This is a genomic window from Campylobacter concisus (assembly GCF_003048875.2).
GTDB lineage: Bacteria > Campylobacterota > Campylobacteria > Campylobacterales > Campylobacteraceae > Campylobacter_A > Campylobacter_A concisus_AU.
In genome coordinates this window covers 918,240-1,148,925 of the sequence record NZ_CP049264.1, presented here as the reverse complement: position 1 = coordinate 1,148,925, position 230,686 = coordinate 918,240, and the positions used below count along the sequence as shown (strand labels likewise).

The window sequence follows — 230,686 nt, the reverse complement described above, 5'->3', positions numbered from 1 at the left end:
AACTCGGTGTAAATTTCGACAAAATTTTTGCATTTACCGCTTTTATAAAGCCCAAAAAGTGCAAGCACAAGAAGCTGCGCGTAAGAGTAGGCGTAGCAGTAAAATGGCGTGTGGATGAAGTGCGGGATGTAGCTCCACCAAATTTTGTAGTAGTCATTTAGTGTGACACTTTTGCCAAACATCTTTTTGCTCTCTCTTAGCCAAATTTTATTTAGCTCATCTAGGCTGATCTCGCCCTCGTGTGCGTGCACGGCCCTTTCAAAGGTGGTGAAATTTATCTGACGGTAAAGCGTAGCAAATATATCCTCGATCTTGCCAGCAAGCAGTGAAATTTTCTCTTTTTTGCTAAGGTTTTCTTTTACGTGGTCAAAAACTAGCATCTCGCAAAAGACTGAAGCCGTCTCAGCCGTGGTTAGTGGAGTGTCTGAGTTTAGGTAGCTTACACTATATGAGAGCTTTTGATGCACGGCGTGACCAAGCTCGTGAGCCAGCGTGAAAAGATCTCTTCGCTGGTTTGTGTGATTTAGCAAAACATAAGGGTGAGTGTCGCTTGATCCTGAGTGAGAAAATGCCCCACCTCGCTTGTTTGGTGCTGGATAAACGTCGATCCAGCCGTCACTAAAGGCGCTTTTGGCTATATCGCCAAATTTAGGTGAAAATGTCCCAAACGCTTTTAAAACTATCTTTTTGCACTCATCAAATTTATACTCGCCTTCGCTGCTAAGAGGCGCGTATCTGTCGTAATCGTAAAGCTTTTTAAGGCCTAAAATCTCTCTTTTTCGCTCGTAAAATTTAGAGACTAGATCAAAATTTTTCTCAGTTACAGCAATTAGCGAATCAACGCTTTTTTTGCTGATTTGATTTTCAAGGTGTCTTGGCTCTTCAGGTAGCTTGAAATTTCGTAGCTCGCAGCTCGTTTTTAGATCGGTTTTTATCATGTTATATATGTAGCCAAGAAGGTGCTGGTGCTTGCTAAGCTCGTTTGAGAGGCTTTTTGCGGCTAGTTTTCGTACGCTTTGATCGCTCTCATGAAGCTTTGCTAAAATCTCTTCTTCGTTTAAAAGCTCGCCTTTAAATTTAAACCTCATCTTGCTCATGCTCTCATCAAAAAGCCTTGAAAAGCCCTCAGCTCCGGTGCTTGCAGTGCGAAGCAAGACTCTTTCTTCTGCAACGCTTAGTTGATGTGGTTTTGCTTTGGCTAGGTTGCTTAGATAGTAGCCATATTTTTTGGAGCTTTTTATGATCTCTTCTTGTTTTTTAGGGCTAAACTCATTAAATTTGATCTCAAAAAATATCAAATTTTCATTTGCTTTTGTCGCTATCTCATCGATCTTTGCGTAAAATGCGCCCTTGCTTGTATCTTTGGCAAAATTTAAAAAAGCATAAGTCATTACTTTTGAAATTTTAGCTATCAAGCTTTCATATTCGCCAAATGCTTTTAAAAACTCGTCTGTTTTTAAATTTTCATAAATTTCAAGGTATTTATCTTTAAATTTCTCGCACTCTTTTTGTAAATTTAGTGCGTTTTGCTCGCACTCTTTTTCGTTTGCAAAAAGTGCTTTTAGATCCCAAATTTGCATATTTATCCTTTAAATTTTTGGGACATTTTACAAAAAAATGGATAAAAGTAAAATTTCAGCCAAAATTTAGCTGAAATTTTACTGAGGATTATTCTGAAGTCTCTGAGGCTACGGCTGTAAAAAGCACGTCTGATGAGCTATTTAACGCAGTTTCAACTGAATCTTGGATGACGCCTATCGTAAAGCCAACTGTTACAAATTGCATAGCGATGTCATTGCCGATACCAAAAAGTCCGCACGCTAATGGCACTAGAAGCAGTGAGCCGCCAGCCACGCCAGATGCGCCGCATGCGCCAAGGGCTGAGATGAAGCATAGAAGTAGTGCATCGCCAAATGTAACTGTGATAGATGGGATAGAATTTACCGCAGTAAGCGCTAAGATACTAATAGTAACTGCCGCACCGCCCATGTTTATGGTGGCTCCTAGTGGGATAGAGATCGAGTAGAGCTCCTCTTTTAGTCCAAGCTTTTTGCAAAGCGCCATATTTACTGGGATGTTTGCAGCTGAACTTCTTGTAAAAAACGCTGAGATCGCGCTCTCTTTTAGGCAGATCATAACAAGTGGATAAGGATTTTTCTTAGTTAGTGCAAAAACCATCGCTGGATAGACGATAAATGCCACAACAAGCATCGCTCCAACAAGAACTAAGATCAGTTTTAGATATCCTGCAAGTGCCTCAAATCCAGTATCATGAATGCTGATAGCAACCATACCAAAGATACCAAACGGAGCTAGTCTAATTATAAATTTAACGATATGAGTTACGCCGTCGCTTATATCTTTAAATACTTTTTTGGTCTCAGGTGTAGCATATCTCATAGCGATACCACCACCTATCGCCCAAGTGATGATGCCTATATAGTTTCCGTTTGCTAGAGCGGTTATCGGATTTTCGACCATTTTATAGATAAGGTCTTTTAGCACATTTGTGATGCCTTGAGGTGCTGACATATCAGCGCTTTGCAGACCTTTTAGCGGTATCTCGATAGGAAATAAAAAGCTTGCAATAACCGCCACAACAGCTGCTAAAAATGTGCCCACAAGATAGAGTGTGATGATCTTTTGCATGCCTTTTGTATGACCAAAATCTTTTAAAATGATAGAGGTTGCAACTAGGACAAAAACAAGAATAGGTGCGATCGCTTTTAAAGCGCCTTTAAACAAATCTCCTAAAACTGAGACTGAAGCAGCGATAGAATCAGCCGAACTAGCCTTTTCTTTGGCCTCATCAAGCTGTTTTGCTTCATCTTGGCTAAGGCGAGTTTTTATGACTTCATCTACGCTTAAGCCACTCTCTTTTTGGATGGTTTGAATTTTAGCTGAGATTTGGTTGTAAGGGGTTGCTTGATAATGTGTGTAAAAGCCAACTAGGGCACCTAGGATGATACCAACTAAAATTTGAACGATCAAATTTCCATCGGCGTATCTTCTTGCAATGTTTTTAAACATATTCATTTGACACCTTAATAAATTAGTTTTTTGTTGATTCTAGCTAAATGATTTTTAAATATAAAGAAATTTAAAAAGATTAATTCGCTTTTTATATAGATTTGTTACAATTGCACGAAAATTTAACCAAGGAAAAGGACGAAAATGTATCTATTTACTTCTGAAGTTGTAAGTCCAGGTCATCCAGATAAATGCGCTGATATCATCGCTGATAGCATTGTTGATACTATCTTAACACAAGATCCAAATGGACGCGTCGCAAGCGAAGTTTTTGTAGCTGGAAAAAATATAGTAATAGGCGGAGAGATAAACTCAAAGGTAAAACTCTCTTATAAAGACTACGAAAAGATCGTAAAAGACGCTCTTGCGCATATTGGATATGACGGAAAGAGTAACTTTACAAAAGAGCAGTGCTTGCATCCAGATGATATCGAGGTTAAAGTTTGTTTAAATCAACAAAGTCCAGATATAAATCAAGGCGTTGATCAAAGTGATGGCGAGATCGGAGCAGGTGATCAAGGCATCATGTTTGGCTTTGCAAGCTGCGAAGCGAAAGAATTTATGCCAGCAGCTATAACTTACGCAAGAATGCTTTGTGAAAAAGTATATAAATTTGCCAAAGCAAACCCTGATAAACTTGGTGTTGATATAAAAACTCAAGTTACGATTGATTACGGTAGTAAAGACAACTTTGAAAACTGCAAACCTCAAAGTATCCATACCATCGTCGTTTCAGCCCCTTGCGTGGAGAGCATGAAGATAGAAGAGCTTCGCGCACTAATACAAAATTTAATAGATGAAACTGGCCTTCCAAAAGAGCTATATAATAAAGAAAAAACGATCATCTATATAAATCCAACAGGTAGATATGTAAATCACAGCTCACTGCACGATAGTGGTTTAACAGGCAGAAAACTAATCGTTGATAGCTTTGGTGGATATAGCCCAATAGGCGGTGGCGCTCAGTCAAGCAAGGACTACACAAAGGTTGATCGCAGCGGACTTTACGCAGCGCGCTGGATAGCTAAAAATATCGTTGCAGCTGGCCTTGCTAAAAAATGTATCGTTCAGATAAGCTATGCAATTGGCGTTGCAAAGCCAACTTCAGTTAGTGTTGATACTATGGGAACTCACGCAAACGGCGTAAATGACGATATGCTTTCAAATTTTGTAAGCGAGCATTTTTCTCTAACACCTCGCTGGATAACTAATAAATTTGGTCTTGATAAGCCAAGCAAAGAGACATTTTTATATGCAAAAGTAGCTGCAAAAGGTCAAGTGGGAAATGCAAAATACCCTTGGGAAAAGCTTGATGCGGTTGATACTTTCAAGGCTTTACTAAAAAAATAATCAAAAAAGTGGCTTTATCTAAAGCCACTTTAAATTTCTTTTAAAACTCATCCCAAAACGCTTTTTTAGGCTTTATTATCTCACTTTTTGAGCCATTTACGCTGTGATAGACCGCTTTATTATACTTTGTAGCAAGGTGTTTTATAAGTAGTCTTTGAAACACAGGTTCGCTACTTGGCACAAACCAGCCGTTGTTTGTGATAGCCACGACCACGTCAAATTCGCCCTTATAAAGCTCCTCTCTTGTTGCCTCATAGCAGATAGCATTTCTTATTTTAACCCCGTCTATCTCATAGTCACTAAAATTTTCCGCCTTCTTAAAGTCGCTAGCTCCGCCAAAAAATAGCTTATTTACCGCATCTTGCATAAATTTTGGCAGAGGAATTTCTTCTCCAAATGGCACTAAAAATTTCTTATCCATTCGTCTAAGGGCGCCATATTGAAACAAAAATGCAGAGTTATAAATTTGCTTATTTTCATAAGCAAGCGCGCCAGCTACGATAGTTATCTGTTTTGAAAGCTCTTTTAGCTCATCAACAAGCAGTGGCTCATTTGTCATAAATAGTGGAAACGCACTCTCTGGAAGCACGATGAGACGTTTTTGCTCGGCTATGGCGTTACTTATCATGTCTAAATTTTCATTTGTAAATTTCATGCGCAAGCTTTTATCCCAGCGCACTCTTTGAGCGACATTGGTATTTACTAGCTCCACGTCAAATGGCAGAGTCTTTGCCTCGTTACTTTTAAACTGCAAAGCTGCGATCAGGCAGATAAAAGCTAGGATAAATTTTAAAATTTTACCTTTTAAACTCAAAGAAATAGCTGCTAAAAATATAAATATAAGCCCTCTCGTGCTTGGTTCAAAAGCGCCTAAAACAAGCGTTGCTTCAAGGTTAAACCAATTAAAGCCAAATGGATGCACGTAGCTTATTAAAAATAGCAAAACGGCTCTTAGTGCCACAAAGCTTGGAAAAGAGGCTATCCAAAACAAAAGTCCATAAACAAGGGCTACAAAGAGGATGACAAATGGGATAAGCCAGACAAGCTCATAGTAGATAAAGCTAAAGCCGATCCAGTAAAACCACAAAATTCCAGTGAAAAATCCAGCTGCGAAAAATCCAGCCCTGCTTAAATTTATGACTATGTAAATTCCAGCTAGCGTGAGAAAAGGTGAGATGAAATTTAAAATTTGATTTTCAGCCATGGCTAAAAAAATGAAATTAGAAAGCAAAAAAGCACCGACAAAGGCTTTTATTATAATTTTAGTGCTAAAATGTCCATTTAAAAATCTTACAAATAAGGAAATCCATGCAAAACGCTGATTTTTTAACATCATTACTACCTCTTGTTGTGCTTTTCGCCATATTTTACTTTTTGGTTATCAGACCTCAACAAAAACAACAAAAAGCCCACGCAGCAATGCTTGCAGCTCTTGACAAAGGCGATAAGATAGTAACTAATGGCGGACTTATATGCGAAGTGATTAAAGCCGAAAATGATTTTATCAAAGTTAAACTTAACGATGATGTAATCGTTCGTATAGCACGCGAGTTTGTAGCTAAAAAGATCGAAGATAAATAATGCGTAACGCAAGAGTTACATATAGGCTGATTATATTAATATTGGCCTTGGTTTTTGGTTTTGGCTTTTCGGTGCCATCTTTCTTTCAGACCCAAAGCGGAGCTAAAATTTCGCTAGGACTTGACCTTCAAGGTGGTCTTCATATGCTTCTTGGTGTTGAAACTAACGAAGCCATCCACTCTAAGATCAAGTCAATCGCTGGAAGCATAAATTATTATGCCAAAAAAGAAGATGTGCTCATTGATAAATTTAAGATAAAAGAAGATAGTGTTGATTTTGCGCTACTTGATAGTGACGAGGCTCCAAAGGTTGATAAAGCGCTTGCTGAGATAAAAGGGCTTAATATCAAAAAAGATGGTCTAAACTATCACATCACTCTTACAGAGCAAGAGAGGCTTGATACGATCGAGTATGCGATCTCGCAAGCTGTTGAGACCATTAGAAACAGGCTTGATCAGTTTGGTCTAGCTGAGCCAACAGTCGCTAGACAAGGCAAAGATAATATCCTAGTCGAGCTTCCTGGCATAAAAACCGAAGAGGACGAGCAAAGAGCGAGAGATCTTATCGCAAAGGCTGCTCACTTGCAGCTTATGGCAGTTGATGACAAAAGACAAGATCAGGCTAATACCATGAGCGAGGCCGAGGCTGAAAGCTATGGTGACGTGATCTTTAAAGATGCTAAAAATGACCGCGTAAAATATGTCGTTAAAAATATCCCAGTGCTTGATGGCTCGATGCTAACTGACGCAAAGGTTGCATTTTCTCAGCAAAATAACCTACCGATCATAAATTTCACACTAAATTCAGAAGGTGCTAGAATTTTTGGTGATTTTACTGGTGCAAATGTCGGTAAAAGGCTTGCTATCGTGCTTGATGGTAAGGTATATTCAGCTCCAGTTATAAATGAAAGAATAGGTGGCGGCAGCGGCCAGATCAGTGGTGGCTTTACACTTGATGAGGCTCACGACGTAGCGATCGCGCTTAGAAGTGGCGCACTTTTAGCACCTGTTAAGATGCTAGAAAAAAGAAGTGTCGGTCCATCTTTAGGACAAGAGAGTATAAACCAAAGCATGGTAGCTCTTGCTGCTGGATCTATTTTAGTAGTGCTATTTATGCTAGTTTATTATGGAATTTCTGGAATTTTTGCAAATATTGCGCTAGTTGCAGACGTCGTTATTTTAGTCGCTGTTATGGCGCTTTTTGGAGCGACGCTTACTCTGCCAGGTATGGCTGGTATCGTGCTAACGATTGGTATGGCAGTTGATGCAAACGTCATCATAAATGAGCGTATCCGTGAGCTTTTACGTGAAGGCGTGGCGATAAGGACAGCTGTCCAAAAGGGATATGAGCACGCTATGAGTGCGATTATTGATTCAAACTTAACTACCATCATCACAGTTGCAGTGCTCTATGCTTATGGCACTGGTCCAGTTAAAGGCTTTGCTGTGACAATGGCGATAGGTATCATGGCTTCGATGCTAACGGCCATTTTAGGCACACATGGCATGTTTGATGCAGTCATGGACAAGATAGAAAAAAGCGGAAATACCAGACTTTGGTTTGGTTATAAAAGGAGCTAGGGATGCAAATTTTTACTAAGGCAAAAGTTTATGATTTTATGCGGTTTAGATTTGTGTCACTCGCATTTTCTATATTTTTATTTGTTGGTTCGATCTTTTTACTTGCAACAAAGGGTCTAAACTACGGCATCGATTTTTCTGGTGGTACGCTTATCCAGCTAAAATACGACACCAAGGCGCCGCTTGATAAAATTCGCGACGCTTTTGGCACAAATGAAGTGCTTAAAAACGCCTCTGTTACTGAGTTTGGAAGCGAAGATGAGGCTGTTATTAGATTTTCAGGATCAAGTTCAAATTTAACTGGTGACATCGGCACTGAGATAAAGCAAATTTTAAAAGATACTGGAAATTTTGAAGTAAGACGTGTTGATATCGTTGGTCCAAAGGTTGGTGACGAGCTTAGGCAAAAGGGCTTGATGGCTCTTGGAATTTCACTAATTGGTGTGCTTCTTTATATCACATTTAGATTTGAATGGCGTTTTGCGCTAGCTGCGATCGCAACTGAAATTCACGATATCGTTATAACTGTTGGCGCTATTTCGCTATTTGATATCGATGTAAATTTGGACACACTAGCGGCTGTATTAACGGTGCTTGGCTACTCGCTAAACGATACGATCATCATTTTTGATAGGATCAGAGAAGGCATCAAAGAGAGCAAGAGAACCGATATCGAGGGCGTTATCAACGAGTCAGTCTCAGCCACACTTTCAAGAACTATCCTAACTTCAGCCACTACGATGATGACTGTTGTTGTGCTATTTTTGTTTGGCGGAGATATGATACATGGATTTTCATTTATTCTTATCGTTGGTATAGTTATAGGAACGATCAGCTCGATCTACATCTCATCACCATTTCTTATCTGGTTTAAATTTAGCATCGAGCATTTTAGAGCTAGAGAGGCTGAGAAGCAAAGGATCAAAAAAGAGCGTGATAAAGAACGTGCTATGTTTGAAAAAGGCGTTGTGTAAGGAGGGATAATGAACTGGGGAAAAGTTATCTACATATTTTTTGCGTTGATGAGTCTTACGACTACGGCGGAGTTTTTATATGATAAAAACGAGATCGCCCTTTTTGTGGCAGCTAGTATAAATTTAGTTTCTACGCTACTTAAGATTGGCGTTAAAAATTTACTATCAGCTGAGCTTTTTGCAAGCTCGCTGGTTGCTGATTTGCACCTTATACCAGCTTTTGTTATTTTGCAAGTATCTGAAAATGCAACTCTTAGCTATTCATTAGCTATTGGCGCAGTCATTGCAAATATATTTTCACTAGCCTTGGTATTAATAGAATCAAGCAAATCACAAGAAGAATTTTAGGAGAAAAAATGGCTGAGAAGAGAAAATATGAGCCTTTAAAGATAGAAAAAAAATGGCAAGAAATTTGGGATAAAAATGAGGAATTTGAACCAAAAGACGATCTAAGCTTGCCAAAAAAATATATCCTAAGTATGTTTCCGTATCCAAGCGGACGCATACACATGGGACATGTGAGAAACTACTCTATCGGCGATGCGCTGGCTAGATCATATAGAAAAAGCGGTTTTAACGTACTTCATCCTATCGGCTTTGATAGCTTTGGTATGCCAGCTGAAAATGCAGCCATAAAACATAAAATTCACCCTAAAATTTGGACTTACGAAAATATCGACTATATGAAAAAGGAGCTTGCAAGCCTTGGTTTTTCGTTTTCTAAAAAGAGAATTTTAGCTACATCTGACCCACTTTACACAAAGTGGGAGCAAAGCTTTTTTATAAAGATGTTTGAAAAAGGACTTGTTTATAGAAAAAATGCCATCGTAAACTGGTGTGAGTACGATCAAACCGTGCTTGCAAACGAGCAGGTTGAAGACGGAAAATGTTGGAGATGCGGTAATGATGTTGTGCAAAAAGAGCTTCCAGGATATTACTTCAATATCACAAAATACGCTAGCGAGCTACTTGAAGATCTAAAACTACTTGAAGGCAAATGGCCAAATCAAGTCATCACAATGCAAGAAAACTGGATCGGCAGAAGCTACGGCTTGGAGTTTAAATTTAGCCTTGATGAGGCATCAAAAGAGACTTTGGGCGGTAAATTTGATGGTTTTGAGGTCTTTACAACAAGACCTGATACGATTTACGGCGTTAGCTACACAGCTCTTGCGCCAGAGCATCCTATCGTAAAAGCGCTTCTCGAAAGTGATAAATTTGATGAAAGCAAAAAAGCAAAGATAAAAGCAATACTTAATCAAAGCCCAAGAGAGCGTCAAGCAAGTGATAAAGATGGAGAATTTTTAGGAATTTACGTCGTTCACCCACTCACAAATGAAAAGATCCCAGTTTGGGTTGCAAATTTCATCCTAGCTGACTACGGCAGTGGCGCTATCATGGCTGTTCCTGCTCATGATCAAAGAGACTTCGAGTTTGCAAACAAATTTAATCTACCTATAAAACCAGTCGTAAAGCCGCTTGAGGGTGAAAATGACGGCTCTAAGGCGTACTCAGAATACGGAGTTGCTATAAATTCTGAGCTTATAAACGGCCTTAGCTCAGAGGATGCCAAAAGCTTTATAATAGAGAAATTTGAAAAAGATGGCCTTGGCAAAAGGATCACAAACTACAAACTAAGAGACTGGGGAATTTCTCGCCAAAGATACTGGGGTGCGCCGATACCTGTCGTGCACTGCAAATGCTGCGGCGTAGTGCCTGAAAAAGAGGAAAATTTACCTATCGCACTGCCTGAAGATGTAAAGATCACAGGCGAGGGCAACCCACTTGATAAACATCCAACTTGGAAATTTACAAAGTGTCCAAAATGTGGCCAAGACGCGATCAGAGAGACTGATACGATGGATACATTCGTAGAGAGTAGCTGGTATTTTGCTAGATTTGCAAGTGATGAGAAGAGTTGGGAGCAAAAAGCACTTGATGAAAAGAGCGTGAATTATTGGATGAATGTAGATCAGTATATCGGCGGTATCGAGCATGCGATATTACACCTTTTATACGCTAGATTTTTCCAAAAGGTCTTAAGAGACCTTGGCTATCTAAGAGACGATGAGCCGTTTGAAAATTTACTAACTCAAGGCATGGTCTTAAAAGATGGCAAAAAGATGAGTAAAAGCAAGGGCAACGTCGTAGATCCTGATGATATCATAAATAGATACGGCGCTGATACGGCAAGGCTATTTATCCTATTTGCTGCTCCTCCTCAAAAAGAGCTTGAGTGGAACGACAGCGCAGTTGAGGGCGCATTTAGGTTTTTAAATAGGCTTTGGGAGAAGGCGCAAACTATCAAAAAGATAGATAAACTGCCTGAGATAGATCATGAAAGTCTAAATAAAGATGAGAAATTTGCAAGGCTTAAAATTTATGAAGCACTTAAAAAATCAACCGAGGTTTTTGGCGATACATTTGCTTTTAACACTTTAATCGCTGCTTGCATGGAGGCACTAAACGCTATAAATGCGCAGGATAATGAGAACGTAAATGCTGAGGGCTTTTTCATCATCTTAAATTTACTAGAGCCTATCGTGCCGCATATCGCAAATGAGCTTAGCGAAGAGCTTTTTGGCAGAAAAAATTTCACAAAGATAGCTGTAAAAGAAGAGGTCTTTGTAAAAGATAGCATCGCTCTTGCAGTTACAGTTAATGGCAAAAAAAGGGCTGAGTTTGAAGTAGCAGCAAGCGAAAGTGAGAGTGAAATTTTAAAACAAGCTAAGCAAAATGTGGCTAAGTGGCTTGAGGGAAAAGAAATTTTAAAAGAGATTTATATAAAAGGCAAATTAGTAAATTTTGTCATTAAAGGATAAATTTTGAGATATTTTTTAGCGTTTTTTATTGCTATATTTATCTGCGGATGTGGCTATAAACCAGTTTCAAAGATCTCGCAGGATTTGGTTGGAGATAGAGTTTATGTTGATGTTATCATCAGCAAAGAAGAGCCAAAAAATAGTGTCTGGATAAAAGATGCAGTAAAAGAGGGCATGGTCGCAAGGCTGCATAAATCACTATCAAGCAAAGATAGCGCTGATACTTCGATAATAGTTTCGGTAAAAAGTTTAAATTACGAGGCAATCATCTATGATGAATATGGCTATATCACATCTTATAAAGCTCTTTTAACTCTAAACTATAAAACCAAATTTAAAGATGGTCGTGTCATAGATATACCTGCTACTGGCGAGTATGATTTTAGTGTGGCAAGACGTCAAAAGAGCGTAAGATACGCAGATAGTGTTATTAGCGATACTCAAAAGTATGAAGCCATAAAAGAGGCCTCAAAAGAGGCGTTTGATGAGTACATCGCAAATTTAGCTGTAAAAGGATATAAAAATGGCAGCAGTAACCGTTAGTCAAATAGTCAAGGAGGCCTTGAGCGAGATAAAAGATCGCCATTTGATGCTAACGCCAGAAAATTACACCGAAGTTTATAATGAAATTTCTAAAAAATATGGCTTTACTACCGAAGAGAGCAAAAAGATAGAAAAATATATCTCAAGGCTTGGTGATGACTATAAAGCGCAAGCTATAAGCCTTCATATAAAAACGGTTGATGAGTTTGTAGCTTTTATGACTGCTAGGCTCTCTCATGGTGCTAAAAATGGCACAGCCCAAGTGGTCGATGATAAAAAGTTAAAGTCACTAAATGCCTTTGCAAGAAGAATCCTCCAAGCCATCTCTATGCTTCACAACAAAGATGCAAAAGCTCTAGCAGAGCAGGGCATGCAGCTACTTGCTAGAAGGTATGATGAGAAAAATCTTGAAGAGATGTGCCTTAAATGGTTTGACTTTGTAAGCTCTTACGACACTGAATTTTTGGACTTTTTGAAATATTACGGCGTGAGAGACTTTGACGATCTAAAGACGATGAGTGCTGAACTTGAGAAATTTCTCTCTCAAAAAAATGAGGGCGGCGAAGAAAACGCTTTAGTTGAGCTTTTAAATTTTGCTCTTGAGCCTTCTATCACAAAGGAGCTTAGCGAGGAGCTTGGCAACATTAGAAGCGTTTTAAAGCAAAATCCACAAAGCCTAAATAGCAAAGAATTTCAAGATAAGATAAAAGGTTTTGTTGATCGCAGGATCGAAGAAGATAGAACCGAGATCATCGAAAAAGTTGGCTCATTAAACAACATCTTGCAAAGCATAGGCGAGAGGATTTCAGATATCGCAGCTAGCTCTCAAAGCAGCTCAGCTAAAGTGCAAAGCATCAAAAATGATCTTAAAAATGTAAATTTAAATGCAAATAGCATCGATCATGTAAAGAGCATGCTTATCGAGATCGCAGGTGCCTTGGAGATCGAGAGTAAGGAGCTTGGCCTTGAGATGAACAGCAAGCAAGCGACCATTTCTGAGCTTCAAAACAGGGTTATTAGCCTAGAAAAAGAGCTTGAAGCTGCTAAGCTTGAGAGCAAAGAGGACTTTTTAACAAAAGTGGCTACAAAAAGAGCTTTGATGAGTGAAATTCAGCGTATCGAAGAGGCTTATAAACGTTACGGCACGGACTATTCGATCTGCTTTGTTGATATTGACTTCTTTAAAAAGATAAACGACACCTACGGACACGAAGCTGGCGACGTGATACTTTCAGCCGTGGCTCAGGTGCTTAAGAAAAATGCTAGAAAGGTTGATTTTGTCGGTAGATATGGTGGCGAGGAATTTGTCATTTTGCTACCAAGTACGAGCCTAAAAGATGGTGTTAGATTTGGCGAGAAGCTAAGAAGCATGATCGAAAATTTCAAATTTATCTATAAAAACGAGCGCATCAAAGTTACCATTAGCTCTGGTGTGGCGACAAGAAGTGCAAATTTAAGCGATACTATGACGCTTGAGGGTGCTGACAAGATGCTCTATCTTTCAAAAGAGGGCGGCAGAAACCAAGTCATGCCAAAGATAATCGAGGAAAAATGAGCCTAGCGAAATTTCTTGATGGCAAGCCACTTTACTACAAAGAGATCGACTATGGCAGGATCATAAGAGCTTACGATACGATCAAAGGCCATCTAAAGCCTTTTAAGATAATCCACATCATCGGCACAAATGGCAAAGGTAGCACAGGCCGCTTTTTAGCGCAAATTTTAAGCCAAAATGGCGCAAAAGTAGGCCACTACACGAGCCCACATATATTTAAATTTAACGAGCGATTTTGGCTAAATGGTGAGGTCGCTAGCGATGAAATTTTAGAGAGAGCTCACGAGCGTTTGCAAGCTCTTTTGAGTGATGAATACAAGATAAAAACAAGCTATTTTGAGTATATGACGCTGCTTTCTGCGGTGCTTTTTGAGGGCTGCGACTACTTTGTCTGCGAGGCTGGCATGGGCGGCGTGCTGGATGCGACAAATGTCTTTGAAAAAGAGCTAAGCATCTTTACTCCGATCGGCTTTGACCACACGGCGATATTAGGCAATAGCTTAGAAGAAATTTCACGAACGAAATTTGAAGCTATGGGCAAAAGAGCTATTTTAAATGATGAGATGAACGAGATAAGTGTGGCTATCGCAAAAGAGATCGCAAGCGAAAAAGGCACAACTCTGAGCTTTCCAAGAGAAATTTTGACCAAAGAGAATTTAAACGAGATCGCAAACTACGCAGATAAATTTAATCTTCCAGAGTTTTTGCGCTCAAATTTAACTCTAGCCTACGCCGCAGCTAAAATTTTAGATAGTAGCATAGATATCAAAAGGCTTGGTGCTTTATCGCTTCGAGGTAGATGCGAAAAGATCGCTTCAAATTTATACGTGGATGTCGGTCACAACGAGCTTGGCGCTAAGGCTGTAGCTAAGAAATTTAGCCAAGAAGAGTTTAGCGGCAAAAAACTAACACTAGTTTATAACTCGTTTTTAGATAAAGATTTCAAGGCAGTTTTGGCAGCTCTAAAGCCAGCCATTGAGGACGTGCTACTTTATCACTACCACTGCGAGGGCAGGGAGCTTGGCGGAGAGCTTATAAATAAAGCACTAAACGAGCTTGAAATTTCGCATAGAGAGTTTGAGTCAAGCGATATGAACGATATAAAAGAGGCAAAAAACGGCAAAATTTACCTAGCAATTGGCTCGTTTCACCTGGCCGAAGCCTTTTTAAAAGAGTACTATGCAAGCAAAGGTCTATGAGTATCTTTTAACACACGCCCCACAAATTCTCATCTGCGAAGATGACAAAGAGGCGGCACTCTGCGCTGATGCGGCTAGTTTTGCTGGCTTTAGCGCATTTAAACTACCTGATTTTAGAGCTAAAAAGGGCGATGATCTAAGAAGCTTTAACGAAGAGCTCTTTGAAATTTCATCCGTTCTTAGCAAATACTATAAATTTGATGGCAAAAAGATCATCATAAGCCCATTTAGCACGCTTTTAAACCCACTTCCAACGCAAAAAAACTTGGAGAGCTCAACGATCAAGCTAAAAGATAATCTAAATTTAAACGAATTTGCCGACTTGCTCATACGATTTGGCTACGAGTGCGTCGATATCGTTGAGAGCGTTGGCGAGTTTAGCATTCGCGGCGAAGTGATCGACATTTATGGCGTAAATATGGACGATCCTGTTAGAATTTTACTCTTTGGCGATGAGGTGGAGAGCATAAGAAACTACAACACCGCCACGCAAATTAGCAATAAAAATGAGCTAAGCGAAGCCGATATCGTGCCGTTTATCGCAAATTTGAGCAAAGATGAGTTTGAAAAAGTTAGCCAAAAGATCGAGGATATGCAAAGCGATGCCCTTGTGAGCGATCTAAATTCGCTTGGATTTTGGGCGATAGATAGCTTTAGCGACTACTTGAAAGTTTTTGACTCAAAGCTTGTTAAAAAGATCGATTTTGAAATTTATGATGCGCCTGAAGAGAAATTTAAGGGCATTGAAATTTTGCCTGAGCCAAAGGTCTATAAAGACTTAGAAGTTACTTTAAATTTTGACTTTTTTGAGCTAAATAAGAGTAAAAGCATAACCGTTCTTTCAAGAAATGAGGGGCTTTTTAAGGGCTATGAGCTTGATGGCTTTGCAAATGTAAAGCTTGAAATTTCGCCCCTTGTGGTAAATTTAACCTCAAGCGACAAGATCGTAGTCTCACTAAATAAATTTGAGAAAAAAAGGCGAGTTAAGCGCTCAAGCCTCGTGGTGGATGAGCTAAAGATAAATGACTACGTTGTGCATGAAGATTATGGTATAGGCAGATTTTTAGGGCTTGAAAAGATCAAGGTTTTGGGCGCGACGAAGGAATTTGTGGTTATTGCCTACCAAAATGATGACAAGCTTCTTTTGCCAGTTGAACATCTAAATTTGATAGATCGCTATATCGCGCAAAATGGCTCTATGGCGGTGCTTGATCGCTTAGGCAAGGCAAATTTTGCCAAGATAAAAGAGAAGGTTAGAGAAAAACTCTTTGCGATCGCCTCAAAGATCGTGGCGATGGCGGCAAAAAGGGAGCTAATCGCTGGTAAAATTTTACAAAAAGAGGATATCTCTTATCTAAATTTCGTCCAAGACGCTGGCTTTTCATACACGAGCGATCAGCAAAAAGCGGTAAATGATATAAAAGATGAGCTAAAAAGCGGCAAGGTGATGGATAGGCTGCTTAGCGGAGATGTTGGCTTTGGTAAGACTGAAGTTGCGATGAATGCCATATTTACCTGCATAAAATCAGGCTTTAGCGCGCTTTTCTTCGTGCCAACGACGCTTCTTAGCTCGCAGCACTACAAGACACTAAGCCAAAGATTTAGCAAATTTGGCATAAAGGTCTTTAGGCTAGATCGCTTCTCAAGCGCTAAAGAAAAATCAAGCCTGCAAAAAGCGCTAAAAGAAAATGAGCCCATAGTTTGCGTGGGTACGCATGCGCTTCTTGGCATAAAGGCTGAAAATTTAGGGCTTATAGTGGTTGATGAAGAGCATAAATTTGGCGTTAAGCAAAAAGAGCAGCTAAAAGAAATTTCTCAGCACTCTCACATCTTAAGTATGAGCGCCACGCCGATACCAAGAAGCCTAAATATGGCGCTTAGCAAGATAAAAACATATAGCATTTTAGCCACTCCGCCAAGCTCGAGGCTGGATGTGAGAACAAGCGTGAGAGAGTGGGACGAAAAGGTCGTCAAAGAGGCGATCATGCGTGAGCTAAGACGTGGCGGGCAGACCTTTTATATCCACAACCACATCGCAGACATCGAGCAGACGGCAAATGAGCTAAGAAAAATTTTGCCAAAGCTTAGAATTTTGATACTTCACTCAAAGATAAATGCAAAAGTCGCTGAAGATGAGATGATGAAATTTGAGCGGGGTGAGTATGACTTGCTTCTTTGCACCAGCATCGTTGAAAGCGGCATCCACCTGCCAAATGCAAACACCATAATCGTAGAAAATGCTAATAAATTTGGCATGGCTGACCTGCACCAGCTGCGCGGACGTGTAGGCAGAAGCGACAAGCAGGCTTATTGCTACTTTTTGGTGGAGGATAAAGATGCCATTAGCAAGGACGCTCTAAAACGACTTGTGGCACTTGAAGGCAACTCATTTTTAGGCGCTGGCTCAGTGCTAGCATATCACGATCTTGAGATAAGAGGTGGCGGTAACATCATAGGCGAGGCGCAAAGCGGTCACATCGAGGCTATCGGCTACTCGCTATATCTAAAAATGCTAGAAGATGAGATAAACAAGCTTCTTAATCAAGACTCCGCAAAGCTTGATAAGATCGATCTAAAGCTTAGTGTGAGCGCCTTTTTAAATCAAGAATTTATAAGAGAAGATAGGCTAAGACTTGAAATTTACAGGCGCCTTAGCAAGTGTAAAGAGGTTAGCGAGGTCTATGAGATACAAAGCGAGCTTGAGGATAGATTTGGCAAGATAGATACATTTACAAAGCAGTTTTTAGACCTCATCATCATCAAAATTTTAGCTCTAAAAGCTGGCATAAAGACGATCTCAAACAGCGAGCAAAATATACTAATAACAAAAAATGATGACGAGAAGATCAGGCTAAAGTCACGTAGCAAGGACGATGACGATGTTTTGGCTGAAATTTTGGTCTATCTAAGAAAGGATAAGAGATGATAGATTGGGGTGTGAAGTACGCAGCAATTTATAAGAGCACAAAAGGTATGTTAAAGCCGGTTGAAGATATCGATTTTGTCGATATCGACTCACTTTATGGACTTGAAAAACAAAAAGAAATTTTGCTAAAAAATACTAGAAATTTTATAGCTGGCGACGAGGCAAACCACGTGCTTCTTTGGGGTGAGAGAGGATGTGGCAAGTCAAGCCTTGTAAGGGCTGTTTTTACTAAATTTTATAAAGAGGGACTTCGCATCATTGAGATTGGCTGCGAGGATCTAAAATACCTTGGCGACATCATCGATGAGATCAGAAAGAGCGAGTTTAAATTTATCATTTTCTGCGACGATCTAAGCTTTGAAAATGGCAGCAATGAGTATAAATTTCTAAAGCCTATTATGGACGGCTCTATCCAAAAGCCACCTAAAAACGTCCTTTTATACGCCACTTCAAACCGCAGACATCTAATAAGCGAGTTTAAAAGCGAAAATGAAAACTCAGAGCTAATAGACGGAGAAATTCACTACAGCGACGCAGCTCAGGAGAAAATTTCTCTCTCAGACCGCTTTGGTCTTTGGATCAGCTTTTATCAAGGTAACTACGACGAGTACCTAAAAATGGTTGATTTTTACTTTAAAGACTACACTGGCGACAAAGATGAGCTTCACACGCTTGCTAAAAATTTCGCCACGTTAAGAGCCAGCAGAAGTGGCAGGACGGCAAAGCAGTTTTATCTAACTTTTAAAGAAAATTTAAAATGAGATCAACTGATCTGTTTTTAGCTTTGCTAAATCACAAAAAGAGAAATTTTGACGAGCTAAAATGGCCAGGCGAGGGCACTTTTGAGGTTATTTTGGGCGCTATTTTGGTGCAAAATACCAACTGGAAAAACGTTGAAAAAGCTCTAACTAATCTAAAAAAAGCAGGTAAAGATAGCTTGCAAGGCATTTGCACGCTTGAAAACAGCGAGCTTGCCACACTCATAAAGCCAAGTGGCTTTTACAACACAAAGGCAAAACGGCTAAAGACGCTCTGTCTAGCTATAAAAAACGAATTTGAGAGCTTTGATAATTTTAAAGAAAACGCTAGCCGCGAGTGGCTCATAAGCGTAAAAGGCGTTGGCGCTGAGACTTGCGATGCGATACTTGCTTACGCTTGCGGCAAGCCTTACATGGTTGTTGATGCTTATGCGCTTAGGATAATGGCGTATTTTGACTACATTTTTGAGAGTTACGACGAGGCGGCTGAGTGGTTTAGCTCGCTTGATTATGATGAAATTTACAAATTTCTTGATAGCGAGAAATTTGACGAAACTGAGGTTTTAAAACTCTATCATGCGCTTATTTTGGAGTTTTGCAAAGAGAATTTCAAAGGCAAAATTTTAAGCCAAAGCGGACAAGAGGTGCTTGATAGCATTAAAAACTAAATTTTTATTTTAAATTTAGCGCAAATTAGGACTTTTTATGTTTTATTTTAAATTCTATGCTAAATTTACGAGAAATTTATTTTAGGAGGAGTGATGATCTACGATAACATCGTAAAAACGATCGGTAATACACCTATCGTAAAGGTTAAAACAGGTGCTGACGAGGCTGAAATTTACGTAAAATTAGAGTTTTTTAATCCAGGCGGCTCTGTAAAAGATAGGATCGCATTTAATATGATCACAAAAATGCTAGCTGATGGCACACTAAAACATGGCGACACTATCGTTGAGCCAACAAGCGGAAATACAGGTATCGGCGTAGCTATGTGCGGTGCTGCACTTGGCTTTAAAGTGATCCTTTGCATGCCTGAGAGCATGAGTATCGAAAGACGCAAGATCGTGGCTGCATATGGTGCTCATCTTGAGCTAACTCCTGCAGCTGGCGGTATGAAAGCAGCGATCGCAAAAGCTACTGAGCTAGCTTCTCAGCCAAACCACGTAATGCTAAGCCAGTTTGAAAACAAGTATAACCCACAAGCTCACGAGCTAACAACAGCTGCTGAGATCGTGGCTGACTTTAGCAAGCTTGATGCCTTTGTAGCAGGCGTTGGCACAGGCGGCACGATAAGCGGCGTGGCAAAGGTTCTAAAAGAAAAAGGCTATGACACTAAGATCATCGCAGTAGAGCCTGAAGCATCACCAGTTTTAAGTGGCGGCAACCCAGGACCACATAAAATTCAAGGCATCGGAGCTGGATTTTTACCAAATACAATGGATATGAGCCTAGTTAGCGAAGTAGAAAAAGTAAGCAATGATGACGCACTAAACGCAGCTAGAGCGATCGCAAAGAGCGATGGCTTGATGATAGGCATAAGTGGCGGCGCTTCTTACGTGGCTGCAAAAAGGGTGGCTAAAAGACTTGGCGCTGGCAAAAAAGTGCTTTTCATAGCTCCAGATAACGGCGAGAGATACCTAAGTACAGAGCTTTACGGAGCGTAAAATATGTGGGAGAGTCTAAAAGAGCTAGTTCAAACCGTCCGTGAAAAAGACCCATCGGTGCATAGTTGTTGCTTTTTGGCGATACTTATAAACACTCCTGGCATCCATGCGGTTTTGTTTCATAAAATTTCTCATTTTTTATATGAAAAAAAGTGGTTTTTTCTAGCTAGACTCATCTCGCAAATAGCAAGATTTCTAACAGGCATCGAGATCCACCCAGGGGCAAAGATAGGTAGGAGATTTTTCATAGATCACGGCATGGGCGTGGTTATCGGCGAGACGGCTGAGGTCGGTGATGATGTGATGATGTATCATCAAGTGACACTTGGCGGCACTGGCAAAGAGTGTGGCAAACGCCATCCAACCGTTAAAAATGGCGTGACTATCGCCGCTGGCTCAAAGATACTTGGTGCCATAACTATCGGTGAAAATGCCAAGATCGGCGCAAACTCAGTCGTGCTAAAAAACGTCCCAGCAAATGCAACCGTAGTTGGCATACCTGCAAGGGTTGTCAGGGTAAATGGGACAAAATTTGAGCCAGAATTTATCATTTAAAATTTAAATTTACCCTCACTGCACCATAAAAATGCAAATTTTTGATACGGCAAATTTACTATCCATAATGTTGCCAGCGTTTTTTAGCTTTGTGCTACCTATTATAATATTTGTCATTTTAGTAAATTTGATAACAAAATTTATCAGGCAAAAGCTGCGCCAAAAATATCACGTAAAATTTAACCAAAGAAATATAGCTGATACGTTTAGTACAAAAGAGATAGCAAAGAAATTTGGCAAAAATGCAAAAGATGTAAATGAGGTTTTGTTAAATTTAGGCTTCATAAAAAAATGTGACAACGGCTACAACGTGACAGATGCTGGCAGATACTATGGCGGCATGCAAAACTACTACATGGGTAAAGCAAGTGTTAGATGGGACGAGAGGCTGCTTTGTAATGAAAATTTCATAAACGAGATAGTAAAAGTTGGCGAAAAATCTAGCAAAAAAGAGCAAAAAGAAGACTTTAGAGAGAAATTTAAGGCTGAATACCGAACAAATGACGGTCACTATGTAAGAAGTAGGGCAGAGCTAGTTATAGCAAACTGGCTTTTTGCTGAGGGCATGGCTTATGAAAAAAGAGTGCCGATAAAAGAAGATGTCTATTGTGATTTTTACATACCAAAAGGCAAGGGTTATATAGAGTTTTGGGGATATGTAGATGATGAGGCGTATCTAGAAAGAGCAAAAGATAGAGCTTTATAAAAAATATGGTCTAAATTTAATAGAGATAGATAACGACAAGATCGGCAATTTAGATGACTATCTGCCAAAAGAGCTTTTGAAATTTGGCGTGAGTTTAAATTTGTAGAAAAGGGGCGAGCGCCCCTATGATTATTTTAAAGTTTGGATGTATTCAGCTACTGCTTTTGCATCTTCATCGCTCATTGGAGTAGCGATAGGTTTCATCATAGCACCAAGACCAAATTTATTTGCTCCTGTTTTGTAGCCTTTAAGAGCTGCTTCGATAGTTGCTGCGTCAAGTGATGTTAAAGCTGGAACTTTGTTATTGAAAACTTTTTCAGCTTTAGCGCCATGACAGGCAACGCATTTTTTATAGATAGTAGCGCCATCTGCAGCGAAAGCAGCAGTTGAAAGTAGTGCTGCAACACTTGAAACGATTAGTAGTTTTTTCATTTTTCATCCTTTTTAAAAAACGTGCCGGCATTATAATACAAAAATGTAAATTTGCAAGGGGCGGGTTAAAATATTTTGGCTATAATCACCAAATGATAAGAGAAATAGCCAACAAAGCACTTTTTTTAGACCGAGATGGTGTCATAAATGAGGACGCTGGATACGTTTGTGAGATCAAAGACTTTAAATTTATTGATGGCATTTTTGATGCGTTAAGAGAATTTGCTAAGGCTGGCTACAAGCTCTTTGTCGTGACAAATCAATCAGGCATCGGCAGGGGCTACTACACGCAGGAGCAGTTTGACGCTCTAAATAAATTTATGCTTGAAAGCTTTAAAAAAGAGCAGATTTTTATCACAAAAGTCTATTTTTGCCCGCACGCTCCAGAGCAAAAATGCATCTGCAGAAAGCCAAATCCAAAAATGATACTTGATGCTTGCAAAGAGTTTGACATAGACCTTGAAAACTCGCTCATGATAGGCGATAAGCCAAGCGACGTCGAGGCTGGCAAAAGAGCGGGCGTTGGTAGAAATTTCTTGCTTGATGGGATAAATTTTAAAGATGTAAGAGATGTTTTAAATAAGCTAAAAAAGGAAAAATCACTATGAATTTAAACGGAAAAAAGATAGTTATAACTGGCGGCGCTGGCTTTATCGGCTCAGCCTTAGCGCACTATTTTGATGAAAACTATAAAGATGCTCACGTGCTTGTTGTGGATAAATTTAGAAACGACGAGACATTTAGCAATGGCAACTTAAAAAGCTTTGGCCATTTTAAAAATTTACTTGGTTTTAAGGGTGAAATTTACGCTGGCGACATCAACGACCCTGGCACGCTTGAGAAGATAAAAAGTTTTCGTCCAGACGTCATCTACCACGAAGCAGCGATCTCAGACACCACTGTAAAAGAGCAAGACGAGCTAATAAAAACAAATGTAAATGCCTTTGTAAATTTGCTTGATATCTGCGAGAGTTTGGGCGCAAAGATGATCTACGCTAGCTCAGGCGCCACTTACGGCAACGCAAAGAGCCCGCAAACAGTTGGCGAGTGCGAAGCGCCAAATAACGTCTATGGCTTTAGCAAACTAAGCATGGATAATATCAATAAAATTTACGCTAAGCGCGGTGTGAGTGTGGTTGGACTAAGATATTTTAATGTCTTTGGCAAGGGCGAGTTTTTCAAAAATAAAACCGCCTCGATGGTGCTTCAGTTTGGACTTCAAATTTTAGCTGGCAAGACCCCAAGGCTCTTTGAAGGCAGCGACCAGATCAAACGCGACTTTGTCTATATAAAAGATATCATCGATGCAAATATAAAAGCACTTGACGCGCCAAGTGGCGTCTATAACGCAGCTACTGGCAAGGCAAGAAGCTTTCAAGATATCGCTGACATCTTACAGCGTGAGATCGGCGTAAATTTAGGCAACGAATATATCAAAAACCCATTTATCGGCTCATATCAATTTCACACAGAGGCCGACGTGGCCCCAGCTCGCGAGGCATTTGGTTTTAGTGCGACTTGGAGCTTAGAAGAGGCGATAAAAGACTATTTGCCAGAGATAAAGAGAATTTATAAGGAAGAGATAAATGGCTAAGAGAGTTAAAATTTTAGTAGTCGGCGATCTCATGCTGGACCACTACATCTGGGGTAGCTGCGAGCGCATCTCGCCTGAAGCACCGGTGCAGGTGGTGAAGATAAATAACGAAACCTACACGCTTGGTGGCGCTGGTAATGTGGTGAGAAATTTACTCTCTCTTGGCGCAAACGTGAGCGTAGCTAGCGTTTTAGGAGATGATGAGGCTGGTAAAAAGATAAAAGAGAAGCTTGCTGAGCTAAATGTAAAAGATGAGCTGATCCTTACTGAAAAAGGGCGCGAGAGCTCGATAAAAAGCCGCATCATGGCATCACACCAGCAAGTTGTCAGGATCGATAAAGAGAGCGTTGTAAAGATAAATTTAGAAGATGAGCTAGTCTTAAAAGTAAAAGAAAATCTTGCAAATTTCAAGGCTGTCTTGCTAAGCGACTACGGCAAAGGCGTGCTTAGCGAGAAGGTCTGCCAAGAGATCATAAACGAGTGCGTGAGGCTAAAAATACCAGTGCTTATCGATCCAAAAGGCAGCGACTACTCAAAGTATAAAAACGCGACCCTTCTAACGCCAAATAAAAAAGAGGCAAGCGAGGCTACAAATTTAAAGTTAAAAGACAAGGCCGAGCTTGAAAAGGCGATAAAACAGCTAAAAGACGAGCTAAATTTGACCTATTCGATCATCACAATATCAGAAGAGGGCATCGCGCTATATGATGACAAATTGCACATCTTTGCCGCTAAGGCAAAAGAGGTCTTTGACGTCACTGGCGCTGGAGATACGGTGCTTGCCACACTTGGCTACATGCTAGCAAACGGGGCTGATATAAAAGAGGCGATAAAGATAGCAAACCTCGCAGCAGCCGTCGTCGTGGCAAAGATAGGCAGTGCAACGGCTAGCTTTAGCGAGATCGAGCAGCTGCTAAATAGCTCATTTGGGGCAAATTTCGAGCACAAGCTTAAAAGCGTTGAGGAGTTAGAGGAAATTTTGAGCCAAAAGGGCAAGAAAAAGGTTGTTTTCACAAATGGCTGCTTTGATATCTTGCACGCTGGACACGTAAAATACCTAGCCCGTGCAAGGGAGCTTGGCGATCTTTTGGTTGTCGGGCTAAACTCGGACGCTTCAGTTAAGAGGCTAAAAGGCGAGGCTAGGCCTATAAACTCACAAGATGATAGAGCCTGCGTGCTAAGCGGGCTTGGATTTGTCGATTATGTCGTGATTTTTGACGAGGATACGCCATTAAATTTGATCACCAAAATAAAGCCAGACGTGCTTGTAAAAGGGGCTGATTATAAAGGCAAAGAGGTCGTTGGCAGCGAGATCGTAAAAGAGGTCAGGCTGATCGACTTTGTCGAGGGCAAAAGCACAACAGGTATAATAAAAAGGATAAAAGATGCTAAAAACGATGATAAAAAATGAGCTCGAGGCTCACCAAAAGACCTTTAACGAGCATGTAAATTTGCTAGGCAGCCTAGAGCGCGCTTGCCAGATGGTGGCTGATACGCTAAAAAATGGCAAAAAGGTGCTCATATGCGGTAACGGCGGCTCTGCGGCGGACGCTCAGCACTTTGCGGCCGAGCTAACTGGCAGATATAAAAGCGAGCGCCAGCCACTTCCAGGCATCGCGCTAACTACCGATACTTCGGCACTTACGGCCATTGGCAACGACTACGGCTTTGACTACGTTTTCTCACGCCAGTTTGAGGCTTTGGCTCAGTCTGGCGACTTGCTCGTGGCGATCTCAACGAGTGGCAATAGCAAAAACGTCCTTGAAGCTATAAAAAGTGCCAAGAAAATGGGCATATCAGTGCTTGGACTTAGTGGCAAAGGAGGCGGAGCGATGAATGAAGGGTGTGATCTAAATTTAGTCGTTAGCTCAAGCGACACTGCAAGGATCCAAGAGTCGCACATTTTTTTCATTCACACGATCTGCCAGGCCGTAGATGAGGCTTTTAGGGGCTAAAATGCAAGAAGCGATGGATAAATTTTTAAGTGATCCAAGCCAGCAAAATGAGGTAAATTTGATATCTACTTTAAAAAAGGCTACTTTTTTCGCTCCAGTGCTTTTAAACCAAGCACTTGCAAAGCCTGATGGTGGCGTAGTTTATGAGGAGGAGGGCTCAAATATCAAATTTATCCTACTTGAAGATGAGGGTGAGAAGCTTAGCTATTTTCCAGCATTTACAAGCAAAGAGGCGATGAAGCTTTGGCGAAACGACAGCGAGCAAGAAAGCATTGAGATAGGGCTAAAAGAGTATCTTGCGATGCTAAAAGAGAGTAGTTATGCTGGCGTGGTTGTGGATGCTTTTAGCTATGACTTTGTGCTAAAAAGAGAGCTAATAGAGAAAATCCTCGCCTAGTGCGTAATAAAATTTATAAAATTTTACGCATTATTTTATGCAAATGGCTTTAATGAGGTAGATTTTAAATTGCCGGTCTATTTAAATTTGTTTTATGGGCTAGCTTTTGCTGGGACAGGCACTGATTTATTAATTTAACTTTGTTGAGCACTTTTATTAAATTTGATATTAGAGATGAGTTGAGGCTAAATTTGTATGAGGGTTTAAATTTAATGAACCACAAAAATTTATTAATTTTTAAATGCTTATTGGCTGAAAATTTCAAATTTATATTTTAGCACTCTAGTGATACGTAACTTTAGCTTTTACTAGAGAGATTGATAACCACATAAGCTAAGACTAAAATTTATAACTGAGCTTAAATTTAATGAGCTGCAAAATTCATTATCTCGTTTATAAAACTTAGTTTCATATATCAAATTTTTGTTTTATCATCTTGTTTGATGGCTTGCAAGCAATATGAATATTGTTAAGCCGAATTTCTATGCGCGATTTCAAAGCCGCAAGACCGCTGTGAATTTTAAATTTAAGGCTGAAAATTGATAGTTGGCTGGCAACAAGGATTTGATATATAAAATTTAGAGTTTTTTGGTTCGTTGCTTGAAAAATTTATATCACAAATGGTGTGATTGTATTTAATAAATTTACTCGACCCGACTATAAATTTAACTTTTAGTATAGAAAATTTGCAGGTTTAGTGCCACATTTGACAAGGTTGAAGCGGACATTTGCCTGAAAACCTGAGTAAATTTGCTGCTTAAGGCTTTAAAATTGACTTTTCAGATCAAATTTGTAGTTTTAACCACTAGAAACTTTAAATTTGCTCTTTTTGGGTCAAATTTGTTGCCTTTATACTCTAAATTTAAATGCAAAAGCAGTTTATCTCAGAGAAAAATAGCCAAAACCAAATTTGCAGTTTTTCTCTAAATACCAATGTTAGCTGGTGCTCTAGTTTAAGGGTTGGAGCAAAATTTACTTTTAAATTTGACCTTTGTAGATCAAATTTGCAGATAGAAATTTTAAATTTTTGCAGGCTTGTTAAGATTGTTGTAGAAAATTTGGTGATAAAAAGTTTAAATTAGCCTTTAGCAGATTAAATTTAGAGCCTAAAACACTCTATCTACTAAAAAATTTAGAAATATTTTCTATTTGAACGCCCTTTGTAAATAAATAGCCTCTATTTATCGCTGGGAGTTTTAAAATTCTAGCTTTTTCTTTAAAGATTTTTGGCATTACGGCTTTGCAAAATGGTGTCACTAGGATGTATTCATTAGCGTAGCCAACGGCGATCTTGCCACTTAGCACCACGCTTGTTTGCTTTGCTAAATTTGCATTTAGTTCATCTTTTTGAGCCTTGCTTAAAAGCACATTTAACTCTTTTGCCGCCATATCGACGCCCCGAACCACGTTACTATCATTTTTTATAATGAAAATTTTATCATCTATCTTTGTAATATTTGGCAGTAAATTTTGCCTATCAGCCTCCAAAAACTCAAAGCTTTTTTTCACGCCGCCAAAATACTCGTCCAAAAATGGCTCGCTAAAATTTAGTCTTACAAAGCTTCTTTTAAGCTTGCCATCTAAATTTGTCTCATCGACAAAATAGCGCAAGCCTCGCTCGTCAAGGTAGTTTTGAAGCTCTTTTTTGCGTAAATTTAAAAGCGGCCTAACTAGCCAAAAGTGCTCTCTTCTCTCAAGCTCGCTCATGCCAAAGAGCTCTTTTAGCCCAGCGCCCTTGCCAAGCTGCATCAAAAACCACTCAAATTTATCGTCAAATTGATGCGCTAGGATCAAATTTTCATAGCCATATTTTTGGCAAATTTCACCAAAAAACTCATACCTCGCCTCACGCGCATTTTTTTCAAAATTTGATTTACCTAAATTTACGCTTTTTATGTAGATTTTTTTACCAAATTTACTAGCAAGCTCTTTGGCGCTTTCAACTTCAATTTTACTCTGCTCTCTGGCGTTGTGATCGACTATGGCTAGATCAAACTTGACCCCAGCCTCGTGTAGAATGTAAAAAAGTGCGGTGCTATCGATGCCGTGCGAGAAGGCAAGCAGGTTTGCGCCCAAGCTTAGCCTATCAAGCACATTTTGGCTTATCATTTTGCTTTTTTGACGATGGTGGCGACTAGTTTTTGATCAACCACGTCGCTAACCTCACAAAGGTAGAGCGAGCCGATCTCAAGCTCTTTTACGTCGCTTTCGTTTATTAAAATTTCGCCGTCTATATCTTTGTCCCAGATATCTTTTTTGGCAGCGTAAAACATCTCGCCCTCGCTGCTAATGCCCTCAAGCGATGCGTAAATTTGCTTACCAAGCTCTTTTTGAAGGCTCTCATTTATCGCTTTTTTGGTGATTTTTTCTATCTTGCTTAGCCTTTTTGAGATGATTTTTGCTGGGATTTGCTCCATTTCAAAAGAGGCAGTGTCTTCTTCTTTTGAGTAGGCAAAGGCTGAAATTCTATCAAATTTAAACTCTTCTAAAAACTGGCAAAGCTCCTCAAAATCCTCCTCGCTCTCGCCTGGATGTCCCACGATGATACCAGTTCGCAAAAACGAATTCTCGGCATTTCTCATTAAATTTAAAAGCTCTTTTATCTTTTTAGCACCACTTCCACGCTTCATTATCTTTAGCATATTTTCGCTGATGTGCTGGATGGGCATGTCAAAGTAGTTATGAAAGATAGGTGAGGCGATGATGCGCGAAATGAGCTCCCTACTGGTCGTGCTTGGGTAGAGGTAAAGTATCCTAGCACTCCTTACGCCTTCTATCTTTTCTATCTCGTCTATTAAATTTATTAGTCCGTCGCTAACGCCCTGATCGCGCATGTATGAGCTTGAGTCTTGGGACAAAAAGCTAAAGTCGTAGTAGCCTTTTTTGACTAAATTTTTGACCTCATTTACGATGTTTTCAAGCGAGCGTGATTTTAGCTTGCCCTTAAATGTCGGTATCGCGCAAAAGCTACATTTTTGATTACAGCCCTCTGAAATTTTGATGTAGGCGTGGTAGTTTGAACCAGTTATCACGCGCTCTTCGTTTGCCTGCAGATAAGTTTGCGGGCTAAATAAATTTTGCTTTTTTAAGATGATCTCATCGACCTTGTCATAATCAGCCACGCCAGTAAAGAGATCGACTTCAGGCAGTTCTTTTATGAGCTCATCTTTGTAGCGCTGCATAAGACAGCCAGTCACTACCAGCAAAGAGCCATCTTTGCGGGCTTCATGCATCTCAAGTATGGTTTGGATGCTCTCTTCTTTGGCGGATTTGATAAAGCCGCAGGTATTTACTATGATGACGTCAGCGTCGCTGATATCGTCAGTGATATCGTAGTTTTGCAAGCGTCCCAGCATGATCTCAGAATCAACTAAATTTTTATTACAACCAAGCGAGATTAGATGAAGTTTTGGCATTTTTAGATCCAGATGTTGTCTATTAGCCTAGTTTTGCCAACATAGGCGGCTACTAAGATTATTGTGTTGCCTTTTTCTACCTTTGAAATTTCGTTTAAATTTCTATCTGTAACCGCGACGTAATCAACTTTTAGTGGCTCTAGCACCTCAAGCATGCTTGCTTTGATCTCACTTGCGTCTTCTTCGCCGTTTTGGATCAAATTTTGCGCTTTATTTAGCGACCTTGAAAGCCTTAGTGCGTTACATTTATCTTCGTCGCATATATAGACATTTCTGCTTGAAAGCGCAAGTCCGTCTGGCTCTCTAACGATATCGCAAGCTACTAGCTCGATGTTTAAGAAAAATGTCTTTATCATATTTTGCACGATGATTAGTTGTTGCGTGTCTTTTTTGCCCATATAGACGCTATTCGCACGAGTTAGGCGAAATAGCTTGTTTAGCACTCTTAAGACGCCGTCAAAGTGACCAGGTCTAGTTTTGCCCTCTAAAATGGTCGAAAGCTTCTTTGGAGCGACGATGAGAGGCTCATCTTCAAAGTAAAGCTCTTTTTCGTCTGGGATAAAGATAGCGCTAACGCCGTTTTGCTCGCAAATTTGGATGTCGCTTTGCTCTTTTCTTGGGTATTTTTCTAGGTCTTCGCCTGGTAGAAATTGAGTTGGATTTACGAAAGTTGAGACGATGCTTACCTCATTTTCGCTCACACATTTTTTAATGAGACTAACGTGTCCGTCATGAAGTGCGCCCATTGTTGGGACAAAACCGATCTTGCCGCTTGCATTTTGGACAAAATTTTCAAGCTCTTTTATAGTTCTTATAATTTGCATATTTGACTCTTTTTATCTAAATTTTAACTTGGCATTGTAACAAAAAAGGATTAAAAGGGCGTAAATTTAAAAATGTAAGCAACTTTTGGCTAAAATCGGCAAAAATTTATGGAGAAAAACTTGGATAGTTACGAATACAACGAGCTTTTAAAGAAGCTACAAACAAAAGTTGAAAACATAGGCTCTATCGTAAAGCCTGACGAGATAAAGGCTAGGCTAAAAGAGATCGAGGCCATAGAGCAAGACCCTAGCTTTTGGCAAGATATCGCTAAAGCTGGGGCACTAAACAAAGAAAAGACAAAAATTTCAAATATGCTTGCTAAATTTAGTGACGCTCACCAAGCAGTTAGCGACGCAAAGGAGCTCTTTGAGTTAGCAAATTCTGAAAATGACGAGGAGACTATAAATTCTCTCTTTGAAGATGCTAAAAATTTAGATGAAAAAATAGTAAATTTAGAAATTTCTATGCTTTTAAGTGGCGAAGATGACGGCAAAAACGCGATCGTATCGATACACCCAGGAGCTGGTGGCACTGAGAGCAACGACTGGGCGAGCATGCTTTATAGGATGTATCTTAGATTTTGCGAGCGTGAGGGCTTTAAGGTCGAGACTCTGGACTTTCAAGAGGGCGAAGAGGCGGGACTAAAGGATGTGAGCTTTATCGTAAAAGGCGAAAATGCTTATGGTTACTTCAAGGCAGAAAATGGCATCCACAGGCTCGTTCGTACAAGCCCATTTGATAGCGCAGGACGCCGTCACACAAGCTTTTCTAGCGTCATGGTGAGTCCCGAAGTAGATGATGATATAGAGATCGAGATCGAAGAGAAAGATCTAAAGATAGACACTTATAGGGCTAGTGGCGCAGGCGGTCAGCACGTAAATAAAACTGAATCAGCCATCCGCATCACGCATATACCAACTGGCATCGTCGTGCAGTGTCAAAATGACCGCAGTCAGCACAAAAACAGAGCCACAGCGATGAAGATGCTAAAGTCGCGCCTTTACGAGCTTGAGCTGATGAAGCAGCAAGAGGCGAGTAACAGCGTCGAAAAGAGCGAGATCGGCTGGGGGCATCAGATAAGATCATATGTGCTTTTCCCATACCAGCAGGTAAAAGACAACCGCAGTGGCGAGGCATACTCGCAAACTGACGCGATACTTGATGGTGATATCAAAAAGATGATAGAGGGCGTTTTGATCGCTCAAAAGGCTGAGGGGTAGTAAATTTTAAAGAGATGAGAGCTAAAATTTCATCTCTTTTAGCTTCGTGCAGGCTTCTTCTTTGCCATGGTAGCAAGCCTCATCAAGATAAATTCTAGCTTTTTTATAGTCGTTTTTACCTAGGTAGATAAGTCCTAGATCGTAGCTGGCCTCGCCTGAGCCAAGACTTGTGGCTTTTTCGTAAAAATATATCGCTTTTTCTAAATTTTTATTGACCCCAAGGCCGTATTCGTAGATATATCCAGCGCTTCTAAGACCATCTATGTTGCCGTATCTGCCAGCTGTCTCAAACCAAAAAAGTGCCCTTAAGATATCTTTACTAAAGCCTTTGCCGTCACGAAAACAAACGCCAGTTTGCTGCATGGCTAGGACATTGCCATCTTTTGCGTAGTCGTAAAATCTCTTACAAGCCTTTGGGTAGTTGCCCTCGTTATATAGATAGATGGCGTCTGCTATCTGCTCGACTTCAGGATCAAGTGGTGGCTCGCTAAGACCTAAATTTTGCGAAATTTGCTCTGCTGAACAGCCCCAAAATAGCAAAATGCTAAATAGAAAAATGATAAATTTTTTCATATTTGTCCTTGAAAATTTAGGCGATTTTATCGAATTTTATCTTATAATGATCGCAAATTTAAGCAAAAAGGAACGATATGGATCATAACGCACTTTTGACACAGCTTGGTTACAACATAGATGAAACGACCACTGAGCATATGCGTAGAATTTTAAACAACACTGACGGCCTTTTGCCAAAGAGTGTGATCGAGCTAAACGATCATCTAAAGCCACACCTTTGCTTTGTAGCGATGAGCGGGAGCGAGGATAGGCTAAAGATAAAAAACGTCGCAACCGTCAAAGAGATAAAAGAGCGTGTTGATGAGATCATCAAAAGCTGGGCAAATAAATACAAAATGGATATCAAAAAGATAAACGAAACTACATACTACATAATAGGAAAAATTAAATGAAATATGACATTGTTATCATTGGATTTGGTAAGGCTGGCAAGACGCTAGCTGTAAAGGCTGCTGCACTTGGCAAAAAAGTCGCGCTAATCGAGAGATCGCCAAAGATGTATGGAGGCACTTGCATAAACGTGGGCTGCATACCGACAAAACGCCTAATCACAGCTGCAAAAGAGGCGATATATGCAGACAATAGCGTTGAAAACGAGTATTACACGCTTAGCATCGAAAACAAAAATAAGCTAATCTCAGCTTTAAATTCTAAAAACTACGCGATGCTAAATGATAAAGAAAATATCGACGTGATCGATGGTGTTGGCTCGTTTAAAGATAAAAATAGCGTCTTAGTCACAACTTCAAACGGCGAGCAAAAAGTCGTTGAAGGCGAGTTTATCATCATAAACACTGGCTCAAAAGAGGCGTATGCTCCATTTGAGATAACAAACTCAAACGTCTTTTCAAGCAAAACCTTGCTTGATCTAAAGACTATGCCAAAGCATCTTGTCATCGTTGGCAGCGGCTTCATCGGCATCGAGTTTGCGTCGATGTTTGCAAATTTTGGCTCAAAAGTGACCATCGTCGGACGCTCACCACTTCTAAAAAACGAGGATGAAGATATAGCTAAAAGCGTAAAAGATGCGCTAAACGTGCAGGGCATCGAAATTTTAGAGGGCTGCGAGATAGAGAGCCTAAAAGATAATGCGCTAAATTTCAAACAAGATAATGAAGATAGGATCATCAAGGCTGATGCGTTCTTAGTAGCGCTTGGCAGAGTGGCAAATTTAGATGATCTAAATTTAAAAGCAGCTGGCGTCGAGCTAAATGAAAAAGGCTTTATAAAGACAAATGAGCGCCTTCAAACAAATGTGTCAAACATCTACGCAGTGGGCGACGTGCGCGGCGGAGAGCTTTTTACCTACACTAGTTTGGATGATTTTAGGATAGTTTTCTCGCAAATTTTTGGCGACAAAAAACGCACCACACAAAACAGAAGCATCCATGCAAATGTGCTATTTACCGACACTCCACTAGCAAGAGTTGGCGTAAATGCAAAAGAAGCTAGCAAGCTTGGGCTAAATTTCAAAGAGCTAAAGCTTAGCATGGCAGCAGTGCCAGGAGCAAAGGTGCTAAATCACGATGTGGGCATGCTAAAAGCGATCGTTGAAGCTAGTAGTGGCGAGATTTTGGGGGCGAGCTTTCACTGCATCTACGCAAATGAGATCATAAATGAGATCGCGATCGCTATGAATTTAAAAGCAGATGCAAATTTCTTTAAAAACCAAATTTTCACTCATCCAAGCATCAGCGAAGCCCTAAATGACTTGTTTGGACAATACTAAAAGGACAAAAATGAAAAAATATCTACTACTTTTAACTGCTCTATTTTTTACAGGTTGCTTAAATGTCATCGGCATCGGAGAGACGCCAAAGCAAGATGACTCTTGGCAGCAACCAAAGGACGAAAAGGTGGTGCAAAACAAAGAGCAAATTTCAAAAAATGCCATCGATCTTTTAACACCAAAGTGCGAGAGCGGCGATGCTGAAGCTTGCAATGACTTGGGTGTAAATTTCGAGCTTATGAAAGAGTATGACAATGCCTACGCAAACTACAAAAAGGCTTGCGATGCTAAGGTGCAGCTTGCTTGCTCAAACCTTGGCACACTCTATGAAAACGGCCTTGGCGTGAAAAAAGACCCAAAAAAAGCGGTCGAAATTTACAAAGATAGCTGCAACAGTGGCGGTGTGCAAGCTTGCTACCACCTAGGAAACGCCTACCGCAAGGGCGAGATCGTAAAACAAGACTACTATCTAGCGATGGAGGCCTACACAAACGCTTGCAACGCTGGGGATCTGCCAAGCTGCGCAAATATCGGCGCGATGTATGAGCTAGGTCTTGGTATGAACAAAGACGAAAAGAGAGCTTATGGGATTTACAAAGTCGCTTGCTTTCGCGGTCTAAACAAGGCGTGCCCACAGATGAAAAGACTAGGCGCAAAGCTTGGTATGTAAGTAGGAAAATAAGTGAAAAAAGTTTTAAATTTTGGGCTTATCGTAGTTGCTAGCTTTATGCTAAGTGGCTGCTGGTCGTGGCAAAAGATGGTTAGCTTTGGCTTTTGGCAAAGTGATGAGGAGGCTAGGGCGGAGCGTCTTGAGCTTGAAAAAGAGAAGATGGTGCAAAACTGCGAGAACGGAAATAGCATCGACTGCAACAACCTAGCTGTAAATTTTAGCAACGAAAAGGACTTTGTAAAGGCAAAAGGCTACTATGAAAAGGCTTGCAACGCTGGGCTTGCGACTGCTTGCTCAAATTTAGGTCAAATTTATGAGCAAGGGCTAGTTGATGAGCAAAAAGATATCGAAAAGGCTCTAAAGCTTTATAAACTAGCTTGCGATAGTGGCGACGGCGTTGGCTGCTATAACGAGGCAATGGGACTAAAATCCTACATCGAAAGCGAAAATTTAAAAACTCATAAGATAGATAGAACCAAGGCTGAGGCTAGGGTGCTAAAGCTTTTGGCAAAGAGCTGCGAGCTTGAGTATGCGCAGTCGTGCTTCTTGCTTGCAAAGCTAAGCGGCGATGAAACAAAGGCAGACGCACTTTATAAAAGAGCCTGCCAACTTGGCAAATGCGTGGATAAAAAGTAAAAATTTGTGTAGCTTAAATTTATAAAAGCTACACAAGGTTAAATTTAATTTGCTCCGCTAAGTCTATATCCCACGCCTGAGATGTTTTTGATGAGGTCGGCGTCAGTTTTTGCCCTTATCTTTTTGATAGTCATTCTAAGCGCTTCGTTGCTCATCGATTTTTCACCCCAGACATAGTTTTCGATCACTTCGTAACTTACAACTTTTTCTATATTACTCACGAGCAAAAAGAAGAGTTTTGCCTCATTTTTTGGCATCTGCACCTCTTCACCATTTTTGAAAAGCTGCTTGCTCTTCATATCGTATTAGTAAATTTCTTTAAATTTGATCCTGCTTTCAAAAAGATCTTTTGTCGCCATTATGATTGTGGTTTGAAGCCCTTTACATAGTTTTTACAACCTTGATTTCTGTGCCAGCCCTTCGTGTAAAAGCTTGTTTAGTCTCTTATAGCAGAGATGGCTCTAGCTTTTTTATATCCAAGTATTTGCTAAGAAGCGGTGCAGTTTTAAATTTTATGTGGAGAAATTTATTAAATTTGGTTACTTCAACCCAAAAACTTTTATGTTAAAGGTTGTGTGGATCTTGTCGTTTTCGCCCTTCATGATGATAGGAAATTCGGCTTTTATGATGCTGTCATAGCTACTAAGCGCATCTAAAAAGTCATAAAATTTTTGCGGGGTTTTAAGCGAACTAGTGACATTTAGGCGGTATCTAAAGAACTTTTCAGTTGCGTTATTTTCACCTTCTTCTATCTTGCTAAGGCTCACTTCGCTAAAAAATTGCGATGCGAAATTTATAAACTTATCCTTATCAAAAGCTGTATCATAAGCCAAGATGATAGCGCCATCTTTTTGTCTTGTCGCCTCAAGTGCTTTAAATTTAGCTTCAAATTCATTTTTTACCTTCGTGTATGATGAGGTTTGCGAGTAGTTTTGTCTTGAGAGGCTTTTAAATTCTTTTATATTTGGAACGATAAAGCCAAATATCATAATGAAGCAAACTATGATAAAAGCAAATATAAAAAGTAAAAGCTTTACTGGGTCGATTTTTTCTAAGCTCGTATCTTTTTTACTCATTATATCCCTCAGAATTATCAATCTTATTTGTGCTTATAAAGCCGTACCAGCCGTTTTTGCTCTGATAAAAGCTAGTGTTTGACGTGGTGAAAATCGACCTTAGTGGCGACGCTAAAAGCTGGTTAAAGACATCCTTTGTGGGCGTTATGCCGCGGATGATGAGTGAGTTTTTATCCATAAAGACCTCTTCAAGCGTGATGCTATCAGGCACAAGGTCAAAAAGGTTGTGCAAGCTTTGCTTTAGGATAGAATTTGACGTAAAGATGTCGTTTGCTGAGTCTATCTGCACAGCAAGCTTGGCTGAAATTTCATCCGTAGTGACTATCTTTTGGCTAAGCTCTTTTTGCTCATTTGCTAGAAATTCTATATTTTTCTTGGTTGAGTAGTTTTTATAAACGATGAAGAAATTTGCCACTAAAAGCACCACAAAGACAAAGCCGATGAGGCTTAGCCAGAGCTTACTAAAGATAGATAGAAGCGGTCTTGGTTCTGGAGTGATGAAGCTAAATTTCATAGTGTTATCTCTTCTTGCATGATCTCATTCATGATGTGATTTGTATTGATCGGATAGCTTGATGTCTCCACAAATAGCTCAGACTGCAGGTATTGTAAAAAGGTTGCGCTTGTTTTTGTGTTTTCAAAAACGATGATCTGCTCGATAAAATCGCCGCCGTAGATTGGATTTTCATAAAATTCTTTCATAGCTTTTGCGATGTAGTCAAACATCTTCATATCGCGTCCAAAGATCGCCACTGACTTCTCGACATTGGTCGAAGCTGGCATGTTTAGCTCGTAGTTTAGATCTTCAAATTCTTTTGGTTTATCATCGCTTAAGAAATCATCCAAACTCTTAAAATCATCAAGCGCCGTTGCGCCATCTTCTTCTTTGACGATGAGATTGTCGATGTCTGTTATATCCTCTTCTTTTAGGCTTTCGATCTCTTCGTTGCCCTCTTCAGCGTCGTTCATATTTAAAAACGTCGAGAGCTTCATCTGCTTGTCTTTAAATATCGCAAGTGCAAAAGAGTGTGAGTGGATGTAGAGATATAGCGTGGTTTTAGGTGAAATTCCACGCTTTAAAAGCTCGTGAAAGAGCAGGGCGATAGGCGAATAAATAAGATCGACGCTGCCTTGCCCAAAGAGGTTTTTATATCTTCTTATGGCGTTTAAATTTGCATATATGCTCCAGCTATCTTGCATCACAAGGCTGGTTAAATTTTGCGTGTTGATGTTAAATTTCTTGTACTCGTCAAAGTTAGCAGTAGGCAGCGCACCTTGCGAGTCGTCGTTAAAAAAGAGCGAAACATAGACGCCAAAATAGGCCTTTTCTTGCTCCTCTATGTATTTTAAAACTTTTTCATCGACACTATCGATGCTTATGTCTGTAAATTTAGCATTTATGGTTTTTATAAGCTTGCCATTTCTAAAGACCTGACCGTAAAAAACGCACTCATTGCCCTCGATCACGGCGCTTAAGAAAAGGTTAGAAAAAAGCTTTTTGATGCTAAAAGACATAACTCTCCTAAATTTAGTGCATTATTTTTGGTATGTTAGCTAAAAAGGGATTAAATAAGTTTAAAACAGCTCGTTTTTTAGTTTTGCAAACGCCTCTTTCATCTTCAGAGCTTCACTTTTTAGCTCCTCATCAAGCAGTGCAGAATTTCTTAAGCTTTCAAAATCTTCTATCATCACATCACACATCATTTTGATGCGCTCATTATCAGCCTTACTGACGCCATTTTGGCTCATTTTTTTGATGCGATCAAGATACTCTTTGCCGTTTTTTATGTATGAGCTAAATTTCATAGCTGCCTTGCTTTGATTAAGCGTGGTGGCGGCCATCTTGTTGTATGCGTCAAGATCAAGAGCTTTTTGGCTTAAATTTATAGCCTTTTCATACTCTTTGCTCTGGTAGTAAAATTTCGCTTCAAGAGCGAGCTTGTAGGAGTTGTCGCTGTAAAAAAAGAGCCCAAACAAAGCTACTATAAAAATGGCTATAAAGATAGAAATTTTATTTTTCATAAATTTCGTCCAAAATTTCTCTTATCTCATCGCTTATTTGCGGATTTTTATGCGCATATTTTTTCCACCAAATTTTTAAATTTGACCTAAAGTCCTCTTTATTTTGCTTTGCACTCTTGCCGCCGTCATTTTGCGAGGCTTGCCAAAGCTCGTTTTGTATCTTCTCTTTTGCCTCTTTTTGCTCTAAATTTGCCACGCTAAAAGGGGCTGAGAGGCTAAAATTTATAGTTGAAAATGGCTTTGGAAGTATCATCTTATCCCAGCTTTTAAATTCCCAAAACGAGTTTGCTTCGAAATTTAGAGCATAAATTTCGCAAGATGACTTTTGCGCGATCACCGCAGCTCCGTCTGCTACGCTGTGTCTTGGTCCGCGTGGGCCATCTGGTGTGATGATGACGTCGTGGCCTTGCTTTATCTCTCTTAGGGCTTCTATGAGCGCCCTTGCACCGCCTTTTGAGCTGCTACCTCTAATGGTGTCGATGCCAAAAAATTTGATTATTCTGGTGATTAGCTCGCCATCTTTGTGGTCGCTTATTATTACCTTGCCTTGTTTTCTGTTTTGGCTGCTCCACCAGCGTCTATAAGCAAAGCTCATAAAGCTAAGCCTGCCGTGCCAAAAGACGACGACGCAGCCATTTTGTGGCAAGAAATTTGGAGTGTAGCTCTTTTTGCAGGTTAGAAAAATGAGCCACATCAAAATGTAGATGAAAAAGACGCCAACATTTAGGGCGACCTTTTCAAGAGTGTTTTTAAATTTGCAGCTCGCCATACAAAACCATTCGTTTTGGGTTTGTGATCTTTACTTTTTGCGTAGTGCCAAGAAGCTCTTCGCTACCATCAACTTGAACTAAAAAGTTGTTAAAACTTCGCCCAGCAACGCCGCCATTTGCCCTTAGCTCTTCAAAATATACATCAAAAATTTTACCTTTTTGCGCCACCACGATCTCGTCTAAAATTTCGCTGTGGCGATTTTGCAGGCGCGTTAGCCTTTCTGAAGCGGTTTTATCATCTATTTGATTTGTAAAAGTAGCTGCTTTTGTAAGCGGACGAGGTGAATACTTAAAGCTAAAAATTTGCTCAAATCTAACTTGCTCAAGCACGTCCATCGTATCTTCAAACTCACTATCGCTCTCGCCTGGAAATGCGACGATGATGTCAGTTGAGATGCTCACATCTGGGCACATCTTTCTAAGTCTTAGCGCGCGGTCTAAAAACCACTCTTTTGTGTATCCGCGCTTCATCTCGCGCAAAACTTTGGTGTTTCCGCTTTGAAGTGGCATGTGCATCGACTTGCAAATTTTTGGGTTATTTGTGAAAATTTCAAGAAATTTATCATCCATGTGAAGTGGGTGTGGGCTTGTAAATCTTATCCTCTCAACGCCATCTATCTCGCTTATCTTTACTAAAAGGTCGCTAAAATCGATATTTTCTTGTACGCCTGAAAATCTTTTGCCGTAGTTATTGACATTTTGCCCTAGTAAAAATATCTCTTTTGCGCCGCTTTTTGCCGCCTTTTCTACCTCTTTTAGGATGAGGCTTGAGGGGATAGAAATTTCATCGCCTCTAGTATGTGGGACGATGCAGTAGGTGCATTTTTTATCGCAGCCAATCGAGATATTGATATGGCTTTTATATGGCGAGCCTCTAAATTCGCCAAATGCGTATTCGCTCTCGTCGTGGTTGATGTCGGTTGAGATAAATTTAGGCGTATTTACCGCCTTTGTGATCTTGCTAACATTTCTTGCGCCAAGGACAAAATCAACATAAGGTGCGCGCTTGAAAATTTCACTACCCAAATGGCTTGCAGTGCAGCCGCAAACGCCTATTTTAGCACCTCTTTTTTTGGCTTTTTCAAAGGCTCCAACCTCGCTAAAGAGCTTATGAACTGGCTTTTCACGAACCGAGCAGGTATTTATAAGGATTAAATCAGCTTCTTCGATGTTTTGTGTTAAGGAGTAGTCTTCTTTTTGTGAGAGCTCGGCTATGATATGCTCGCTGTCACGAACATTCATAGCACAACCTAGAGTTTGGATAAAGAGTTTTTTACTCATTAAAGTATATGCACTTCATACATATAATCGCTATCATCAAGCCCGTATTTCACGGTTCTGTGATAAACGCTTAGCCCTTTTTCTTCAAAGTGCTCGACTAAGGCGATTAGTTGTTTGTGCGTGTTTTCTTTATCAAAATAGAAAATTTTCTGACCCTCTTTTTCGACAGCTGCCTCTATCTTTTCTAGTGAAATCGTTTTTGGTTTTGCGTCTAATTCGGCTCTTGCAAGTTTTAGCTCCATTTTTAATCCTTTCAAAATCTTAAATTTTAATCGGTCAATATACCCAAATCATCATAAAAAAAGGATTAAATAAAAGTTAATAACAAGCTTAAAGTTATTAAAAGTATGGCTTATGTATAATTTCAAAACTTCACGAAAAATCCCCGAAATTTATCGTCACAATGGAGAAAAAATGGAAAGAATATCAGATATTATAGAGTCAATTGCAAATGAGAAAAATTTAGAGATAGAAGATGTAAAAGAGCGCGTTATAAGAGCTTTGATAAACACTGCAAAAAGAGTTTATGGCGAAAATTATGAATATGACGTGAGCATCGATGCAAATAAAAATTTAAAGCTTTATCAAAAAATTTCAATCGTAGCAAACGATGATGAGAGACTTGCTGAAGACAACGAGCACTTTTTAAGCTTAAAAGAGGCTAAAAAGATAGATAGTGGCGTAGAGATCGGTGATGAGCTCACTTACGAACTAAGCCTTGATAACCTTGGAAGAACCGCAGCCCAAACGCTTCATAAGGAGCTTGAGTATCACATCCAGCGCCTAGTCGAAGAGAAAATTTTACAAAAATATAATGAAATGAGCGGTCACATGGTCTTTGGGCCAGTTGTCAGAGTCGATAACGACGAAAACACTTTTATCGAGATAGATGAGCTTCGTGCCATCTTACCACGTAAAAACCGCATAAAAGGCGAGAAATTTAAAGTAGGCGACGTGGTAAAAGCGGTCATTAGAAAAGTTTTTACAGATAAAAATCTAGGCATAAAGGTCGAGCTTTCAAGGACTTCGCCTAAATTTCTTGAAGCGCTGCTAACTTCAGAGGTGCCTGAGATAAAAGATGGCGGCATTATCATCCAAGGAAGTGCGAGGATCCCTGGCGAAAGGGCAAAAGTAGCGCTCATCTCAACTACTCCAAATATCGATCCAGTCGGCGCAACCGTTGGCACAAAGGGCGTTAGGATAAATGCCGTAAGCAAAGAGCTTCATGGCGAGAGCATCGATGCGATCGAATACACCACCGAGCCAGCGATCTTGGTAGCTCGCGCTATGGCACCTGCTATCATCACATCTGTAAAGATCGAAGAAAACAAGGCGATCGTGACACTTGCGAGCGAGCAAAAGAGTAAGGCGATCGGCAAAAATGGCATAAATATCCGCCTTGCAAGCATGCTAACTGGCTATGAGATCGAGCTAAATGAGCTTGGCTCAAAAACTAGCAGCAGCGATAGTGACGGCGGAATGGTCAAGGATCTAAAAGCACTCTTTGGTGATAACTAATGAAATTTCAAATAAGAAAAGCGACTGAGGGCGATATAGACGTGATCTGTGAGCTTGTAAGAGAGCTTGCGAGCTATGAAAATATGAGCGATCAAGTCACTTTTACAAATGAAATTTTCGCAGACTCTATCTTTAATAAAAATCACGCAAAAGCCCTTATCTGCGAGAGTGAGGGCAGGGTGATAGGATATGCTATCTATTTTTACACGTTTTCTACATTTTTAGGGCTTGGCGGAATGTATCTTGAGGACATCTACGTCAAAAAAGAGTTTAGAAATCAAGGTATCGGCAAGGCATTTTTTAAATTTCTAGCTCAAATTTGCAAGGATGAAAATTTAAAAAGGCTTGAGTGGTGCTGCCTAAACTGGAATGAGCCAAGCATCAAATTTTATGAAAGTATGGGTGCTAAAAATCAATCTCTTGAGTGGAGAACCTACCGCTTAGACGGCGAAAATTTAGAAAAGCTGGTAAATTTATAGCTTATTTTAAAAGTAGGGCAGTTAGTTAAAAGCTCAAATTTGCTTTGAAATTTGAGCTTGCGAATTATTAAAATTTATATGTATATCCCATATAAAGACCGACATTTGTCTCTTTTGTGTCAACAAAATCAAATTTACTAATCTTGCCGTAGTCAGTTCTATCAGCTTTTAGACCAAACTCAACCGCATTGTTTTCGTTGATAGAGTATTCGGCACCAACTTTTGCACCAAGTATCCAGCCGTTTGTGCTAGCACTTTCCATCGGATTTTCAGCATCGCCACCCCTTAGCTTAAGTTTTGAAAAACCAGTGTAGCCACCAAGAACTAGTTTAAGATCTTTTGCCACACTTGGAGTATAGTCAGCTCCAACTATAAATTTATGAGTTTTCCACTCAGCTACGCTTTTATCTTCGTCATTTGCTGTTTTCTTAACTTTAAAATCATATATGTAAGCTCCATAAACTCTAGCTACGTCAAAGTCATAACCAGCTTTTAGACCAAGACCTGGTTGTGCTTTTTTAAATTTGATCTTTGAGCCGTCATCGCCTTTTACAGTAAGCTTTGATCCAAAAGAGTAGTCTCCTTCAACTCCCACAAACGCTCCTTGCGCTAAAGCAGCGGCACTAGCTAGGCTTAAACCTAAAGCAACTTTTAAAACTACATTTTTCATTTTTACTCCTTATTTAAAAAATGTTACGTGGCTACTTTAAATTTTCTTATATTAAATAAAGTTTAAATATTCAATGAAATTAATAAAAAACATAAAATAATTCAATTGTTTTCTTATCAGAATAAAATTTATAAAATCACTCGAAAAAAGGAGTGTAAAGTGGCTAAGATGACAAAACGTGATATGGCTTATCATTTGGACGTTGATGTCGCAACGCTTTACAACTGGCGAAAACACAAGCCTAACCTTTATCGTATCGTGATGCTTGGATTTAAATTTGATGAGCTTATCGAGCAGAGCAAAAAGACTTGCAACGAGCTTTGTGAATATGAAAATTTAATCAATCAAGACATAGAAAAATTTAGTAAGTGATTTATAAAATTAAAGTGAGATAATGTAAGGTTTTAAAGGTGGCGAACCACCTTTTTTTATTTTATCGGAGTTAATTCTGTATCTTTATGGCTTAGTTTTATTTCCTCGCCTTTTATACATCTTGGGTTTAGCGTTTCTAATGTTGCTAAGAATTCTGTCGCATTTTCGTCACCTATCTCGCCATATTTTTGCTCACCATAATAATAAGGCGTCCCTTGTGCTATGCTATTTTTTATAACCTCATAACTATCAGATTCCTTTTCATTAAATTTATCTAGATTAACCTTTGTGTCTTTATCTACTATCAGATAACCTTTTCCATCTTCTTTTAGCTCGTATTTATTTGTCATGATATCGTATTTGGTCGTATAACTTACCCTTTTATAGACTTTCACTTCACCTTTAAAGTGCTTGATACTTCCCATGTCAGCTTTGCAAATTTCAGCCAAAGTAGTTGGCTCACCACATCCAGTTAGAGCAAGAGCAAGTGTTGCTGTAATGCCTGAAAGAACGACTTTTGTTTTCATATTTTTCCTTTTTGTAGAAGTTAGAAATTCGGATTTTACAAAAAAAAAAAAAATAAAACTGAAAATTTTAAATTAGTATAATTATGAAAGATTTGTTGATAAATTTGATGCAAAAAAAATTTGAGCTCAAAGCAAGCGCTTCAAGCTCAGTTAAATTTACTCGTTTAAGATAGAGAGAAGCTCTTTATTATCTTTTGTTTTTAGCATTTTTGCATATAAGAATTTAAGCGCTTCGACGTCGTCCATTGTCGCTATCGCAGAGCGAATAGCCCAAATTTTTTGAAGCTCATCAGGCTTTTGAAGTAGCTCTTCTTTTCTGGTGCCTGATTTTAGCACGTTGATAGCTGGGTAAATTCTGCGGTCTGAGATGTTACGGTCAAGCACGATCTCGCTGTTTCCAGTGCCTTTAAACTCTTCAAATATCACTTCATCCATGCGTGAGCCAGTGTCGATAAGTGCTGTTGCGATGATGGTTAGAGAGCCGCCGTGCTCGATGTTTCTAGCTGCGCCAAAGAAGCGTTTTGGCTTGTGAAGTGCGTTTGCGTCCACACCGCCTGTTAGCACCTTGCCACTTGGCGGGGTCACTGTGTTGTAGGCGCGTGCTAGACGGGTTATACTATCAAGCAAGATGATGACATCTTTGCCCATCTCAACTAGACGTTTTGCCTTTTCGATGACTAGCTCCGCTACGCGGACGTGATTAAGCGCTGGCAGGTCAAATGTCGAGCTAAATACCTCGCCTTTTACGCAGCGCTGCATATCGGTAACTTCTTCTGGTCTCTCATCTACTAGAAGCACCATGAGCTGGGCTTCTGGGTGGTTTTTAGCGATGCCGTGAGCTAGCTCTTTCATAAGCTCAGTTTTACCACTTCTTGGAGGTGCGACGATGAGACCACGCTGACCTTTGCCAATAGGCGTGAAAAGGTCGAGCACACGGCCTGTTAGCTTCATCGGATCATACTCTAAATTTAGCTTTTCAGTTGGGAAAAGTGGGGTTAGGTTATCAAAGAGTGGCCTCTCTTTTGCGTCTGCTAGAGGCATGTAGTTTACCGCTTCGATCTTTAAAAGGGCGTAGTATTTTTCTTGATCTTTTGGCTCTCTTACTTGGCCAGTGATGATGTCGCCCACACGAAGTGCAAATTTGCGGATTTGAGAGTTTGAAACATAAGCGTCGTTTGAGCTGTCGCTTAAATTTGCATCAACAGCCCTTAAAAAGCCGTAGCCCTCGTTTGTGATCTCCAAAATCCCAGTAAATAGTATAAAGCCGCCTTGTTTTGTCTGGGTTTTTAGTATCTCAAATATCAAATCCTGCCTGCGAAATTCGCGTGGATTTTCGACGCCAACGCCATTTGCGATCTGCACTAGCTCATCTAAGCTAAGCGTTCTTAGCTCTTCGATCTTGTGTCCATCTACTGGTACGTGGGTTCTTGATGCTTGATGTTTTTTTGTAGTTTTTGTGTTTTGAGCAGCACTTTGCTCGGTTTGGTTGTTGTTTTCCATTTTTCCTCTTTAAATGCGGGGATAAGATTGCAGAATTCTGGGCTTCAAAAGTTTTTTGAAAGTTTTGGCATTTTATAAAAATAAAACTTTGTTGTCAAGAAATGCCACAACCAAAGTCGCTAAAATAGGCAAATTTGCAGGCAAAATGACCTGCAAATTTAAATCAGTGTTCGCTTTTTAGTCCGGCGCCGCACATCGAGATGATGCTTTTGCCCTCTATCTTGTGTGATTTTACGTAGTTTTCGTATGCCGCGTAGATCGCTGCTGTGGTGTGCTCGACGTAAAAACCGCGGCTTGCTAGGAAATTTCTAGCTGGTTCAATATCCTCTTCTTTTATCGTGATCACTTCGCGCTCGCCAGCATATCGGCTAGCTAATATCTCAGCGCCACGAGCAGGTTTTGCGATCGCTATGCCCTCAGCCAAAGTTGGCTCTGGCTTGATCTCACGTGGCTCGCCTGTTGCCCATAAAAATGGCGCGCACTTTTCACTTTGAACGATGAAAATTTTAGGTAGTTTTTTGATCACTCCAGCCTCAAATAGCTCATTTAGCGCTATCTCGCAGCCAAGTAGCAAGGTGCCGTTGCCAACTGGCAAAAAGAGATTTTCAGGGACAAAGCCAAGCTGCTCGTAAATTTCATATATATATGTTTTAGTGCCTTGATAAAAAAGCGGGTTAAATACGTGGTTTGCGTAAAATATACCCTCATCTTTTGCCCTTTTTCTGCAAGCATCTGCCGTCTCGTCGCGCGTGCCGTCAAAGACAACCGCCTTTGCGCCGTAGTACTCAAGCATCTTTATCTTTTTCTCGCTCGTGCCTTTTGGGACGTAAATTTCACACTCTATGCCAGCTCTAGCAGCGTATGCGGCGACCGAGTTTCCAGCGTTTCCGCTGCTATCTTGCAAGATCTTTTTGATGCCATGAGTTTTACAAAACCAAATAAGCATCACTGCGCCTCTATCCTTGAAAGAGAGCGTTGGCATCGCATAGTCCATTTTAAGGTAGAGCGAGTCATCAAATTTCACGCTTTTTGTTAGCCCTTCGCCAAGGCTGATATCGCGCCAAAGCTCATTTTTGATAGGGAAAAACTCGCGGTATCTAAAGAGGCTAAACTCGCGCTGGTCGATCAAATTTAGATCAAATTTGGCCGGTTTAAACTCCAGATCATATAGCCCACCGCACTCGCACGCAAAAATAGGCGTCTCAAAATCTGCGCTCTTGTCGCACTTTGAGCAGATAAATTTAGGCATTTTTGCTCCTTTTAAATTTTTCTATCAAGTATCGCTGTAGCTTCGATCTCTAGCAGGCAGCCAAAGTGAAGTTTGTTTGTCGGCACTACGACGCGAGCTGGCTTGTGATCACCAAAAAATAGCGCGTACTCGTCATCTATCTCGTCCCAAAAGTCGATATCTGGCGTATAGATGCGGCACATCAATATGTCGTTTCTTGTCGCATTTGCCAGCTTTAGCACGTTATCAAGGTTTTTTAAAGCCTGCCTTGTTTGAGCTTTTAGCCCCTCTGGGATCTGCCTAGTCTCTGGGTCCATACTAAGCTGACCTGAGATGTAGAGGATGCCGTTGTGCTCGGTAGCCAAAGAGTAGTGAGCCTTTTTCTTTTTTGAAATTTCGGTCTCGTAAATTTTCATATTTTCTCCTTAAAAATTTAAAGGATTATAGATAAAAAATTATTATTTTTGCTTAAATTTCACAAATTTTCATAAAAAATTATATTTTTCTTATCGAAAATTTAAAAATATTTTGGCTAAACTTAAACAAAAACAAAAGGCGCCTTATGCATCCTATATTAAAGGCATTTATCCCAACGGCAAATCTCATACAAAAAAGCTCGCCATTTGCCTGCGAAGTCGTCCTACACGATCTCTCGCACCCGCAGCGCTCAGTCGTTTATGTAGCTGGCGACGTTACTGGCAGAAAGGTCGGACAAAGCTTTGACCACCTTGTAATGGAGGTCTTAAACAGTAAAAATTTCAAAGACGACTACGTGGCAAACTACTTTTTTACCAAGGATGAAAAGCTGGTGAAGTCTTCAACTGCATTTATCAGAGACGAGCACGGCGAGATCATCGGGGCGATATGCGTAAATGTCGATGCTAGCGTGGCAAAGAGCCTTTTTGAAATGGCTGGAAATTTCTTAAAAACGAGTGAAAATGAGCCAAATAGCGAGCAAAACGACGACGTGATGCAGATAGTTTTAAATTTGATCGACAAGATCATCGCCAAAAACGAGGGCAAAAAGCTCAAAAAGGAGCAAAAGCTAGAGCTCGTGGGCTTTATGAACGAAAAGGGCATTTTTAACATAAAGGGCGCTATCGAGGTCGTAGCAGCCAAGCTAAACGTCTCAAAGATCACGATATATGGCTATTTAGACCAGCTTAAAAAGAAGCGCCCGTGAAGTGTAGGTGCGCTCACTGCAAGCAAAGCTTTGATGAAAGCGCGATGATAGAAGCTAGAGGCGGGCTTAAGTTTTGTTGCGTTGGCTGCAAAGGCGTATATGAAATTTTAAATGAAAGTGGCTTTGGCGAGTTTTATGAACGACTTGGCAAAAACACGCTAAATCCTGCAAGTAGCGGCGTAAATGTCAAAAATTTAGCGGCAAATTTTAGCGAGCTAGTGACAAAAGAGGGCGAGTTTTCTAAAATTTCGCTTCTCATTGACGGCATAACCTGCTCGGCGTGCATCTGGCTGCTTGAAAAGGCGCTTTTTAGCCTGCCTGGTATCTTAGAGGTAAATATCAACTCGCTTAGTCAAAAGGCGGTCATCGTTTACGATGAGCAAGAGCTTTTGGTGGAGCAAATAATTGAGAAAATTTACGCCGTTGGCTACACTCCAAAGGCCTACGCAGCGAGCCAAAAAGAGGATGAACTAGTCAAAAAAAGGCGAAATTTCTACGCAAAAGCGCTTGTTGGCGTCTTCGCCACGATGAATATCATGTGGCTGGCGATCGCGCAGTATGGCGGCTACTTTAGCGGTATCAGAAGCGACGTGAAGGATCTGCTAAGTTTCGCGCAGTTTGTACTGGCAACGCCTGTGCTTTTCTATACTGGTAGCGAGTTTTTTAAGGGGGCAAAAATCGCCATTAAAAATGCCTCGCCAAATATGGACCTGCTCGTTATTACTGGGGCTAGCATAACATATATCTACTCGATTTTTGCGATGCTTACGAGAAGCGGCGAGAGTTATTTTGACTCGGTTGCGATGATCATAACCTTTGTTTTTATCGGTAAATTTTTAGAAATTTTAGGCAAGAAAAAGGCGCTTGAGACCTCAAATTTCTTAAGTGATATGCTGCTTGCAAAAGTGTGCGTTTTAGAAGATGGCAAGGACATTTTAAAAGAGCCAAAGGATGTAAATTTAGGCGAAAAGATCGTGCTTAGATCAGGCGAGAGAGCGCTGCTTGATGGGGTGGTGCTTAGTGGCGAGGCGAGCGTGGATAGCTCAAGCTTAACAGGTGAGAGTTTGCCACTTTTACTAAGCTCTGGGGGCGAGGTAAAAAGTGGCGTTGTCTGTCTAAACGGGCAGATCGTCTATGAGGCAAGGCAAATTTTTAAAAACTCATACCTTAATAAGCTTATAAATTTACTTCAGAACGCAGAGCTAAAAAAGCCAAATATCGAGCTAGCAGTCAATAAAATCGCCTCGAAATTCTCTCTTGGCGTGCTTGTTCTAGCGTTTTTTACATTTTGGTTTTGGTACTTTAAATTTAGCTTTTCAGAAGCGGTGGTGACAGCCGTGAGCGTCATCGTGATCGCTTGCCCTTGTGCGCTTGCTCTTGCCACGCCAGTTAGCAGCGTTTGCGCCCTTGGGGTTGCCTTTAAAAACAAGGTGCTTTTTAAGGAGGCTAAATTTTTTGAAAGCCTTGCAAAGTGCGATGTGGCGGTATTTGACAAGACTGGGACGCTCACAAAGGCTAAATTTGAAGTGAGCGAGTTTTTTATAAAAGAGAGCGTGAGTATTGATAAAATTTACTCGCTTTGCCTCATCTCAAACCACCAAATAAGCGTGGCGGTGGCCGAGTTTTTAAAGCAAAAAGGCGCAAAAAAAGTTGAGCTTGAAAATGCAAATTTAAGCGTGGCAAAGGGAGTTAGCGCTGATATTTTGGGTGAGCGTTTTGTGGCTGGAAGTAGGCGCTTTTTGGCTGAAAATGGGGTGAAATTTGATGAGAGCGAAGAAAATGTGAGCTTTTTTGTGGGCAAGCAGGGCGAGCTGGTGGCTAAATTTTACCTAAAAGATAGCGTAAAGCCCGAGGCAAAGGCTTTGATAGATGAGCTAAAGAGTGCTGGTATGAAGGTGTGTATCCTAAGTGGCGACGTGCAAAATGTGGTAAAAAACGTGGCAGATGAGCTTGATGTGAGCGAGTTTAGGGCAGGGATGCTGCCTGATGAAAAGGCTAAATTTATAGCTGGGCTTAAGCAGCAGGACAAAAACGTGCTGATGGTAGGAGACGGCATAAACGACGCAGCCGCGCTTAGCCTTGCTCACGTGGCTATTTGTATGGGAAGTGGTGCCGCGGTGAGCTTAGAGAAAAGCGACGTGGTGCTACTTGATGATAGCCTGCAAAGCCTTTCAAAAGCGGTGAAAATTTCAAAATTCACCTATAAAACGATAAAGCAAAATTTACTCTTTTGCCTGCTTTATAACGCCCTTAGCCTGCCATTTGCTGTCTGTGGCTACGTCATGCCGCTCTTTGCCGCGCTTTTCATGTCGGCAAGCTCGCTAAGCGTCATACTAAACTCGCTTTTTATAGTTAGAAAATTTAAGGATAAATAGTGGATACAACGACTCTTGCGATGCTTGTTTTTATCTCGGTTTTGATGGGGGCAGCCCTGCTTTTTGGCGTGCTTTGGGGGATAAAAAATAGGCAGTTTGAAGACTACCGCAAATTTTTAGACGGAGCAAATTTAGATGGCGAAGACGCGCTAAATGAAGCCTACCAGCTCGAACTTCGCAAAAAAGAGGCGCTAAAAAAGAGGCTAGAAGCTAGCAAAAATGAGCATGAAAGCAAGGGCGAGCATGATGAGGCCGACAAAAAACTCTAAAATTTTCCAAGAGATGGGCCTTGCAAAAATGGGCGCTAAAAACCTAGCCAGATAGCCAAGTGCGAAGAAAAAGCAAAATGAGGCAAGGCTAGCTCCCACGCCAAATATCAAATTTTCATCTTTAAATTTAGTCGAAACCGAGCCTATTAGGATCATCGTGTCAAGATAGACGTGAGGGTTTAGCCAAGTAAATGCGAGCGTTAAAAGGATGTTTTTCTTTAAATTTGATTTCACATTTTCGCCGCTAGTATCCATGCTAAGGTCCTTAAAAAAGCATGTGTGAAAGCTCTTTAGTGCGTAAAAAAGCAAAAATAAAAAGCCACCATATAGGGCGATTTGCTTGATGATGGAAAAGTTTTGCACGAGGCTACCAAGCCCAAAAACCCCTGCAAAGATCAAGAGGGCGTCGCTAATGGCGCAAATAAGGCAGATGATAAAGATATTTTCTCTTTTGATGCCCTGTTTTAGGACAAATGCGTTTTGCGCGCCAATGGCTAAAATGAGCGATAAAGAGGTGAAAAATCCAGATATAAATGCTTGCAAATTTATCCTTTTCGCTAAAGTTTGGCTTAAATTTAGCGAAATTTAACTTTATCATAACCATAAATTTATGCCTTTTTTTATAAAATCAGCAAATTAAAATTGCAAAAAGGAAAGCAGTTGCAAGCACTAGCCCTAAAATATCGACCAAAAAATTTTGATGAGCTCATCGGACAAGAAGCCGTAAGCAAGAGCCTAACCCACGCACTTGACGAAAATAGAGTGAGCCATGCTTATTTGTTTTCAGGCCTTAGGGGAAGCGGCAAGACATCAAGCGCTAGGATATTTGCAAAGGCTTTGGTTTGCGAGAAAGGGCCAACTTCTAGGCCTTGCGAGGTTTGCGCGCAGTGCGTGATGGCAAACGAGTCGCGCCACATGGATATCATCGAGATGGACGCAGCTAGCCACAGAAAGATCGACGATATAAGAGAGCTCATCGAGCAGACAAAATACGCTCCTACGGCTGCTAGATATAAAATTTTCATCATCGACGAAGTGCATATGCTAACAAAAGAGGCGTTTAATGCCCTTCTTAAAACGCTAGAAGAGCCGCCAAGCTATGTTAAATTTATACTTGCTACCACCGACCCGCTCAAGCTACCAACGACGGTGCTTTCAAGAACGCAGCATTTTAGATTTAAGCAGATAAGCAGATATGAGATCGTAAAACATCTTGAATTTATCCTTAGCAAAGAGGGCGTGAGCTACGAGAGGGAGGCACTTGAGATACTAGCTAGAAGCGGCGGCGGTTCGCTAAGAGATACGCTAACGCTGCTTGATCAAGCTATCATTTATGGCGCTGGCAATATCACAAAATCAAGCGTGGCGGAGATGCTTGGACTTCTTGATCCAAGTAGGATCGAGCAGATCATCGAACACGTCGCGAATGCCGATAAAAACGCCATTAGAGTGCTTGTGACTGAGCTTGAAACCTATGAGCCAGAGATGATCATAGATGAAATTTTGGCAAATTTAAAGCAGAGATTTTTAGACAACGACCCAAAATTTTCACTTCTTATATATGAGAGATTTTTTAGGATTTTGGCGCAGGCAAAGTCGATGCTAAGCGTATCAAGCGACAACGGCTTTGTGCTCATGCTTATGCTTTTTATGATGATAGAAGCGCTAAATTTACAAGATATCGATGAAGCTATAAAGCTTGCTAAGAGCGAGCCTAGCGTGGCTGTGATCGAGCCAAAAGCTGGCGTGAGTGAGCAAATTTTAGCCGTAAAAGAGGCGCCAAAGACGCCATACGAGCAGTTTGTGGCAAAAATTTATGATAGAAGCTTTGAGCTTGGAGAAATTTTTAAAAATCACATAAGTTTTAGCTTTTTAAATGAAAATGAGCTTGGACTAATCGTCAATGCAACTGGCGATGAGCTGGCATTTTTCAAAAAAAGCTGGGGCGTAATGCATGAAATTTTACATACAATTTTTGGTAAAAAAATCAAGATCGTAAATGCTAAGACGCAAATTTCAGCCCCAAAGCCAGAGTCTCAAGCTAAGCTACAAGAGCCACAAGATAAATATAGCTACCTTGACGAGGAGATCGCTAAGATAAAGGCTAGGCAGCAAAACGAGCAAAAAGATGAGCCAGCAAGCGAGCCTGCTGCGCCTGAAACTAGGGTAAATACGCTATCTCAGCCGCAAAATGACTTTGCAAAAGAGCTGATGTCGTTAAGTCAGAGCAAAAGCCCAGAGGAGCTTAAAAAGCAAAGAGAAGAGGGTGTGATAAAAGAGGCAAATAGGCTCTTTGGACAGCCTGAAGTGCAAAATAGCTAGGGATTTGGCTTTTTTTGTAAATTTGCTTTATTAAACGCTTTAAATTTGACTTTTTGGCGTAAATTTCTTAATAAATTTATCTGCTGCTATCCTAACTAAATGAAATCTCAAATTTATATTGTAAATTTAAAAGAGCTATGGCTTGTTAAATTTAAACTTTTAATGAGACAGATAAATTTAAAATGCTGGTAAATTTGCCCCTTGTTTGCAAAATCAAATTTAGTTTAAAATTTATCTGCTGTGGCTATTTTTATGTATAAGCTTTAAATTTCTAAATTTGCATGAGTTGGGCTTATTAAATTTAAAATTTATTCTTATTCGTAAAGCCAAATTTAGCTCAAAATTTAACTATATAGATTTTATATTTTTAAAAAATTTATCTGTTATGGTTAAAAAATCTAAGCGATAGAGCTTATTGGATTTAGCTCTAAATTTAATAATCGCAGGATTTTATATTTTAAATTTGATTAAAGAAGTCTCCAAGCCCAAAATGAGCTTGGAGATGCGTTTTAGCAAGAGAAGCAGGTTTTAAACTCATAAGCAGTTGGGCGTGCTTCGTAAGGCCAAACCTGAGTTTCAAATTTCATGTGCTGATAAGTGTCGATGAAAAGATCGCTCATTATCGGTTTTAGGTATTCGTTATCGCGGATAAGCGCCTCAAGGCTGCCACGAAGCGTGTGTGGGAGCTGCTCGATGCCGCGCTCTCTGATCTCATCGAGGTGGAGTTTAAATAAATTTTCATCCATCGGACCAACTGGCTCGTATTTGTGTTTTACGCCATCAAGGCCCGCCATTAGCATCGCTGAAAAGGCTAGATAAGGGTTTGCTGTGCTATCTGGAAATCTCATCTCAGCTCTAACTGACTTCTCGCCAGCGCCGTAGGGTATGCGGATGCTCGCTGAGCGGTTTTGGCTCGAATAGGTTAGGATAGATGGCGCTTCAAAGCCTGGGATTAGGCGTTTGTAGCTGTTTGTGCTTGGGTTTGTGAAGGCTGCAACGCTTCTTGCGTGTTTTAAAACGCCGCCGATGTAGTGTCTTGCAAAGTCACTTAAATTTGCGTAGTTGCCCTCTTTGTAGAATAAATTTTTGCCATCTTTCCAGACTGATTGATGCACGTGCATGCCGCTGCCGTTGTCGCCATAAAGCGGTTTTGGCATAAATGTAACTGTCTTGCCGTTTAGGTGAGCGACCATTCGAACGACGTATTTGTAAATTTGAACGTTGTCAGCAGCCTCGACTAGGTTGCCAAATTTCACGCCGATCTCGCCTTGACCTTGTGCGACTTCGTGGTGTCCTAAAAATACTTCAAGGCCAACTTGCTCTAAAACTTGCATCATTTCAGCTCTTAGATCGACCATGCTGTCGATTGGCTGAGTCATCAAGTAGCCGCCTTTTCTTCGTGGGCGGTGACCTGTGTTGTAGCTATCTTTGAAGTCCGCAGCGTCGTTCCACTCGCCTTCTTCGCTATCTACTTGATACATCGCGCAGTTTGGGCTGTCGATGATTTTGACGTTGTCAAATACAAAAAATTCATTCTCAGGGCCAAAATATGCCTCGTCGCCAAGTCCGCTATCTTTTACATATTGCATCGCTCTTTTTGCGATCGAGCGAGGGCATTTTTCATAAATTTGACCTTTATAAATGTCGTAGATATCGCAAAAAACAACGACTGTGATGTCAGAGGTAAATGGGTCCAAAAACGCAGATGTCGCTTCTGGCTTCATTATCATATCGCTTTTGTCGATAGGCTGCCAGCCGTTCATCGAGCTAGCGTCCATTGGGATGCCGTTTGTGAAATTCTCTTTTGTAACAGCTTTTATGTTATAGCTTATGCTGTGCCAAGCGCCGTTTAGATCAGTAAATCTAAAATCTACAAATTTAACTTCATTTTCTTTGCAAAAATCAAAAAAATGATCGATGTTTTGGACAAATTTTCCCATTTTTTATCTCCTTCTGGTTTTTAATTTTCGTATTGTATCACAAAATTTTATATTTAAGATTATTTTTATATTTTATTTGACCCCAAACTAAAATTTTACTAATTCTCTATCTCTGTTTTTAAATATCGCACACTTTGAATACCCCAAATTTCTAGCTATCTGCTCGCAAATTTCGCCGTTTTTACCGATATCTTCTTTAGCATGAGCGTCTGAGCCAAAGGTGATGGTGATGTCATTTTCAGCGATTAGCTCAAGTAAATTTACGCTTGGATATTGCTCGCCGATAGGTTTTCTAAAGCCAGCTGCGTTTATCTCAACTACTAAATTTGCCTCTTTTATCGCTTTTATAGCGTTTTTAGCTAGGATCCTGACATCTTTTTTGGGTAAAAATTTAAATAGCTTTAAAAGATCGATGTGTCCCATGATGTCAAATTTACCAAGCCTAGCTGATCTTTCTATGTGGTCAAAATACTCCTGCCAAATTTGATCCAAGTCTTTGCCTTCGTAGCCACCGATAAATTCAGGGTTGTCAAACGCCCAGCCGTTAAAAAAATGCACAGAGCCTATTAGATAATCAACCTTTCTAGCAAAAACTCGCTCATCCATAAATCCATCTAAAAAGTCCATCTCGTAACCAAGTAAAATTTCTATCTCACCGCTAAATTCATCTCTTAAACGTAAAATTTCGTCTTCGTAGCTTTGCATCTCCTCAAATTTCATCCTATAAGCTTCATCGTAGTTCATCGGCGCGTGATCGCTAAAGCCAAAGTATTTTGTGCCAGCTTTTATGGCGCATCTCACAAAGTCTAGCGGTTCGCCAACTGCGTGGTTGCAAAGAGGTGTGTGGTTGTGAAGATCGACGGTCATTTTTAGCCTTTTAAAGTCGTTTATTTTTCAAAAATGCTACCTAAAATTTGATAAATTTAAAGATAAACGCATACTTTTTAAACTTTCTTTTTATTTAAATCCTATATAATCAAGGCAAATTTTATTAGGAGCTTTTATGACCCAAGAGGAACTTGACGCGCTTATGGCGGGCGGATTAGAGGATGATTTAGGTGATACTAAAGATGCCAGCCAAGAGGTCGCGGACGTCAAAGAGGAAACAGACGAGGTAGCAGAAGTTGCAGAGGCAATGAGTGCTAAAGCAGATGAGCCACAAGCAAATAGTTCAAAACATGGCGAAAACTACAGAGTGAGTGCAGACGGCGTTTGGCCACCGCCACCACCGACAGAAGACCATAAAATGGTGCATCAGCTTGACGATGTGACAAGAGATAGCGAAGAGAAAGCTACTCAGATGTTTGACAAGCTTGAGACGATAAATAACTTTTTTATGGACGCTGAGAGCGACTCAAATAGCCTAAAAGACGCGATAAACTCAAACGTTGAGCTATTTACAACGCTAAGTGAGAAATTTCCAAATATCGCTGCATTTAGCGAGGCTTTAGAGAAAAACAACTCGCTTCTTGGCACGATCGATAATATCATCGGAAATTTACAAATGGGACAAGATGAGATCATGATGGCTATGGATATGATGCAGTATCAAGACATCCACAGGCAAAAGATCGAGCGTGTTATCAACGTTATGAGGGCGCTTAGCAAATATATGAATACATTGTTTGAAGGTCGTATTGATGACGATAAGCGCGTGGGATCAGCTGTTCATATCGCTGGTGATACAACGACTGAAAATCTTGTCAGCAACGATGACATCGAAGCTTTGATAGAAAGTCTAGGTAAAAAATAGTGCTAAAAAGGCCTGAGCTTTTATCTCCAGCTGGAAATTTAACAAAACTTAAAATCGCTCTTGAGTACGGAGCCGACGCCGTTTATGGCTCGGTGGCTAGCTTTTCACTAAGGACTAGGTCGGCAAGGGAGTTTAACCTTGAAACATTCAAAGAGGCGATAAACTACACTCATGAAAAGGGAAAGAAATTTTATGCGACCATAAATGCCTTTCCTTTTAACTCTCAGATAGAGCCACTAAAAAGGCACCTGCAAACCATCTCAGCGATGAAGCCAGATGCCTTTATCATCGCAACTCCAGGCGTCATGAGCCTAGCAAAAGAGATCGCTCCAGATATCGAGATACACCTCTCAACTCAGGCAAATGTTATGAACGTTTTGGACGCTAAAATTTATCACGACATGGGTGCAAAACGCATCGTCGTGGCACGCGAGATGAATTTAAAAGATGTCATAAAGATAAAAGAGGAAATTCCAACCCTTGATATCGAAATTTTCGTCCATGGCTCGATGTGTTTTGCCTACTCTGGCAGGTGCCTAGTAAGCTCAGTGCAAAGCGGACGTATGTCAAACCGCGGTAGCTGCGCAAACGACTGCAGATTTAAATATGAACTCTACGCCAAAAACGAAGAGAGCGGCGTGCTTTTCCGCTTAGAAGAGGACGAAAACGGCACTCACATCATGAACTCAAAGGATCTTTGCCTTATCTCACATATCAAAGAGATCGTTGATAGCGGTGTCATTGATAGCTTTAAGATAGAGGGCCGCACAAAGAGCGAGTACTACGCAGCTTGCACGGCAAGAGCCTATAAAATGGCGATAGATGATGCTATGGATGATAAATTTGACGCGCAAATTTATGAAAATGAGATAAATACGCTGAAAAATCGCGGTTTTACGGACGGCTACTTGGTTCATAGACCTTATGAGCGAACCGATACGCAAAATCACACGAGCAGCCTAGAAGAGGGCACTCATCAGGTAAATGCCATAAGCGAAGATGGCGAGTTTTTTAAATGTAAATATAAAATTTTCCCAGATAAGGGCTATGAGATCGTAGCTCCAACTGGCTCACACATAGATGATAGTGAAAATGAAATTTCAAAGGTCTATTCGCAAGATGGCAAGAAATTTATCAAATTTAAGCAGCTCATCACCAAAAAAGGCAAGGTCATGAGCGAAATTCACAGTGGCAATGAAAATGAGATAAACCTCGGCGTTAAGCTGCCAAAATTTAGTTTTTTAAGGGAGAAAATATGAAATTTGTTTCTATTATAATGGGAAGTAAAAGTGACTATGAGATCGTTAGCGAGGCAGCAAAGACTCTGGAGAAATTTGGCGTAAAATATGAATTGATAATCAGTTCAGCCCACAGAAGCCCAAAAAGAACTAGCGAATACGTCGCAAATACCGAGAAAAAGGGCGCAAAAGTCTTCATCGCAGCTGCTGGTATGGCGGCTCACCTAGCTGGAGCGATCGCTGCAAACACAACAAAACCAGTGATTGGCATACCAATGGCAGGATCGGCTCTTAGCGGCGTTGATGCACTTTACTCAACTGTGCAAATGCCAAGTGGCATGCCAGTGGCAACTCTAGCTATCGGCAAGGCTGGCGCAATAAATGCAGCCTATCTTGCGGTGCAAATTTTAGCCCTTGAAGATGAGGGGCTAGCAAGTGCGCTAAAGGCCGACAGAGAGGCAAAGATAAAGGCTTTAGAGGAAGACTCTTCAAAGGTTGAAGTGATACTATAAAAGGAGAAGCGGTGCAGACCTATCTTGGAGTTGATGAATTTTGCAAACTTGTGCATTTAGAGCGCGAAGTTATCGAGGATATGATAAATCGTGGCGTTTTGAAGACCAAAGAGGAAAATGGAGAAATTTTGATAGAAGCGAGCGAGGGAACGATGAGCGTGGTGCCTAGTGTTTCGCAAAATTTATCCTTGCAGCCGCAAAGCCAAGATGGTTTTAGCTTTGTCGAAAAGACGATCGGCACGATACTAAATTTACACGAAAAGGTGCTTGACGCAAAAGATGAGACGCTTGAGACCTTAAGAAATGAGAATAAATTTTTAAAAGAGGCGCTCATCTCGATGCAAGAGCTCTATGACGAAGATAGAAAAACGGTCGAAACACTTACAAAACAGCTTAAAATTTCACAAGATGAAGTTGAATTTTTAAAACGAAAATATAAGCTCATGTGGAACCAAGCGGTTGAAAATTTTAACGGACAAAAGTAGTTCATGAAAATTATAAATTTAGAGGAAAGCTTTGAAATTTACGGAGTAAAAACTCGCACTAAAAATGAAGATGAGATAGATGGCAAGGGTAAAATTCCAGCTTTATGGTCTAAATTTATGAGTGAATACTATGGTGGCAGGGGTGAAATTTATAGCGTTTACTGTAACTACGAAAGTGATCTTAATGGACATTACGATAACTTCATCGGCATAAGATCACACCAAAAAGGCAATGAAAATTTAAAGATACAAAGCGGGAAGTACGCTCTTTTTAGCTTTGCAAATGAGCCACAAAATGTTGCAAAATTTTGGGATGAAATTTGGAGATATTTTGAAAGTAGCGAGCTAAAAAGAACCTATAAAACAGACTTTGAAAAATACTTAAAAGATAAAATAGAAATTTATATATCAATAAAATAAAAGGCAAAAAATGACATTTTCACAAATAATACTAACGCTTCAAAACTATTGGCAAGAACAAGGCTGCGTCATACTTCAGCCATACGACATGCCAGCAGGTGCTGGCACATATCACCAAGCGACATTTTTAAGAAGCCTTGGACCAAAGCCCTGGGCGACCGCATACGTAGCTCCAAGCCGCCGTCCGACTGATGGCAGATACGGCGAAAACCCAAACCGCCTTGGCGCTTACTATCAGTTTCAGGTGCTCATAAAACCAAGCCCAGAAAATATCCAAGAGCTTTATCTAAAAAGCCTTGAAAGACTTGGTCTAAATTTGAAAAATCACGACATCCGCTTTGTAGAAGATAACTGGGAGAGCCCTACACTTGGCGCTTGGGGGCTTGGCTGGGAGGTCTGGCTAGATGGCATGGAGATTACGCAATTTACCTATTTTCAACAAGTGGGTGGCATAGCCTGCGAGCTCATATCTGGTGAGATAACATACGGTCTTGAGCGCTTAGCTATGTATCTACAAGATGTAAATAGCGTCTATGACATCGTTTGGGACGACTCTAATGGCAACATCGTAACCTACGCTGATGTGCATAAACAAGGCGAGTATGAGTGGAGCAAATATAACTTCGAAGTGGCAAACATTGATATGCTCTTTAATCAGTTTGAAAACGCATTTAACGAGTGCAAACGCTGCTTGGAGGCTAAAATTTCACTGCCTGCTTACGACTACTGTATGCTTGCAGCTCATACATTTAACGTCCTTGATGCGCGCGGAGCGATAAGCGTGACGCAAAGACAAGACTACATTTTAAAAATTCGCGAGCTTGCAAAAGAGTGTGCGCTAACATATAAAGAGAGCTTAGAGTAAAAATAAAATTTGATGAAAATAGCTGAAATTTATAAAATCTTAGATGAAATTTGCCCATTTGCGAGCCAAGAGTCTTGGGATAATAGTGGTCTGCAGGTTGGCTCATTTGATAGCGAATTTGAGCGAATTTATCTAAGCCTTGATCTTGATAGTGAGCTTTTGCAAAATGTCTTGCCAAACTCGCTCATCATCACCCACCATCCGCTCATTTTTAAAGGGTTAAAGTGCCTAGACTACAGCCTCTATCCAAGCTCACTCATAAGAGAGATGATGATGAAAAATATCTCGCTCATCTCGCTTCACACAAACGCCGACCTTGCTTTTTTAAATGAGAAATTTGTGACGCAGGTTTTGGGGCTTGAAATTTCAAGCAAAGAGGGCTTTTTGATCTACGCTGATGTGAAGATGAAATTTAGCGAGCTTTGTAAATTTGTAAAAGAAAAACTTGGACTTGAAAATTTAAGAGCAGTTTATGCAAAAGATGAAATTTCTAAAATTTGCATCTGCACTGGAAGCGGCGCAGATCTTATGCAAGATGTCAAAGCAGACGCCTTTTTAACAGGCGATCTAAAGTATCACCAAGCCCTTTACGCAAAGGAAAATGGACTAAATTTGATCGACATAAATCACTATGAAAGCGAGCGTTATTTTAGTGATTTTTTAGCAAAATATTTGCAAAATCTAAAAATTGAAGTTATAATAAGCAATTCTAAAAACCCATTTACATATTGCTAACAAAAAAGGAAACATTATGAATAAATATTTGCAACAATTAGTTGAATTATCTGATCTTGACAAACAAATAGATGGTTTCACGCCGCGCATACAAGAAGTAGAAAAAGCCTATAAAAGCATAGAAGAAGAGTGTGAAACTATAGCGGTTAATGTAGAAAGACTTGACGAAGAGGTAAATGATCTAAAATCACAAAAATCAGGCACAAACGCTCACATCGCAGAATTTAGTGCAAAGATCAAAGATGTAGCTAAAAAAAGCTCAAGCGCAAAAAGCGAAAAAGAGATAAAAGCGCTAGGTCTTGAAGAAGATATCGCAAAAGAGCAACTTGAAGCAGCAAATGAAGAGATTGCTAGACTTGAAAAACTAATAGACAATAAAAATGCTCAAAAAGATGAGCTAAATGCCAAAAAAACAGAGCTTGAAGGAAATTTAGAAAAGATAAAAAGCGAGGTTTCATCTGAGCTTGAAAAGATCGAAAAAGAGCGCAAAGAGGTTTATGCTAAAAAAGATAAACTTGTTGCTGCGATGAACCAAAAAATCCTAGCATTTTACGAAAAGATCAGAAAATGGGCTCACAACACAGCCGTTGTGCCAGTTAAAAAACAAGCTTGTTACGGCTGCTTTATGCAGATAAATGATAAGACTTTCTCTGCAGTCGTAAAAGGCGAAGACATCGTTACTTGTCCGCATTGTGGCAGAATTTTATATAAACAAGAGCAATAACACGTTTCGTGATAATAATATATTATTTTTTAGCCTCAATACTCTACTTTTTTGGGGCTATTTTTCTACTTTTATTAAGTTTCAAAAAAAAATATCATAGATCGATCCCAGCACGTTTTTTTCTCTTTAATAATCCAAAATTTCAAGACGCAGATGTGCATTTTCACGCTTGCTCATTTGGCGAGGTGCAAGCGCTTAAGCCTTTGATGCAAAAATTTGATAGCAAAGCCATAAGCGTCGTGACAAATACGGGCTTTGAAGCGGCGAGTAAAATTTGCTCTAACACAAGGTTTTTGCCATTTGAAATTTTCTTGCCATTTTGGCTAAAAAAGAGCAAAATTTTAGTCATTTTTGAGGCTGAGCTTTGGCTTATGCTAGTTTTCATGGTAAAGCTAAAGGGCAGCCGCGTGATCCTCATAAACGCTAGAATTTCAGATAGAAGCTATAAAAGCTACTTAAAATTTGGCTTTTTTTACAGATATCTTTTTAAATTTATAGATAAAATTTACGCCCAAAGTGAGCTTGATAAAGAGCGGCTAAAGTCGCTTGGAGCAGGTGAAATAGAGGTTGTTGGCAACATAAAAGCTGCGTTTTTACCAAGTGTGAGTAAAATTTATGAAAAGCCAAAAGCTAGAGTGATCGTGCTAGCAAGCACGCATACTGGCGAAGAAGAGATGATTTTAGATAATTTAAATTTAAAAGAAAACGATCTTTTGATCATCGCACCACGCCACCCTGAGAGATTTGCAGAGGTTGAAAAGATTGCAGGCGAGTATGCTAAAAAGCATGACTTTAGCTTTGCTAAATTTAGCCAAAGTCATAAATTTGAAGCTAAAGTAAATTTGCTTGATACTTTAGGCGAGCTTGTAAATGTCTATGCTATTAGCGATATAGTCGTGCTTGGAGGCAGTTTTATGCCAAATATCGGCGGGCATAATCCAATCGAGTGCGCACAATTTAACCCAGTGATAATTAGCGGCGAGTTTATATTTAACCAAAAGGCGTTATTTGGCCTAGTTGAAAACATCTATATCGCAAAGGCCAGTGAGATTGGCGGCATAATAGATGGTAACGCCAAAAAGAGCAAGATCGCCGTGCAGGCCAGCGCTGATGTGATCATAGAAGATATAAGGAGCACTTTATGAGTGAAGAAAAAGCGTATAAAATTTTAGCCAAACAAAAAAATATCTCAAACAACGAGGCAAAGGAGCTAATCGACAGCGGACTGGTTTACGCAAAGGGGCAAAAGGTGATGATCGCCCGTGCGCTAATGAGCGAAAATACTAAATTTAGCGTCGAAGAGATGCCAAAGCCAAGTGTTATCTTTGAAGATGAAAATTTAATAGCCATTAATAAGCCTGCTGCCGTTACTAGCGAAAAAATCAGTCAAATTTATAAATTTCCACTCCTTCACAGGCTCGATAAAGACACAAGCGGCGTGCTACTTCTTGTAAAAAATGATGAATTTGCAAGCCTTGCCATAAATGAGTTTAAAAAGATGAAGGTTGAGAAAATTTACGTGGCCGCAGTTAGGGGCATCATGAGCGAGGAAGTGGTCGTAAATGAGCCGATCTTAACTATAAAAAATAAAAATGGCGCCTTCTCAAAGATCTCAAAAGATGGCAAAGAGGCGATCAGTGAAATTTCACCACTCATGGTTGCAGGTAAAAAAACACTGGTAAAAGTTGTCATAAAAACAGGCAGAACGCACCAGATAAGAGTGCATTTGGCTAGTTTAAATTTACCTATCGTTGGCGATGAGAAATACGGCAAAAATAGGGCAAATAGAATGTTTTTACATGCCTATTCTATCGCTCTTTTAGACTATAAATTTAAAGCGCCGATCCCAAGAGAATTTAACTCTCTTGGATTTGAGCTATCTAATAAATTTGAAATTTAAAGAGCAATAAAGAAATTATTTAGTAATATACGCCCTTTAATAACAACTTAGAAAGGTGATTAGTGTTCGAACAAATTAGCGAGTCTTTTAGATTAGCCGTTAGTAAGATACGTTTTGTAGATGACGAAAAAGCTCTAAAAAACGCACTTGACGTGCTCAAAAAAGCTCTTTTAAAAGCTGATGTTCACCACAAAGTCACCAAAGATCTACTCGCGTCTATCGAAAGCGAACTAAAGCAAACTGGCGTTGGCCAAAAGAATTTTCTAGATGCGATCAAGTCAAATTTAACTACTATCTTAACAGCTCCTGGCAATCAAGGCTTTGTCTATGCGCCAGTTGCGCCAACCATTGTTTTGATGGCTGGCTTGCAAGGTAGTGGTAAAACAACGACAACTATCAAGCTTGCAAACTATCTAAAGCTAAGAAAGAAAAAAGTTTTAGTTGTGGCCTGCGACTTGCAAAGATTAGCAGCGGTTGAGCAGCTAAGACAGCTCTGCGTTGCAAATGAGATAGATCTTTTTTATATAGAAAATGAAAACAACCCTATAAAAGTAGCAAAAGAAGCACTAGAAAAAGCAAAAAGCGGTCTTTATGATGTGCTTTTAGTGGATACTGCTGGTCGTCTCGCGATCGATGAAAAGTTGATGCAAGAGATAAAAGATGTAAAAAATGCGATAAATCCACATGAAATTTTCTACGTAGCTGACGCTATGAGTGGTCAAGACGCCGTAAAGACAGCTACAAGTTTTAATGAAATTTTAGGAATTTCTGGAGTTATCCTTTCTAAATTCGACTCTGACTCAAAAGGTGGCGTAGCTATTAGCATCGCAAAACAGCTAAATATCCCACTTAGATTTGTTGGTACTGGAGAGAAAGTAGCTGATATCGAGAGCTTTATACCAGATCGTATCGTAAGCCGTATAATGGGTGAGGGCGACCTAGCCACTTTGGTTGAGAAAACATCGACTATTATCGATGAAAAAGAGGCGAAGCGTCTAAATCAAAAGATAAAAAAAGGTCAGTTTAACTTTAATGACTTTTTGGATCAAATGGAAAGCGTTAAAAAGCTTGGTAGTATGAAGTCTTTGATGGGTATGATACCTGGACTTTCAAATATTGCAAATCAGATAAAAGATATAGATCTTGATAATTCAAAAGAAATTTTGCATATTAAGGCTATGATAAACTCTATGACGCAAAAAGAGCGTGAAAATCCAGACCTTTTAAACAATAGTAGAAAAAGGCGTTTGGCAGCTGGTTCTGGATTATCTCAAGTGGAGGTAAATCGCTTTTTGAAGCAGTTTGAAAATGCCTCAAAGCTTGCTAAGAAATTTTCAGGAAAGGGCGGAGCAAAAGGACTTGCAAATATGCTTTCACAAGCAAATTTAAAAAGACCTGTTTGATAAAAGGGTTTAAATTTGGATATTTGTTATCTAAATTTAAGCTTTATTTAAAAACAAGAGGAGAATATAATATGGCAACAGTAGTAAGACTAACAAGAATGGGACGTAAAAAAAGACCTTTTTATCGTATAGTTGTTACAGATAGCAGAAAAAGACGCGATAGCGGTTGGATAGAGAGCATTGGTTATTACAACCCTATGGTTGAGCCAAATGTTATAAATTTCAACAAAGAGAGATTGGACTACTGGAAAAGCGTCGGTGCTAAACTTAGCGACAGAGTTGCGCAAATTACAAAATAATGGTTGAAAATTTTTTATACGAATATGCCAAGCTGATAGCTGATTTTCCTGAAAAGGTGACTATTGAGCGTCAAGAGCTTGGTGAAAATTTTGTCGAGATCATTATAAGTGCTGATAAGGTTGATACTGGAAAGCTTATCGGTAAAGACGGCAAAATGATAAATGCTATAAAGACCGTTATTATTGGCTGTAAAGCAAAAGACAATACAAGTTATAGAGTAACGGTAAAAGCTATTGAATAGTGATATTGTTGAAGTCGCTACTATCGGGAGATGTGTTGGTTTAAAGGGCTATTTAAAGCTTCACAACAAGAGCGACTTCCCAGAGCAATTTAAAAAAGGTGTAACCTTTTTTGATAAAAACAGTGTTCAGCTCACAATAAAAGACTATAACAGACAAAAAGAGCTGGTTTTGTTTGAAAATTTTGATGATTTAGATCTTGCTAAAACACTTGTAAACAAAACTATTTATACCACAAAAGAGCTCACCAGAAAAAACTGCAAACTAAAAAAAGATGAATTTTTTCAGTTTGATATCATTGGTTTAAAAGTTGTAGAAAATGGCGAAATTTTAGGTATTGTAGAAGATATCCAAGATAATTTTGCAAATTCACTTTTATATATAAAAACAGATGATGAGCTTATCGCAGGTGGCAAACCAAAGAATTTTTACATTCCATATTTGGAGCGCTTTATTGAAAACGTAAATTTGGATAGTGAAGAGATTTTGGTAAAAGGCGCTAAAGATATCTTAGAAAATTCATGAAATTTACGTTTATTACACTTTTTGAAAATTTAGTTAAACCTTACTTTTGTGATTCTATTTTAAAACGTGCGATTAGTAATAAATTTATTGAAATTGATTTCATAAATCCAAGAAATTTTACCAACGATAAACATAATAAAGTTGATGACTATATGATAGGAGGTGGAGCAGGGCTTTTGATGTTTCCGCAGCCTTTGGATGAGTCGATCAAATTTGTAAAAGAAAAAGACAAAAATGCCCATGTTATTTTTTTGACGCCAGCTGGTAAAAAATTTAGTCAAAATGACGCAAAAAGGCTCTCTAAAAAAGATCATATTTGTTTTGTCTGCAGTAGATATGAAGGTCTTGATGAGCGAGTTGTTGAGCTTTGGGCGGACGAAGTTTTTTGTATAGGTGATTTTATTTTAACTGGCGGAGAGCTGCCTGCACTTTGCATGAGCGACGCGATATCAAGAAATGTGCCTGGGGTTTTGGGAAACGACATGAGCCTTGAAGTGGAGAGTTTTGAAGGTAATTTACTTGAAGCCCCATCTTTTACAAAACCTGATAATTTTAAATCTCTCTTTGTGGTTTCAGAGTTTTTAAAGGGTAATCATGCTAAAATCCACAATTTAAAAAACAAGATGGCTCACTGCAAAACAAGGTACTTTCGCCCTGATTTATATCAAAAGCTAAAGCCACATAAATAAGGAAAAACATGAGAAATAAATACATTGAAGCGTTTGAAAATGCTCAAATTGCTGGTAAAAATATCCCTGACTTCCGTGCAGGAGATACATTGCGTGTGGCTACTCGTATTCACGAGGGAGACAAAACGAGAATTCAAAATTTTGAAGGCATTTGTATAGCTAGACGTGGTAGCGGCACTGGTGAAACATTTATCATCAGAAAAATCGGTGCTAACAGTGTTGGTGTTGAGAGAATTTTTCCAATATTTAGCGATTCTATCGAAGAGATAAAGGTTCTTAGAAAAGGTCGTGTTAGAAGAGCTAAGCTATTCTATTTACGCGAATTACGCGGTAAGGCAGCTAAGATCCGCGAACTTAGAAAATAAAACTTTTTCCCTGAAATTTTCAGGGATTTTCTCCTATAAACAATATTTAAAATCATTTTTATGTTACTTCATATTTATACTTCATTAATCACTCTTTGCTAGAATTTTATCTCAAATTTACTTTTAAGGAATAAAAATGAAAAAAATTTTGATTTCACTTGCAACTATTGCGTCTTTGGCTATGGCAGCAATCAATCTAAACACAGCTACAAAAGAGGAACTTATGAGTCTTGATGGTATCGGCAGTGCAAAAGCAGATGCTATCATTGAGTATAGAAAAGCAAATAAATTTAACTCAATCGACGATCTCAAAAATGTAAATGGCATCGGCGATAAAACTTTTGATAACCTAAAAGGTGAAATTTCTACTACTGGCAAGAGCGAAGTAAGCGAAAAAGCAAAAGCTGGTAAGAAGAAAATGGATGAGGCAAAAGACGAGATGAAAGATAAAATCTCTGATAAAAAAGATAAATTAAAAAAGAAAGCTTCTAAAACTAAAGAAGAGCTAACTTCTAGCAAAGAAGATGAAACTAGTATGGGTGAAAAAGCAAAAGATGAAAAAGACAAAGTTGTTGACAAAGTAAAAGAAAAGAAAGAAAAAGCTGCTTCAAAAGCTAAATCTAAAAAAGAAAAACTTAAAGAAAAACTAGAGAAATAAAACATTTTAAAGCCTACTTGTCTTTACAAGTGGGTTTTATAAATTCATATATTTTTTGTTTTAATTATAATTGACAAAAATTATCACAACCTTCTTCAATTTCATTGATCCGATAATTTGCTTTATTTTATCTTTTTTCAAGGTGTTTTTCTAAATTGTGTCAAAATAGCTGCCATCTAACTTTGCCAACTAAAAATTTATATGAAACTGCCCCGAAAAAACGACTATCAAAAGAGTGAATGCGGTTGTCGTCAACCATACTCGGCGAGTTTCAAACCCCAACGGAGTAAATTCTAATGAACCGCCGACCTTCGGGTTGTGAGTGTTGTAGGCTTTTTCTTATAAGTAGCCATTAAGCTACATTTGTTAAAATTTGCCCTATGAAAGTATTAAAAAGTTCGACATTTGATAAGTGGTTACATAAGTTAAATAATCCTATTGTCAAGGTTTCTATATTGAGAAGATTGGAGCAGATAGAAACAAAAGATCATTTAGGGGATTATAAATTTATTGATACAGATTTATACGAACTTAGGTTTTTCAATCGTGGTGGGTTAAGGATATTTTTTACCTTTGATGGCGATGAAATAATTATATTGTTAAATGCTGGCGATAAAGATAGCCAAAGCGATGATATTAAAAAAGCAAAAGAGATATTAAAGGATTATAGATGAAAGAAGAATTTACAAAATTTAATTTAGAAGACTATTTAACAACTGATGAATTAAGAAAAGAATATTTAAATCAAGTCTTAGCCGATGGCGATATTGAAGAATTTAAAAGAGCATTATTTTATATAGCAAAGTCAAAAGGCATTGAAAACGTTGCAAAGAAAGCAAATTTAAATAGAGAAAGCTTTTATAAGATGTTTAAAGAAAATTCAAAGCCTAGATTTGAAAGTATATTTAAGGTTGTTAATGCTCTTGATATTAAGCTTGTTTATGCTTAGTCTATTTCATTATTATTTCTAGCTTCTTTCTTGGCTGTATTGGCTGGGGTTTTGGCTTTTTGAAGTATCTATATAAAACAATATTATCGTTCCTTTGATAGATCTTTGCAAGATAGCAACTATATTATTTAAATCTCTTCTTTGAAAATCTTTGGCTTTTAAATTTGTCACTTTATGTCGTGTGTTTCAAACTCCAACGGAGTAAATTCTAATATTTTACGCTAACTACGGCTTCACGCGTTGAAGTGAGTTTCAAACTCCAACGGAGTAAATTCTAATCTATTTTGCTGTCTTGCTCTACTGAAAAAGATACTGTTTCAAACTCCAACGGAGTAAATTCTAATTCGAGCTTATAAAATGTTAGGCTTACTTCAAAGCTGTTTCAAACTCCAACGGAGTAAATTCTAATTCAACAGCCAACAAGTTCAAATTTATTCTTTGATGAGTTTCAAACTCCAACGGAGTAAATTCTAATACGTCAGACAAATAGAGAGTATTTAGTTCATACTGAATGTTTCAAACTCCAACGGAGTAAATTCTAATCAAAATCCTTGCGGTTTTGTATATCCTGTGGGTGCTCGGTTTCAAACTCCAACGGAGTAAATTCTAATTTTATCTTGCCACTATCAACATCAAATCCGATTTTAGTTTCAAACTCCAACGGAGTAAATTCTAATTTACGACAGCTTAGCTTTACAATTATTAGCACAGAGTTTCAAACTCCAACGGAGTAAATTCTAATAATGGCACTGGAGGCTATCATAGGCTTAGAGACTTCGAGTTTCAAACTCCAACGGAGTAAATTCTAATAAGAACTAGTAGATTTGAGAGTTTTGACTTTATGGTTTCAAACTCCAACGGAGTAAATTCTAATAAAAAAATGAAGCGACAACCGCAGGGCGTCAGTGATGTTTCAAACTCCAACGGAGTAAATTCTAATGCGGTGCTGTTGTCCTTATTTTCTTTTCCGTCAGCGTTTCAAACTCCAACGGAGTAAATTCTAATCATAGAGGACAAATCAAGCGGAACTGGGCTAATCCAGTTTCAAACTCCAACGGAGTAAATTCTAATGTAGTGTGCTTTTATTATTTTCTTGCTCGGTTGCGTCGTTTCAAACTCCAACGGAGTAAATTCTAATGATAGGGTTGGTTAAAAACGCCGCTAGCATTGCACGTTGTTTCAAACTCCAACGGAGTAAATTCTAATAAATCGCCATGGTTGAGTGGCTTAAGTAAGCCTTGGTTTCAAACTCCAACGGAGTAAATTCTAATAGCGTCTGCTTCGTTACGCTTGCAGATTTTACATCGTTTCAAACTCCAACGGAGTAAATTCTAATCAAGCCACCAAAAGAACCACTGACGCTAGAGCCAGTTTCAAACTCCAACGGAGTAAATTCTAATTTTTGATCAAGTTAAAGACGCTATCGCTAAGATAGAGTTTCAAACTCCAACGGAGTAAATTTTAATTTATTCATCTATCTACCCCTCTTTGACTTTTGAGAGTTTCAAACTCCAACGGAGTAAATTCTAATCAGGGGCATTTAAATCGTGCCTTTCGTGATAGTGTGGTTTCAAACTCCAACGGAGTAAATTCTAATGGCATTTACATCACCGCCCAAGCCTTGATAGTAATGTTTCAAACTCCAACGGAGTAAATTCTAATTTAGCGATTATTGCACCTTGTTTTACTTTGTCAGTTTCAAACTCCAACGGAGTAAATTCTAATCATTGCCGAGGGATTTGCGACAGCCCTCGCAATAAAGTTTCAAACTCCAACGGAGTAAATTCTAATCACATTGTTGCTCTCAACGTGAGCGAGGCAAAGCTCGAGTTTCAAACTCCAACGGAGTAAATTCTAATTCTTTCGAAGGGGTAGAAAATGAAAGAATTTAAAGAGTTTCAAACTCCAACGGAGTAAATTCTAATGTGAGCATATCAAAAATAGCCCTCTATTTGCAAAAGTTTCAAACTCCAACGGAGTAAATTCTAATTTTATTTAGTTATTGATTAGCGCGCTTTAATCTTGTTTCAAACTCCAACGGAGTAAATTCTAATTTTTTCGGGGCTATGTTAAATGGTGTTTCAAATAAAGTTTCAAACTCCAACGGAGTAAATTCTAATAAAGGTTTTTTAAGGATTTCTTATGAAATTTCTTAGTTTCAAACTCCAACGGAGTAAATTCTAATCAAGCCCCTAAACATCTCTACTCTGTTGCGGGCGGGTTTCAAACTCCAACGGAGTAAATTCTAATTCTTCGTGCGATCACATTTTCAAAAATGGTTATTATGTTTCAAACTCCAACGGAGTAAATTCTAATTTTTTTATATTGATCGGAATAGTTAGAAATTCGCTTGTTTCAAACTCCAACGGAGTAAATTCTAATCGAGAAAATGCTCACCACCTGAAACTACACCACAAGGTTTCAAACTCCAACGGAGTAAATTCTAATAGAGGCATAGGTATCGAGCTTAAGCCGTCTTATTTGTTTCAAACTCCAACGGAGTAAATTCTAATAACGCAGGATTTCGACGAGCTTTCGGCGTGGTATGTGTTTCAAACTCCAACGGAGTAAATTCTAATCAGTTCATTTAATAAATGATGAGTATGAATTGCACTGTTTCAAACTCCAACGGAGTAAATTCTAATTGGCTTTACTGATGAAGTAGAGCAAAAAGTTGTTTTGTTTCAAACTCCAACGGAGTAAATTCTAATTAATTTTATAGGTTTTCTAAATTTAGGAATTTAAGTTTCAAACTCCAACGGAGTAAATTCTAATGAGCTTCACGCAGCTTTTGCTCGTTTTCCCAAACCTGTTTCAAACTCCAACGGAGTAAATTCTAATTTTGTGTTAGATATTCTCTTGATATTTTTGCTAAGTTTCAAACTCCAACGGAGTAAATTCTAATTTATAACGAAGTTTTATACAGCTCAAAAATGCACTAGTTTCAAACTCCAACGGAGTAAATTCTAATTGGAATTTGTTTATTATGCGATATTCAAGAAGATTGTTTCAAACTCCAACGGAGTAAATTCTAATTAAAAATGCTACTTCGTATGTTATGAAGTATATTTTGTTTCAAACTCCAACGGAGTAAATTCTAATAGCGCCAAAAAGCCTATTTTATAGGCATTCTAGTGCAAGAAGTCTATATTTTTTCGCCTTAAATTTGACTAAAATTTAGCCATGTGTAAATACGCCAAGCCCTAAATTTCAAGCTTTTTAAAATCTTAAAAAACGCTTTATTAAAATGCGATTTCACTCCAACCTAAAGCCTTCATAAGGCGCGTCCTCGCAGATACACTTTTTAAGCTTGTTTGCTTCGCGGCGGATCACCTGCCTCCACGTTAGCTCCCTACCGCCCACCGTGAGCGTCTCGCAAAGGCGCGAGATCATCTTTAGCTCGATCTTTTGCACGGCGTCGTTGCTAAATTTTATCCTGCCAGCGTCCGTTTGGAAGTCCTTCGCGGTGATCTCTTTTTTATTTAGCATGTTAAAAATCAGCGTATCGCCCAAGATCGGCTTAAAAATCTCCGCAAGATCGAGATGTAGGCTTAGCGCGCGGTAGTTTGGCTCGTGCAAAAAGCCGATGCGAGGATCTAGCTCGGTCTTGTAAATTTCGCTTAGGCAGATGTTGTAGATGCGCGTATTTACGTAGCTTATAAAGCTATTTATCTTATCAGCGGGCGGGCGTTTTGAGCGGACGGTAAATTTAAAGCTTCGCTGATCTGCGATGATCTCGTTCCACTTCTCGTAGTAGAGCTTTTGAAATGCACCCTCTACCGCCATGATAGCAGGCACACTAGTGGCGGCATCTAGTGCCTTTATGTGAGGCTGCACGTCAAATTTCACGCCGTGTCTTTTGCAGTTTGCGGCGTCATTTATGATGTGAGCTCTAGTGATCTCGCGCGCGATATATGCACGTTTGATCGGATCGTCAAAAGAGCGGAGCTGGCACAGCAATACAAAGCCGCTTTTATTTACGGAATTTGGCGTATTTGGGTAGAAATTCCCGCGAAAACTCTGATACGGACTAAAGATGTGCAAAAGGATGTTATTGTCCGCCAAAAATGCGATGGTGTAGGTGTCGATCTGCACTTTTGCTAGCACGTAAATTTCATCGATCGCGTTTATCGGCAGGATCCTGCACGAAGCTCGCTCGCCCGTCTCGTCAAATTTTTCAAAATAGATATTGTTATCTTGTCTATAAAGCCTACCTGGACTAAGTATAAAGTGCGTCCTGTCACTCTTTTGCATATTTGCTCCTTAGCTAAATACCGGGCTATTTTTATCTATGCCAATGACGATGCGCTCGGAGTATTTTAGCGAGTTAAATGTATAGATGACGATGGAGTCAAGCTCGCTAGCGCACTCTTTTTGCAGCGTCTTGCTTAGCTTTTTAAAGTCGCTCTCACGGATCTCACCCTCATAGACTGAAAACTGCACGCGAGGCAGAAATTTCTCGACTGCTTTTCTGATACGATTTGCGTTATTTCGCTCTTTTTGCTCGCGTCCTGCGATGTCGTAAAAAAGTATCACATACATCTTCTCTCCTAAGCAGTGCAATAGTCGTGATATGCGCAGTTTTGGCAAAATTTGCCCTGCGTAAATTTGGGCGGCTTTTCTAAATTTGCAAGCGCGCTTATCTCGCTTAAAATTTTCTCTACTAGAGCGAAATTTTCGCTACTATCCTCCACTAAAATCACCTTTTTACCGCTTATTAGCTTGCCTTTTACCTCTTTTAAATTTAAGCCCGTTTTTAAAAGATAGACGTAAAAAAGTAGTTGCATCTTGCCTGCAAGCTCGTTTTTTAGGCTCTTTTTGTATTCGGTGATAAGATAATGTCCGCGCTGCTTGGAAATTTTGTCGAATTTCAAATTTGAAAATGCAAAGTCCTGCAAATCGCTCTCTTTGATATCTGCTAGCGCCTTGCCCATTAGCACGTTCTCATCCTCTTGATCTGCGTGGATCTGATGCGCGTAAAGCCACGCCTCGCGCTTACAGGTAACGTAGTAATTCACAAGTGTGCCAGTGATCTGATCTTTTGAAAACATTAGTCAAATACCTCGTCCTCAATATCCAAATTCGTATCTTTTTTAAGGCCGCACTCGGCACTATAAAAATAAGACGAGCCAAACGGCAGATAAAACATATCTTTAAGCCCATTTATCTGTTTTAAATTTGGCATTAGCTTATTCATATCTTTTAACGCTACGTTTATGCTAAATTCTGGCAACTTTCTGATGTGGTTTTTAAAAAGATCTCTTATGGTAAATTTCTCATTCGGACTATTTTTGATCTCAAAAATTTTAGCTTCAAAATCTTTAATGAAATTTTCTTCAGGCTCAATTATTATGGTTTGTTTGTAGTTATCGTTCATGATATCCTCGATTTTTTGATTTATATTTTCAAATTCCAGCTTTTCTATCTCGCTTTTTATATGCAAATTTTCCAGTTGATTGCTTATCTTTTGAAAATAGAAATTTGAAATTTCTAAAATTTCGCTCTCTCGCACCTCTTTTTGCTTAAGATCGCTCAAAATAGCCCCGCTTACTTTATATAGATCGCCATAAATCAAATTTGTAAATTTGCTTATTTCAGGAAAGACGTATAGCTCGCCTCTTGTTGCTCCAAAATGCCTATTTACGCGCCCTGCTGTTTGTATGATAGAGCTAATAGGCGAGACTTCGCGAAACCCAATGTCAAAGTCAAGATCCACTCCAGCTTCGATGGACTGCGTGGAGATAAGTAAAATTTTGCTTGCGAGTGGATCAACTTTGCTTTTATCTATCGCGCACTTTACGGCCTCTATAGTGGCGCACTTGTGATCATCATACATATATCCGTTTAGGCAAAAGCAGCTAAATTTATCCCTTAGCTTTGTAAAAAGCTCTTGCGCTTTTTTGATCGTATTTACAACGACTAGAGTATTTTTATCGCTTGCGGTTTCGCAAATCTTTTCCAAAAGCTCATCTTCGCCGTCTGTATCAAGCCATTTTATGACGTATCTATCCTGCTTTGAAAAATAGTCTAAATTTGAAATTTCTTTAAAATTTTCGCTTTTAATAACCGGCATTGTCGCCGACATAAATATAAAAATAGTGCCAAGCCGCTGCGAAATGATCTCGCAAAGCAGGATAAAATCTTTTCTAAAGTTATATGGGATCGCTTGCGCCTCATCGATGATAACGACGCTATTTTTTAGCTGATTAAATTTGACGTTGTCTTTGTTTTTATTGCCAAATAGCGCAAATATCAGCTGATAAAGAGTAGTTATATTTATCTCGCCGCTAAAAGACTCCATCAAAAATTTGATCTTAGAATACCTATCCTCCTTGGTTAGATTTTTTTCATCTATCGTCGTTTTGTGGTGAGCTTTGCTAACCGAAATATCGCTATTTTTATAAATTTTCGCGATAATATCGTAGGTCTGATCGATTATTGAGGTAAAAGGAAGCGCATAAATTATGCGAGGTTTATTAAATTTCAATGCAAAATTTAATGCCGTCAAAGTCTTGCCATAGCCTGTAGGCGCAGTTAAAGTAAAAAGTTTGTAGTTTTCGTCAAAGTTATTTAAAAAAAATTTTCTAAACGCGTCTCGCTTTTCATTTGGCGGCAAATTTTGGATATCACTCTCTAAAACATCTATCGGTATATCTTTGCTTTCTTGTTTTTGCATGCTAAAGATCGCCTCAAATTTATCACTATAAATCAAATTTGAATATAGGCTTTTGAAATTTATAAAGTCCTCATAGGTAAATTTGTGCCTGTATTGCGATAAAACTAAGTATTGACGAAGCTTTTCAGCTCTATCTAAAAACTCATCTTTTTTTGTAGATAATCCCGAATAGATCTTAATGTTTTTAGCAGCATTAGTCACTTCATCCCACTGCTCTAGCTCTTTTTGATTTTTGAAAAATTTATTAGCTTCTCTGGCTAACGTCATTAAATTTACCACATTGCCATGGTGCGAAACGATGGCAAGAAAGCTAAATAGGGTTGGTATCTCATCAAATTTTGAGTTCAGCAAGAAAAAATATGCCGACAAGAGCGAGTGATTTTTATCCAGCTTGTCGTTTGAAGTATCTCTGATGTAAATTTGAAAATTATTCTTCAGTTTTGCGATGTCGTGGTAGAGTTTGACCTGCTTATCCAGCTCATCGTCGTCAGGCGAGATCATATTTTTTATATGATTTTCTAAAAGTTTATTTGGATGCGACCAAAACTCGTCAAATAAAATAGACTCTTTCATCGTTTATCTGATAAATATTTTCATGATTTTTAGATTTTATAAGCTCTTTGCCGTTTATCTCCATCACAAAGTCTTTAAAATCTTTAAAAATTCGTCCATTTTCGCAGCCACAAGGCATTCTAGCTGTAGTTAATTTCGCATTTTCATTAATGCCTTCAAAAACAAAATCATCCATAAGCGTAAATGTATTTATAAAGCTTTCATCTTGTGATATTTTTTCACATATTTTTATATCTATCCAGCTAAAATCCGCTATGCAAAAATTTATCCCAAGATAGGGCGTAAAGGCGGTTTTATGCTCTTTTAAATTTGAGATTATTTTATCTTGATAACTTTGCTCTAAAATTTCTAAATTTAAAAATACGACATAAGATGGCGAGCAGATTAGCTCTCTGTAAAACTGCTTTTTCTCTTTTGCGTTTTGATAGCCTTCTTCTATGTGCATATTGCTTGAGAGGGCAAATTTTATGCCATTAAAGACAAAGCTCTTTTTTAAAATTTGCCTATCTATTTTTACGCTATATTGAATGTTTGATAGCTTAAAGTACTCTTCTTCACCTATAACGGCGCCTAAAAAGCCCATTATAGTGGTCTTTGGCGGCACTGGATAGGTTAAGCTAGAGTAAATCGTCGCTGGATGTGAAAAATGAGCGTAATCGCCAAATAATCTAAAAGCAACAATGCTCATTTTATGCCTCTATCTTTTTCCAGCTGCTGTCAAAATTTTCTTTGTTTATCGTTTCAAAATCATAATCGCTCATATACTCTATCTTTTCTATATTTGCGGCGTATCTTGCGAGTTTATTTTTTAAATTTGTAAAGTCGATAGTGTATTCGTTTATGCTTCTTATCACTCTATCTTCTTTTTCGCTTTTTAGGCTTATACTATTGTTTAGATCGCCTGCAAACGTATCGTCTTTGTATGTGATGATTAGCATAAACCTCGGAGTTTGACCGATTTTCGAGCGAGTTGTTAGGTTTTTAGTGCCATGCCACAAAGCTTTTAAAATTTTAGCCTCATCGGCTTCGTTAAAGCCTGTTTTTGCTGCGTTATAGTTATCTATGATGCCGTAAGTAGCAAAAATAGCGTATTTTATAAATTCCTCTTCTCTAAAAGTCGCTTGATCTTTTTGTTTTTTTGGATCATTTGGATCGTAGTCGCTAGCAAAAGCGCCAGTTCCTTTAACATGCTCTACTTCGACCTTGTTTAGGGATTTGCTTAGTCTAAACTGCACTGGTCCAGTAAATTGAACGCCTGCGGTTTTTATCTCTTTGTCTTGCTTCATCTCATCTTTATCTGAAATAGGCAACACGCCACCAAATGCGCGGATGTCGATAAATTTAGACAAAATTTCTCGCTGCAGTTCGCTTTTGTTTTGCTTTATATTTATACTTTGTCTGATCGCAGTTTTAGCGTCTAATAGGGCATCCTCTATCCTATACTCCTTTATAAAAATCGACGCCTCATCTTTTTTCATGATCTCATCTCTAATAGTCCTTTTTATACGCACGTCCGTCACCTCAGCTACGCCAGTTTCATCATCTCGCCTAGGAGCGTTATCCTTTAGCATGTCGCCATTTGGGTTCCAGTTCTCTCCGTCCCATAAAAAAAGTATCTCTTTTTTTTGCATTTTATTCTCCTTATTTTGTTTTTTCTTTTATAAATTTACGATAGTCGCTTCCGCCAATAGCAAAGGCAAGCGTAGTATGCGAGGTTTTTACCATCTTTTTCTCGTTAGAAAAGATCTGCGGTAAAATTTCGATCAAACACTCTTTTATGTTTTCAATGTTAGCATTTGGCTTGCCAGAAGCAGCCTTAAGCTTTCTAATCATTTCATCACATTTGGTCCAAATTCGCTCCAAATTTTCCATGCTTATCGATCCGCAGTCGTTAAGCCAGTTGCTAAAAGATACGCCGCCGTTCACGCCAAGCTGCCAGTTTATCATGGCCGCGCTTAGCATACCGAGTAAATAAGCGCTAATGAGCGCATCGTTTTGATGTAAAAACTCGCTATTTTTGATTAGCTCTTTGATCAGTTCTTTTTTATCGGTTAAATTTTCCAAATCGCACTCCTTTTGAAAGACTAATTTTTTGTTTAAGACATTGGTCTCATTAAAGAAATTTTGATATTTTGCAATATTTTCAAATTTTCTTTCTTTATAAAAATCGTTAAAGTATTTGCTCCATTCCAACTTTTTTGCGTAACTTTTATTGACACTACCATAATAAATCAGATCACTATATCTTTCTATCATAATCTCTAAATCAAATTTATTTCTTGATAGCAAAAAGCTCATCACGCCAAGCCTGCTTTCAAATAAATTTTGCAGATAGATCGTCTCATCTGTGCCGCTATTTTTTTCATAGAAGGCTTTTATGTTAAAATGGCTCATTAAATTTGAGATGCGAGAGATAAAAGATGGTAAAACATCGTCTATCGCAAGCTTTAAATCGATAGCAGCGTTGCTTTGCGTGTAAAATAAAATCGTATTTAAAACAGGTAAATTTTCCTGCTTTTTAGCTGTTGTCTCGAGATAATAATCTATGCTAAATTTTATGGCTTCCTCGGCGATTTCAATGTTTTTTATGTCGTTCTTTGAAGTCTCTTCAAGTATTTTTACAATCTCTTCTAAATTTACTGAGCTACTCAAAATAGTAGGCAAAATCGCCATTTTCATACCATAAAAATTATGCGATAGCTTATCTTTTATCGCTTTAAAGCCATTTTCTACCTTTTTTGCGCTAAAGGCGCTTAACGGCAGGAGCTTTGATTTGATAAATTGCATATTAGTGGGCATCTCATTTACCGAGCAAAACGCTAAATTTGCATCGCCGCCGATACCCTTTTCGTTTGTTAAGATATCGTATCCGTAAGATGATTTTTGCTCTTTTACGCTGATATGATTTTCAAAAATTTGCTTAAAATATGCAGAAACCGGCTTGCCATCATATGAGAGCGAGAAAAAAGTAGCGACTTTTTTGCCTTTTTCGTTTTTTAGCTCATCAAGACCTTTGATCTCATCTATAATACCAACAAAATACTCTTCGTTTATGCTTGATAGTATAGATAAAATAGCGTCTTTTTCTACAATGCTTGGCTCAAAAAAGGAGAGCAAATTTGAAATAGATTTCAAAATGCCTCTTATAAATTTAGCTTCGTCTTTATTCACGTCTTTGGATAAAAATTGAGAATTTGGGAAAAGATTGCCAGAATTTGCTCCAACGCCAAATCTACATATTATTAAGTCATCTTTGCTTATGTTTAAATTTGGCTCGATCTGCTTGGTCACTATGTCGCAAAGATAGACTTTGATCTTGTCATATTTGTGAGCTCCATTTTTGAGCTTAAGCTCTTCTTTTTCATATACCTCACCTATGTCAGCAAGAATTTTAACTATATCAGCCAAAATATTTTCCTTATTTTATTTAACTTAAAATTTTAAATATTTTTTAATTTTATGCATGCTCGACTTAAATATCTCTAAATTTAAGCTTATTTTGCAAGTTTAAAAAATAAAAATATAAATCAAGTATTTTTTATTATGCTTGTATTAGCTACAGCAAATACTGAACTCTATCCATCCTAAATTTATGTCAAAAATTTTAATGTCTACGATAGGACTAAAAAATATAAACAAAAAGCACAATATATATTTTCTTGTGCGATTAAAAAGCTTTTTAATTTTCAAATATAACCCTCCCAAATCTTTTTTTATTTGCATATCATTATAATACAGAATAAAATATATTTCAAGTTATATTGTTTTAATGGTTAAAATGATTTTTGTTTTGACAAAAAATGTACTATAATACATATTAAAGAATAAGGTTCCCGCTGGGATTTGAAATTATTGTTTTAATGGTTTGTAGCCTTATTCTTTTTCTTTTGTTATTTCTATAAAACCTACTCCATAGTTCATACATCCACTACCAACTCCCACATCAAGGATCAAATTTATAAGCTCTGTCCTTGCTTTGATATGCCATTTTGCAGGCCAAGCTTTGACTGGCATATTATTATTACCATAGTAAAAATATAAAGGCTTTTGTAAATTTTGCCAAAGCAATTTTAGCTCAAACTCACCCTCATATTTATACCCCATAAGTGTTTCAAATCTTTGTAGCGCGTTGGTTTTCATCATTTCAAGATGCCTTGAGTCTTGCGGCTCAAGATGCACTTTGTATCCCAAAAGTCCAACGACCGAACATGCAACACATCCTTGAAAAGTAGCTTCTTTTTGTGAAATTCTATGCTCTTTTACTGACACAGACGTATCAAGCAAACAAATATTGCCAAGTTTTAATCCATCTTTTAGTACAGCAAAAGCGATCGTTTTTTCAAATTCTGGCACAAACGAGCTAAGTCTTATTTCTAAACTTAAGCCATTTAATCTAAAATCAAAATTTGATCTTTTAAAATTTTTACCGCTCTCTTTATGTATGTATCCGTCATGTTCAGCTTTTGGCAAATAGCTGTAAATATAGCCTTGTATGAGCCTAGATAAAGACTTTGCTATTTTTAAATTTTGAGTTGGTAGGCGTGAATTTATAATGATCATCCTTGCTCCTTATTTGTTGCTAAAATGGATTATAACTCAAAATTTTGTAAAAAATAGACAATTATATAAAATAAATTTTTTAGAATTTATTTTTTATTTTAAAATAATGTAGCTAAATAAAATCAAAGACTTATTTTAAAATTTAAATGATCTTTTCTTGACATATAATAATGTTTTTTGTATAATCTCAATTCTTTTTTAAATAATCATGTCTTGCTAGCTCAGTCGGTAGAGCATCTCACTTTTAATGAGGGGGCCGTTGGTTCGAATCCAACGCAGGACACCATTTTTTGGGTTTATGACCCTTTCGTCTAGTGGCTCAGGACTCTACTTTCTCTGTGTAGAAACAGAGGTTCAAATCCTCTAAGGGTCGCCAGATATTTTAAATTTTAGGTCGCTTAGCTCAGTTGGTAGAGCGCCACCCTTACAAGGTGGATGTCATAAGTTCGAGTCTTATAGCGACCACCATTACTTTTAGGTGCAGCGGTAGTTCAGTTGGTTAGAATGCCGCCCTGTCACGGCGGAGGTCGCGGGTTCGAGCCCCGTCCGCTGCGCCATCTACTTTTTATCCTTTTTTATTTTATTTAATCTTTTAACTCAAAAATAGTTTTTTAGAGAAATTTTACGCAAAATAGTATGTAAAATTTGATTAACGATAGTCTTTTGTCTCTTTTTATAAATATTTTTTGATCAAATCTTCTATACAAAAAGCTAAAGTAAATTTACACAACATTAAATATTAAAAATTTATAAATTTAAATAAAAGTGTGCAAAATATAAAGAAAAAATATTATTTTTATCTTTTGATTATCAAAATATCAATATAATCGTAAAAATTTATAAAAGGATAATTATGGCACTTGAAAATGTATTAAGAGCGATTGAGGATATAAAAAATGGCAAAATGGTCGTCATGGTCGATGACGAGGACCGCGAAAATGAGGGCGATCTGGTCTTTTCAGCAGCTAGTAGCGACATGCAAAAGGTAAATTTTGCTATCACTCATGCAAAGGGCGTGCTCTGTCTTGCGATGGACGAGACAAACGCTAAAAGGCTTGATCTGCCGCTAATGGTAGCCAAAAACACATCGAGCCACGAGACAGCTTTTACAGTCACGATAGACGCAAAAGACGCAACAACTGGCGTTAGCGCATATGAGCGCGATATGACGATCAGACTTGCGGCTGATGCTAGCTCAAAACCTGAAGACTTCGTGCGTCCAGGACACATTTTCCCACTCATCGCCAAAAATGGCGGCGTGCTCGTTCGCACAGGACACACCGAGGGCTCAGTCGATCTTTGTAAGCTCGCTGGCGTTAGCCCGATGGCTTCGATATGCGAGATCATAAAAGAAGATGGCACTATGGCAAGGCGTGATTATTTAGAGGAGTTTTGTAAGAAATTTGGGCTAAATATGATCAGCGTTTCTGATCTGGTCGAGTATAGACTAAGCCATGAAAGCCTCATAAAAGTTGGCGAAAAAAGTGACGTGATGATCGCAAACTGCGCTGCAGCAAGATACGATATCGCCGATCACAAAGGTAAAATCCACTCAGCTTATCTTTTTGGTGAGCCAAAGAGCAAGGCAAATGTCAAATTTCAAAAGATCCTAGCCGATCACGAGCTTTTGAGCAGTCTAAAATATGAAGAGCTTTTAAAAACTATCAAATTTCTAAGTCAAAATGGTGGAATTTTGATCTTTTTAGATAGCGACAACTCAAACACAAGCAAGGACTACGGCATCGGAGCGCAAATTTTAAATCACTTTGGTGTAAAGGATATCGAACTTCTAAGCTCAAATAAAAATAAAGAATTTGTAAGCTTAGCTGGTTTTGGGCTAAATATAGTCGGCTACAAGGAAATTTAAAGGAGATAAAATGAGCGAAGAGGTACAACGCAGAGCCTTACAAAATCAAATTTGGAGCATCGCAAATGAAGTAAGGGGTGCTGTTGATGGCTGGGACTTTAAACAGTATGTCCTCGGAACTTTGTTTTATAGATTTATCAGCGAAAATTTTACTGACTACATAGAGGCTGGGGATGATAGCATCGACTACGCTAGCATGGGCGACGATGAGATAGATGACGAGCAAAAAAGGGTTATCATAGAAGAAAAGGGCTACTTTATCTATCCTAGTCAGCTTTTTAAAAATGTTGTAAAAAATGCCTCGAATAATGAAAATTTAAATACCGATCTAGATCAAATTTTTAAAAGTATCGAAGGCTCAGCCGCAGGGTTTGAGTCAGAGCAAGATATCAAAGGACTTTTTGCTGACTTTGATACGACAAGCAACAGGCTTGGCAATAGCGTCGCAGATAAAAATAGAAGGCTTGCTGCTGTTTTAAACGGAGTTGCTGGGCTTGATTTTGGTGACTTTAAAGATAACCACATCGATCTTTTTGGCGATGCTTATGAGTTTCTCATCTCAAACTATGCTGCAAATGCCGGCAAGTCAGGCGGCGAGTTTTTCACTCCGCAAAATGTCTCAAAGCTCATCTCTGAGCTAGCCATGCACGGACAAGAAAGTGTAAATAAAATTTACGATCCAGCTTGTGGCTCTGGTTCGCTACTTTTGCAAGCCAAAAAGAGATTTGACAAGCATGAGGTAGAGCAGGGCTTTTTTGGACAAGAGATCAATCATACGACATTTAACCTTGCTCGCATGAATATGTTTTTACACAACATAAACTACTCTAAATTTCACATCGAGCTTGGCGATACGCTTTTAGACCCAAAGCTTCAGGACGACAAGCCGTTTGACGCCATAGTCTCAAACCCTCCTTACTCTATAAACTGGATCGGCAGTGATGATCCCACACTTATAAATGATGCTCGGTTTGCTCCAGCTGGCGTGCTAGCGCCTAAAAGCAAGGCAGACTTTGCCTTTATCATGCATGCTCTTAGCTACCTTTCTGCAAAGGGGCGAGCTGCTATCGTTAGCTTTCCTGGCATTTTTTATAGAGGCGGCGCAGAAAAGAAGATACGTGAGTATCTTGTAAAAGAAAATTTCGTCGAAACCATCATCGCCCTAGCGCCAAATCTCTTCTACGGCACATCGATCGCTGTAAATATCCTTGTGCTCTCAAAGCACAAAAGTGAAAACAAAACGCAGTTTATAGACGCTAGTGAGTTTTTTGAAAAAAGAACGAACAATAACGTTTTAACAAGTGAGCACATTAAAAAGATAGTAGAAATTTTTGCTAGCAAAGAAGAGATCGCTCACGTGGCTACATCGGTGGATAATGACACTATCGCTAAAAATGACTACAACCTAGCAGTTAGCTCCTATGTCGAGCCAAAAGATACACGCGAGAAGATAGATATAAACGAGCTAAATTTACAGATAAAAGAGACCGTGGCTAAGATCTCAAATTTACGCTCACAGATAGATGATATCATCGCGCAGATAGAGCTGGATGGCGAGAGATGAGTAAAATTTTTGATCTGATAAATGAGCTTTGTCCTGATGGGGTTGAATTTAAAGAGCTTGGAGAGATTGGTTATTTATATGGTGGTTTAAGTAGTAAAACAAAAGATGATTTTGTAAAACATGGAAATGCTAAATATATAACATACATGAATGTATTTTTGAATTTAAGTATAGATACGAATGCGCTTGAATATGTAAAAATAGATGATAATGAAAAGCAAAATTTAGTTGTCTATGGTGATATTTTATTTACTGGCTCTTCTGAAACTAGAAACGAATGTGGATTTTCGTCTGTTTTTACTAAAAAGATAGAAGAACCGATATATTTAAATAGCTTTTGCTTTGGTTTTCGTTTAAATGATTTAAACTTATTTGATCCAGAATTTCTAAAATACATTTTTAGAAGCAACTTTTTGAGAACACAAATTATTAAGACTGCTAGTGGTGTAACTCGTTTTAATGTTTCAAAAACAAAATTTCTAAAAATTAAACTCCCTGTGCCTCCGATGGAAGTGCAGCGTGAAATAGTCTGTATCTTGGACTCTTTCACGCTTCTTACAGCAGAGCTTACAGCAGAGCTTACAGCTAGAAAAAAGCAGTATGAATTTTATCGCGACTTTCTTTTAAGCTTTGACGAGCTTGATAAAAATGGGGGGGGGTGTGAGCTAAAAATGCTTGGAGAAATTGCAGAAATTGCATCTGGTGGAACACCTTCGACGCACAATAAGATTTTTTGGGAAAAGGGCACTATACCTTGGTTAAAATCTGAAGTATGCAAGGATTGCATTATTGAAAAATCATCTTTGTTCATTACTGAAAGTGGGCTTGACAATTCTAGTGCAAAAATTTTTAAGAAAGGGACTGTTTTGATGGCAATGGTTGGGGCTACAATATTTAAAATGGCTTTTTTAAATATTGAAGCAGCAACAAATCAAAATATAGCAGGAATAAAAGCAAACAATAAAATATTGATGGATAAATTTTTGTTTTATTTCTTGGTCAAATCTTATCCAGAACTTATTTCAAAATTGTCAGGCTATAATATGGTGAATTTAACTCAGGTTAAAAAAATAAAAATCCCCGTCCCATCACTTCAAACACAGCAAAAAGTCGTTGATATCTTAGATAAATTTGATACGCTTGTAAATTCTATAACTGAGGGTTTGCCACGAGAGATAGAGCTAAGGCGCAAGCAGTATGAGCATTACAGAGAGCTACTTTTAAATTTCAAACCAAAAATGACAGCATAAAGGCGTAAAAATGATAGAGAGTAAAACCATACTTGAGTCAGAAAATTTCATCGTTTTAGATAAATATGAGAGATTGCCTCAGTCTTCAAGCTACCAAAGCGAAGCGGATATGGAGGATGAACTTATAGCCGACCTTGTAAAACAAGGCTACGAGTATAAAAAAGATATAAACTCTCAAACGGCACTTTTACTAAATTTAAAAGAGCAGCTAGAGAGGCTAAATAACGTTAAATTTAGCTCGTCTGAGTGGAAAAGGCTAGTCGAAGAGTATATCGACAAACCAAACGATGGCATAGTGGAAAAGACCCGCAAGATACAAGATGATCATATCTATGACTTTGTTTTTGATGATGAGCATATACAAAATATCTGCCTTATCGATAAAAAAGATATCGCTAAAAACAGCCTGCAGGTGATAAATCAGTTTGAGCAAACTGGCTCATCGCACAACAGATATGATGTCACTATACTTGTTAATGGCTTGCCGCTCGTGCAAATAGAGCTTAAAAAGCGAGGCGTGGCGATAAGAGAAGCCTTTAATCAAATTCACCGCTACTCCAAAGAGAGCTTTAACTCATCAAATTCTCTCTTTAAATACTTGCAAATTTTTATCATCTCAAATGGCACAGATACAAGATACTTTGCAAACACAACCAAGCGGGATAAAACCAGCTTTGACTTTACTATAAACTGGGCAAATTCAAAAAACGAAGCCATAAAAGATATAAAGGACTTTACGGCTACATTTTTGGCGAAAAATACACTTCTTAGCATACTGAGCAAATACTGCATCTTTGATACAAATAACACCTTGCTTATAATGCGTCCTTATCAGATAGCAGCGACTGAGCGCATACTTTGGAAGATAAATAGCTCACATAATGCCAAATGCTACGCAAAGCCAGAGGGCGGCGGCTTTATATGGCATACGACAGGCTCTGGCAAGACGCTAACTAGCTTTAAGGCGGCTAGGCTTGCTACGCAGCTTGAATTTATAGATAAAGTCTTTTTTGTAGTTGATAGAAAAGACCTTGACTATCAGACTATGAAGGAGTATCAAAAATTTTCAAAAGATAGCGTAAATGGCTCAGCTAGCTCAGCAGAACTAAAGCGAAACACTCAAAAAGATGACGGAAAGATCATCGTAACAACTATACAAAAGCTAAACAATCTGATGAAAAACGAAGATGATCTAAGTATATACCAAAAAGAGGTTGTTTTTATATTTGACGAGTGCCACAGGTCTCAATTTGGCGAAGCGCAAAAAAATTTAAAGAAGAAATTTAAGAAATTTTATCAGTTTGGCTTTACTGGAACGCCGATATTTCCTCAAAATGCCATCGGAGCAGAGACTACGCAAAGTGTCTTTGGAAGTTCGCTTCATGAATATGTGATAGTTGATGCCATAAGAGATGAGAAGGTGCTTAAATTTAAGGTTGATTATAACAATGTCGTGCCTAAATTTAAGAGCATAGAGACGGAAAAAGACGAGCTAAAGCTAAGTGCAGCTGAGAATAAAAGTGCATTTTTGCACCCTGAGCGTATCAAAGAAATTTCAGAGTATGTGCTAGAGAAATTTCATCAAAAAACTCACCGCTTAAATGCAAGTGGCAAGGGCTTTAACGCTATGTTTGCGGTAAGCTCGATAGAGGCAGCAAAGCTTTATTATGAAGCGTTTAAAAATTTACAAAGCAACAAAGAGCGAGCTTTAAAGATAGCGACGATATTTTCTTTTTCGCAAAATGAAGAGCAAGATATGGTTGGCGAGATAGCTGATGAGGGCTTTGAGCCAGAGGCGATGGACGTTAGCTCAAAAGAGTTTTTAAGCAACGCGATAAACGACTACAACGCCTACTTTAAGACAAATTTTAGCGTTGATGGCGGGTCGTTTCAAGACTACTACCGAGATCTAAGCGAGCGCACAAAGAAGCAAGAGATCGATCTACTCCTAGTTGTGGGTATGTTTTTGACAGGATTTGACGCACCTTGTCTAAACACGCTCTTTGTGGATAAAAATTTGCGCTATCACGGGCTCATACAAGCATACTCTAGGACAAATAGAATTTATGGTGCTACAAAAACTTTTGGCAACATCGTGACATTTAGAGACCTAGAAAAAGCTACAGAAGATGCCATAACTCTTTTTGGTAAAGGCAGCACTAAAAGCGTCATACTCGAAAAGAGCTATAAAGAGTATATGGATGGCTTTACAGATGCGGTATCTGGCGAGGCAAGAAGAGGCTTTGTAGGTGTAGTAAGCGAACTAGAGGCGAAATTTCCTGATCCTACTAAGATAGAGACGCAAAAAGATAAGAAAGAATTTGTAAAGCTTTTTGGAGAGTATCTAAGGGTGGAAAATGCTTTGCAAAACTACGATGAGTTCGTGGCTCTAAGAGCTTTGCAAGATGTAAATTTAGACGATGAAAAAGCAGTTTGTGAGTTTAGGGATAAATTTGGCTTAAGTGATGATCAAATCAAAGAGATGCAAAGCATAAAAGTGCCAAATGCAAGGGCCTTGCAAGACTACCGCGGAACATATAATGATATAAGAGAGTGGCTAAGAAAAGAAAAGGCCGGCGAAGATAAGGAAAAAGAGAGGATAAACTGGGATGACGTGGTCTTTGAGGTTGATCTGCTAAAGTCTCAGGAGATAAATTTAGACTATATTTTGGGTTTGATATTTGAGCATAATAAAAAGATAAAAGATAAAGCAGCACTTACCGATGAGGTGCGCCGCATCATCCGCTCGAGCTTGGAAAACCGCTCAAAAGAGGGGTTGATAGTTGATTTTATAAACCAAAGCGACTTGGATAAATTTAAAGACCGAGCCAGTGTGATAGAAGAGTTTTTTAAATTTGCAAAAGGTGTAATGAAAAAAGAGGCGGACGAGCTTATCGCTTCTTTAAATTTAGATGAGGCTGGAGCAAGAAGGTTTATAAGCTCGTCTTTAAAGAGTGGCTTTGTTAGTCAAAGCGGAACGCAAATAGGCGAGATACTGCCTAAAATCAGCCCTTTAAATAAAAACTATCCGATAATCAGGCAAAAAGTGATCGACGAGATATCGCATTTTGTTGATAAATTTAAAGAGGTTGGCTCATCGGTTTAAGAGGTGCTTTAAAGCAAATTTATATTGCATTTGGCTTATTTATGCTTTGCTTCGTGCTCTAGTAGCCAAATTTTAGTTGGCAGGCCTTCGCCACCTGAGTAGCCACCAAGGCCGCTGTGAGAGAGCACCCTGTGGCAAGGGATGATGATAGGCAGTGGGTTTTTGGCATTTGCAGATCCCGCTGCTCGGTAAGCGTTCTTGTGGCCTGCAGCAAGTGCTAGGGCTGCGTATGTGATCGTTTCGCCGTATGGCACTTTTTGCAAAACGTCATAAATTTTGGCTCTAAATTTGGTCGTTTTTACATCAAGTCTAACGCTAAATTTTTTAAGCTCGCCCTTAAAATAAGCCTCCAGTTCATCTAAACAAAGCTTTAAATTTTCATCTTTTACCGCTACTTTTTCAAATTTATCTACAAAATTTATCTCACAAATTCCATTTTCACTAGCAACGATCTCTAAAATTCCAATGGGTGATTTTAGGTAGGCTTTTGACACATTTGCTCCTTGAAATTTGAAATTTTGGGCAAATTTTACTTTAGATTGTTTTGCTTTTTGATAAAATGCAAGCAAAATCAGCGGTTTTGGACTAAAACTGGCAAAATCACAAAGGAAATTTATGAGCTTTTTTACCGACTACGAAAAACATGTGAGTGAGCGAGAAAAAGAGGGCGTGCCACCGCTTGCGCTAAATGCCAAGCAAACAAGCGAAATTTGCGAGCTAATGAGACTTGCTGGCAACTCTAGTGGCGATGAAAAGGCGCAAAACGAGCTAAAATTTCTTATAAATTTGCTCGCAAACCGTGTAAATCCAGGTGTTGATGACGCGGCAAAGATAAAGGCAGAATTTCTTGGCGAGGTGATAGACGGGCTTAAGATAGACGGGCTTGATGCGGTTCGTGCCATTAAAATTTTAGGCAAGATGCTTGGCGGATATAACGTAGAAATTTTGGTGCGAGCGCTAAAAAATAGCGATGATGTTATCGCACAAACTGCGGCAAATGAGCTAAAAAATATCATTTTGGTGCATGAGCATTTTGACGAGATCGCAAAGCTAGCAAATAGTAATAAATTTGCAAAAGAGGTGCTTGCTTCTTGGGCAAACGCCGAGTGGTTTTCGCACAAAAAGCCACTTAGTGAGTGCATAAAGGCAGTGGTTTTTAAGGTGCCTGGCGAGACAAATACAGATGATCTAAGCCCTGCAAGCGAGGCCTATACAAGGGCTGATATACCGCTTCATGCAAAGGCGATGCTGGTTAAAAAGATGCCTGAGGGTTTGGAGGTTTTAAAAGAGCTAAAAAGCCTCGGCAAGAGCGTGGCGTATGTTGGCGACGTGGTCGGCACTGGCAGTAGTAGAAAGAGCGGTATAAACTCGATCCAGTGGCACTTGGGCGATGAGATAGAGGGCGTGCCAAATAAAAAGACTGGCGGTATCGTGATCGGCACGACCATAGCTCCGATATTTTTTAACACCGCTGAAGATAGCGGCGCACTGCCGATAGTTGCAAACGTAAATGAGCTAGAAATGGGCGATGAGATAGAGATTTATCCATTTAAGGGTGAAATTTATAAGCTCGCAGGCAACGAAAAAAAGCTCGTGGCAAATTTTAAACTTAGCCCAAACACCCTAAGCGACGAGATAAGAGCAGGCGGCAGGATACCTTTGATGATAGGTAGGCAAGTGACCAAAAAGGCTAGAGAGGCCTTGGGACTTGGCGAAGAGCAAAATTTCATAAAGCCAGATCAGCCAAAAGAGCTAGGCGGTGGCTATACGCTCGCTCAAAAGATGGTCGGCAAGGCTTGTGGCAAGGCTGGCGTGAGAGCTGGGGCCTACGTGGAGCCTGAAATTTTGACCGTTGGCTCGCAAGATACCACAGGGCCCATGACTAGAGATGAGATAAAAGAGCTTGCTAGCCTTAGTTTTGGGGCGGATTTTGTCTTGCAAAGCTTTTGCCACACGGCTGCTTATCCAAAGCCAAGCGACCTTGAGATGCAAAAGAGCTTGCCTAAATTTATGACGCTTCGTGGTGGAGTTAGCCTAAAGCCAGGCGATGGCGTCATCCACTCGTGGCTAAACCGCATGGTCTTGCCTGACACGGTGGGCACTGGCGGCGATAGTCACACGAGATTTCCTATTGGCATCAGCTTTCCAGCGGGCAGCGGCCTAGTGGCGTTTGCGGCGGTGCTTGGCATGATGCCGCTAAATATGCCAGAGTCAGTTTTGATCAAATTTAAAGGCGGGTTAAAAGAGGGCGTGACGCTTCGTGATCTTGTTAATGCGATACCTTATTTTGCTATCAAAAAAGGGCTTTTAAGCGTTGAAAAGAAAAACAAAAAGAACATTTTTGCGGGCAAAATTTTAGAGATCGAGGGATTAGAGAGCCTAAAAGTGGAGCAGGCGTTTGAGCTAAGCGATGCTTCGGCTGAGCGCTCGGCGGCTGCTTGTGTGGTAAATTTAAGCGAGGCTAGCGTCGCGGAGTACGTTCGCTCAAACATTGCGCTAATAGAAGCTATGATAAAAGCAGGATATGAGAGCCATGAAACGCTTGCTAGACGAAAAGAGAAGATGCAAAAATGGCTAGAAAACCCAACTCTTTTAAGAGCCGACAAGGATGCATGCTACGCTGAAATTTTAGAGATTGATTTGTCGCAGATAGATGAGCCGATTTTGGCCTGTCCAAACGACCCAGACGACGTGGCGACGCTAAGTGAAATTTTAGCTGATAGCAAAAGAGCGCACAACATCGACGAGGTCTTTGTGGGTAGCTGTATGACAAATATCGGGCATTACAGGGCGCTTGCTAGGATATTAGAGCGTGAGAGCAAGCTTACAACTAGGCTTTGGATCGCTCCGCCAACAAAGATGGATAAAAAGACGCTTGAAGATGAGGGCGTTTATGAGATATTTAGGAGGCTGGAGGCTAGGACAGAGGTGCCAGGCTGTTCGCTTTGTATGGGCAATCAAGCAAGAGTTAATGACAATGCCGTTGTTTTTTCGACCTCGACAAGAAATTTTGACAACAGAATGGGCATGGGCGCAAAGGTCTATCTAGGAAGTGCCGAGTTAGCCGCTGTATGCGCGCTACTAGGGCGTTTGCCAAGTGTTAGTGAGTATAAAAAAATAGTAAGAGATAGCCTTAGTTTAAACAAAGATCAAATTTATAAATACCTAAATTTTAATGAAATAAGCGAGTTTAGTATATAAATTTGTTACAATATCGCGAAATTTTAAGGAGCTTTGATGAAAAAAGTAGCTTTTTTTCTCTTTTTTAGCAGTTTTCTTTTTGTAAATTTACACGCATTAGAGTGCGGTGATCTTGCTAAAAAAGAGAGCTTTAAAACTACTCCAAACGAGCTTGCTTATGCGAATGAGGGGCTATTTTATTGCGATGGCTCGCTTTTAAATTTAAAAGAGGTAAAAGAGCTTTTTGATGCAAGTGTAGCTGTGAGGAGTGAGTCTCAAAGCTGCGTTGGCGAGGGCGTTTATAGAGAAAATTTAAATAAATTTAGATGGGTCTTGCTAAAGGCTTCGTTTGCTCCTGAAATCTACCAAAAAGAGCTTGCAAAGCCAGAGGCTGCTGAGGCTCAAAAAGACGCTCAGATGGAGTACTTTAGATACTGGGCGAATGAGAGCTTGTTTAACTTTTTAAAATATAAAAAATTTAGCGAAGCTTATAAAAACGCTCAAACTCCGCTGGTTAAATTTTATGAGGCTTTAGGCATCGATAGTGCGAGTGCTGCTTACTACGCAACTAGCGTGATAAATGAGTTTTTAAGCTTTAGCGTCGGCAAAAAGGTAAATAAGGCTAAGACTCTAACTTCTGAGCAAAAGACGATGGCTCAAAAGTTAAGTCAAGACGAGCTTGCAAATTTGCTCTACTCAAAAAATTTCACTACCGCTGAGCTTACAAATTTGCTTGATATCGCACTGCTAAATGACAAAAATAGCGAGATGATAGAAGAGATCATAAGGCGCGGGGCGGATCTAAATTTAGGCGATGAGACGCCGCTCTTTTTTGCCCTTAAAAATTTAGAAAATGTAAAAATTTTGCTTAAAAATAGAGCCGATGTAAATCACAAAAATTTCTTTGGCAAAAGTGCGCTTTTTTACGCTGTGCAGTTTGAGGATGCACCTCTTTGCGAGCTTTTGCTAAAAAGCGGGGCAAATGCAAACGAGAGCTACATCGACGAGCAGTCTAAGATGAATATGATAAATTTAGGCATGATGCAAGTAGAGGATACGTGTGGTTTGGAGCACACAAACAGAAGCGTTTTCATGCATGCAGCAGCTCACGCGACGCCAGAAATTTTAAAGCTTTTGATAGATAACGGCGCTGATATGAACGCCACTGATGATGCGGGATTTAACGCGCTTGATTATGCGATTAAAGATAAAAACGAAAAAAATATTAAATTTTTAGAAGAGCTTGGCTTAAAACCAAATTTTAATTAGGAAGAGATATGAAAAAGACAGCTTTTGTGACAGGTGCGACATCTGGCTTTGGCGAGGCGATCGCTAGAAGACTCTCACAAGAGGGCTACAAGATAGTAGCTCTTGCAAGGCGCGAAGATAGGCTAAAAAAGCTTGCTAGCGAGCTTGGCGATACGCACATCATCGTAGCTGACATACGTGATAAAAAGGCTGTTTTTGACGCAGTTGATAGCCTGCCTGATAAATTTAAAGATATCGAAGTGCTTGTAAATAACGCTGGACTTGCCTTGGGACAAGAAAAGACGATAGATGCGAAGGTAGAGGACTTTGAGACGATGATAGATACAAATGTAAAGGGTCTTATCTACTCTACAAAGGCGGTTTTGCCGCTACTTTACAAGCAAGAAAAGGGCTATATCTTTAATCTTGGCTCAACAGCTGGCTCGTGGCCGTATCCTGGCAGTAACGTTTATGGCGCTACAAAGGCCTTTGTAAAGCAGTTTAGTCTAAATTTAAGAAACGATCTAGTTGGCACAAATATCAGGGTGACAAACATCGAGCCAGGTCTTTGCAAGACTGAATTTAGCGAAGTTAGGTTTAAGGGCGATAAGGCAAAGGCTGATAGCATCTACGAGCATACAAATTTCATCACAGCTGAAGATATAGCGACCATTTTGCTTAACTGCCTAAATATGCCTGGGAGTGTAAATATAAACAGGGTCGAAGTCATGGCAAACACGCAGACTTGGGCTGGACTTGCGATAGAAAAATTTTAAGGAGTTTATGTGAGACAAATTTTATTGTTACTATTTTTTAGTGCCGTACTTTTTGGCGTTGATCCAGAAGTCGCCAAAAGAAACGCACAAATTTACGGCGTTTTCACGCTTATACCGCCAGTTGTGGCCATAGCGCTTGCCTTTATCACAAAAGACGTTATATTGTCGCTATTTATCGGTGTTTTTAGCGGAACTTTTCTTATAAATATCGTTAATGAAAATGTCTTTATGGGCATCATCAAAGGCTTTACTGGCATCGTTTCAAGAGTGGTTGAGTCGATGGCTGATAGCACCGATGCTGGCATCTTGCTTCAAGTGCTTTGTATAGGCGGTGTGGTCGCACTTATCACAAAGATGGGCGGCACAAAGGCGGTTGCTCTTTGGCTTAGCAAAAAGGCAAAAACCGGCGTTTCAGCTCAAATTTCAACTTGGCTTATGGGTATCTTTGTGTTTTTCGATGACTACGCAAACGCCCTAATCGTTGGTCCTATCATGAGACCAATAAGCGATAAATTTAAAATAAGCCGCGAAAAGCTAGCCTTCATCATTGACGCTACTGCAGCACCGATTGCTGGTATCGCTATCATCTCTACATGGGTCGGACTTGAGGTTTCGCTCATCGAAAAGGGCTATGAGCTTATCGGCGAGACTGGCATAAACGCTTATTCTATATTTATCGAGACCATTCCATATAGATTTTATAACCTCTTTATCTTGTTTTTCATCGTTTGCACAGCCTTGATGCAACGCGAGTATGGTCCTATGCTAGCAGCTGAAAGACGCGCTAGAAGAGGCGAGCTTCACTCAGGTAAAACTCAAATTCAAGACCTTGAAGATAAAACTCTTGAGCCAAAAGAGGGTGTAAAACTAAGCGCTTCAAATGCGATCGTGCCGCTTCTTGTGCTAGTTATCGGCGCATTTACTAGCTTTTATTTTAGTGGTCTTGCTGCACTTGAGGGCGATACTCTTAAAAATGCACTTGCAAATCCGCTTTCGTTTTCAACATTTAAAGATACTTTTGGCGCAGCTGACTCTGCTACATCGCTATTTCAAGCAGCGCTCCTTGCTAGTATAGTAGCTATCACGATGGGCGTTTGGCGCAAAATTTTTGATGTAAAAGAGGCTATTAGCACATGGGTAAAGGGCTGGAAAACTATGATCATCACAGTCGTCATCTTGCTTCTTGCTTGGAGCCTTAGTGCGGTTATAAAAGAGCTTGGCACTTCAAGATATTTGGTTGATTTGCTAAGTGACTCAACACCTAAATTTATCTTGCCAGTGGCTGTTTTCATCCTTGGCTCATTTATAAGCTTCTCAACTGGTACCAGCTACGGCACTATGGGCATTTTGATGCCTCTTGCTATCCCGCTTGCTTATGCAGTGGGCAAAAACTACGGCTTAGATGGCGATGCGATGCACGCTTATATGATCGTAAATATCTCAAGCGTGCTAACTGGCGCTATCTTTGGTGATCACTGCTCGCCGATATCAGACACTACGATACTTTCATCAATGGGCGCAGGATGTAGCCATATCGATCACGTCTCAACGCAGATGATCTACGCACTTAGCGTTTGTGCGGTTTGTGTGCTTGTTGGCTACTTGCCGGTCGCACTTGGTCTTAGCGTTTGGATCGCACTTCCTTGCGGATTTTTAGCGATCTGGGCTTTGGTTAGATTTGTCGGTAAAAAAGTCGAAGAGAAAGCGGCATAAATTTGGACTGCAAATACCTAAAAGAGTGCGGATCATGCACTCTTTTTACCCCTTATAGTGAGCAAATTTCATTTAAAACTGATCTTATTAAGCAAAATTTCTCCCACTTTTACGAGGGTAAATTTGATGTTTTTAGCTCAAGCCCAAAGCACTACCGCACGAGGGCTGAGTTTGGCATCTGGCATGAGGGCAGCAAGCTTAGCTATACGATGCACGCAAGCGAGAAGGGCAAAAAGGTCTTCATAGATGAGTGCCCAAAGGTTTGCGAGCAAATTTCACATCTCATGACAAGGCTACTTGAGAGCTTGCAAGATGATGAAATTTTACGCACGAAGCTTTTTGGAGTGGAGTTTATCTCTTGTAAAAGCGGCATTTTGGTTACGCTGCTTTATCACAAAAAGCTTGATAGTGAGTTTGAAGCGGCGATGAAAACTCTAGCTAACAAGCTTGCTGTCACCATACTAGCAAGATCTCGCGGGCAAAAGCTGCTAAGCGGTGAGCTAAATTTGATAGATGAGCTAAATGTTGGAGGGCAAATTTATAAATTTAGCCTAAGTGAAAATGCCTTTATCCAGCCAAATAGAGCTGTAAATGAAAAGATGATAGCTTGGGCGAAAGAGTGCGTGCAAAGTGGCGATGACTTGCTGGAACTCTACTGCGGACATGGAAATTTTACCATCCCGCTTTCGTTTAAATTTAAAAACGTCCTTGCCACTGAAATTTCAAAAAGCTCGATCGCAAATGCCCTTAAAAACTGCGAGCTAAATGGGGCTAAAAATATCAAATTTTTGCGTATGGACGCTGATGAGCTGATGAGTGCATTTGCTGGCGTTAGGGAATTTAATAGGCTAAAAGAGATAAATTTAAGCGACTTTAACTTCTCACACGTCCTTGTTGATCCGCCTCGTGCAGGACTTAGTGAAAGCGTCATAAATTTCATCAAAAAATTCAAAAACATCATCTATATCTCGTGCAATCCAGAGACATTAAAAGAAAATCTAAATGAGCTTACTAAAAGCCATAAAGTGATAAAATTTGCGCTCTTTGATCAGTTTGCTAACACTCATCACATCGAGTGCGGCGTGCTACTAGAGGCAAAAGATAAATTTTAAAAGGAAAGTTGAAAAATGGTTTCATTAAACAAAATAATCCAAGCAAAGATAACGATCGGTCACTTTGTAAATAAAACTCCGTTTGCGCTAAGTGCAAAACTTAGCAAAATTTTAGGCGCAAATGTCTATTTGAAAGAAGAAAATTTACAAAGAACGGGCGCATATAAGATAAGAGGTGCGTATAACAAAATAGCTAGCCTAAGTGAGGAGGAGCGAAAACGTGGCGTCGTGGCTGCAAGCGCTGGCAATCACGCTCAAGGCGTGGCGATAAGCGCAAAAGAATTTGGCGTGCATGCTTGTATCGTCATGCCAGAATCAACCCCGCTTCTAAAGGTAGCTGGCACGAAGGATCTTGGCGCTGAAGTGATCTTAAAAGGTGATAACTTTGATGAGGCGTATGAATTTGCAGTAAATTACGCCAAAGAAAAAGATATGACCTTTGTTCATCCGTTTAACGATGAGTACGTCATGGCAGGGCAGGGCACTGTGGGTCTTGAGATGCTTGATGAGATAAGCGACCTTGATATGGTTGTAGTGCCAGTTGGCGGTGGTGGCTTAGCTAGCGGCGTGGCAAGCTGTATAAAACAAGTAAATCCAAAAACTAAAGTCGTTTGCGTCGGCGCAAAGGGCGCTCCAGCTATGTTTAATAGCTACGGCGCTAAAAAGAGCATAAACTCAAAGTCAGTTCGCACAATAGCTGATGGTATCGCTGTGCGTGATGCGAGCGAGATAACGCTTAAAAATATCGTTGAGTGCGTGGATGAGTTTGTGCAGGTCGATGATGAGGAGATCGCAACTGCGATTTTGTTCTTGCTAGAGACGCAAAAGATCGTAGTTGAGGGAGCTGGCGCAGCTGGCGTGGCAGCACTCATGCATGATAAGATCAAATTTAAAAAAGGCGCAAAGATAGGCGTGGTGCTAAGTGGCGGAAATATCGATGTTCAGGTGCTTTCTATCATCATCGAAAAGGGTCTTATCAAGTCTCACCGCAAGATGACCTTGCAAATCACACTTGTAGATAAGCCAGGAGCGCTCATGAGCCTAACTGATAGCCTAAAATCAGCAAATGCAAACATCGTCAAGATCGACTACGACCGCTTCTCTACTAAGCTTGACTACGGCGATGCAAGCATCACTATCACGCTTGAGACAAAGGGTCTTGAGCATCAAGAAAAGATCAAAGATACGCTTAATAAAAACGGCTTTTCTTTCACTCAACTCTTCTAAATTTATAAGCTCGCTACCTTTTAAAGTAGCGAGCATTTCTAACTAAAACAATATCTCAAATTTAGCATTTACGCTGTTTGATCTTACATCTTTAGCAAAAGCTCCAGTGTAAGAAAGGCCTAAATTTACATTTTTATAGACATTTGCTTTTATGCCAAGGCTAGCTGTGCTAAGGTTTTTAACCTCTTTGCCCTCTAACTCTAGATATCCAGCATTTGCGACATTTACGCCGATTGTTGGTTTTGTGTCGCCAACTAGTCTGTTGTATGCTAGATCAGCTTCAAATTTCATCTTGGTGCTACCTAGGCTAAATGGTACGCTAGGGTTTAGACCAAGGCTAAAAATGCCTAAATTTCTAGTTTTTTCATCAACATCCATTTTGAAAATTCCTACATTTTGGCTTGTGCTATCAGTTTTCATGCGTAGATAGCTTGCACCCACATAAGGATTTAGTGAGAAATTTTCTGTATTAAAGCTAGTTAGGGCTAAATTTGCATAAGCATTAAGCGCTTTTTCTTTGCTTTTTATATGATCGTTTGAGTAAAAGCTTGCAATTGTTGCACCATTTTGAGTTTTGCGCTTAGCATCTGTGTATAGTACTCCAAGGTCTAGTTTAGTGCTAGCGATCTCGCTTTTGCCGTAGATGCCGATGCTTTTGCCTTTTGTCTTATAAGCATCATCGCCGTCTTCTTTTACTTTTTCTGTGCTAGCACCAAGAACGCCGCCAAGTACAAATGCGTCATTTACACTGCCGTCAAATCCAAAAAGCTGTGTCATATAGTTTGCTTTTATGTCATTAAATTTCATAGCGTCAAACATGGTATTTGACCAAAATTTCATACCATTTGAGTCGCTTGCTCTTATGCCAAATGGGTCAGATTCGTGGTTGATGACTGCATTTTTAAGCATAATGCTTTCTAGCAAAAATGCATTGTGCTGAGCTAAATTTGCCTCATTTGCAAATGTTTTTAGAGTTTGTTTTGCCTCTTTTGGTGTAGTGTAGATGAAGTGTCTATAAAGATCGCTTGTGATAACTGCTGGCCTGCTTCTAAATGGCGAAGGAAGTAGCGCTGGCCTGCTAGCTGTGCTTTCTATTAGTTGTGCAACTTTCTTTTGGTTGTCACTAGCTGCGATGCTTGTCATTGTATTTTTTGATTTTTTAAGAGTAAGCTCTAGCTTGTTGTCATTGTAGTTTTTATCAAGATCAAAAAATGCATACTCTCTTGAAATGGTATCTTCATAGCCTTTGAAATTTCCAGTTGCAGTAAATGTTTTTGATTTTGTGCTGTCGTTATAGAGCCTTTGCATGATCTCTAAGCTTGGCTCACTTATGTTTATAAATGAGTTTTTTTCAAAGTTTAGATCCAAATTTGAAGCGCCGTTTGAGACGATGTAGCTACCGCCTGATTTTATAGTGGCTTTTACTACGTCATTTGAGCTTTTTTTGGTCACTTCTCCTAAAGATAGTTGCAAGGTAAATTTATTTCTACTAACCTTTGGCACGCTCATTTCTCTTACAATTTCTAGTGCGCCGCCATTTTCTACTATCACGTCGCTTGATTTTAGAGATTGATTAAGAGCTGTGATCTTGCCGCCTTTTATTATGGTCTTGCCAGTGTAAGAGTTGTCTCCTGCTAGGCTTAGTGTGCCTTGACCTCTTTTTATAAGAGTACCTTCGTAGCCCTCACTTGCCCTTAGCTCTCTTGCTCTTTCTCTAGCGTTACCTATCTCAAGTTCAGCTTTTTGCTCTGGTGTTAAATTTGCTATTTTTTCTAGCTCAGCCTTGCGCTCGGTCCAAATTTTAGCCTCTGCATCATCTTCTGTTTTTCTAAATTTGATAGCCACATCGCTTATGTTGTTTGAGTAGATATCATCGCTATTTAAATTTACATCAAACACTCCTAGAAGCTGACCTGGTCCAAACATCGCCTTATATAGATCCACTACGCCCCAGCCCCAGCGCTCATCAGGCACTCCAAGCGCAGCACTAAAGCCTGAAATTTTTCTAGTATCGGCTGGCTCTTTGAAGTCATCATGAACTTGCCTTGCAGTAGTTAGTAGCACCTCTCTTATCTGAGCGTTATTCATATATGGGTATCTTTGCATGATAACACCAAGTGCGCCAGTGACGTGTGGAGCTGCCATTGATGTGCCGCCTTTTGTGCCGTAGTCTGCCTTGCCAGTTGTTAGATCAACGACGGTTGAGTATATAGGTTTTGCAGGTGCTGCCACGCTCCACCATTTTGAGTGGCCAGGTGTATTGTAACGCTGCGTGTCGCCCTCTAGCTGACCAGTGATGTTTAGCCAGTACTTCTCAGCATCAGGTCTAAAGTATGGAAGCATCGCTCTTGTATATGACTCTTTCATCCCGTCTCTGTTGCCAGCAGTAAAAATTTGGATGACGCCATATCTTGTAGCGACCTCATAGGCTGCATCTAAGAAATTTTTGCCATTTACTACAAATGGATAGTAGCTTTTATATGCAGCATCAAGATCTTTGATATCTAGGTTATTGTTGCCATCATACCCAGTAGCACCTTCGTAGGCTTTGTAAAATTTACGGTTTGAACCCCAGCTGTTATTTATCGCTCTAGCTCCACTCTTTGCTAGCCCTTCGTAAGAATTTAAAAAGAAGTTGTAGTCTTGATTTGGACCATATGTCATGCCGTCAGTGCCGCCGGTATTGCCCATTATAAGTTTTGCATCAAATGCTACGCCGTGCATGCCCACGCCATCTCTTGACGCAGCTATCGTGCCAGCTACGTGAGTGCCGTGAGAGTCGTTTACTCCAGCTATCCAGTCACCATCTATGCTAAATTCTTCACCTTTTTTAAAGTCACCAAAGTCTTTTTTATTTTTTTTATCGCTGCCTTTTCCGACTAATGGTGAGTTGCCATACTCGGTGTCAGGGTATCTTTGACCATCTTTATAGTAGCTACCAGAAACCTTTAGCGCACTTACTCTGCCATCACTAAATTCTGGATGGCTAAGTAGCACACCAGAGTCCATAACTCCAAGCGTTACGCCTTTGCCAGTTGCTCCAAGAGCATATGCAACGGCTGCGTTCATGCTCACTAAACCCCAGTCGGCTTTGTACTCATTGCTCTGCCAGCTTTTTATATCGCCAAATTTACCTCTGTGTTGCTCGCTAGCACTTAGCTGATTAGCAAGCAAAAGAGTGCAGCAAGCAACACTTAAAAGGATGCACTTTTTGCTTGAAACGGATCTTTTCATATCTCGTCCTTTACATAAAATTTAAACCAATTCTAAAATTCTTAAAATAAATTATTAATTAAAATAATAATAATTTAATGAAAAATAGTAGGCTAAATTTACGAAAATATACGTTATTTACGCTAGTTTTACAATTAAAGAGATATTTTATAAAAAGTTTAATCTAAAATTAGTTATTTAAATATAATTTTTTTTATCTCTATTTTTAAAACTATTATTTATATATTTTTTTAAAGGATTATTATTTTTCATTAAATTTACAGGACTAAAATTTCGCAAATTTATTCAAGGATGAGATATGAAAAAGAGTTTATTAAGCCTTGCGTTGTTTTGCACTTTGGCTTTTTGTGCCGATGATGAGGTGGTTAGTAAGCAAAACGATCAAGTATGGATAGGATCTATGGGCGGATGCAAGCTTTATGTATTTTCACTAAAGACGACTGACGCGCCAGTAGATAAGCTAATAGCCAAAGATGAGGCGCAAAAAGAGCTTGTGGCAAATACTAAAAATTTACCAAACAAACACAACGTAATGTTTGCAAAGTGCGATGACTACACGGCGCTCATAGATAGCGGCTATGAAGATAGCTTGGAAAATTTAAAGTATGATCTGCAAACTTTTGGAAATATAAAGCCAGAGGATCTAACCTACGTCATCATCACGCACGCTCATCCTGATCACATAGGTGGGCTCATAGATGGGGGCAAAAAGACATTTAAAAACGCCAAGCTTTTTATAGATGAAAAGGAGTGGGACTACTGGATGAAGGGCAAATATGAGAGGACAAAAGAAATTTTATCGCTTTATAAGGACGATAAGAGCTTTTTTGACCATAAAAAGCCGCTATTTGATGGGGCGCTAAAGATCATGGCTATCCCAGCTTACGGTCACACTCCAGGGCACAACATGATAAGCTTTGAGTCAGATAACGACAAGATCATCTTTATAGCTGATCTTCTTCACGTCCTAGCAGTGCAAGAGGTCGAGCCAAGCATATCTATCACTTATGATATAGATCCAGCCCAAGCTGCCAAAACGAGAGAAAAGGTGCTTGATGGTTTAGAGGACGAGACTACAAAGATAGTGGGAGCTCACATGCCTTATAAGAGCCCCATCACCTTGCCTGAGTGATAAATTTCTTTTGCTTTACAAATTTAGGATAAAATGCGGGCTTTAAAGGAGAAAATATGAGCGAATACGCAAATTTGATATTAGCTATCTTGCTAGCTATTTTGGCATTTGCATTTTATAGGTCAAACAAGGCGCTAAAAAAGGCAAAAGACGATAGCGAAAATGTCTCAGTCAGCACTGAAATTTCGCAGCTTAAAAGCATCGGCGAACTATCCGTTTTTCAGGTATATAGCAAAGAGATCGTCACAAAGACAGATCATGCGTTTGGAAATTTTGGCAAAGAGTATCTAAGGTGGCTAGTAAGTGAGAAGAAACTTTCAATGATATTTGAATTTGAGATAAATTTCATCTACGATCTAACTAGCCCAAAACTTGAGATCATGCAGATCGCAAACTCTAGTTACAAGATAAAAATGCCTCCATGCAAGTATAAATTTTCAATCGCAGATATGAAATTTTACGATGAAAAAAATGGCAAATTTATACCATTTTTGCTGCCTGACTCGCTAAATGGCTTTTTTGGTAGCACTTTTACAGAAGAAGATAAAAATAGGCTAATCGAAGAGGCAAGAAACGAAGTAAAAAAGATGAGCGTTCGCCTTATCTCGCAGCTTCAAAGTAAAATCCACAAATCAGCTCGTGACACGCTTGAAGCGATAGCTAAGAGCTTTGGCGCAAACAAGGTCGAGTTTGTCTTTGACGATAGCGACGAGCAGATCAACGAGCAATTAAATTTAGAAAATATCGCATAAAAATTAAATTTAAAGGAGAAAAAATGAGTGTAAATTCACAAGAGGTCACACAAGCACCTGGCAACAACACAGTCTTTCAAACATGGGTCTTAAAAGGCGACAAAAAGGCATGCAAAGAGGGCTTTGCTAAGCTTTGTGCTTTGGTTGTGAATTTAAATAAAACTGCCAAAGTTAGATTTGGCGCAAATGAAAATGTAAATTGCGTCCTTGGCGTGGGTCATGATGCTTGGAAAAAGCTTGAAATTTCAAAAGAATTGCCAAAAGAGCTTGTAAATTTTAAAGCTATAAAAGGCGATAAACACGAGGCTGTTAGCACAAAGGGTGACATCCACATCCACATCCGCGCGCTAAATGCGGCTGACTGCTTTGACATGGCGCAAAATATCAAAGAAGTTTTGTTTAAATTTGCAGAGCTTACAGATGAGACTCAAGGCTTTAAGTACCACGACGGCAGGGCGATCATCGGCTTTGTAGATGGCACTGAAAACCCTGATGGCGAAGATAGAGACCACTTTGCAAAAGTCGGCAAAGAGGACGCTAAATTTAAAGGCGGTAGCTACGTTTTTGTTCAAAAATACTTCCACAAAATGAAAGAGTGGAACGCCACAAGCGTAAGCGAGCAAGAAAAGGTTATAGGCCGCTCAAAAGAGTATGACATCGAGATGGACGAGAGCGTAAAACCTACAAATTCACACTCAGCTGCTGCAAATGTCGGCGACGATAAAAAGGTCGTGCGTGGCAATATGCCATTTACTGAAGGCAGCAAAACAGGCACTTACTTCATCGCTTATGCTAGCACATTTTCAACTGTTGAGCTTATGCTTAAAAAGATGTTTATCGGCGAGCCAAAAGGTAACTCAGATAGGCTGCTTGACTTTAGTACGCCAGTGACTGGGGCTTTATATTTTGCTCCTACGCTTGATATGCTTGGCGATTACGAGGGATAAATTTAGCTTGGGGCGAAGCAAATTTGCCCCTTTAAATTTATAAGGATAAAGATGCCAGAGTGGTTTATCTACGCAGCTCTTTCGGCTATTTTTGCTGCACTCACTGCGATCTTTGCAAAGCTAGGCGTAAAGGATATCGATAGCGATTTTGCGACATTTATAAGAACGATCGTTGTCATTTTGATGCTTGTTTTGCTTTTAAGTGTGGCTAAAAAATGGCAGCCATTAAGCTCGCTAAGTCCCAAAAACTGGCTTTTTCTCATACTAAGTGGTATGGCGACTGGTCTTTCGTGGCTTATGTATTTTAAAGCTATGCAAGCAGGTAAAGTCTATCAGGTAGCGCTGGTTGATAAATTTAGCGTTGTGCTGGCTATCATTTTGGCTGTCATATTTCTTGGTGAGAGGCTAAATTTAAAAGAAATTTTAGCCGTTTGCCTTATCGTATCTGGCGTGTTTTTACTCATTTTTAAATAAAATTTTCTGCATTATTCTTAAAGTATATTTTTAATTTTAATTTTTAATTAATCAAAAAGCCCCTAGAATTTGACAATTTCATTTTGAAGGGAGAAATATGAAAAAAATTATTCTATCAGCCATCGTAGCTTGTGCTGCATTTGGTGCAGGCATGAACTACACAGATGTCGTAAAGGACGTATATGCTGACGCAAACTCAGCTAAGAGCATAGGCAGGCTGCTACCAACCAATGCAGTTGAAATTTTACAAACAAGCGGCGACAGAGCGCAGATCAAAGTAAAAGGCTATCAAAACCCAGCCGTTAGCAACGTAGTTTATTTTGCTGATGGCGCGAGGATCATCTCAGTAGCATTTGCAAAAACTGCACCTTTTGATATCAAAGTGATAAAAGAGGGCAAAAACGGGAAATGGAACGAGGTAGAAACGACAGTTTTTGTTCAAAAAGATGGCTTTAGCACCGATGTAAATGCGATGTTTGCAAAAGCTGACAAGATGTATAAAGAGAGCTGTGGCGTTTGCCATGCGTTGCCTCAAACTACGCATTTTAATGCAAATCAATGGCCGTCACTTCTAAAATCAATGATCGGCAGAACCGCAATAGAGAAAAAAGACGAGTGGCTAGTTATAGAATATCTACAAAAACACTCATCTGACGTAAATTTAGGCAAATAAGTAAAACCTAACAGGGCTAAATTTGACCAAATTTAGCAAGGCAAAGGGTTTAAATTTAATGGTTTTACTTAGAGAAAACCAAATTTAGTCCGCGTAGTCGGACAAGTAACTTTAGGTGGGTGAACGACCGCCTTTAGAGGATACCAACTGCTTGGTATCTGTGCGGGAGAGAGTGAGCGAAGCATATCGCTAGCGATGCGAGCGATGGGTGGCTGCTTAGAGGGAAAACCAAAATTTGGATCGCACTCTTGCGATCTTAGTCTTTAGTGCGGGATCAAACCGATGGGGGGGGGGTTGTCGTAGCTTGGGCTTGCTCAAGTGAGAAGTAAAACCAAAATTTAGGATCAAAAACTAGGTCTTAAATTTAATGTGTTTTACTCAGGGAGAAAACCAAAATTTAGTCCGCGTGGTCGGACAAGTAACTTTAGGTGGGTGCAGGGAGTGCTTGCACTTCCGCTCGCAGCCTTGGCTTTGCCTAGGCAAGAAGTAAAAAAGGTATTTATTAATGCAAAGACGAAAATTTTTAAAAGGTAGTTTGGCTTTAGCTGCTACATCATTTCTAGGCGGGTGCGCTTTTAGTGGAAATGGCAGTGTAAAACCAAGCTTAGTACAAAATGGCAGCATTAGAACCTCGGCGTATTGGGGTATGATGGATGTTAGCGTAAAAGACGGCGTTGTGACTGGCTCAAAGCCACTTAGCGTTTTAAGCAGCATACCAAACCCATTAAGAGGCTACACTGCAGATATGATCTACAAGTGCCGCATCAAGCATCCTATGGTGAGAAAGAGCTATCTTGAAAACCCAGATAGCCCAAAGCCAGAGCTTCGCGGTCAAGATGAGTGGGTACAGGTAAAGTATGAAGACGCGATCAAGCTAGTTGCAAGAGAGCTAAAAAAGACAAGAGCTCAAAGAGGCCTTGCTAGCGTTTATGCGAAGTCTCCAGCGTGGAAATCAAGCGGAAATTTCAACAGCTCAACTACGCTTTTGGCTAGATTTATGAACCTAACTGGTGGCTTTGTCGGCGGTCTTGGCGACTACTCGACAGGTGCAGGGCAGGTTATCATGCCTCACGTTATGGGCGGCATAGAGGTCTATGAGCAGCAAACTACATGGCCGGTGGTACTTGAAAACTCAAAGGTAGTGGTGATCTGGGGAAGTGACCCAGTAGCTACGCTAAGAGTTGGCTGGACGGCGACTGATGAGCTAGGATATAAATACCTAGAAGATCTAAAAAATAGCGATAAAGAGATCATCATCATCGACCCTATCAAGAGCCTAACGGGTAACTACTTTGACGGCAAGGCAAAATGGATCGCTCCAGTGCCAAATACAGACACAGCCATGATGCTTGGCATGGCGTATCATCTATATAAGAGCAAAAACTACGACAAAGAGTTTTTAGAGAGCTACACAGTTGGCTTTGATAAATTCTTGCCGTATCTGCTTGGTAAAAAAGATGGCAAGCCAAAAACACCAAAGTGGGCGAGTAAAATTTGTGGCGTTAGCGAAAAGGTGATAAAAGAGCTTGCTGTTAAAATGTACAAAAATCGCACGATGATAATGGGCGGCTGGGCTATGCAGCGCGCTCACCATGGCGAGCAGCCTTACTGGATGCTAGTCACTTTAGCTGCTATGCTAGGTCAGATCGGCCTACCAGGCGGAGGCTTTGGTTTTAGCTATCACTACAGCGGTGGCGGCGTGCCAACTAGCACAGCAACGGTCGTTGGCGGTATCAACCCAGCAGATATCGGCGTCATCAAAGATGGTAAATTTAAAGGATATGCAAAAGACGTGGCTGATGAGAGGCTAAAAGCGGAGATAGAAGAGATGCAAGCAGCCTCTTTCCCAGTAGCTCGCATCGCTGACGTGCTTTTAAACCCTGGCAAGACGATAGATCATAACGGCAAAAAGATCACCTATCCAGACATCGACTTTATCTACTGGGCAGGGGGCAATCCATTTGGTCATCAGCAAAATTTAAATAAGCTAAAACGTGCATGGCAAAAGCCAAGAACGGTTGTCGTAAATGAAATTTACTGGACGCCAACAGCGAAGATGGCTGATATTGTATTTCCAGTGACGACGCTTTATGAAAGAGATGATATCACTATGGTTGGCGACTACTCTAACCAATACATCATGCCGATGAAGCAAGTCGTAGCCAAACAAAATGAGGCAAAAGACGACTATCAAATTTTCTCTGATCTAAGCAAGGCTTATGCTGACGGCGTAGCTGAAATTTACACTGACGGGGCGAAAGAGCCGCTTGATTTCATCAAGTCATACTACGATAGCGCCGCTAAAGTCATCAATGAGAACAAAGCTCTTGGCGTAAAAATGCCTAAATTTAGTGAGTGGTGGGAGAAAAACGAGCCTACTAAATTTGACTCAACCGCAGAAAATGAGGCTTGGGTAAGACACGCTGAGTTTAGAGAAGACCCTATCCTAAACGCTCTTGGCACGCCAAGTGGTCTTATAGAAATTTACTCAGAGACGATAGCAAATATGAACTACGATGACTGCAAGGGTCATGCTATGTGGTTGGAGCCTGCTGAGTGGCTGGGTGCGAAGAAAAAATCAGCCAGCATTCACCTGCTAAACCCACACCCAAACGTGCGCTTGCACTCTCAGCTAGGTATAACGTCGCTTAGAGATACGTACGCGGTGGCTGATCGTGAGCCGATATTAATAAACACTAAAAATGCTAAGAAACTTGGCATCAAAACAGGCGACATCGTGCGTGTTTATAACAAGAGAGGTGAAATTTTAGCAGGCGCTGTGGTGAGCGATAATGTGAGCTACAACGTGGCAAGACTTTGCGAGGGCGCATGGTACGACCCAGATGAGAAGGGTGTTTGCAAAAATGGCTGCATAAATGTTTTAACAAACGACATCCCAGCTAGCAAGCTCTCAAATGCAAATATCTCGCATACGACGCTTGTTAATATCAAAAAATTTAAAGGTGAGGCACCAGAGCTTAGCGCCTTTAAAGAGCCAAAATTTTCAGTCTGATCGGACTGTAAATTTGTAAGAGTGAGCGGAATTTAATAGCGCTTGCTTCTGGCTCAACGGAGAAAACCAAAATTTAGATCGCAGACTTGCGATCTTAGTCTTTAGAGTTGGTTCTTAGGCTTGGCTTTGCCAAGCCGCTAAAGAACATTAAAATGGATCGCTGGATTGCGATCTTAGTCTTTAGTGCGGGATCAAACCGATGGGGTTTGTCGGAGCCTTGGCTTTGCCTAGGCGAGAAGTTAAAGATAATAAAAGGAGAAAAAATGAACGAGAACAGACGAGATTTTCTAAAAAAAGGTGCAACAGCACTTGCAGCTACACCTTTGCTTTCAGGCGTAACAGCTTCAAATTTGTTTGCTGATGAGGTTAAAAAGGGCGTTGTAAAAAATGGCGAAACTCTTACAGCAGCTCACTGGGGCATGCTAAAAGTGACAACCAAAAACGGCATCGCTGTAAAGTCAGAGCCTATCCAAAAGACAAGTGAAATTTACAATCCACTTCAACACTACACACCAGATATGATCTATAAAAGTCGTATCAAACACACAATGGTAAGAAAGAGCTACCTTGAAAACCCAGATAGCCCAAAACCAGAGCTTCGTGGCATCGATGAGTGGGTCGAAGTGCCTTACGAAGAGGCGATCAAGCTAGTTGCTAAGGAGCTTAAAAAAACAAGAGCACAAAAAGGCTTACAAAGCGTTTTTGCAGGTAGCTACGGCTGGAAGTCAAGCGGAAACGTGCATAACTCAATAATTTTACTTCATAGATTTATGAACCTTAGTGGCGGCTTTGTTGGCTCGCTAGGCGACTACTCAACAGGCGCTAGCCAGATCATCATGCCTCACGTTGTAGGTAGTATCGAGGTCTATGAGCAGCAAACTAGCTGGCCAGTAGTGCTAGAAAACTCAAAAGTCGTAGTCATCTGGGGCGCAAACCCACTTGCGACACTTCGCATAGCTTGGACAGCGACTGATGAACAAGGCTTTAAATACTTTGAAGAGCTAAAAAACAAAAAAGATATCAAAGTGATCGTGATCGATCCTATCAGATCTGAAACAGCGCAATACTTCGACAAAGCTCAGTGGATCGCTCCAGTGCCAAACACCGACACAGCGATGATGCTAGGCATGATGCACTACCTATATGAAAGCGGCAAATACGATAAAGAATTTATCGAAAACTACACTTATGGCTTTGATAAATTCCTCCCATATCTACTAGGAAAGACAGACAACACTCCTAAAAATTTAGAGTGGGCGAGCAAAATTTGTGGTATCGACAAAGATACCTTAAAAGAGCTAGCTGATACATTTGTAAGCAATCGCACGATGCTAATGAGTGGCTGGGGTATGCAGCGCGCTCACCACGGCGAGCAACCACACTGGGCGATGGTGACACTTGCTGCTATGATCGGTCAGATAGGCATACCAGGTGGGGGATTTGGCTTAAGCTACCACTACTCAAACGGCGGCGCACCAACATGCAAAGGCGCAGTCATCGGCGGCGTAAATAGCGCAAGTGTGGGTAAATTTAACGAAAAAGGCGAGTTTATCGGCACTGATACAGGCGAGTTTGACAAACACGGTCGCTTCGTCGCAAAAGCAGCCGCAGTAGCAGGCACAGGTCAAAGCTGGCTACAAAAAGCAACCAACTACGCTTTCCCAGTAGCTCGTATCGCTGATGCGTTGCTTCACCCTGGCAAAGTGATAGATCACGACGGCAAAAAGATCACCTACCCAGACATCGACTTTATCTACTGGGTCGGCGGCAACCCGCTTGTGCATCACCAAGATACTAATACAAATTTAAAAGCGTGGAGAAAGCCAAGAACGGTTGTCGTTCACGAAGCATACTGGACACCGACAGCAAAGATGGCTGATATCGTCTTTCCAGTCACAACAGAGTATGAGAGAAACGACATCACGATGACAGGGGACTACTCAAACATGAACATCGTGCCGATGAAACAAGTCGTTGAAAAATACCGCGAAGCAAAAGATGACTATCAAATTTTCACTGACCTTTGCAAGGCTTATGCTAAAAATTTAGTCATCGCCTACACAGATAACGGCAAAGACGAGTTTGACTGGATTAAAGAGTACTACGACGCAGCCTACGCTCAAGTAAAAGCGGTCCCTGAGCTTGCAAGCGACATGAAGCCATTTGAAGAGTTTTGGAATGAAAACAAACCAGTCACATTTGCTTCATCTCAAGATAGTGATAGTTGGGTAAGACTTGGCGAATTTAGAGAAGATCCTGTGCTAAACGCTCTTGGAACGCCTAGCGGTCTTATCGAAATTTACTCAGATACGATCGAGAAAATGGGCTATGATGACTGCAAGGCGCATCCAACTTGGTTTGAGCCGATCGAGTGGCTAGGCATGAAAGACAAACCAGCAAAATACCACATGATAAGCGCTCACCCAACTGACCGCTTGCACTCACAGCTAAGCCAAACTTCACTTCGTGACAAATATGCTATCGCTAACCGCGAGCCAGTGTGGATAAACGAAAATGACGCAAAAGAGCTTGGCGTAAAAACAGGCGATTTGGTGTGTGTATTTAACGCACGTGGCGAGGTTTTGGCAGGTGCTTATGTGACTAAAAACATCAAAGAGGGTGTTGCAAAACTAGCTGAGGGCGCTTGGTATGACGGATTTGATAGTGGCATCTGCAAAAATGGCTCTGCAAACGTGCTAACCATAGATATCCCAACAAGTAAGCTAGCAAACGGCAATATCAGCCACACAGCTCTTGTAAATATCAGAAAATATCAAGGCGATGAAGCACCAAAACTTACAGCGTTTTCTGAGCCAAAATTTTCTAAATAATCTCAAAGCAGGGGAGTGATCTCCTGCTTAAATTTATCTTTGCTTATAAAATATCTTTAACTACTTTTTCAAATTTATCTATTCATTTTTGTAAATTTTAGAGAAAATTTGAATAATTTTTATTAATTTATATTATTTATTTGTAATTAAAATTTTCTTAAATCACCTAAAATAGGGCATTTGTTTTGTAAAGTAAATTTATTGTTGCTTAAATGTAATTTATATTTTCAAGTTATATTTAATTATTAAAGTAATAAAATCCGCCTTGTTTTTGGGAGAAACAGCCAATATAACGTATCTTGTAATGCAAAGGAATGAAAAATGAATAATCTAAGTATAAAAATAAAGATCCTACTAATTGTAATTTTAAGTCTTATTTGTTTAAGTGCAACAAGTATTTATATTTTAAATGGCGTTTTTAAGACTAGAAGCCAAGCTGTATCAAGTCTTAATACAGCTGAAGATATCATAAAACAAAGCGAATTTATCCATGAACTTCAAAAAGAGCGCGGTTATAGCGCAGGCTTTATAGCTAATGGCAAAGATGCTGATAAAAATTTAAAAGAGCAAAGAGCTAAAGTTGATGGCGTTTTGTCTAAACTTTCTAACAAAGATGAACTCTCACGTGAGCTTAATAGCATAAGAGCAAAAGTAGATAACAAAGAAAGTTTTGCTCTCATAGCTCCTAAATTTCACGATATGATCGAAAATACACTTATATTTGAAAATTCCCTCGCAAGCAGCTCTGAGCCTGATATGAAAGATAACTTGGCTAGAATTTTTAGCATTTCAAAGATCAAAGAGTATTTTGGTATCACAAGGGCGGTGTTAAATGCTGCCTTTATAAAACATAACATCGATAAAAATACATACGTAAATTTGGTTTCATTTAACGCAAATATCAAAAATCTCTTAAATGACTATGTGAAATTTAACGCAGGCACATACGCAGACAGCCTGCAAAAAGAGATCTTGCAAAGTGATGAGTTTAAAAAGATAGATGATATCATCAAAAGTGCTATCGCTACTCCAGATGAGACAGCTAACAAGTTCGAAGCGGCTAGTTGGTTTCAAAGCATCACAAATTTGATCGATAACTTTAGAAACTATGAGCTTTACTTGCTAAATGATATGAAAGATAAAGCTTTACAAGATATGAGCGAAGCTGGCAATTTAGCTGTTTTTATGGTTATCTTACTTGCCTGTTTTATACTCTTGCTTGTTTTGGTTTCATTTTTTGTTGGTAAAAATATCATCTCAGGCATCGATAGCGTAAAGGGCGGGCTTGGCGAGTTTTTCTTATATCTAAACAACAAAACAAATTCAGCCAAACTTCTAAGCTTAAAAGGTAAAGATGAAATTTGCATTATGTCGTCGCTTATAAATGAAAATATAGAGGTTATCCAGACGGCAAAAGAGCATGAAAACACCTTCATCCAAAAAGCCAACACCTTTGTAAATGAGATAAAAGATGGCAACTATGAAGCAAGCTTAGAAGCTGATACTAATAACCCAGCTCTAAATCAACTAAAAAGCACATTTAAAGATCTACAACTTGCTCTTAAAAATGCAATCTCAAGTAATGGCAAAGATGTACTTGATCTACTAAATACTTATAAAAACCAAGACTTTACAAAAAGACTTGATGATGATGGTAAGATAGCAAGTGGTATAAACTCTCTTGGCATAGAGATATCTAAAATGCTAAATGACAATCTAAACCAAGCTCAAGTACTAGAAGAAAAAGCTAAGCTTCTAGCAAGCTCAGTTTCTAAAGTAGCAAGCTCAGCAAACACACAAGCAAGCTCACTTCAAGAATCTGCTGCTGCAGTTGAGCAAATGAGTAGCTCAATGAATGCCATCTCTCAAAAGACAGCTGATGTTATAAGACAAAGTGATGAAATTAAAAACATCATAACTATTATTAGAGATATAGCAGATCAAACAAATCTACTTGCTCTTAATGCTGCAATTGAAGCTGCACGTGCAGGAGAGCACGGCAGAGGATTTGCCGTCGTTGCTGATGAAGTAAGAAAACTAGCTGAAAGAACTCAAAAATCTCTAGGTGAGATAGAAGCAAATACAAATGTATTAGCTCAATCAATAAATGAGATGAGTGAATCAATCAAAGAGCAAAGCGAAGGTATAAATATGATAAATCAATCAGTTGCTCAAATAGATAATCTAACAAAAGAAAACGTTGTAATTGCAAACCAAGCAAACGAAGTAACATCAGAAGTAGATGAGATGGCTAAAGCTATAGTTGAAGAGGTTAGGAAGAAGAGGTTTTAAACTACTCTTTCTCTAGAGTTTTAAACAAACTCAAATTTGTTTAAGACAAAACACTTCATTAATATTCATAAACTCCAACCTGGTTTAGGCTGGGTTGGGGGTTTAATCTTTACAAATTTTAAAATCCCATTCACCCCTAAGAATTGACTACTAAAATTTGGCTTCGCTTAGCGCTTAGCTCAAATTTTAGAGTCGAAATTACTCGTTCATGAAATTTTAAAATTTTATAGACGCTTACAAAATACTTAGTAGAATTAGAGATATTTATTATTTTATATATAAAATTATATGTATTTTTATATGTAAAATTTTACAAAATTTCAAGTTTTGCGCTGATATCTGCAACGCCTTTTGAGTACATTGCAGAAGTGACTATCGCATCGGCATTTGCATAATCTTTTGCATTTGATAAATTTACGCCGCCAGCTGCTAGTATCATAGTATTTGGTGAAATTTCATCTCTTAAAGCTAGCACGTTTTTGATAAGCTCTGGGCTAAATTTATCACACTGCACGACGTCGCATTTTGCTTTCAAAAGCTTGCTTGCTTCGTCCAAATTTTCAGCCTCGACGCAGATCTTTCGCTCGACCATTTTGGCTTTAAATTCTGGCAAATGTGACAGAAATTCATCAAAGTTAGCGTAGGCTTTTATGTGGTTTTTAAAGAAAAGAACGCTGTCGCTAAGTCCAAGTCTGTGCATACCGCCACCGCCTTCAAGCACGGCTTTTACGCAAAATTTCTTTGCAAATGGGAAGCTCTTTCTGGTTGCTAAGACTTCGCATTTTTCATTGACACTTTTTGCAGCTTTTACTATTTTGTTTGTGTAGGTTGCGATGGCGCTAGCATATTCTAGTGCGACTTGGGCTAGTTTCCAAGCCTTATGCACATCTTCGTAACTACCATAAATTTTTATGATCACATCGCCAACCTTGCAAATTTGAGAGTTTTTGACAAAAATTTCGCTCTCGCAGCCAAGTAGCCTTGCTATGCTTGCTGCCACATCTACGCAGCTAACGCAAATTTCATCACGCGAGTAAATTTCAAGCGAAGCTTTTTTATCGATATCTTGAAGCGACGTAGTGAGGTCAAAGTAGGGTAGGTCCTCGTTTATGTAGTCTAAAATTTCAGCGTCGCTTAGTCTCATTTTATGCCTTTTTTGAAGCAGTTTTTGCTTTTACGATCATCTTTTTAAAGATGCCGTTGTCGTAAAGTCCAGCGTGGTAAAGCGCAAAGCATGTAAATGCGATGCCAGAAGCTACGTGGAATTTTTTAACAGATCTATTTTTCATAAAAAGTGCGCTTAGGCAAACAGATGCCAAAGTGACGCTCATGCCGACCTTTGCTACTTGTCTATGGGTGTTTAGGTCTAGTAGTTTGCCGCTTATCTTTATATCTTTTCCCAAATTTTCTCCTTTAGTTTTTGCCCCAGCAGCTTGTATTTTTGATGCCTAGACTCTCTGGGTCAAATTCTGGATTTTTACCAGCTTTTCTTTGAGCTTCGTAGTCTCTTATCGCTATTATCACCACTTTTGATAGCAAGAAAATGGCGATAATATTTATCGTAGCCATAGCTGCCATCGTGATATCAGCGATATTCCAAGCGAGTTTTAAGTTCATCTGAGCGCCTATAAATATCATAATCACTGCTGTGATCTTAAATGCTAGAGTTAAATTTTTGCTTTTTGTTAGAAATTTCATATTTGCCTGGGCGTAGTAGTAGTTGCCGATGAGCGATGTGATGGCAAATAGCACTACTGCAAGGGTCGTAAAGTGTAGTCCAAAGTCACCAAAATACTCTTTCATCGCTGCTTGAACAAGGGGTAGGGCGGTTAGCACTTCGCCGTTTGCGCCAGTTTGTTTTGTAAGATATGCCTGAGAAAAAAGCACGATCATACCAGAGGCGATGCATATCGTCATATCGATAAAGACTGCCATTGCTTGCACTAGCCCTTGTTTGACTGGGTGACTTGTGTGCGCCGCAGCCGCTGCATTTGGCGCTGAGCCCATGCCGGCCTCGTTTGAGAAAAGTCCTCTTTTTATGCCTATTACGATCACACTTCCAGCAAATCCGCCAAAGATCGCTTTAAAATCAAAGGCGCTTTCTATGATCATCTTGATGACGGCTGGAATTTCTTTGAAATTTAAAACGATCGCGATGATAGCTAGCAAGATGTAAGTAAGCGCCATGAAAGGCACGATATATGAGCTAACTTTGCCGATGATGTGGCTCTTGCTAAAAAACATCACAGCCGTAAATGCTGTAAGGATAAGTCCGATGCCAATAGGCAAGCCGCTTTGCGCAAAGGTGATGTTGCTGCCTGCTTTGTCGTAGTAAATTTCAAAAGCAGAGGTCATGGTGTAGCTTTGAAGTCCATTAAAGCCATAAGCATAGGTGATGATGAGGATGATGGCAAACAAAGAGCCAAGCCACTTTATGCCAAGCCCGTTTTTGATGTAATAAGCCGGCCCGCCTTTAAAGCCAAAGACATCTTTGGTCTTATAAATTTGAGCCAAAGTGCTCTCGATAAAGGCTGAAGCTGAGCCTAAAAACGCCATCAAACACATCCAAAAAAGCGCTCCAGGGCCACCTGCGACGATGGCAGCTGAAATTCCAGCGATGTTGCCGATGCCAACGCGCGAAGCAGTCGAGATCATCAGCGCTTGAAACGGCGTTAGATGGTGCTTGTTATACTTATCCTTTTTCTCTACCAGAACTCTGCAAGCTTCAAAGAACATCCTAAACTGCACAAAACGGGTAAGGTAGCTAAAGTAAATTCCTGAAGCTACAAGGATGATAACCAAAAAATATCCATACAAAAAGTCGTTGGCTACATCCATTTTGCCGTTTAAAAAGTTTAAGAAATTCTCAAACACCATCTATCCTTTCAAATTTATTTTGACTTGATCTTCACGCCCTTCATTGAGTTGAGCAGAAGCCAGATCGTCGTGCCATTGTGAAGCATAGCAGTTGCTATTGGATTTAGCATGCCAAGCGTTGCGGCACTTAGTATGGCTGTATTTACGCCAACGGTTGAGCGGAAATTTGAGCTAATTAACTTCATAGTTTTATTAGCAAGCTCTTTTGCAAGCGCTACGCTCATGATGTCATCTTTTAAAAGGCTTATATCAGCCGTTGCTTTAGCGATATCAGCACCTTTGTGCATGCTTATGCCAACATTTGCTTTTGTTAAGCTTGGTGCGTCATTTATACCATCTCCGACAAAAGCGACCTTTTTGCCTTCACTCTTTAGCTCTTCGATGATCGCTGCTTTGTCTGTTGGCAAGCACTCAGCATAGACCCTATCAAGTCCCAGCTCGCGCGCTACCTCTTCAGCCTTGCTCTTTATGTCGCCACTTAGCATAACTATCTCTTTTACGCCAAGATTTCGTAGTTTTGCCACCATATCTTTAGCGTTTGCTCTCATATCATCTTTCATTGCTATGACGCCAACAAGCTCTTTGTCGTATCCTACATAAAGCAGGGTTAGACCGCTTTGTAAAGCCTTATTTATAAGCGTTTCGTGAGCTTTAAAGCTTATCATCTCATCATCTTCTAAGAAGTGCCTACTGCCGATAACGACCTCTTTGCCATGCATCGCAGTTTTTACGCCGTGAGCTACGATAAATTCAACCTCGTCGTGGTGGATATGGCTAAATCCACGCTTGTTTGCAGCCTCAACTATCGCTTCAGCCACAGGGTGGAAGTAGTGCTCCTCAGCACTTGCGGTTAAATTTAAGATATCAGCCTCTGAAAATCCATCTTTAAAAGAGTAAATTTCAACCACGCTTAGGCGTCCATGAGTTAGAGTGCCGGTTTTGTCAAAGACAAATGTATCAACCGAACTTAGAGCCTCGATCGCCTTTGCGCCTTTTATGAGGATGCCGTTTCTGCCAGCTTTTGAGATGCTTGACTTAAACGCAACTGGCGTAGCAAGCTTAAGCGCGCAAGAGTAGTCAGCTTGAAGCACGCTTGCAACGCTGTTCATATTTTTATTTATAACATACGAAAGCCCAGCAAGAGAGAGTGTGACTGGCACTAGTTTGTCAGCTAGTTTTAGAGCTTTTATGCCGATGGCTGATTTTTCATTAAGTGAAGTTTGGATGTACTCTTTGATCCTTGCGGTTGCGGTGTCGCTACCTACGTTTTCAGCCCAAATTTTGATCCTGCCCTCATCGACAACAGTGCCACTTATGACACGGTCGCCTCTAGCTTTTGCTACAGGCTCGGCCTCTCCAGTCATTGAGACTTGATTGACGTCAGCATTGCCCTCGACGATGTAGCCATCAACGCCTATCGTCTCGCCAGCTCCGACTACTACGATGTCGCCTTTTTTTAAATTTTCGGTTTTTACCTTTTCAAGCGTCTTTTCACCGTTTAAATTTCGCTCAACCCAGACCTCTTCGATGTTTGGTTTGGCTAGCTCTTTGATGAGATCATCGCTTCTGTGGCTAGCACTCTCCTCCATGTATTCGCCGATATTTATCATCAAATTTGTGCTATTTGCAGCCAAATGATCACCCATTGCAAGGCTTGTGCCAATAGCAGTTGCCTCGAGCACTTTTGAGGTGATGCCCTCATGCCTTAGCTCTTTTGCGCCTTCTATTAAATTTGGAGCTGTTGCGTAAAGAGTTACGGCTGATTTTAGAGTTTTGTTACTCATAAACGGCGTTACACCAAGTGCAGCAGCAGCTTTGTAGATATTTGCTTTGCTAGGCAGGCTCTCATCTTTTGGCTTGGTTGGAAAATCATAGCTTTTTATAAAATCTAAAATTTTCTCATAGCTCTTATCAAACTCGACGACGATGCTTTTTGCGTATTTATTTACACGCACGCTTCTTGCATCGGTTCGCTCTGAGATCGCAGCCTCGATAGCGCTGACATCGCTTCTAGCGTTTAGGCTCTCGCAAATAAACCTCGCTCTATTTTTGCTCTTATGAGCTAGAGTGACCTTATTTTTGTGAGTCAAGTTCAGCTTTGACATCTTCAAAACGCTCTTTTAGTTCTTCTATGCCAGCGTTTATTAGCTCGCCACCTTTGATGATCGCTTTAAATACGCACTCTTGTGCTTTTGGATTAGTTAGCACATAAGCTGCTATGCCGCCTAAAAGTAGGCCTTTAACAAAGCCAGCTGCGTTAAAATTTTCAGGTACAAATGGTAAATTTTGAGCTGCATTGTTTATCGCATTATCAACTGCACTTGGCTGAGTTGCTGCTGCGTCATTTGCTGCTACTTCGTTTGCGTTTTCTTCATTGATATAAGGGTTATTCATTATTTACTCTCCAATTTTATTAGTTCTTCAGCTATCAAAAGACCGCCGATGCCAGCTGCAGTAAAAGCTGCTGCGTTTAGATATTTTTTTTGTGCTATCAAATTTGAAGCATGAATGCCAACAGCACCTACAAAACCACCAGTTACGGCGTATTTTGCTATCTTTTTAGCGACATCTTTTTTAGTTGCTCTGTTGTTTAGATAGTCGCTAAAGCCAAGCGCAGCCGCGCCCATGCCAGCGATCAAGGCTCCACTGATGAAGTGATCAAATGGAAGTCTTGTGTTTGAAAGTGTAAAAAGACTATTTTCTTGCATTCTCTATCCTTAAGCTATATCGTTTGGTGTGATAGCTTTTGGAGCTGCTGGCTTTTTAGCACGTGGTTTTCTTGTTTTTTTAACCACTTTTTCAGCCTCTTTTTCTACTTTTTTAACGCCACGTTTTGCTTTTTTCTCTTCTTTGACCATGAAGTCTTTTGCATCTTTTGCGACGTTTTTGCCTTTTTTATAAAGATCTTTTGCAGCCTCTTTGCCTTTATCTAGGCCATCTTTGGCACACTCTTTGATCTTATCTCTTTTACTCCAAGCAACTACTGCTAAACCGCCTACTGCTAAACCTGCTAAAAATGGTAATGCCATTTTAAATCCTTTCTTTGTTTGATTTTGTAAATTATTCATCTTCTTCATCCTTATTAAAATTTTTGCTAACTACTGAAATGCCTAATGCCCCAAGCGCAAGCCCGCTAAAAAACGAGAAATTTGGGTTGTTTGTGATCTTTGCCAACTCGCTTTTATCAGCCTTGCCACTTGCGATATTTTGCAAGCTTTTAGTTATCTCATTAAAGTCATTTTGATAGCTTTCTAAAATGTTTGTTATGCCATTTTGCTCAAAATTTTGCGAAATTTCATTTAAATTTAGCTCATTTTTTGCCTTAGCTCCGCTATAAATTTCTTTTAAGCAGTGCTTTAAAGAGGCGATATATTCATTATTTGAAGTAGCCCAAAGTCTAAAAAATAGATCTTTTAGCTCTTCATCATCTAAGCTTTCACAAAATTTTTCATACATTTTGTTTAGCTCATTTTCATAGTTTAGTGCCTCTATCAGCGCATCTTCTTTATTTTTTGCTGGCAAAAAGATAGCTTCATTTTCGCAAACAAGCTCATACTCGTGCGCACTTGCAAATTTCTCTATCAAGATGATCGCATTTTTTCTCACACTTGCGATTTGATCAAATACTTCGCCAAACGAAGCTAGGCTTTCATATAACCTAAGTGCGTTTTTTTCGCTCGTATAAGAGGCGTTTAAAAGCTCATTAAGCATATTTTACTTCTCTTGCTACTTCATTTACTTTAGCTGAAATTTCTTCTAAATTTTGCCCTTTTAAGAGATCCTCCCAGAGATTTTTAGGGAAAATTTCATGATCGTATTCGATCGTTACAGAGCCGATTATCTTGTTAAATTTAACATTTTTTATGCCATTTATCTGAGCTATCATGTCATCTAAACTGGCCAAATTTACGCTGCTGCTTAGCTCTTTGATCTTTGGGCTAACTCTTACTCTTAGTCTGCCATTTGTGTGAGCTATCATCGAAAAATAGCTTGCAACTTGTGCTAAAGTTTGTGTTTTTATATCCATTTTCATCCTTTTATTTTGTCTGCGTATTATCTAATCTGCAACTTAAACAAATCTGAAATTTTTTTGTCTTTCATTATCAAAAAGTAAAATGAAATGATAAATTTAAATCCCATTTTTTGCTTGGCAATCACTGCAAATTCCATAAAGTATCATCTTGTGAGACTCTGCACTAAATGACCTTTGGCTGCAAATTTGATCTTGTCTTTGCTCTATCATCTCATCTTCAAAATCAACCACTTTGCCACAAATTTCACATATCAAGTGATCGTGAGAGGATTTTAAATTTAGCTCGTAATTTTTAACACCATTTTGCTCAAAACTATTTGCCAGATGGTGCTCTTCAAGAAAATTTAAAAAAGTATATATCGAAGTCATTGAAATTTCATTTTTGTAAGTTTCATAAATTTTTTGGCAAATTTCTTGAGCATTTAGATGCGACTTGCTGGCAAAAAGCACACGCAAAATTTGCTCTTTTATCTCAGAGCCTTTTTGACCAAAAGCTTTTAAAAACTCGTTAAAATGCTTGTAAAATAGTTCAAAGTCTTCCACAAAATCCCTATCAAATTGATAATGAAAGTAGAAATTTTACAACTTTGCTACTAAAAAATGCATAAAATTTCTTACGAATTTAAAGTAAAGTATTTTATAAGCTTCTTTTGGTATAGTTTCGCATTTTTTAAATCAGAATTAAGGAACGAAATGACTTACGACGAGCTAGAATTAGACGCCGTTTTGTTAGAGGTTTTGGAAAATAGAGGCAGCTTTGACTCGATGGACGACGAAGAGCTTTACGAGCTTATCGAGCAAGTCGCGCAATACACTGACGGCGACTACGAAGAGGCGTTTGAATATATGACTCAATTTTCTCCGATCCCTAAAAAACGCTTTGTATCACTATTTATGGTTTAGCAAAAGGCTAAGCCATAATCTTGCTAATTTATAAACTAAATTTCAAAAATCTTTAAAATGCTAAAAAAGAGCTTGACTCTTTTAAAAGAGCCAAGAAGTGAGGTTTTTATAAGAAATATTTTGAGATTATCTCTTTAAATTTGATTGTATATTTGCTAGCTTTTGGGCTGTTGTTGTAGATATCTTCAAATTCATACATTCTATCGTAGTAGTCGTTTGTATCTTGTGCGTTTATCTTAAGTCTTGCCACGTCTAAGCTGACGCCAACAAAAGCTCCACTAGTCTTGCCACGCTCCTCGACAAATGCTGAAATTTCAGGCAAATCGCTAGCTATCGCCACTTCGTTGCCAACGCCACCAGTTGCTTCTGCTTTTAGACTGATCGTATCTTTTGCGTTAAATAAGCTTGCGTAGGCTTCTGAGTTTTTAAACAAGATGATCATATCGGCCGAGCTATATCCTAGCTGAAGTCCGATGCTGCCAGATGTGTAATTTACAAAAAATGGGCTTGACCACTCGCCATCGTCGTTTTTAGCGATAAATACGCCTTTGCCTTTTGAGCCAGTGATGATCGCACCTGCTTTTGTCACGTCTGGGATGATAGCGATGGCTTTGATGCCTGTAAATTTTGTATTTGGTTTTAAATTTCTAGTGCCAAAAGCGTTTAAAATGTTTATCGCGTTTTTTAATTTTTGATTTTGGATCACGTCAGCGTTTAAATTTAACGCAAAAAATGAGCCGATCAAAAAGAGCAAAGTTAGAATTTTTTTCATCAAATTTCCTTATTTAAAATTTTTGTTATTATAGCCTAAAATAAACTATTATTTAAAAATTTATTAATGAAATTTTATGAGATTTCATTATAAAATGCCCATTTTTAAGGAAAAAATATGAGCTTAATACTTTTTGTCGAATACGTCGGTATCGCATCAGCTGCGCTTAGTGGCTTTTTATTTGCAGTAAAAAGAGAGTGTGACTGGCTGGGCGTCTTTTTGTCTGCATTTTTGACAGCACTTGGAGGCGGCATCGTGCGTGATATGCTCGTTGGCAGGGCAGTTTATTCATTCACTCACTACATGCCAGTAAGCGTCGTCATCTTTATGCTTGTCGTATCTAGGATCACAAATTTGCATATAAAAAGAGATGGTTTAGAGAAGAAATTTGTCTTTATCTTTGCCGATGCGATCGATGTTATCTGCTTTTCTATCGTTGGAGCGATGGTTGCCATCGAGTATAGCTACAACATCTTTGGCGTCATGATGATCGCCTTTTTTAACGGCGTTGGCGGCGGTATCTTAAGAGATATCTTGCTAAATGAAGTTCCATGGTTTTTGCGCACAGGACTTTACGGCACGATAAGCCTTGGCGTGGGGCTTGCTTACTTTATCCTCTATCATCTAGGCCTTACCAACATATTTTTTACCATGCTGTTGCTAGCTGCTGGCATAACGGTCAGGATGTTTGCATTTTATAGAGGCTGGAAGCTACCTGATCTATGAAATTTAGCGAGTTTTTTGATATCTGGGTCAATGAAAACTACTATAAATTTGGCGTGGATATCGGCAAAAAGGGTGATTTTTATACAAATGTAAGCGTTGGATATCTCTTTGGCGCTTGCCTTGCAAACTACTTTTTAAAGCTACTTAAAAATGGCAAAATTTCTAGCTCTTGCAAGGTCGTGGAGATCGGCGCAAACTCAGGCGATATGCTGGCTGATTTTGCGCAGGGCATCTTTACGCTTGAGCCAGAAATTTTGTCAAATTTAGAGTTTATCATCATCGAACCTCATGAAATTTTACGCAAAAAACAGATTGAAACCTTTAAAAATCGCTTTGGTGACGAGGCTAGAGTAGGGCACTATGAAAATTTAGACGAGTGCTCGTTTGATGAAATTTTTGTCATCTCAAATGAGCTGCTTGACGCGTTTAGCTGCGAGGTAATAGACGGGGAGAATATGCTTTTTGTGGATAGTGATCTAAAATTTCACTGGCAAAAGGCGGATCAAAATTTACTAGCCCTTGCAAAGAAATTTGGCATAAAAAAGGGCGAGATATCAACTAGCTACGCCAAATTTGCACTCCAGCTTGCAAATTCGGCAAAAAAGGTGAGATTTTTAAGCTTTGACTACGGCGAGTTTGAACCAAAAAATGAATTTAGCCTAAGAGTTTTTAAGGATCATCAAGTTTTTTCTTTGTTTGAAATTTCAAACCTTGCGCCATATTTTAAAAGCTCTGATCTAACTTATAGCCTTTGCTTTAAGCAGGTCAAGGCCGCTTTTTTCGAGGCTGGCTTTTTGATGCTTAAATTTAAAAAACAAAATGATGCCTTAGTTTGCGACTTTGGCGTGGATGAAATTTTATCTTTGGTGCTTGAAAAAGGCAGCAAGCAAGCCTATGAAAATGCCGCAAAACAGGCAAAATTTCTACTCTCGCCTGAGTTTTTAGGCGAGAAGTTTAAATTTATAGAGTTTTTAAAGAGCTAGCCTGGCGATATCAGCGTAATCCGCTTCGCAAGCTTTCAAAAGGTCATTTGGAGCTATCTTTATCTGCTTGCCTCTTACTCCAGCGCTTACTAGCACGTACTCTTGCTCTTTTGCTCGCTCATCGATGAAGGTCGCAAAGTGCTTTTTCATAGCAAGTGGCGAGCAGCCGCCTCTGATGTAGCCGGTGATCTTTTCTAGGTCTTTTAAATTTATAAGCTCGCAGCGCTTAGCTCCGCATGCATGAGCAAGTGCTTTTAGATCAAGCTCCAGATCGCCTTGCAAGCAAGCAACGACAAAATTTTTAGGCTCGCACTGACAGACGATCGTCTTATAAATTTGCTTTATATCTTGCTTAGTGCTAGCTGCTACGTGAACGGCTGAAAGGTCGTTTAGATCGACTTCGTACTCAAGTATCTCATACTCTAATTTTAGCTTGTCTAAAAGCCTAGCGGCGTTGGTTTTATGTATCATCTTTTCTCATTTTTGTGAATTTTTTGTATAATTATAGCCAAAACTTAAAGGAGGAAAGATGGCTGAAGAAGTTGAAGAGAAAAAAGCAAAAAAAGGTGGCAATGGCGCTTTGATGATAATCATCATCGCGATATTTGTTTTATTGCTAGTTATCGGAGGGCTAGTGGCGTTTTTGATGCTTAGTTCTGACGAGCCAAAAGAGGCAAATATGGCGCAAACACCAGCTCAGACTCAAACTCAACCAGCACCCGCTCAAAACAAAGCAAAACGCGGTGGCAACGACTATTCGAACATGGGACCGATATATCCGCTCGATCAGTTTGTCGTAAATTTACTTAGTGAAAATGGCTCGAGATTTCTTAAAACTAAGATCGATCTAGAGCAAAGCGACGAGCTACTAACTGCCGAGCTTGATAAGAAAAAGGCACTTTTAAGAGATATCATCATAAGAACGCTCTCTTCTAAAACTTACGAAGAAGTAAGCACTGCAAAGGGCAAGGATAGGCTAAAAGACGAGATCGTCGGCAAGCTAAATGAAGTGCTAAATGATGGCTACATCAAAAATATATTTTTTACTGATTTTGTGGTGCAATGATAGGCATCGATATCGTTAAGATAGATAGAATTTCAAGACTTAAGGCTCGTCACGGCGAGCTTTTTTTAAAGAGATTTTTAAGTGATAGCGAGATCGCGCTAGCAAAAAATGATGCGACTTTGGCTGGATTTTGGGCGGCCAAAGAAGCAGCTAGCAAAGCCCTTGGTGTGGGCATCAGCAAAGAGTGTGGCTTTTTAGACATTGTGCTCAGTAAAGACGCAAAAAACGCACCAAAGATAAAATTTAGCCCAAGAATTTATACAAATTTTAATATCAAAGAAGCAAGCCTTAGTATAACTCACGACGGCGGATTTGCCGTAGCTGCAGTGATGATAGTGTGAAATTTATCTTTTTTAAGAATAATCTAATTTTATATGCTTGAACCGCTAAATACTAGGTTTTATGATAAAAATGGCAATATAATAAAAAGCGACAAACCGTCGGTATCTTTTGAAAGTCATATAGAATTGGAAAATTTTGACTTGAATATACTTAATAAAATTATGGAACAATAAATATGACAGATTTAAAAATCGAGAAAAATTTTTTACCATGGATTTATTATTGGATAAAAGAAGCTTCTGATATAAAACAACAAAAAATGCATTGGCTAAATGAGGACAATATTGATGGTGGAGTATCGTCTTATGTTGAATTGATGTGCTCGCTTTTTGATGATTTAAATTTTGATGACTTTGTGGAAAATACGGTATCCACTTTAGGTTTTTCAGATGAACTTATAAATTCATTGCATGATTTTAGAGATGAACTAAGAAATTATATTGCAGAAAATGATAATGATGATGAAGCGATTATTAAAGACCCAAATTGGCAGATCGTCGTTAAAAAAGCACAAAATGTCATAGTTGCTTGGAATAAATATAAGCAAGTGTCTAAAAATAACCAAAATTTGCAATAAAATCTTTAATATTTTTAGGAAATGATAAAATTGGAAATACTTGGAGTGTGAAACTCTTAGATGCTAGAGAAGAAGATGACACATATAATATTGGTACCATTATTGTTAAATAAGGGCTGAATAATGAAAGAGATTTGTGTATATAATAAAAAATTACGAGTTAGACATATAACTATGCAAATTAGGCAAATGGTAGAAATTTTAATTAAAAATTCACAGAGTGAGAATAAAGATTATAAATTTTCAGATGAAATTTTTTATTTTGATGATGGTAAAATGGGAAGCTTTGGCTTTGTTTATGAAAGCAATGAGTATATTGGCGGCGGTAAGCATATTTCGGACGTAGAGTTTTATGATATTGATGGATTACTTTGTGTGGCTACTATGTTTGCGTACGATAATAATTTTGTTGATAGTGTAGACATTTGGAAAGTTGATTTTTCGCCACTTATAAAGATACCAACAGATGAGAATGATTTTTTTATACCAAATGAAAAATCAAAAATAACTACCAAGTAAAAAATATAGATATTTAATATTATATAAAAGAAGGTGTAAATCCAAGAATATGGTATGTGGTGTTAAAAAATATTTATCAGCATGTATAAATTTGAAAATGATATGAGCTAGACAATATTATAAAAGATGAAAAACAAATAAACCGTCTCTATATATACTCTGACAAAACAATAAATTTTTAAATTTGGTTGGAGATTTTACAAAGCTAGATGGAGCAACAGTAGATGAAATTATTTCAAGAGTTCTAAAAGATTGGAAAATGTTGGTGCAAAAAATGGAAATGGTATAAGATTTATTGATGAGGCTGGTATTGAAAGAATTAGAAGATCCAAAAGCCCCAATTGGAACAAATTCAAATTCTGGTTGGATATTAAGAATACAAGATAAAAATAAAAATTACTTAGATAATTTTGGAAATATTGGTGGCTATAAGGCTAATGAAACGCACATGACAATTTATGGAAATCCTATTTTGGAGAAATAAAATGCTAGTAGAAAAGGGATATTTTTTATTAAATTTATGCAGAATGGCTTCTTTATGGCATCAAGATAAGTATTTGGTTAATCCATCTACGGATAAATATGAAACAGTAGAGGACCTGGTGCAAGATGTATATAACGCTTGCGAATATGCGTTATATCCTAGAAATAAAATATATTTTTCAAAGCGAGAGCTAGAAATCATAAGTCACTTCAAATCATTTATGGATAAGAATTTTGGAATAGATTTTTGGAATGAAATAGAAAAAATAGATAATAAAACCTTGGTTTATTCAAACAAAACTTGGATAAAAACAAGAGAATTTGCCGGTGCAATCATAAAAAGATTTGGTTTTAGTATAGAAAATTTTAATTATGAAAACTTTTAACCACTTTTACAAGAAATTTTTAAAGATGATCTAAATTTTAGAGAGAAAGAGAAGAGATATTGTTTTGCGTTCAGAAATTATGTAGTCGAGTTTGCTGGTTTTATTGATTTTAAAATTTATAAAAGCGAATTTAGAAAAATCTTTAACGACTATCAAGATCCAAGTATCAAAGCTACCGGAGTAGATACGCAAGCAGATGGCTACGTCATTTGTCCGCATTGCTATAATGCAGAGCAGGTAAGTGCAGAACTAGGCGTCATAAAGTGCGAAAAATGCCACCAAGAGTATAACAACCCACTTGCTAAAATTTGTCCAAGTGGGATATCGATGCTTGATGAGTAAATATAAATTTCATCATATATCAAGTAGCCACATTATATGGTTTGGTTTTATTTTAGGGTATTAAAATGATTTTTATTGGTCAGCATGATGATATTATTAAATACAATAAATAGGAGTAGTTTTGTGATTTATAATAATTTTTTGACTTTAATGAAAGATTTTGCCAATGATAAAATAGATGCGAGCACTTATCAAACTCAATTCTTTAAGTTATTGCATAAAGACGACGGTTTTTTTAATAATTATTATGACGTTATGCAAAGTTTATTTTATGATGTGGAAGAATATTGCCCAATTAAAGAACTAAGAAATACTGGTGAAATTGATGAGACTGCATTAAAAAATAGCACAATAAATGCACTAGATCAAATAATACTATAAGCTCAAAAAAACATCTTTTTGAGCTGACAATAGTTTTATTCTAAGTGACTGCAAAATCGATAAGCAATAGTTCTAAGCTAGGATAAAGTGGTAAATTTCGTGTGAGCTCTTTTTGATATTCGCTAAAAAATCTTTTATCTTTTGAAACAAAAGCATAAATTATCTCTTTATGGCTTTGTAGATCACTGTCATTTTGCGCAAAAAGCATACCGAAACTATCCCTACATCCACTCAAGCACTTGCGTGATATCTTTGGCGTAAAAGCACTTTAGACCTTGCGTGTCAAGCGGTTTGTTTGGGATGATGGCGTTTTTAAATTTCTGCGTTTTTGCCTCTTTTAGTCGCTGGTCGAGATTGAAAATTTCTCTTATCTCGCCGTTTAGGCTTAGCTCGCCGATGAAGACGCTATCCTTGCTGATAGGGCGGTTTTTGAAGCTGCTGATTATCGCTGCGATGACGGCTAGATCGGCCGCAGTCTCGCTTATCTTAACGCCACCTGAAACGTTTATGAAGACGTCGTAGTGCCCAAGCGGAATTTCAAGCTTTCGCTCAAGTAGGGCTAGCAGCATATCTAGGCGGTTTCTCTCAAAGCCAGTAGAGCTTCGTTTTGGATAGGCGCTTTCACAAACAAGCGCCTGAATTTCGATGCTAAGCGCCCTTGAGCCTTCCATTATGATGGTGATCGCGCTCCCACTCATCGCCCCGCCACGCGTGAAAAATTTACTCGATACCTCATTCGCGCTCACCAGTCCGTGCTGGCTCATCTCAAATATGCCAACCTCGCTCGTCGAGCCAAAGCGGTTTTTAAATCCACGCAAAATTCTCAGCTCTCTACTCGCGTCGCCCTCGAAATAAAGCACCACATCGACCATGTGTTCAAGCACTCTAGGTCCCGCGATCGAACCCTCTTTGGTTATGTGACCGATGATAAAAACGCAGATATTTTGGCTCTTTGCAAGCCTCATCAGCTCAAATGTGATCTCACGAACCTGCGTGATCGAGCCTGGCGCGGAGGTTATATTTTGGCTATAAAGCGTTTGAATGGAGTCAATGACTAACACCTTGTAGTCGCTCTTTTGCACCTCTAGCATGATATCTTCTAGGCAAATTTCAGTTAGCAGATATAAATTTTTATCCACCGCATTTAGCCTATCAGCTCTCATTTTTATCTGGCTTTGGCTCTCTTCGCCGCTTACATAGAGCGTTTTTTTGCCGTCTTTTGCCAAATTTGAGCCGATTTTTAGAAGCAAGGTTGATTTGCCAATTCCCGGGCTACCTCCTATAAGCACAAGCGAGCCCTCGACTACGCCGCCACCAAGAACAAGGTCTAGCTCGCTATCTTTGGTACTAAATCTAGTAAAATTTTGAATTTCAACTTCGTCTATGCTTATGGCTTTGCTGGGTGTGCTAGCGCTTTTTGCTATCTCCTTGCTTATCTTTATCTCTTGCTGGCTAAGCTCGACAAAGCTATCCCAAGCCCCACATTGTGGGCATTTACCCAGCCACTTTGCCTGTTGATTACCGCAGGCTTGACATTCAAAAACTGGCTTTGCTTTTGCCATAATATATCCTTTTTAAAATTTCAACTACTATCACTCCAAAGGCCGCTCCTATCATGTCTGCTACGATGTCAAGCAGGCTAAAGCTCCTGTTTGGTAAAAATGCCTGAACGAGCTCTATTTGCACTCCAAAGGCTAAAAGTAGGGCTAAATTTTTTAAAATTACAAACTCATAGCCAAGGTAGAGCAGTATATAAAGGACGAAAAAAGCTAAGAAGTGATTTGCTTTGTCCCACGAATTTTCGATGATCGCAGGACTTTTTGGAGTAAATGCAAGAAAATCAATCGCCAAAAGAGCAGCGAAAAAGCAAATTTTACTAAGAAATTTTACCCTACTCAAAAATGGCGTCCATCAGCTCGTCTAAAAACTCGTCTGGGTTAAATTTGATGATATCGTCCATGCTTTCGCCAACGCCTATATAAAATATAGGTAGCTCAAGCTCTCTTGCCACGCCAAATAGCGCTCCGCCCTTTGCAGTGCCATCAAGCTTTGTGATGATGACGCCATCAAGCGAGACGATCTCGTTAAATGCCTTTGCCTGTGCGACGCCAGCGTTGCCCTGCGTGCCATCAAGGATGAGGATCTTGCGGTGAGGCGCCTTTTCGTAGGCTTTTTTGCTGATACGAACGATCTTATCAAGCTCGTTTGCTAAATTTGTCTGGTTTTGAAGCCTGCCTGCCGTGTCTAGGATGACGCGGTCGATGCCTTTTGCAAGGGCCGAGCTGATCGTGTCGTAGGCAACAGCTGAAGGATCATGCCCTTGCTGGGTGGCGACTATTGGCACGTTTAGTCTGATTGACCATTGGCGTAGCTGCTCGATCGCCCCAGCTCTAAATGTATCACAAGCGCCCAAAATGACGCTTTTGCCATTATTTTTATATAAATTTGCTAGCTTTGCGATGGTTGTTGTCTTGCCAGCGCCATTTACGCCAAGGATGAGATCGACAAATGGCTTATCAGGCTCGATCACACGCTCTTTTTCGTAGATAAAATAGCTACTCATAACTCGCCTAAGATCAGCTCTGCTCACTTCATCTTGTGGCGGCAAGTAGTATAAAATCTCCTCCACGATCTCATAAGCCACGTCAGCCTCTAGTAAAATTTCCTCCAAGCTCTCTTTGTCGATCTTTTTTGACTTTTTAGCCGAGCTTATCGCTCCAAAGGTCTTTTCAAAGCCTCTTTTTAAAAACTCAAGCATTATTTTATGGCCCTATTTATGTCAGTTTCAAGCATCTCTTCAGGCACAAGACCGATGTAGCCTTGAGCATAGTCGCCATTTGCTTTAAAGAGCGCAGATGCAGGGAGTCCTTTGATGCCGCCCATCGCCTTTTCAAATAAGAAATTTCCCTCGCCAACTGCGATTTCGTATTTGATCTTATACTTTTGAGCAAATTCTTTAACCTCGTCCTCGCTCTTGTCTTCAAGCAAGACAGCAACGATGTTTAGCTCGTTTTTAAATTTCTCACTTAGGTTGTTTAAAGATGGGATCTCAGCCTTGCAAGGTGGGCACCAAGTGGCGAAAAATACATAAAGTGTCGCTTTTTTGCCATCTTTTACGTCAAAGCCGTTGCTTCTTTTTGTGATCTGCATAGTTGTGCCGTTAAGCAGTTTTAGGCTTATATCTTTTACTTCGTCACTTTGTGTGCTCTCACTTATCTTTGGTGTGAGCGTATCTTTGCTTAAATTTTCATCTTTGCTGGCATTTTCTTCTAAATTTTTACTTTGCACAGCTGGCTCGCTAGTGTTTTGCTCGCTCTTTTTGTTAGAGTCGTCACCGCATCCGAAAAATGCAAAAAGACAAAGTGATGTTATAATTGCGTGTTTTAGTGTCATAAATTTCCTTTTGAAAAATGTTTCAGGATTATACAAGAAAGAGCATAAAATGAGCGTTAATTTAGAAAAAAACGAATTTAGAAAAAATGCAAGAGCAAATTTGATAAAGCTCACTAAATTTAGAGCAAAATGCACGCATCACAAGGCAGCAAAAACACTTTTAAATTTGATAAATTACACAAATTCTAAAAAGGTTCTCTTTTACCTGCCGCTTAACTACGAAGTCGATGTGCTTAAAATAAGACGAAATTTATCACATAAATGTGAAATTTTTGCCCCTTTTATGGTAGGTCTTAGCTTAGAGATGGTAAGATTGCGACTGCCATTTATAACTTATAAATTTAATGTCAGACAGCCATCTGGCAAAAAAATGGATAATGTTAAACTCGATATGGCGGTAGTTCCAGCGATTGGGGTTGATGGAGCTATGGCAAGAATAGGGCACGGAAAAGGATTTTACGATAGATTTTTTGACACTTTGCCCGTTAAGCCAAAACTGATAGTTTTCTTAGAGGTAAAAGACTTCTACACCAAAGATGTGCTCTCAAAGGCGCACGATGCGGTAGCAGACTTTTATATAACCCCAAGCAAAAATTATATAAAAAGAGGAATAAATGATAGAGGTTTTAATAGGCTTAGGAGCCGGTGTGGTGGGCGTTGGAGCAGGGTATCTCTATGCCAAAAAGATAAATGATGCAAACTACAACATATTTTTAGAGCAGGCAAAAGCAAAGGCAAAAGCTATCGAGTATGAAGCTGAGCTAACGCTTAAAAACTCTAAAATTTCAGTGCAAGAGGCTGAATTTGAGGCTAAAAAAAGATACGACGACAAGACGACAAAGCTTCAAAAAGAGTATGCAAGTAAATTTGATGAGCTGACCAAAAAAGAGAAAATTTTGCTAAATGAGCAAGAGCTTTTAAATGAGAGCAAAGAGCTTTTTGAAAAAGATAAGCAAGATGCAAAGGTCACTTACGAAGAGGGTTTAAATTTAAAAGCGACTTATCAAAACAAAGTAGAAGAGGCGATAAGAGTGCTTGAGCACGCTGCTGGCTTAACGGAGGAGGAGGCAAAAGAGGTCGTGCTTAAAAAGGTCGAAGAGAAGTCGCGCGCCGACATCGCTCATATCGTTAGAAAATACGAAGAAGAGGCAAAAAGAGAGGCTAAAAAGAGGGTTAATTATATCTTGGCGCAGGCTACGTCAAGATTTGCTGGAGAATTTGCGGCTGAGCGTCTAATAAACGTCGTAAATATCAAAAACGATGAGCTAAAAGGTAGGATCATCGGTAAAGAGGGACGTAATATAAAAACCCTTGAAATGGTGCTTGGCGTTGATATCATTATCGATGACACGCCTCACGCGATCATACTAAGTAGCTTTAACCTTTACAGGCGTGCGATCGCAACAAGAGTGATCGAGCTTTTGGTGGAGGACGGCAGAATTCAGCCAGCAAGGATAGAAGATCTTCACAAAAAAGTGACTGAAGAATTTGAGCAAAGCATACAAGAAGAGGGCGAGAACATCGTCATAGATCTTGGTCTAAATAAAATTCATCCAGAGATAGTAAAACTAATAGGCAAGCTTAAATTTAGAGCAAGCTACGGTCAAAACGCCCTTGCTCATAGCCTCGAAGTAGCTCACCTTGCTGGCATCATCGCAGCTGAGTGTGGTGGAGATGAGAAGCTAGCAAAAAGAGCTGGCATACTTCACGATATCGGCAAAGCGCTAACTCACGAGTATGAGGGCAGCCACGTCGATCTTGGAGCTGAAATTTGCAAACGCTATAAAGAGCATCCAGTCGTCATCAACGCGATCTATGCTCACCACGGACACGAAGAGGCTACAAGTATAGAAAGTGCTGCTGTTTGCGCAGCTGACGCACTAAGCGCAGCTCGTCCAGGGGCAAGACGTGAGGTGCTTGAGAGCTTCTTAAAACGTGTCGAAGAGATCGAAAACATCGCAAAAAGCAAAGAGGGCATCAAACAAGCCTATGCGATAAACGCTGGCCGTGAGATCCGCGTCATCGCAAATGCTAAACTTATAAATGACGATGAGGCGGTGCTTGTGGCAAAAGAGATCGCTCAAGAGATCGAGAGCAAAGTGCAGTATCCTGGTGAGATAAAAGTAAGCGTCATCAGAGAGACTCGCGCTGTTGATTTTGCGAAATAACGGCAAGATATGAAATTTCTTTTATCATTAATAATGTTTTTCTCGCTTGGCTTTGCTAGCGAGGAGCTCGTGCTAGACTCGGCAAATTCGTTTATAACGACGATGAGAGGTGCTAGAAACGCTCCTATAAAAGAGCTCATCGAGCAGTCAAAAGCGACGATCATCTTTCCAAGTGTAAAAAAAGTCGGTTTTGTGGTCGGTGGCATGGGCGGAGATGGCATCATGGTCGTTGGCAACATCAACTCGCCAAGTGAAATTTTGCCAGTTAGTATAAGTGGCGGCAGCATCGGCATACAGCTTGGCTATGAAGATAGCTCGCTTGTGCTATTTATATTTAAAGATAGCATCATCTACGACATAAAAGACGCCAAGATCACGCTTGATACGAAGCTTTCAGTGGCATTTGGCGATATTGGACGCAATTATAATAAAGTAAGCGACTTTAAATTTTCAAGCGACATCTACGCGTATGCTGCAAATGATGGATTTTTCGCTGGAGCTAGCTTTGGCGGAGCAGTGATTAGCGCAAAGGATGAAATTTTAAAACAAAGTGGCTACGCATACGAGCAACTAATATCTTCAGCTTCTAAACTTTTGGGGCAATGATGCAAGATATTATAAACTCAATCTCAACTTACGGCTACATCGTGCTATTTTTTTACAGCCTTGGTGGTGGCATGGTAGCGCTTATCGCCGCTGGGATATTAAGCTTTGCTGGTAAAATGGACATCTCTCTTAGCATAATCGTCGCTGCCGTGGCAAATACGATCGGCGATACTTTGATCTTTTACGTCGCAAGGTTTAATAAAAGCTCACTTATGCCTTATGTAAAAAATCACAAAAGAAAGCTTGCCTACGCTGGAATTTTGGCAAAGAAGCACGGCGATAAGATAATATTTATCAAAAAATTTATCTACGGCGTCAAAACTTTGGTGCCTATCGCACTTGGGCTTACAAAATACTCTTTTTATAAATTTAGTGTTATAAATTTGATCTCTTCAGTGCTTTGGGCGGTGATCGTAGGTCTTGCTAGCTATAAAACAGGGGATTATTTTATGAGTGTGAGCAATTATCTTGGCGAGCATGGCTATATCATGCCACTTGCCATGGTTGGCTTGTTATTAGGTATCTGGTTATTTTTACAACACATTACAAAAAGGAGAAAAGCATGAAAAAGGTGATATCTGCTCTAATCGTAGTTATCGTGATCGTTGCAGGCGCTGTTTATTTCGCCTCAAACAAGGTCGAGGAGAACTATCAAAGGATAGTTGATAGACTAAATGATGTGAATGGCTTTAAAGTTTCAGAAAATAGCTATCAAAAAGGCTTTTTTGGCTCAAAAGGATCGTTTGATCTTATCGTTTCAAAGGATCTTTTGAAAAATTTAGCCGGCAAAGATGTAGATGAGGATCTAAATTTTAAGGTAGAAAATGAAATTTCTCACTCAGTGCTTGCATTTGTAAATGGCTTTGATATCGACTCAAAAATTTCTATACAAAATGAGGCTATAAAAAATATCGTAGCTTCATTTCTTGGATCAAACGTCGTCGCAACGGCAAAAACAAAGGCTAGCGTGAGTGGTGATAAAGATGTAAATGTTAAATTTAGTGATATCGACTTTAGCGACAAGCAAACTATGAACGTTCATACAAAGGATGTGAAATTTGGCTTGAAACTGGACGCAAAAGATAATGTAAATAGCGCAAACTTGGGTCTTGAGAAAGTTTCATTAAAAGATCTTAATGAAGAAAATAAAGCAGAAGTTAATCTTGAAGGCGTCGATATAGATACAAGCTACACTGTGCCAGTTGAAATTTCAAAGATATTTGAGAGCAAACTAGCCCCTTACATAGCAAAAGCTAAGATTAAAAAACTAGCATTATTAGATGAAAAGGATGGCAATGTTGCTTTAGATGATCTTGAGTATAGCTCGAAATTTGAAGTCTCAAATGATCTTGGTAGCTCAAATGATGTAGTGAAGATAGGTGCAGTTGCTGTTAATAAAGTGAAATTTACAGATTTTATCTTAGATAGCAAGATAGCAAATATCAACGTGCCAACTATAAATAATATACTTGATAGACTAAGTAATGTAAATGTTGATACAAATGAGAGCATCTTTGCTGGGTTAAATTTGGACGAAGTAATGGGTCAAATTTTAGAGAAAAATCCAAGCGTGAAAGTGGATACATTAAGCTTTAAAAATGGCAATAATGCGATAAATTTAAAACTAGATGCTGCTATCAATGGCTTTAAAAGCGGAGAAAGTCAGCTTGCGATCTTTGATAAGCTATCACTTAATGGTGAGCTAAGCGTGGATGAGACTTTGGCTAAATTTTTTGATACGCTCTTCCCTGAAATGACTCTTATCGAGCCAACACTTATATCTGCTGGATATTTAAAAGAAGATGGCAAAAAAGTAGTAAGTAAATTTAAGTACGATCCAAATAAAAAAGATATTATTTTTAATGAAAAGGTTGGACTTCAAAATTTATTTATGGGCTTTTAAAAAATAGCCTAATTTTTATCTACTTTTAAGCATCACTTCTATATACTTCACTTTCTGTTTTGCAGAACGCAGAGCAGAAAGTTCTTTTAACTTACAATTGTTAAACTATTAGTCAATCTTTGAAATCTAAACAAGTGATCGATTGAGCCAGTCTATTATGATTAAATAATAGATTAGACAAACTAATATAAAAACTAAAAGTTTTTTTGATTAAAAACTTCATAATAAAAATCCTATCTATTAGATAGGTAATTAATATGGAGAGTTTGATCCTGGCTCAGAGTGAACGCTGGCGGCGTGCCTAATACATGCAAGTCGAACGGACAAGTAAGAGCTTGCTCTTATGAGTTAGTGGCGCACGGGTGAGTAATGTATAGCTAATCTGCCCTACACTAGAGGACAACAGTTGGAAACGACTGCTAATACTCTATACTCCTCTCTAGCATAAGTTAGATAGGGAAAGTTTTTCGGTGTAGGATGAGGCTATATTGTATCAGCTAGTTGGTGAGGTAATGGCTCACCAAGGCTATGACGCATAACTGGTCTGAGAGGATGATCAGTCACACTGGAACTGAGACACGGTCCAGACTCCTACGGGAGGCAGCAGTAGGGAATATTGCTCAATGGGGGAAACCCTGAAGCAGCAACGCCGCGTGGAGGATGACACTTTTCGGAGCGTAAACTCCTTTTGTTAGGGAAGAACAATGACGGTACCTAACGAATAAGCACCGGCTAACTCCGTGCCAGCAGCCGCGGTAATACGGAGGGTGCAAGCGTTACTCGGAATCACTGGGCGTAAAGGACGCGTAGGCGGATTATCAAGTCTCTTGTGAAATCCTATGGCTTAACCATAGAACTGCTTGGGAAACTGATAATCTAGAGTGAGGGAGAGGCAGATGGAATTGGTGGTGTAGGGGTAAAATCCGTAGAGATCACCAGGAATACCCATTGCGAAGGCGATCTGCTGGAACTCAACTGACGCTAATGCGTGAAAGCGTGGGGAGCAAACAGGATTAGATACCCTGGTAGTCCACGCCCTAAACGATGTATACTAGTTGTTGCTAAGCTAGTCTTGGCAGTAATGCACCTAACGGATTAAGTATACCGCCTGGGGAGTACGGTCGCAAGATTAAAACTCAAAGGAATAGACGGGGACCCGCACAAGCGGTGGAGCATGTGGTTTAATTCGAAGATACGCGAAGAACCTTACCCGGACTTGATATCTAACAAATCATCTAGAGATAGAAGAGTGTCTGCTTGCAGAAATGTTAAGACAGGTGCTGCACGGCTGTCGTCAGCTCGTGTCGTGAGATGTTGGGTTAAGTCCCGCAACGAGCGCAACCCACGTCATTAGTTGCTAACAGTTCGGCTGAGCACTCTAATGAGACTGCCTTCGTAAGGAGGAGGAAGGTGTGGACGACGTCAAGTCATCATGGCCCTTATGTCCGGGGCGACACACGTGCTACAATGGCATATACAATGAGAAGCAATATCGCGAGATGGAGCAAATCTATAAAATATGTCCCAGTTCGGATTGGAGTCTGCAACTCGACTCCATGAAGCCGGAATCGCTAGTAATCGTAGATCAGCCATGCTACGGTGAATACGTTCCCGGGTCTTGTACTCACCGCCCGTCACACCATGGGAGTTGATTTCACTCGAAGCCGGAATACTAAATTAGTTACCGTCCACAGTGGAATCAGCGACTGGGGTGAAGTCGTAACAAGGTAACCGTAGGAGAACCTGCGGTTGGATCACCTCCTTTCTAGAGTACATATAGATATTCTCTCACAAGATATCTATAAGAAAGATATTCTCAATCATCCTTGTTTAGTTTTGAAAGATTGATAGACCTATAGGGGCCTATAGCTCAGCTGGTTAGAGTGCACCCCTGATAAGGGTGAGGTCACAAGTTCAAGTCTTGTTAGGCCCACCAGAGAATTTAATTGGGGAATTAGCTCAGCTGGGAGAGCGCCTGCTTTGCACGCAGGAGGTCAGCGGTTCGATCCCGCTATTCTCCACCATAAAATAGTTTAACACTAAAAGTCTATATTAAGTGTTTTTAAAAACATTTACTTTAGACTTTTAAACGTCTTAATCTTTATTGATTACGAAGTTGCCGAAAGCAACTTTGTGCTTTAGGGGTTTCCAAAGGGTGTAACTCTTTGGTCGTAAAGACTAGCTTGCTAGTCTGCGAAGTCTAAATGTTCTTTTAATTAATATTGTTAATAGTCACAAGCAAGTTTTAAAAACAATTTTACAGGACTTGTTAAAGATTTAAATTTCTATTCTCTTTGCATTTAATGCAAAAGTTTGACATCACAATCTATTTAGGATTTAAAACTTATCTAAATAGTAGTCAATGCTTTCCGTCTTGAGAGTTAGAATTTAAATGTAGTAACATAAAGTTATCTTTAACAAGGAAGTGATGCGAATTAGAATAATCTAATATAGAAAAGGTAAGCTACAAAGAGCAAGTGGTGGATGCCTTGGCTAGTAGAGGCGATGAAAGACGTGCCAGGCTGCGATAAGTCTCGGGGAGCCGTCAAGGGGCTTTGATCCGGGAATTTCTGAATGGGGCAACCCAACTAATAGAGATATTAGTTACCGTATAACGGAGCGAACGAGGGGAATTGAAACATCTTAGTACCCTCAGGAAAAGAAATCAAAAGAGATTACGCTAGTAGCGGCGAGCGAACGCGTAAGAGGGCAAACCACTAGTTTACTAGTGGGGTTGTAGGACTGCATTATAGACTAAACTTAGCTAATAGAACAACCTGGAAAGGTTAGGCACAGAGGGTGATACCCCCGTATATGAAAGCTTTGTTTTACTTAGCAGTATCCTGAGTAGGGCGGAACACGTGATATTCTGTCTGAAGCTGGGTAGACCACTATCCAACCCTAAATACTACTACTAGACCGATAGTGCACAAGTACCGTGAGGGAAAGGTGAAAAGAACTGAGGTGATCAGAGTGAAATAGAACCTGAAACCATTTGCTTACAATCATTCAGAGCCCTATGATTTATCAGGGTGATGGACTGCCTTTTGCATAATGAGCCTGCGAGTTGTGATGTCTGGCGAGGTTAAGGAAACCCGGAGCCGTAGCGAAAGCGAGTCTTAATAGGGCGTTTAGTCAGACGTTGCAGACCCGAAACGATGTGATCTATCCATGAGCAGGTTGAAACCGGTGTAAGAGCCGGTGGAGGACCGAACCCGCTAGCGTTGAAAAGCTATGGGATGACTTGTGGATAGGGGTGAAAGGCCAATCAAACATCGTGATAGCTGGTTCTCTCCGAAATATATTTAGGTATAGCGTCATGTAGTAATACTAGGGGGTAGAGCACTGAATGGGCTAGGGCATACACCAATGTACCAAACCCTATCAAACTCCGAATACCTAGTGTATAATCATGGCAGTCAGGCGGCGAGTGATAAAATCCGTCGTCGAGAGGGGAACAACCCAGACTAACAGCTAAGGTCCCTAAATCTCATTTAAGTGGAAAACGATGTGGAGTTACTTAAACAACCAGGAGGTTGGCTTAGAAGCAGCCATCCTTTAAAGAAAGCGTAATAGCTCACTGGTCTAGTGATTCTGCGCGGAAAATATAACGGGGCTAAAATGAGTACCGAAGCTTTAGACTTAGTTTTACTAAGTGGTAGGAGAGCGTTGTATTTGCGTTGAAGGTATACCGGTAAGGAGTGCTGGAGCGAATACAAGTGAGCATGCAGGCATGAGTAGCGATAATTGGGGTGAGAATCCCCAACGCCGTAAACCCAAGGTTTCCTACGCGATGCTCGTCATCGTAGGGTTAGCCGGGTCCTAAGCAAAGTCCGAAAGGGGTATGCGATGGAAAATTGGTTAATATTCCAATGCCAACTATAATGTGCGATGGAAGGACGCTTAGAGTTAGAGGAGCCAGCGGATGGAATAGCTGGTCCATGTGTGTAGGTTGGAATTCAGGCAAATCCGAATTCCTTTAAGCTGAGGCAAGTGGGTGCGTGAAATTCTTCGGAATAGATCGTATATTCTTGATACTGTCGAGCCAAGAAAAGTTTCTAAGTTTAGTTATAGTTGCCCGTACCGTAAACCGACACAGGTGGGTGGGATGAGTATTCTAAGGCGCGTGGAAGAACTCTCTTCAAGGAACTCTGCAAAATAGCACCGTATCTTCGGTATAAGGTGTGCCTAACTTTGTGAAGGATTTACTCCGTAAGCATTGAAGGTTACAACAAAGAGTCCCTCCCGACTGTTTACCAAAAACACAGCACTCTGCTAACTCGTAAGAGGATGTATAGGGTGTGACGCCTGCCCGGTGCTCGAAGGTTAATTGATGACGTTAGCTCTGCGAAGCGTTTGATCGAAGCCCGAGTAAACGGCGGCCGTAACTATAACGGTCCTAAGGTAGCGAAATTCCTTGTCGATTAAATATCGACCTGCATGAATGGCGTAACGAGATGGGAGCTGTCTCGAAGAGGGATCCAGTGAAATTGTAGTGGAGGTGAAAATTCCTCCTACCCGCGGCAAGACGGAAAGACCCCGTGGACCTTTACTACAGCTTGACACTGCTATTGGGATAAAAATGTGCAGGATAGGCGGGAGGCTTTGATCCATAGACGCCAGTTTATGGTGAGCCATTGTTGAGATACCGCTCTTTTTTATTCTGATAGCTAACTAGCTTGAGTTATCCTCAAGTAGGACAATGTCTGGTGGGTAGTTTGACTGGGGCGGTCGCCTCCCAAAATGTAACGGAGGCTTACAAAGGTTGGCTCAGAACGGTTGGAAATCGTTCGTAGAGTATAAAGGCATAAGCCAGCTTAACTGCGAGACATACACGTCAAGCAGAGACGAAAGTCGGTCTTAGTGATCCGGTGGTTCTGTGTGGAAGGGCCATCGCTCAAAGGATAAAAGGTACCCCGGGGATAACAGGCTGATCTCCCCCAAGAGCTCACATCGACGGGGAGGTTTGGCACCTCGATGTCGGCTCATCGCATCCTGGGGCTGGAGCAGGTCCCAAGGGTATGGCTGTTCGCCATTTAAAGCGGTACGCGAGCTGGGTTCAGAACGTCGTGAGACAGTTCGGTCCCTATCTGCCGTGGGCGTAAGAAGATTGAGGAGAGTTGACCCTAGTACGAGAGGACCGGGTCGAACCAACCACTGGTGTACGAGTTGTCCTGCCAAGGGCACCGCTCGGTAGCTATGTTGGGATGTGATAACTGCTGAAAGCATCTAAGCAGGAAGCCAACTCCAAGATGAATCTTCTTTTAAGAGCTCATATAGACTATGTGTTTGATAGGCTGGGTGTGTAATGGATGAAAGTCCTTTAGCTGACCAGTACTAATAGCTCGTCTGCTTATCTTTTAATAAGCATCACTTCCTTGTTAAGGATAAAAACTTAATAAGATATGTTTTTACAAAACTTTGTTTATGACTTTTAACTTTATCTTGTAGTGTTAAATAAGAGATTTATCTAGTATATCTTTTATTTAACACTGCCCGTGACTATACAGACGAGGAAACGCCTTGCTCCATCTCGAACCAAGAAGCTAAGCTCGTCCTGGCTGATGATACTCTCCCTTACTGGGATGTTGGAAAAGTAGGTCGTTGCGGGCTTTGTTTTATCTGCTTTAATTTCATATTATTAATCCTGGTTTTTATTAGTGTTATTTCTTGTCTAAGTATAAAATATTAAATTTTCTTTTTTTAATTAGGTTTTATTGATTAAATGTAGTAAATTTTTTTATATTTGTTTTTATGTTGTTGGGTTTATTTGTCTTTTTAATTTTAGTTTTTATCAATTTTTAAATTCTTTAGGCTGAATCTAACTTAAGGTTTTTTCTAAAAAATAAAGACATGGCAAAGGTTGAACCATAAACAAGTGTTATGATTGATTAATTTTTTATATTAAAGCTGCAATGTATATATCTTTATAAAATTTGATATAAAATTTTTTAGAATTTTAACAAAGTTTTTATTTTTTTAAATGAGTTGTAAAGCTTAAAAACCCAAAGCTTAAACTACTTGATGCGATAGACATGAGTGGAGATAAGGTTCTATGATATAAACAAGGATCAAAAATTTCTCTATGCAAGAGAGCTTTTAAATTTCAAAGAAAAAAGAGGTATAGACGTCTTAGAACTTATGCAAAAGATAGATAAGAAGCAAATTTTAAATAAGATGGCTTGATGAATAAAGCAAGAGCTAGGATCATTCTCTATCTTGTCGTAGGATAACTTAGCAGCAACTTGTACTAAATACAAATATGAAGCTAAACCTTTTTATCGACAACTTTTTTACCATTTTCTTCAAGTTTTTGCATGATACGAAGCACATCTATACCTCGTTCTCTCTCAAGTTTTTGAAGCTTGAGCAAATATGAAAATTTCTCATCCTTAGTGATATCATAAGTTTCAGTATTTTTGCTATGTCCCTGAATATGCTTAAAGGATTCTTCTTTTATGCCATTTGAATCTGGCTCATTGTTTTTATTATTTAAAATTCTTTCAGCTTCTTCATTCATAGCATCTACTTGTGCGAAAAAGTCTTCATTACTCTTTTCTAGCTTCTCTGCCATCCTTGCTCTATCTTGTAGCCAGCGTTCTTTAAATTCACTGATACTAAGATCAGCTGAGTTTAACAACTCATCACTAATATCATCAGATATCATTGGCATAAAATCGCCCGTCTTGCTCTCTTGTATAAAACGTAACAAAGAATTTGCTTCATCCTTGCTTATCGAGCTATCAAGTCCTGTTGCTTTACCCCAAATGGTTATCCTACCATCAGATGCAATGCCACTCATGTAGTTTCCAAAAATGCGCTGTAAAGCGCTATTTGCTACAACGTTATTGCTATCATCGTTTATTTTATTTTTATCAGGTTGTTGCTCTGCTTTTGCTTGTATATTTTTCTCTTCCACTCCAGCTGGCTCATACCTCATATTTTGATATGTAAATCCATTTACACTGCTTATCATATTTAAAAGCCTTTTGTGTTTCTTAATTGGTAAATCGTCTTTTAAACAATTTAGTTTATATATAGCCTATCTCTACACAAAAGTCTTGCTGATAGAGCTTATCCTCTCACTCCAAGAATTTGCTAGAGAATTTATATCCTCTCTAGTTGGCTTAAATTTCTCATATTCGTTTGAGGTAACACTTTCTGCGCTAGTGTTCTTTGATCTTGCATACATTAAAAGGGTTAGCTCTTTAAGTCTTTCTTTTATGAGCGCTTTTATGCTCTCACTATCTTTACCCACTTTTTCAAAATCCACAAAATACTCTTTATGCTCTCCAGTGCTTGAGATATCATTTAAGGCAGCACTGCTTAGCTTAGTCTTTGCACTATCACTTGGTAGCGGTCTAGAGCTGCGCAAAAATCCCATGAAAAGAGCCTCTTTGCTGTAACCTTCATCTGACTTATAAAAAGAGATATCAGGATTAAAACTAAACTCATCACCTGCCTCGCTCATCGTAAAATCAACCTCTTTTACTATGAGCCTAACGCCTGCACTTGATAGCTCTTTGCTTAGAGACTTAGCGCTATTTAGCTCATCAGTGCTAGAGTAGATGTTTGAGATAGTAGAGTTAGATAGATCTTTTAGCAAATGTCCTTTGGCATCATAGTGAGTGCCTTTTGTGCTGTAGCCTTTTGGTAGTTTGCCTATATCTGCAAGGGTGTAGCTCTTTTTATCATCGCCTAAAGCAGACGTCATTTGGTTAAATAGTCTGTAGTAGTGCTTTATGGTATCAGCCATATCGATGTTATCAAAGATCTTTATCTGCTCGTCCTTGCTCTTGATGCGGTTTAGCACATGGTTGCGCTCGGCAAATCTACTAAGCTCATCAAGCGTGCTTTTATGGATTTTAAAATCTTGTGGCAAGCCTGCTGCTTTGTTAAAATCAGCTCCCATAAAGCCAGCCTTATCTACTGTGTAGCCATAAGCTTGAAGTTCGTTAAAATTTAAAGAGATGAGGCTGTTTTGTGAAGAAGTGGTATAAGTAAATTTAGCAGGTTCTTGGTTTGGCTCACTAATCTTTTCTTTGGCATTTTGCTTCAAGATATCACTAAAATTTAAAGATCTATCTTGTTTGTGTTGTTGTTTAGTATATGAATTTACATTTGTGCTTAAGATGCTAATATCGTTCATGGCTTGCCTCCTAGCTTATTGCATATTTTAAAGCAAAAGGCATTCCAGCAAATTTGATATTAAAAGAGTGTGGGGAGATATGTCCCCACAAAAAATGTTATTTATTTTTTATCTTCGGCTACTTCTTCGCAAGCTACTTTATAGCGGTATTTGCACGCTAGCTCTAGGTAGCTTTTTTGAGTGGCTGCATCGTTTTTCTCGCCGTAAAAGTCAGCTAACTTATAGCAAGCAAGACCAAATCTTTGCTCGCATGATTTTGCAAACAGCTCATTTGCTTTGCTTTGCATTTTTGGGTCATCTTCGTAGTATTCGCCAAGCTCAAAGCAAGCTTTTGGCGTGCCAAGATCGCATGATTTAGTTAGTGATTTTACAATCGTTTCATTGTCTTTTTTTGAGTTGATTGATTTTGAGTTTAGTAAAACCGCAAGTCTATAGCAACCCCTTTTATCGCCTAGATCGCAAGCTTTTTGATAGTACATGACACCTTTGTTGATGTCTCTTCTGGCATATGTTTTACCAAGCTTTAAACACCAAACAGCTTCATTATTTGCGCATTTTTGCTCGATCCTAGCTATCTTTTCAGCTCTACCGCAACCCGAGATAAACAAGATCGCAACAGCAGTTAGAATAAAATTTTTAAACACATTTACTCCTTTATCGTTAAAAATTTATTTAACTGCATTATAAAATCATATAACTTAGATTAAAATTTAAAAATGAGCAGAAAGGTAAATTTGCCCCAAGAGGGACAAATTTATAGATATAGCATCGTCCCAAGGCGGATCATATTTGAGCCACATTTTATCGCTAGTTCGAAGTCACTACTCATGCCCATCGAGCAGATAGTTGCGCCTTTTGGCTTTAGGCTCTCATAAATTTTATATGTTAGCTCAAAGCTCTTTTGCACCTCTTTTGGCTCATCCACATGCGCTCCGATGCTCATCACGCCTTTTAAATTTATATTTTTGCACTCGCTTTGGATACGCTCATAAATTTCAGCCGCATTTGCGACGCTCACACCTTGCTTTGTATCTTCATCGGCCGAGTTTATCTGAAGCAAAGTATCTAGCTTATAGCTAAGCCTTTTATCGACCTCTAGGGCTCTTTCGAAGCTATCACAGCTTTGCCAAAGCACTGGTTTTAGGCTTATCATTTGATTGATTTTGTTGTTTTGCAGGCGGCCGATCATGTGCCATTTGATGTCAGTGAAATTTTGAAGCTCTTGCTCTTTTTTGGCTAGCTCCTGGACTCTATTTTCGCCAAAATTTCTTTGCCCCTGTGCGTAAAGCTCCCTCACTTCAGTGCATGTCACGTTTTTGCTAACGGCTATTAGCGTCACATCTTTGCTTAAATTTTCTATCTTTTCAAGTAGATCTTTTAAAACTATCATCATAAACCTCCGCTTAATCTCATAATGTCATTAAAGGTCGCGAGCACCATTATGCCAAGCAGTAGCGCCCAGCCGCAGTAGGTGAGCGTAACAAGCACTCGCTCATTTATCTCGCGTCTAAAAATTAGTTCATAAATGTTAAATAAAATGTGCCCGCCATCAAGCGCTGGGATCGGAAAGAGGTTTAGCACGCCTAAATTTACAGAGATGAGCGCCACGATGGTTAGAAGCACGCTAAGGCTGATCTTAGCGGCCTTTGAAGTGACATCGGCGATCTGCACGATACCGCCGACCTCTTTTAGCGGCACAGCTCCAACAACTAGCTTTTCAAAGCTTTTAAAGATGAGCTTTGAAGCCTCGATCGTCTCGCCAAAGGCAAATTTTAGGCTCTCTAAACCTGTGTGATAAATTTTTACCACTTCGCCATTTGGCTGGATGCCGATCAATGGGCGCTGCACTTTTTCATTAAATAAATTTATCGTCTCGCCTATCTTTGGTGTTAAATTTATAGTCATTTGCGAGCCGTTGCGATCTATCAAAATGGCGCTAGGTTCAAGCTTTACGTTCTTGCTGATCTCGTCCCACTCGTTTATTTTTACGCCATTTATCGCTAAAATTTTATCGTTTATTGCTATGCCAGCGCTTGCAGCTGCCGAGCCTTTAGCTATGTGTCCGACACTTGGCGCAAGCCTCTCAACACCGATAAATCCAAGCAAAATGTATATGAAAAACGCCAAGATAAAGTTAAAAAATGGTCCTGCAAAGAGGATGTAGATGCGCTTTATGGGACTTAGTACGTTGTAGCTATCAGCGTCGTAGTTTTTGGCCTTTGGGTCGGTGTCGTCTTGCCCTTTTAGCTGCACATATCCGCCAAGTGGGATCGCGCTTAGGCAGTAGTCGGTGCCGCCAACATTTTTGGTGTAAATTTTCTCGCCAAAGCCGATGCTAAAGGTATTTACTTTGACGCCAAGCGATCTTGCTGCTAAAAAGTGACCAAGCTCGTGAAAAAATATGAGAAAACTAATGGCTAAAACGGTCACTAAAAAATAAAACGAATACGCATAAAGCCCAAGGCAAAGCAGGGCTAGCGTGAAGAGAATGCCTTTCAAAACTTACCTTTAAATTTGATTTTATCGCTCAAGTTTATCGCTGAGCAAAACGGCGATAAATTTCGTGCTCTGGTTTGTGTCAAGCGCGATCTTTAGGCTCATGGTAAGCGGTACTGCTAAAAACATACCGCCGATGCCGAACAAAAATCCCCAAAAAAGTAGGCTCAAAAGCACCACAAGCGTGCTTATACCAAGGCCTTTGCCTAGAAATTTCGGCTCGATAAAGTTGCCGATGACGATATTTACGGCTAGATATAGCGCCGCAGTCCAAGCACAAGAGGCTGCGTCGTTTAGCAAAAGCGCCACCAAAAGCGCCGGGACGGCCGCGATAATAGAGCCGATCGTCGGGATAAAATTTAGCACGAAAGCTAAAATACCCCAAAGCGGCGAGTAGGGCACGCCGATGAAATTTAGCCCGATAAATATAAAAACGCCCGTCGCAAACGACGCTGCGGACTTGATCGCGAGATAGCGCTTGAGATTTGTTATAAACGTATCTACGATCTGGTTCGTTTGCGGATTTTTGCTCGCAAAATACTCGACTTTTTGAGAAAATACCTGCACTTCAAAAAGCATAAAAGTAACGAGCAAAAAGACGAAAAAGCTCTTTGAAACGAGCTCGGTGCCGCTCCTTAAAAATCCGCCCAGCACGGCAAAAATTTTATTTATATCAAAGTCTGCGGGCGCGGCGATGCTCTCGGGATCGATTAGGCCGCGGCTCGCTAGCATTTGGTGGTAATGATCGGCGAGGGCTTTAAATTTGCTCTGAAGCTCGGGCATGTAGCTAACTAGCCCGTTTATCGTCTTTATCACGGTGTTTGCGATAAATCCCAGCGACAAAAACACCACCGCCGTAACTAGCGCGAAGGCTAAAACGCGCGGAAATTTGAGCTTTTCGAGCGCATTTATCGCAGGCGTCGCCACGATAGCGATAAAAACCGCCATCAAAAACGGTAGCACGACGACGCTAGCAGTCTTTAGTCCCGCCGCGACCACGACGAAGCTAGCTAGATAGATTATAGCGTTTCCGGTTCTCAAATTTAACTCTTTTTCATTGCTTTTACGTAGGCAAAGATGTATTCAAATCCAGAATAAAGCGTGAGCGCAACAGCTATCCAGAGCAAAAACTTGCCACCAGGCCAGCTCATTAGTAAAAATCCAACCGCAAACATCTGCGAGACAGTTTTAACCTTGCCAGCCATCGAAGCCGCGACCTCGACGCCGTCACTTGCCATCACGACACGAAAGCCAGTTATAAAAAACTCTCTTACCAAGATAAGATAAACAGCCCAAGCGCTCGCTCTGCCAAGCATCATAAGGCCTAAAAATGCAGCCAAAATCAGCATCTTATCAGCTAGTGGGTCAAGGATCGCGCCAAGCTTGGTCTTTTGATCCCAGCTTCTAGCGATGTAGCCATCAAAAAAGTCAGTCACCGAGGCGATCACAAAGATAAGAGCTGCGAAGTAGTTTATCCAGCTTATATGAATTTGCGTAAAAATTTCTGGTGCATTTACGAGCATAAAAAACATAAGCGGAGCTAGCAATATCCTAAAAAATGCCAGTGAATTTGGTAAATTTAAGCTCACAAATATGCCTTTATGCTTAGAAATTCCACTCTCATTTAAAAGTTGTGCCACCATCTATTATAAATGTATGTCCAGTCACCCAGCTAGCCTTAGATGAGCATAAAAATAGACATGCTCCAGCTAGGTCGGTTGGCTGTCCCATGCGGTTTAGTGGGCTAAGCTTTGCCGTCATATCGCGCACCTCTTCGTAGTTTGTAAAGGCTCTTAGTGCGTCTGTCTCGATAGGGCCGCCGCTTACGACATTTACGCGGATGTTTTTCTCGCCAAGCTCGGTCGCAGCGTATCTTGCCATCGCTTCAACGGCTGCTTTTGCTGTGCCATGGCCTGCGTAGTTTTCGATATAGACTAAATTTCCAGTTGAACTTAGGCTAATTATGCTGCCGCCACCCACTTTTTCCATGCGTTTTGCAGCCTCTTGCGCGCCCACGACAAAGGCATTTACGGTTGCTGTGAAGATATTATTTATACCTCTTGGTTTTAGCTTCATAAATTTAGTGTATCCACCAGCTACTGCGCGACCTGAGATGATAGCGTTTGAGATGAAAAAATCAACCCTGTCAAAGTCCTCATCTATCTTTAAAAATAGCTCCTTATAAGTCTCTGGCTCAAGGATATTTAGCGCGTAGGCTCTAGCTTTTATCTTGTAGGTAGCCTCAAGCTCTTTTGCCTGCTCTTTAGCAAGCTCCTCGTTTGAGTTATAAGTAAAAGCGATATTTACACCAGCTTTTGCAAATTCTTCGACTATGGCTCTGCCGATGCCTCTTGTGCCGCCGCTGATGACTAGCGTTTTACCTTTAAATTCGTTTAGTGTGTCCTTCATTAAAATCCCTTTATTTCGTAATTTTTAATAACTTCTTCTATCTTTTTGAAATTTTCTTTGCTCGGTTTGCAAAGTGGCAAGCGGTAATCCAAAGTGTCGATCAGCCCAGCTAGATACATCGCCGCTTTGATCGGTATCGGGTTGCTTTCGCAAAAGAGTGTTTTGTTTATCGTATAGAGGTTGTCATTTATCAGTTTTGCTTTTTTATACTCTTCATTCATCGCAAGGTGAGTGAGCTGTGAAATTTGATCTGGCAAGAGGTTTGCAGTGACTGAGATGACGCCCTTGCCACCGTATGATAGGATAGGGTAGTTTATCGCATCTTCGCCGCTGATGACTACTAAATCAGGCTCGTGAGCTAGCAGATCGACGCATCTATCGATGCTGCCTGTTGCCTCTTTGATGCCAAAAATATTTTTACAATCTTTAAAAAGTCTAAAAACGGTCGCTGGCAAGATATCTACGCCAACTCTACCTGGGACGTTGTAAAGAAGCACTGGAATTTCTATGCTATTTGCGATAGCCTTGTAGTGCTCGTAAAGCCCTTCTTGCGTTGGTTTGTTGTAGTAAGGAGCGACTGATAGGATGCCGTGAGCGCCGTGAGCTTGAGCAAATTTAGCGATATCGATGGCCTCGTGAGTGGCGTTGCTACCAGCGCCAGCGAGCACCTTGACATTTGTGCCTTTACATGCATCTACTGCGATCTCGATGCAAATTCTATGCTCATCATGCGTTAAAGTCGCGCTCTCACCAGTTGTTCCAACTGGCACAACGACGTCTATGCCGTTTTTTATCTGTCTTTTTATCAGTTTTTCAAAACTGACTTCGTCTATTTTTTGATTTTTAAATGGCGTAACTAGTGCTGTCATCGCACCTTGAAGCGAATTTTTCACGTCTATTCCTTTTTTAAGATTATTGTCGTGCTAGTTTTTTCGTTGAAATATCTATTTGCTATCTCTTTTAAAAGCTTGGCATCTATCTTATCTATATTTTTTTCAAGCTCGTAAAGTGGCTTTATATCGCCTCTAGCAAGGTATGAGCCGTATAAATTTGCCACCTTGCTTGCGCTCTCAAATGAGTAGATAAAATCAGTTTTTATCAAATTTTTAACTCTTAAAACGTCCTCTTTGTCGATCGGCTTTCTCTTTAGATCATCTATGATCTTTAAAATTTCAGCCTCAACCGCGCTAGCCTCGACATCTGGGTTGCAAACTGCTAAAAATATAAATAAATTTTCATCAACGCAGCTCATATTGTAAGCGTAAATTTGATTTACAAGCATTAGCTCATCGACAAGGCGTTGCTGTAAAACTGAGCTTTTGCCAGTTGCTAGATATTCGCTTATCGCGTTTAGTCCCACTTGATCAGCGTGTCTGAAGTCTGGAATTTTATAAGCGATCGCTAGCATTTGCGTTTGGCTATCTTTGTAGATGATAGCCCTTCTTGCACCGTCTTGCTCAGGCTCTTTGCAGTGTAGTTTTGGTATAGCTCTTTTATTTTTTATGCCGCCAAAGTTTTTCTTAGCTAGCTTAAATGCCTCATCTTTGCTGATGTCGCCACTTATCATCAAAATGGCATTTTTTGGCTGATAGTATGTAGCGTGAAATTCTTTTATATCAGCGATCTTCCAGTTTTCGATATCTTTTATAAAGCCTATCGGTGTCCAGTGGTATGGATGGTAGATAAATGCGTGGTTGTAGAGCCTAAAGTAGAGGTATCCCATAGGGTTGTTGTCTGTTCGCCACCTGCGCTCTTCGTGCACCACCTCGCGCTCTGGCTGAAATTCTTTATCTTTTAGGCTTAAATTTTTCATAAGCTCGGCAAAAAGACCAAGCGTTTTGTCTAAATTTTCATTTGAGGCTTTTATGAAGTAGTGAGTGTAGTCAAAACCCGTGCTTGCGTTATTTACGCCGCCAAAGCCCTTTACGATCTCGTCAAACTCGCCTGCGCGTAAGTTTTTGGTTGATTTGAAATTTAGATGCTCTAGCATGTGAGCGATGCCGCTTTTGCCCATCACTTCGTTTCTGGAGCCAACTTTATAAAAGACATCGACGCTTATCACTTTTGAGCCAGGATTTACTGGCACGTGATAAATTTCAAGTCCATTTTCTAGTTTAAATTTATTAAATTTTATCAATCTCTTGCCCTCTATTTTTTAACATTTGCGCCTACTGCTTCGCTGATAGAGGCAAAGCCATCTCTTTTTAAAAGCTCTAAAATTTCTAAATTTATATCTCTTGCGATCATCGGCCCTTTAAAGATAAAGCTTGTAAAAATTTGGACCAAATTTGCTCCCATTTTTATGCGCTCATAGGCCTCTGCACCGCTATCTATGCCGCCACACGCGATAAGCGTCGTCTTGCCATAAAGCTCATCTGCCACGGCTTTAAAGATATCTTTTGACTTTTTGGCGATCACCTTGCCGCTTAGTCCGCCAAAATCCTTTAAATTTGACGAGTGAGAGAGCGAATAATCAACGCTTGTATTTGAAACGAGCACGCCGCTAGCGCCGTTTTCTACCGCGCAGCTACAAAGCTTGATCGCATCTTCGTGGCTCATGTCAGGAGCTATTTTAAAGATGATCGGCTTTTTAGTAAGTGGCAAAATGACGCTAAAAAGCTCTTTTATAAAGCTCTCATCCTGCAATGCTCTTAAATTTGGTGTGTTTGGCGATGAGACGTTTATGACAAATGTGTCGCAAATTTCACTAAATTCTTTTACTAAAATTTCATAGTCTTTTATCGCATCTTCGTTTGGCGTAACCTTGTTTTTACCGATGTTTGCCCAGATCGGTATGGTAAAAGGATAGATCTTTTTTACTCTATTTTTGATAGCCTCACAGCCTTCGTTGTTAAAGCCCATCGCATTTTGGATGCTCTCTTCGTCTATGAGCCTAAAAAGCCTTGGTTTTGCGTTGCCAGGTTGTGGTTTTGGTGTAAATGTGCCAAATTCTAAATGCCCAAATCCAAGAGCCGTTAGCGCCTCAAACATCGTGGCGTTTTTATCAAAGCCACCAGCTATGCCAACTGGGTTGTGGTAGGTGCTTGAGAATAAATTTTGTTTTAGCGCATTGTCATCTACTACGCATTTGTGCGCCAAAAAGCTTAGCGAGCCAGGGAAGATTTTATTTGCCCCAACCATCGCTACTTCAGCGATCTTGTGGGCAGTTTCAGGATCAAATTTGAAAAATATAGATTTTAAAGTATTGTAGTTTAAGCTCATTTTAACCTCTTTAAAATGCCTAAAATTTCTGCAAATCTTAGCAAAAATCGCCTTAAACTAAGGCTTTGCCCTTAAGCCTTGCATAAATTTCATTTCTCTTGCTAAGCTCCTCGTCGCTTCCACTATCAATGATCTTGCCATCACTCAAAACTGCGATCTTATCGGCATTTTCAACCGTGCTAAGGCGGTGAGCGATGACAAAGATGATCTTTTTGCTTCTTAGATTATTTATCGCTTTTGTGATCTCTTTTTCGCTCTCGTTATCAAGCGCTGAAGTAGCCTCGTCAAAGATTAGGATTTGTGGGTTTTGATAAAGCGCTCTAGCTATGGCGATGCGCTGTCTTTGACCGCCTGAGAGGTTGGTGCCAAATTCATTTAAGATAGTGTTTATGCCGTTATCTAGCTTACTTACAAACTCATAGGCATTGGCTAGTTTTAGTGCGTTTATCACGGCATCTTCGTTAAATTCTCTGCCGTAAGCTACGTTTTTAGCAACTGTGTCGTTGAAGATATAGACGCGCTGGGTTACAAGCCCGATATTTTGGCGAAGTGAGTGAATTTTGATATCTTTTAAATTTGTGCCGTTTATCAAAATTTCTCCGCCATTTACGTCGTAAAATCTCATAAGCAAATTCATAAGCGAGCTTTTTCCGCCGCCACTTGAGCCAACAAGGGCTATAAATTCTGACTTATTTGCCTCTAAATTTATCCCTTTTAAGACCTCTTTGTCGCCGTAGCTTAGGCGGACACCCTTAAATTTGATCAAATTTATCTCTTCGTTTAGCTCTTTTTGGCCATCTTTTATCTGGCTTACCTTATCCATCAAGAAAAACGTCCTCTCGCTTGCTGCGATGGCGTCTTGCATCTTATTATAGATATTTACGATGCGTTTTAGCGGGGTGTAGAGCATGAAAAGCGCTGTTAAAAATGAAAAGAATGCTCCCATATTTATCTGTCCGTCGATGACATCTTTGCCGCCTATTATTATGACCGCTGCCACGCCTATTGAGCCTATGGTCTCCATTAGCGGGCTTACTAACTGCTCGATCTTGACGCTTTTTAAATTTAGCCTAAAAAATTTATTATTTTCATCAACAAAGCGTGAATGCTCGTATTCTTGGGCATTATTTGCTTTGATTATCTCGATATTTGTAAAAATTTCACTAAGTGCAGAGGTGATGTCTGATGTTTTTTCTTGTGACTGCTTTGAAATTTTCTTCATCCTTTTAGCAAGGCGCGAGATCGGATAGATCGCCACTGGCATGACGACAAGGGCGAAAAACGCCAGCTTTGGACTTTGATAGATGACGACACAAAGAAGTCCGATGATAGTTATAAATTCTCTCGTAAGTTCAGGGATCATGCTTGATACTATCGATCTTATGCGGTCGATGTCGTTTGTTGTTCTGCTGATTAGCTCGCCAGTTCTAAATTCATTGAAAAAATCCATATCTAAATTTAAAAGGTTTGCAACCATCTTTTCGCGAAATCTCCTAATTGTATCTTGTCCGATATATGCCGTAAAATAGGCCTGCATAAAGGTTCCGATGTTTTTTATCACGTAGATCGCGATGATGGCGCAAGGCAAGATGTAGAGCAACTTTTCGTTTTTCTCAACGAAAATTTTATTTAGCACAGGCTCTACCAGATAGGCACTTACCGCCGTTCCGCCACTGGCAAGCCCCATGCCGATGATGGCAAAGATGAAGTGTGGGATGTAGTCTTTAAAATATGGACCAAAGCGCTTTAGCACATCTTTTAAGCCAAAATTATTCATTATTTCTCTCCCAAACCGCACCATTTGGCGTGTCCATGATAGAGATATTCATTTTTGCTAGCTCATCTCTTATCTCATCAGCCCTTGCGAAATTTCTCTCTTTTTTAGCTACCGCGCGCTCATCAAGAAGCCTTTTTATCTGCTCTTTTTGCTCATCGCTTACACCAAACTGAAAATACTCCACATAGTTTGTTATAGCAATGCCTAAAATTTCGCCTATGAGCTCTAAATTTGCCACCACTTCGGCCTTACATGCTTTATCTTTTGGGTTGTTATCAAGTCTTTCATTTGCCGTTTTTACAAACTCATCGACGCTTGCAAGCGCCTTTGAAGCGTTTAGATCATCACTTAGTGCCTCAAGTAGCTCGCTTTTAAAGCTCTCATTTGCCATGCCAGCTTGCACGCCATCAACTCTTTTTTTGAGGCGGTAAATTTTATCTAACCTCTTTTTAGAAGCCGCAAGATCATCGTTGGAGTAATTAAAATGCGCCCTGTAATGGCTCGTAAGCAAGTAATATCTAAGCACTTCGCCATGAACGTTTTTTAGGGCGTCCTTTACGAAAAAGCTGTTATTTAGGCTCTTGCTCATCTTTTCGTTATTTACCTTTATAAAGCCGTTGTGCATCCAGTATTTGCTTAAATTCTTGTGATAGGCGCATCTGCACTGGCTTGCCTCATTTTCGTGGTGCGGAAAGAGTAGGTCGATGCCACCAGCGTGGATGTCGATCTCAAATTTATCATTTTCTTTATCGCTTAAAAACTCCCTTATCATCGCCACGCACTCGGTGTGCCAGCCAGGGCGACCCTTGCCAAATGGACTCTCGTACCATTTTTCGTCAAATTTCCAAAGCACGAAGTCTTTTTCATCTCTTTTCTCGCCAAAACTTGCCACGCGCGCGATAAGATCGGTGTTATTATCCTTACCGCTGATGCTAAAATAGCCACTATCCTTACTCGTATCAAAGTAAATTCCATCGCTCGTCTTATACGCCACACCTCTATCCATAAGCACCTTGATGTAGCTAATGATCGCCTCCAAGCACTGCGTAGCCTTTGGTTTAAAGTCTGGATCAAGCACATTTAAAGCGCCCATATCGCTCTCGTAGTGCGCTATATATTTGTTTGTGATCTCCTCTAGGCTTTGGCCAGTTTGCGCCATTTTGTTTAAAATTTTATCGTCAATGTCGGTGTAGTTTCTTGCAAATTTGACCTTGTAGCCAAGTGCTTTTAAGACCCTTCTTAAAAGATCAAAGCTAACGGCTGACTTTGCATGCCCCAAATGCGCGTCGTCATAGACTGTTGGACCGCACAGATAGATGCTTACTTCACCATCTTTAATAGGGCTAAACTCAACCTTTTCTCTTTTAGAAGTATCAAAAATTCGCATTAAATATATCCTTTAAAAATGTTAAACCAAAATAGAGCAAAACCGCCAAAATAGCGATAGCGGCTATAAATTTAGGCTCGATTATAGCTAAAAATCGCTTAGCTCCAAAGGCTCTTATATATAAAATAAGCTGTAAAAATCCCCCAAGCGAGCTTGCAAATGCAAGGCCAGCAGCTCCAAATTTCTGCATCAAAATGACAGCTAGGATCAAATTTATCACAAGGCAGATGATAGAAATTTTGGCTGCCTCTTTTTGCTTCATATTTGCATAGAGCCAAAGTGAGAAAATTTTAGCTAGACCAAATGGCGTAAGCCCCACCAAATAGGCGCTTAGCACCTTGGCGCATTCAATTGTGTTTGCCCTTACAAAATTCCCTCTCTCAAACAATAGCCAGATGATAAACTCACTTAGCACAACGCCTGTGATCGTGGCGGCTAGTAGGGCGCAAAGTAGCAAGTAAAAGCTCTTTTTTGTCCAAACTAGAGCATTTGCTTCGTCTTTTTGCTTTAAAAGCCTGGTGATCTTTGGAAAGAGTGCCTGAGAGAGCGCGATCGCAAAGATGGCAAGTGGGAGCTGAAAAATTCTATTTGCATAAAAGAGATAGCTTATCGAGCCGCTTACTAAAAAGCTAGCTAGCCAAGTGTCCATAAAAGCGCTTATCTGCATCGCACTTGAGCCAAGCAAACCGTGATAAAAATTTATAAAAAAGCCTTTGCTTTGCGCTCTTTTGCCCTTAAAATATCCGCTTAGACCGCCCCAGAAAATTTTATTTAAGGCGTTAAATTTCATAGCAACTAGATGCACCAAAACCTGCAAAATGCCGCCTGCAACGACGCCAAAGCTAAGATAAAGTGCGACCACACTCTCGCTCTTGCCACGAGCCAAAAGTAGCGAAGCGATCATGGCTAAATTTAGCAGTGCAGTAGAAAATGCAGTCGTTGCAAAGTGCCCCTTATACTGAAGTAGCGCACCCATGAAAGTGACGATATAAACAAGCGCTAGATAGTAGAAATTTATACGCACAAGTGGCACTGCGTCTGTGATATTTTGCTCGCTTAAACCGCTTGCGATGATCTTTATAAAGTAGGGCGTAAATAAATTTACAAGAAGCGTCAAAACGCCTATAAAAAGTAGAAATTTGATGAAAATTTCAGCCTGAAAGATCGCTTTTTTCTTGCTATTTGCAAAATTTGGCAAAAATGCCTGCGTAAAGGCACCCTCGCCAAAGATGCGGCGAAATAAATTTGGTATCTTAAATGCTATAAAAAAGAGGTCGCTAAATATGCCAGCACCAAGGATAGAAGCCGTTAAAAGGTCTCTTATAAGCCCTAAAATCCTTGAAGTCATGATGCCAACTGAGTTTGAGAAAAAGCCTTTTATAAACATCGCCCACCTAGTAAATTTAAAAACGCAATAGTAACAAAAGATGCTTTAAAGCTTACATAACCCAAATTTAATAAAGTTTTAGAGATAATAAGAGCCAAAATTTTATGTGAAATGGATCAAATTTGAGCGAGAACGTGCAAGAAAACGAGAGATTTTTACCGCCAACGCAAATTCAAACTTCAACGCCTTATCTATCGCTTAAAGAGCTAAGCAAGCAATATAGCGTGCCGGTAGAATTTATAGATTACAAACTCTCAAATATCTTAACCTACTACAAAAATAAAGACAACGTCGAGCCAGTTTTTGTCCCTGAAGAAAATTTAAGCTTTTTTGATGACAACACATTTTATCTTGACGAGACGCTAGAGATCGAGCAGGTCTATGACGTGGAGTTTTTTGACGTTAGGCTAAATGCCACGCCAAAGCTACCAAAGATCGACATCGGCGTAAATTCAACCATAACAAAGGTCATCGCAAAGGTTAGAGCGAGCAAAGAGTGCGAATACGAGCAGCATTACGAAGATAAGCTTTACGAATACATCGCCAAGCAGCTTATGAAGGCTCAAATTTTAATAGGCATAAGGATCGGCAAGCTAAAAGAGGAGCTAAAGCAAATCGCCTCGATAATCCACGTAAAAGGCGAGCTCGACAAGGACTACACGCTAAATTTAACCCAAGGCATCAACCCTAAAAAAGCGATCGATGCTAAGATCATCTACTACTACAAAGATAAGCTTGATGATATAAAAGAAGAAGATAAGGTTGATTACGCTGATAGAGGCTTTGTCTTTGGTGTGGCAAAAGATGAAGTGATAATGGAGGAGAAAAAGTCACACGAGGGCGCAAATGGACGCGATGTAAGAGGCAAGCTCATAGAGGTTGCAAAGCCAAAAGAAGAGAGCGAAAAAGAGATAAGCATAAGCGAAAATATCGAGCGCGTAGAAAATGATGAAAGTATAAAATATATCGCTAAAAAAGCAGGCTACGTGGTCGAGAAAAACGGCTCTTTTGACATAGAAGAGCGCATAGAGATAAATGAAGCAAATTTTAAAACAACTGGCTCGATCCAAGCAGGCACCGACACAAACGTCACTTTAGTAGTTCGCGAGACTGACACTATAAAAGACGCTATCGGCACTGGCATCATCGTGGAGGCTGATGAGATCGAGGTAAAAGGAAACGTCGGCGCAAATGCGATGGTCAAGGCAAACGATGTAAATATCGGCGGTCAAACTCACCAAAAGGCTAAAATTTACGCCAAACACGCCAAAATTTCTATCCACATCGGCAAGGTAGAGGCTGAAAGCGTCGAGATAGATAGGCTAGAAGGTGGCACTGTCATAGCAAAAAGAGTAAAGATAAATAGCGTAGTTGGTGGCTCTATAACAGCTCAAAACATCCAGATAGACACGCTTGGCTCAAACTGCACCATCACAGCCTCACATCTAATAGACGTTAGATACCTAAGAGGCACTGATAATAAATTTATAATTGACGCTAGCAAGATGCCAGAAAGTGCGGAGGCTACGCAAGATCAGCTAAGTAAGATCGAAAGCACCAAGTCTGAGCTAGCTACGCTTCTAAAAAACATAGAGAGCAAGAAAAATGTCATCAACGAGAACAAAGACTCGATCTATACGATAAAAGCTAAGATCGAGGAGCTCTCAAAAGCCAAAGTGATACCGCCAGTTACATTTATGAAAAAGCTAAAAGAGTATCAAGGGTTAGTCAATGAATATAACACCTTGCTTAGGATATTTAAAGAGAAAAAAGAGCTTTTGGCTGATCTAAAAGATGAGCTTGAGATCATGCAAAATGGCATCTTTTCAGCCAAAGTGATAAACAGAGGCAACTGGATCGAGCTCAATGAGATAAGATTTGTCATCGTCGATCCTCCGCAAAATGTCACCTACGTCTCAAAACAAAATGAGACCGCTCACGTCATCACGCTAGATAAATTTGATAACGGCGGCGAGGTTGAGTACAAGATCAAAAAGTCAAACAAGCTTGAAGACTACGCGGATATAAATTTCATGGAACAAAAGGTTAAATGATGATAAAAGCAATCGAAGGCGTCGTTACAAAAAAAGAGCCTGCATTTGCCATACTTAAGACAAATAGCGGAGTAAGTTATGGGATTTTTATCTCGCTTTTTTGCTCAGCAAAACTTAGTAAAGGCGAAAAGGCCGAGCTTGCCATAACGCAGATCATAAGAGAGGACGCAAATTTACTCTACGGCTTTTTAGATGCAAATGAGCAAAAGATGTTTGAGATGCTTATCAAGCTAAATGGCATCGGAGCTAGCACAGCGATGGCGGTTTGCTCAAGTCTTAGCTCGCAGGCATTTACAAACGCCATAATAAGCGGTGACGCAGACACCTTTAAAAGCGTGCCAGGCATCGGACCAAAGACAGCTAGACGAATAATAGCCGAGCTAAGTGATGCTAAGCTTATAAGCGACGAGAGCGTGCCAAGCTACCAAAATGAGGCGCTTTTGGCACTTGAAGCGCTTGGCTTTAAGCGTGAGAAGATAGTGAAAATTTTGCCTGATTGTAAGAGTGAAAACACGAGCGATCTTATAAAAGAGGCACTTAAAAAACTAGGATAAGGATAAAAAAGATGAATTTAGGCGTGATATTTGGGGCAAAGAGTTTTGAGCATGAGATAAGCATAGTAAGCGCGATAGTTTTAAAAAACGTCCTAAAACAGGAGCTAAAATTTATATTTTGCGATGCAAATAGGGACTTTTACCTGATCGAGCAAAAAGATATGAGGGCAAATTTCTTTAGCTCTGGCAAATACAAAAACTCAAAGAAGCTATCTTTAGCAAAGGGCGGCTTTTACGCGCACTCACTTTTTGGCGCAAACAAAGTTGAATGTGACGTCGTTATAAATTTGATCCACGGCATGGACGGCGAAGATGGTAAGATAGCGGCACTTTTTGACTTTTACGGGGTCAAATACATAGGTCCAAGGCTTGAAGCAAGCGCGCTTAGCTACAACAAAGAGCTTACTAAATTTCTAGCGCAAAAGGCTGGTGTAAAGGCGCTTGACTATGAGATGCTAACTCGACAAAGCGAGCCAAAATTTCACTATCCTATTATATTAAAGCCAGCAAGGCTAGGCAGCAGCATCGGCGTGAGCGTCGTGCATGATGATAGTGAGCTTGCCTACGCAAAAGACGTGGCGTTTGAATTTGACAAAGATGTTTTGGTAGAGCCTTTTATAAAAGGCGTCAAAGAGTATAACTTAGCTGGCTGCAAGATCGATGGAAAGATCAAATTTTCTATCGTCGAAGAGCCAAAAAAGAAAGAATTTCTTGACTACGAGCAAAAATATCTTAGTTTTTCAAATGAAAATAAGGTAAAAGAGGCGGAAATTTCTGAAGAGCTAAAACAAAAGCTTAAATTTAACTTTTCTAAAATTTATGATTGTGGATTTGACGGAGCGATCATTAGATGTGACTTTTTCGTGATAGATGACGAGGTCTATCTAAACGAGATCAATCCAAACCCAGGAAGCCTTGCAAACTATCTATTTGAGGACTTTGAGAGCACGCTAAACGCCCTTGCAAACTCACTCCCAAAAGAGCGTGAGATAAAGATTGATTATAAATTTATAAACTCGATCACTTCGGTAAAAGGTAGCGGCAAGCTCTAGTTTATTTAGCGATATATAAAGTAGTTTGTGATATTTTACGTAAAATTTTACATAAAGAGCGACAATGGTAACTTTTACAAAAGATGAAATTTATACAGCAACCGAGGTGGTTAGAAATTTTAGCTCAGTCCTTTCTCGTGTGGGAGCTAGCGAGCTAAAGCGCGCTGTCATCGTTAAAAACAATAAATTTGAAGCTGTCCTTTTAAATATGGAGGAGTACGAGCGCCTTTGCGAAGCAGTAAGCGTGCTTGAGAGCATTTACGCTGCTAAAAAGAGAGAAAACGATGGCGAGTAGGGCAGTCAAATACGGCTCAGACGAGTACGAGATCAGCTACGAAGTTGTAAATCCAAAATGTAAAAAAGTAGTGCTTTTCTTGCATGGCTGGGGCGCAAACAAAGAGATAATGAAAAAGGCTTTTGGACACTATTTAAGCGAGTTTTGTCACGTCTATATCGACATGCCAGGCTTTGGCAAAAGCTCCATTTTTAAGCCTTTAAGAACAAGTGACTACGCAAAAATCGTTGCAAATTTTTGCGCTGAGCTTGGTATAAAACCAGACATCATCGCAGGACATAGCTTTGGCGGCAAGGTCGCAACGCTTCTAAAACCACCATATCTAGTGCTTTTAAGCTCTGCTGGTATAGTCGTCAAAAAGCCATTTATCGTGCGAGCAAAGATAGCAATTTTTAAAATTTTAAAGATATTTGGCTTTGGTAAATTTTACAAACTCTTTGCCACAAAAGATGTGAGCGGCATGAGCAGAGTGATGTATGAAACCCTAAAAAACGTCGTTGATGAGGATTTTACAAAGCATTTTGCTGACTTTGGGGGCAGGGCTTTTATATTTTGGGGAGAAAATGACAAGGCAACGCCTGTAACAAGCGGCGAGAGCATAGATAGACTTATCAAAAATAGCTCATTTTTCCCGCTTGGTGGCGATCATTTTTTCTTTTTGCTCCACGCTAAATTTATAAGCGACGAGATAGAAAAAGGGATAAACTTTGAGCCAAATGAAGCAAAAAATGTCGTGCTAGATGACGATGAGAGCGGGATCGAGGAGATAAGATGAGTATATTTTTAAGCATAAGCACAGTTTTATTTATCTTTGCGCTTGCTTTTTATGTGATCACTTGCTTTCAGTGGTTTTCATATAGGCCTGAGCGCGTGCTCTTTCACTTCACAAAGCCCGCTTGGCACGTCTTTTTCTTTATAGTGCCTTTGGTGCTATTTTACACGACTGGCAAGTGGTTTTTTATCTATTTTTACTTTGCGCTTTTGCCAGCTCTTTATCTTTGGCATAAAAAACTTGATAAAAAGCTAGTCTTTACAGGCAGGATCAAGCACTTTTTTGCCATCCTTGCTTGCGCTATCATCTTAAACTACGCTTTAAATTTCATCATCCACAAGGCGTTTTTGGCTCCTATGCCACTTTTTGTCTTGGTCGTGAGCCTATTTTTTAGTGAAATTTTAGAAAAGATCAAATTTCAAGGCTTTAAAAACAGGGCACTTAAAAAACTTGGCGCAAACAAAGAGCTAAAGATCATCCTAATCACCGCAAGCTACGGCAAAACGAGCATAAAAAATTTTCTCTTTGAAATTTTAAAAGATAGCCTTGTTTGCTATAAAACGCCACGCAGCGTCAATACAATGGCTGGCATCATCAAAGATATCAACGAAAATTTAAGCGAGCAAACGCAAATTTACATCGCAGAAGCAGGCGCTAGACTAAAGGGCGACATCCTAGAGATCACTAAATTTCTAAATCCACAAATCGTCATCGTTGGCGAGATCGGCGCGCAACACATTGAGTACTTTAAAACGCTTGATAACATCCGCGCGACAAAGCTTGAAGCACTTCAAAGCGCTCGCTTGCAAATGGCATTTTTGCATAGCTCGACAAAAAAAGAGGCAAGCGAAAATATAGAAATTTACGATGAGAACCTAAAAGATATAAATGCAAATTTAGATGGAATTTCATTTACGCTTGATGGCAAAAACTACGCCTCGCCGCTTCTTGGTAAATTTAACGCTACAAATTTAGCCGTTTGCATCAAGGTGGCAAGATACCTAAAAATGAGCGATGAAGCGATAGATAGTGCGCTATCTAAGATGAAAAACGTCGAGCACCGCCTAAGCAAGATCGAGGCTGGCGGCAAGCTGATAATAGACGATAGCTTCAATGGAAATTTCTCAGGCATGAGCGCAAGTTACGAGCTAGTAAGCACCTACGCTGGCAGAAAAGTGCTGCTAACGCCTGGTATCGTTGAGAGCGATGCGGAGCAAAATGCAAATTTGGCCAAGGTAATAAATGAAATTTTCGACCTAGTCATCATCACAAGCTCGCTAAACGCGCAAACTTTACTAAAACATATCGTAAAGCCAAAGATCATCATCCTAAAGGACAAGAACAAAATGCAAGAAATTTTAGCCCAAAACACGCATGCTGGCGATCTTATACTATTTTCAAACGACGCACCGAGTTTTATATGAAAAAGATAGTTTTTTTAGCTCTAATCTTAAGCTTAGCTTCTAGCTTTGACATCGATGACTACGACAGGGGCAATGAGGCTAGAAGCGCCGGAGACTACGCAACTGCGTATGAAATTTTTTACGATGGTTGTGAGCAAAAAGATGTGCTTTCGTGCGAGGCTTTGGGCGATATGTTTGTAAATGAAGAGATAAACGAGCAGATGGATAGTGATCTAAAAAAGCACTCAAATATCGAGCTTAGCGTGAGCTATTTTATGAAAAGCTGCGACCTTGGCTATCAAAACGCCTGCGATGACGTCATAAGCCTAAAGGACGATCTAAATATCACCTTGCCATCTGGCGTATACGAAAATGCTAAGGCTAGGTATGATGAGCTTTTTGAAGAGTTTAAAGAGCAAGAGGCAAATAAGACTATGGAAAATTTAGAAGAGCAAAAGGCAAAAAAATAGTCAAATTTGACTTTGCGAGCAGGTTAAATTTCATATCAAATTTAAAATTTTAAATTTAAAAAGCTCAATGTCTTGCCGCCTTTTTGAAAGCGGCTAATACAAAAGAGGCATAAAGGCAAGCCACATCTTGCGTTATATAAGCAGGGGTTTTAAATTTTATATCGCGAGGCAAAGTAGTTTTTGAGCTTGCTTGTCTATAGCTTTTAAATTTTTTTCTAAATTTGCTTTCTTACGGCACTGCTGATTAGAAAGATAGGCAATTATCAAATGGGTATGACAACGCCCAAGATACCAGCTATAAAGGTATTTACTCCGATTAGTCTAATGGTATTTTGCAGATATTCGTTTGTAACGTTTGCAACTGGGTTAGGTGTCGCACTGATTATGAAAATAAAAAGGACGGCATTGGCTAAAAAAATGGCTAGTTTTAGCGCTCCAAGCCAAATTTGCCTCGTTATAAAGTTGAGAGTGTATAGGCGTTTGCCTTTGGATTGCTTGGGCTTTAAGCTAAATTTGCCTCGTCATAAAGTGCTTTACGCCAAGCGCACCAAAGATGAAGCTCCCCACCCAAAAGACAAAGATAGGCGACTTTAAATTTAAGATCGGTATCTTTTGCGCCAGCTCATCAAGCCTTTTCTCATCAAGTGCGTCTAGTTTATTTTCTAGCATTTTTAGCAGGGCAAAGTCCTTTGGTAGCTTGTCTTGTAATAACGAAATGATAGAATTTGCGTTCATTTTCTCTCCCAATAATCTATACAATTTGATTTAAATTTACTCATTTGCCAAGTCCTCAGCCACTTTGGCAGCTAGTTTTAGCTTGTCACTATCAAAGTGCGTGTAAATTCGTGAGGTATTTAGGCTTGCATGCCCAAGAGCTTCTTGCACGAGCACAAGGTCTTTTTGCTTTTTATAAAGCATCGTTGCAAAGGTGTGGCGCAGCATGTGAGCGCCGTTTTTCTCTTTTCTGATACCAGCTTTAAATAAAATTTGCTCCACGATACGGCTAACATAAGCTTGTGTGAGCCTCGTGCCTTTTTTATTTATAAAAAGATAGCCCTCTTTATTGATGTAGTTTATCGCGATCGCGTCTAGGTGCGCTTCTATGAGGTGGCGCTTTATCATTACGATGCGGTATTTGTTGCCTTTGCCACGAATTCTAATGATAAAAAGATCACCATCTTCAGTGATATCTTTTCTCTTTAAATTTAGCGCCTCGCTCACACGAATGCCAGTAAAGATGATGATTTTTATGATGAGCTTATTGCGGTTTGAGTTTTGCTTAAAGTCGCTCTGCTCGATCGCATCAAGAAATTTCTTAACCTCCTCTTCGCCCATAAACTCAGGCAGTTTTTGCCCTTTGTTGCCACTAACGCCGCCCCAGTTTTTTAAATTTATATCAAAAACATGAGCCTTGCCGTCTTCTTCGTTTTGTTTGTCTAAAAAGGCAAAGAAATTTATCACTGAAATTCTGTAGTTTTTCTTGCTCGCATCACTTAGTCCGCCAGTCGTGCTTGCTAAAATTTCACTTAGCAACTCTTCATCGATCTGCTTTAGGCTGCTAAGCTCATAAAATTTCATCGTCTCGTATATCTTTTTAAGCGGATTAAAGTAGGTATTTATGCCAGTTAGTCCTGCATTTCTAGCGCTTTTTACCAGCCCATCAAGCTGCTCTATGTTTTTTATCTCGCGGCTTAGGGCGAAATTTACACTTGCAAGCGCCTTTGGATCTCTTAGCTCCTTGTTTGAAAGCGAGCTAAGTTTAAATTTGACATAGCGAGTTAGCCAAAATATAAATGAGTTTTCAAAACTATCTTTGCAGTCAAGCGGGAATTTCATGCTTAAAGCGTTCTCTCTTTTATCACTCTGGCTGTCTCTATGGCGATCTCAAGCTCTTCGTTGGTTGGGATGATGAGCGTTTTTATCTTAGCGCCTTCTTCATCTATGCACCTCTCGCCTCGCTCGTTTGAGAAATTTAGCTCGTGGTTGATGTGGATACCAAGATGCTTTAGATCATCACAAATTTTTTGCCTTGTGTTTGGCGCATTTTCGCCGATACCGCCAGTAAATATGAGCGCATCAACACGCCCTAAAATGGCGTAGTATGAGCCGATATACTTTTTCACTCGGTAGCAAAACATCTCAAATGCAAGCTTTGCGCGCTCGTCGTTTTGCATCTTAGCTACGACCTCTCTCATGTCGCTTGAGCCACAAATTCCAAAAAGTCCGCTCTTTTTGTTTAAAAAATTATCGATCTCGTTCCACTTTAAAACGCCGATATTTAGCAGATAGATGACCACGGCTGGGTCCATATCGCCGCTTCTTGTGCCCATTATGAGCCCTTCAAGTGGGCTAAGACCCATCGAAGTGTCGATGCTTTTGCCATTTTGCACAGCACAAGCTGAGGCGCCGTTGCCTAGATGAAGCGAGATAGCGTTAAATTTATCAAACTCTATGCCAAGCATTTTTGCCGCTTGCTTGCAGACATATCTGTGCGAAGTGCCATGAAAGCCGTATTTTCTGATGTGATGAGTCTTGCAAACGTCGTAGGGTAGGGCATAGCGGTAGGCGTACTCTGGCATGCTTTGATGAAACACTGTGTCAAAAACGACCACGTGAGGCACATTTTTGCTCTCTTTCATCGCGTTTTTGATGCCAGCAAGGTGCCCTGGGTTGTGAAGTGGGGCTAGTGGGCTTATCTCCTCGATCTTTTTGATGACGCTTTCATCAACGATCATCGAGCTAAAAAAGCTCTCGCCGCCATGCACTATCCTGTGTCCGATGCCGTCAAGCTCGCTTAGATCGTGCAGCGTATGCGAGGTGGTAAAGAGTTCGTTCATCGCTTCAAGTCCGTCGTGGTGGTCTTTTATGAAGCGTTTTATCTCATAAACTTCGCCATTTGCCTTTAGCACCGCCCTTGAGCTAGAGCTGCCGATTTGCTCGACTAGACCGCTTGCTAGGCTTGTTTTTGTCTGCATTTCAAAAAGCTGAAATTTTATCGAGCTGCTACCTGAGTTTAAAACTAAAATTCTCATATCACTCTCCTGCTTGTATCGCGCTTATTAAGATGGTATTTACCACGTCTTCGACGAGGCAGCCACGGCTTAGGTCATTTACTGGCTTTTTTAGCCCTTGAAGGATAGGACCCACCGCTAGGGCATTTGCACTTCGCTGAACTGCTTTGTAGCAGATGTTTCCGCAGTTTAAATTTGGAAATATAAATACATTTGCCTGCCCAGCCACATCAGAATTTGGCATCTTTTTGCTAGCCACGCTTAGATCAACTGCCGCGTCAAACTGAATTGGTGCAGCTATTTTTAAATTTGCATCAAGCTCGCTTGCTTTTTTGGCAGCCTCTTTTACAAACTCCACATCGGCCCCGCTGCCACTATCAGCTGTTGAGTAGCTTAGCATGGCGATCTTTGGATTAAGTCCAAAGGCACTTGCTGTTTGAGCGCTACTTAGCGTGATGCTAGCTAGCTCGTCTGCGCTTGGATTTGGCGTGACGGCGCAGTCTGCAAAGAGTGAAATTTCTTCTTCAAGCGCCATGAAAAATGCCCCGCTTACCACGCTTACATTTGGCTTTGTTTTTATGATCTGAAGGGCTGGGCGGATCGTATCAGCCGTACTCATCGTAGCGCCACTTACCAAGGCATCTGCTATGCCTTCATGTATTATCATCGTGGCAAAGTAAATTTTATCTTTTGCAAGCGCGTTTGCCTTGTCTTCATCCATTCCTTTATGCTTTCTTAGCTCATAAATTTTCTTTGCAAATTTGTCTGTTAGCTCATTTTGTGCTGGGTTTAGCACTTTGGCTTTGCTTAAATTTAGCCCCAAAGTGGCTGCCTTTTTTGAAATTTCACTCTCAAGGCCTAGCAAGATGATATTTGCCGCACCTTTTTCTAGCACGATGTGAGCTGCTTTTAAAATTCTCTCATCATCACTTTCAGGCAAAACGACGGTTTTGTTTGCCGCTTTAGCTCTTTTTAGAAGCAAGCTTTGAAATTTAAATGGCGTGATGATCTCGTGCTCATAGCTTAAAATTTCATCAAATTTATCAGTTATTAGAAGCTTTGAGTTTAAATTTAGCGCCTTTAGCTCGCTTGCGTTTTCGTCAAAAACAGGCGCGTTTAAATTTCTAGCTAGCTTTAAATTTAGCTCGCTCTTGCCAAAGACGCTAAAGCCCTCACAGCCAACGACTATGACAAAGTCGCTTCTCTCCTTTAGCTCTTCAAATTTATCTATAAATTTTAAAAAAAACTCCTTTTCATTTAAATTTATTAGATTTTTTTTGTCGTTTTCGTCTGGAGTTATCTTAAAGATCTCAACTTTTTTGAATTTTGTAGCTATAATTTCCTGCAAATATGCTAGATTTTTGTCTGAAAAAATGTAACAACTTTTCATTTTGTGACCTTTTTGGGAACTTAAATTGCTTAATCTTAGCACAAAGATACTTATTTTAAGGCATTTTATGAACTATAAAAAGATTTGGCTCGTCACATTTGCGGGCATTTTTTACACAGGTTGCACCCCAAGTGCAGATCCTCACATCAATATGAAACCTCCAGTTTATGTCGAACAACTCCCTTCAAAAGATAGTGGCAGCGGTCAAAGCAACGCCGGCAGTCTCTTTGGCAAGGGCGAAAATCCTCTTTTTTCAGATAGAAAGGCGATGAATGTAAATGACATCGTAACCATCGTCATCTCAGAAAATGCAAGTCAAATTTCAAGCGGCAGCAAAAGCACCAACAAAGATAGCACCATTTCGCTTGGCGGTGGCGTTTTCACAGCTGGAGCCGCACCGCTCTCAACCGTGGCTGATAATCTAAACAAATACGGTGACATCGGCTTTAAAGCAGGTGGCGGCAATAAATTTACAGGTAGTGGCACTAGCAACAGAAGCGAGAAATTTACCGCAACCATCTCAGCTAGGATCATCAAGATCTTAAACAACGGCAACTACTTCATCGAGGGCAGCCGCGAGCTACTTATAAACGGCGAAAAACAGATCATGCAAGTAAGTGGCGTCATCAGACCTTACGACATCTCGCAAAACAACGAAATCGACTCAAAATACATAGCTGACGCCAAAATTTTGTATAAAACTGAGGGCGAGCTAGACAAATCAACTAAAAAACCTTGGGGCACAAGGCTTATGGAGGCTATCTGGCCATTTTAATGCAAATTTAAAAGCCTAAATTTAACCCATTTAGGCTTTTAAAAATTTATACTTCAAAGCCCATTCTTCTTAAATATACTAAATTATATTTTTTAAAAATTATTAAAAATTTGAATTGATATTTACTTTCAGAAAAATATCTTTTTTCTTTAGCAGTTTGTAAAAATGGGATAAATTCTCACTAAATATTATTTTTTAGCATATTTTAAGATTATTGATAACAAGGCGTTTAAAATTTTATTTTAAAATTTATTTAAATATAATTATTAATAGAATAAAATAATATTTGTCTTCTTTAAAAAAGATAAGATACAAAATAAACAAATTTCAAATGAAGGAGCTTATATGAATAATGACTTGCGTCAAAAGATCAATAGACGCTTAAGCGAACTTAGTGCATTGCCTAAGATGAAAAATGACACTAGTATTGCGCAGCTTTTAAAAGATAAGGGCTTTACTAGGCGTGATTTTATGAAGTGGGCTGGTGCGATGACAGCTTTTATGGCATTGCCAAGCGCGATGACACCGATGGTTGCTCGTGCTGCTGAGCTAAGCGATAGGCTCCCTGTGATATGGCTTCACATGGCAGAATGCACTGGCTGTAGCGAGGGCCTACTAAGAACTGACGCTCCAAGTATAGATAGCCTTATATTTGACTACATAAGCCTTGAATACCACGAAACTATCATGGCAGCTGCTGGCTGGCAGGCTGAAGAAAATTTAGAGCATGCGATAGAAAAATATAAAGGCAGATATATCTTGCTAGTTGAGGGTGGCGTGCCAACAGGAGCTACTGAGCACTTTTTAACAGTCGGACCTCACGGCACAAGCGGCAAAACTCACGCCGTAAATGCCTCTGCTAATGCAGCTGCTATCTTTGCTATTGGCACCTGTTCTAGCTTTGGCGGTATCCAAGCAGCTAAGCCAAATCCAACAAATTCTGTCGGTCTTTCAAAAGTGACTGATAAGCCAGTCATAAATGTGCCAGGATGCCCTCCAAGTGAGAAAAACATCGTTGGCAACGTGCTTCACTACTTGCTATTTGGCACTTTGCCTGCACTTGATGTTTATAACAGACCAAAATGGGCTTACGGCTTAAGAATTCACGATCTTTGCGAAAGACGTGGCCGCTTTGACGCAGGCGAATTTGTCCAAAGCTTTGGCGACGAGGGCGCAAAAAATGGCTACTGCTTATACAAAGTAGGCTGTAAAGGTCCATATACATTTAACAACTGCTCACGCGAGAGATTTAATCAACACACATCATGGCCAGTTCAAGCAGGTCACGGCTGTATAGGCTGCTCTGAGCCAGACTTCTGGGATACGATGGGGCCATTTGAAGAGCCGATGGCTGATAGACTATTTGACACTGTTTTGGGGCTTGGCGCTGATAATGTAAGTGATAAGATCGGCATTGGCATTTTAGCACTTGCTGGCGTTGGCATAGCAGCTCACGCTGCACTAGCTTGTATGAGTAAAGATAAAGAATAAGGCGAAAAAATGAGCGAAAAAAGAATAGTAATAGACCCTATAACACGTATCGAGGGGCATTTAAGAATAGAAGTTGTAGTTGATGAAAACAACGTTGTAAAGGAGGCTTACTCTGGCTCAACTCTTTGGAGAGGCTTAGAGCAGATAGTAAAAAATAGAGACCCAAGGGACGCTGGCTTTTTCATGCAAAGAATTTGTGGCGTTTGCACATATTCACACTACCGTGCAGGCATTGTAGCTGTCGAAGATGCACTTGGTATCAAGCCACCGCTAAACGCAGAACTAACTAGAACGCTTATGAACGCAGCCCTCTATCTTCACGATCACATCGTGCACTTTTATCAGCTCCACGGCCTTGACTGGGCGGACGTCGTCTCTGCATTAAGCGCAGACGTGCATAAAGCTAGCGAAGAGGCGTTTAAATACACAAGCACGCCATTTGCTACGGGAGCTGACAAGCTAAAAGAGGTAAAAGAGAGGGTTGAAGCCTTTGTTAAAAAGGGCAACCTTGGACCATTTGCCAACGCATACTGGGGACATAGCACATATAAATTTACTCCAGAGCAAAATTTAATCGTCCTCTCTCACTATCTTGAGTGCCTTAGAATCCAAAGAACAGCAGCTCAGATGATGGCTATCTTTGGCGCGAAAAACCCACACCCACAAAGCCTAACAGTTGGCGGCGTGACCTGTGTGATGGACCTTATGGATCCAGCTAGAATGGGCGAATATATGAGCAAATTTGCTGAGATCAAAGAATTTGTAGATAGAGCTTACTATCCAGACATTTTGATGGCGGCTAAGGCTTATGCAAACGAGCCAAGCGTTCTAAACGATGTTGGCGTATCAAATTTATTCTGCTACGATGAGTTTTTGATAGGCAAAAATGACCATCTATTTAAAGGTGGCATCATCTTAAATGGCGATCTTAGCAAGGTCTATGACATAGATGAAGATAAGATCACAGAAGAGGCGACAAGAGCTTGGTATAAAAATGACAAAGCGCTTCACCCTTATGACGGCGAGACAGAGGCAAACTACACAGGCCTTGTTGATGGCGAGAGCATAGACGGCGAGGGCAAGCTAGCTCATAGCAAGCTTTTTGACACAAAGGGCAAATATAGCTGGATCAAAGCGCCAAGATATGACGGCATGCCTATGCAAGTAGGACCGATCGCAAGCATCGTCATAAACTACGCTAAAGGCAACGAGAGAATTAAAAAGGTAGTTGATGAGTTCTTATCAAAGAGTGGCTTGCCACTAAGTGCAGTCTTTTCAACTCTAGGCAGAACTGCTGCTCGTATGCTTGAAGCAAAAGTTGTCGCAGAGCACACGATGGACGCATTTAATGCCTTAATCGAAAATTTAAAGACAGATCAAGAGACCTGCACAAAATATGTAATAGATAACAAAAAAGAATATAAAGGAAATTTTCAAGGCAACGCTCCAAGAGGCGCGTTAAGCCACTGGTGCCGCATAAAAGATGGCGTCATCTCAAACTGGCAAGCAGTCGTGCCAAGCACTTGGAACGCCTCTCCAAAAGACGCCAAAGGTCAAATGGGCAGCTATGAGGCGTGCTTAGTTGGTATGAAGATCGCTGATCTTTCAAAACCACTTGAGATAATACGAAAAATTCACTCTTACGACCCTTGCATCGCGTGTGCCGTGCATGTTATGGACACGAAGGGAAATGATTTGAGTACTTATAAGATAAATCCAAATTTGTAAGGAGAAAAGATGTCACATAAAAATCCTGACAGGATCAGCGAATATGAATTCTCCATCGGCGTTAGGCTGACACACTGGATTAGATTTGTAGCTATCACGCTTTTGGTTGTGAGCGGCTACTACATCTCTTATGTCTTTATGAGCCCAGAGATCACGAGCGAGCCTACAAATTTCATGCAAGCAAAGTGGCGTTTGGCGCACCAGGTCGCTGGCTTTGTGCTAATAGCGGCGTTTATCTTTAAATTTTATCTATTTGTCTTTGATAAACACAGCAAAAAAGAGTGGATGAGTGTGCTTGACTTTTTAAGTCCAAAAGTTTGGATAGCGCAGATAAAGTACTACATCTTTATGGGGCCGCACCCGCATTTAAGGGGCGTTTATAACCCATTGCAGTTTGCCTCATACTTTTTCTTTTACGTCATCTTGGCGCTCATTTGCCTAACTGGTCTAGTGCTTTACGCTCACGTTTATCACGAGGGACTTGGCGGAGCGATCTACGAGCCAGCAAGATACTTTGAAGAGCTTATGGGCGGACTAGCAAATGTTAGAACGATACATAGAATTTGCATGTGGATTATCATGATATTTGTGCCAATTCACGTTTATATGGCGATATTTAACGCCGTTAAAGGCAAAAATGGAGCGATGGACGCCATCATTAGTGGCTATAAATTTGTAAAAGAACACTGATGAGAGTGCTTGTTCTTGGCATTGGCAACGTGATGTTTGCTGATGAGGGCATAGGTGTTCATTTTGTAAATTTGATGGCTAAAAACTATAAATTTACAAGCTCTAAAAACGAGCTTATTCTAATGGACGGGGGCACTTTAGCCCTCGCTCTAACTCACATTATAAGCGAATTTGACTATCTTATTGTCGTTGATTGCATTAGCGCAAATGGCGCAAGCGTGGGCGATGTTTATTTTTTTGATTTTCTAAACGTGCCAAATTTTATCAGCTGGGACGGCTCGGCTCACGAGATCGAGATGCTTCAAACCCTTCATCTAATGGAGCTTGCAGGCGATAGACCGACAACCAAAATCTTAGGCATCGTGCCTAGCCGCATAGAGTCATCAAATTTTAGCCTCTCAGATGAAGTGATAAAAGCTTCTAACATCCTAGAAAAAACGCTACTTGATCACTTAAAAGAGCTTGATTTTAAGTGCGAAAAGGTGGCAAATTTCACCTTAAATGACACCCTCGATGACTACGCCAAAAAAGGTTTAAAATGATACTTGCTTTTAAATTTGACTGCTTTAAAGACCCAGCCTTTTTGGCGCCATTTTTACGCTCATTAGCTGGGGAGTTTAGACACTCCATAAGCTGTAAAAATGATCAAATTTGCCTAAAAGTAAGTGGCTCTGCCAATGAGCTTAGCGCCCTAGCAGACAGAGCAAGCGTCATCTTGCCCTATAGCCTTTTTATAAAGCATAGCGAGGTCGATGTGGCAGATGAGCTTGACGAGGAAAGTGAAATTAAAAAGATAAAATTTGGCACGCTTAGCCCATCTCAAGCGGCGGCATTTTTGGCTAATGGCAAGGCTATTTTAAATGAAAGTGGCGTGCTTGCTTTGAGTAAATTTGATGGCGAGATAACGCTTGATAATTTTAATGAAAAGCTAAAAGCCTGCCTAAATTTATTAAAAAACGGCAAGGGCATTTGCGTAGAGCAAGATGAAAATTTATATGAAATTTCTCTTGGGGTGAAATTTGATGCAAATTTCTTGATGCCTGTAAATTTAAAACAGCTACCTAAAATTTTCATCGCCGATGATAGGGCGCAGATCGCGCTTGCTAGCTTTGAAAAGCCACTTTTGGCACTAAAAACGACAGCCATTTACAGGCAAAACCACGAGGACGCACCGCTATTTTTTGACGTGATGGCGCCAAATGACCTTTTTCTTTACGCCCTTTGCGAGCAGCTAAATCAAGATGGCTTTAGCTTTTTAAGCGTTACTGTAAAGGAGCAAAAAAACGCCCTTTTAAGGCTAATTTTGCTTGAAAATAGCGCTCTTTTAAGCCCATTTTTTTACACAAAAGATGAGGAATTTGAGCTTGAGAGTTTTGGCGAAGTGGCTTTGGGGCTTAAATTTAGCAAATTTGGCGATGATGAAATTTGCCTGCTTTCAAAATCAAGCAAAACGCAGCTTCTATTTTTACCAAAATTTAGCAGCTTTGAAGAAATTTATGAGCTCATAAGGGCTGAGGATGGCGGCAAAAGGCTACTTGAAAACTTTAGTAAAGAGCACGCCCTGCCAAGCGGTAAATTTAGCTCAAATGCTAGCTTTTTCTCGCTATTTTGCATAGCTGGACGCTTGCTTGGCTTAAGCAGTGAGTTTAAAAAAGCAGGGGAGAATTTTCTCCTTATGGCAAGCGATTTTAGCGGTCAAAAGGGCGTTAGGATAGATTACAAAATGAAAGATGACTTTGGTTTAGACGGGGTTAAGTTTGTAAAAAGTATCATTTCATTTATCCTTGCTGGCGCTGGAGAGAAGAATATCAGCTTTGGTTGCACCGAGTCTTTGGCACATTTTCTGAGCGATTTTAGCTATGAAAAACGAGATAAATTTAACATCAAAAATGTTACTTTAAGCGGGGATTTATTTTATAATAAGGTAGTTAGCAACTTGATAAAAAAGCACCTAAACCCAAATATAAAAACAAATTTTGACCCCGGATTTGGCGTTGAGATCAAGCTTTAGATATGAGATCAAAGGCTTAGTTCAAGGCGTTGGTTTTAGACCTTTTGTCTATACTTTGGCGGACAAATTTAAGCTTATTGGCGAAATTTACAACGATGATGAGGGCGTGAAGCTAAATTTTAGCGGCGAAGAGGCCAGCTTTTTGGCTTTTGAAAAAGAGCTTTATGAGAAACTACCAGCCCTTGCTAGGATCGATGAACTGCATAAATTTAAGATAGATAAAATTTATAAAAAACTTGAGATCGTAGCCTCAAAGTCGGCTACCAAGCAAGCGCCCATTTTGCCTGATTACGCACTTTGCGATGACTGCTTGCGCGAGTTTTATGACCCTACAAATCCACGCTACAAATACCCATTTATAAACTGCACCAACTGCGGACCGAGATTTTCTATCATCAAAGCATTGCCTTACGACAGGGTAAATACGACGATGAATGAGTTTAAGATGTGCGAGTTTTGTGAGAGCGAGTATAAAGACCCGCTTAACCGCCGCTACCATGCAGAGCCGATCTCTTGCCCAAACTGCGGGCCAAAGCTATATCTAAAAGATAAATTTGGCAAAGTCTTAGCTAGCGAGAACGAAGCAGCCAAAGAGGCGGCTAGGCTCATAAACGAGGGTAAAATTTTAGCCATTAAAGGGCTTGGTGGCTTTCATCTGGTTTGTGACGCGACAAATGAAGCCGCAGTTTGCGAGCTAAGAGCTAGAAAACACCGCCCAAGCAAGCCCTTTGCGCTGATGAGTAAAAATTTGCAAAACGCTAGAAAAATAGCGCAAATTTCAGACGCAGAGGCGAAGCTTCTTAGCTCAAATTTAAAGCCTATCGTCCTGCTTGAAGCAAAAAACGGCTCAAATATCGCAAAAAGCGTCGCGCCAAATTTAAATAAGCTTGGCGTCATGCTCGCATTTAGTGGCATACATCTTTTACTATTTGATTATTTAGAGCACGACATCATCGCAACTAGCGCAAACATCTCAGGCGAGGTTGTGATAAAAGATGAGAGCGAGCTAAGAGAAAAACTAGGTGATGTCATAGACTTTTACCTTGATCACGACCGCGAAATTTACTCGCCAAGTGATGATAGTATCGCGTTTTGCGTTGGCGATGAAGTGATTTTTACAAGGACAAGCCGTGGGCTAAATCCAAATTTCATCCATACAAATTTCAAGCAAAAAGGGACATTTTTAGCCCTTGGAGCGGAGCTAAAAAGCTCATTTTGCATCTACAAAGACGGGCTTTTGATAGTTAGTCCATATATCGGCGATCTAAAAAATGTGGCGACTTTTGATAGGTTTAAGGATATTTTCACCCTTTTTGAAACGACTTATGATCTAAAAATAGATAAGGTCATAGCCGATTTGCATCCAAATTTTTTAAATACAAAATGGGCGAAGGATCAGGGCTTTGAGCTAGTTCATTTGCAGCATCACTACGCGCACTTGCTAAGTGTTGTCTTTGAAAATGATTTGCCAGACAAAGAGTATCTTGGCTTTTGTTTTGACGGCACTGGATACGGGAAGGACGGCAAAATTTGGGGTGGCGAGGTCTTTAGGCTGGATAAAAAGAGTTACGAGAGAGTTTATCACTTTGATGAATTTAGCTTATTTGGCGGCGAAAATAGCATAAAAAATATCTATCTCATCGCTTATTCTATTATTTTGAAGTATGAGCTTGAGGACGAAGGGCGTAAATTTTTAGTAAATTTTGATGAAAAGGTGCTTCGAAATTTCAAGATGATGGAGCAAAAGGGGCTAAATTTAGTAAAAACTAGCTCGGTTGGTAGGATATTTGACGCATTTGGTGCGATAATATGTGGCATTTCTCACTCGAGTTTTGAGGGCGAGAGTGGTATGAGGCTTGAGGCGCTTTATGATAAAAATTTAGATGTGTGTTACAAATTTAGCCTAAATGACGGAGTTATCGGCTTTAAAGAGGCCTTTAAAAGTGCTTTAAAAGATGAGCCAAGAGTGGCTGCAACGGCATTTATAAATGGCATGGCTGATATTATTTTTGAAATTTCTAAAAATGAGAAAAAAGAGATTTTGCTAAGCGGTGGAGTTTTTCAAAATAAGACTTTGCTTGAGCTTATTTACAAAAAATTTACTGAAGCAAATTTGAAATTTTATATCAATAAAAAATTCTGCAGTAACGATTCTAACGTAAATTTAGGGCAAATTTATTATTATTTATCCACATTTTCTAATAAGTGATGTATAATGATTATAAACGGTAATCAAACGAGAAAGGAGCAAAAAATGGATAGTGTTATACGTTTTAGTGTTTCTTTGCCTAGTCAATTACTAGACGAACTAGATAGAAAAGTTAGCGAACAAGGCTACGCTTCTAGGAGTGAATTTACAAGGGATTTGATCCGTGAAAAGATCGTAAGCGACAGCTGGAAGGACGCTAACGAGGAGTTGATTGGGGTTTTGACGCTCATTTATGTGCATCATCACAACGATTTGGTGAATAAAAAAATGGATATCGAGCATGACTCTGATGTGAAGATCATCTGCACAAATCACGTTCATGTCGATCACCACAACTGCTTAGAAACGATCTCGATAAGAGGTGAGGCTAGCAAGATAGAGCGCTTTGCTGACAGGATTGCTGGCTTAAAGGGTGTTAAGTTTTCTAAACTTACAAAGGCCGCTGTGCCTAAATTTTAAGCTAAAAGCTTTTTTGGCTCTTAAATTTAGGTTTTTTGTAAATAGTTAGCAGCGCTCTCTTGGCTGCAGAGCTTGTCTTATTTTGTCTTTTTGGTAGTTTTTAGCAGTTTTTGTGATCCATTTTTGCAAATTGTTATTGGGTTTTGCTATTTCTTGCGTGCCTGATATCTTTTTTGTGGCGAAAGTTTGATGACCGTTTGTTTTTTACTTGGGCTTTGGCTAAAGCTAAATTTGCAAAAGCCCGCCCAAGTTTTTTGGCTTTTTAAATTTCTCCCTTTTTTGCTTTATTTTTGTTCTAGCATTTTTGGCACTTGTATGCTATCATTAGCCACAAAAAAATGTCATTTAAAGAGAATGAAAGATGAATTTTTACAATAGAAATTTTCTAGCCAAAGAGCTAGATCGCTGGCAAAAAGAGGATGTGGTCGATAAGGCCACCGCTTTAAAGATAGCAAATTTATATGATATAGATATAAACGCTCATAGCGAAAAGACTAGCTTTATCTTAAAGTTGGTTGCTTATCTCTTTTTCGCGCTGGCATTTTTTACCCTTGTTGGAGCTTACTGGGAGGAGATACCAAGGATGGGACGCCTTGTCATCATCTTTGGAGTGCTTGCTCTTTTAAATTTTGGCGGAGTTTATTATCTTAAAAAAGACAAAGATAAGCTTGGCACAGCCACGCTCTTTTTGGGAAATTTCTGCTACGGAGCTGCCATAGCGCTTATCGCTCAAATTTATAATATTAGCGACGAGCCAAGTGGCGGAGTTTTGCTCTGGAGCATTGGAGCTATGGCTCTCTCTTTTGCTAGCAAAAAGGGTCTGCTAGTGGCTCAAAGCCTTGTTTTTGCGACGATCTGGTTTGTTTTAAAGGGCACGGGCGGCGAGTTTGCTTATGAATTTATCGTCTTTATAGTCCTTGGCGCCTACACGCTTTATAAAAGTGACTCTATTTTTCTTGCGATTGTGCTTCTAGCGGATATATTTTTCTACATCGTTTCGCTTTGCGCTAGGATCAGCGGGTTTAATGAATTTTATGGCTATGATCTTATGTTTAGAGCGCCGATGGCTGCTACTTTGTCGCTCTCATACGCGCTTTTACTTGTCGCGCTCTTTAGCACGTTAGCTGGCTTTAGAGATAGGCTGGCGCACCTTGTAAAAGGCTTTGGCAAGTATCTTGGCATCGTTATCTTGATCGTTTGCCTGATAGCTTATGCAAATGGCGATATCTACGAGCTAGAAGAAGATAAATTTTGGTTTGCAAAAGCATTTTTTTATAGCAGTTTTGGCAAGGTTTTTGCCGTATTTGGCATCGCTAGCATTGCGCTATTTTTCAAAGAAAAAAACAAAAGCGGCCTGCTTCTTGGCTTGATACTCTTTGCGTTGCCATTTGTCTTTAGCTTGGGCATGGGATATGCAAATATCTTCTTCTCGCTAGCAAACATCATCGTTGCAGCCGTGCTTATCAAAAATGGCGAGCTAACGTTTGGACTATGCATGATATTCTTAGTTGCTGTGGTTAGATACTTTGAGCTAATAGGCGATTATTTAGGGGCTACGGCGCTATTTATCATCTTTGCCTTCGTCGTGCTCGCAGTTGCTGCTAAAAAAGGACGTACAAAATGAAGATAAGATCACTAATACTAGCTATAATCTTTCAAATTTTACTAATAATTGCGATGCTTGCATACGCGCTCATGCCACTTTACCTTGGAAAAGAGGTAAAAGTGAGGGTAAATCTCTACGATCCAAGGGATCTCTTTCGCGGAAACTACGTGAGCTTGAGCTATGATTTTTCAGATTTTTCAAATCTGCAGCAGTCTAAATTTGATGAAAAAACTGGCGTTGAGATATATATATATGATAGAAATATCTCAAAAAATGATGAAATTTACGCCATTTTAAAGCAAGATGCTAATGCCACTTACGCTTTTGATAAATTTAGCTTTACTAAGCCAAAAGACGTTCTTTTCTTAGCTGGCAAATTTGATGGATATTTATTTGTAAAATATGGCATCGAAGAGTTTTACATGCCAACTAAAAAGGCAAAGCAAACTGAGCGAGAGATGATGGATCAAGATGTGGATACTGTTGCTGTTTTGATGGTGATGGATGATGGTAGGGCAAGGCTAAAAGATCTCATCATCACGCCAAATGGTAAAAAAAGAAGCAATGATGAAAATTTTGACGAAAATGGCTACACAGATGATAACGAGAGCTTTGAAGAGCCAGTTCGCTTGCAAGATCAAAGGTAAATTTAAAGGATGATTAAAAAACGGGTTAATTTATCTCATTTGCATAAAATGCCCTTAAATTTTAATTTTATTTTTAAATTTAAGCGTTAAAATCTCTGAAAATTAATAAAAAAGGATAATAAAATGTGTAAAGACTGCGGTTGTTCAATGGGTAATCACGCCCACACTCACACTCACGCTGATGGTACCACTCACTCACACCCACACACTCACGATGGGCATACAGATCACGCTCATGACGCACACGAGCATAGCCACGAGGCTCATGCACACCCTGTGCTAAACGAGAGCAAAACCATAGACGTGATAGAGAAAATTCTCTCTGAAAACGACAAAGAGGCCGCTCATAACAGAGCGCATCTTGATGAGAAAAAGATACTTTGTGTAAATTTGATGAGTAGCCCAGGCGCTGGCAAAACTACGCTTTTAGAGGCTACGATAAAGGCTAGTAAATTTAAAATAGGCGTTGTCGAGGGTGATTTAGAAACAAATCAAGATGCCGACCGCATAGTAAAAGCTGGCGCAAAAGCTCATCAGATAAGCACAGGCCAGACCTGCCACTTGGACGCTTTTATGGTGCATGAGGGGCTTCATCATCTGCCACTAAACGAGCTTGATCTAGTCTTTATAGAAAATGTTGGAAATTTAGTCTGTCCTGCAAGCTACGACGTTGGCTCGCACTTTAACGCTGTGCTTCTTTCAGTGCCAGAGGGCGATGATAAGGTTAGCAAATATCCAGTGATGTTTAGGGCTGCTGACGTGCTTTTGATCACTAAAGCTTCGCTCGCACCGCACTTCGACTTTGATATCGAGAGAGTGAAAAACGACGCTAGAAAACTAAATCCAAAGGTCGATATCTTTGTAGTAGATAGCAAAACAGGCGAGGGCATCGATAAATGGATAAGTTATTTGGAATTTAAAAAAGAGCTAAGATAATGTGCCTCTCGATCCCTTCAAAAGTAATAGAAATAGACGAAAACAACGTCGCTACCGTCGAGACTCTGGGCGTTACTAGAAAGGTAAGCCTAGATCTCATATCTGAAGAGGTAAAAGTTGGCGAATACGTGCTAATCCACGTTGGATACGCCATGCAAAAGATCGACACGCAGTTTGCGCTTGAGAGCTTGGAGGTCTATCAAAAGATCGCTGAGGATATGGACGCGGGGAAAATTTGATGGATCTTATCAATGACTTTCGCGATAAAAATTTAATCCTAGCCCTTTCAAAACTGATACAAAAAGAGAGCGTAAAACCGCTAAATATCATGGAAATTTGCGGCGGCCATACGCATAGCATTATGAAATTTGCACTGCCAAGCTTGGTTGGAGAGCATATAAATTTCGTCCATGGCCCAGGCTGTCCAGTCTGCGTGATGCCAAAGAGCCGCATAGACGAGGCCTGTAAGCTAGCCAGCATGGATAACGTTATCTTTTGCACGCTAGCTGACATGCTAAGAGTGCCTGGCTCAAAGACAAGCTTGCAAAAGCTTCGCGGCGAAGGACACGACATAAGGGCACTTTACACGCCACTTGATGCACTAAATATCGCTAAGCAAAATCCAGACAAAAAGGTTATATTTTTTGCCATTGGCTTTGAGACAACGACGCCGATGAGCGCAAATTTGGTTGAAAAAGTGGTGCAAGAGGGCATTAAAAATTTATACTTTCATATAAATCACGTGACCGTCCCAGCGCCAGTTAGAGCTATAATGAGCGATGAAAACGTAAGGATAGACGCATTTTTGGGACCAAGTCACGTGAGCGTCATCACGGGCAGTAAAATTTACAAAGAATTAGCGAGTGAATTTAAAAGGCCCATCGCCATTAGCGGTTTTGAGCCGCTTGACATCATGGCAAGTGTGCTAAATTTAGTCCGTCAGCAAAACGCAGGCACCTATGAAGTCTATAACGAGTACGCAAGAGCGGTCAAAGAAGAGGGCAACGTCAAGGCAAAAGAGCTCATAGCTAAGTACTTTGAGCCGTGCGACTTTGTCTGGAGAGGCCTTGGCGAGATAGCGCAAAGCGGCATGAAGCTAAAAGATGAGTTTGCCTATCTTGACGCTAGAGTGCAGTTTGACTGCAGTGTAGAGAGCGCTGGCGAGAGCAAGGCTTGCATTTGTGGGCAAATTTTAAGGGGGCTGGCAAAACCGACTGATTGTAAGGTCTTTGGCAAGGTCTGTAACCCACAAAATCCGATAGGATCGTGCATGGTATCAAGCGAGGGCGCTTGTGCGGCATATTTTAAATACGCAAGAGTTGGTTAAGGAATTTAATGAAAAAGATAATGCTAAGCCACGGCGGCGGCGGCGAGGAGATGAACTCGCTTATAAACGAGACGATATTTAAAATTTTTGATAATGAAATTTTAAGACAGAGCAACGACTCAGCGATACTAAATTTAAACGGCAAGATCGCATTTAGCTCCGATAGCTTTGTGGTAACTCCCATTTTTTTTAATGGCGGCGACATCGGCAAGATCGCGGCTTGTGGCACGATAAACGACCTTGCGATGGTTGGAGCAAGCGCAAAATACCTAAGCTGCTCGCTCATCATCGAAGAGGGGCTTAGCATAGAGGAGCTTGAAAAGGTGCTTGGCTCGCTTGCAAAAACTTGCAAAGATAGCGGAGTGAGCGTGGTTTGCGGCGATACGAAGGTCGTGCCAAAGGGCAAATGCGATAAAATTTTTATAAACACAGCAGGCATCGGCGAGATAGTTTGCGAAGGCGTGGAGCTTAAAAATTTAAAAGCAGGAGCAAAAATCTTAATCTCTGGAGATGTTGGCAGACACGGCGGCGTGGTGCTAGCTGCAAGAGAGGAATTTGAGCTTGGGCTTGATCTAAAAAGTGACTGCAAGAGCCTAAAAGAGGTTGTTTTAAAGCTGCTTAGCTCTGGCATAAAGCCACAAACTATGCGTGATGCGACAAGGGGTGGACTAAGTGCGGTGCTAAACGAGTGGGCTAAATTTAGCAAATTTGACATCTTAGTTTTTGAAGAAAATATCAAGGTCGCAGACGAAGTGATGGGCGTTTGTGAGCTGTTTGGATTTGAACCTTATGAGCTTGCAAATGAGGGCACTTTTGTAATGGCTGTTGATGAGAGCCAGGCTGAAGAGGCACTTAAAATTTTAAGAGAATTTGATAAAAACGCGATGATAATAGGCGAGGTAATGGAGGCAAAAAACGAGCGTGTCATCATCGAAAACGCCTATAAATCAAGAAGATTTCTCGAGCCGCCAAAGGGCGAGCTGCTACCAAGGATCTGCTAATGCACGAGCTTAGTATCGTTCAAAATTTAGTTAGCCTTTGCGAGAAAAATGCTGCCAAAGAAAACGCAAAAGAGATAAGCAAGATCGAGATAAAGGTTGGTCGCTTAAGCGGAGTGGAGCCACACTATCTAGAGAGTGCCTTTGATGTTTATAAGGCTGGCACGATCTGCGAAAACGCTGAGCTTGTCATAAATTTACAAGGCATTGTCGTAGAGTGTTTGGACTGTGGATTTGGCGGGGAGCTTAGCGAAAATGACTTTACTTGTCCAAAGTGTAAAAGCCAAAATTTAAAGGTGACTGACGGCGAGGATATGTATCTTATGCGCCTTGAGATGAAGTAAAATTTTACGTATTATAATGCGTAAAATTTTATGAATTTATTGATTTTTTATGGATAGTGTTAAATTTTTCTCAATCAAACGCCTAAAGAGCTATAAAAACGAGCAAGAGCATAAAAAGAACTTTTTGCTAGTACAGGCTGGCTTAAAAGCTTGGTATTTATAAATTGCCATTAGAAATTTAGATTTTAAGGCTTTAGTGGATAATAACAAGGTAGATATTTTAAGCTCTTTTGGCGGCTACTTTGAGATAGATGATCTCTTTGTCTCAAAGCAAACTTTTGGATTTTGGGCAAAAATCATCGATGAAGCCAAAATCCACAATGATATCGTCAATCTTGATAAGCTTGATTTTAAAAAGTATTCTAAATTTAACCGCAAAAATAAACTTTTAAACTATCAAAAAGTAAAGATTTTATATGACCTTGCTGTTAAAATTCGAAATCGAGCATTTCATTTTGAAAATCTTTATAAGCTAAATGACGATCAAACGCCGAGAATTTCAACTCGTGTTGGTAAAACTTTAGTAGGCATTGATCCGCAAATGTTAGAAGATTTCATTAATGATGCGTTGTTTTGTTTTGATGAAGATCTGGCAAGATACTTAGAATGAGTGGCGGATAATAAGTTCCGCCGTGAACTTCGTCGCAATTATACTAAACAATAATTATTTTATGCTTAACGCTTTTTACTCAAATATCAAAAACGGAGCCTGCAGAACGTTTCTTATTATCTTTAGTGGCGAGAGCAGGGCGTCTTGCAATATCTGCGTCGAGTACTCGGGCTTTTCAGTCGTGCCACGTATAGCGATGACGGTTGAGAGCGAGCGGTCTTTACCAAGGATGATTTGGTTGATAAGTGGGATCTTGTCGATGATGCCGCTTGCGTCTTTTAGTATCTTTAGCTCAAGGTCGATGTTTATCTTTTTGCTCTTTAGATCGATCGTACCACGTCCGCCGATATCTGCGCTCGTGCCTATCATCTCAATCGCTAAAAACTCGATCAAGTCGCCCTTTCTAGTAAGTAAAATTTTGCCGTTTTTTACAGTAAAACCTTTGTCATTAAAGTCAGGCGTTTTAAAGCTAAGAAGCGACGGCACCGAGTTTAAAAAGCTTAAAAGCCTTTGATAAAAGATGTAGTCTTTTAGATACGTGCCAAAAAATCTCACCTCAGCCTTGAAATTTTTAGAGCTCTCCCCAAGCATTTTTAGGCGAAATTTACCGCCCTCAAAGCTCTTGGTGCCTAAAAGACCATTGATAAACTCACCGCTTATATCAGTTGCGTCTAAATTTATGCTTTTCTCATCGCTAAAATATCCAACTCTGCCTTGCTTTGCTAGCCCATTTAGCGAGGTGCTTTTGCCTTTTTTCTCGGCGCTAAAGCTGGTAAATGGCAAGGTTTTGTTTAAGTCCTTTAAGATGATGTCGCCATTTTTTGCAAAGAGCTCAAGTGGCGTGCTTTGCTCTTTTGTGCTGTTGTCATCAAGCACAAGCAAATTTAGGTCGTTGCTCTTAGCTTCTATGCCTTTTTCGGCGATATTTAAAGAGAGTTTTTTGCTCGCACTTTGCACCTTTACGCCAGCCTTTGAGACCGTGATCAAAAAGTCGTCACTATCATATTTTGAGCCATTTTTATCCAAAAACGGCATGTCAAATTTAAGCCCTTTTGCCAAAATTTCAAGATTAACAAAGTCCTTGCTCTTTATGCTCACATCATCAAAGCCAAGCACGCCATTTTGCTTTAAAAGTGGGGAGTTTTGCATGATGAAGTTGCTGTTTTTTGTAGCTATCATGCTCTCATCGCCAAAGCTTAAATTTAGTCCAAAAGGCTCAATGCTAAGCGTGGTCTCACTTGGCTTACTAAAGTCAAGAAGTGCTGTAAATGGCTCATTTTTAAAGGCTAAAATTTCATCATTTTTCTCTTTTAGATCAAAGCTTTCTATGACGCCTTTTATCTCACCGGTGCTTTTTTGTAAATTTATATCTGCTTTTGCATTTGCTCTGAAAAAATCAAGCCCAAAGCCGCTTGCATCGATGTTTAGCGTAGAAGTATTTACAAGCTTTACAAGGGCACTTTTAGCGTTAAATTTACTCCCAGCGATATCTAAAACCGCATCACTTATCTTAAAATCGCCATTTGCGATGACGCTTTTTTCATCAAAATTTTCTAAGCTTTTTTCGTCAAGCTTTATCAAAATTTTTAAGCTAGCATCCATTTTGCCGCTTAGCTGCCTAACTGGCACGTTGATCTTATAAGCTCTTAGTATCTCATTTATCGCCTCATCGTAAATAGAATTTGTCTTTATAAAAAGCTCTAAATTTGCACTTTTTTCATCAAAGATGTTGTTTATCGCGACGTTTGAGCCATCAAGATTTTTGCCCTTATAAACAGGCGCTGTAAGGTCAAATTTAAGCTTCGAGTTATTAAGCGTGATGTTTGCCTCAGCGACATTTACAGCTGGCAAGCCTTTATCAAATTTAACAAGTAAATTTTTGGCATTTGCAGTCGCGTTTAGCTCGTTTAAGAAAAGATCATTCTTTTTAAGGTCAGCCTTGCCGTTTATCTCATTTAGATGATAGTCATCAGCCACGATGTAGCCATATATCCAGTTTTTAACCTCGCTGTTTAGGTGTATGCGGCTATCAAGCTCAGCGATGAAGTCCTTGATGCTGCCAGCATTTACGTCATAGGCCTTGTAGGTTAAAAGCGTATCTTTTAAGGCAAAGCTAAGCTTGCCATTTAGCTCGTGCGAGGTGAAATTTCCATCAAATTTATAGTCATCCTTGTCAAAATTTGCACTGCCCTCGCCGCTGATGCTTACGTTAAAATCTTTAAGACTTAAATTTTTTACTATGAAGCGATCTATGCCATCTTGCTGCTCTTTTTGAAATTTGATATCGATGTTTAGATAAGGGCTATCAACGAAAAATATATCATCTAAAAATAAAATTTTGATCTTGAAATCATTGCCTATTTGCACACTCTCAAGCAAAATTTCTTGAAAAAATGTATCAAGATAATCAACGCCCTGACTAAGGTTTAAAAGTCTCTCATCGCTACTTTTTTGCGCCATGTCTTTTTTGAAGCTTGGTAGCTTGATCTGCTTTGCTCTTACAATTATTTTTTTATCTAACTTTATATATAATTGCTCCAATTTTACGCCGTAAAACTCGAAATCGTTAATTTTTATGCCGTATTTTAAAAGCAAAAGAAGCGAAAGAATCAAGATGATAAAAAATTTTATAAAAAAGCCATACCTAGATATTTTCTTTGATATCGTACTCATCGTCGTCCTAAGTCTTTTTGTATATTTGGCACGCCCCATAAACACGAGCAAAGTCGTCTTTGTGCCAAAGGGAAGTGTGGGCGAGATTATATCTTATTTAGCTAATCGCAACTTTAACTTAAGTGCGATCGACAAGTATGCCATGCGCTTCATCGGCTCGCCTCAGTCTGGCTGGATCGAGATAGGCAAAGATAAAATTTCAAGGATTGATTTTTTAAAGAGACTTGCCAAAGCAAAGGCTGCGATGACCGAGATCACGCTCATACCTGGTGAAACGACGATCGTTTTTTTAAATCAAATCGCTGCCCAGCTTGGACTTGACGGAGCTAAACTAAATAGCGAGTATAACGCCCTTGCGCCAGCGAGCGATGGCTTTTTAATGCCAAATACTTATAAAATTCCAGTTGGCATCAGCGAAAGGCACCTAGCTTATTACCTCGTAAATTCATCTAAAAAGGCGCAAAGCGAGATCAGTAGGAAAATTTTTGGCGAATACAACGAGAAAAAGTGGTTTAAAATTTTAACCATCGCTTCAATCATCCAAAAAGAGGCCGCAAACGACGCTGAGATGCCACTTGTCGCCTCAGTCATCTACAACCGCCTAGATAAGGGCATGAGACTGCAGATGGATGGCACGCTAAATTATGGCATCTACTCGCACGATGTGATCACGGCTGAGCGTATAAGAAGCGATATGAGCGAGTTTAACACCTATCTAAACGACGGCATACCGCCAAGTCCAGTCTGCTGTGTCTCTATAAGTGCGATAAAAGCGGCGATAAACCCTGCAAAGAGCGATTATCTATACTTTGTGCTTGATAAAAAGGCAAAAAAACACATTTTTTCAAAAACCTTAAGCGAGCACAATCAAAATATCGCAAAATAGGGCTAAAATACAACTAGCTTTAATAAAAAACGTGATAAATTTCAAAAAAACAAAAGGGCTAAAATGAGTGACATTATCTGGACAAAAACCGACGAAGCACCGCTATTTGCAAGCTACTCTCTCTTTCCTATCGTTAAGAGTTTTTTATCACGCGCTGGCATTAGCATAACTAGGGCTGACATAAGCCTAGCTGGGCGAATTTTATCTCTTTTTAGCAAAGAGCTTGGGCTAAACAAGGCTGACGAGCTAGAGCTTTTGGGCGAGCTAACCGCGCACAAAGAGGCAAATATCATAAAACTGCCAAACATCTCAGCCACGCTCGTTCAGCTAAAAGCTGCTATTGAGGAGCTTAGAAGCAAGGGCATAAACGTGCCATTTTATCCAGATGAGATCATCACAGACTACGACGAAGAGGTCGCTAAAAAATATGCAAAAGTGCTTGGTAGCGCTGTTAATCCGGTGCTAAGACAAGGAAACTCAGACAGAAGAGTTTTGCCACCGGTTAAAGAATTTGCCAAAAAGCACCCACATAGCAACGGCAGCTGGGACAAGGCAAATAAAACTAAAATTTGCTACATGCAAAAGGGCGATTTTTACGAAAATGAGCGCTCAATCATCGCTAGCAAAGATGAGAAATTTTATATAAATTTTATAAGTTTAGATGGCAAAAAGGAGCTTTTAAAAGAGCTTGCCGTTCAAAGTGGCGAGATCGTGGATGCTACCTTTTTAAGCTCAGATGAGCTAGATAAATTTTATGAAAGCTGTTTTGAGACTGCGCTAAAAGAAAATTTAACCCTTAGCCTTCATCTAAAATGCACGATGATGAAGGTTAGCGACCCAGTCATCTTTGCGCATGCGATAAAGAGCTATTTTAAAGAGGTTTTTGAGTTATTTGGTGAGGAGTTTAAGGCTCACGGCGTTGAGGCAAAAAACGGCTTAAAAGATATGTTTTCTAAAATTTCTCAGCTTAAAAATAAAGATGAAATTTTGGCTAAATTTGATGAAATTTTGAGCAAAAAGGCAAAAATTTGGGCACTAAATGAAAGTGCCAGCAACTTTGACGTGCCAAATGACGTCATCATCGACGCCTCCGTGCCTGCGCTAATTAGAAACTCTGGCAAGGTAAAAGATAAGGACGGCGAGCTAAATTTCTCACTTTGCATGATCCCAGATAGGACTTATGCTAGAGTTTATGAGGCCTGCGTGGCGGACTTTAAAGAGCATGGTGCGCTTGATGTGAGCAACATTGGCAGCGTGGCAAACGTGGGGCTAATGGCTAAAAAGGCCGAGGAGTACGGCAGTCACGATAAGACTTTTATCGCAAAAGAGGACGGAGAATTTGTTGTTTGTAACGAAGCTGGCGAGAGTGTCTTTAAATTTAGCGTTAAAAGTGGCGACATTTTTCGGATGACGCAGGCCAAAGAAGACGCGATAAATGCGTGGTTTGAGCTTGCTTTAAAAAGAGGCGAAATTTCAAAAGATGAGCTTATATTTTGGCTAGATAGCAGCCGCGCTCACGATAGAAATTTGATAGCTAAATTTGAAAAATTTAGAGATAATTTTACTAGTGCTGGCGTGAAATTTGAAATTTTAAACTACGAGCAAGCGACTATAAGATCGCTTGAAGCAATAAGAGCTGGCAAAGACGTCATAGGCGTCACTGGCAACGTTTTAAGAGACTATCTAACCGATCTTTTCCCGATATTTGAGCTAGGTGGCAGCTCAAAAATGCTCTCAGTTGTGCCACTACTCGCTGGTGGAGCGATGTTTGAGACAGGAGCTGGCGGAACGGCTCCGACGCTTGTAAAAGAGCTAAAAGAGAGAAATCACCTGCTTTGGGATAGCTTAGGCGAGTTTTTGGCGCTTAGTGCTTCGCTTGAACATTTAGCGTTTTTTAGGCAAAAAAAAGAGGCAAAAGAGCTAAGTGACGCGCTAAATAGAGCTGTTGCTAGCTATTTGGACGAAAATAAAACTCCAAATGCCACTCTTGATACTAGAGAGTCGCACTTTTATTTGGCACTTTTTTGGGCAAGAGAGATGGCAAAAAGTGGCGGGATTTTAAGTAAAATTTTTGAAAATTTAGCAGACGAGCTAGAGAAAAATGAGAGCGAAATTCTAAAGCAGATCAGAGAAAAAGATGGTGCAAGCGTGGAATTTGGGGGATACTACCTGCTAGATGAAGCAAGAGCTAATGAGGTCATGAGACCAAGTGAAATTTTAAATCAAATAATAGGATAAGAGATGAAAATAAGTGTAGTTGGAGCTGGAAACGTCGGTGCTAGCATAGCTTATGCGCTTTGCATGAGAGAGCTTTGCGATGAGATCGCGCTTGTAGATATATTTGGCGACGTGGCGCGCGCAAAAGCGATCGACCTAGCGCAGTCAAGCTGCGTCTTTAACGCTAAAACTAGCGTTTGTGGTGGCGATGATTTTGTGCTAATTGAAGGCAGTGACATCGTCATAGTCACAGCTGGAAGCCCAAGAAAAGAGGGTCAAACAAGAGAAGATCTTCTACTTAAAAACGCCGTTGTCGTAAAGCAAACTGCGCAAAAGATAGCTGAATTTGCCAAAAACGCAGTGATAATAGTCGTCACAAATCCGCTTGATGTGATGGTCTGGACGGCTCATAAATTTAGCGGTTTTAGCAAAAACAAAGTGATCGGCATGGCTGGCGAGCTAGATAGCGCAAGGTGCAGATATGAGCTAGCGCTTTTAAAAGATAAGGACCCTAGCAAGCTAAGAGCAAAGATCGTCGGCGCTCACAATGACGAGATGATCGTATCAGCTAGCAACATAAGCGAAAATTTAAATGAAAATGAGCTAAAAGTGCTCAAAAAAGAGACAAGCACTGGCGGTGCAAAGATCGTTAAACTGCTTGGCACTTCAGCTTACTACGCACCAGCGGCTGCTGCTGTGAAGATGTGCGAGATGATCGTTGGTAAGAGCGACGAGATAATAAGCGCTAGCGTGCTAATAGATGATGAGCTAAGTTGCGGCAGGCTAGTAAGGCTTGGGCGCGATGGCTTAAAAGAAATTTTAGAGCTAAATTTAGACGAAAACGAGCAAGAGCAGCTAAACAAAAGCGAAGCTGAGATTAGAAAAAATATCAAATTTTTAAAAGAAAACTTAGAGTAGGAAGATATATGATCGTAAAAGAAAATGTCCCAGTTTGGGTCGATGAGAGCAGGTGTAAGGCCTGTGATGTCTGCGTGAGCTACTGCCCAGCAGGCGTGCTAGGTATGAGGCTTGAGCCAAAGGCGGTGCTTGGCAAGATGATAGAGGTGGTCTATGCTGACTCATGCATAGGATGCCGTGACTGCGAGCTTCACTGCCCTGATTTTGCCATTTATGTGGCTGATAAAGGCTTTAAATTTGCAAAGCTAACGCCTGAAAGTAAAGAGCGAGCTGCAGCCGTAAAGGCAAATAAATTTGCAAAACTTGGAGAGAGCGCATGAGAGAGGTAGTATCAACTGGAAATGCCCTAGTAGCAATGGCTGCGGTCGAGTGTGGCTGTAACTTCTTTGGCGGATATCCTATCACTCCAAGTAGTGAGATCGCCCACGAGCTAAGCGTGCTTTTGCCAAAACATGGCGGCACTTTTATACAGATGGAAGATGAGATAGCTGGCATTTCCGTAGCACTTGGCGCAAGTGCGAGCGGTGCTAAAGCGATGACTGCTAGCTCTGGACCTGGAATTTCACTAAAGGCTGAGCAAATAGGCCTTGGCTTTATCGCTGAGATACCACTTGTCATCGTAAATGTCATGCGCGGTGGCCCATCAACTGGTCTGCCTACCCGCGTCGCACAAGGCGATATCTTGCAGGCTAAAAACCCAACTCATGGCGATGTAAATATGATAGTGCTAGCGCCTAGCAGCCTAGAGGAGTGCTATACGCAGACGGTTCGTGCATTTAATCTCGCAGCTAGGTTTATGACGCCAGTTATGCTGCTACTTGATGAGACGATAGGCCACATGCAAGCAAGGGTTAGTTTGCCAGAAATCAGCGAGCTAGAAATTTATAAAAGAAGAGAATTTAGTGGCGAGCCAAAAGAGTATAAACCATATGAGGCAGCACCAGACGAGCCAGCCACGCTAAATCCTTTCTTTAAAGGCTATCACTACCACATAACTGGGCTTCATCACGGCGCTACTGGCTTTCCAACAGAAGATGGCAAGATCGTTGAATACTCGATGAATAGGCTGTTTAACAAGATAAATTTACACACTGATGAGTGCGAGAAATTTGAAGAGTTTATGCTTGATGACGCTGAAATTTGCATCATCGCTTTTGGTAGCGTGGCGCTTTCGGCTAAGCAAGCGATATTAAATTTACGCGAAAAAGGGCTAAAAGTAGGGCTGTTTAAGCCACTCACACTTTTTCCAGCTCCAGCTAAAAAGCTAAAAGAGATATCAGATAAATTTAATAAAATTTTGGTCTGCGAGCTAAATTTAGGTCAATATAGTGGCGAAATTTCAAAGATCATCTTAAGAGATGACTTTGCAAAACTGCTAAAAGCAAACGGCAGACCGATAAGCCCAAGCGAGATCGAGGCGAAGATAGGAGAAATTTATGGCTTTTAATTACGATAAATATTTACGAACAGATAAAATGCCTACTCTTTGGTGCTGGGGCTGCGGCGACGGCGTAATACTAAAGGCGCTTATACGCGCTATCGACACCATGGGCTGGGACATGAACGACGTTTGCGTGGTCTCAGGCATAGGCTGCTCTGGCCGTTTTAGCGGATATCTTGACTGCAACACCATCCACACAACTCACGGCAGAGCCGTAGCTTACGCGACTGGCGTAAAGATGGCAAATCCAGACAAGCACGTCATCGTGGTAACTGGCGACGGCGACGGACTAGCGATCGGAGGCAACCACACGATACATGGATGCCGCCGAAATATCGGGCTCAATCACATCCTAATCAACAACTTCATCTACGCGCTAACAAACTCGCAAACCAGCCCAACCACGCCAAAGGGCATGTGGACGGTCACAGCGCAATACGGCAACATCGATCCTAGCTTTGATGCCTGTAAGCTCGCAACTGCCGCAGGCGCTAGCTTTGTCGCGCGTGGTAGCGTCATCGAGCCAGAGAAGCTTACAAAGATCTTTGTAGAGGGCTTTAGCCACGATGGATACAGCTTTTTTGATGTATTTTCAAACTGCCACATAAATTTAGGCCGCAAGAACAAAATGGGCGAGGCGGTGAAAAATTTAGAGTGGATAAAGGGTCGCACGACGAGCAAGGTTAAATTTGACATGCTAAGTGACGAGGAAAAAGAGGGCATTTTCCCACTTGGCGTGCTGCATAAAGATGAAGAAAAAATAGAATACACCAAGGCTTACGACAAGGTAAGAAAGGCTGCTATGAGCAATGAAGCGATAAATTTTGAGGAGCTAGCATGAAGTCACAACTAAGATTTGTCGGCGTTGGCGGACAGGGCGTCATACTAGCTGGCGAGATCCTCTCAGCTGCCAAGATAAAAGCAGGCGGATACGGCGTCAAGGCCTCTACCTACACATCTCAGGTGCGTGGCGGCCCAACGAAGGTCGATATCATACTTGACGAGAAAGAAATTTTATACCCTTATGCAAACGAGGGCGAGATAGACTTTATGCTTGCCACTGCGCAGATAAGCTACAACGCCTTTAAAAGTGGCGTGAAAGAGGGTGGTGCGATCGTTGTCGAGCCAAATTTGGTAAAAGTAAGCGACGAGGACAAAAAGCGCTGGAAAATTTATGAAATCCCTATCATTTCTATCGCAAAAGACGAGGTCGGTAACGTCATCACTCAAAGCGTCGTGGCTCTTGGTGTGGCTGTGGCGATGAGTAGGTGCATGGATGAAAATTTAGTGCGTGAAGAGATGCTAGCAAGCGTGCCAGCTAAGGTCAAAGAGGCAAACGCCAAAGCTTACGAGCTAGGCCTAAAATACGCAAAAGAGCTTTTAAAATAGAAAATTTGGCTAAATTTAAATTTAGCCAAAACCTCCCAAAATGGATCAGATAAAACTAGAAAATTTCCGCAAAGAATATGGCTTTGAGATGCCGATCGTTAGGAGCTTGCCGGCTGGTGAGTGCATAAAGATAAGAGAAAATTTACTTCATAAATTTAGCCTAGATGATATAGATGAGTTTTTTAAGATGGATAAATTTAGCAGGCTTGATGGCTTTAATGCAGACGAAGCAAATTTTGATATAAAAGCCGTTTTTAGCAAGCTTAACATCGCCACGCCAAATGAAATTTGCATAAATTTTAATAAATTTGAGAACATTGATATTTTGCATTTTGATGACCTTTCTAAATTTTTTAGCGATGTCTGGTATCCGTCACTTGATGACATTGAGATATTTGATATAAATTTAAGCTTCATTTTCTCAGTCAGACACTATGGGGCTATCTATTATTTTACTCTCTAGCTATCAAAAATTTACAAATTTATATGATTTTTGATAATCATACGATTTTTATCCCATTTAAATTTATTAGTTTTAATTATTTATTTAATTTTAAGTAATATCCTCAAAGATGCGTAAAATTGGCTATTTTATAACATCTTATCTATTTTTTTTATTAATATATTGCGAGATAATATTATTTTTTTATCTTTATCGAAATAATAAATTTATAAGTAGTAGCTACAAATACGATAAAATGGTTTTTTACTAAATGATTTTAGCTATTAAATCTCACTATATAACCTAAAATAAATCTTTATGTTTCTTTTAAGTAAATTTTATGTAAAGTTTCATTATTAATTTTTTTATTAATATAGTTATTTTAAAAAATATTAAGAAATGAACTGGCGGTGCGTTTTTTGACGCTAATAAACTTATTAAAATAGGAAGTTATCAATGAGTGAAAAATTTACCAGAAGAGAATTTCTACAAAGCGCCTGTATCAGCGTAGGTGCGCTAGCTACAACAGCTGGTGCGACCAATGTTTTTGCTGGCGAGTTACCAAAGGGCAATGAAAATGGCTTGCCATCTGTTGATGTGCTAATAATCGGCTCTGGCGGTGCTGGACTTCGTGCAGCAACAGCCGTTCGCAAGCAATATCCAAACTCAACCGTCGTTGTCGCTACAAAGATGATGTCATCACGTAACGCGACCTGTATGGCAGAGGGTGGTATAAACGGCGTTACTGACTTTAGTAACGGCGACAGCTTCAAGCTTCACGCGTATGACACCGTAAAAGGTGCAGCTTATCTTGCTGATCAAGATGCAGTTGTGAAATTTTGCGAGGCAGCAGGCGCAGTCATCCACGAGTTAGATTACAACGGCATGCTCTTTTCTCGTAAAGATAACGGCGACGTGGCATTTCGTTTCATGGGTGGCGCTAGCAAAAAACGTTGTAACTACGCAGCTGATAAAACTGGTCACGTTTTGATGCACGCCTGTCTTGACGACGCTATCACAGCTGGCGTTAAATTTCTAATGGATCACGAGCTACTTGAGATCGGTCTTGAGGATGGTAAGGTTGAAGGCGTCGTTCTTCGCAACATCCAAGATGGTCAAATTTACCCAGTTCTTTGCAAATCTCTAGTCATTGCAACTGGCGGATACACTAGAATTTTCTATAACCGCACATCAGTTCCATTTATAGCAACAGGCGATGGCATCGCTGCTGCGCTTAAAGTAGGTCTTGGTTTTGAAGACCCTGAGATGCTTCAGTTTCACCCAACTGGCGTTCAAAATGGCGGCACGCTAATCACAGAAGCAGCTCGTGGCGAGGGTGGTTACTTGCTAAACAACAAGGGCGAGCGCTTTATGAAAAACTATCACGAAAAGATGGAGCTAGCTCCTCGTGACGTCGTCGCTCGTGCGATCGAGACAGAAATTCGCGAGGGTAGAGGCTTTGGCGAGGGTATGAGCGCTTATGTACTTTGCGATGTTCGTCACCTTGGCAAAGATACTATCATGAAAAAGCTTCCAAAAATTCGCCACACTGCGATGCTTTTCCAAGATATCGACCTTATCGAGCAACCAGTGCCTATCCGCCCAACAGCTCACTACTCAATGGGTGGCATAGAGGTAGCTAAATTTGATGATATGAGCACAAAAATCCCTGGAATTTATGTAGGTGGTGAGGCTTCATGCGTATCTATCCACGGTGCAAACCGCCTTGGCGGTAATAGCCTAACTGACGCAGTTGTAACTGGCGATCTAGCTGGCAAAGGTGCTGGTGCTTACGCTCAAAATGCAAAATTTGCAAGCGGTAAGAAAACTTCTGAGCTAGCAAAAATGTGGCAAGATAAATTTAAAGCTATAGCAACAGGTGAGGGCGGCGTAAATGATATGTACGCACTTCGTGAAGAGCTTGGTAAAAATAACTGGGATCTAATGGGTATCTTTAGAACTGGTGCTAAACTAGACCAACTCTCTAAAAACCTAGAAGCTATCCAAGCAAAATATGACACCCTTAAAGTGCCAAATCAAAACCCAGTCATGAACACAGCATTTACTGACTATGTCGAGCTTGGCAACCTTATACTTCTTTCTCGTGCAGCATGTCTTGCAGCGCAAAATCGTCTTGAGAGCCGTGGTGCTCACACAAGAGAGGACTATCCAAAAAGAGATGATGTAAATTTCTTAAAACACAGCATAGTCACACTAAAAGACGGCAAGCTTGAACTTAGCTACAAAGACGTTGTGACAGGCATATTTTCACTTGACGGCAAGAAGCCAGAGTAAGGAGCTAGGATGAAAATTATTATCGACCGTTTTGACGGAACTAAAAAATATGAATCAACTTATGAGCTAACAAATGAAGAGATCAAAGGCAAAACTCTTTTAACGGTGCTTTTTAACATCAAACAAAAAAAGGATGCGACGTTAAATTTCACAGCATCTTGCCGCTCAGCGATATGCGGTGCGTGCGCTGTTAGAGTAAATGGTCACTCATATCTAGCTTGCGATACAAAGATGAACGAGCTTTTGGCTGAGTATGGCAATCCAGATACTATTAGAATTTCACCACTTGGAAATTTTAAGGTTATTTCAGATCTTATGGTGGATTGGGAGCCAAGTATCGAAAATTTACGCAAGATCAAACCAAGCATCACTGCTAAGCCAGAATTTAGCGCTGCAAAAGGCTGTAAGCAAAGCCAAAAAGAGTACGACAAAGTCGCACTTGAATGGGACTGCATACTTTGCGGTGCATGCGCTAGCGAGTGTAATAAACTTGAAGCAGACGCGAGTGATTATATGCAGCCATTTGTATTTGTTCATGCTTATAGAGCTGCCTTTGACTCACGTAGCAAAGATCCTATGCCACACCTAAAACCAGCTATCGATAATGGCCTTTGGATGTGTGTAAAATGCCAAGAGTGTGCTGATCGCTGTCCAAAAGGCATAAGCGCATGCGGCGACATAACTGATCTTCGCATCATGGCTATACAAAAAGGCTTTAATGAGGGCATGGGACCAGATCACGCTGAGGCGTTTTTGACTGATCTAGTTGAAGGCTCAGGCAGACTAAATGAGGTTAGACTTGCACTTCGTTCAGAAGGCGTTATCAAAAATATGGGCAAACTAGACATCGCTGCAAACTTAATGCTTGCTGGCAAGATGAATCCGCTTCATGTATTTGGCGAAGAAGACATAGAAGGTCATGACGATCTAGTAAAAATGATAAATGCGGCTCGCAAAGCTGCTAGTAAGGAGTAATTATGCAAAATGAATTCGCTTTTTTCCCAGGATGCGTACTCACTCAAGCAGCTAAAGAGGCTAAGATGTCGCTTGAGGCCATCGCTCCAGTACTTGGCTGGAAGCTTCACGAGATAAAGGGCTGGAGCTGCTGTGGTGCTCAACAAGCACAAGACGTCGATCCTATGGCTGCACTTGTAGCAAATGCTAGAAATATAGCGCTTGCAGAGCAGATGAATATGCCGATGCTTACGACATGCTCAACTTGTATGCTAACTCTAACAAGGGCTAAAAGCACGCTTGACAAGGGTGCAAAAGATCGTATAAATACATTTTTAGCTGAAGGCAATATGAAATATAACGGTACATCTGAGGTAACAAGCCTTCTTTGGGAGCTTTACCAAAATGTCGATACGCTAAGAGCAAAGGTTGTTAAACCACTTAGCGGTCTAAAAGTAGCGCTATTTTACGGCTGCCACAGCCTAAGACCTGAAAAAGATCTACATAACAAAGAAAGCTCAGTAAATCCAAAGAGCTTTGAAACTGTTGTAAGCGCACTTGGTGCTACTATCGTGCCATTTGAGAAAAGACTTGACTGCTGCGGCTTCCACGCTAGCTATCCAGCTGGAAAATCAGTAAGAAAAATGTCAAGCCAGATCGTAAATAACGCTGATCAAAATGGCGCAGACGTAGTTGTCACTCCATGCCCACTTTGCCAAATGCAACTTGACATCTATCAAGAGAGATATCAAGATGAGAACCACTCAGATGTTAGAAAACCTATCATCCACCTCTCTCAGCTTGTAGGTCTTGCACTTGGCCTATCTGTGGAAGACTTAGGTCTTGATCTAAACATCATCGACGCTAGCAAGATAGCGTAAATTTTATCCCACGTCTTTTGGCGTGGGAAATTTCAAACATAAATTTTTCAAAATAAATAAAATTTGATAACAAAATAGTTTTAAAATTTACTTTGTGATATAGAAATTTTCTTACTGCTAAAATTTATTTAAATTTGCTCTTTTATATAATTGTAAAAATAGCGTATCATCAGGCAATCACACTAAGTTTTAGATACAAAAAAGAGCGGTAAAATGACAATTTTTTATATAAAATTACTTTATTTATTTTGTAATACTTTTGGCTATAATCGCGTGAAAATTTAAATGGATGTTTTAGTTTTAAATTTAAAGGATGAAAGATGCAAAGCGTTGGTGTCGTCGCAAAGATAAGTGGAAAAGTTTTTGTAAAACGAAACGGAAAGTTGATCTTGCTAAAGCAGGGCGACGAGATATTTTTGGGCGATGAGATCATCACGCAAAGCAGCAACGACACTATCGTTGTAAATTTCGACCACGCTGCGCCTATCACGCTACTTGAACCACAAACTATCATCATCACAAAAGAGCTATCAAATGCAAAATTTGACGCCCAAGGCAATGAAGCGCAAGTAGAAGAAGACAAGAGAAGGATTTTTGGCGAGAGCGAAGAGTCTAGTAGTAAAAGCAGCGACGAAAGCGCTCAAGGCTCTAGCCACCACTCTCATGGCTCAAGTCATGGTAGCGACGCAGCAAGCATAAATGGATCAAATTTTGACACGCAAGGGCACATCTCAAACGTAGTTTGGTTTGACGGTGGTACGCTAGAACTGCCAGCCATTATCTCAAGCGAGCCAGCAATGCCAGTTAGTTCTATTAGTGGAGCAGCGCCAGTAGTGGTTGAGCAAAAAGAGAGCGCTCCAGCTATACCAGCGCCTAGCATTTCACTTTTAAAAGACCTTGACGGCGATGGTTATATCAATATCGCAGAAGCAGGCGGCGATCCTAATCACACAAGCATGGCTGTTGCTTTTAACAATGACTTCAAGCCAGGCGACAAAGTGACGCTAGAAGTTGTAAATAACGGCGTAAAAACCACACTTTCTTACAAAGTAGATCCTGCAGGCACAAGCGTGATAAATGAAAACAATCCAAGCGAAATTTTGCCTATCACGCCAAATGCAACAAATCCAGATCAAAAAGAATTTATCATCCCAAGCGTTGCTATCACGCCAAATGCCCCGTTTAATGTAAGCTCTAGCATTACACTAGCAAATGGCGCTAGCTCAGCTCCAGCAAAGGCAGCCGCAAGCGTTGATACTGTTACGCCAGCTCTTAGCTTTACAAAGGTGGTTTTAGGAAAAGACCTAAACGGCGATGGCGTGATAGATGCTAGCGAAAATGGCTTTAATCCAGCCAGCAGTACGCCAAGTGACGATGCGAAGATCGTTTTATCACCAAATATGAAAATAGGCAACAAGATAAAGCTCACTACTACTGATCCAGACGGCACTTTGCATGAAAAGACGCTTGTTAAAACATCTAGTGGCACGCTTGTGGATAAAGATAGTGGCGAGAGCTATCCACTCACAAGTGAGAGCGGCGGAAATGTTGGCTTTAACGTGGCAAGTGCTGTTAAAATTTCATCATCAATGCCAACAAATGTAAATATCCAAATGATAAGCAAGTCAGGCAACCCAGGTGCGACAGATACGATAACTATCGCAAATAATAACGATCCGATCGCCGTTTTTACCCTTGATGAGAACAAAGACGGCATTATAAATGCAGCCGAACTAGCTAAAAGTGGTGGCACGGCGTCGCTTATCGATATCTATGTGCCAAACAACGCCGCAGTTGGCGACAAGATCCGCATAAAGGTCGATGACCCAGCTAGCACACCAACAAGCGTCACAAAGACCTATACTATCGCACCTGACGGACTTACTGCCACGCTTGATGGAGGTAGCGAGACTATCTCTATCCAAAATGGCAAGATCACAGTTACTGACCCTACGAGCTCAACTGATCCAAGCAGAAAAAAGCTAAGCACGACGATCATTGATGGCACGACTGGAGCTTTAAAAGCTTCAAGTGTGAGTGAAATTTCAAGCGATACGGTCGCACCTGTTAGGTCTCCGCACGTGCAGTTTGCAAAAGATAGCGATAAAGACGGCGTGCTAACTAGTAAAGAGAGTGGCTTTAGTCCTGATGGCGTGAAGACCTCTATAAAGATGAAAATTCCAAACGACGCAAGAGATGGCGATAAATTTGAGATAGATATCGCAGGAAGCGACGGCAAAACAGATAAGATAACCATTAAAATTTCTCAAAACGCATCCGGCACATATAGTGCCACAAGAGATGATGGTGTAGCTATTAGTGTAAATAATGGCACCATAGAGACCACGACAAAACTTTATGGCGTTACGACAAATTTCACGACCACATTTACCGACAAAGCTGGCAACAAAGCAGACCCAGTCACAGACGAGATCACCGTAGATAACAGCATAAAGGTGCAGTTTGCAAGGGATAATGACGGAGACGGGCTAATTGATAGCATCACAACCCCTTCTGGCTCACCATCAACCCAAAGCGACCTTGATATCTACGTACCTAGCAACGCAAAACCAGGAAGCAATGTAAGCGTCACTATCTCAACTCCGACCATACCAGCTGTAACTACAACGGTTAAATACACAATAAGCGACGATGGACTAACCGCCTTGCCAAGTGACGGCTCAGCACCACTTCCTATCGTGGATGGTAAATTTAGCATACCAAATGTCCCTATCTCGGTCGATCACTCTACGCCTGTTAGAGCTACTATCACGACACCAAACGAGGTCACCACAACTGATGGCGTTCGCGGCAGACTCTTTGACTTTGGAATTTTAAGCTACATAGATGACGTCAAGCTTGCCACGCAGATAGATGGCGGAGCTATAAATATCGCTAAATACCTTAGGGTAGAGGACTACGAGAAGGTTATCCAGAAAAATAATTTTGATGATGAGACAAAAACTATAAAAGAGTACAACATCTCACTTACTAATGACGAACAGCCAAATATTATATTTGGCGTGGACCGCGACCCTGGTACAAAGCTTCGTTTAGCACTTGAGGATGATCATGGCAATGCCAAAATTTTACCAAGCGGGCAAACATATATAGATCTAACAGTCGGCGCAGATAAGCGTGTAAATATGGACTTTGAGGCCCTTGGTATAAAGCTAGATGAGAGATACTCAAACATAAGAGCGACCGTTTTAAAGAGTGATGACACAAAGGATGATGACCTAATGGTTCATGTAGACCTAGACGCCACCCCTGATGCGATCGGCACTCCAACGGCAACTTCACATGTAACTAGTGTAGATATCTCAGGTAGTGTTGGCACCGATGCTAGTGGCAACAACACGCTAAATAAAAACACCATAAACAAAGTAGATCTTTACGATCTGCTAAATTCCGTCCATAAAAGCTCAGCTCTTGATGATACGCACAGCTACTCTGAAAATTTTGCCCTGCCAGCAAACAGCACCGGAGCAAATTTCATGATAAAAAATGCCGACACCGCAGGAAACGTCTCTGTTAGCACAGTAACTTTTATCGGCAATAGCGGCCTTGATGCTGATATGTGGTTTTATAACTACGTAGATCCATCGTGGAGGGCTAGAGTTGGTGGCGATTCTGGTGTTTACTCGCAGCGAGGGGGCAAATCCATCTATAAAGACTATATTAAAATTTACTCTCCAAGTGCCTCTACTACATATGACGTTGTGCAGTTTGCCTCTGGGACGCACTATAAGACCCTGTCTGATCAGGGCAATATGCATGCAGAAGATCTAGCAAGAGTGGGTAGATATGGCAGTGATGCCTTGTATAACGCATCTAATCCATACGCACCAAAGAAATTTATAAACGGCGTAGATACGACTGCTGGCACGGGAGAAAATATAAGCTTTGCAAATGGCACATTAAAAGGCAAGCCTGGCAACTACACGCTTGGAGAGTCAAACCCTGTTGGCTCTGACCTTGTCATGAAAATGGATGGTTGGATATATGTAAATGCTCCTGGGACATACTCAGTAAGAGCAGCCGACCTACACAACTATGTAGAGCTAACCATAAATGGCAATACACAAAAATTTGGAAGTGCAACAACATTTATAAATCCGTCCACAGAAGTATCATATGGCAAAAATGGTCAATGGTGGAGCAGGGATTTTACATTTAATAAGGCTGGCTTTTATAAATTTGATATGGAGTATATGGACGGAACTGGCGAGATGAATTTATCTTTATACATAATGCAAAAAAATAGTGCGCCAGCTAGTGGACCTTATCCGATAGACACTTTAGTAGGATCAGAGCATAGCGGTACTCGCCTCTTTAGTAACAACTATGTCGAAGCGCTCATTCAAAATGATTTTATAAAAAAGATAGGCACTACAAATTCATACGAGATAAATACGAGCAAATATAGCGAGGCAAATTTTGGAGACCCAATCTATCTAAAACAAGAAGGCGATGTAAAGGGCGGCAACCTAGATGATGCTTTTGTTTATAGCAAGGGTAGGGCGATAGACGGCAAAGGCGGAGTAGATACGCTTATAGTGGTTGATGATGTTGATTTTTCAAATTTAGACAATGTTAAAAAGATAAATAACTTTGAAAAAGTACAACTTGGCAGTGCAGATCAAGCTGTTTCTATAAAATTTAGTCCAAATGGCATCTTTGACATCGTAGATAGTAGAAATACAAGAGATGCGAGCAATAGTGCAGCCAGCGAGAGCGTAAATACCGTGCTAAAAGTTATAGGCGATAGTAAAGACCTGGTGCAGCTTACGCATGATTTTGTAAAAGCCACAAAAGCAGATATCACCACGCTAAATAATAAACATAGCGTCGTTGGCGATACGTACAACAAAGTAGATGTCACAAGCGATGGTGACGCGGTAAATCAAGTCTATAAAGCAACCTTTAATCGCCAAGAAGTTATCAATGGTAACACAATAAATTCAAAGCACACCGTTTTTGTCGAGATCCAAGACGGCGTGCAAGTTGATCTGTTGTAAAGCTCATCTTGGTTCTTGCAAGAGTAGCAAGAATAGTCTATAAATTTAATCTTACGTAGTTTTATATATAAAATAATATGTAAAATTTTATGCAAATAAAGCTAAAATTGCTCGTTTTTGCTCTCTACTATCTTTTTTATAAGCTCCATATCGCCGTTCATTGCTAAGCTCATAAAGCAAATTCCGCTTGCGCCTGCTTTTATGGCCTCTTTGTAGTTCCCGCTATCTAGTCCGCCAAGTGCGTAAATTTCTTTATCTAAGCTTTTTAGCTCACTTATAAAATTTAGCCCTTTTGGCTCTAAGCCTGCCTTGCAAGAGGTGGCAAATATATGAGAAGCAACGAGCACGTCAGCGATAGAGGCTGAAATTTTAGCCTGCTCTAGGTCGTGAGCTGGGGCGTAAATTTTAGCTGTTTTTCTAAATTCTTCTAAAAAAATGCTGTGATTTTTAAAAAAATCAAGCTGCGCCGAAGTGAGCCAAAAGTCGCTCTTTAGCTTGCAAGCTACGTCAAAAAATTGATTAATGATAAATTTCTTGCGGTAGTTTTCACAAATTTGAGCCACAACCCTAGCAAGATCGTAAAAATCAGTCTCGTCTAGCCTTTTTGCACGAAGCAAAATTTCATCCACGCCAGCCTTGCAAAGTAGCTGTATCCTCTTTAAAAAGTCATCGCCCTCATAGCTTTCAAAGTCGGCCACGCAGAGAATTTTAAACATAGACATACTCGCTCATCAAGGGCTCTAGGCCGTTTACTTTTATCATTGCTTTTATCTCATCCACGCTTCTGCTGTCGCTTATCTCGAACTGCTCGTCGCCCTTTTTCTCTTCGCCGTGAGCGCCGATGCTTACTTTTACGCCAGCACTTATCTTATTTGTGGCGATCTTTACGGCGTTGTCGCGAAATTTTGCCTTTTCTCTAGTTGAGATCGTTATGCTAGCTGTTGGCATGAAAATTCTATAAGCGCAGATCACTTGTAAAAGCTCGTGCTCGCCCACGTCACGGGGATTGATGCGGTCGTTGTTGATGATAGGGCGAAGTCTTGGGCATGAAAATGCGATCTCGGCGTGCGGATACTTTTTTTGAACTAAGCTTGCGTGAAGTGCGGTCGCAAAGGCGTCAAGTCTAAAGTCATCTATACCAAGAAGTGCGGCAAAGCCAACTCCTCTCATGCCTCCAAGAAGCGCTCGCTCTTGCGCATTTAAGCGGTATGGAAAAATTCTTTTATTGCCGCCAAGGTGGATTTTTTCGTATTTTGTGGGATTGTAGGTCTCTTGAAAGACGGTCACGTAGTCTGCGCCACTTTTGTGAAGCAGGGCGTAGTCCTCAGAGTTTAGCGGGTAAATTTCAACTCCAACGACTTTAAAAAATTTCTTTGCCAAAGCGCAGGCGTTTGCGATGTAAGCGACACTTGAGTTAGTCTCACTCTCGCCAGTTAGGATCAAAATCTCCTCCAAGCCACTCTTTGAAATTTCTCTTAGCTCCCTTGTGATCTCCTCGTCGCTTAGCTTTGCCCTTTTTATTTTATTATTGGCGTTAAAACCGCAATAAACGCAGAGATTATCGCAGTAGTTTGCTATGTAAAGCGGTGTAAAAAGCGTGATGTTTGAGCCAAAATTTGCCCTTGTCTTTGCTTGAGCTAGCTGGGCTATTTGCTCTAAAAATGGCGCTGCAGCAGGCGAGAGCAGGGCTTTTAAATTTTCAAGCGAGCAGTGCTTTGCATTAAGAGCTGCTTTTACGTCCGCTTCGCTGTAAATTTCTGGTTTGTAGCTAGCTCGCTCTTTTAAAATTTCATCCATAATGTCGCTGCCAACATCCTGCATGTGAGGTAACAGCTGCATGTGGTCGGTTCTTGTAAATTTCATCAGTCTAAAAATCCAGTGAGCGGAGATGAGGCATTTGCGCTTTTGCTCTTTGCGCCAAGCCCTGCTAGATAGGCGTTTCGACCAGCGATGATGGCCTCTTTAAAGGCTCTTGCCATGAGCGGGATATTTTTAGATGAGGCGATGGCGGTGTTTGCCATGATAGCAGCCGCTCCCATCTCCATAGCTTCGCACGCTTGTGATGGCCTGCCGATGCCTGCATCAACTATGATCTGCGTATCAAGCTCATTTATCAAAATCTCAATGATATCTTTAAAAACTAGCCCTTGGTTTGAGCCAATAGGTGCAGCTAGAGGCATTATGCAGCTTGCTCCCGCACTTAGCATCGCTCTTGCAGCATTTAGATCTGGAAACATATATGGCATCGGCACAAAGCCGTCATTTGCCAGCGCCTCGCACGCTTTTATCGTCTCAGCGTTGTCTGGAAAGAGAAATTTAGAGTCAGTGATGATCTCTATCTTAACAAGCTCCCCACACCCAAGCTCACGTGCGAGCTGGGCGATACGAACGGCCTCTTTGGCGTTTCTAGCGCCACTTGTGTTTGGCAAGAGCGTCACGCCTTTTGGGATAAAGTCAAGTATATTTCGCTCTTTGCTCTCGTTTATGCGCCTAAGAGCAAGGGTTAGGATCTGCGCGCCAGCCTCATTTATGGCTGAGTCGATGAGCTCGTGCGAGTACTTGCCAGAGCCAAGGATAAAGCGGCTTTGAAACTCCTTGCCGCCAAGGATCAAACTATCATTTTGCACTTACGCCTCCAAGCCCATAAGCAGTCTAATGACCAAATTTGCCTCGTGATTTGCGCAGACTGCGACGCGCGGCGCCATGAGCCCTTGACCGATCTTCGCCTCATTTGTGAGGTCGCCGCAAAGATAGACATTTTTGGCAAATTTTATGGTTTTTATGAGATTTGAGCTAAAGTATCCAGCCATGCCAGAGGCGCCGATGATCTTTTTATCTTTTAGGCTTGCGCCAGCTTCGTTTAGTATCATCGCCTTGCCAGCGACGTTGTCAAAGGCTTCGCATAAAATTTCGCACTCGCCAAAGACGCTAGCTACATTTTTTTCATCTAAAAATATATCGTGAGTTTCGACCTCGACAAAGGGATTGACGTCATTTATCAGCTCTTTAAGCGCCTGCGTCTTTTTTAAGCCGATGTGGCGGACAAAATACTGCTGGCGGTTTAGGTTGCTTGGCTCCACGACGTCAAAGTCGGCAAGCACTAGCTTTTTTACTCCAACTCTAGCTAGGCTTAGCGCGATGTTTGAGCCAAGGCCGCCAAGTCCAGCCACGCCGATCACCGCTTTACTTAGGGCTAAATTTAGCTCAGGGCTGTTTCGTGAGGCGATCATCGCGCGTAAAACTTCACGCTCAGGCATCACGCCACGCCTTATAAATACGACGTTTGAGCCATCTTTTAGCTCGCTATCTTCTTTTATAGCAAAGCCATCAACGATAAAAATATCTGGCTTTGTTGCGTTAAATTTCTCTAAAAATTTATAAATTTCACTCTCTTTATCGCCAAGCGCAAGCTCTTTTAACTCGCTAAGGCTTTTTACTGGCACCTTAAATTTTGCGCCATTTAATACAATTTCTATCATTTTCTCCTCATCCACCGCCAACTAAAGTGACGATCTCATAAGCTTTGCCCTCACTCATGAAGCGCTCATGCCAAAGCTTTTTTGGCAAAATTTCTCCGTCTCGCTCAAGGGCTATAAGTTTAAGTTCATAGCCATTTTGAGCTAAAAATTCATAAACATTTATATCATTTTCAAGCTCGAAATTTTTGCCATTTACACTGAATTTGATCATTAAATTTTGTAGCTTTTTACAAAATTTGCGATCCTTTCGATCGCTTTTTTTATGCTCTCGATGTCTGTCGCAAAAGAAATTCTAAAGTATCCCTCCATACCAAAGCCCACACCTGGCACGGTCGCTACGTTCGCCTCTTCAAGCATTTTTTTGCAAAATCTAAGTGAGTCACTATCTACCTCTTTGCATTTTACAAATAGATAAAACGCGCCATCAGGCTTAACTACGCTTAGCCCAGCGATAGCGTTTATCATCTCAACTGCCACGTCGCGTCTTTTTTCATACTCTTTTCTCATGTTTTCGATATCGTCATCAGTTTCGCCTAGAAGTGACGGGATAGCGCCTATTTGCACGATCGAGCTAATGTTGCTTGTGCTTTGGCTTTGAAGCTTTTTGATGCCAGCAATTAGCCAGTCCATCGAGCTTGCGATATAGCCAAATCTCCAGCCAGGCATCGCTCCACACTTGCTTAGGCCATTTATCGTGACCGTTCTTTTGAAAAGATCCTCGCTCACTGAGGCTACTGCGTGAAATTTCTTGCCGTAGATCACTTTTTCATAAATTTCATCGCTTGTGATGATGATGTCAGTACCCTTTAAAACCTCGCCAAATGCCGCGATCTCCTCTTTTGTATATACGGCTCCAGTTGGGTTTGTCGGGTGATTTAGTGAAAAGACTTTTGTTTTTGGTGTGATCGCTTTTTTTAGCTGCTCGGCTGTGACTTTGAAATTTGTGCTCTCGTCCGCCTCGATAAAGACAGGCACGCCGCCACAAAATTTAACGATCTCTGGGTAGCTCACCCAGTATGGAGATGGGATGATGACCTCGTCGCCTGGGTTGATAAGCGCTTGAAATACATTAAAAAGTGAGTGCTTTGCGCCGATGTTTGTGACGATTTGATTTGCTTTGTAGTCAAGTCCGTTATCTCTTTTTAGCTTTGCTCTAATGGCCTCTATGACCTCAGGCAAACCTGGTACTGGCGTGTATTTGCCGCTTTTGCTATCGTTATCAAGTGCGTTTTTTACAGTTTCTCTTATCTTTTTTGGAGTCATAAAGTCAGGCTCACCAGCTGAAAGCGAGATCACGTCGATGCCAGCAGCCTTCATCTCTTTGGCTTTTGTGCTGATCGCGATTGTGATTGACTCGCTTAATGTTTGCATTCTGTTTGCTAGTTGCATTTTTGTCCTTTTTAGTTGATTGTCTTTAAGTAGCTATTGTCATTTAAAAATAGATAAAGTTCGCCCAAAATTTGCTTCTTTTGTGTTTCGTTTATCAGAGTTGATTTTTCTAAGCGCTCATTTAGAGTGTCTTGGATCTCGTAGATATCGTAGTCCATGTCCTCCATGATATCAAGGATTGACTGGCTCTCTAGTAAATTTGTGATCTTGTAGCCATCGCTTGTTATCTCCACGGTAGCTTCTGTCGGATGAGTAAAGAGGTTATGCTTCATGCCGATCACCTCTTGATATGCGCCAACTAGGAAAAATCCCAAGAAATAATCCTCCTTCTCCACATCCACATCGTGCAAAAGTAGTGGGTTTTTCTCGTCATCATAGCTGATCTCGCCGTCGCTATCGCAAGTGATATCCCAGATCGAAGCTGGCAAAGTAGGGCGCTCATCGAGCCTGTCAAGTGGCATGATAGGGAAATTTTGCTTTAGTCCCCAAAAGTCTGGCAAGCTTTGAAAGATCGAGAAATTTAGCAGGTATCTCTCTTGAACTTCTTTTTGAATTTTAGTTAGATCGCTTGAGTTGCTCTTGTTGCCAAGCATCACGACAGCTTTTTTGCTAATGAGCCTTAAAAGCACCTCTGCGTTTGATCTATCTTGCAGATCGACATAACCTAGATCAAAAAGCGTGAGGATGCTCTCAGTGTGGTGGATGGCGTCGTGCAGGTACTCTAGGGCGTTTGAAGGCTTTATTGACTTGTAAAGATCAACTAGCTCGGTTATTAAATTTGGATTGTTTTTCTTTAAATTTAGCTTCTCTTCGGTGTATTCTTGAGAAAATAGTTCAAGCACAGGAGCGACCAAAAGTGCGTGAGAAGCGGCTATATAGCGACCTGACTCTATGAAAATATCTGGCTCTATCTCCTTTTTTTGCTCGCTTATGGTTTTAAGCATATAAACAACGTCGTTTGCGTATTCGTTTAGCGTATAGTTTCTGCTGCTCTCCTCTTTAAACTGCGAGTACTCGATCGCAAGTCCGCCGCCTAAATTTATAGCTTTTAAATTTGTGGCGCCCATTTTTCTAAGCTCAGCGTAGATGTTGCCAGCCTCGATGAGTGCTTTTTTGAGCGGATGGATCTCGCTTATTTGAGAGCCGATGTGAAAGTGTATCATTGTGAAGTTTTCAAGTAAATTTGCCTTTTTTAGCATCTTTACAGCTTCTATTAGCTCGGTTGATGTTAGGCCAAATTTAGAGTGTATGCCTCCACTTTTTGCCCAGAGTCCTGAGCCTGTCGAGTGCAGTCTTACCCTAAGTCCGATCTTTGGTTTTGGTTTAAAACGCTCTTTTGCGATGGCGATTATCGCTTCAAGCTCGTTTAAGCCCTCGATCGTTAGTGTGATGTTATGCCCCATTTCAGCGGCGATAAAGCCTATGTTTATCATCTCTTTATCTTTAAAGCCATTTACTGTTATAGGCGCTTTGTCGTTGTTATAAGCCATAGTTAGAAGTAGCTCAGCCTTGCTACCAGCCTCAAGGCCGTAGTTGTAGGGTTTGCCAAGGCGAACTAGGTTTTTTACAAAGCCAGGATATTGATTGACCTTGAGCGGGAAAACGGCGTTAAAGCTGCCTTTGTAGGCAAATTCTTTCTTTGCCTTTGCAAAGCTTGCGTGGATCTGCTCGATCTGCTTTTGGATAAGGTGCGGAAAGCGAAGCAGTAGCGGCCCTCTATAGCCATCGTCTCTTATCTCTTTTACGATGTCGATGATCGCTGGCTTGCTAGCTTCGTTTATGCAGACTTTGCCATCTTCTATCACAAAATTTGAATTACCCCAAATGCTAAGTCCAAAATCATTCATCCCAGCTCCTTTTCAAGCTCATCTAAATTTATCGTTTTTTCGTTTTTGGTCTCTAAATTTTTATACCAAATTTTATTCTCTTTCATCTCATTTTCGCCCACGCAAAGGAAAATTTTTGCATTTTTATTGTCGGCATTTTGCAGATGTTTTTGAAGTTTTTTAGCTTCATAAGAAATTTCAACCTGATATTTTTTGCGAAGTTTTGAGCCAAGATTATATATAAAATCAACATTCGCCGCATCAAGCGCGCAAAGATAAACTCCCTCTCGCTCATCCCCAGCTTCACCTAAAATTTCCATTATCCTCTCAACGCCCATCGCAAAGCCAACACCGTAACTTGCTCTACCGCCAAGATATTCAACGAGCCTGTCGTATCTGCCTCCGCCTGCGACTGCGCTTTGTGAGCCGATCTCGTTGCTGATAAATTCAAACGCCGTCTTGCAGTAGTAGTCTAGCCCACGAACGAGCTTGGTGTCTATCTCAAATTTAACGCCATTTGCCGTTAAAATTTCTTGCAGTTTTGCAAAATCAGCCTGCGCCTCATCGCTTAAGCTATCAGTGATCACTGGAGCATTTTTATAAATTTCTTGGCAGCTCTCAACCTTGCAGTCAAGCACGCGGATAGGGTTTAAAAGCTTGCGTCTTTTGCAGTCCTCGCAAATTTTATCGTCATTTTCATCTAGAAATTTAACAAGTTTTTCTTTGTAAGACTTCATTGAGCTCTCGTCGCCAAGTGAGTTTATTTTTAGGGTTGTTTTGATATTTAGTCTGTTAAAAATTTCACTCACCATTAAGATAATGCTCGCATCTTCATAGACGCTGCCCTCGCCAAAGCACTCACAGCCAAACTGGTGAAACTCCCTTAAGCGGCCTTTTTGTGGGCGCTCGTAGCGAAACATCGAGCCATGGTAAAAGCAGCGTTTTGTCACATTTGCCCTGTCAAGTTTTGCCTCGATAAAGGCTCTAACCACGCCAGCTGTGCCCTCAGGACGCAAGCAAACGTCGTTGCCGGCTTTGTCTTCAAACTGATACATCTCCTTGCCCACGATGTCGCTACTCTCGCCGACACTTCTTTTAAAAAGCGCCGTCTCCTCGAGGTGCGGGGTCAAAATTTGCTCATATCCGTAGTTTTTTGCGACTTCCTCGCAGGTTTTTATTATCTGTGCGTAAAGTTTTGCGCGAGCTGGAAGCATATCTTTCATGCCACGAAGTGCCGTTATCATCGCATTATCCTTTTTTTATTTTTTTGTGATTTTACTTAAAATTTATAAAATTTTCTATCTCTTTTGAAATTAGCTCTATGCTTTTAGACGCGTCTATAAAAAGTGTTTCAAAGCCATTTTTGATAAGAATTTGCTTCATCAGGCTTTGCACTTTTAAAAGATACTCTAGCCCACGAGCTTCGATCTTATCGCTTGTGCCTCTTGTTTTTAAGCGTGAGCTTATTAGCTCATGGCTTGCTTCAAAAAAGACTATCTTATCTGCAAATTTATCATTTAGTGCAAATTTATTAAGCTCTAAAAGCACGTTTTCATCTAAGTTTTCATCATTTGCCAAAGCGTAGGCAATGCCCGAGATAAAGCCTCTGTCGCTTAAAATGAGCTTACCCAAATTTGGAGCAACCAGCTTTTCAAAATGCTCAGCCCTGTCAGCCAAAAAGAGTAAAATTTCAGCTCTTTTGCCTATTTTTATGCTTGAGCTTAGTAAAATTTCACGTAAATTTTCACCAAGCTTTGTGCCACCAGGCTCTTTTGTGACGATGGCATCGCTAAATTTAGAAGCTAAAATTTCTATCTGCGTACTCTTGCCAACGCCGTCAATGCCTTCAAACAAAACATACATTTTACGCCTTTAAATTTTTTAGAATTTTTGCTGGCACTAGGTTGCTCACGTCGCCGTCGTGGCGCAAGACTGAGCGGACGATCGAGCTTGAGATGAAGGCGTTATTTAAGCTTGGCATAAGATAAACCGTCTCAAATTCATCCCAAAGTGCAGCGTTTGCGTAGCCTATTTGTAGCTCATACTCAAAGTCACTAACCGCTCGAAGACCCCTGATTACGGTGTTTATGTCGTGTGATTTTGCAAAATCAACAAGTAGGTTGTCAAAACCTAGCACGCTTACATTGCCAAGCTCGCAAACTGCCTCTTTTGCCATCTCTATGCGTTTTTTATGGTCAAACATCGGCTGTTTGCTGTCACTTTTTGCAACTGCGACGATTACTTTGTCAAAAATTTTTGTAGCTCTTATGATAACGTCTAAATGGCCGTTTGTTATGGGGTCAAAGGTCCCTGGATAGATGCAAGATTTTTTCAAATTTGCCACCTTTTGTAAAGATTATTTTCGATTTTTAAGGCATCAAGCCACTTGCCGATGATGAAATTTTCCATATCAGAAAGGCTCTTTATGCCTGCGTAGTAGCCTAAAACTGGCGGAGCGATGGTAGCTCCAAGAGATGAGAGTAGCTGCATCTGAGAGAGCGCGATCGCAGAAAACGGCATCTCTCTAACGCCCAAAACTAGGGTTTGCCTCTCTTTTAGCGCGACACTTGCGGCCCTTGTGATGAGTGTGTCGCTTATGCCGTTTGCGACCTTTGCTAGCGTGTTGGTAGAGCAGGGCGCTATGATCATAGCATCCGTGCCAAATGAGCCAGATGCTGGACCAGCGCTAAGATCCAAATCATCATAAATTTTTACGCCAAGATCATTTAAATTTAGCCTCAAATTTTCTTCAGCCTCTAAAACTTTCATGGCATTTTTACTAACTATGACATGCGCCTCACAGCTATCTTTGGCGGCATTTACTAGCTTTAGAAAAAGCCCAGCCCCGCTTGCTCCAGTGGCTGCAAAAACTACCTTTTTCATCTGATAACTGCCTCATCTTTGCCTGAAACCGTGGCCTGTAAAATTTTATTTTCTCTTGTTCTTATCTTTATCATATCGCCTAAATTTCCATCCTCAAGCGCCTTTACTTCGGCTATTATCTTGACACCACCCTCGCTTAAAACTGCATTTAGCATTTGACCTTTTTTGACTAAACTTATGGCGTTAAACTGACGTTTGGTTAAAATTTCTCCGCTTCTTATCTGCACTTTTGTGACAAGCGTTGAGGCGCTAAGTCCAAAGAGTGCGTCACGCGGCCATTTGCTAAACTCGATCATCGTTGGTTGATAGTCAAGCAGGCTTAAAATGTGGTTTGTATTCATTGAATTTATAGCTATAAAAACTGGCATTTTGGCATTAAAGCTAAATTTAAAGTAAAGGCTCTTTAAACTTAGATCAACATCCTCAAAAGAGACTCTAAAAACGCCTTTTTGGCTATTTTGATCGCTTAAAAATATATTTTTAAAAACTAAGTCTTTAAAATTTGCAGGGAGTTTGTTTTGCGGACTGATACTAAGATCACTCACGCTGATGCCTGGGTACTCGTTGCTGATCTCTCTTAGAAATTGCATCTGAATTTCATCCATTATAGAGCAGTTTTTCACAAAAGCCACGCTACCACCACTTTTGTCATTATATGTTTTAAAATTTGCTGTTAGAATTTCATAGAGTTTTTTACTATCTATCTTGGCAGCTCTTTTGCCCTCTAGGTTTAAAATTTCATTGTCTTCGCCTTCAAAGCCAAAAGTACTAAGTGAAATTTGATCATTTACAACGCAATACATCGGATAGATGCTGACTTCATTTGCAAAAAGTTTTGTGGAAAACAAAAAAATGAGTATAAAAAAGATGGAGCGGGAAACGAGATTCGAACTCGCGACCCCAACCTTGGCAAGGTTGTGCTCTACCCCTGAGCTATTCCCGCAATCAAAATGAAGTCCGCATTTTATCAGATTGTTTTTCATTTGTCAAGGATTATGGAAGTTTTATAAGTGAAATTTCACTATTTTGTAAAATTTCACCTTGATCAGGGCTAGTTATCAACACAAAATCACTCTTTAATATATGGTTTATCATGCCTGAGCCATATTTTCCGCCGTCAGTTGCTACAAATTTGCCATCAGCTACATTGCCAAAAACCGCATTTGCTCTGCCTGATTTTACCTTTAAATTTTCGCTATTTATAGCTTTTTGCGTCACAAAACACTCGCTTTTTAGAAGTGGCAAAACAAGCATCATCGTGCAAAGATAAGCAGCCATAGGGTTGCCAGGCAAGATAAAAACAAGTCTGCCATCTTTTTCATAAGCCTTACAAGGTCTGCCAGGCCTTATGTCAAGATGCGAGAAAATTTCGCTATATCCAAGCTCACTTAGGGCTATCTTCATAAAGTCGGCCTCACCAGCGCTTGCTCCACCAGAGCAGATAACGATGTCGTAGTTTGCAGCGTTTAAAAACGCCTGTTTTACAGCATTTAGCTCATCTTTTATGATACCAAGATATGAGCTTTTTTGGCCGATTGAGCTTAAAAGTGCGGTGATGCCAAGTGCGTTTGCATTGTAAATTTCATCCTCGCTAGCTCTTTGCCAAGGCTCGATGATTTCGTTGCCACTTGAGTAAATTCCAACACTAGGCTGCTTTTTCACATCTATAAAGCTTATGCCCTGAGCTGCTAGCATCATCACACTTCTTGTGCTTAAAATTTCGCCACTTTTTAGTAAAATTTCACCAACTTTTGTCTCTTCGCCTTTAAAGCGGTAAGCTTCGCCTTTTTTAAGCTTAGCTGGCGCTTTTACAAACTCGCCCTCAACCACGCAGTCTTCAAACCTCATGACCGTGTCAGAGCCCTTTGGCATCTTTGCACCAGTCATTATCTTCACGCACTCGTTTTTGCCGATAGCTAGCTGCTCTTTATCGCCTGCAAAGGCACTTGCGATTATCTTATAAGGTTTATCTTTCTCATCAAATTTAACAGCAAATCCATCAAGCGCTGAGTTATCAAAGCAGGGCAGGTCTTTGACCGCTATCACGTCATTTGCTAAGGTCTTACCAAGAGCCTCGCTGATAGGTAAAATTTCGCTCTCATTTTTTGGTTTAAATTTAGCTTTTAAAGCCTCTAGTGCATCATTTACTAGCATTTTTACTCCTCAAGCCTAACTATTTTTGCCCCAAGGCTTTTAAATTTCTCCTCCAGCCTCTCATAACCTCTATCAAGATGGTAAATTCTATGCACCAAACTCTCGCCATTTGCGATAAGAGCGGCTAGTATCAGCGCTGAGCTTGCTCTAAGGTCAGTCGCCATGACATCAGCTGCATTTAAATTTGCAGGAGCATAAACGCTTGCGATGTGACCATTTAAGCGGATATCAGCACCCATTCTAGCTAGCTCGCTAACATGCATAAAGCGGTTTTCAAAAAGCCTCTCATCTATCGTGCTAACGCCATTTGCTGCAAGACAAAGTGCCATAAACTGAGCCTGCATATCGGTTGGAAAGCCTGGATATTCAGTCGTTCTTATCTCGACTGGTTTTATCTCATTTGTCGGCAAAATCGTGATCTTATCGCCGTCTATTTCGATGCCAAAGCCCATCTCTTCAAATTTATTTAAAATGGCTGTCATGTGCGCAGCATTTGCCTTTGTGACTGAAATTTTACTATTTGTGATAGCTCCAGCGCAAAGGTATGTACCAGCTTCGATCCTATCTGGGATGACCTCGATATCGCAAATTTCAAGCAGTTTTTGACCGCTACCAGTGATCTTTAGCTCGCTCGTGCCTATGCCTTCGATCTTAACGCCACTTCTTGCTAAAATTTCACAAATTTGCACCACTTCAGGCTCAAGTGCGACGTTAAAAAGCTCTGTCGTGCCATGCGCTAAGGCTGCTGCCATGATGATATTTTCGCTGCCAGTTACGGTGATCTTATCAAAAACTATCTTTGCGCCTTTTAGGCCATTTGGCGCGGTTGCGACGACATAGCCTTGCTTTATCTCGATATTTGCGCCCATTTTCTCAAGTGCGCTTAGGTGCAAATCTATTGGCCTTTGTCCGATCGCACAGCCACCAGGAAGGCTCACTTCGCAGTGTCCAAAGCGCGCTAGAAGCGGACCAAGCGTCAAGATAGAAGCGCGCATCTTTCTAACGATATCGTAGTTTGCCGTGGTCGAATTTACGCTGCTCGTGTCGATACTTAGTGAGTTTTCATCTTTAAATTCGCACTTTGCCCCAAGATTAACTAGCAACTGGCAAAGCGTCTTTATGTCAGCGACATTTGGGATATTTGTTAAATTTATCTTATTTTTAGCAAGTAGGGTTAGGGCGATGATAGGTAGGGCGGCATTTTTGGCTCCGCTGATCTTTACTTCGCCGCTTAATTTGGCATTGCCTTCTATTTTTAGATAGTGCATCATTATTTTTTGCCTTAAGAAAATATATTTTTTGCCGATTATATTGTTTTTAAACTTAGAGTAAAGAAAACAGGGCGCTATTTTCGCTTTATTTACATTTAAGAGTTAAAATTACGAAAATTAATTATTTTGGATAAAAATATGTTAAGTTTAATAAATAAAAGAATATTTTTTGCACTATGCGTTGCACTTTTTACAGGTTGTTCTTTCACCTCAAATGAGCCTAAAATCCCACAAAATGACTACAATCAAACCGCCTCTACAAATAGTGACTTTAGCAGACAAACTTCTGGTGAGCTTTTAGACGAAGATGACGGCAGAGCAGATAAAGAATTTGGTTCATTTTTTAAAAAATACTTAAACACTAGAGCAGGGGGCGACTGCTCAGGCTTTGTATCTATAGTAAATGCAAAATATAAAAATATGTATTTTGATGAAAAAACTATCAATAACTACTACAGCAAGGGCGGCAGGAAGTCAAAAGCCATCTATAACTTCTATGAAAGCCAAAATTTAATCACTCATAAAAATCCCAAAAAAGGCGATCTTATCTTCTTTTCAAACACCCTTGGCAAAGGCATACAAAAAAATAAAGATAAGAAAAACGTCACTCACGTTGGTATCGTGACAGCCATACTTCCAGACGAGACGGTGAAATTTATCCACAACTCTGGCGGCAGGATCATCCACAGCTATATGAATTTAAAACAAAAAAACACGCATCTAAAGGGCGACAAAGAGATAAATAGCTACGTTGTAAGGTGCTCAAACGCTAGCTGCCTAGCGGCAAACAGATTTGCTGGATATGGCAAAGCTAAGTAGCCCAGCTACATTTGCGCTTATCCTTTTAAATTTAGCTGCATTTTTTAGTCTCACCTTTCTGCACTCGCGTGAGCTATGGCTTGCGCTTGGCTTAAACATATATTTTTTAGAAAAACTCTATATATTTCAGCCCCTCACATCTATCTTTATGCACGCAGGCACAGCTCACCTGCTCATGAATATGCTCTTTTTATATCAAGTTGGCACGATGAGCGAGCTATATCTTGGCACGAAAAAATTTATCATTTTTTATATTGTTGGCGGCGTTTTGACGCAAATTTTAAGCTTTATTTATATATATTTTGCATTTGAAAATGAGAAATTTATAAATTTAGTCGGTGCAAGCGGCGCTTTGTGTATGCTCTTTGGCATGCTGGCGACCTCAGTGCTATACTCTGATAAAAAGGCGTGGTTTGGCTACTTTGCCATCGTTGTTGCCATGAGCTTTTTGCCGCTACTTATGGGCATAAATGTCGCATGGTACGCGCACTTTATAGGCTGGGGCATTGGCTGTTTGTATGCTAAATTTTACTTAAAGAGAGCAGATGAGATTTTTTGATGAGATCTGGGACATTTTAAACGAAGGCGACGTGGGGCTTAAATTTTTAAAATTTGAGCTATTTTACGAGAAATTTAGATCAAATTTAGATATTTGTTTTGACGAAATTTCTGCTCCAAATGAGCTAACTACCCCATGCTACGCTAAATTTTGCGACGTTGTTAGCATGAAAGAGCTAAACAAAAAGGTAAAGCCAAAAGATAAAAACCTAAATTTTATCCACTCGGTTGCTCACATCGAATTTAGCGCTATCGACATCGCGCTTGATGCTTGTTATAGATTTAGAGGGCTGCCAAGAGAGTTTTACGAGGACTGGCTGGAGGTAGCTGAGGATGAGATCAGGCACTTTTGCATGATAGAAAATTTACTCACAAAGCAGGGCGGCAGATATGGCGAGCTAAGCGTGCATGACGGCCTTTTTATCGCACTTCAAAAGACTTCAGATAGGCTTACTAGCCGCATGGCGCTACTGCCAAGATATATGGAGGCAAACGGGCTTGATGCAAACGCTCACATCATCAAAAGACTAGAAGCTGAGGGCGGGCAAGAAGAGCTCATAGAGTGCCTAAAAGTCATCTTAAAAGAGGAAGTCTCTCACGTTTATAAGGGTGATAAGTGGTTTAAATTTGCCTGCAAAAAAGAGGGCGTCGATGAGAAAAGCTACTTTGACATCATATTAAATTTATATCCAAATTCATTTAAAAGTATGAGAGAGATCAACGAAAAAGACCGCTTAAAGGCTGGATTTAGCGAGGAAGAGCTTAGTTGGATAAAGAATTTCTCAAAGGAGAGATCATGAGCAAAATTTACTTCATAAGGCACGCAAAAGCAGTTGATGAGAACAAAGATGGCGCAAAAGACGCTTTAAGAGAGCTTAGTCCAAAAGGCAAAGAGGACGCTAAATTTATGGCTAGCAGGCTAAAAATGTATTATGTGATGCCAGGAGCTATCTTTTCAAGCAGCGCTAAAAGATGTGAGCAAACAGCAAAAATCATCGCTAAAACTTTAAAATTTAAAGAAAAATCCATAGAGATAAAGGACGAGCTTTACGACATAAGCTTTGAGGATCTTTTGGAGTTCGTAAGAAATTTAGACAAAAGTTTAGATGAAATTTTCATCATCACGCACAATCCAAGCATAACTGAAATTTGCGAATATCTAAGTGACTCATCGATTGACAATATCCCAACTTCAGGCATTTTTTGCATTGAGTTTGAATGTAAATTTAAAGAGCTAAAAGAGGGCAGTGCAAAAGCTCTGTTTTTTGACCACCCAAAGAAACATCAAAGGTAAGTTTTATAAAAAATCCGCAAATTTACTCATTGCAATTTGACAGGCACAAAGAACATCTGTTTATTTGATTTTTCAAATGCAAGTTTTGCTTTTGAACCAAACTTGAAAATTTAACCATTTCAAGTTCAAGTCGCCAAGCATAAAAACAAATTTAAAATCAACCATAATTGCAATGCCAAAATATGACAAAAGGTAAAACGCAAGGTATTTTATATATTTTGTATTGAAAACTGTAATTTTCAAATTGATATTTTAAAATCTTTATTCTGCTCTTTTACAAGTTTTAAATGGCTAGATTTGGCTATGTTTTGCATTTTATCTTTTGTGTGATCTAAATTTATCCATTAAATTTGGCGTAAAAATATTTGTAAGAAAATTAGTTAAATTTTACACTTTTCAAAAATTGTGAAATTTACATTTATCTTATATATAACTTAAAATTTGATCTACCCTATTTTGAAAATGTGAGCAAGAGCTATCTTTGAAGTTTGTGGTTCTTGCTTTTAAACGCAGAGCACCGACCTTGCAAAAGCGACGATAAATGTAAATAAAGCGCTCGCTAGATGGCATTTTTGGATGCAAATTTAATCCAAAGCGATTTTTTTATAAAAAGCTAATAAGGCGATCTTGTGTGTTAAATTTAAGAGTAGCATAGAATAGAATAAATGCGTGATATCTGTTTTTGTGCGCCAAATATTGATCTTGTGGGTTAAATTTTGGAGTAAAGAGTTAAATTTGCCATTCAAAGGCAACTTAAAACTAAAAGTAGTTAAATTTGTTGTGAAAACACGCATTAAAACTATTTTCAAGCTAAAGTGCGTAATTAAATTTTATCCTCAAAAAGCGTGCGGATATCTAGTGTGTAGTTTTTTGGCATAAAGATCGGCGAGTCTAAAATTTCAAGCAAGCCATCATTAAATGAGAGAAATTCCACTACTCTTTTTGGCTTTCCGACGGTTTTTATGCTCATATCAGCTAGGCGTACTACCTTTACGATCTGCATTTTATCTGCCGTCCATTCAGAAAAAGCTAGAAATTTGGAGTCGTCTGAAAATAAAAAGCAAGCAGTCGCCCTTTCGCTAAGTAAAATTTGAAGCGCATCGTCATCTTTAACTAAATTTTGATCCAAATTTAATAGTCTTTTTGCGTGGTTTGAAAATTTATTTTTTAAATTTAAACAGTGCTCGCTATTTATAAAAAGCCTTAGCTCACCAAGGGTTGGAGCGCCCATAGCGACCTCACAGCCTTCAAATTTGGCGCTAAATTTGCCATCACTGCTGCATGCTTTTGCCTCGTAGTCCCAAGCTGAGATCATAAATTTACCTATTAAATTTGCCTGCCATGGCTTTGTAGATATTTAGCTCATCTTGTAAAAGCGTGTATTTTGCTTTTAAAAGCCCTATTTTAGCCTCTAGCTCGCTGTTTTTAGCCTCTAAAAACTCTTTTAGCTCAACCTTGCCGTAGGAGTATTTTAGATCGTAAATTTTTGAAATTTCCTCGTAGTTTTTTATCTGCTCTTGGTAGTTAGCAAGTAGTGCTTCGTCGTTAAGGTAGCCTTTGTAAAATGCGTCTATCTCGTTTAATGCGCTATTTAGAGCGCTTATGTAGTTTAACTTTGCAAGCTCGAAATTTGCCTCGCTAACTTTTAAATTTGACTTTAGCTTGTGGTAGTTTAAAAATGGCAAATTCAGAGCTATGTTGCCATTTAGAAATTTAAGACTAAAGGCTTCCTCTTTTTTGTCGGTGCTGCTTTTGAGGCTGGCTCCTAGTGTGATGCTTGGATAAAACTCTTTTTGGCTCGCTTTGTAGTTTAAGATGCCCTCTTCTATGCGGTAAATGGCCGCTTTTAGATCAGGGCGGTTTGCTATGGCGCTTGTTGGCACATCCAGATCAACGCCCACTCTTTTAACTGGGCTTAGCGTGAGGCCTTCAAATTTAAGCTCAAATTCTGGCTTCTCATTTAGCAAAATCCTAAGCGTTTTTTTAGCACTCACTAGCTCTTTTTTGGCACTTTCTATCTTATTTTGAGCGCTTAAGAGCTGCGAGTTTATCTGTTTTAGGCTTAGCGCCTCCTCTTTGCCAAGCTTAAATTTAAGCCCAACTATCTCATTTAGTTTGTTATAAATTTCTAAAATTTGCTTATAGGTTTTTATGCTCTCGTTTAGATATAAAATTTGAAAATAGGCATCTGCTACTGAGTTTATGACGCTTAGTTTGCCAGCCTCCAGATCAAATTTAGTAGCCCTTGCTTCAAACATCGCTGCGTCTTTGCTGTTTGCTAGCTTTTGCCAAAGATCAAGCTCGTAGCTAAGCCCTATGCTTGAGCCAAAACTTCTAGTGACCGCACCGCCCTCTTTTATGTTTTTGCTACTTGTTGCCTCGATGCCAGCGTTAAAGCTAGGGATCAAATTTGCCTGCAAAACGCCAGCTTGAGCGAGCGCTTTATTTACATTTATCGCAGCTTTTGCAAGGTCGGTGTTGTTTTTAAGCGCAAGTTCTACAAGCTCATCAAGGTAGCTTTGCTCATACTGCTTCCACCAAGAAGTGTCTAAATTTAGCTCACGGCTTGCATTATCTTCAAGTAAAATTTGCTTATAGTTTTCATCTATATTTTTAACAGCGCAGCCGCTTAAAACGAGCACTAAAGCTAAGCTTAGAAATTTCATATTACTCCCTTGAAAGCGCATCTATTGGATTTAGTTTTGAGGCGTTTTTAGCAGGCATGTAGCCAAAGATGATGCCAATAGCCATCGACGTGACAAGTGCAAGCACGATCGAGCCGTTTGAAAAGATCATGCTAAAGCCGTTTAAGAAGTTGTTAAAGATGTAGCCGATCGCGTAGGATAGGACGATGCCGATGGCTCCGCCAATTAGGCAAAGTAGCACGGCCTCTATCAAAAACTGCTGCAAGATGTTGCTCTGTCTAGCTCCGATCGCCATTTTTATGCCTATCTCTTTGGTGCGCTCGGTGACTGAGACTAGCATGATGTTCATGACGCCTATGCCCCCAACTACGAGTGAGACGACGGCGATGCTTGAGATGAGCAGGCGCATGGTCGAGATGGTCTCTTCGATCGTTTGCTTGATGCTGTCTGAGTTTCTTGTAAAAAAGTCCTTTTTGCCGTGCTTGATCTCTAAAAGCTCGGTTAGTGTTTTTTCGGCGATTTGCGCATTGACACCTTCATTTACTTTGGCGGTGACCGAGCTTATAAATTTATCCCCTGTGACCTTGTTTAGCACAGTCGTGTACGGGGCGTAAATTTTAAGCGTGCTTGAGTCGCCCATCTTAAAATCATCCTTTTGCAAAACGCCGATAATGCGAAGTGGCTTTTTGTTAAAAAGTATGATCTTGCCGATAGGATCATCATTTTTAAAGATGCTATTTTTGGTGTTTTGATCGATTAGTGCGACTGAATCAGAGTTTAAAACCTCATCATCATCGTAAATTCTGCCCTCTTCTAGCTTTAGCCCATTTACGTCAAAGCTCCCTACCCCGCCACCTTTTAAGCTCGCACTTAGCGAGATATTTTCATAAGTTAGCACGCCTGAGGTGCTTGTATTTGGCGTGACTGAGTCTAGAAAGGACTGCTTGGCAAGCATGTTTGCGTCGCTTATGGAGAGCGTTTTGACCTTGCCTGAGAGCATATCGCCAAAGCCTTTACCAGGCATGATGTCGATCGTGTTTGTGCCGATCTTTCTGATGCCAGCTAAAATTTGCTCCTGTGAGCCTTTGCCAAGAGCAACGACGCTAATTACCGCTGTAATGCCAATTATAATGCCAAGCATCGTTAAAAGCGATCTTAGTTTGTGCGCTAGCATCGCATTTACCGACATTTTAAAGCTCTCTATTAGCTGGTCTTTATAGTAGGTAAATTTGCTCTTTTCTGGCTGGGTTTGCTTTGCGGCCTCGTAAATTTCACTATTTTTTACATTGTCACTTACGATGTTGCCATCTTTTATTTCGATCACACGGCTTGCATACTCTGCGATCTTTGGGTCGTGCGTGACGATGATGATAGTGTGGCCTTTTTTGTAAAGATCAACTAAAATTTCCATCACCCTTAGCCCACTTTTGCTATCAAGAGCGCCAGTTGGCTCGTCTGCTAAAATGATCTCGCCGCCATTCATCAGCGCCCTTGCTATGGAGACCCTTTGCTGTTGTCCGCCTGAGAGTTTATTTGGTAAATTTCTAGCTTTTTCACTAAGTCCAAGCGAGCCAAGAAGCTCATTAGCTCTTTTCTCTCGCTCGCTCTTGTTTGCCCCTGCGTAGATGCTTGGTAGCGCTACGTTTTCAAGAGCATTCATCGTGCTAAGCAGATTATATCTTTGAAAGATAAAGCCAAATTTATCCCTTCTAAGCTTGGCAAGTGCGTCGCTATCAAATTTTGATATATCTTTGCCGTCCAGTAGGTACTGCCCACCACTTGGGCTATCAAGGCAGCCAAGGATGTTCATCAGGGTTGATTTACCAGAGCCAGACTGACCGATGATGGCTATAAATTCGCCCTTTTTTATCTCTAAATTTATGCCATGCAGGATCTCTATCTCATTATCGCCTAGCTTAAAGCTTTTGGTGATGCTTTTTAGACTTATCACTTAAAACTTCTTATGTTCTTTTGCGATCATCTTAGCGATCTCGCTTGATGAGCCTTGAGATGTGATGATCTCGTCACCCTCGTTTATACCGCTGATGATCTGCGTATCAAGGTTGTCTTTTATGCCGGTTTTGACCGCTGTTTTTACTGGCTTGCCATCTTTTAGCACATAGACAAAAGTGCCGTTTTCATCTTTTTTGATGCCGATGCTTGGCACGATGATGGCTCCCTCGACGTTTGCTATTAAAAGCTCGTTTTGTGTGGTCATGCCTATTCTTAAAATTCCATCTTTATTATCAACGATGCTTTGCGCGTAGTAATAAACCGCCGAGCTGCTGTTTGAGCTACTTGAGTATGAAGACTTACTGCTGCTACTTGAGCCGTAGCTGCCATCACTTAGCGTAGTAAGCCCCGGGTCGATCGAGCTAACAGTCGTTTGAAATTTCTTCGTTGGCTCAGAGAGGATCGAGTATTCAACTGGCGTGCCGACTTTGATCTTTGTGATGTCGCCTTCTGCTATTTGCATCTTCATCTTTACATGGCCAAGATCAGCGATATTTACGATAGTTGGCGTAGTTTGGTTGGCATTTACAGTCTGACCCTCCTCGACCTGCACGCTTACAACAGTGCCGTCTCTTGGAGCGGTGATCTTTGTGTAGCCTAAATTTATCTTAGCGGTGCTTAGCTCGATATTTGTCTGCTTGATCTGCGCTTCAAGCTCCTTTATCTTGGCGCTGTTTGCACTATATGTATTTTTTGCGCTTTCAAATTCTTGCTTTGAGGTGGCGTTTTTAGAAAATAGTGCGTTTTCTCTATCAAACTGCGTTTTGGCGATATTTAGAGCCACTTTTGCGCTTTCTAGCTGGGCTTTGTAGATGGCAAGTTGAGCTTCTTTATTATCAATGCTATTTTGCTGGGTCGAGCTATCGATACTTGCGATCATATCGCCCTTTTTTACCTGATCTCCGAGCTTAACATATAGCTTTTTTATCTGACCGCTCACCTGAGCTCCAACGTCGATTAGCTCGGTGGCGAAAATTTCTCCAGTCGCATCGACCTTTTTACTAAATGAGCCCTTCTTTGCCTTTTTGGTGATAAACTCAACCTCTTCTTCTTTTACCTTAAAAAATTTATCATAGACGAAGTATCCGCCAACGCCTAAAATAAGCAGGATTATTAAAATTTTAGATTTTTTCATCGCTTCTCTTTGTAAAAAATTGGTAAATTCTACTTCACAAGAGTAAACACTCTTTAAGCTTCCTCTTTTGCCATGCCAGCCTCTATCAAAAACCTACTTGGCTGATAGGTCACCTTCTTTATCTTGTCGTATTTTGCATAGCTAAGATAAAGCTCGTCTTTAGCCCTTGTTACTGCTACGTAAAAGAGCCGCCTCTCTTCTTCTAGGCTGCCACCCATGCTCATTAGCTTTAAATTTGGAAAGCGATTTTGCGCGAGATCGACGATAAAAACTTGGTCAAATTCAAGCCCCTTGCTCGCATGCACGCTAAGCAAGCTAACGCCCTGCCCTTCGCTCATCTCGTTGCTTCCAAGGGCTAAAAAATTATAAAATTTACTGATATCTTGATACTTTTTAGCTAGCTCGCTTAGCACCACGCTCTTTGCCATTATGCGCTCTTTGACCTCTTCTTTTAGAGCTAGATCGACGTTGCCGTTTTTAAAGGTCGCTCTTTTTGTGCTGATGTTTTCGACGATTAACGAGTAAATTTTGCTAGTTTTTATCTCATTTATCATCGTGGCTGGCTTTGAGATATTTCTCATGCCTCTTAAAAAGTTGTAAATTTCATATAAAAACTGCGCCCCACTCTCGCTTAGCTTTTGTAGTTTTAGCACAGGGTGGCCCAGAAATTTATCGCTAAAGCCAAGCTTAGAAAACCTCGAAACTTCGGCAAATTCATCAAGGTCGTCAAAAAGGCCTAGCTGGTAGTTTCGCCTTTTGTTTGATGAGATATTTACGCTCTCATCTGGCTCAACTATCCCTTTTATCAAATTTCCATGCCCAAGCTTGAGCAGTGCGTCAAAAATTTCTTTGCTAACTGCGCTGCCAACGCCCTTTGCGTATTCGCAGATGTGGATAAATGCCATTATATCTTTTGGATTGACATAAATTCCCATGATGTCGATGAGTGCCTTGATCTCACGGCTCTCAAAAAAGCTCACTCCACCCTTTCGCTTTGAGCCGATGCCTCGCTCTTTTAGCGCGACTTCGATGCCATCAGCTGATGAGTTATTTCTAAAAATTATGGCGATATTTTCTCTATTAAATGGCGAGAGTGAGATGATGTCGGCGATGTTTTGATACTGATCAAAAAGCTCGTTATAGACAAGCAGCCTTGGAGGCTTGAAATTCCCCTCGCGGCTAACTGTGAGGTGCTTTTCATAAAGCCTTGGGTTATTGTTTATGACCTTGTTTGCAAGGGCAAGTATGCTCGAGCTTGAGCGGTAATTTACATTTAAAGCGTAGATGTTTGCGTTTGGGAAGCGATCTTTAAATGAGCCAATGATCTCGATATTTGCGCCGTTAAATGCGTAAATGCTCTGGTCAAAATCGCCCACGCAAAATAGGCTCTTTGTCTTAAATGCGTCTATGAGGCTGCCTTGAAGCGTGTTTGTGTCTTGATACTCGTCGATCAAAATTTCATCATAAGCTAAATTTGCTCCATTTTTTAGCTCGTCGCGCATTTTTATGAGAAGATCGTTAAAATCAGCGTAGGCAAATTTAGCCTTTTCAGCTTCAAACTCTTCTAAGACATCTTCATAAATTTCAGCATAAACGCCCTGCTCTTCGCTCTTTTGGCTTATCCATTTGCCAAAAGTTGTGCCTTGTTCGCTGTTTTGAAATAGCGAGTAAAGGTCGTATAGATAGGCTCCGCCGTAAGGCTTGACGTCGCTTAAATGGTAAAATTTACGCCTCTCAACAAGACTTTTTAAAAGCGTCTTTAGCTCGCTTGGCTGCTTTAGCGTGACGCCTTTATCAAGGCTTTTTAAAAGCGAAAATGAGACCGAGTGGAAGGTGCCTGCGGTGATTTTGGAGGTGATTTGTTTGTCAAAATACCTATTTAAGCGCTCTATCATTTCGCTGGCTGCTTTGTTGGTAAATGTTAGAAGCAAAATTTTCTCTGGCTTTACGCCTAAATTTAAAAGATGTGCGATGCGAGCGACTATGGTGCTAGTCTTGCCAGTGCCAGCTGAAGCGATGATGAGATTGTGTCCAAATGGCGCAGTTGCGGCGGTGTATTGTTCTTTGTTTAACCTAGATAAGGGCATTGTTTCCTCTTTTTTAAAAAGGCCTAATTATAGCTACTTAAACTTTAACAGCTATAATCACGCCGATGAAAAAGTTTAAATTTTTAAAATTCCTTGCCCTATTTTTGGCTCTATTGGTCGCTATTTTTTTGATACTTGATCAAATTTATCCACTAAATTTAGAGGCACTCAAAAAAGACGAAGCCAAAATTTTACTTGATAAAAATGGAAATATTATAAATATGAAGCTTAGTAGCGACGGAATTTGGAGATTTCATGAGCAAAGCTTCCCAAATTCGCTAAAACAATGCGTCGTTCTCTTTGAAGATAGATACTTTTACTACCATTTTGGCGTAAATTTTGCCTCCATTTTTAGAGCATTTTTCCACAACCTAAGAAGCGACAACCGCATAGGCGCTAGCACTATCACGATGCAAGTGGCAAGAATGCTTGAGCCTGGTGATCGAAGCTATAAAAATAAGATAAAAGAAATTTTTAGGGCATTTCAGTTAGAGCTTCACTTTAGCAAGGATGAAATTTTAAATTTATACCTAAATTTAGCCCCATATGGTGGCAATATCGAGGGGGCAAAGGCGGCAAGCTTCTTTTACTTTGGCAAGGAGCTAAACGAGCTTAGTTATGCTCAGGCGGCACTTTTAAGCACGATACCTAAAAATCCAAATAAAAATAGACTTGACCGCGTCTCAAACATAAATGCGCTAAAAAACAGGGTCATAAAGATGCTTTATAAGGCAAATTTAATCGATCTTAGCGCATTTAAAAGGGCTCAAGCCGAGCCATTTAAAAATGTAAGGATAAGGGCTGTCGTAAATGCCAGCGACTACGCAAATGTCGCTTTTAAAAACCAAATTTCAAAGGCGAGCTTGGATCTAAATTTACAAAAAGATATGCTTAAAATTTTAAAAGATGCGATGTTTTCGCTAAAGGCTAAAAATGCAAACAACGCCGCTGCCGTGGTCATCGACAACAAAAAAATGAGCGTTGTTGCCTTTATCGGCTCACACGATGAGCGCGCACGTGATGGCAAAAACTCAGCCCTAAATATGAAGCGAAACACCGGCAGCACGCTAAAGCCTTTTATCTACTCGCTTGCGCTTGATAGTGGGCTTATCACGCCAAGCTCACAGCTAATCGATACACAAATTTATCTGAATGAATATGTGCCAAAGAACTTTAGTAACGACTTTTTGGGGCTTGTAAGCGCAAAGGACGCTCTAAATTTTAGTCTCAATATCCCAGTTATAAATTTAGACTTAAAACTAAAAGATAACTCACTTTACGAACTGCTTGAAAAGGTAAATTTAGTTGATGAAAACAAGGAGTTTTACGGCTCTTCGATAGTTTTAGGCAGCGCTGAGATGAGCCTGCTTGATCTTGCACATCTTTATACGATATACGCAAATGGCGGGGTTTATAGGCCGCTTGAGTTTGCGGGCAAAAACTACAAAAATGAAGATAAAAATATAACCCTCATCTCGCCTCAAAGTGCTTATCTAACCGCCAAAATGATGAGCGAGGCCTCTAGGTCATATCTAAAAAACGCTTGGCAATATGCGCAAAACACGCCAAAGATCGCCTTTAAAACAGGCACAAGTGCAAACTCACGCGATCTTTACGCCATAGGAGTTGATGAGGACTATACAATAGCCGTCTGGGTGGGCAACTTTAACGCCGAAAAAACCGACAAACTAACTGGGCTAAATGACGTCTCAAAGATCGTTTTTGATATGTTTAAGCTCATCGCTCAAAAAAGAAATTTAAGCTTTATGAGCGAGCCAGAAGGCATTGAGAAAGTGCCAACCTGCCTTGATGCTTTTAGTTTTGAAACGTGCAAAAAAACTGCGCTTGATGATAGGATAGTTGGAGTTAAACTGCAAGATAAGTGCGAGAGTTTAAGGGGTGAGGAGCTTGAGTTTTTGATAAAAAATGGCTTTTTAGACAAAGACGAGGTCAAAAATAGCCCTTGCGCTGAAGTTTTTAAAGACAAAAAGCCAGTCTTTGCCTATCCGTATGACGGCGAAGAGATCGTGACAGATGAAAATGTAACACAAATTGTGCTAAAATGCTACGCGTTTTTAGGTAATGAAATTTACCTGAAAGTGGATGATTTGAACTTTTCTAAGATAGAAAACGCGAGCGAAAAAAGGCTAGATCTAACTCTTGGCGAGCACACTTTAAAATGCCTTGATCAAAACTCAAATCAAAGTGAAATAACAATAAAACTAAGGAGATAAAATGCAGCAAAAAGCGCTACTTCTAGCACTCTTTGGAGCAGTAAATTTATATGCTTTAAGTCTAAATGGCACCGCCGAGGTGAAGTCGCCTTTAAGCGTGGAATTTGGACTAGAAGATGATGTTAGCAAAAATCTCATAGGCACTCTAAGCGAGAAAAAGCTTATCTCGTGCGAGCCAGCGCTAAGTGGCACGGTAAAATTTAACGCTCAAAGCCTTACGCTCTTTACAAAAGATATGCACGCAGGCGTAGAGTATAGCTGTAAGCTAGAAAATGGCAGCAGCGCTAGCTTTGAGACGAAAGAATTTGCGCTTGAGAAGATAGAAAAGCTCACTGATAGCAAATTTATCCTTAAATTTAATGACGAAGTTAGTGATGAGCTTGTAAAAAAAATAGCCGTAAAAGGTGCAAGCTTTAATGCCTTGCAGCTCTCTCAAAACAGCTTTGAGCTTGATCTTGATAAAAATATAAGCGAGCCTACTTTTGATCTTGGAGAAAATTTTGAAAGTAAATTTGGCGCTAAGCTAGCAGGCGATAGCGTAGTGAAATTTAGTGAGCAAGCAAGCAGTGAGAGCGTAAATATAAATGCTGAGGCAAATAGCTTTGAGATAGCTAAAATTTATCCGACAAGCCTTGATAACGGCATCTTGGCCTTTAGAATTTATCTAAAAGAGTGGCTAAGCGATGATAATAATCTAAAGAAATTTATAAAGATAAAAGGCGTAAAAAGCTTTAGTATAAGCGACGTGGCATATAAAAATGATGATGAAAATGGCGCGCCAAATTCTGAGCTTGATGGGTATGATTATTACATCGATATCACAAGCGATGAGTTTAAGCCACAAAATAGCTACGAGATCACGATAAAACCGGGCTTTGGAGATGATAGAAATGTCGTAAGAGAGGCTAAAACCTACGAGGTAGTCGCTAGCAACTTCACTCCATTTGCAATTTTCACAAACGAAGAGCCTTACATCTCAAGCGTGGGCGAGATCGGCATCAGAAGTGCAAATTTACCTGAGCTAAATGTGAGCGTTGAAAAGTTAAGCGATCAAAATTTTAGATACTTTTTAAATTTCAACGACAATAGCGAAGATCTGAGCAATTTTAGCTCAAAAGTAGCGAGCAAAAGCTACAAGCTAGAGGGTGCGTTAAACGAAATTTCACTAAACAAGATCAAGCTTGACTTTGCAGGAGCAGGAGACGGCGTTTATAAGATAAGCTTAAACTACGGCAAAGATAAGAGCGTCTCAAAGGTCGTCTATCTAAGCGACATCGCCATAAATGCAAAGCTTGGCAAGGATGAAATTTTCGTCTTTGCAAACCGCCTTGGCGAAAACACAATGCTACCAAACGCAAATGTAAAAATTTATGGCAAAAGAAACGAAGAGATCGCAGTTGGCGCGACAAATGACGTTGGTGTATTTAAATTTAACAAAAAAGATATCTACAAAGAGATCTCATCGATCGTTGTCTCACTTGGCAAGGAGCAAAATTTCCTCATCATAAAAGATGGCAAAGCGCTAAATGAGGCAAAGCTCATCAGCCAAAATCCAAGCGAGAGCATCGACGCATACACTCATTTTGCCTCAAATATCATAAGACCAAACGAGAGCCTAAAAGGTGCTATCTATCTAAGAGATAGGGACTTTAACCCGCTTAAAAATATGCCAGTTAAGATCAAATTTATCGATCCACAAGGCAAAAGTAGCGCCCAGATCACGCAAAATACAAATGATGTCGGCATGATAAATTTCGAAAAAGAAATTTTAAGCGATCTAAGCGGTAGATTTAACATGCAGATAATCTACGCTAGCAAGGTAATAGCAAGCGTGCCATTTTATGTCGAGAGTTTCGTGCCAAACAAGATAAAAAATGACATAGCCATAGACGCGGATAAATTCTTTTCAAATGAGCTAGTAAAGGTAAATTTGACAAGTAGCTATCTCTTTGGCGGAGCAGCTAGCGACCTAGCTGGCAGCATGCAGGTTAGCTTCTTTGATGATGAGTATAAAAATAGCGAATTTAAAGAGTATAAATTTAAAAATGACACCCTAAAAGCAGCTGCTTATCCAAGCATAGAAAATGATCTAACTCTTTCAAAAGATGGCAAATCAAGCCAAATGATAGACCTTAGCTTTAACACTAAAAACGCACCTTCAATAATAAAAGGCGTCATAAATTTCAACGTAAATGACGATGGCAAAAATGTAAGTGACGCAAAAAGCTTTACACTCTATCCTTACAAAGATATGGTTGGCATCGCTGCTAGCACGGCATTTGCTGATCCAAACGAAGATGTAAAGATAAGAACGGTCGTCGTTGATATGCCAAGCCAAAAGGCAGTAAAGTCAAATTTGAAATTTGATATAAAACGTGTTTCATGGCAGTATCAAAGGGATGCAAATGGCTATATAAAATGGATCCAAACGCTTGAAGATGTGGATAGTTTTTATAAAAACAGTGGCGAGTTTAGCTATAAATTCACACAAAGTGGCTCATACGTCATCACTGCTACAAATTTAGTAAGTGGCGCGAGCACGAGCCTAGACATCGATGTAAGCGGCTACAACTACTCAACTCTAGCGCCTACAAAAGAGCTTAGCAAGTCTCAGATAAAGCTAAACAAAAGCGTCTATAAAAAAGGCGACGAACTAAGCGCGGACATAAGCTCAGCCATAAAAGAAGGCATCGCGCTTGTAACGCTTGAAGACGCTGGCGTCAAAGCCTATAAAGTAGTCAAGATCAAAAACAACTCAGCAAATGTTAAATTTAAACTTGACTTTGACTTTAACGGCCTTTACGTGAGCGCAAATATCTACCGCATGACTGACGCTGGACTAACTCCGTTTAGAACCTACGGCAAGGTCTATGCAAACGGCGATAAATCTTCAAGAGAGATAAAGCTTAGCTTAGAAGCGCCAAAAAGCGCAAAGAGCGATGAAAATATCAAAATTTCACTAAAAACAAAGCCAAAAGCTTATCTGAATTTATTTATCACAGATGTTGGCGTGCTTGATATCACTTCGCAAAAACCAGCCGATCCGCTTAAGTTTTTTGACAAAATTTTACCTGATGGCGTCTTTGACTACGACATCTATAATATGCTCACAAACTACAAGGTCGAGGGCAAAACGCTAAGCTTTGGCGGTGATGCCGCGGCGATGGCTGTGGCGGCAAAAATGGCAAAGCATGCAAGCCCAGTTGATAGCAAAAATGTAAAAACTTATGCAAATTTAGTAAGCCTTCAAGCGGACGACAAAGGCGAAATTTCATACGAGTTTAAAACGCCAAATGGCTTTAACGGCGCCATTAGAGTAGATGCCGTGGCAAATGACGCAACTGCGATGAACGCCGTAAATAGTGAGATAAAAGTAAAAGATGATGTGATCATTAAGCCAAGTGCCTTGATCTATCTTTTAAAAGGCGATGAACTAAATGCAAACTTAAGGCTTATAAATACGACAAATGCCGAC

The 230,686-nt window shown here is 40.1% G+C and carries 214 protein-coding genes, 7 tRNA genes, 3 rRNA genes, 2 pseudogenes and 1 CRISPR repeat array (2 of these 227 only partly in view); of the genes and pseudogenes, 136 read left to right on the top strand and 90 right to left on the bottom strand.

Annotated features, from left to right (window positions below; all coding sequences use genetic code 11):
* Positions 1-1,580: the 5' portion of a M3 family oligoendopeptidase gene (locus tag CVT07_RS05755; protein ID WP_107935861.1), read on the bottom strand. It extends 142 nt beyond the left edge of the window; the window shows 1,580 of its 1,722 coding nt (coding positions 1-1,580); the start codon lies at positions 1,578-1,580; its stop codon lies beyond the left edge, outside the window.
* Between the two features lie 88 nt (positions 1,581-1,668).
* Entirely contained in the window at positions 1,669-3,036 is a 1,368-nt protein-coding gene (sstT, locus tag CVT07_RS05750; protein ID WP_430393989.1) for a serine/threonine transporter SstT, read from the bottom strand.
* A 138-nt stretch (positions 3,037-3,174) separates the two neighbouring features.
* Here sstT and metK point away from each other — a divergent pair, with 138 nt between their 5' ends.
* The gene (gene metK / locus CVT07_RS05745; protein WP_021084435.1) at positions 3,175-4,380 is read left to right on the top strand and encodes a methionine adenosyltransferase; all 1,206 of its coding nucleotides are present in this window, start codon (positions 3,175-3,177) and stop codon (positions 4,378-4,380) included.
* 40 nt (positions 4,381-4,420) lie between these two features.
* Here the strand turns inward: metK and CVT07_RS05740 are convergent, their stop codons facing one another.
* On the bottom strand, positions 4,421-5,713 hold the full coding sequence (locus tag CVT07_RS05740; protein WP_188117044.1) for an apolipoprotein N-acyltransferase: 1,293 nt from the start codon (positions 5,711-5,713) through the stop codon (positions 4,421-4,423).
* Between CVT07_RS05740 and yajC the strand changes: the two genes are divergently transcribed.
* From yajC to CVT07_RS10125, 14 genes are all read left to right on the top strand, one after another.
* On the top strand, positions 5,689-5,961 hold the full coding sequence (gene yajC, locus CVT07_RS05735; protein WP_002941849.1) for a preprotein translocase subunit YajC: 273 nt from the start codon (positions 5,689-5,691) through the stop codon (positions 5,959-5,961). The genes CVT07_RS05740 and yajC overlap by 25 nt on opposite strands.
* The gene (secD, locus tag CVT07_RS05730; protein WP_103631524.1) at positions 5,961-7,541 is read left to right on the top strand and encodes a protein translocase subunit SecD; all 1,581 of its coding nucleotides are present in this window, start codon (positions 5,961-5,963) and stop codon (positions 7,539-7,541) included. Before yajC ends, secD begins: the two co-directional genes overlap by 1 nt.
* 2 nt (positions 7,542-7,543) lie before the next feature.
* The gene (gene secF, locus CVT07_RS05725) at positions 7,544-8,515 is read left to right on the top strand and encodes a protein translocase subunit SecF (RefSeq protein WP_012139969.1); all 972 of its coding nucleotides are present in this window, start codon (positions 7,544-7,546) and stop codon (positions 8,513-8,515) included.
* A 9-nt stretch (positions 8,516-8,524) separates the two neighbouring features.
* A complete protein-coding gene (locus tag CVT07_RS05720; protein ID WP_002942000.1) occupies positions 8,525-8,863 on the top strand; it encodes a DUF6394 family protein in 339 nt (112 codons plus the stop codon).
* Positions 8,864-8,871: 8 nt separating this feature from the next.
* Positions 8,872-11,337, top strand: coding sequence for a leucine--tRNA ligase (gene leuS, locus CVT07_RS05715; RefSeq protein WP_107935865.1), 2,466 nt, complete (start codon positions 8,872-8,874; stop codon positions 11,335-11,337).
* A 3-nt stretch (positions 11,338-11,340) separates the two neighbouring features.
* Complete coding sequence (gene lptE / locus CVT07_RS05710; protein WP_087580875.1) at positions 11,341-11,880, top strand: LPS assembly lipoprotein LptE; 540 nt, start codon at positions 11,341-11,343, stop codon at positions 11,878-11,880.
* Positions 11,861-13,435, top strand: a complete 1,575-nt coding sequence (locus CVT07_RS05705) for a GGDEF domain-containing protein (RefSeq protein ID WP_107935867.1) — start codon at positions 11,861-11,863, stop codon at positions 13,433-13,435. The genes lptE and CVT07_RS05705 overlap by 20 nt, the downstream gene beginning before the upstream one ends.
* Positions 13,432-14,634 (top strand): Mur ligase family protein, encoded by a 1,203-nt coding sequence (locus CVT07_RS05700; protein WP_107935869.1) that lies wholly within the window; start codon positions 13,432-13,434, stop codon positions 14,632-14,634. The genes CVT07_RS05705 and CVT07_RS05700 overlap by 4 nt, the downstream gene beginning before the upstream one ends.
* Positions 14,615-17,560 carry a transcription-repair coupling factor gene (mfd, locus tag CVT07_RS05695; RefSeq protein ID WP_107935871.1) on the top strand — a complete coding sequence of 982 codons (2,946 nt, stop codon included), beginning with the start codon at positions 14,615-14,617 and terminating at the stop codon, positions 17,558-17,560. The genes CVT07_RS05700 and mfd overlap by 20 nt, the downstream gene beginning before the upstream one ends.
* Positions 17,557-18,321: an ATP-binding protein gene (locus CVT07_RS05690; protein WP_002942073.1), complete on the top strand. Its 765-nt coding sequence runs from the start codon at positions 17,557-17,559 to the stop codon at positions 18,319-18,321. The genes mfd and CVT07_RS05690 overlap by 4 nt, the downstream gene beginning before the upstream one ends.
* The gene (locus tag CVT07_RS05685; protein ID WP_107935873.1) at positions 18,318-18,986 is read left to right on the top strand and encodes an endonuclease III domain-containing protein; all 669 of its coding nucleotides are present in this window, start codon (positions 18,318-18,320) and stop codon (positions 18,984-18,986) included. Before CVT07_RS05690 ends, CVT07_RS05685 begins: the two co-directional genes overlap by 4 nt.
* Before the next feature lie 93 nt (positions 18,987-19,079).
* Positions 19,080-19,985 carry a cysteine synthase A gene (gene cysK, locus CVT07_RS05680; RefSeq protein ID WP_012139961.1) on the top strand — a complete coding sequence of 302 codons (906 nt, stop codon included), beginning with the start codon at positions 19,080-19,082 and terminating at the stop codon, positions 19,983-19,985.
* Positions 19,986-19,988: 3 nt separating this feature from the next.
* Complete coding sequence (gene epsC / locus CVT07_RS05675) at positions 19,989-20,540, top strand: serine O-acetyltransferase EpsC (protein WP_002941946.1); 552 nt, start codon at positions 19,989-19,991, stop codon at positions 20,538-20,540.
* Between the two features lie 31 nt (positions 20,541-20,571).
* A complete protein-coding gene (locus tag CVT07_RS10125) occupies positions 20,572-21,246 on the top strand; it encodes a hypothetical protein (protein ID WP_230855687.1) in 675 nt (224 codons plus the stop codon).
* A 129-nt stretch (positions 21,247-21,375) separates the two neighbouring features.
* Here the strand turns inward: CVT07_RS10125 and CVT07_RS05665 are convergent, their stop codons facing one another.
* Entirely contained in the window at positions 21,376-21,678 is a 303-nt protein-coding gene (locus CVT07_RS05665) for a c-type cytochrome (protein ID WP_002941852.1), read from the bottom strand.
* Positions 21,679-21,770: 92 nt separating this feature from the next.
* Here CVT07_RS05665 and gmhB point away from each other — a divergent pair, with 92 nt between their 5' ends.
* The 5 genes from gmhB to CVT07_RS05640 are packed head-to-tail and all read left to right on the top strand — an operon-like array spanning position 21,771 to position 25,624.
* Complete coding sequence (gene gmhB / locus CVT07_RS05660; RefSeq protein ID WP_107935963.1) at positions 21,771-22,286, top strand: D-glycero-beta-D-manno-heptose 1,7-bisphosphate 7-phosphatase; 516 nt, start codon at positions 21,771-21,773, stop codon at positions 22,284-22,286.
* Positions 22,283-23,272 (top strand): ADP-glyceromanno-heptose 6-epimerase, encoded by a 990-nt coding sequence (gene rfaD / locus CVT07_RS05655; protein ID WP_107935875.1) that lies wholly within the window; start codon positions 22,283-22,285, stop codon positions 23,270-23,272. The genes gmhB and rfaD overlap by 4 nt, the downstream gene beginning before the upstream one ends.
* On the top strand, positions 23,265-24,683 hold the full coding sequence (gene rfaE1 / locus CVT07_RS05650) for a D-glycero-beta-D-manno-heptose-7-phosphate kinase (protein WP_107935877.1): 1,419 nt from the start codon (positions 23,265-23,267) through the stop codon (positions 24,681-24,683). Before rfaD ends, rfaE1 begins: the two co-directional genes overlap by 8 nt.
* Positions 24,658-25,227 (top strand): D-sedoheptulose 7-phosphate isomerase, encoded by a 570-nt coding sequence (gene gmhA / locus CVT07_RS05645; protein ID WP_107935879.1) that lies wholly within the window; start codon positions 24,658-24,660, stop codon positions 25,225-25,227. Before rfaE1 ends, gmhA begins: the two co-directional genes overlap by 26 nt.
* Position 25,228: 1 nt before the next feature.
* Complete coding sequence (locus CVT07_RS05640; RefSeq protein ID WP_103639895.1) at positions 25,229-25,624, top strand: SseB family protein; 396 nt, start codon at positions 25,229-25,231, stop codon at positions 25,622-25,624.
* A gap of 1,116 nt (positions 25,625-26,740) precedes the next feature.
* Here the strand turns inward: CVT07_RS05640 and tilS are convergent.
* From tilS to panC, 3 genes are read right to left on the bottom strand one after another with little or no spacing between them, the layout of a single operon-like run.
* A complete protein-coding gene (gene tilS, locus CVT07_RS05630; protein WP_107935883.1) occupies positions 26,741-27,733 on the bottom strand; it encodes a tRNA lysidine(34) synthetase TilS in 993 nt (330 codons plus the stop codon).
* Positions 27,730-29,040, bottom strand: a complete 1,311-nt coding sequence (rimO, locus tag CVT07_RS05625) for a 30S ribosomal protein S12 methylthiotransferase RimO (RefSeq protein ID WP_107935885.1) — start codon at positions 29,038-29,040, stop codon at positions 27,730-27,732. The genes tilS and rimO overlap by 4 nt, the downstream gene beginning before the upstream one ends.
* Positions 29,041-29,042: 2 nt before the next feature.
* Positions 29,043-29,864 (bottom strand): pantoate--beta-alanine ligase, encoded by an 822-nt coding sequence (panC, locus tag CVT07_RS05620; protein WP_107935886.1) that lies wholly within the window; start codon positions 29,862-29,864, stop codon positions 29,043-29,045.
* A gap of 120 nt (positions 29,865-29,984) precedes the next feature.
* Between panC and prfB the strand changes: the two genes are divergently transcribed.
* Positions 29,985-31,085 carry a peptide chain release factor 2 gene (prfB, locus tag CVT07_RS05615; RefSeq protein WP_107935888.1) on the top strand — a complete coding sequence of 367 codons (1,101 nt, stop codon included), beginning with the start codon at positions 29,985-29,987 and terminating at the stop codon, positions 31,083-31,085.
* A 21-nt stretch (positions 31,086-31,106) separates the two neighbouring features.
* Here the strand turns inward: prfB and CVT07_RS05610 are convergent, their stop codons facing one another.
* A complete protein-coding gene (locus CVT07_RS05610) occupies positions 31,107-31,658 on the bottom strand; it encodes a tetratricopeptide repeat protein (protein ID WP_107847839.1) in 552 nt (183 codons plus the stop codon).
* Between the two features lie 77 nt (positions 31,659-31,735).
* Between CVT07_RS05610 and CVT07_RS05605 the strand changes: the two genes are divergently transcribed.
* The 4 genes from CVT07_RS05605 to CVT07_RS05590 are packed head-to-tail and all read left to right on the top strand — an operon-like array spanning position 31,736 to position 34,696.
* A complete protein-coding gene (locus tag CVT07_RS05605) occupies positions 31,736-32,053 on the top strand; it encodes a hypothetical protein (protein WP_012139947.1) in 318 nt (105 codons plus the stop codon).
* Positions 32,050-33,390 carry a dihydrolipoyl dehydrogenase family protein gene (locus CVT07_RS05600; RefSeq protein WP_103572418.1) on the top strand — a complete coding sequence of 447 codons (1,341 nt, stop codon included), beginning with the start codon at positions 32,050-32,052 and terminating at the stop codon, positions 33,388-33,390. Before CVT07_RS05605 ends, CVT07_RS05600 begins: the two co-directional genes overlap by 4 nt.
* 10 nt (positions 33,391-33,400) lie before the next feature.
* A complete protein-coding gene (locus tag CVT07_RS05595; protein WP_002941997.1) occupies positions 33,401-34,060 on the top strand; it encodes a tetratricopeptide repeat protein in 660 nt (219 codons plus the stop codon).
* A 12-nt stretch (positions 34,061-34,072) separates the two neighbouring features.
* The gene (locus tag CVT07_RS05590; RefSeq protein WP_103620647.1) at positions 34,073-34,696 is read left to right on the top strand and encodes a tetratricopeptide repeat protein; all 624 of its coding nucleotides are present in this window, start codon (positions 34,073-34,075) and stop codon (positions 34,694-34,696) included.
* A 44-nt stretch (positions 34,697-34,740) separates the two neighbouring features.
* On the opposite strand, the gene CVT07_RS05585 is transcribed toward CVT07_RS05590, so the two are convergent.
* The 8 genes from CVT07_RS05585 to CVT07_RS05550 all read right to left on the bottom strand — a co-directional run bounded on the left by CVT07_RS05585 (position 34,741) and on the right by CVT07_RS05550 (position 40,087).
* Entirely contained in the window at positions 34,741-34,995 is a 255-nt protein-coding gene (locus tag CVT07_RS05585) for a winged helix-turn-helix domain-containing protein (RefSeq protein ID WP_230855686.1), read from the bottom strand.
* A gap of 240 nt (positions 34,996-35,235) precedes the next feature.
* Complete coding sequence (locus CVT07_RS05580; RefSeq protein WP_107935890.1) at positions 35,236-35,772, bottom strand: hypothetical protein; 537 nt, start codon at positions 35,770-35,772, stop codon at positions 35,236-35,238.
* A complete protein-coding gene (locus tag CVT07_RS05575; protein ID WP_002941847.1) occupies positions 35,765-36,286 on the bottom strand; it encodes a membrane protein in 522 nt (173 codons plus the stop codon). Before CVT07_RS05575 ends, CVT07_RS05580 begins: the two co-directional genes overlap by 8 nt.
* Positions 36,283-37,287: a hypothetical protein gene (locus CVT07_RS05570; protein ID WP_103650651.1), complete on the bottom strand. Its 1,005-nt coding sequence runs from the start codon at positions 37,285-37,287 to the stop codon at positions 36,283-36,285. Before CVT07_RS05570 ends, CVT07_RS05575 begins: the two co-directional genes overlap by 4 nt.
* Before the next feature lie 60 nt (positions 37,288-37,347).
* Complete coding sequence (locus CVT07_RS05565) at positions 37,348-37,794, bottom strand: hypothetical protein (protein WP_103650652.1); 447 nt, start codon at positions 37,792-37,794, stop codon at positions 37,348-37,350.
* The gene (locus tag CVT07_RS05560) at positions 37,784-38,563 is read right to left on the bottom strand and encodes a lysophospholipid acyltransferase family protein (protein ID WP_107935891.1); all 780 of its coding nucleotides are present in this window, start codon (positions 38,561-38,563) and stop codon (positions 37,784-37,786) included. The genes CVT07_RS05565 and CVT07_RS05560 overlap by 11 nt, the downstream gene beginning before the upstream one ends.
* On the bottom strand, positions 38,544-39,845 hold the full coding sequence (gene miaB / locus CVT07_RS05555) for a tRNA (N6-isopentenyl adenosine(37)-C2)-methylthiotransferase MiaB (protein ID WP_107935893.1): 1,302 nt from the start codon (positions 39,843-39,845) through the stop codon (positions 38,544-38,546). Before miaB ends, CVT07_RS05560 begins: the two co-directional genes overlap by 20 nt.
* On the bottom strand, positions 39,845-40,087 hold the full coding sequence (locus tag CVT07_RS05550; protein WP_002941786.1) for an HP0268 family nuclease: 243 nt from the start codon (positions 40,085-40,087) through the stop codon (positions 39,845-39,847). Before CVT07_RS05550 ends, miaB begins: the two co-directional genes overlap by 1 nt.
* Positions 40,088-40,259: 172 nt before the next feature.
* Between CVT07_RS05550 and nusA the strand changes: the two genes are divergently transcribed.
* Positions 40,260-41,363: a transcription termination factor NusA gene (nusA, locus tag CVT07_RS05545; protein WP_103644187.1), complete on the top strand. Its 1,104-nt coding sequence runs from the start codon at positions 40,260-40,262 to the stop codon at positions 41,361-41,363.
* Positions 41,363-41,842: a GNAT family N-acetyltransferase gene (locus CVT07_RS05540; RefSeq protein WP_103644186.1), complete on the top strand. Its 480-nt coding sequence runs from the start codon at positions 41,363-41,365 to the stop codon at positions 41,840-41,842. Before nusA ends, CVT07_RS05540 begins: the two co-directional genes overlap by 1 nt.
* A 67-nt stretch (positions 41,843-41,909) precedes the next feature.
* On the opposite strand, the gene CVT07_RS05535 is transcribed toward CVT07_RS05540, so the two are convergent.
* Entirely contained in the window at positions 41,910-42,512 is a 603-nt protein-coding gene (locus tag CVT07_RS05535) for an outer membrane beta-barrel protein (protein WP_103644185.1), read from the bottom strand.
* Positions 42,513-42,671: 159 nt separating this feature from the next.
* Between CVT07_RS05535 and CVT07_RS05530 the strand changes: the two genes are divergently transcribed.
* Positions 42,672-42,884, top strand: coding sequence for a transcriptional regulator (locus tag CVT07_RS05530; RefSeq protein ID WP_002941953.1), 213 nt, complete (start codon positions 42,672-42,674; stop codon positions 42,882-42,884).
* A 56-nt stretch (positions 42,885-42,940) separates the two neighbouring features.
* On the opposite strand, the gene CVT07_RS05525 is transcribed toward CVT07_RS05530, so the two are convergent.
* The 4 genes from CVT07_RS05525 to CVT07_RS05510 all read right to left on the bottom strand — a co-directional run bounded on the left by CVT07_RS05525 (position 42,941) and on the right by CVT07_RS05510 (position 46,555).
* Positions 42,941-43,411, bottom strand: coding sequence for a hypothetical protein (locus tag CVT07_RS05525; protein WP_107935895.1), 471 nt, complete (start codon positions 43,409-43,411; stop codon positions 42,941-42,943).
* 156 nt (positions 43,412-43,567) lie between these two features.
* Positions 43,568-44,911, bottom strand: coding sequence for a transcription termination factor Rho (rho, locus tag CVT07_RS05520; protein WP_002941811.1), 1,344 nt, complete (start codon positions 44,909-44,911; stop codon positions 43,568-43,570).
* A 163-nt stretch (positions 44,912-45,074) separates the two neighbouring features.
* Positions 45,075-46,160 (bottom strand): pyridoxal-phosphate dependent enzyme, encoded by a 1,086-nt coding sequence (locus tag CVT07_RS05515; protein ID WP_107935897.1) that lies wholly within the window; start codon positions 46,158-46,160, stop codon positions 45,075-45,077.
* 11 nt (positions 46,161-46,171) lie between these two features.
* Positions 46,172-46,555, bottom strand: a complete 384-nt coding sequence (locus tag CVT07_RS05510) for a RidA family protein (RefSeq protein ID WP_002941830.1) — start codon at positions 46,553-46,555, stop codon at positions 46,172-46,174.
* Positions 46,556-46,701: 146 nt separating this feature from the next.
* Here CVT07_RS05510 and CVT07_RS05505 point away from each other — a divergent pair, with 146 nt between their 5' ends.
* From CVT07_RS05505 to ccoS, 3 genes are read left to right on the top strand one after another with little or no spacing between them, the layout of a single operon-like run.
* A complete protein-coding gene (locus tag CVT07_RS05505; RefSeq protein WP_107935899.1) occupies positions 46,702-47,322 on the top strand; it encodes a helix-turn-helix transcriptional regulator in 621 nt (206 codons plus the stop codon).
* Complete coding sequence (locus CVT07_RS05500; RefSeq protein WP_107935901.1) at positions 47,319-49,697, top strand: heavy metal translocating P-type ATPase; 2,379 nt, start codon at positions 47,319-47,321, stop codon at positions 49,695-49,697. The genes CVT07_RS05505 and CVT07_RS05500 overlap by 4 nt, the downstream gene beginning before the upstream one ends.
* Positions 49,697-49,966: a cbb3-type cytochrome oxidase assembly protein CcoS gene (gene ccoS / locus CVT07_RS05495; protein ID WP_103558499.1), complete on the top strand. Its 270-nt coding sequence runs from the start codon at positions 49,697-49,699 to the stop codon at positions 49,964-49,966. The genes CVT07_RS05500 and ccoS overlap by 1 nt, the downstream gene beginning before the upstream one ends.
* Here ccoS and CVT07_RS05490 read toward each other — a convergent pair.
* Complete coding sequence (locus CVT07_RS05490; RefSeq protein ID WP_196375708.1) at positions 49,901-50,509, bottom strand: LysE/ArgO family amino acid transporter; 609 nt, start codon at positions 50,507-50,509, stop codon at positions 49,901-49,903. The two genes, ccoS and CVT07_RS05490, sit on opposite strands and share 66 nt — an antisense overlap.
* 117 nt (positions 50,510-50,626) lie before the next feature.
* On the opposite strand from CVT07_RS05490, the gene CVT07_RS05485 reads away from it, so the two are divergent.
* Positions 50,627-52,288: a DNA polymerase III subunit gamma/tau gene (locus CVT07_RS05485; RefSeq protein WP_107935905.1), complete on the top strand. Its 1,662-nt coding sequence runs from the start codon at positions 50,627-50,629 to the stop codon at positions 52,286-52,288.
* Between the two features lie 509 nt (positions 52,289-52,797).
* Here CVT07_RS05485 and glnA read toward each other — a convergent pair.
* Positions 52,798-54,228 (bottom strand): type I glutamate--ammonia ligase, encoded by a 1,431-nt coding sequence (glnA, locus tag CVT07_RS05480; RefSeq protein WP_103575036.1) that lies wholly within the window; start codon positions 54,226-54,228, stop codon positions 52,798-52,800.
* 87 nt (positions 54,229-54,315) lie between these two features.
* On the bottom strand, positions 54,316-55,095 hold the full coding sequence (locus tag CVT07_RS05475; RefSeq protein ID WP_107935907.1) for a histidinol-phosphatase: 780 nt from the start codon (positions 55,093-55,095) through the stop codon (positions 54,316-54,318).
* A 136-nt stretch (positions 55,096-55,231) separates the two neighbouring features.
* On the opposite strand from CVT07_RS05475, the gene CVT07_RS05470 reads away from it, so the two are divergent.
* The 17 genes from CVT07_RS05470 to CVT07_RS10380 all read left to right on the top strand — a co-directional run bounded on the left by CVT07_RS05470 (position 55,232) and on the right by CVT07_RS10380 (position 67,039).
* Positions 55,232-55,981, top strand: a complete 750-nt coding sequence (locus tag CVT07_RS05470; RefSeq protein ID WP_002941799.1) for a hypothetical protein — start codon at positions 55,232-55,234, stop codon at positions 55,979-55,981.
* Positions 55,981-57,240, top strand: coding sequence for a peptidase U32 family protein (locus CVT07_RS05465; protein ID WP_107935909.1), 1,260 nt, complete (start codon positions 55,981-55,983; stop codon positions 57,238-57,240). Before CVT07_RS05470 ends, CVT07_RS05465 begins: the two co-directional genes overlap by 1 nt.
* The gene (gene purE / locus CVT07_RS05460) at positions 57,237-57,731 is read left to right on the top strand and encodes a 5-(carboxyamino)imidazole ribonucleotide mutase (protein ID WP_107935911.1); all 495 of its coding nucleotides are present in this window, start codon (positions 57,237-57,239) and stop codon (positions 57,729-57,731) included. Before CVT07_RS05465 ends, purE begins: the two co-directional genes overlap by 4 nt.
* An 11-nt stretch (positions 57,732-57,742) precedes the next feature.
* Complete coding sequence (locus tag CVT07_RS05455) at positions 57,743-58,216, top strand: DUF3972 domain-containing protein (RefSeq protein ID WP_002942132.1); 474 nt, start codon at positions 57,743-57,745, stop codon at positions 58,214-58,216.
* 3 nt (positions 58,217-58,219) lie between these two features.
* Positions 58,220-58,636, top strand: coding sequence for a GyrI-like domain-containing protein (locus CVT07_RS05450; RefSeq protein WP_107935912.1), 417 nt, complete (start codon positions 58,220-58,222; stop codon positions 58,634-58,636).
* Positions 58,637-58,646: 10 nt separating this feature from the next.
* Entirely contained in the window at positions 58,647-59,501 is an 855-nt protein-coding gene (gene glyQ, locus CVT07_RS05445; protein ID WP_107935914.1) for a glycine--tRNA ligase subunit alpha, read from the top strand.
* 12 nt (positions 59,502-59,513) lie between these two features.
* Complete coding sequence (locus CVT07_RS05440) at positions 59,514-60,236, top strand: Nif3-like dinuclear metal center hexameric protein (RefSeq protein WP_107935916.1); 723 nt, start codon at positions 59,514-59,516, stop codon at positions 60,234-60,236.
* Between the two features lie 16 nt (positions 60,237-60,252).
* Positions 60,253-60,960 (top strand): zinc ribbon domain-containing protein, encoded by a 708-nt coding sequence (locus tag CVT07_RS05435; protein ID WP_002941798.1) that lies wholly within the window; start codon positions 60,253-60,255, stop codon positions 60,958-60,960.
* A gap of 8 nt (positions 60,961-60,968) precedes the next feature.
* Positions 60,969-62,105: a lipid IV(A) 3-deoxy-D-manno-octulosonic acid transferase gene (waaA, locus tag CVT07_RS05430; protein ID WP_107935918.1), complete on the top strand. Its 1,137-nt coding sequence runs from the start codon at positions 60,969-60,971 to the stop codon at positions 62,103-62,105.
* Positions 62,102-62,860 carry an RluA family pseudouridine synthase gene (locus tag CVT07_RS05425; RefSeq protein WP_107935920.1) on the top strand — a complete coding sequence of 253 codons (759 nt, stop codon included), beginning with the start codon at positions 62,102-62,104 and terminating at the stop codon, positions 62,858-62,860. The genes waaA and CVT07_RS05425 overlap by 4 nt, the downstream gene beginning before the upstream one ends.
* 62 nt (positions 62,861-62,922) lie before the next feature.
* Positions 62,923-64,263, top strand: a complete 1,341-nt coding sequence (ffh, locus tag CVT07_RS05420; RefSeq protein WP_107935922.1) for a signal recognition particle protein — start codon at positions 62,923-62,925, stop codon at positions 64,261-64,263.
* 71 nt (positions 64,264-64,334) lie between these two features.
* Positions 64,335-64,562 (top strand): 30S ribosomal protein S16, encoded by a 228-nt coding sequence (gene rpsP, locus CVT07_RS05415; RefSeq protein ID WP_009293992.1) that lies wholly within the window; start codon positions 64,335-64,337, stop codon positions 64,560-64,562.
* Positions 64,562-64,804 (top strand): KH domain-containing protein, encoded by a 243-nt coding sequence (locus CVT07_RS05410; RefSeq protein ID WP_009293991.1) that lies wholly within the window; start codon positions 64,562-64,564, stop codon positions 64,802-64,804. The genes rpsP and CVT07_RS05410 overlap by 1 nt, the downstream gene beginning before the upstream one ends.
* Entirely contained in the window at positions 64,797-65,327 is a 531-nt protein-coding gene (gene rimM, locus CVT07_RS05405) for a ribosome maturation factor RimM (protein ID WP_107935924.1), read from the top strand. Before CVT07_RS05410 ends, rimM begins: the two co-directional genes overlap by 8 nt.
* The gene (gene trmD / locus CVT07_RS05400) at positions 65,324-66,016 is read left to right on the top strand and encodes a tRNA (guanosine(37)-N1)-methyltransferase TrmD (RefSeq protein WP_107935926.1); all 693 of its coding nucleotides are present in this window, start codon (positions 65,324-65,326) and stop codon (positions 66,014-66,016) included. The genes rimM and trmD overlap by 4 nt, the downstream gene beginning before the upstream one ends.
* An 8-nt stretch (positions 66,017-66,024) precedes the next feature.
* The gene (gene rplS / locus CVT07_RS05395) at positions 66,025-66,381 is read left to right on the top strand and encodes a 50S ribosomal protein L19 (RefSeq protein WP_002941851.1); all 357 of its coding nucleotides are present in this window, start codon (positions 66,025-66,027) and stop codon (positions 66,379-66,381) included.
* A gap of 136 nt (positions 66,382-66,517) precedes the next feature.
* Positions 66,518-67,039: a ComEA family DNA-binding protein gene (locus CVT07_RS10380; RefSeq protein ID WP_107935928.1), complete on the top strand. Its 522-nt coding sequence runs from the start codon at positions 66,518-66,520 to the stop codon at positions 67,037-67,039.
* A gap of 160 nt (positions 67,040-67,199) precedes the next feature.
* Here the strand turns inward: CVT07_RS10380 and CVT07_RS10375 are convergent, their stop codons facing one another.
* On the bottom strand, positions 67,200-67,298 hold the full coding sequence (locus CVT07_RS10375) for a S26 family signal peptidase (protein ID WP_430748106.1): 99 nt from the start codon (positions 67,296-67,298) through the stop codon (positions 67,200-67,202).
* A 121-nt stretch (positions 67,299-67,419) separates the two neighbouring features.
* Between CVT07_RS10375 and CVT07_RS05385 the strand changes: the two genes are divergently transcribed.
* Together CVT07_RS05385 and CVT07_RS05380 are read left to right on the top strand one after the other, a co-directional pair.
* On the top strand, positions 67,420-67,713 hold the full coding sequence (locus tag CVT07_RS05385; RefSeq protein ID WP_103569483.1) for a type II toxin-antitoxin system RelE/ParE family toxin: 294 nt from the start codon (positions 67,420-67,422) through the stop codon (positions 67,711-67,713).
* Positions 67,710-67,988 (top strand): addiction module antidote protein, encoded by a 279-nt coding sequence (locus tag CVT07_RS05380; protein WP_009293986.1) that lies wholly within the window; start codon positions 67,710-67,712, stop codon positions 67,986-67,988. The genes CVT07_RS05385 and CVT07_RS05380 overlap by 4 nt, the downstream gene beginning before the upstream one ends.
* A 183-nt stretch (positions 67,989-68,171) precedes the next feature.
* A CRISPR array of direct repeats spans positions 68,172-71,090; the repeat unit is 30 nt; unit sequence GTTTCAAACTCCAACGGAGTAAATTCTAAT.
* A gap of 153 nt (positions 71,091-71,243) precedes the next feature.
* Here the strand turns inward: CVT07_RS05380 and cas1 are convergent.
* From cas1 to CVT07_RS05340, 8 genes are all read right to left on the bottom strand, one after another.
* Positions 71,244-72,242, bottom strand: a complete 999-nt coding sequence (cas1, locus tag CVT07_RS05375) for a CRISPR-associated endonuclease Cas1 (RefSeq protein ID WP_107935930.1) — start codon at positions 72,240-72,242, stop codon at positions 71,244-71,246.
* A 9-nt stretch (positions 72,243-72,251) separates the two neighbouring features.
* A complete protein-coding gene (gene cas2 / locus CVT07_RS05370) occupies positions 72,252-72,530 on the bottom strand; it encodes a CRISPR-associated endonuclease Cas2 (protein ID WP_107935932.1) in 279 nt (92 codons plus the stop codon).
* 8 nt (positions 72,531-72,538) lie between these two features.
* Positions 72,539-73,039 (bottom strand): CRISPR-associated protein Cas4, encoded by a 501-nt coding sequence (locus tag CVT07_RS05365; protein ID WP_107935934.1) that lies wholly within the window; start codon positions 73,037-73,039, stop codon positions 72,539-72,541.
* Positions 73,039-75,237 (bottom strand): CRISPR-associated helicase/endonuclease Cas3, encoded by a 2,199-nt coding sequence (locus CVT07_RS05360; RefSeq protein ID WP_107935936.1) that lies wholly within the window; start codon positions 75,235-75,237, stop codon positions 73,039-73,041. Before CVT07_RS05360 ends, CVT07_RS05365 begins: the two co-directional genes overlap by 1 nt.
* Positions 75,215-75,925 carry a CRISPR-associated protein Cas5 gene (gene cas5, locus CVT07_RS05355; protein ID WP_107935938.1) on the bottom strand — a complete coding sequence of 237 codons (711 nt, stop codon included), beginning with the start codon at positions 75,923-75,925 and terminating at the stop codon, positions 75,215-75,217. Before cas5 ends, CVT07_RS05360 begins: the two co-directional genes overlap by 23 nt.
* 1 nt (position 75,926) lies before the next feature.
* Complete coding sequence (cas7b, locus tag CVT07_RS05350; RefSeq protein ID WP_103595140.1) at positions 75,927-76,868, bottom strand: type I-B CRISPR-associated protein Cas7/Csh2; 942 nt, start codon at positions 76,866-76,868, stop codon at positions 75,927-75,929.
* 10 nt (positions 76,869-76,878) lie between these two features.
* A complete protein-coding gene (locus tag CVT07_RS05345; RefSeq protein ID WP_107935939.1) occupies positions 76,879-78,645 on the bottom strand; it encodes a TM1802 family CRISPR-associated protein in 1,767 nt (588 codons plus the stop codon).
* 465 nt (positions 78,646-79,110) lie between these two features.
* On the bottom strand, positions 79,111-79,797 hold the full coding sequence (locus tag CVT07_RS05340; RefSeq protein WP_107935941.1) for a CRISPR-associated endoribonuclease Cas6: 687 nt from the start codon (positions 79,795-79,797) through the stop codon (positions 79,111-79,113).
* 210 nt (positions 79,798-80,007) lie between these two features.
* Between CVT07_RS05340 and CVT07_RS05335 the strand changes: the two genes are divergently transcribed.
* From CVT07_RS05335 to CVT07_RS05300, 8 genes are all read left to right on the top strand, one after another.
* Positions 80,008-80,083: transfer RNA gene (locus CVT07_RS05335), tRNA-Lys, on the top strand.
* Positions 80,084-80,097: 14 nt separating this feature from the next.
* Positions 80,098-80,173 (top strand) — tRNA-Glu (locus tag CVT07_RS05330).
* Between the two features lie 16 nt (positions 80,174-80,189).
* Positions 80,190-80,265, top strand: a tRNA-Val gene (locus CVT07_RS05325).
* Between the two features lie 12 nt (positions 80,266-80,277).
* Positions 80,278-80,354 (top strand) — tRNA-Asp (locus CVT07_RS05320).
* Between the two features lie 296 nt (positions 80,355-80,650).
* On the top strand, positions 80,651-81,664 hold the full coding sequence (locus tag CVT07_RS05315; protein ID WP_107937716.1) for a bifunctional 3,4-dihydroxy-2-butanone 4-phosphate synthase/GTP cyclohydrolase II: 1,014 nt from the start codon (positions 80,651-80,653) through the stop codon (positions 81,662-81,664).
* Between the two features lie 10 nt (positions 81,665-81,674).
* Positions 81,675-83,228: a type I restriction-modification system subunit M gene (locus tag CVT07_RS05310; RefSeq protein WP_107937715.1), complete on the top strand. Its 1,554-nt coding sequence runs from the start codon at positions 81,675-81,677 to the stop codon at positions 83,226-83,228.
* Complete coding sequence (locus tag CVT07_RS05305; protein ID WP_107937713.1) at positions 83,225-84,478, top strand: restriction endonuclease subunit S; 1,254 nt, start codon at positions 83,225-83,227, stop codon at positions 84,476-84,478. The genes CVT07_RS05310 and CVT07_RS05305 overlap by 4 nt, the downstream gene beginning before the upstream one ends.
* Positions 84,479-84,488: 10 nt before the next feature.
* Positions 84,489-87,584 (top strand): type I restriction endonuclease subunit R, encoded by a 3,096-nt coding sequence (locus tag CVT07_RS05300; RefSeq protein WP_107937711.1) that lies wholly within the window; start codon positions 84,489-84,491, stop codon positions 87,582-87,584.
* Positions 87,585-87,619: 35 nt separating this feature from the next.
* Here CVT07_RS05300 and CVT07_RS05295 read toward each other — a convergent pair whose 3' ends face one another.
* Positions 87,620-88,078, bottom strand: coding sequence for a methylated-DNA--[protein]-cysteine S-methyltransferase (locus CVT07_RS05295; RefSeq protein ID WP_107937709.1), 459 nt, complete (start codon positions 88,076-88,078; stop codon positions 87,620-87,622).
* A 121-nt stretch (positions 88,079-88,199) separates the two neighbouring features.
* Between CVT07_RS05295 and CVT07_RS05290 the strand changes: the two genes are divergently transcribed.
* From CVT07_RS05290 to ilvA, 6 genes are read left to right on the top strand one after another with little or no spacing between them, the layout of a single operon-like run.
* Entirely contained in the window at positions 88,200-90,785 is a 2,586-nt protein-coding gene (locus CVT07_RS05290) for a bifunctional aconitate hydratase 2/2-methylisocitrate dehydratase (protein ID WP_107937707.1), read from the top strand.
* Between the two features lie 36 nt (positions 90,786-90,821).
* Positions 90,822-92,033, top strand: coding sequence for an ankyrin repeat domain-containing protein (locus CVT07_RS05285; protein WP_107937705.1), 1,212 nt, complete (start codon positions 90,822-90,824; stop codon positions 92,031-92,033).
* Positions 92,034-92,041: 8 nt separating this feature from the next.
* A complete protein-coding gene (locus CVT07_RS05280) occupies positions 92,042-92,788 on the top strand; it encodes an SDR family NAD(P)-dependent oxidoreductase (RefSeq protein WP_103570251.1) in 747 nt (248 codons plus the stop codon).
* A gap of 9 nt (positions 92,789-92,797) precedes the next feature.
* A complete protein-coding gene (locus tag CVT07_RS05275; protein WP_002942805.1) occupies positions 92,798-94,501 on the top strand; it encodes a Na+/H+ antiporter NhaC family protein in 1,704 nt (567 codons plus the stop codon).
* Positions 94,502-94,503: 2 nt separating this feature from the next.
* Complete coding sequence (gene trmA, locus CVT07_RS05270) at positions 94,504-95,613, top strand: tRNA (uridine(54)-C5)-methyltransferase TrmA (protein ID WP_107937703.1); 1,110 nt, start codon at positions 94,504-94,506, stop codon at positions 95,611-95,613.
* A gap of 15 nt (positions 95,614-95,628) precedes the next feature.
* Positions 95,629-96,840, top strand: a complete 1,212-nt coding sequence (gene ilvA / locus CVT07_RS05265; protein WP_009293964.1) for a threonine ammonia-lyase — start codon at positions 95,629-95,631, stop codon at positions 96,838-96,840.
* Between the two features lie 42 nt (positions 96,841-96,882).
* Here the strand turns inward: ilvA and CVT07_RS05260 are convergent, their stop codons facing one another.
* On the bottom strand, positions 96,883-100,074 hold the full coding sequence (locus CVT07_RS05260; protein WP_107937701.1) for a S8 family peptidase: 3,192 nt from the start codon (positions 100,072-100,074) through the stop codon (positions 96,883-96,885).
* 298 nt (positions 100,075-100,372) lie between these two features.
* Between CVT07_RS05260 and CVT07_RS05255 the strand changes: the two genes are divergently transcribed.
* The 9 genes and pseudogenes from CVT07_RS05255 (at position 100,373) to CVT07_RS10365 (ending at position 112,188) form a co-directional block, all read left to right on the top strand.
* Positions 100,373-101,206, top strand: coding sequence for an MBL fold metallo-hydrolase (locus CVT07_RS05255; protein ID WP_107937699.1), 834 nt, complete (start codon positions 100,373-100,375; stop codon positions 101,204-101,206).
* A 56-nt stretch (positions 101,207-101,262) separates the two neighbouring features.
* Positions 101,263-101,958, top strand: a complete 696-nt coding sequence (locus CVT07_RS05250; RefSeq protein ID WP_002942821.1) for a DUF4230 domain-containing protein — start codon at positions 101,263-101,265, stop codon at positions 101,956-101,958.
* A gap of 23 nt (positions 101,959-101,981) precedes the next feature.
* The gene (locus tag CVT07_RS05245; protein WP_103594187.1) at positions 101,982-102,905 is read left to right on the top strand and encodes a Dyp-type peroxidase; all 924 of its coding nucleotides are present in this window, start codon (positions 101,982-101,984) and stop codon (positions 102,903-102,905) included.
* Between the two features lie 51 nt (positions 102,906-102,956).
* Positions 102,957-103,379, top strand: coding sequence for an EamA family transporter (locus CVT07_RS05240; protein WP_021086954.1), 423 nt, complete (start codon positions 102,957-102,959; stop codon positions 103,377-103,379).
* Between the two features lie 97 nt (positions 103,380-103,476).
* The gene (locus tag CVT07_RS05235) at positions 103,477-104,052 is read left to right on the top strand and encodes a cytochrome c (RefSeq protein WP_002942837.1); all 576 of its coding nucleotides are present in this window, start codon (positions 103,477-103,479) and stop codon (positions 104,050-104,052) included.
* Positions 104,053-104,557: 505 nt separating this feature from the next.
* Positions 104,558-107,065, top strand: coding sequence for a molybdopterin-dependent oxidoreductase (locus CVT07_RS05230; protein WP_107937697.1), 2,508 nt, complete (start codon positions 104,558-104,560; stop codon positions 107,063-107,065).
* 263 nt (positions 107,066-107,328) lie between these two features.
* On the top strand, positions 107,329-109,896 hold the full coding sequence (locus CVT07_RS05225) for a molybdopterin-dependent oxidoreductase (protein ID WP_107937694.1): 2,568 nt from the start codon (positions 107,329-107,331) through the stop codon (positions 109,894-109,896).
* A 321-nt stretch (positions 109,897-110,217) separates the two neighbouring features.
* Positions 110,218-111,018: pseudogene (locus CVT07_RS10370) on the top strand (nitrate- and nitrite sensing domain-containing protein); the annotation flags it as partial.
* Between the two features lie 9 nt (positions 111,019-111,027).
* Positions 111,028-112,188, top strand: a complete 1,161-nt coding sequence (locus CVT07_RS10365) for a methyl-accepting chemotaxis protein (protein ID WP_430748116.1) — start codon at positions 111,028-111,030, stop codon at positions 112,186-112,188.
* 310 nt (positions 112,189-112,498) lie between these two features.
* Here CVT07_RS10365 and modD read toward each other — a convergent pair whose 3' ends face one another.
* The 10 genes from modD to CVT07_RS05170 form a co-directional block, all read right to left on the bottom strand.
* Positions 112,499-113,332, bottom strand: coding sequence for a ModD protein (gene modD / locus CVT07_RS05215; protein ID WP_107937718.1), 834 nt, complete (start codon positions 113,330-113,332; stop codon positions 112,499-112,501).
* A 1-nt stretch (position 113,333) separates the two neighbouring features.
* Positions 113,334-113,591 (bottom strand): hypothetical protein, encoded by a 258-nt coding sequence (locus CVT07_RS05210; protein ID WP_009293953.1) that lies wholly within the window; start codon positions 113,589-113,591, stop codon positions 113,334-113,336.
* 10 nt (positions 113,592-113,601) lie between these two features.
* Entirely contained in the window at positions 113,602-115,065 is a 1,464-nt protein-coding gene (locus CVT07_RS05205; RefSeq protein ID WP_107937720.1) for an alanine/glycine:cation symporter family protein, read from the bottom strand.
* Between the two features lie 14 nt (positions 115,066-115,079).
* On the bottom strand, positions 115,080-117,170 hold the full coding sequence (locus tag CVT07_RS05200; RefSeq protein WP_430748105.1) for a heavy metal translocating P-type ATPase: 2,091 nt from the start codon (positions 117,168-117,170) through the stop codon (positions 115,080-115,082).
* Entirely contained in the window at positions 117,139-117,459 is a 321-nt protein-coding gene (locus CVT07_RS05195) for a hypothetical protein (RefSeq protein WP_012001864.1), read from the bottom strand. Before CVT07_RS05195 ends, CVT07_RS05200 begins: the two co-directional genes overlap by 32 nt.
* Positions 117,459-117,773: a hypothetical protein gene (locus tag CVT07_RS05190; RefSeq protein WP_009293949.1), complete on the bottom strand. Its 315-nt coding sequence runs from the start codon at positions 117,771-117,773 to the stop codon at positions 117,459-117,461. The genes CVT07_RS05195 and CVT07_RS05190 overlap by 1 nt, the downstream gene beginning before the upstream one ends.
* Before the next feature lie 9 nt (positions 117,774-117,782).
* Positions 117,783-118,094, bottom strand: a complete 312-nt coding sequence (locus CVT07_RS05185; protein WP_035142523.1) for a hypothetical protein — start codon at positions 118,092-118,094, stop codon at positions 117,783-117,785.
* A gap of 31 nt (positions 118,095-118,125) precedes the next feature.
* Entirely contained in the window at positions 118,126-118,776 is a 651-nt protein-coding gene (locus tag CVT07_RS05180; RefSeq protein WP_107937724.1) for an aminotransferase, read from the bottom strand.
* Positions 118,769-119,092: an HMA2 domain-containing protein gene (locus CVT07_RS05175; protein WP_002942231.1), complete on the bottom strand. Its 324-nt coding sequence runs from the start codon at positions 119,090-119,092 to the stop codon at positions 118,769-118,771. Before CVT07_RS05175 ends, CVT07_RS05180 begins: the two co-directional genes overlap by 8 nt.
* Before the next feature lie 102 nt (positions 119,093-119,194).
* Entirely contained in the window at positions 119,195-119,641 is a 447-nt protein-coding gene (locus CVT07_RS05170; protein ID WP_087582204.1) for a Fur family transcriptional regulator, read from the bottom strand.
* Between the two features lie 150 nt (positions 119,642-119,791).
* Here CVT07_RS05170 and CVT07_RS05165 point away from each other — a divergent pair, with 150 nt between their 5' ends.
* Positions 119,792-120,001, top strand: coding sequence for a hypothetical protein (locus CVT07_RS05165; protein ID WP_002942234.1), 210 nt, complete (start codon positions 119,792-119,794; stop codon positions 119,999-120,001).
* Between the two features lie 106 nt (positions 120,002-120,107).
* On the opposite strand, the gene CVT07_RS05160 is transcribed toward CVT07_RS05165, so the two are convergent.
* Positions 120,108-120,773, bottom strand: coding sequence for a lipid-binding SYLF domain-containing protein (locus CVT07_RS05160; RefSeq protein WP_087582203.1), 666 nt, complete (start codon positions 120,771-120,773; stop codon positions 120,108-120,110).
* A gap of 117 nt (positions 120,774-120,890) precedes the next feature.
* Between CVT07_RS05160 and CVT07_RS05155 the strand changes: the two genes are divergently transcribed.
* Complete coding sequence (locus CVT07_RS05155) at positions 120,891-121,499, top strand: trimeric intracellular cation channel family protein (RefSeq protein ID WP_087582202.1); 609 nt, start codon at positions 120,891-120,893, stop codon at positions 121,497-121,499.
* Positions 121,496-122,482 carry an SAM-dependent methyltransferase gene (locus tag CVT07_RS05150; RefSeq protein ID WP_107937726.1) on the top strand — a complete coding sequence of 329 codons (987 nt, stop codon included), beginning with the start codon at positions 121,496-121,498 and terminating at the stop codon, positions 122,480-122,482. Before CVT07_RS05155 ends, CVT07_RS05150 begins: the two co-directional genes overlap by 4 nt.
* Here the strand turns inward: CVT07_RS05150 and ybaK are convergent.
* Positions 122,471-122,953, bottom strand: coding sequence for a Cys-tRNA(Pro) deacylase (gene ybaK, locus CVT07_RS05145; RefSeq protein WP_107937728.1), 483 nt, complete (start codon positions 122,951-122,953; stop codon positions 122,471-122,473). The two genes, CVT07_RS05150 and ybaK, sit on opposite strands and share 12 nt — an antisense overlap.
* A gap of 58 nt (positions 122,954-123,011) precedes the next feature.
* Here ybaK and fliL point away from each other — a divergent pair, with 58 nt between their 5' ends.
* The 7 genes from fliL (at position 123,012) to CVT07_RS05110 (ending at position 126,578) form a co-directional block, all read left to right on the top strand.
* A complete protein-coding gene (fliL, locus tag CVT07_RS05140) occupies positions 123,012-123,548 on the top strand; it encodes a flagellar basal body-associated protein FliL (RefSeq protein WP_002942267.1) in 537 nt (178 codons plus the stop codon).
* Positions 123,545-123,889, top strand: coding sequence for a holo-ACP synthase (gene acpS, locus CVT07_RS05135; protein WP_002942265.1), 345 nt, complete (start codon positions 123,545-123,547; stop codon positions 123,887-123,889). The genes fliL and acpS overlap by 4 nt, the downstream gene beginning before the upstream one ends.
* Before the next feature lie 176 nt (positions 123,890-124,065).
* Positions 124,066-124,467: a hypothetical protein gene (locus tag CVT07_RS05130; protein WP_107937730.1), complete on the top strand. Its 402-nt coding sequence runs from the start codon at positions 124,066-124,068 to the stop codon at positions 124,465-124,467.
* Positions 124,468-124,590: 123 nt separating this feature from the next.
* Positions 124,591-124,986 carry a DUF6984 family protein gene (locus tag CVT07_RS05125; RefSeq protein WP_107937732.1) on the top strand — a complete coding sequence of 132 codons (396 nt, stop codon included), beginning with the start codon at positions 124,591-124,593 and terminating at the stop codon, positions 124,984-124,986.
* A gap of 310 nt (positions 124,987-125,296) precedes the next feature.
* Positions 125,297-125,470 (top strand): polymorphic toxin type 30 domain-containing protein, encoded by a 174-nt coding sequence (locus tag CVT07_RS05120; protein WP_159071315.1) that lies wholly within the window; start codon positions 125,297-125,299, stop codon positions 125,468-125,470.
* Between the two features lies 1 nt (position 125,471).
* Positions 125,472-125,855, top strand: a complete 384-nt coding sequence (locus CVT07_RS05115) for a hypothetical protein (RefSeq protein ID WP_159071316.1) — start codon at positions 125,472-125,474, stop codon at positions 125,853-125,855.
* 465 nt (positions 125,856-126,320) lie between these two features.
* A complete protein-coding gene (locus tag CVT07_RS05110; RefSeq protein WP_159071318.1) occupies positions 126,321-126,578 on the top strand; it encodes a colicin immunity domain-containing protein in 258 nt (85 codons plus the stop codon).
* 221 nt (positions 126,579-126,799) lie between these two features.
* On the opposite strand, the gene radA is transcribed toward CVT07_RS05110, so the two are convergent.
* Genes radA through CVT07_RS05090 form a run of 4 tightly spaced genes read right to left on the bottom strand, consistent with a single transcriptional unit; the run spans position 126,800 to position 129,971 of the window.
* A complete protein-coding gene (gene radA, locus CVT07_RS05105) occupies positions 126,800-128,140 on the bottom strand; it encodes a DNA repair protein RadA (RefSeq protein WP_087582194.1) in 1,341 nt (446 codons plus the stop codon).
* Entirely contained in the window at positions 128,115-128,477 is a 363-nt protein-coding gene (locus tag CVT07_RS05100) for a VanZ family protein (RefSeq protein ID WP_103611438.1), read from the bottom strand. Before CVT07_RS05100 ends, radA begins: the two co-directional genes overlap by 26 nt.
* The gene (ftsY, locus tag CVT07_RS05095; protein ID WP_021085234.1) at positions 128,470-129,336 is read right to left on the bottom strand and encodes a signal recognition particle-docking protein FtsY; all 867 of its coding nucleotides are present in this window, start codon (positions 129,334-129,336) and stop codon (positions 128,470-128,472) included. Before ftsY ends, CVT07_RS05100 begins: the two co-directional genes overlap by 8 nt.
* Positions 129,336-129,971, bottom strand: a complete 636-nt coding sequence (locus CVT07_RS05090; RefSeq protein WP_107937740.1) for a TlpA family protein disulfide reductase — start codon at positions 129,969-129,971, stop codon at positions 129,336-129,338. Before CVT07_RS05090 ends, ftsY begins: the two co-directional genes overlap by 1 nt.
* A 49-nt stretch (positions 129,972-130,020) precedes the next feature.
* Here CVT07_RS05090 and CVT07_RS05085 point away from each other — a divergent pair, with 49 nt between their 5' ends.
* The 11 genes and pseudogenes from CVT07_RS05085 to CVT07_RS05035 all read left to right on the top strand — a co-directional run.
* A complete protein-coding gene (locus tag CVT07_RS05085; RefSeq protein WP_107937742.1) occupies positions 130,021-130,665 on the top strand; it encodes a 5-formyltetrahydrofolate cyclo-ligase in 645 nt (214 codons plus the stop codon).
* Positions 130,586-132,139 carry a ribonuclease Y gene (rny, locus tag CVT07_RS05080; protein WP_107937744.1) on the top strand — a complete coding sequence of 518 codons (1,554 nt, stop codon included), beginning with the start codon at positions 130,586-130,588 and terminating at the stop codon, positions 132,137-132,139. The genes CVT07_RS05085 and rny overlap by 80 nt, the downstream gene beginning before the upstream one ends.
* A gap of 9 nt (positions 132,140-132,148) precedes the next feature.
* Positions 132,149-132,745, top strand: coding sequence for a lipid-binding SYLF domain-containing protein (locus CVT07_RS05075; RefSeq protein WP_021085236.1), 597 nt, complete (start codon positions 132,149-132,151; stop codon positions 132,743-132,745).
* Positions 132,745-133,311, top strand: coding sequence for a DedA family protein (locus tag CVT07_RS05070; RefSeq protein WP_021088480.1), 567 nt, complete (start codon positions 132,745-132,747; stop codon positions 133,309-133,311). The genes CVT07_RS05075 and CVT07_RS05070 overlap by 1 nt, the downstream gene beginning before the upstream one ends.
* On the top strand, positions 133,308-134,648 hold the full coding sequence (locus tag CVT07_RS05065; RefSeq protein ID WP_021088504.1) for a DUF945 family protein: 1,341 nt from the start codon (positions 133,308-133,310) through the stop codon (positions 134,646-134,648). Before CVT07_RS05070 ends, CVT07_RS05065 begins: the two co-directional genes overlap by 4 nt.
* Before the next feature lie 254 nt (positions 134,649-134,902).
* A 16S ribosomal RNA gene (locus CVT07_RS05060) occupies positions 134,903-136,413 on the top strand.
* A 94-nt stretch (positions 136,414-136,507) separates the two neighbouring features.
* Positions 136,508-136,584, top strand: a tRNA-Ile gene (locus tag CVT07_RS05055).
* 12 nt (positions 136,585-136,596) lie between these two features.
* A tRNA-Ala gene (locus CVT07_RS05050) sits at positions 136,597-136,672 on the top strand.
* A gap of 433 nt (positions 136,673-137,105) precedes the next feature.
* Positions 137,106-140,009 (top strand): 23S ribosomal RNA (locus CVT07_RS05045).
* A gap of 133 nt (positions 140,010-140,142) precedes the next feature.
* Positions 140,143-140,261: ribosomal RNA gene (rrf, locus tag CVT07_RS05040) — 5S ribosomal RNA — on the top strand.
* Together the 16S, 23S and 5S rRNA genes with 2 tRNA genes alongside form the textbook arrangement of a ribosomal RNA operon.
* Positions 140,262-140,702: 441 nt before the next feature.
* Positions 140,703-140,834, top strand: a pseudogene (locus CVT07_RS05035) (cell surface protein); the annotation flags it as partial.
* Positions 140,835-140,916: 82 nt separating this feature from the next.
* Here the strand turns inward: CVT07_RS05035 and CVT07_RS05030 are convergent.
* The 14 genes from CVT07_RS05030 to murJ all read right to left on the bottom strand — a co-directional run bounded on the left by CVT07_RS05030 (position 140,917) and on the right by murJ (position 155,475).
* Complete coding sequence (locus CVT07_RS05030; RefSeq protein ID WP_107937610.1) at positions 140,917-141,624, bottom strand: hypothetical protein; 708 nt, start codon at positions 141,622-141,624, stop codon at positions 140,917-140,919.
* 72 nt (positions 141,625-141,696) lie between these two features.
* Positions 141,697-142,797 carry a Cj0814 family flagellar-dependent secreted protein gene (locus tag CVT07_RS05025; RefSeq protein WP_230855743.1) on the bottom strand — a complete coding sequence of 367 codons (1,101 nt, stop codon included), beginning with the start codon at positions 142,795-142,797 and terminating at the stop codon, positions 141,697-141,699.
* 101 nt (positions 142,798-142,898) lie between these two features.
* Positions 142,899-143,441, bottom strand: a complete 543-nt coding sequence (locus tag CVT07_RS05020; protein ID WP_012001841.1) for a tetratricopeptide repeat protein — start codon at positions 143,439-143,441, stop codon at positions 142,899-142,901.
* Between the two features lie 110 nt (positions 143,442-143,551).
* Entirely contained in the window at positions 143,552-144,190 is a 639-nt protein-coding gene (locus tag CVT07_RS05015) for a YggS family pyridoxal phosphate-dependent enzyme (RefSeq protein WP_196375758.1), read from the bottom strand.
* Positions 144,187-145,296 carry an RIP metalloprotease RseP gene (gene rseP, locus CVT07_RS05010; RefSeq protein ID WP_107937608.1) on the bottom strand — a complete coding sequence of 370 codons (1,110 nt, stop codon included), beginning with the start codon at positions 145,294-145,296 and terminating at the stop codon, positions 144,187-144,189. Before rseP ends, CVT07_RS05015 begins: the two co-directional genes overlap by 4 nt.
* Positions 145,297-145,317: 21 nt before the next feature.
* The gene (locus tag CVT07_RS05005) at positions 145,318-146,313 is read right to left on the bottom strand and encodes an AI-2E family transporter (protein WP_430748115.1); all 996 of its coding nucleotides are present in this window, start codon (positions 146,311-146,313) and stop codon (positions 145,318-145,320) included.
* 23 nt (positions 146,314-146,336) lie between these two features.
* Positions 146,337-146,882 (bottom strand): CDP-diacylglycerol--glycerol-3-phosphate 3-phosphatidyltransferase, encoded by a 546-nt coding sequence (pgsA, locus tag CVT07_RS05000; protein WP_107937614.1) that lies wholly within the window; start codon positions 146,880-146,882, stop codon positions 146,337-146,339.
* A gap of 31 nt (positions 146,883-146,913) precedes the next feature.
* Complete coding sequence (locus CVT07_RS04995) at positions 146,914-147,702, bottom strand: enoyl-ACP reductase (protein ID WP_021089130.1); 789 nt, start codon at positions 147,700-147,702, stop codon at positions 146,914-146,916.
* Positions 147,702-148,571 (bottom strand): 4-hydroxy-tetrahydrodipicolinate synthase, encoded by an 870-nt coding sequence (gene dapA / locus CVT07_RS04990; RefSeq protein WP_430748114.1) that lies wholly within the window; start codon positions 148,569-148,571, stop codon positions 147,702-147,704. Before dapA ends, CVT07_RS04995 begins: the two co-directional genes overlap by 1 nt.
* 26 nt (positions 148,572-148,597) lie before the next feature.
* Complete coding sequence (locus CVT07_RS04985; protein ID WP_107937602.1) at positions 148,598-149,839, bottom strand: M16 family metallopeptidase; 1,242 nt, start codon at positions 149,837-149,839, stop codon at positions 148,598-148,600.
* A gap of 11 nt (positions 149,840-149,850) precedes the next feature.
* The gene (locus tag CVT07_RS04980) at positions 149,851-150,924 is read right to left on the bottom strand and encodes a quinone-dependent dihydroorotate dehydrogenase (protein ID WP_107937600.1); all 1,074 of its coding nucleotides are present in this window, start codon (positions 150,922-150,924) and stop codon (positions 149,851-149,853) included.
* A 52-nt stretch (positions 150,925-150,976) separates the two neighbouring features.
* Positions 150,977-152,701 (bottom strand): ABC transporter ATP-binding protein, encoded by a 1,725-nt coding sequence (locus tag CVT07_RS04975; protein WP_107937598.1) that lies wholly within the window; start codon positions 152,699-152,701, stop codon positions 150,977-150,979.
* Positions 152,694-154,088, bottom strand: a complete 1,395-nt coding sequence (gene cysS / locus CVT07_RS04970; protein ID WP_107937596.1) for a cysteine--tRNA ligase — start codon at positions 154,086-154,088, stop codon at positions 152,694-152,696. Before cysS ends, CVT07_RS04975 begins: the two co-directional genes overlap by 8 nt.
* The gene (gene murJ / locus CVT07_RS04965; protein WP_107797200.1) at positions 154,075-155,475 is read right to left on the bottom strand and encodes a murein biosynthesis integral membrane protein MurJ; all 1,401 of its coding nucleotides are present in this window, start codon (positions 155,473-155,475) and stop codon (positions 154,075-154,077) included. Before murJ ends, cysS begins: the two co-directional genes overlap by 14 nt.
* A gap of 122 nt (positions 155,476-155,597) precedes the next feature.
* On the opposite strand from murJ, the gene CVT07_RS04960 reads away from it, so the two are divergent.
* From CVT07_RS04960 to CVT07_RS04930, 7 genes are all read left to right on the top strand, one after another.
* Positions 155,598-157,529: a flagellar assembly protein A gene (locus tag CVT07_RS04960; protein ID WP_107937594.1), complete on the top strand. Its 1,932-nt coding sequence runs from the start codon at positions 155,598-155,600 to the stop codon at positions 157,527-157,529.
* Entirely contained in the window at positions 157,529-158,083 is a 555-nt protein-coding gene (ruvA, locus tag CVT07_RS04955; RefSeq protein WP_021087610.1) for a Holliday junction branch migration protein RuvA, read from the top strand. The genes CVT07_RS04960 and ruvA overlap by 1 nt, the downstream gene beginning before the upstream one ends.
* A gap of 11 nt (positions 158,084-158,094) precedes the next feature.
* Positions 158,095-159,135, top strand: coding sequence for a D-alanine--D-alanine ligase (locus tag CVT07_RS04950; protein WP_107937592.1), 1,041 nt, complete (start codon positions 158,095-158,097; stop codon positions 159,133-159,135).
* Positions 159,136-159,199: 64 nt separating this feature from the next.
* Positions 159,200-159,430: a type II toxin-antitoxin system Phd/YefM family antitoxin gene (locus CVT07_RS04945; RefSeq protein WP_002942153.1), complete on the top strand. Its 231-nt coding sequence runs from the start codon at positions 159,200-159,202 to the stop codon at positions 159,428-159,430.
* A complete protein-coding gene (locus CVT07_RS04940; RefSeq protein WP_107937590.1) occupies positions 159,420-160,205 on the top strand; it encodes an alpha/beta fold hydrolase in 786 nt (261 codons plus the stop codon). The genes CVT07_RS04945 and CVT07_RS04940 overlap by 11 nt, the downstream gene beginning before the upstream one ends.
* Complete coding sequence (locus CVT07_RS04935; RefSeq protein WP_107937588.1) at positions 160,202-161,626, top strand: UDP-N-acetylmuramoyl-tripeptide--D-alanyl-D-alanine ligase; 1,425 nt, start codon at positions 160,202-160,204, stop codon at positions 161,624-161,626. The genes CVT07_RS04940 and CVT07_RS04935 overlap by 4 nt, the downstream gene beginning before the upstream one ends.
* Complete coding sequence (locus CVT07_RS04930; protein WP_107937586.1) at positions 161,623-162,075, top strand: hypothetical protein; 453 nt, start codon at positions 161,623-161,625, stop codon at positions 162,073-162,075. The genes CVT07_RS04935 and CVT07_RS04930 overlap by 4 nt, the downstream gene beginning before the upstream one ends.
* 507 nt (positions 162,076-162,582) lie before the next feature.
* Here the strand turns inward: CVT07_RS04930 and CVT07_RS04925 are convergent.
* The 4 genes from CVT07_RS04925 to pta are packed head-to-tail and all read right to left on the bottom strand — an operon-like array spanning position 162,583 to position 166,476.
* A complete protein-coding gene (locus tag CVT07_RS04925; RefSeq protein WP_107937584.1) occupies positions 162,583-162,810 on the bottom strand; it encodes a hypothetical protein in 228 nt (75 codons plus the stop codon).
* Positions 162,811-162,846: 36 nt separating this feature from the next.
* A complete protein-coding gene (locus CVT07_RS04920; RefSeq protein WP_107937582.1) occupies positions 162,847-163,911 on the bottom strand; it encodes a tyrosine-type recombinase/integrase in 1,065 nt (354 codons plus the stop codon).
* A gap of 2 nt (positions 163,912-163,913) precedes the next feature.
* Entirely contained in the window at positions 163,914-165,107 is a 1,194-nt protein-coding gene (locus tag CVT07_RS04915) for an acetate kinase (protein ID WP_103621298.1), read from the bottom strand.
* Between the two features lies 1 nt (position 165,108).
* The gene (gene pta, locus CVT07_RS04910; RefSeq protein ID WP_107790694.1) at positions 165,109-166,476 is read right to left on the bottom strand and encodes a phosphate acetyltransferase; all 1,368 of its coding nucleotides are present in this window, start codon (positions 166,474-166,476) and stop codon (positions 165,109-165,111) included.
* 67 nt (positions 166,477-166,543) lie between these two features.
* Here pta and flgH point away from each other — a divergent pair, with 67 nt between their 5' ends.
* The 16 genes from flgH to CVT07_RS04830 all read left to right on the top strand — a co-directional run bounded on the left by flgH (position 166,544) and on the right by CVT07_RS04830 (position 182,307).
* The gene (gene flgH, locus CVT07_RS04905) at positions 166,544-167,251 is read left to right on the top strand and encodes a flagellar basal body L-ring protein FlgH (RefSeq protein ID WP_002940928.1); all 708 of its coding nucleotides are present in this window, start codon (positions 166,544-166,546) and stop codon (positions 167,249-167,251) included.
* Positions 167,252-167,596: 345 nt separating this feature from the next.
* Positions 167,597-168,742, top strand: coding sequence for a hydrogenase small subunit (locus CVT07_RS04900; RefSeq protein ID WP_107937580.1), 1,146 nt, complete (start codon positions 167,597-167,599; stop codon positions 168,740-168,742).
* Positions 168,743-168,751: 9 nt separating this feature from the next.
* Positions 168,752-170,470: a nickel-dependent hydrogenase large subunit gene (locus CVT07_RS04895; protein WP_107937578.1), complete on the top strand. Its 1,719-nt coding sequence runs from the start codon at positions 168,752-168,754 to the stop codon at positions 170,468-170,470.
* A gap of 9 nt (positions 170,471-170,479) precedes the next feature.
* Complete coding sequence (cybH, locus tag CVT07_RS04890; protein WP_107937576.1) at positions 170,480-171,160, top strand: Ni/Fe-hydrogenase, b-type cytochrome subunit; 681 nt, start codon at positions 170,480-170,482, stop codon at positions 171,158-171,160.
* The gene (locus CVT07_RS04885; RefSeq protein ID WP_103632427.1) at positions 171,160-171,702 is read left to right on the top strand and encodes a HyaD/HybD family hydrogenase maturation endopeptidase; all 543 of its coding nucleotides are present in this window, start codon (positions 171,160-171,162) and stop codon (positions 171,700-171,702) included. The genes cybH and CVT07_RS04885 overlap by 1 nt, the downstream gene beginning before the upstream one ends.
* Positions 171,699-173,171 (top strand): hypothetical protein, encoded by a 1,473-nt coding sequence (locus tag CVT07_RS04880; RefSeq protein ID WP_107937574.1) that lies wholly within the window; start codon positions 171,699-171,701, stop codon positions 173,169-173,171. Before CVT07_RS04885 ends, CVT07_RS04880 begins: the two co-directional genes overlap by 4 nt.
* Entirely contained in the window at positions 173,155-175,380 is a 2,226-nt protein-coding gene (gene hypF, locus CVT07_RS04875; RefSeq protein WP_107937572.1) for a carbamoyltransferase HypF, read from the top strand. The genes CVT07_RS04880 and hypF overlap by 17 nt, the downstream gene beginning before the upstream one ends.
* Before the next feature lie 45 nt (positions 175,381-175,425).
* Positions 175,426-175,839: a nickel-responsive transcriptional regulator NikR gene (gene nikR, locus CVT07_RS04870; protein WP_009293882.1), complete on the top strand. Its 414-nt coding sequence runs from the start codon at positions 175,426-175,428 to the stop codon at positions 175,837-175,839.
* A gap of 361 nt (positions 175,840-176,200) precedes the next feature.
* On the top strand, positions 176,201-177,463 hold the full coding sequence (locus CVT07_RS04865; RefSeq protein ID WP_107937568.1) for a DUF2157 domain-containing protein: 1,263 nt from the start codon (positions 176,201-176,203) through the stop codon (positions 177,461-177,463).
* Positions 177,460-178,092 carry a GDYXXLXY domain-containing protein gene (locus CVT07_RS04860; protein ID WP_021087635.1) on the top strand — a complete coding sequence of 211 codons (633 nt, stop codon included), beginning with the start codon at positions 177,460-177,462 and terminating at the stop codon, positions 178,090-178,092. Before CVT07_RS04865 ends, CVT07_RS04860 begins: the two co-directional genes overlap by 4 nt.
* A 123-nt stretch (positions 178,093-178,215) precedes the next feature.
* Positions 178,216-179,028, top strand: a complete 813-nt coding sequence (gene hypB / locus CVT07_RS04855) for a hydrogenase nickel incorporation protein HypB (protein WP_021087642.1) — start codon at positions 178,216-178,218, stop codon at positions 179,026-179,028.
* The gene (locus CVT07_RS04850; protein ID WP_009293878.1) at positions 179,028-179,267 is read left to right on the top strand and encodes a HypC/HybG/HupF family hydrogenase formation chaperone; all 240 of its coding nucleotides are present in this window, start codon (positions 179,028-179,030) and stop codon (positions 179,265-179,267) included. The genes hypB and CVT07_RS04850 overlap by 1 nt, the downstream gene beginning before the upstream one ends.
* Positions 179,267-180,355, top strand: a complete 1,089-nt coding sequence (gene hypD, locus CVT07_RS04845; RefSeq protein ID WP_021085824.1) for a hydrogenase formation protein HypD — start codon at positions 179,267-179,269, stop codon at positions 180,353-180,355. Before CVT07_RS04850 ends, hypD begins: the two co-directional genes overlap by 1 nt.
* 8 nt (positions 180,356-180,363) lie before the next feature.
* Positions 180,364-181,356 carry a hydrogenase expression/formation protein HypE gene (gene hypE, locus CVT07_RS04840; RefSeq protein WP_107937566.1) on the top strand — a complete coding sequence of 331 codons (993 nt, stop codon included), beginning with the start codon at positions 180,364-180,366 and terminating at the stop codon, positions 181,354-181,356.
* The gene (gene hypA, locus CVT07_RS04835; RefSeq protein WP_021085088.1) at positions 181,356-181,697 is read left to right on the top strand and encodes a hydrogenase maturation nickel metallochaperone HypA; all 342 of its coding nucleotides are present in this window, start codon (positions 181,356-181,358) and stop codon (positions 181,695-181,697) included. Before hypE ends, hypA begins: the two co-directional genes overlap by 1 nt.
* 196 nt (positions 181,698-181,893) lie before the next feature.
* Positions 181,894-182,307, top strand: a complete 414-nt coding sequence (locus CVT07_RS04830) for a hypothetical protein (protein WP_230855742.1) — start codon at positions 181,894-181,896, stop codon at positions 182,305-182,307.
* A gap of 75 nt (positions 182,308-182,382) precedes the next feature.
* On the opposite strand, the gene CVT07_RS04825 is transcribed toward CVT07_RS04830, so the two are convergent.
* Positions 182,383-184,848 (bottom strand): AsmA-like C-terminal domain-containing protein, encoded by a 2,466-nt coding sequence (locus CVT07_RS04825; RefSeq protein ID WP_107937612.1) that lies wholly within the window; start codon positions 184,846-184,848, stop codon positions 182,383-182,385.
* Between the two features lie 73 nt (positions 184,849-184,921).
* Between CVT07_RS04825 and mltG the strand changes: the two genes are divergently transcribed.
* From mltG to CVT07_RS04765, 12 genes are all read left to right on the top strand, one after another.
* Entirely contained in the window at positions 184,922-185,866 is a 945-nt protein-coding gene (mltG, locus tag CVT07_RS04820) for an endolytic transglycosylase MltG (RefSeq protein ID WP_107937564.1), read from the top strand.
* A 63-nt stretch (positions 185,867-185,929) separates the two neighbouring features.
* On the top strand, positions 185,930-188,104 hold the full coding sequence (locus CVT07_RS04815) for an NADP-dependent isocitrate dehydrogenase (protein ID WP_107937562.1): 2,175 nt from the start codon (positions 185,930-185,932) through the stop codon (positions 188,102-188,104).
* Positions 188,105-188,107: 3 nt separating this feature from the next.
* The gene (locus tag CVT07_RS04810; RefSeq protein WP_107937560.1) at positions 188,108-189,001 is read left to right on the top strand and encodes a lactate/malate family dehydrogenase; all 894 of its coding nucleotides are present in this window, start codon (positions 188,108-188,110) and stop codon (positions 188,999-189,001) included.
* An 8-nt stretch (positions 189,002-189,009) separates the two neighbouring features.
* Positions 189,010-189,321 carry a 4Fe-4S dicluster domain-containing protein gene (locus tag CVT07_RS04805; RefSeq protein ID WP_009293870.1) on the top strand — a complete coding sequence of 104 codons (312 nt, stop codon included), beginning with the start codon at positions 189,010-189,012 and terminating at the stop codon, positions 189,319-189,321.
* Complete coding sequence (locus CVT07_RS04800; RefSeq protein WP_107937558.1) at positions 189,318-190,448, top strand: 2-oxoglutarate synthase subunit alpha; 1,131 nt, start codon at positions 189,318-189,320, stop codon at positions 190,446-190,448. Before CVT07_RS04805 ends, CVT07_RS04800 begins: the two co-directional genes overlap by 4 nt.
* Positions 190,438-191,283, top strand: coding sequence for a 2-oxoglutarate ferredoxin oxidoreductase subunit beta (locus CVT07_RS04795; RefSeq protein WP_107937556.1), 846 nt, complete (start codon positions 190,438-190,440; stop codon positions 191,281-191,283). Before CVT07_RS04800 ends, CVT07_RS04795 begins: the two co-directional genes overlap by 11 nt.
* Complete coding sequence (locus CVT07_RS04790) at positions 191,280-191,831, top strand: 2-oxoacid:acceptor oxidoreductase family protein (RefSeq protein WP_021087611.1); 552 nt, start codon at positions 191,280-191,282, stop codon at positions 191,829-191,831. The genes CVT07_RS04795 and CVT07_RS04790 overlap by 4 nt, the downstream gene beginning before the upstream one ends.
* Positions 191,832-191,871: 40 nt before the next feature.
* The gene (locus CVT07_RS04785; RefSeq protein ID WP_107849559.1) at positions 191,872-192,294 is read left to right on the top strand and encodes a heat-shock protein; all 423 of its coding nucleotides are present in this window, start codon (positions 191,872-191,874) and stop codon (positions 192,292-192,294) included.
* A gap of 435 nt (positions 192,295-192,729) precedes the next feature.
* Entirely contained in the window at positions 192,730-194,568 is a 1,839-nt protein-coding gene (sdhA, locus tag CVT07_RS04780; RefSeq protein ID WP_107936661.1) for an 8-methylmenaquinol:fumarate reductase flavoprotein subunit, read from the top strand.
* Between the two features lie 9 nt (positions 194,569-194,577).
* On the top strand, positions 194,578-195,543 hold the full coding sequence (gene sdhB, locus CVT07_RS04775) for an 8-methylmenaquinol:fumarate reductase iron-sulfur subunit (RefSeq protein ID WP_107936663.1): 966 nt from the start codon (positions 194,578-194,580) through the stop codon (positions 195,541-195,543).
* Positions 195,544-195,545: 2 nt separating this feature from the next.
* On the top strand, positions 195,546-196,403 hold the full coding sequence (sdhE, locus tag CVT07_RS04770; protein ID WP_107936665.1) for an 8-methylmenaquinol:fumarate reductase membrane anchor subunit: 858 nt from the start codon (positions 195,546-195,548) through the stop codon (positions 196,401-196,403).
* Positions 196,404-196,723: 320 nt separating this feature from the next.
* On the top strand, positions 196,724-201,424 hold the full coding sequence (locus CVT07_RS04765) for a hypothetical protein (RefSeq protein WP_107936667.1): 4,701 nt from the start codon (positions 196,724-196,726) through the stop codon (positions 201,422-201,424).
* A gap of 101 nt (positions 201,425-201,525) precedes the next feature.
* On the opposite strand, the gene CVT07_RS04760 is transcribed toward CVT07_RS04765, so the two are convergent.
* From CVT07_RS04760 to murA, 15 genes are all read right to left on the bottom strand, one after another.
* Positions 201,526-202,140, bottom strand: coding sequence for a thiamine phosphate synthase (locus CVT07_RS04760; RefSeq protein ID WP_107936669.1), 615 nt, complete (start codon positions 202,138-202,140; stop codon positions 201,526-201,528).
* Entirely contained in the window at positions 202,133-203,287 is a 1,155-nt protein-coding gene (gene thiH, locus CVT07_RS04755) for a 2-iminoacetate synthase ThiH (protein ID WP_107936671.1), read from the bottom strand. Before thiH ends, CVT07_RS04760 begins: the two co-directional genes overlap by 8 nt.
* Complete coding sequence (locus CVT07_RS04750; RefSeq protein ID WP_103568848.1) at positions 203,287-204,051, bottom strand: thiazole synthase; 765 nt, start codon at positions 204,049-204,051, stop codon at positions 203,287-203,289. Before CVT07_RS04750 ends, thiH begins: the two co-directional genes overlap by 1 nt.
* Complete coding sequence (thiF, locus tag CVT07_RS04745; protein WP_107916757.1) at positions 204,052-204,903, bottom strand: sulfur carrier protein ThiS adenylyltransferase ThiF; 852 nt, start codon at positions 204,901-204,903, stop codon at positions 204,052-204,054.
* A gap of 7 nt (positions 204,904-204,910) precedes the next feature.
* Positions 204,911-205,114 carry a sulfur carrier protein ThiS gene (thiS, locus tag CVT07_RS04740; protein WP_107936673.1) on the bottom strand — a complete coding sequence of 68 codons (204 nt, stop codon included), beginning with the start codon at positions 205,112-205,114 and terminating at the stop codon, positions 204,911-204,913.
* Positions 205,114-206,292 carry a pyridoxal phosphate-dependent aminotransferase gene (locus CVT07_RS04735; RefSeq protein ID WP_107936675.1) on the bottom strand — a complete coding sequence of 393 codons (1,179 nt, stop codon included), beginning with the start codon at positions 206,290-206,292 and terminating at the stop codon, positions 205,114-205,116. The genes thiS and CVT07_RS04735 overlap by 1 nt, the downstream gene beginning before the upstream one ends.
* 11 nt (positions 206,293-206,303) lie before the next feature.
* Positions 206,304-208,139, bottom strand: a complete 1,836-nt coding sequence (gene speA / locus CVT07_RS04730) for a biosynthetic arginine decarboxylase (protein ID WP_103558040.1) — start codon at positions 208,137-208,139, stop codon at positions 206,304-206,306.
* Positions 208,136-209,362 (bottom strand): histidine--tRNA ligase, encoded by a 1,227-nt coding sequence (gene hisS, locus CVT07_RS04725; protein WP_107936677.1) that lies wholly within the window; start codon positions 209,360-209,362, stop codon positions 208,136-208,138. The genes speA and hisS overlap by 4 nt, the downstream gene beginning before the upstream one ends.
* Before the next feature lie 31 nt (positions 209,363-209,393).
* Entirely contained in the window at positions 209,394-209,981 is a 588-nt protein-coding gene (gene tmk / locus CVT07_RS04720) for a dTMP kinase (protein WP_107936679.1), read from the bottom strand.
* 1 nt (position 209,982) lies between these two features.
* On the bottom strand, positions 209,983-210,453 hold the full coding sequence (gene coaD / locus CVT07_RS04715; protein WP_107936681.1) for a pantetheine-phosphate adenylyltransferase: 471 nt from the start codon (positions 210,451-210,453) through the stop codon (positions 209,983-209,985).
* The gene (locus tag CVT07_RS04710) at positions 210,450-211,001 is read right to left on the bottom strand and encodes a UbiX family flavin prenyltransferase (protein ID WP_107936683.1); all 552 of its coding nucleotides are present in this window, start codon (positions 210,999-211,001) and stop codon (positions 210,450-210,452) included. The genes coaD and CVT07_RS04710 overlap by 4 nt, the downstream gene beginning before the upstream one ends.
* The gene (flgA, locus tag CVT07_RS04705) at positions 210,998-211,849 is read right to left on the bottom strand and encodes a flagellar basal body P-ring formation chaperone FlgA (RefSeq protein WP_196375757.1); all 852 of its coding nucleotides are present in this window, start codon (positions 211,847-211,849) and stop codon (positions 210,998-211,000) included. The genes CVT07_RS04710 and flgA overlap by 4 nt, the downstream gene beginning before the upstream one ends.
* Positions 211,850-211,869: 20 nt before the next feature.
* A tRNA-Gly gene (locus tag CVT07_RS04700) sits at positions 211,870-211,944 on the bottom strand.
* Between the two features lie 50 nt (positions 211,945-211,994).
* Positions 211,995-213,155, bottom strand: coding sequence for a molybdopterin molybdotransferase MoeA (locus CVT07_RS04695; RefSeq protein WP_107936687.1), 1,161 nt, complete (start codon positions 213,153-213,155; stop codon positions 211,995-211,997).
* A gap of 2 nt (positions 213,156-213,157) precedes the next feature.
* Positions 213,158-214,426 carry a UDP-N-acetylglucosamine 1-carboxyvinyltransferase gene (gene murA / locus CVT07_RS04690; protein WP_002939452.1) on the bottom strand — a complete coding sequence of 423 codons (1,269 nt, stop codon included), beginning with the start codon at positions 214,424-214,426 and terminating at the stop codon, positions 213,158-213,160.
* Between the two features lie 138 nt (positions 214,427-214,564).
* On the opposite strand from murA, the gene CVT07_RS04685 reads away from it, so the two are divergent.
* The 4 genes from CVT07_RS04685 to CVT07_RS04670 are packed head-to-tail and all read left to right on the top strand — an operon-like array spanning position 214,565 to position 217,097.
* Complete coding sequence (locus CVT07_RS04685) at positions 214,565-215,245, top strand: NlpC/P60 family protein (protein ID WP_103603274.1); 681 nt, start codon at positions 214,565-214,567, stop codon at positions 215,243-215,245.
* Positions 215,229-215,804 (top strand): rhomboid family intramembrane serine protease, encoded by a 576-nt coding sequence (locus CVT07_RS04680; protein ID WP_107936689.1) that lies wholly within the window; start codon positions 215,229-215,231, stop codon positions 215,802-215,804. Before CVT07_RS04685 ends, CVT07_RS04680 begins: the two co-directional genes overlap by 17 nt.
* Complete coding sequence (locus tag CVT07_RS04675) at positions 215,791-216,603, top strand: ferritin-like domain-containing protein (RefSeq protein WP_107936691.1); 813 nt, start codon at positions 215,791-215,793, stop codon at positions 216,601-216,603. Before CVT07_RS04680 ends, CVT07_RS04675 begins: the two co-directional genes overlap by 14 nt.
* Positions 216,600-217,097 (top strand): SixA phosphatase family protein, encoded by a 498-nt coding sequence (locus CVT07_RS04670; protein ID WP_107936693.1) that lies wholly within the window; start codon positions 216,600-216,602, stop codon positions 217,095-217,097. The genes CVT07_RS04675 and CVT07_RS04670 overlap by 4 nt, the downstream gene beginning before the upstream one ends.
* An 823-nt stretch (positions 217,098-217,920) precedes the next feature.
* Here the strand turns inward: CVT07_RS04670 and CVT07_RS04665 are convergent.
* From CVT07_RS04665 to CVT07_RS04645, 5 genes are read right to left on the bottom strand one after another with little or no spacing between them, the layout of a single operon-like run.
* Positions 217,921-218,412 (bottom strand): flagellar protein, encoded by a 492-nt coding sequence (locus tag CVT07_RS04665; protein ID WP_107936695.1) that lies wholly within the window; start codon positions 218,410-218,412, stop codon positions 217,921-217,923.
* 4 nt (positions 218,413-218,416) lie between these two features.
* The gene (locus CVT07_RS04660; protein ID WP_107936697.1) at positions 218,417-219,763 is read right to left on the bottom strand and encodes a TolC family protein; all 1,347 of its coding nucleotides are present in this window, start codon (positions 219,761-219,763) and stop codon (positions 218,417-218,419) included.
* 1 nt (position 219,764) lies between these two features.
* On the bottom strand, positions 219,765-221,693 hold the full coding sequence (locus CVT07_RS04655; RefSeq protein ID WP_107936699.1) for a MacB family efflux pump subunit: 1,929 nt from the start codon (positions 221,691-221,693) through the stop codon (positions 219,765-219,767).
* Complete coding sequence (locus CVT07_RS04650; protein WP_107936701.1) at positions 221,694-222,890, bottom strand: efflux RND transporter periplasmic adaptor subunit; 1,197 nt, start codon at positions 222,888-222,890, stop codon at positions 221,694-221,696.
* Between the two features lie 53 nt (positions 222,891-222,943).
* Positions 222,944-224,977, bottom strand: a complete 2,034-nt coding sequence (locus CVT07_RS04645) for an ATP-dependent helicase (protein WP_107936703.1) — start codon at positions 224,975-224,977, stop codon at positions 222,944-222,946.
* A 65-nt stretch (positions 224,978-225,042) separates the two neighbouring features.
* Between CVT07_RS04645 and pbpC the strand changes: the two genes are divergently transcribed.
* Together pbpC and CVT07_RS04635 are read left to right on the top strand one after the other, a co-directional pair.
* On the top strand, positions 225,043-227,211 hold the full coding sequence (gene pbpC, locus CVT07_RS04640) for a penicillin-binding protein 1C (RefSeq protein ID WP_107936705.1): 2,169 nt from the start codon (positions 225,043-225,045) through the stop codon (positions 227,209-227,211).
* A 1-nt stretch (position 227,212) separates the two neighbouring features.
* Positions 227,213-230,686 carry the 5' portion of an alpha-2-macroglobulin family protein gene (locus CVT07_RS04635; protein WP_107936707.1) on the top strand. The gene runs 1,650 nt beyond the window's last position, so only the first 3,474 of its 5,124 coding nucleotides appear in the window; its start codon is at positions 227,213-227,215; the stop codon falls past the right edge of the window.

Excerpts from the sequence above, each read along its gene's own strand:
- rplS (WP_002941851.1), top strand. The coding sequence starts at position 66,025 with ATGAGAAATAAATACATTGAAGCGTTTGAAAATGCTCAAATTGCTGGT.
- CVT07_RS05155 (WP_087582202.1), top strand. The coding sequence starts at position 120,891 with ATGAGCTTAATACTTTTTGTCGAATACGTCGGTATCGCATCAGCTGCG.
- CVT07_RS04865 (WP_107937568.1), top strand. The coding sequence starts at position 176,201 with ATGAATTTTTACAATAGAAATTTTCTAGCCAAAGAGCTAGATCGCTGG.
- CVT07_RS05425 (WP_107935920.1), top strand. The coding sequence starts at position 62,102 with ATGAGTGAAGAAAAAGCGTATAAAATTTTAGCCAAACAAAAAAATATC.
- CVT07_RS04650 (WP_107936701.1), bottom strand. The coding sequence starts at position 222,890 with ATGAAAAAATCTAAAATTTTAATAATCCTGCTTATTTTAGGCGTTGGC.
- CVT07_RS05300 (WP_107937711.1), top strand. The coding sequence starts at position 84,489 with ATGATAGAGAGTAAAACCATACTTGAGTCAGAAAATTTCATCGTTTTA.
- purE (WP_107935911.1), top strand. The coding sequence starts at position 57,237 with ATGAAATTTGTTTCTATTATAATGGGAAGTAAAAGTGACTATGAGATC.
- CVT07_RS04945 (WP_002942153.1), top strand. The coding sequence starts at position 159,200 with ATGGTAACTTTTACAAAAGATGAAATTTATACAGCAACCGAGGTGGTT.
- secD (WP_103631524.1), top strand. The coding sequence starts at position 5,961 with ATGCGTAACGCAAGAGTTACATATAGGCTGATTATATTAATATTGGCC.
- glyQ (WP_107935914.1), top strand. The coding sequence starts at position 58,647 with ATGACATTTTCACAAATAATACTAACGCTTCAAAACTATTGGCAAGAA.
- CVT07_RS04790 (WP_021087611.1), top strand. The coding sequence starts at position 191,280 with ATGAAGTCACAACTAAGATTTGTCGGCGTTGGCGGACAGGGCGTCATA.
- ilvA (WP_009293964.1), top strand. The coding sequence starts at position 95,629 with ATGGTTTCATTAAACAAAATAATCCAAGCAAAGATAACGATCGGTCAC.
- modD (WP_107937718.1), bottom strand. The coding sequence starts at position 113,332 with ATGAGACTAAGCGACGCTGAAATTTTAGACTACATAAACGAGGACCTA.
- CVT07_RS05595 (WP_002941997.1), top strand. The coding sequence starts at position 33,401 with ATGAAAAAATATCTACTACTTTTAACTGCTCTATTTTTTACAGGTTGC.
- CVT07_RS05665 (WP_002941852.1), bottom strand. The coding sequence starts at position 21,678 with ATGAAAAAACTACTAATCGTTTCAAGTGTTGCAGCACTACTTTCAACT.
- CVT07_RS05585 (WP_230855686.1), bottom strand. The coding sequence starts at position 34,995 with ATGAAGAGCAAGCAGCTTTTCAAAAATGGTGAAGAGGTGCAGATGCCA.
- CVT07_RS05535 (WP_103644185.1), bottom strand. The coding sequence starts at position 42,512 with ATGAAAAATGTAGTTTTAAAAGTTGCTTTAGGTTTAAGCCTAGCTAGT.
- CVT07_RS04710 (WP_107936683.1), bottom strand. The coding sequence starts at position 211,001 with ATGAAAAAGGTAGTTTTTGCAGCCACTGGAGCAAGCGGGGCTGGGCTT.
- CVT07_RS04930 (WP_107937586.1), top strand. The coding sequence starts at position 161,623 with ATGAAAAAGATAGTTTTTTTAGCTCTAATCTTAAGCTTAGCTTCTAGC.
- CVT07_RS04765 (WP_107936667.1), top strand. The coding sequence starts at position 196,724 with ATGCAAAGCGTTGGTGTCGTCGCAAAGATAAGTGGAAAAGTTTTTGTA.
- CVT07_RS05570 (WP_103650651.1), bottom strand. The coding sequence starts at position 37,287 with ATGTCTTTTAGCATCAAAAAGCTTTTTTCTAACCTTTTCTTAAGCGCC.
- hisS (WP_107936677.1), bottom strand. The coding sequence starts at position 209,362 with ATGATAACGGCACTTCGTGGCATGAAAGATATGCTTCCAGCTCGCGCA.
- CVT07_RS05365 (WP_107935934.1), bottom strand. The coding sequence starts at position 73,039 with ATGTTTTCAAAAGATCAGATCACTGGCACACTTGTGAATTACTACGTT.
- ybaK (WP_107937728.1), bottom strand. The coding sequence starts at position 122,953 with ATGATACATAAAACCAACGCCGCTAGGCTTTTAGACAAGCTAAAATTA.
- metK (WP_021084435.1), top strand. The coding sequence starts at position 3,175 with ATGTATCTATTTACTTCTGAAGTTGTAAGTCCAGGTCATCCAGATAAA.
- CVT07_RS05125 (WP_107937732.1), top strand. The coding sequence starts at position 124,591 with ATGAAAGAGATTTGTGTATATAATAAAAAATTACGAGTTAGACATATA.
- hypE (WP_107937566.1), top strand. The coding sequence starts at position 180,364 with ATGAAAAAGATAATGCTAAGCCACGGCGGCGGCGGCGAGGAGATGAAC.
- CVT07_RS04935 (WP_107937588.1), top strand. The coding sequence starts at position 160,202 with ATGAGTATATTTTTAAGCATAAGCACAGTTTTATTTATCTTTGCGCTT.
- dapA (WP_430748114.1), bottom strand. The coding sequence starts at position 148,571 with ATGACAGCACTAGTTACGCCATTTAAAAATCAAAAAATAGACGAAGTC.
- radA (WP_087582194.1), bottom strand. The coding sequence starts at position 128,140 with ATGGCAAAAGCAAAGCCAGTTTTTGAATGTCAAGCCTGCGGTAATCAA.
- CVT07_RS05175 (WP_002942231.1), bottom strand. The coding sequence starts at position 119,092 with ATGGATATAAAAACACAAACTTTAGCACAAGTTGCAAGCTATTTTTCG.
- CVT07_RS05235 (WP_002942837.1), top strand. The coding sequence starts at position 103,477 with ATGAAAAAAATTATTCTATCAGCCATCGTAGCTTGTGCTGCATTTGGT.
- sdhB (WP_107936663.1), top strand. The coding sequence starts at position 194,578 with ATGAAAATTATTATCGACCGTTTTGACGGAACTAAAAAATATGAATCA.
- CVT07_RS04795 (WP_107937556.1), top strand. The coding sequence starts at position 190,438 with ATGGCTTTTAATTACGATAAATATTTACGAACAGATAAAATGCCTACT.
- cas7b (WP_103595140.1), bottom strand. The coding sequence starts at position 76,868 with ATGCAAAAAAAAGAGATACTTTTTTTATGGGACGGAGAGAACTGGAAC.
- nikR (WP_009293882.1), top strand. The coding sequence starts at position 175,426 with ATGGATAGTGTTATACGTTTTAGTGTTTCTTTGCCTAGTCAATTACTA.
- CVT07_RS05075 (WP_021085236.1), top strand. The coding sequence starts at position 132,149 with ATGAAATTTCTTTTATCATTAATAATGTTTTTCTCGCTTGGCTTTGCT.
- pbpC (WP_107936705.1), top strand. The coding sequence starts at position 225,043 with ATGAAAAAGTTTAAATTTTTAAAATTCCTTGCCCTATTTTTGGCTCTA.
- epsC (WP_002941946.1), top strand. The coding sequence starts at position 19,989 with ATGTGGGAGAGTCTAAAAGAGCTAGTTCAAACCGTCCGTGAAAAAGAC.
- CVT07_RS05225 (WP_107937694.1), top strand. The coding sequence starts at position 107,329 with ATGAACGAGAACAGACGAGATTTTCTAAAAAAAGGTGCAACAGCACTT.
- CVT07_RS05510 (WP_002941830.1), bottom strand. The coding sequence starts at position 46,555 with ATGAAAATTTACGAGACCGAAATTTCAAAAAAGAAAAAGGCTCACTAC.
- CVT07_RS05250 (WP_002942821.1), top strand. The coding sequence starts at position 101,263 with ATGAGCGAATACGCAAATTTGATATTAGCTATCTTGCTAGCTATTTTG.
- hypA (WP_021085088.1), top strand. The coding sequence starts at position 181,356 with ATGCACGAGCTTAGTATCGTTCAAAATTTAGTTAGCCTTTGCGAGAAA.
- CVT07_RS05090 (WP_107937740.1), bottom strand. The coding sequence starts at position 129,971 with ATGACACTAAAACACGCAATTATAACATCACTTTGTCTTTTTGCATTT.
- CVT07_RS05290 (WP_107937707.1), top strand. The coding sequence starts at position 88,200 with ATGAGCTTTTTTACCGACTACGAAAAACATGTGAGTGAGCGAGAAAAA.
- CVT07_RS05720 (WP_002942000.1), top strand. The coding sequence starts at position 8,525 with ATGAACTGGGGAAAAGTTATCTACATATTTTTTGCGTTGATGAGTCTT.
- murA (WP_002939452.1), bottom strand. The coding sequence starts at position 214,426 with ATGATGCACTATCTAAAAATAGAAGGCAATGCCAAATTAAGCGGCGAA.
- CVT07_RS05685 (WP_107935873.1), top strand. The coding sequence starts at position 18,318 with ATGAGATCAACTGATCTGTTTTTAGCTTTGCTAAATCACAAAAAGAGA.
- sstT (WP_430393989.1), bottom strand. The coding sequence starts at position 3,036 with ATGAATATGTTTAAAAACATTGCAAGAAGATACGCCGATGGAAATTTG.
- cysS (WP_107937596.1), bottom strand. The coding sequence starts at position 154,088 with ATGCGAATTTTTGATACTTCTAAAAGAGAAAAGGTTGAGTTTAGCCCT.
- CVT07_RS04980 (WP_107937600.1), bottom strand. The coding sequence starts at position 150,924 with ATGAGCTTAAACTACAATACTTTAAAATCTATATTTTTCAAATTTGAT.
- CVT07_RS10125 (WP_230855687.1), top strand. The coding sequence starts at position 20,572 with ATGCAAATTTTTGATACGGCAAATTTACTATCCATAATGTTGCCAGCG.
- CVT07_RS05185 (WP_035142523.1), bottom strand. The coding sequence starts at position 118,094 with ATGGCATTACCATTTTTAGCAGGTTTAGCAGTAGGCGGTTTAGCAGTA.
- CVT07_RS04915 (WP_103621298.1), bottom strand. The coding sequence starts at position 165,107 with ATGAGAATTTTAGTTTTAAACTCAGGTAGCAGCTCGATAAAATTTCAG.
- CVT07_RS05315 (WP_107937716.1), top strand. The coding sequence starts at position 80,651 with ATGGCACTTGAAAATGTATTAAGAGCGATTGAGGATATAAAAAATGGC.
- CVT07_RS04950 (WP_107937592.1), top strand. The coding sequence starts at position 158,095 with ATGAATTTAGGCGTGATATTTGGGGCAAAGAGTTTTGAGCATGAGATA.
- CVT07_RS05515 (WP_107935897.1), bottom strand. The coding sequence starts at position 46,160 with ATGCCTAAATTTATCTGCTCAAAGTGCGACAAGAGCGCAGATTTTGAG.
- ftsY (WP_021085234.1), bottom strand. The coding sequence starts at position 129,336 with ATGCTTGAGTTTTTAAAAAGAGGCTTTGAAAAGACCTTTGGAGCGATA.
- CVT07_RS05550 (WP_002941786.1), bottom strand. The coding sequence starts at position 40,087 with ATGGAGCTAAAACTTGCAAGAGCCGAATTAGACGCAAAACCAAAAACG.
- CVT07_RS05610 (WP_107847839.1), bottom strand. The coding sequence starts at position 31,658 with ATGAAAAAATTTATCATTTTTCTATTTAGCATTTTGCTATTTTGGGGC.
- CVT07_RS05115 (WP_159071316.1), top strand. The coding sequence starts at position 125,472 with ATGCTAGTAGAAAAGGGATATTTTTTATTAAATTTATGCAGAATGGCT.
- panC (WP_107935886.1), bottom strand. The coding sequence starts at position 29,864 with ATGCAAATTATAAGAACTATAAAAGAGCTTGAAAATTTTGTCCAAAAT.
- cas5 (WP_107935938.1), bottom strand. The coding sequence starts at position 75,925 with ATGAGCATTGTTGCTTTTAGATTATTTGGCGATTACGCTCATTTTTCA.
- CVT07_RS04760 (WP_107936669.1), bottom strand. The coding sequence starts at position 202,140 with ATGTTTAAAATTCTCTGCGTGGCCGACTTTGAAAGCTATGAGGGCGAT.
- CVT07_RS10375 (WP_430748106.1), bottom strand. The coding sequence starts at position 67,298 with ATGGTTGACGACAACCGCATTCACTCTTTTGATAGTCGTTTTTTCGGG.
- CVT07_RS04680 (WP_107936689.1), top strand. The coding sequence starts at position 215,229 with ATGGCAAAGCTAAGTAGCCCAGCTACATTTGCGCTTATCCTTTTAAAT.
- CVT07_RS05700 (WP_107935869.1), top strand. The coding sequence starts at position 13,432 with ATGAGCCTAGCGAAATTTCTTGATGGCAAGCCACTTTACTACAAAGAG.
- CVT07_RS04920 (WP_107937582.1), bottom strand. The coding sequence starts at position 163,911 with ATGAAATTCCCGCTTGACTGCAAAGATAGTTTTGAAAACTCATTTATA.
- CVT07_RS05015 (WP_196375758.1), bottom strand. The coding sequence starts at position 144,190 with ATGATGATAGTTTTAAAAGATCTACTTGAAAAGATAGAAAATTTAAGC.
- sdhE (WP_107936665.1), top strand. The coding sequence starts at position 195,546 with ATGCAAAATGAATTCGCTTTTTTCCCAGGATGCGTACTCACTCAAGCA.
- CVT07_RS05505 (WP_107935899.1), top strand. The coding sequence starts at position 46,702 with ATGCATCCTATATTAAAGGCATTTATCCCAACGGCAAATCTCATACAA.
- CVT07_RS05690 (WP_002942073.1), top strand. The coding sequence starts at position 17,557 with ATGATAGATTGGGGTGTGAAGTACGCAGCAATTTATAAGAGCACAAAA.
- CVT07_RS05560 (WP_107935891.1), bottom strand. The coding sequence starts at position 38,563 with ATGGCGAGCTGCAAATTTAAAAACACTCTTGAAAAGGTCGCCCTAAAT.
- CVT07_RS05240 (WP_021086954.1), top strand. The coding sequence starts at position 102,957 with ATGCCAGAGTGGTTTATCTACGCAGCTCTTTCGGCTATTTTTGCTGCA.
- CVT07_RS05410 (WP_009293991.1), top strand. The coding sequence starts at position 64,562 with ATGGTTGAAAATTTTTTATACGAATATGCCAAGCTGATAGCTGATTTT.
- CVT07_RS05025 (WP_230855743.1), bottom strand. The coding sequence starts at position 142,797 with ATGAACGATATTAGCATCTTAAGCACAAATGTAAATTCATATACTAAA.
- rfaD (WP_107935875.1), top strand. The coding sequence starts at position 22,283 with ATGAATTTAAACGGAAAAAAGATAGTTATAACTGGCGGCGCTGGCTTT.
- fliL (WP_002942267.1), top strand. The coding sequence starts at position 123,012 with ATGGCTGAAGAAGTTGAAGAGAAAAAAGCAAAAAAAGGTGGCAATGGC.
- CVT07_RS05070 (WP_021088480.1), top strand. The coding sequence starts at position 132,745 with ATGCAAGATATTATAAACTCAATCTCAACTTACGGCTACATCGTGCTA.
- CVT07_RS05440 (WP_107935916.1), top strand. The coding sequence starts at position 59,514 with ATGAAAATAGCTGAAATTTATAAAATCTTAGATGAAATTTGCCCATTT.
- CVT07_RS05260 (WP_107937701.1), bottom strand. The coding sequence starts at position 100,074 with ATGAAAAGATCCGTTTCAAGCAAAAAGTGCATCCTTTTAAGTGTTGCT.
- CVT07_RS05305 (WP_107937713.1), top strand. The coding sequence starts at position 83,225 with ATGAGTAAAATTTTTGATCTGATAAATGAGCTTTGTCCTGATGGGGTT.
- tmk (WP_107936679.1), bottom strand. The coding sequence starts at position 209,981 with ATGTATGTTTTGTTTGAAGGCATTGACGGCGTTGGCAAGAGTACGCAG.
- CVT07_RS05580 (WP_107935890.1), bottom strand. The coding sequence starts at position 35,772 with ATGAGTAAAAAAGATACGAGCTTAGAAAAAATCGACCCAGTAAAGCTT.
- secF (WP_012139969.1), top strand. The coding sequence starts at position 7,544 with ATGCAAATTTTTACTAAGGCAAAAGTTTATGATTTTATGCGGTTTAGA.
- CVT07_RS04665 (WP_107936695.1), bottom strand. The coding sequence starts at position 218,412 with ATGATCTCAGCTTGGGACTACGAGGCAAAAGCATGCAGCAGTGATGGC.
- CVT07_RS04785 (WP_107849559.1), top strand. The coding sequence starts at position 191,872 with ATGGATCAGATAAAACTAGAAAATTTCCGCAAAGAATATGGCTTTGAG.
- acpS (WP_002942265.1), top strand. The coding sequence starts at position 123,545 with ATGATAGGCATCGATATCGTTAAGATAGATAGAATTTCAAGACTTAAG.
- CVT07_RS05470 (WP_002941799.1), top strand. The coding sequence starts at position 55,232 with ATGACCCAAGAGGAACTTGACGCGCTTATGGCGGGCGGATTAGAGGAT.
- rpsP (WP_009293992.1), top strand. The coding sequence starts at position 64,335 with ATGGCAACAGTAGTAAGACTAACAAGAATGGGACGTAAAAAAAGACCT.
- CVT07_RS05640 (WP_103639895.1), top strand. The coding sequence starts at position 25,229 with ATGCAAGAAGCGATGGATAAATTTTTAAGTGATCCAAGCCAGCAAAAT.
- CVT07_RS05200 (WP_430748105.1), bottom strand. The coding sequence starts at position 117,170 with ATGTCAAAGCTGAACTTGACTCACAAAAATAAGGTCACTCTAGCTCAT.
- CVT07_RS05280 (WP_103570251.1), top strand. The coding sequence starts at position 92,042 with ATGAAAAAGACAGCTTTTGTGACAGGTGCGACATCTGGCTTTGGCGAG.
- CVT07_RS05380 (WP_009293986.1), top strand. The coding sequence starts at position 67,710 with ATGAAAGAAGAATTTACAAAATTTAATTTAGAAGACTATTTAACAACT.
- CVT07_RS05245 (WP_103594187.1), top strand. The coding sequence starts at position 101,982 with ATGAGTGTAAATTCACAAGAGGTCACACAAGCACCTGGCAACAACACA.
- CVT07_RS05740 (WP_188117044.1), bottom strand. The coding sequence starts at position 5,713 with ATGTTAAAAAATCAGCGTTTTGCATGGATTTCCTTATTTGTAAGATTT.
- CVT07_RS04975 (WP_107937598.1), bottom strand. The coding sequence starts at position 152,701 with ATGAATAATTTTGGCTTAAAAGATGTGCTAAAGCGCTTTGGTCCATAT.
- CVT07_RS05195 (WP_012001864.1), bottom strand. The coding sequence starts at position 117,459 with ATGAATAACCCTTATATCAATGAAGAAAACGCAAACGAAGTAGCAGCA.
- ruvA (WP_021087610.1), top strand. The coding sequence starts at position 157,529 with ATGATAAAAGCAATCGAAGGCGTCGTTACAAAAAAAGAGCCTGCATTT.
- CVT07_RS05340 (WP_107935941.1), bottom strand. The coding sequence starts at position 79,797 with ATGATCATTATAAATTCACGCCTACCAACTCAAAATTTAAAAATAGCA.
- CVT07_RS05360 (WP_107935936.1), bottom strand. The coding sequence starts at position 75,237 with ATGAAAGAGTCTATTTTATTTGACGAGTTTTGGTCGCATCCAAATAAA.
- CVT07_RS05385 (WP_103569483.1), top strand. The coding sequence starts at position 67,420 with ATGAAAGTATTAAAAAGTTCGACATTTGATAAGTGGTTACATAAGTTA.
- CVT07_RS05435 (WP_002941798.1), top strand. The coding sequence starts at position 60,253 with ATGAATAAATATTTGCAACAATTAGTTGAATTATCTGATCTTGACAAA.
- CVT07_RS05540 (WP_103644186.1), top strand. The coding sequence starts at position 41,363 with ATGAAATTTCAAATAAGAAAAGCGACTGAGGGCGATATAGACGTGATC.
- CVT07_RS05230 (WP_107937697.1), top strand. The coding sequence starts at position 104,558 with ATGCAAAGACGAAAATTTTTAAAAGGTAGTTTGGCTTTAGCTGCTACA.
- CVT07_RS04880 (WP_107937574.1), top strand. The coding sequence starts at position 171,699 with ATGATACTTGCTTTTAAATTTGACTGCTTTAAAGACCCAGCCTTTTTG.
- CVT07_RS05180 (WP_107937724.1), bottom strand. The coding sequence starts at position 118,776 with ATGCTTAATGAGCTTTTAAACGCCTCTTATACGAGCGAAAAAAACGCA.
- rho (WP_002941811.1), bottom strand. The coding sequence starts at position 44,911 with ATGGAAAACAACAACCAAACCGAGCAAAGTGCTGCTCAAAACACAAAA.
- trmD (WP_107935926.1), top strand. The coding sequence starts at position 65,324 with ATGAAATTTACGTTTATTACACTTTTTGAAAATTTAGTTAAACCTTAC.
- CVT07_RS04645 (WP_107936703.1), bottom strand. The coding sequence starts at position 224,977 with ATGCCCTTATCTAGGTTAAACAAAGAACAATACACCGCCGCAACTGCG.
- CVT07_RS05205 (WP_107937720.1), bottom strand. The coding sequence starts at position 115,065 with ATGGTGTTTGAGAATTTCTTAAACTTTTTAAACGGCAAAATGGATGTA.
- CVT07_RS05310 (WP_107937715.1), top strand. The coding sequence starts at position 81,675 with ATGAGCGAAGAGGTACAACGCAGAGCCTTACAAAATCAAATTTGGAGC.
- CVT07_RS05705 (WP_107935867.1), top strand. The coding sequence starts at position 11,861 with ATGGCAGCAGTAACCGTTAGTCAAATAGTCAAGGAGGCCTTGAGCGAG.
- CVT07_RS04695 (WP_107936687.1), bottom strand. The coding sequence starts at position 213,155 with ATGCTAGTAAATGATGCACTAGAGGCTTTAAAAGCTAAATTTAAACCA.
- CVT07_RS10365 (WP_430748116.1), top strand. The coding sequence starts at position 111,028 with ATGAAAGATAAAGCTTTACAAGATATGAGCGAAGCTGGCAATTTAGCT.
- CVT07_RS05130 (WP_107937730.1), top strand. The coding sequence starts at position 124,066 with ATGACAGATTTAAAAATCGAGAAAAATTTTTTACCATGGATTTATTAT.
- flgH (WP_002940928.1), top strand. The coding sequence starts at position 166,544 with ATGAACTATAAAAAGATTTGGCTCGTCACATTTGCGGGCATTTTTTAC.
- cas1 (WP_107935930.1), bottom strand. The coding sequence starts at position 72,242 with ATGCAAAAGAGTGACAGGACGCACTTTATACTTAGTCCAGGTAGGCTT.
- CVT07_RS05525 (WP_107935895.1), bottom strand. The coding sequence starts at position 43,411 with ATGAAAACAAAAGTCGTTCTTTCAGGCATTACAGCAACACTTGCTCTT.
- CVT07_RS04860 (WP_021087635.1), top strand. The coding sequence starts at position 177,460 with ATGAAGATAAGATCACTAATACTAGCTATAATCTTTCAAATTTTACTA.
- CVT07_RS05065 (WP_021088504.1), top strand. The coding sequence starts at position 133,308 with ATGAAAAAGGTGATATCTGCTCTAATCGTAGTTATCGTGATCGTTGCA.
- cysK (WP_012139961.1), top strand. The coding sequence starts at position 19,080 with ATGATCTACGATAACATCGTAAAAACGATCGGTAATACACCTATCGTA.
- CVT07_RS05085 (WP_107937742.1), top strand. The coding sequence starts at position 130,021 with ATGAGCGTTAATTTAGAAAAAAACGAATTTAGAAAAAATGCAAGAGCA.
- CVT07_RS04800 (WP_107937558.1), top strand. The coding sequence starts at position 189,318 with ATGAGAGAGGTAGTATCAACTGGAAATGCCCTAGTAGCAATGGCTGCG.
- leuS (WP_107935865.1), top strand. The coding sequence starts at position 8,872 with ATGGCTGAGAAGAGAAAATATGAGCCTTTAAAGATAGAAAAAAAATGG.
- CVT07_RS05285 (WP_107937705.1), top strand. The coding sequence starts at position 90,822 with ATGAAAAAAGTAGCTTTTTTTCTCTTTTTTAGCAGTTTTCTTTTTGTA.
- CVT07_RS05255 (WP_107937699.1), top strand. The coding sequence starts at position 100,373 with ATGAAAAAGAGTTTATTAAGCCTTGCGTTGTTTTGCACTTTGGCTTTT.
- rfaE1 (WP_107935877.1), top strand. The coding sequence starts at position 23,265 with ATGGCTAAGAGAGTTAAAATTTTAGTAGTCGGCGATCTCATGCTGGAC.
- CVT07_RS04685 (WP_103603274.1), top strand. The coding sequence starts at position 214,565 with ATGTTAAGTTTAATAAATAAAAGAATATTTTTTGCACTATGCGTTGCA.
- CVT07_RS05165 (WP_002942234.1), top strand. The coding sequence starts at position 119,792 with ATGACTTACGACGAGCTAGAATTAGACGCCGTTTTGTTAGAGGTTTTG.
- CVT07_RS04670 (WP_107936693.1), top strand. The coding sequence starts at position 216,600 with ATGAGCAAAATTTACTTCATAAGGCACGCAAAAGCAGTTGATGAGAAC.
- CVT07_RS04660 (WP_107936697.1), bottom strand. The coding sequence starts at position 219,763 with ATGAAATTTCTAAGCTTAGCTTTAGTGCTCGTTTTAAGCGGCTGCGCT.
- thiH (WP_107936671.1), bottom strand. The coding sequence starts at position 203,287 with ATGAAATTTACAAGAACCGACCACATGCAGCTGTTACCTCACATGCAG.
- nusA (WP_103644187.1), top strand. The coding sequence starts at position 40,260 with ATGGAAAGAATATCAGATATTATAGAGTCAATTGCAAATGAGAAAAAT.
- CVT07_RS05575 (WP_002941847.1), bottom strand. The coding sequence starts at position 36,286 with ATGAAATTTAGCTTCATCACTCCAGAACCAAGACCGCTTCTATCTATC.
- sdhA (WP_107936661.1), top strand. The coding sequence starts at position 192,730 with ATGAGTGAAAAATTTACCAGAAGAGAATTTCTACAAAGCGCCTGTATC.
- CVT07_RS04995 (WP_021089130.1), bottom strand. The coding sequence starts at position 147,702 with ATGAAGGACACACTAAACGAATTTAAAGGTAAAACGCTAGTCATCAGC.
- CVT07_RS04900 (WP_107937580.1), top strand. The coding sequence starts at position 167,597 with ATGAATAATGACTTGCGTCAAAAGATCAATAGACGCTTAAGCGAACTT.
- miaB (WP_107935893.1), bottom strand. The coding sequence starts at position 39,845 with ATGAGTAAAAAACTCTTTATCCAAACTCTAGGTTGTGCTATGAATGTT.
- murJ (WP_107797200.1), bottom strand. The coding sequence starts at position 155,475 with ATGTTTATAAAAGGCTTTTTCTCAAACTCAGTTGGCATCATGACTTCA.
- CVT07_RS05600 (WP_103572418.1), top strand. The coding sequence starts at position 32,050 with ATGAAATATGACATTGTTATCATTGGATTTGGTAAGGCTGGCAAGACG.
- CVT07_RS05150 (WP_107937726.1), top strand. The coding sequence starts at position 121,496 with ATGAAATTTAGCGAGTTTTTTGATATCTGGGTCAATGAAAACTACTAT.
- speA (WP_103558040.1), bottom strand. The coding sequence starts at position 208,139 with ATGAATGATTTTGGACTTAGCATTTGGGGTAATTCAAATTTTGTGATA.
- CVT07_RS04885 (WP_103632427.1), top strand. The coding sequence starts at position 171,160 with ATGAGAGTGCTTGTTCTTGGCATTGGCAACGTGATGTTTGCTGATGAG.
- gmhB (WP_107935963.1), top strand. The coding sequence starts at position 21,771 with ATGATAAGAGAAATAGCCAACAAAGCACTTTTTTTAGACCGAGATGGT.
- mltG (WP_107937564.1), top strand. The coding sequence starts at position 184,922 with ATGATAAAAAATTTTATAAAAAAGCCATACCTAGATATTTTCTTTGAT.
- CVT07_RS05030 (WP_107937610.1), bottom strand. The coding sequence starts at position 141,624 with ATGATAAGCAGTGTAAATGGATTTACATATCAAAATATGAGGTATGAG.
- CVT07_RS05605 (WP_012139947.1), top strand. The coding sequence starts at position 31,736 with ATGGATCATAACGCACTTTTGACACAGCTTGGTTACAACATAGATGAA.
- CVT07_RS04940 (WP_107937590.1), top strand. The coding sequence starts at position 159,420 with ATGGCGAGTAGGGCAGTCAAATACGGCTCAGACGAGTACGAGATCAGC.
- CVT07_RS05475 (WP_107935907.1), bottom strand. The coding sequence starts at position 55,095 with ATGACCGTCGATCTTCACAACCACACACCTCTTTGCAACCACGCAGTT.
- CVT07_RS04810 (WP_107937560.1), top strand. The coding sequence starts at position 188,108 with ATGAAAATAAGTGTAGTTGGAGCTGGAAACGTCGGTGCTAGCATAGCT.
- rimO (WP_107935885.1), bottom strand. The coding sequence starts at position 29,040 with ATGCCAAAACTTCATCTAATCTCGCTTGGTTGTAATAAAAATTTAGTT.
- tilS (WP_107935883.1), bottom strand. The coding sequence starts at position 27,733 with ATGATAAGCCAAAATGTGCTTGATAGGCTAAGCTTGGGCGCAAACCTG.
- hypD (WP_021085824.1), top strand. The coding sequence starts at position 179,267 with ATGGATCTTATCAATGACTTTCGCGATAAAAATTTAATCCTAGCCCTT.
- thiS (WP_107936673.1), bottom strand. The coding sequence starts at position 205,114 with ATGATCAAATTCAGTGTAAATGGCAAAAATTTCGAGCTTGAAAATGAT.
- CVT07_RS10380 (WP_107935928.1), top strand. The coding sequence starts at position 66,518 with ATGAAAAAAATTTTGATTTCACTTGCAACTATTGCGTCTTTGGCTATG.
- yajC (WP_002941849.1), top strand. The coding sequence starts at position 5,689 with ATGCAAAACGCTGATTTTTTAACATCATTACTACCTCTTGTTGTGCTT.
- CVT07_RS04895 (WP_107937578.1), top strand. The coding sequence starts at position 168,752 with ATGAGCGAAAAAAGAATAGTAATAGACCCTATAACACGTATCGAGGGG.
- cas2 (WP_107935932.1), bottom strand. The coding sequence starts at position 72,530 with ATGTATGTGATACTTTTTTACGACATCGCAGGACGCGAGCAAAAAGAG.
- CVT07_RS05565 (WP_103650652.1), bottom strand. The coding sequence starts at position 37,794 with ATGAAAAATAAAATTTCTATCTTTATAGCCATTTTTATAGTAGCTTTG.
- CVT07_RS04675 (WP_107936691.1), top strand. The coding sequence starts at position 215,791 with ATGAGATTTTTTGATGAGATCTGGGACATTTTAAACGAAGGCGACGTG.
- glnA (WP_103575036.1), bottom strand. The coding sequence starts at position 54,228 with ATGGGAAAATTTGTCCAAAACATCGATCATTTTTTTGATTTTTGCAAA.
- gmhA (WP_107935879.1), top strand. The coding sequence starts at position 24,658 with ATGCTAAAAACGATGATAAAAAATGAGCTCGAGGCTCACCAAAAGACC.
- cybH (WP_107937576.1), top strand. The coding sequence starts at position 170,480 with ATGTCACATAAAAATCCTGACAGGATCAGCGAATATGAATTCTCCATC.
- CVT07_RS04815 (WP_107937562.1), top strand. The coding sequence starts at position 185,930 with ATGAGTGACATTATCTGGACAAAAACCGACGAAGCACCGCTATTTGCA.
- CVT07_RS04805 (WP_009293870.1), top strand. The coding sequence starts at position 189,010 with ATGATCGTAAAAGAAAATGTCCCAGTTTGGGTCGATGAGAGCAGGTGT.
- CVT07_RS04735 (WP_107936675.1), bottom strand. The coding sequence starts at position 206,292 with ATGCAACTAGCAAACAGAATGCAAACATTAAGCGAGTCAATCACAATC.
- mfd (WP_107935871.1), top strand. The coding sequence starts at position 14,615 with ATGCAAGCAAAGGTCTATGAGTATCTTTTAACACACGCCCCACAAATT.
- CVT07_RS04850 (WP_009293878.1), top strand. The coding sequence starts at position 179,028 with ATGTGCCTCTCGATCCCTTCAAAAGTAATAGAAATAGACGAAAACAAC.
- CVT07_RS05450 (WP_107935912.1), top strand. The coding sequence starts at position 58,220 with ATGAAAATTATAAATTTAGAGGAAAGCTTTGAAATTTACGGAGTAAAA.
- rny (WP_107937744.1), top strand. The coding sequence starts at position 130,586 with ATGATAGAGGTTTTAATAGGCTTAGGAGCCGGTGTGGTGGGCGTTGGA.
- pta (WP_107790694.1), bottom strand. The coding sequence starts at position 166,476 with ATGAAAAGTTGTTACATTTTTTCAGACAAAAATCTAGCATATTTGCAG.
- hypB (WP_021087642.1), top strand. The coding sequence starts at position 178,216 with ATGTGTAAAGACTGCGGTTGTTCAATGGGTAATCACGCCCACACTCAC.
- CVT07_RS04925 (WP_107937584.1), bottom strand. The coding sequence starts at position 162,810 with ATGAACGCAAATTCTATCATTTCGTTATTACAAGACAAGCTACCAAAG.
- CVT07_RS05190 (WP_009293949.1), bottom strand. The coding sequence starts at position 117,773 with ATGCAAGAAAATAGTCTTTTTACACTTTCAAACACAAGACTTCCATTT.
- CVT07_RS05160 (WP_087582203.1), bottom strand. The coding sequence starts at position 120,773 with ATGAAAAAAATTCTAACTTTGCTCTTTTTGATCGGCTCATTTTTTGCG.
- thiF (WP_107916757.1), bottom strand. The coding sequence starts at position 204,903 with ATGATAGAAATTGTATTAAATGGCGCAAAATTTAAGGTGCCAGTAAAA.